The organism is Olivibacter sp. XZL3 (assembly GCF_004368405.1).
In the GTDB taxonomy this organism is placed as follows: Bacteria; Bacteroidota; Bacteroidia; order Sphingobacteriales; family Sphingobacteriaceae; genus Olivibacter.
On the sequence record NZ_SBJH01000067.1, the window covers coordinates 57356 to 288041 of the forward strand.

At 42.3% G+C, this 230686-nt stretch carries 200 protein-coding genes, 1 tRNA gene and 1 pseudogene (2 of these 202 cut by a window edge); 86 read left to right on the forward strand and 116 right to left on the reverse strand.

Annotated elements, in window-relative coordinates:
• Window positions 1-3, reverse strand: the 5' end (the start) of a protein-coding gene (locus EPX21_RS14900) for a hypothetical protein (protein WP_134090486.1). Its footprint begins 327 nt before the window's first position; the window shows 3 of its 330 coding nt (coding positions 1-3); the start codon lies at window positions 1-3; its stop codon lies beyond the left edge, outside the window.
• A gap of 315 nt (window positions 4-318) precedes the next feature.
• Between EPX21_RS14900 and EPX21_RS14905 the strand changes: the two genes are divergently transcribed.
• A complete protein-coding gene (locus EPX21_RS14905) occupies window positions 319-1347 on the forward strand; it encodes a PAS domain-containing sensor histidine kinase (RefSeq protein ID WP_134090487.1) in 1029 nt (342 codons plus the stop codon).
• A gap of 56 nt (window positions 1348-1403) precedes the next feature.
• Here the strand turns inward: EPX21_RS14905 and treZ are convergent, their stop codons facing one another.
• The 5 genes from treZ to EPX21_RS14930 form a co-directional block, all read right to left on the reverse strand.
• Window positions 1404-3209, reverse strand: coding sequence for a malto-oligosyltrehalose trehalohydrolase (gene treZ, locus EPX21_RS14910; RefSeq protein WP_134090488.1), 1806 nt, complete (start codon window positions 3207-3209; stop codon window positions 1404-1406).
• Window positions 3206-3928, reverse strand: coding sequence for a metallophosphoesterase (locus EPX21_RS14915; RefSeq protein WP_134090489.1), 723 nt, complete (start codon window positions 3926-3928; stop codon window positions 3206-3208). The genes treZ and EPX21_RS14915 overlap by 4 nt, the downstream gene beginning before the upstream one ends.
• 111 nt (window positions 3929-4039) lie before the next feature.
• Window positions 4040-4555, reverse strand: coding sequence for a ferritin-like domain-containing protein (locus EPX21_RS14920; protein WP_134090490.1), 516 nt, complete (start codon window positions 4553-4555; stop codon window positions 4040-4042).
• Between the two features lie 42 nt (window positions 4556-4597).
• The gene (locus EPX21_RS14925; RefSeq protein ID WP_134090491.1) at window positions 4598-4819 is read right to left on the reverse strand and encodes a hypothetical protein; all 222 of its coding nucleotides are present in this window, start codon (window positions 4817-4819) and stop codon (window positions 4598-4600) included.
• A 276-nt stretch (window positions 4820-5095) separates the two neighbouring features.
• Window positions 5096-5566, reverse strand: a complete 471-nt coding sequence (locus EPX21_RS14930; protein ID WP_134090492.1) for a hypothetical protein — start codon at window positions 5564-5566, stop codon at window positions 5096-5098.
• Window positions 5567-5686: 120 nt separating this feature from the next.
• Between EPX21_RS14930 and EPX21_RS14935 the strand changes: the two genes are divergently transcribed.
• On the forward strand, window positions 5687-6409 hold the full coding sequence (locus EPX21_RS14935; protein WP_134090493.1) for an FRG domain-containing protein: 723 nt from the start codon (window positions 5687-5689) through the stop codon (window positions 6407-6409).
• Here EPX21_RS14935 and EPX21_RS14940 read toward each other — a convergent pair.
• The 7 genes from EPX21_RS14940 to EPX21_RS14970 form a co-directional block, all read right to left on the reverse strand.
• Window positions 6406-7047: an SRPBCC family protein gene (locus EPX21_RS14940; RefSeq protein ID WP_166670778.1), complete on the reverse strand. Its 642-nt coding sequence runs from the start codon at window positions 7045-7047 to the stop codon at window positions 6406-6408. The genes EPX21_RS14935 and EPX21_RS14940 overlap by 4 nt on opposite strands.
• 185 nt (window positions 7048-7232) lie before the next feature.
• Entirely contained in the window at window positions 7233-7967 is a 735-nt protein-coding gene (locus EPX21_RS14945; RefSeq protein WP_134090495.1) for a DUF72 domain-containing protein, read from the reverse strand.
• Between the two features lie 85 nt (window positions 7968-8052).
• Window positions 8053-8334, reverse strand: a complete 282-nt coding sequence (locus EPX21_RS14950) for a hypothetical protein (protein ID WP_134090496.1) — start codon at window positions 8332-8334, stop codon at window positions 8053-8055.
• A gap of 49 nt (window positions 8335-8383) precedes the next feature.
• A complete protein-coding gene (locus EPX21_RS14955) occupies window positions 8384-10024 on the reverse strand; it encodes an alpha-amylase family protein (RefSeq protein ID WP_134090497.1) in 1641 nt (546 codons plus the stop codon).
• Between the two features lie 30 nt (window positions 10025-10054).
• Window positions 10055-11659 (reverse strand): alpha-amylase family glycosyl hydrolase, encoded by a 1605-nt coding sequence (locus EPX21_RS14960; protein ID WP_134090498.1) that lies wholly within the window; start codon window positions 11657-11659, stop codon window positions 10055-10057.
• A 33-nt stretch (window positions 11660-11692) separates the two neighbouring features.
• Window positions 11693-12589, reverse strand: coding sequence for a glucose 1-dehydrogenase (locus EPX21_RS14965; RefSeq protein WP_134090499.1), 897 nt, complete (start codon window positions 12587-12589; stop codon window positions 11693-11695).
• A gap of 80 nt (window positions 12590-12669) precedes the next feature.
• On the reverse strand, window positions 12670-12855 hold the full coding sequence (locus EPX21_RS14970; RefSeq protein WP_134090500.1) for a hypothetical protein: 186 nt from the start codon (window positions 12853-12855) through the stop codon (window positions 12670-12672).
• Window positions 12856-13152: 297 nt separating this feature from the next.
• Here EPX21_RS14970 and EPX21_RS22745 point away from each other — a divergent pair, with 297 nt between their 5' ends.
• Window positions 13153-13329: a hypothetical protein gene (locus tag EPX21_RS22745; RefSeq protein ID WP_166670779.1), complete on the forward strand. Its 177-nt coding sequence runs from the start codon at window positions 13153-13155 to the stop codon at window positions 13327-13329.
• Window positions 13330-13369: 40 nt separating this feature from the next.
• Here EPX21_RS22745 and EPX21_RS14975 read toward each other — a convergent pair whose 3' ends face one another.
• The 3 genes from EPX21_RS14975 to EPX21_RS14985 form a co-directional block, all read right to left on the reverse strand.
• Entirely contained in the window at window positions 13370-13573 is a 204-nt protein-coding gene (locus EPX21_RS14975; protein WP_134090501.1) for a hypothetical protein, read from the reverse strand.
• Between the two features lie 106 nt (window positions 13574-13679).
• The gene (locus EPX21_RS14980) at window positions 13680-13880 is read right to left on the reverse strand and encodes a KTSC domain-containing protein (protein WP_134090502.1); all 201 of its coding nucleotides are present in this window, start codon (window positions 13878-13880) and stop codon (window positions 13680-13682) included.
• Between the two features lie 18 nt (window positions 13881-13898).
• On the reverse strand, window positions 13899-14693 hold the full coding sequence (locus tag EPX21_RS14985; protein WP_134090503.1) for a universal stress protein: 795 nt from the start codon (window positions 14691-14693) through the stop codon (window positions 13899-13901).
• Between the two features lie 215 nt (window positions 14694-14908).
• Here EPX21_RS14985 and EPX21_RS14990 point away from each other — a divergent pair, with 215 nt between their 5' ends.
• From EPX21_RS14990 to EPX21_RS15005, 4 genes are all read left to right on the forward strand, one after another.
• On the forward strand, window positions 14909-15652 hold the full coding sequence (locus EPX21_RS14990) for a nucleotidyltransferase (RefSeq protein ID WP_134090504.1): 744 nt from the start codon (window positions 14909-14911) through the stop codon (window positions 15650-15652).
• Between the two features lie 8 nt (window positions 15653-15660).
• On the forward strand, window positions 15661-16407 hold the full coding sequence (locus EPX21_RS14995; protein WP_134090505.1) for a metallophosphoesterase: 747 nt from the start codon (window positions 15661-15663) through the stop codon (window positions 16405-16407).
• A gap of 106 nt (window positions 16408-16513) precedes the next feature.
• On the forward strand, window positions 16514-17164 hold the full coding sequence (locus EPX21_RS15000; RefSeq protein WP_134090506.1) for a response regulator transcription factor: 651 nt from the start codon (window positions 16514-16516) through the stop codon (window positions 17162-17164).
• A 146-nt stretch (window positions 17165-17310) separates the two neighbouring features.
• The gene (locus EPX21_RS15005; protein WP_134090507.1) at window positions 17311-17949 is read left to right on the forward strand and encodes a response regulator transcription factor; all 639 of its coding nucleotides are present in this window, start codon (window positions 17311-17313) and stop codon (window positions 17947-17949) included.
• Window positions 17950-18187: 238 nt separating this feature from the next.
• Here the strand turns inward: EPX21_RS15005 and EPX21_RS15010 are convergent, their stop codons facing one another.
• Window positions 18188-18679, reverse strand: coding sequence for a GNAT family N-acetyltransferase (locus EPX21_RS15010; RefSeq protein WP_166670780.1), 492 nt, complete (start codon window positions 18677-18679; stop codon window positions 18188-18190).
• Between the two features lie 248 nt (window positions 18680-18927).
• On the reverse strand, window positions 18928-19155 hold the full coding sequence (locus tag EPX21_RS15015) for a hypothetical protein (RefSeq protein ID WP_134090509.1): 228 nt from the start codon (window positions 19153-19155) through the stop codon (window positions 18928-18930).
• Between the two features lie 70 nt (window positions 19156-19225).
• Between EPX21_RS15015 and EPX21_RS15020 the strand changes: the two genes are divergently transcribed.
• Both EPX21_RS15020 and EPX21_RS15025 read left to right on the forward strand, forming a co-directional pair.
• Window positions 19226-20299: an AI-2E family transporter gene (locus EPX21_RS15020; protein ID WP_134090510.1), complete on the forward strand. Its 1074-nt coding sequence runs from the start codon at window positions 19226-19228 to the stop codon at window positions 20297-20299.
• A gap of 14 nt (window positions 20300-20313) precedes the next feature.
• Complete coding sequence (locus EPX21_RS15025; protein ID WP_134090511.1) at window positions 20314-20583, forward strand: MarR family transcriptional regulator; 270 nt, start codon at window positions 20314-20316, stop codon at window positions 20581-20583.
• Here EPX21_RS15025 and EPX21_RS15030 read toward each other — a convergent pair.
• The gene (locus tag EPX21_RS15030) at window positions 20580-21545 is read right to left on the reverse strand and encodes a TIGR03885 family FMN-dependent LLM class oxidoreductase (RefSeq protein WP_134090512.1); all 966 of its coding nucleotides are present in this window, start codon (window positions 21543-21545) and stop codon (window positions 20580-20582) included. The genes EPX21_RS15025 and EPX21_RS15030 overlap by 4 nt on opposite strands.
• Window positions 21546-21664: 119 nt before the next feature.
• Here EPX21_RS15030 and EPX21_RS15035 point away from each other — a divergent pair, with 119 nt between their 5' ends.
• The 4 genes from EPX21_RS15035 to EPX21_RS15055 all read left to right on the forward strand — a co-directional run bounded on the left by EPX21_RS15035 (window position 21665) and on the right by EPX21_RS15055 (window position 26359).
• Window positions 21665-21901: a hypothetical protein gene (locus EPX21_RS15035; protein ID WP_134090513.1), complete on the forward strand. Its 237-nt coding sequence runs from the start codon at window positions 21665-21667 to the stop codon at window positions 21899-21901.
• A 733-nt stretch (window positions 21902-22634) separates the two neighbouring features.
• On the forward strand, window positions 22635-24401 hold the full coding sequence (locus tag EPX21_RS15045; protein ID WP_134090515.1) for a carbamoyltransferase C-terminal domain-containing protein: 1767 nt from the start codon (window positions 22635-22637) through the stop codon (window positions 24399-24401).
• A gap of 9 nt (window positions 24402-24410) precedes the next feature.
• Window positions 24411-25394 (forward strand): glycosyltransferase family 2 protein, encoded by a 984-nt coding sequence (locus EPX21_RS15050; RefSeq protein WP_134090516.1) that lies wholly within the window; start codon window positions 24411-24413, stop codon window positions 25392-25394.
• 2 nt (window positions 25395-25396) lie between these two features.
• The gene (locus EPX21_RS15055) at window positions 25397-26359 is read left to right on the forward strand and encodes a glycosyltransferase family 9 protein (RefSeq protein WP_134090517.1); all 963 of its coding nucleotides are present in this window, start codon (window positions 25397-25399) and stop codon (window positions 26357-26359) included.
• Here the strand turns inward: EPX21_RS15055 and EPX21_RS15060 are convergent.
• From EPX21_RS15060 to EPX21_RS15075, 4 genes are read right to left on the reverse strand one after another with little or no spacing between them, the layout of a single operon-like run.
• Window positions 26342-27418, reverse strand: coding sequence for a glycosyltransferase family 9 protein (locus EPX21_RS15060; protein ID WP_134090518.1), 1077 nt, complete (start codon window positions 27416-27418; stop codon window positions 26342-26344). The two genes, EPX21_RS15055 and EPX21_RS15060, sit on opposite strands and share 18 nt — an antisense overlap.
• The gene (rfaE2, locus tag EPX21_RS15065; RefSeq protein ID WP_134090519.1) at window positions 27418-28914 is read right to left on the reverse strand and encodes a D-glycero-beta-D-manno-heptose 1-phosphate adenylyltransferase; all 1497 of its coding nucleotides are present in this window, start codon (window positions 28912-28914) and stop codon (window positions 27418-27420) included. The genes EPX21_RS15060 and rfaE2 overlap by 1 nt, the downstream gene beginning before the upstream one ends.
• Window positions 28877-29497, reverse strand: a complete 621-nt coding sequence (locus tag EPX21_RS15070) for an HAD-IIIA family hydrolase (RefSeq protein ID WP_134090520.1) — start codon at window positions 29495-29497, stop codon at window positions 28877-28879. Before EPX21_RS15070 ends, rfaE2 begins: the two co-directional genes overlap by 38 nt.
• Window positions 29487-31433, reverse strand: coding sequence for a glycosyltransferase (locus EPX21_RS15075; protein ID WP_134090521.1), 1947 nt, complete (start codon window positions 31431-31433; stop codon window positions 29487-29489). The genes EPX21_RS15070 and EPX21_RS15075 overlap by 11 nt, the downstream gene beginning before the upstream one ends.
• A gap of 467 nt (window positions 31434-31900) precedes the next feature.
• On the opposite strand from EPX21_RS15075, the gene EPX21_RS15080 reads away from it, so the two are divergent.
• Entirely contained in the window at window positions 31901-32377 is a 477-nt protein-coding gene (locus EPX21_RS15080) for a hypothetical protein (RefSeq protein WP_166670781.1), read from the forward strand.
• Between the two features lie 5 nt (window positions 32378-32382).
• Here EPX21_RS15080 and EPX21_RS15085 read toward each other — a convergent pair whose 3' ends face one another.
• Together EPX21_RS15085 and EPX21_RS15090 are read right to left on the reverse strand one after the other, a co-directional pair.
• A complete protein-coding gene (locus EPX21_RS15085) occupies window positions 32383-33537 on the reverse strand; it encodes a hypothetical protein (protein WP_134090523.1) in 1155 nt (384 codons plus the stop codon).
• Between the two features lie 138 nt (window positions 33538-33675).
• A complete protein-coding gene (locus tag EPX21_RS15090) occupies window positions 33676-34251 on the reverse strand; it encodes a DUF4142 domain-containing protein (RefSeq protein WP_134090524.1) in 576 nt (191 codons plus the stop codon).
• Window positions 34252-34518: 267 nt separating this feature from the next.
• Between EPX21_RS15090 and EPX21_RS15095 the strand changes: the two genes are divergently transcribed.
• The gene (locus EPX21_RS15095; protein WP_134090525.1) at window positions 34519-35130 is read left to right on the forward strand and encodes a hypothetical protein; all 612 of its coding nucleotides are present in this window, start codon (window positions 34519-34521) and stop codon (window positions 35128-35130) included.
• On the opposite strand, the gene EPX21_RS15100 is transcribed toward EPX21_RS15095, so the two are convergent.
• Window positions 35122-36645 (reverse strand): GH3 auxin-responsive promoter family protein, encoded by a 1524-nt coding sequence (locus EPX21_RS15100; RefSeq protein WP_134090526.1) that lies wholly within the window; start codon window positions 36643-36645, stop codon window positions 35122-35124. The genes EPX21_RS15095 and EPX21_RS15100 overlap by 9 nt on opposite strands.
• 130 nt (window positions 36646-36775) lie before the next feature.
• Window positions 36776-37360 (reverse strand): DUF4142 domain-containing protein, encoded by a 585-nt coding sequence (locus tag EPX21_RS15105; RefSeq protein ID WP_134090527.1) that lies wholly within the window; start codon window positions 37358-37360, stop codon window positions 36776-36778.
• Window positions 37361-37566: 206 nt separating this feature from the next.
• On the opposite strand from EPX21_RS15105, the gene EPX21_RS15110 reads away from it, so the two are divergent.
• Window positions 37567-38028, forward strand: a complete 462-nt coding sequence (locus EPX21_RS15110) for a PA2169 family four-helix-bundle protein (protein WP_134090528.1) — start codon at window positions 37567-37569, stop codon at window positions 38026-38028.
• Window positions 38029-38113: 85 nt separating this feature from the next.
• Complete coding sequence (locus tag EPX21_RS15115) at window positions 38114-38761, forward strand: LuxR C-terminal-related transcriptional regulator (RefSeq protein ID WP_134090529.1); 648 nt, start codon at window positions 38114-38116, stop codon at window positions 38759-38761.
• Between the two features lie 49 nt (window positions 38762-38810).
• Here the strand turns inward: EPX21_RS15115 and EPX21_RS15120 are convergent, their stop codons facing one another.
• Window positions 38811-40997, reverse strand: coding sequence for an ATP-dependent helicase (locus EPX21_RS15120; RefSeq protein ID WP_134090530.1), 2187 nt, complete (start codon window positions 40995-40997; stop codon window positions 38811-38813).
• Between the two features lie 263 nt (window positions 40998-41260).
• Between EPX21_RS15120 and EPX21_RS15125 the strand changes: the two genes are divergently transcribed.
• Window positions 41261-42280, forward strand: coding sequence for a zinc-binding alcohol dehydrogenase family protein (locus EPX21_RS15125; RefSeq protein WP_134090531.1), 1020 nt, complete (start codon window positions 41261-41263; stop codon window positions 42278-42280).
• A gap of 98 nt (window positions 42281-42378) precedes the next feature.
• The gene (locus EPX21_RS15130) at window positions 42379-42912 is read left to right on the forward strand and encodes an OmpA family protein (protein WP_134090532.1); all 534 of its coding nucleotides are present in this window, start codon (window positions 42379-42381) and stop codon (window positions 42910-42912) included.
• 164 nt (window positions 42913-43076) lie between these two features.
• Here the strand turns inward: EPX21_RS15130 and EPX21_RS15135 are convergent, their stop codons facing one another.
• Window positions 43077-43460, reverse strand: coding sequence for a helix-turn-helix transcriptional regulator (locus EPX21_RS15135; protein ID WP_134090533.1), 384 nt, complete (start codon window positions 43458-43460; stop codon window positions 43077-43079).
• 319 nt (window positions 43461-43779) lie between these two features.
• On the opposite strand from EPX21_RS15135, the gene EPX21_RS15140 reads away from it, so the two are divergent.
• Both EPX21_RS15140 and EPX21_RS15145 read left to right on the forward strand, forming a co-directional pair.
• Window positions 43780-44865, forward strand: a complete 1086-nt coding sequence (locus EPX21_RS15140; RefSeq protein ID WP_134090534.1) for a Gfo/Idh/MocA family protein — start codon at window positions 43780-43782, stop codon at window positions 44863-44865.
• Window positions 44866-45093: 228 nt separating this feature from the next.
• Window positions 45094-45942 (forward strand): cold-shock protein, encoded by an 849-nt coding sequence (locus EPX21_RS15145; RefSeq protein WP_134090535.1) that lies wholly within the window; start codon window positions 45094-45096, stop codon window positions 45940-45942.
• A 13-nt stretch (window positions 45943-45955) separates the two neighbouring features.
• Here EPX21_RS15145 and EPX21_RS15150 read toward each other — a convergent pair whose 3' ends face one another.
• The gene (locus EPX21_RS15150; protein ID WP_134090536.1) at window positions 45956-48886 is read right to left on the reverse strand and encodes an FAD-binding and (Fe-S)-binding domain-containing protein; all 2931 of its coding nucleotides are present in this window, start codon (window positions 48884-48886) and stop codon (window positions 45956-45958) included.
• 185 nt (window positions 48887-49071) lie between these two features.
• Between EPX21_RS15150 and EPX21_RS15155 the strand changes: the two genes are divergently transcribed.
• Window positions 49072-49377: a hypothetical protein gene (locus EPX21_RS15155; protein ID WP_134090537.1), complete on the forward strand. Its 306-nt coding sequence runs from the start codon at window positions 49072-49074 to the stop codon at window positions 49375-49377.
• A gap of 79 nt (window positions 49378-49456) precedes the next feature.
• Here EPX21_RS15155 and EPX21_RS15160 read toward each other — a convergent pair whose 3' ends face one another.
• From EPX21_RS15160 to EPX21_RS15175, 4 genes are all read right to left on the reverse strand, one after another.
• A complete protein-coding gene (locus EPX21_RS15160) occupies window positions 49457-49675 on the reverse strand; it encodes a hypothetical protein (protein WP_134090538.1) in 219 nt (72 codons plus the stop codon).
• A 38-nt stretch (window positions 49676-49713) separates the two neighbouring features.
• Window positions 49714-51990 (reverse strand): cation:proton antiporter, encoded by a 2277-nt coding sequence (locus tag EPX21_RS15165; protein ID WP_134090539.1) that lies wholly within the window; start codon window positions 51988-51990, stop codon window positions 49714-49716.
• Between the two features lie 102 nt (window positions 51991-52092).
• A complete protein-coding gene (locus tag EPX21_RS15170) occupies window positions 52093-52806 on the reverse strand; it encodes a LytTR family DNA-binding domain-containing protein (RefSeq protein ID WP_134090540.1) in 714 nt (237 codons plus the stop codon).
• Window positions 52803-53552 (reverse strand): sensor histidine kinase, encoded by a 750-nt coding sequence (locus EPX21_RS15175; RefSeq protein WP_166670782.1) that lies wholly within the window; start codon window positions 53550-53552, stop codon window positions 52803-52805. The genes EPX21_RS15170 and EPX21_RS15175 overlap by 4 nt, the downstream gene beginning before the upstream one ends.
• Window positions 53553-53812: 260 nt before the next feature.
• On the opposite strand from EPX21_RS15175, the gene purL reads away from it, so the two are divergent.
• The 4 genes and pseudogenes from purL (at window position 53813) to EPX21_RS15190 (ending at window position 61077) form a co-directional block, all read left to right on the forward strand.
• The gene (gene purL / locus EPX21_RS15180; RefSeq protein WP_134090542.1) at window positions 53813-57472 is read left to right on the forward strand and encodes a phosphoribosylformylglycinamidine synthase; all 3660 of its coding nucleotides are present in this window, start codon (window positions 53813-53815) and stop codon (window positions 57470-57472) included.
• A 152-nt stretch (window positions 57473-57624) separates the two neighbouring features.
• Window positions 57625-57695: pseudogene (locus tag EPX21_RS22750) on the forward strand.
• A 364-nt stretch (window positions 57696-58059) separates the two neighbouring features.
• Entirely contained in the window at window positions 58060-60528 is a 2469-nt protein-coding gene (locus EPX21_RS15185) for a TonB-dependent receptor (RefSeq protein WP_134090543.1), read from the forward strand.
• 309 nt (window positions 60529-60837) lie between these two features.
• A complete protein-coding gene (locus tag EPX21_RS15190; RefSeq protein ID WP_134090544.1) occupies window positions 60838-61077 on the forward strand; it encodes a hypothetical protein in 240 nt (79 codons plus the stop codon).
• A 10-nt stretch (window positions 61078-61087) separates the two neighbouring features.
• On the opposite strand, the gene EPX21_RS22755 is transcribed toward EPX21_RS15190, so the two are convergent.
• Window positions 61088-61264: a DUF6496 domain-containing protein gene (locus tag EPX21_RS22755; protein WP_166670783.1), complete on the reverse strand. Its 177-nt coding sequence runs from the start codon at window positions 61262-61264 to the stop codon at window positions 61088-61090.
• 241 nt (window positions 61265-61505) lie between these two features.
• On the opposite strand from EPX21_RS22755, the gene EPX21_RS15195 reads away from it, so the two are divergent.
• The 3 genes from EPX21_RS15195 (at window position 61506) to EPX21_RS15205 (ending at window position 63451) form a co-directional block, all read left to right on the forward strand.
• Window positions 61506-62684, forward strand: coding sequence for a sensor histidine kinase KdpD (locus EPX21_RS15195; RefSeq protein ID WP_134090545.1), 1179 nt, complete (start codon window positions 61506-61508; stop codon window positions 62682-62684).
• A gap of 149 nt (window positions 62685-62833) precedes the next feature.
• Window positions 62834-63277, forward strand: coding sequence for a hypothetical protein (locus EPX21_RS15200; RefSeq protein WP_134090546.1), 444 nt, complete (start codon window positions 62834-62836; stop codon window positions 63275-63277).
• Between the two features lie 101 nt (window positions 63278-63378).
• Window positions 63379-63451, forward strand: a tRNA-Gly gene (locus tag EPX21_RS15205).
• A gap of 58 nt (window positions 63452-63509) precedes the next feature.
• Here the strand turns inward: EPX21_RS15205 and EPX21_RS15210 are convergent.
• Window positions 63510-66569: an SbcC/MukB-like Walker B domain-containing protein gene (locus tag EPX21_RS15210; RefSeq protein ID WP_134090547.1), complete on the reverse strand. Its 3060-nt coding sequence runs from the start codon at window positions 66567-66569 to the stop codon at window positions 63510-63512.
• Window positions 66566-67789, reverse strand: a complete 1224-nt coding sequence (locus EPX21_RS15215) for an exonuclease subunit SbcD (RefSeq protein WP_134090548.1) — start codon at window positions 67787-67789, stop codon at window positions 66566-66568. Before EPX21_RS15215 ends, EPX21_RS15210 begins: the two co-directional genes overlap by 4 nt.
• A 141-nt stretch (window positions 67790-67930) precedes the next feature.
• Between EPX21_RS15215 and EPX21_RS15220 the strand changes: the two genes are divergently transcribed.
• The 3 genes from EPX21_RS15220 to EPX21_RS15230 all read left to right on the forward strand — a co-directional run bounded on the left by EPX21_RS15220 (window position 67931) and on the right by EPX21_RS15230 (window position 70310).
• Complete coding sequence (locus tag EPX21_RS15220; RefSeq protein WP_134090549.1) at window positions 67931-68764, forward strand: sulfite exporter TauE/SafE family protein; 834 nt, start codon at window positions 67931-67933, stop codon at window positions 68762-68764.
• 45 nt (window positions 68765-68809) lie between these two features.
• Complete coding sequence (locus tag EPX21_RS15225) at window positions 68810-69199, forward strand: DUF1634 domain-containing protein (RefSeq protein ID WP_134090550.1); 390 nt, start codon at window positions 68810-68812, stop codon at window positions 69197-69199.
• A 124-nt stretch (window positions 69200-69323) separates the two neighbouring features.
• A complete protein-coding gene (locus EPX21_RS15230; protein WP_134090551.1) occupies window positions 69324-70310 on the forward strand; it encodes a D-glycerate dehydrogenase in 987 nt (328 codons plus the stop codon).
• Window positions 70311-70416: 106 nt separating this feature from the next.
• Here the strand turns inward: EPX21_RS15230 and EPX21_RS15235 are convergent, their stop codons facing one another.
• Window positions 70417-70614, reverse strand: a complete 198-nt coding sequence (locus EPX21_RS15235) for a cold-shock protein (RefSeq protein ID WP_134090552.1) — start codon at window positions 70612-70614, stop codon at window positions 70417-70419.
• 297 nt (window positions 70615-70911) lie between these two features.
• Window positions 70912-71547 carry a peroxiredoxin gene (locus EPX21_RS15240; RefSeq protein WP_134090553.1) on the reverse strand — a complete coding sequence of 212 codons (636 nt, stop codon included), beginning with the start codon at window positions 71545-71547 and terminating at the stop codon, window positions 70912-70914.
• Window positions 71548-71781: 234 nt separating this feature from the next.
• Between EPX21_RS15240 and EPX21_RS15245 the strand changes: the two genes are divergently transcribed.
• Window positions 71782-72573 carry a DUF3050 domain-containing protein gene (locus EPX21_RS15245; RefSeq protein ID WP_134090554.1) on the forward strand — a complete coding sequence of 264 codons (792 nt, stop codon included), beginning with the start codon at window positions 71782-71784 and terminating at the stop codon, window positions 72571-72573.
• Here the strand turns inward: EPX21_RS15245 and EPX21_RS15250 are convergent.
• The 3 genes from EPX21_RS15250 to EPX21_RS15265 form a co-directional block, all read right to left on the reverse strand.
• On the reverse strand, window positions 72562-73329 hold the full coding sequence (locus EPX21_RS15250; protein WP_134090555.1) for an MBL fold metallo-hydrolase: 768 nt from the start codon (window positions 73327-73329) through the stop codon (window positions 72562-72564). The genes EPX21_RS15245 and EPX21_RS15250 overlap by 12 nt on opposite strands.
• Window positions 73330-73639: 310 nt before the next feature.
• Complete coding sequence (locus EPX21_RS15260; RefSeq protein WP_134090557.1) at window positions 73640-74290, reverse strand: outer membrane lipoprotein carrier protein LolA; 651 nt, start codon at window positions 74288-74290, stop codon at window positions 73640-73642.
• Between the two features lie 113 nt (window positions 74291-74403).
• Window positions 74404-77037, reverse strand: a complete 2634-nt coding sequence (locus EPX21_RS15265; protein WP_134090558.1) for a DNA translocase FtsK — start codon at window positions 77035-77037, stop codon at window positions 74404-74406.
• 155 nt (window positions 77038-77192) lie between these two features.
• On the opposite strand from EPX21_RS15265, the gene EPX21_RS15270 reads away from it, so the two are divergent.
• Both EPX21_RS15270 and EPX21_RS15275 read left to right on the forward strand, forming a co-directional pair.
• Complete coding sequence (locus EPX21_RS15270) at window positions 77193-77927, forward strand: DUF4397 domain-containing protein (RefSeq protein WP_134090559.1); 735 nt, start codon at window positions 77193-77195, stop codon at window positions 77925-77927.
• 203 nt (window positions 77928-78130) lie between these two features.
• Complete coding sequence (locus EPX21_RS15275) at window positions 78131-79918, forward strand: DEAD/DEAH box helicase (RefSeq protein WP_134090560.1); 1788 nt, start codon at window positions 78131-78133, stop codon at window positions 79916-79918.
• A gap of 132 nt (window positions 79919-80050) precedes the next feature.
• On the opposite strand, the gene ggt is transcribed toward EPX21_RS15275, so the two are convergent.
• The 7 genes from ggt to EPX21_RS15310 all read right to left on the reverse strand — a co-directional run bounded on the left by ggt (window position 80051) and on the right by EPX21_RS15310 (window position 89860).
• Complete coding sequence (ggt, locus tag EPX21_RS15280) at window positions 80051-81754, reverse strand: gamma-glutamyltransferase (RefSeq protein WP_134090561.1); 1704 nt, start codon at window positions 81752-81754, stop codon at window positions 80051-80053.
• Window positions 81755-81778: 24 nt separating this feature from the next.
• Window positions 81779-82783 carry an NAD(P)H-dependent glycerol-3-phosphate dehydrogenase gene (locus EPX21_RS15285; protein ID WP_134090562.1) on the reverse strand — a complete coding sequence of 335 codons (1005 nt, stop codon included), beginning with the start codon at window positions 82781-82783 and terminating at the stop codon, window positions 81779-81781.
• A gap of 194 nt (window positions 82784-82977) precedes the next feature.
• The gene (locus EPX21_RS15290) at window positions 82978-84450 is read right to left on the reverse strand and encodes a RagB/SusD family nutrient uptake outer membrane protein (RefSeq protein ID WP_134090563.1); all 1473 of its coding nucleotides are present in this window, start codon (window positions 84448-84450) and stop codon (window positions 82978-82980) included.
• Window positions 84451-84472: 22 nt separating this feature from the next.
• Complete coding sequence (locus tag EPX21_RS15295) at window positions 84473-87562, reverse strand: TonB-dependent receptor (protein WP_134090564.1); 3090 nt, start codon at window positions 87560-87562, stop codon at window positions 84473-84475.
• Between the two features lie 310 nt (window positions 87563-87872).
• A complete protein-coding gene (gene gldC, locus EPX21_RS15300) occupies window positions 87873-88223 on the reverse strand; it encodes a gliding motility protein GldC (protein WP_134090565.1) in 351 nt (116 codons plus the stop codon).
• A 63-nt stretch (window positions 88224-88286) separates the two neighbouring features.
• A complete protein-coding gene (locus EPX21_RS15305; protein ID WP_134090566.1) occupies window positions 88287-88538 on the reverse strand; it encodes a hypothetical protein in 252 nt (83 codons plus the stop codon).
• Complete coding sequence (locus EPX21_RS15310) at window positions 88535-89860, reverse strand: DEAD/DEAH box helicase (protein ID WP_134090567.1); 1326 nt, start codon at window positions 89858-89860, stop codon at window positions 88535-88537. Before EPX21_RS15310 ends, EPX21_RS15305 begins: the two co-directional genes overlap by 4 nt.
• 94 nt (window positions 89861-89954) lie before the next feature.
• Here EPX21_RS15310 and EPX21_RS15315 point away from each other — a divergent pair, with 94 nt between their 5' ends.
• Both EPX21_RS15315 and EPX21_RS15320 read left to right on the forward strand, forming a co-directional pair.
• The gene (locus EPX21_RS15315) at window positions 89955-91292 is read left to right on the forward strand and encodes a dihydroorotase (RefSeq protein WP_134090568.1); all 1338 of its coding nucleotides are present in this window, start codon (window positions 89955-89957) and stop codon (window positions 91290-91292) included.
• Window positions 91293-91378: 86 nt separating this feature from the next.
• Window positions 91379-92866, forward strand: a complete 1488-nt coding sequence (locus EPX21_RS15320) for a M14 family zinc carboxypeptidase (protein WP_134090569.1) — start codon at window positions 91379-91381, stop codon at window positions 92864-92866.
• Between the two features lie 130 nt (window positions 92867-92996).
• Here the strand turns inward: EPX21_RS15320 and EPX21_RS15325 are convergent, their stop codons facing one another.
• Window positions 92997-94190 carry a C40 family peptidase gene (locus tag EPX21_RS15325; protein WP_134090570.1) on the reverse strand — a complete coding sequence of 398 codons (1194 nt, stop codon included), beginning with the start codon at window positions 94188-94190 and terminating at the stop codon, window positions 92997-92999.
• Between the two features lie 177 nt (window positions 94191-94367).
• Here EPX21_RS15325 and EPX21_RS15330 point away from each other — a divergent pair, with 177 nt between their 5' ends.
• The gene (locus tag EPX21_RS15330) at window positions 94368-95393 is read left to right on the forward strand and encodes a N(4)-(beta-N-acetylglucosaminyl)-L-asparaginase (protein WP_134090571.1); all 1026 of its coding nucleotides are present in this window, start codon (window positions 94368-94370) and stop codon (window positions 95391-95393) included.
• Window positions 95394-95486: 93 nt separating this feature from the next.
• The gene (locus EPX21_RS15335) at window positions 95487-96206 is read left to right on the forward strand and encodes a copper homeostasis protein CutC (RefSeq protein ID WP_134090572.1); all 720 of its coding nucleotides are present in this window, start codon (window positions 95487-95489) and stop codon (window positions 96204-96206) included.
• Window positions 96207-96265: 59 nt separating this feature from the next.
• Here EPX21_RS15335 and gap read toward each other — a convergent pair whose 3' ends face one another.
• From gap to pfkA, 3 genes are read right to left on the reverse strand one after another with little or no spacing between them, the layout of a single operon-like run.
• Window positions 96266-97261, reverse strand: coding sequence for a type I glyceraldehyde-3-phosphate dehydrogenase (gap, locus tag EPX21_RS15340; protein WP_134090573.1), 996 nt, complete (start codon window positions 97259-97261; stop codon window positions 96266-96268).
• Between the two features lie 5 nt (window positions 97262-97266).
• Window positions 97267-98115 (reverse strand): hypothetical protein, encoded by an 849-nt coding sequence (locus EPX21_RS15345; RefSeq protein WP_134090574.1) that lies wholly within the window; start codon window positions 98113-98115, stop codon window positions 97267-97269.
• A 9-nt stretch (window positions 98116-98124) separates the two neighbouring features.
• Window positions 98125-99111 (reverse strand): 6-phosphofructokinase, encoded by a 987-nt coding sequence (gene pfkA, locus EPX21_RS15350; protein ID WP_134090575.1) that lies wholly within the window; start codon window positions 99109-99111, stop codon window positions 98125-98127.
• Between the two features lie 400 nt (window positions 99112-99511).
• On the opposite strand from pfkA, the gene EPX21_RS15355 reads away from it, so the two are divergent.
• On the forward strand, window positions 99512-100207 hold the full coding sequence (locus EPX21_RS15355) for an NUDIX domain-containing protein (RefSeq protein WP_134090576.1): 696 nt from the start codon (window positions 99512-99514) through the stop codon (window positions 100205-100207).
• Between the two features lie 63 nt (window positions 100208-100270).
• On the opposite strand, the gene EPX21_RS15360 is transcribed toward EPX21_RS15355, so the two are convergent.
• Window positions 100271-101125 (reverse strand): N-acetylglucosamine kinase, encoded by an 855-nt coding sequence (locus EPX21_RS15360; protein ID WP_134090577.1) that lies wholly within the window; start codon window positions 101123-101125, stop codon window positions 100271-100273.
• A gap of 342 nt (window positions 101126-101467) precedes the next feature.
• Here EPX21_RS15360 and EPX21_RS15365 point away from each other — a divergent pair, with 342 nt between their 5' ends.
• The gene (locus tag EPX21_RS15365) at window positions 101468-102061 is read left to right on the forward strand and encodes a riboflavin synthase (RefSeq protein ID WP_134090578.1); all 594 of its coding nucleotides are present in this window, start codon (window positions 101468-101470) and stop codon (window positions 102059-102061) included.
• Between the two features lie 227 nt (window positions 102062-102288).
• On the forward strand, window positions 102289-102582 hold the full coding sequence (locus EPX21_RS15370; protein ID WP_134090579.1) for a hypothetical protein: 294 nt from the start codon (window positions 102289-102291) through the stop codon (window positions 102580-102582).
• A 38-nt stretch (window positions 102583-102620) separates the two neighbouring features.
• Here EPX21_RS15370 and EPX21_RS15375 read toward each other — a convergent pair whose 3' ends face one another.
• Both EPX21_RS15375 and EPX21_RS15380 read right to left on the reverse strand, forming a co-directional pair.
• Window positions 102621-104135 (reverse strand): RagB/SusD family nutrient uptake outer membrane protein, encoded by a 1515-nt coding sequence (locus tag EPX21_RS15375; RefSeq protein WP_134090580.1) that lies wholly within the window; start codon window positions 104133-104135, stop codon window positions 102621-102623.
• Between the two features lie 18 nt (window positions 104136-104153).
• A complete protein-coding gene (locus EPX21_RS15380) occupies window positions 104154-107156 on the reverse strand; it encodes a TonB-dependent receptor (RefSeq protein WP_134090581.1) in 3003 nt (1000 codons plus the stop codon).
• A gap of 592 nt (window positions 107157-107748) precedes the next feature.
• Between EPX21_RS15380 and EPX21_RS15385 the strand changes: the two genes are divergently transcribed.
• The 3 genes from EPX21_RS15385 (at window position 107749) to EPX21_RS15395 (ending at window position 111695) form a co-directional block, all read left to right on the forward strand.
• Window positions 107749-110229, forward strand: a complete 2481-nt coding sequence (locus EPX21_RS15385) for a penicillin acylase family protein (protein WP_134090582.1) — start codon at window positions 107749-107751, stop codon at window positions 110227-110229.
• 103 nt (window positions 110230-110332) lie between these two features.
• Complete coding sequence (locus EPX21_RS15390) at window positions 110333-110677, forward strand: hypothetical protein (protein WP_134090583.1); 345 nt, start codon at window positions 110333-110335, stop codon at window positions 110675-110677.
• A gap of 31 nt (window positions 110678-110708) precedes the next feature.
• A complete protein-coding gene (locus EPX21_RS15395) occupies window positions 110709-111695 on the forward strand; it encodes an acyl transferase (protein ID WP_134090584.1) in 987 nt (328 codons plus the stop codon).
• 88 nt (window positions 111696-111783) lie between these two features.
• Here the strand turns inward: EPX21_RS15395 and tyrS are convergent, their stop codons facing one another.
• A complete protein-coding gene (tyrS, locus tag EPX21_RS15400; protein ID WP_134090585.1) occupies window positions 111784-113076 on the reverse strand; it encodes a tyrosine--tRNA ligase in 1293 nt (430 codons plus the stop codon).
• A gap of 223 nt (window positions 113077-113299) precedes the next feature.
• On the opposite strand from tyrS, the gene EPX21_RS15405 reads away from it, so the two are divergent.
• Together EPX21_RS15405 and EPX21_RS15410 are read left to right on the forward strand one after the other, a co-directional pair.
• A complete protein-coding gene (locus tag EPX21_RS15405) occupies window positions 113300-113986 on the forward strand; it encodes a hypothetical protein (RefSeq protein ID WP_134090586.1) in 687 nt (228 codons plus the stop codon).
• A 110-nt stretch (window positions 113987-114096) separates the two neighbouring features.
• Complete coding sequence (locus EPX21_RS15410; RefSeq protein WP_134090587.1) at window positions 114097-115788, forward strand: amino acid permease; 1692 nt, start codon at window positions 114097-114099, stop codon at window positions 115786-115788.
• 102 nt (window positions 115789-115890) lie between these two features.
• Here EPX21_RS15410 and EPX21_RS15415 read toward each other — a convergent pair whose 3' ends face one another.
• A complete protein-coding gene (locus EPX21_RS15415; RefSeq protein WP_134090588.1) occupies window positions 115891-117834 on the reverse strand; it encodes a KUP/HAK/KT family potassium transporter in 1944 nt (647 codons plus the stop codon).
• A 255-nt stretch (window positions 117835-118089) separates the two neighbouring features.
• Between EPX21_RS15415 and EPX21_RS15420 the strand changes: the two genes are divergently transcribed.
• From EPX21_RS15420 to EPX21_RS15465, 10 genes are all read left to right on the forward strand, one after another.
• On the forward strand, window positions 118090-118602 hold the full coding sequence (locus EPX21_RS15420) for a T9SS type A sorting domain-containing protein (protein ID WP_134090589.1): 513 nt from the start codon (window positions 118090-118092) through the stop codon (window positions 118600-118602).
• A 242-nt stretch (window positions 118603-118844) separates the two neighbouring features.
• The gene (locus EPX21_RS15425) at window positions 118845-119456 is read left to right on the forward strand and encodes a fumarylacetoacetate hydrolase family protein (RefSeq protein ID WP_134090590.1); all 612 of its coding nucleotides are present in this window, start codon (window positions 118845-118847) and stop codon (window positions 119454-119456) included.
• A 9-nt stretch (window positions 119457-119465) separates the two neighbouring features.
• Window positions 119466-121181 (forward strand): M23 family metallopeptidase, encoded by a 1716-nt coding sequence (locus tag EPX21_RS15430; protein ID WP_134090591.1) that lies wholly within the window; start codon window positions 119466-119468, stop codon window positions 121179-121181.
• A gap of 137 nt (window positions 121182-121318) precedes the next feature.
• Window positions 121319-121783, forward strand: coding sequence for a thioredoxin-dependent thiol peroxidase (bcp, locus tag EPX21_RS15435; RefSeq protein ID WP_134090592.1), 465 nt, complete (start codon window positions 121319-121321; stop codon window positions 121781-121783).
• 114 nt (window positions 121784-121897) lie between these two features.
• Complete coding sequence (locus EPX21_RS15440; protein ID WP_134090593.1) at window positions 121898-122743, forward strand: transketolase; 846 nt, start codon at window positions 121898-121900, stop codon at window positions 122741-122743.
• Window positions 122744-122782: 39 nt separating this feature from the next.
• Window positions 122783-123736 carry a transketolase family protein gene (locus EPX21_RS15445; RefSeq protein ID WP_134090594.1) on the forward strand — a complete coding sequence of 318 codons (954 nt, stop codon included), beginning with the start codon at window positions 122783-122785 and terminating at the stop codon, window positions 123734-123736.
• Between the two features lie 148 nt (window positions 123737-123884).
• A complete protein-coding gene (locus EPX21_RS15450) occupies window positions 123885-124430 on the forward strand; it encodes an RNA polymerase sigma factor (protein WP_134090595.1) in 546 nt (181 codons plus the stop codon).
• A 42-nt stretch (window positions 124431-124472) separates the two neighbouring features.
• Window positions 124473-125168, forward strand: coding sequence for a hypothetical protein (locus tag EPX21_RS15455; RefSeq protein WP_134090596.1), 696 nt, complete (start codon window positions 124473-124475; stop codon window positions 125166-125168).
• 5 nt (window positions 125169-125173) lie between these two features.
• Window positions 125174-125575, forward strand: coding sequence for a hypothetical protein (locus EPX21_RS15460; RefSeq protein ID WP_134090597.1), 402 nt, complete (start codon window positions 125174-125176; stop codon window positions 125573-125575).
• Between the two features lie 149 nt (window positions 125576-125724).
• On the forward strand, window positions 125725-126912 hold the full coding sequence (locus EPX21_RS15465; RefSeq protein WP_134090598.1) for an aspartate aminotransferase family protein: 1188 nt from the start codon (window positions 125725-125727) through the stop codon (window positions 126910-126912).
• A gap of 223 nt (window positions 126913-127135) precedes the next feature.
• Here the strand turns inward: EPX21_RS15465 and trxA are convergent, their stop codons facing one another.
• The 4 genes from trxA to EPX21_RS15485 all read right to left on the reverse strand — a co-directional run bounded on the left by trxA (window position 127136) and on the right by EPX21_RS15485 (window position 133651).
• Window positions 127136-127456, reverse strand: a complete 321-nt coding sequence (trxA, locus tag EPX21_RS15470; RefSeq protein ID WP_134090599.1) for a thioredoxin — start codon at window positions 127454-127456, stop codon at window positions 127136-127138.
• A 113-nt stretch (window positions 127457-127569) separates the two neighbouring features.
• A complete protein-coding gene (gene dnaE, locus EPX21_RS15475) occupies window positions 127570-132051 on the reverse strand; it encodes a DNA polymerase III subunit alpha (RefSeq protein WP_134090600.1) in 4482 nt (1493 codons plus the stop codon).
• A 229-nt stretch (window positions 132052-132280) separates the two neighbouring features.
• The gene (locus tag EPX21_RS15480) at window positions 132281-133399 is read right to left on the reverse strand and encodes a Gfo/Idh/MocA family protein (protein WP_240768699.1); all 1119 of its coding nucleotides are present in this window, start codon (window positions 133397-133399) and stop codon (window positions 132281-132283) included.
• A 30-nt stretch (window positions 133400-133429) separates the two neighbouring features.
• Window positions 133430-133651, reverse strand: a complete 222-nt coding sequence (locus tag EPX21_RS15485; RefSeq protein ID WP_134090601.1) for a hypothetical protein — start codon at window positions 133649-133651, stop codon at window positions 133430-133432.
• Between the two features lie 169 nt (window positions 133652-133820).
• On the opposite strand from EPX21_RS15485, the gene EPX21_RS15490 reads away from it, so the two are divergent.
• The 8 genes from EPX21_RS15490 (at window position 133821) to EPX21_RS15525 (ending at window position 147077) form a co-directional block, all read left to right on the forward strand.
• The gene (locus EPX21_RS15490; protein WP_134090602.1) at window positions 133821-134003 is read left to right on the forward strand and encodes a hypothetical protein; all 183 of its coding nucleotides are present in this window, start codon (window positions 133821-133823) and stop codon (window positions 134001-134003) included.
• 282 nt (window positions 134004-134285) lie between these two features.
• A complete protein-coding gene (locus EPX21_RS15495) occupies window positions 134286-139571 on the forward strand; it encodes a translocation/assembly module TamB (RefSeq protein ID WP_134090603.1) in 5286 nt (1761 codons plus the stop codon).
• Entirely contained in the window at window positions 139519-141861 is a 2343-nt protein-coding gene (locus EPX21_RS15500) for a BamA/TamA family outer membrane protein (protein WP_134090604.1), read from the forward strand. Before EPX21_RS15495 ends, EPX21_RS15500 begins: the two co-directional genes overlap by 53 nt.
• 236 nt (window positions 141862-142097) lie before the next feature.
• Window positions 142098-143036 (forward strand): malate dehydrogenase, encoded by a 939-nt coding sequence (mdh, locus tag EPX21_RS15505; protein ID WP_134090605.1) that lies wholly within the window; start codon window positions 142098-142100, stop codon window positions 143034-143036.
• Between the two features lie 13 nt (window positions 143037-143049).
• Window positions 143050-143487 carry a retropepsin-like aspartic protease gene (locus EPX21_RS15510; protein ID WP_134090606.1) on the forward strand — a complete coding sequence of 146 codons (438 nt, stop codon included), beginning with the start codon at window positions 143050-143052 and terminating at the stop codon, window positions 143485-143487.
• 251 nt (window positions 143488-143738) lie between these two features.
• On the forward strand, window positions 143739-144914 hold the full coding sequence (locus EPX21_RS15515; protein ID WP_134090607.1) for a glycosyltransferase family 1 protein: 1176 nt from the start codon (window positions 143739-143741) through the stop codon (window positions 144912-144914).
• 6 nt (window positions 144915-144920) lie between these two features.
• Complete coding sequence (locus tag EPX21_RS15520; protein ID WP_134090608.1) at window positions 144921-145904, forward strand: lysylphosphatidylglycerol synthase domain-containing protein; 984 nt, start codon at window positions 144921-144923, stop codon at window positions 145902-145904.
• Window positions 145905-145991: 87 nt separating this feature from the next.
• Entirely contained in the window at window positions 145992-147077 is a 1086-nt protein-coding gene (locus tag EPX21_RS15525; protein WP_240768701.1) for a glycosyltransferase family 4 protein, read from the forward strand.
• A gap of 4 nt (window positions 147078-147081) precedes the next feature.
• Here EPX21_RS15525 and EPX21_RS15530 read toward each other — a convergent pair whose 3' ends face one another.
• The 12 genes from EPX21_RS15530 to radC all read right to left on the reverse strand — a co-directional run bounded on the left by EPX21_RS15530 (window position 147082) and on the right by radC (window position 159964).
• Window positions 147082-148062, reverse strand: a complete 981-nt coding sequence (locus tag EPX21_RS15530) for an endonuclease/exonuclease/phosphatase family protein (protein ID WP_134090610.1) — start codon at window positions 148060-148062, stop codon at window positions 147082-147084.
• Window positions 148063-148274: 212 nt separating this feature from the next.
• Complete coding sequence (locus EPX21_RS15535) at window positions 148275-149132, reverse strand: sugar phosphate isomerase/epimerase (protein WP_134090611.1); 858 nt, start codon at window positions 149130-149132, stop codon at window positions 148275-148277.
• A gap of 29 nt (window positions 149133-149161) precedes the next feature.
• On the reverse strand, window positions 149162-150058 hold the full coding sequence (locus tag EPX21_RS15540; RefSeq protein ID WP_134090612.1) for an aldo/keto reductase: 897 nt from the start codon (window positions 150056-150058) through the stop codon (window positions 149162-149164).
• Between the two features lie 6 nt (window positions 150059-150064).
• Complete coding sequence (locus tag EPX21_RS15545; RefSeq protein ID WP_166670784.1) at window positions 150065-150667, reverse strand: FKBP-type peptidyl-prolyl cis-trans isomerase; 603 nt, start codon at window positions 150665-150667, stop codon at window positions 150065-150067.
• A 230-nt stretch (window positions 150668-150897) separates the two neighbouring features.
• On the reverse strand, window positions 150898-152235 hold the full coding sequence (locus EPX21_RS15550) for a GH1 family beta-glucosidase (RefSeq protein WP_134090614.1): 1338 nt from the start codon (window positions 152233-152235) through the stop codon (window positions 150898-150900).
• Window positions 152232-153224: a glycosyltransferase family protein gene (locus EPX21_RS15555; RefSeq protein ID WP_134090615.1), complete on the reverse strand. Its 993-nt coding sequence runs from the start codon at window positions 153222-153224 to the stop codon at window positions 152232-152234. The genes EPX21_RS15550 and EPX21_RS15555 overlap by 4 nt, the downstream gene beginning before the upstream one ends.
• 191 nt (window positions 153225-153415) lie before the next feature.
• Entirely contained in the window at window positions 153416-153943 is a 528-nt protein-coding gene (locus tag EPX21_RS15560) for a DUF962 domain-containing protein (RefSeq protein ID WP_134090616.1), read from the reverse strand.
• Window positions 153944-154109: 166 nt separating this feature from the next.
• Window positions 154110-155663 carry a ribonuclease Y gene (gene rny, locus EPX21_RS15565; RefSeq protein ID WP_134090617.1) on the reverse strand — a complete coding sequence of 518 codons (1554 nt, stop codon included), beginning with the start codon at window positions 155661-155663 and terminating at the stop codon, window positions 154110-154112.
• Between the two features lie 337 nt (window positions 155664-156000).
• Window positions 156001-156291, reverse strand: coding sequence for a cell division protein ZapA (locus EPX21_RS15570; RefSeq protein WP_134090618.1), 291 nt, complete (start codon window positions 156289-156291; stop codon window positions 156001-156003).
• 36 nt (window positions 156292-156327) lie between these two features.
• On the reverse strand, window positions 156328-156636 hold the full coding sequence (locus tag EPX21_RS15575) for a hypothetical protein (RefSeq protein WP_134090619.1): 309 nt from the start codon (window positions 156634-156636) through the stop codon (window positions 156328-156330).
• Window positions 156637-156661: 25 nt separating this feature from the next.
• The gene (gene pheT, locus EPX21_RS15580; RefSeq protein WP_134090620.1) at window positions 156662-159061 is read right to left on the reverse strand and encodes a phenylalanine--tRNA ligase subunit beta; all 2400 of its coding nucleotides are present in this window, start codon (window positions 159059-159061) and stop codon (window positions 156662-156664) included.
• A gap of 201 nt (window positions 159062-159262) precedes the next feature.
• Complete coding sequence (gene radC / locus EPX21_RS15585; RefSeq protein WP_134090621.1) at window positions 159263-159964, reverse strand: DNA repair protein RadC; 702 nt, start codon at window positions 159962-159964, stop codon at window positions 159263-159265.
• Between the two features lie 370 nt (window positions 159965-160334).
• Between radC and EPX21_RS15590 the strand changes: the two genes are divergently transcribed.
• Window positions 160335-161201, forward strand: a complete 867-nt coding sequence (locus EPX21_RS15590; protein ID WP_134090622.1) for a DUF1080 domain-containing protein — start codon at window positions 160335-160337, stop codon at window positions 161199-161201.
• A 55-nt stretch (window positions 161202-161256) separates the two neighbouring features.
• On the opposite strand, the gene rpsT is transcribed toward EPX21_RS15590, so the two are convergent.
• Complete coding sequence (rpsT, locus tag EPX21_RS15595; protein ID WP_134090623.1) at window positions 161257-161511, reverse strand: 30S ribosomal protein S20; 255 nt, start codon at window positions 161509-161511, stop codon at window positions 161257-161259.
• Window positions 161512-161614: 103 nt separating this feature from the next.
• Here rpsT and EPX21_RS15600 point away from each other — a divergent pair, with 103 nt between their 5' ends.
• Both EPX21_RS15600 and EPX21_RS15605 read left to right on the forward strand, forming a co-directional pair.
• On the forward strand, window positions 161615-162565 hold the full coding sequence (locus EPX21_RS15600) for a zinc dependent phospholipase C family protein (RefSeq protein WP_134090624.1): 951 nt from the start codon (window positions 161615-161617) through the stop codon (window positions 162563-162565).
• 91 nt (window positions 162566-162656) lie between these two features.
• Entirely contained in the window at window positions 162657-164570 is a 1914-nt protein-coding gene (locus EPX21_RS15605) for a TonB-dependent siderophore receptor (protein ID WP_240768700.1), read from the forward strand.
• Between the two features lie 46 nt (window positions 164571-164616).
• On the opposite strand, the gene EPX21_RS15610 is transcribed toward EPX21_RS15605, so the two are convergent.
• The 3 genes from EPX21_RS15610 to EPX21_RS15620 all read right to left on the reverse strand — a co-directional run bounded on the left by EPX21_RS15610 (window position 164617) and on the right by EPX21_RS15620 (window position 168666).
• A complete protein-coding gene (locus EPX21_RS15610; protein ID WP_134090625.1) occupies window positions 164617-165669 on the reverse strand; it encodes a sugar phosphate isomerase/epimerase in 1053 nt (350 codons plus the stop codon).
• Between the two features lie 150 nt (window positions 165670-165819).
• Window positions 165820-167148: a xylose isomerase gene (gene xylA / locus EPX21_RS15615; RefSeq protein ID WP_134090626.1), complete on the reverse strand. Its 1329-nt coding sequence runs from the start codon at window positions 167146-167148 to the stop codon at window positions 165820-165822.
• Between the two features lie 36 nt (window positions 167149-167184).
• Window positions 167185-168666 (reverse strand): xylulokinase, encoded by a 1482-nt coding sequence (locus tag EPX21_RS15620; protein WP_134090627.1) that lies wholly within the window; start codon window positions 168664-168666, stop codon window positions 167185-167187.
• Between the two features lie 229 nt (window positions 168667-168895).
• Between EPX21_RS15620 and EPX21_RS15625 the strand changes: the two genes are divergently transcribed.
• From EPX21_RS15625 to EPX21_RS15640, 4 genes are all read left to right on the forward strand, one after another.
• Window positions 168896-169921 (forward strand): LacI family DNA-binding transcriptional regulator, encoded by a 1026-nt coding sequence (locus tag EPX21_RS15625; RefSeq protein ID WP_134090628.1) that lies wholly within the window; start codon window positions 168896-168898, stop codon window positions 169919-169921.
• A 71-nt stretch (window positions 169922-169992) separates the two neighbouring features.
• Window positions 169993-171285 carry a TolC family protein gene (locus EPX21_RS15630; RefSeq protein WP_134090629.1) on the forward strand — a complete coding sequence of 431 codons (1293 nt, stop codon included), beginning with the start codon at window positions 169993-169995 and terminating at the stop codon, window positions 171283-171285.
• 25 nt (window positions 171286-171310) lie between these two features.
• Window positions 171311-172411, forward strand: a complete 1101-nt coding sequence (locus EPX21_RS15635; RefSeq protein ID WP_134090630.1) for an efflux RND transporter periplasmic adaptor subunit — start codon at window positions 171311-171313, stop codon at window positions 172409-172411.
• A gap of 45 nt (window positions 172412-172456) precedes the next feature.
• The gene (locus EPX21_RS15640) at window positions 172457-175549 is read left to right on the forward strand and encodes an efflux RND transporter permease subunit (protein WP_134090631.1); all 3093 of its coding nucleotides are present in this window, start codon (window positions 172457-172459) and stop codon (window positions 175547-175549) included.
• Window positions 175550-175627: 78 nt separating this feature from the next.
• On the opposite strand, the gene mgtE is transcribed toward EPX21_RS15640, so the two are convergent.
• The gene (gene mgtE / locus EPX21_RS15645; protein ID WP_134090632.1) at window positions 175628-177007 is read right to left on the reverse strand and encodes a magnesium transporter; all 1380 of its coding nucleotides are present in this window, start codon (window positions 177005-177007) and stop codon (window positions 175628-175630) included.
• A 456-nt stretch (window positions 177008-177463) separates the two neighbouring features.
• On the opposite strand from mgtE, the gene EPX21_RS15650 reads away from it, so the two are divergent.
• From EPX21_RS15650 to EPX21_RS15660, 3 genes are all read left to right on the forward strand, one after another.
• Window positions 177464-177799: a hypothetical protein gene (locus EPX21_RS15650; protein WP_134090633.1), complete on the forward strand. Its 336-nt coding sequence runs from the start codon at window positions 177464-177466 to the stop codon at window positions 177797-177799.
• Between the two features lie 189 nt (window positions 177800-177988).
• Window positions 177989-179614 (forward strand): SulP family inorganic anion transporter, encoded by a 1626-nt coding sequence (locus tag EPX21_RS15655; RefSeq protein ID WP_134090634.1) that lies wholly within the window; start codon window positions 177989-177991, stop codon window positions 179612-179614.
• 1 nt (window position 179615) lies between these two features.
• Window positions 179616-180278: a carbonic anhydrase gene (locus EPX21_RS15660; RefSeq protein ID WP_134090635.1), complete on the forward strand. Its 663-nt coding sequence runs from the start codon at window positions 179616-179618 to the stop codon at window positions 180276-180278.
• An 82-nt stretch (window positions 180279-180360) separates the two neighbouring features.
• On the opposite strand, the gene EPX21_RS15665 is transcribed toward EPX21_RS15660, so the two are convergent.
• The 13 genes from EPX21_RS15665 to EPX21_RS15725 all read right to left on the reverse strand — a co-directional run bounded on the left by EPX21_RS15665 (window position 180361) and on the right by EPX21_RS15725 (window position 194422).
• Window positions 180361-181287 carry a bestrophin family protein gene (locus EPX21_RS15665; protein ID WP_134090636.1) on the reverse strand — a complete coding sequence of 309 codons (927 nt, stop codon included), beginning with the start codon at window positions 181285-181287 and terminating at the stop codon, window positions 180361-180363.
• A gap of 29 nt (window positions 181288-181316) precedes the next feature.
• Entirely contained in the window at window positions 181317-181811 is a 495-nt protein-coding gene (locus EPX21_RS15670) for a hypothetical protein (RefSeq protein ID WP_134090637.1), read from the reverse strand.
• A gap of 170 nt (window positions 181812-181981) precedes the next feature.
• Complete coding sequence (locus tag EPX21_RS15675) at window positions 181982-183355, reverse strand: HAMP domain-containing sensor histidine kinase (protein ID WP_134090638.1); 1374 nt, start codon at window positions 183353-183355, stop codon at window positions 181982-181984.
• 69 nt (window positions 183356-183424) lie between these two features.
• On the reverse strand, window positions 183425-184114 hold the full coding sequence (locus EPX21_RS15680; RefSeq protein WP_134090639.1) for a response regulator transcription factor: 690 nt from the start codon (window positions 184112-184114) through the stop codon (window positions 183425-183427).
• A 128-nt stretch (window positions 184115-184242) separates the two neighbouring features.
• Window positions 184243-184548, reverse strand: coding sequence for a 30S ribosomal protein S10 (gene rpsJ / locus EPX21_RS15685; protein ID WP_013667229.1), 306 nt, complete (start codon window positions 184546-184548; stop codon window positions 184243-184245).
• Between the two features lie 62 nt (window positions 184549-184610).
• Window positions 184611-186719 carry an elongation factor G gene (fusA, locus tag EPX21_RS15690; RefSeq protein ID WP_134090640.1) on the reverse strand — a complete coding sequence of 703 codons (2109 nt, stop codon included), beginning with the start codon at window positions 186717-186719 and terminating at the stop codon, window positions 184611-184613.
• Between the two features lie 167 nt (window positions 186720-186886).
• The gene (gene rpsG, locus EPX21_RS15695; protein WP_134090641.1) at window positions 186887-187354 is read right to left on the reverse strand and encodes a 30S ribosomal protein S7; all 468 of its coding nucleotides are present in this window, start codon (window positions 187352-187354) and stop codon (window positions 186887-186889) included.
• A gap of 19 nt (window positions 187355-187373) precedes the next feature.
• Window positions 187374-187787 (reverse strand): 30S ribosomal protein S12, encoded by a 414-nt coding sequence (rpsL, locus tag EPX21_RS15700; RefSeq protein ID WP_002993550.1) that lies wholly within the window; start codon window positions 187785-187787, stop codon window positions 187374-187376.
• A 114-nt stretch (window positions 187788-187901) separates the two neighbouring features.
• Window positions 187902-188831, reverse strand: coding sequence for a 30S ribosomal protein S6--L-glutamate ligase (gene rimK, locus EPX21_RS15705; protein WP_134090642.1), 930 nt, complete (start codon window positions 188829-188831; stop codon window positions 187902-187904).
• A 106-nt stretch (window positions 188832-188937) separates the two neighbouring features.
• Window positions 188938-189369, reverse strand: coding sequence for a RimK/LysX family protein (locus EPX21_RS15710; protein ID WP_134090643.1), 432 nt, complete (start codon window positions 189367-189369; stop codon window positions 188938-188940).
• 36 nt (window positions 189370-189405) lie between these two features.
• Complete coding sequence (locus EPX21_RS15715; protein ID WP_134090644.1) at window positions 189406-190581, reverse strand: AIR synthase related protein; 1176 nt, start codon at window positions 190579-190581, stop codon at window positions 189406-189408.
• 127 nt (window positions 190582-190708) lie between these two features.
• The gene (locus tag EPX21_RS15720; protein WP_134090645.1) at window positions 190709-192898 is read right to left on the reverse strand and encodes a glutamine synthetase III; all 2190 of its coding nucleotides are present in this window, start codon (window positions 192896-192898) and stop codon (window positions 190709-190711) included.
• A 546-nt stretch (window positions 192899-193444) separates the two neighbouring features.
• Entirely contained in the window at window positions 193445-194422 is a 978-nt protein-coding gene (locus EPX21_RS15725; RefSeq protein ID WP_134090703.1) for a cation diffusion facilitator family transporter, read from the reverse strand.
• 232 nt (window positions 194423-194654) lie between these two features.
• Here EPX21_RS15725 and EPX21_RS15730 point away from each other — a divergent pair, with 232 nt between their 5' ends.
• Window positions 194655-195851: a pyridoxal phosphate-dependent aminotransferase gene (locus EPX21_RS15730; RefSeq protein ID WP_206106087.1), complete on the forward strand. Its 1197-nt coding sequence runs from the start codon at window positions 194655-194657 to the stop codon at window positions 195849-195851.
• 63 nt (window positions 195852-195914) lie between these two features.
• On the opposite strand, the gene EPX21_RS15735 is transcribed toward EPX21_RS15730, so the two are convergent.
• From EPX21_RS15735 to EPX21_RS15745, 3 genes are all read right to left on the reverse strand, one after another.
• On the reverse strand, window positions 195915-197117 hold the full coding sequence (locus EPX21_RS15735; RefSeq protein ID WP_134090646.1) for a Gfo/Idh/MocA family protein: 1203 nt from the start codon (window positions 197115-197117) through the stop codon (window positions 195915-195917).
• Window positions 197118-197121: 4 nt separating this feature from the next.
• Entirely contained in the window at window positions 197122-198492 is a 1371-nt protein-coding gene (locus tag EPX21_RS15740) for a DUF1080 domain-containing protein (RefSeq protein ID WP_134090647.1), read from the reverse strand.
• 294 nt (window positions 198493-198786) lie between these two features.
• Entirely contained in the window at window positions 198787-200031 is a 1245-nt protein-coding gene (locus tag EPX21_RS15745; RefSeq protein WP_134090648.1) for an ABC transporter permease, read from the reverse strand.
• 259 nt (window positions 200032-200290) lie between these two features.
• Here EPX21_RS15745 and queA point away from each other — a divergent pair, with 259 nt between their 5' ends.
• Together queA and EPX21_RS15755 are read left to right on the forward strand one after the other, a co-directional pair.
• Window positions 200291-201340: a tRNA preQ1(34) S-adenosylmethionine ribosyltransferase-isomerase QueA gene (gene queA / locus EPX21_RS15750; RefSeq protein WP_134090649.1), complete on the forward strand. Its 1050-nt coding sequence runs from the start codon at window positions 200291-200293 to the stop codon at window positions 201338-201340.
• 63 nt (window positions 201341-201403) lie between these two features.
• Complete coding sequence (locus tag EPX21_RS15755; RefSeq protein WP_206106086.1) at window positions 201404-202093, forward strand: 2-C-methyl-D-erythritol 4-phosphate cytidylyltransferase; 690 nt, start codon at window positions 201404-201406, stop codon at window positions 202091-202093.
• 5 nt (window positions 202094-202098) lie between these two features.
• Here the strand turns inward: EPX21_RS15755 and EPX21_RS15760 are convergent, their stop codons facing one another.
• Window positions 202099-202251: a lmo0937 family membrane protein gene (locus EPX21_RS15760; protein WP_013667243.1), complete on the reverse strand. Its 153-nt coding sequence runs from the start codon at window positions 202249-202251 to the stop codon at window positions 202099-202101.
• A 228-nt stretch (window positions 202252-202479) separates the two neighbouring features.
• Window positions 202480-203559 (reverse strand): class II fructose-bisphosphate aldolase, encoded by a 1080-nt coding sequence (gene fbaA, locus EPX21_RS15765; RefSeq protein WP_134090650.1) that lies wholly within the window; start codon window positions 203557-203559, stop codon window positions 202480-202482.
• A gap of 202 nt (window positions 203560-203761) precedes the next feature.
• On the opposite strand from fbaA, the gene accD reads away from it, so the two are divergent.
• Window positions 203762-204604, forward strand: coding sequence for an acetyl-CoA carboxylase, carboxyltransferase subunit beta (gene accD / locus EPX21_RS15770; RefSeq protein ID WP_134090651.1), 843 nt, complete (start codon window positions 203762-203764; stop codon window positions 204602-204604).
• Window positions 204605-204929: 325 nt separating this feature from the next.
• Here accD and EPX21_RS15775 read toward each other — a convergent pair whose 3' ends face one another.
• Both EPX21_RS15775 and glmM read right to left on the reverse strand, forming a co-directional pair.
• A complete protein-coding gene (locus tag EPX21_RS15775; protein ID WP_134090652.1) occupies window positions 204930-206066 on the reverse strand; it encodes a cysteine desulfurase family protein in 1137 nt (378 codons plus the stop codon).
• A 65-nt stretch (window positions 206067-206131) separates the two neighbouring features.
• The gene (glmM, locus tag EPX21_RS15780; protein ID WP_134090653.1) at window positions 206132-207514 is read right to left on the reverse strand and encodes a phosphoglucosamine mutase; all 1383 of its coding nucleotides are present in this window, start codon (window positions 207512-207514) and stop codon (window positions 206132-206134) included.
• Window positions 207515-207795: 281 nt separating this feature from the next.
• Here glmM and EPX21_RS15785 point away from each other — a divergent pair, with 281 nt between their 5' ends.
• Together EPX21_RS15785 and EPX21_RS15790 are read left to right on the forward strand one after the other, a co-directional pair.
• Complete coding sequence (locus tag EPX21_RS15785) at window positions 207796-208365, forward strand: phosphatase PAP2 family protein (protein WP_370450998.1); 570 nt, start codon at window positions 207796-207798, stop codon at window positions 208363-208365.
• A complete protein-coding gene (locus EPX21_RS15790) occupies window positions 208362-209081 on the forward strand; it encodes a ZIP family metal transporter (RefSeq protein ID WP_134090655.1) in 720 nt (239 codons plus the stop codon). Before EPX21_RS15785 ends, EPX21_RS15790 begins: the two co-directional genes overlap by 4 nt.
• Before the next feature lie 14 nt (window positions 209082-209095).
• Here the strand turns inward: EPX21_RS15790 and EPX21_RS15795 are convergent, their stop codons facing one another.
• From EPX21_RS15795 to EPX21_RS15830, 8 genes are all read right to left on the reverse strand, one after another.
• Window positions 209096-209545, reverse strand: coding sequence for a MarR family winged helix-turn-helix transcriptional regulator (locus tag EPX21_RS15795; protein WP_134090656.1), 450 nt, complete (start codon window positions 209543-209545; stop codon window positions 209096-209098).
• Window positions 209546-209642: 97 nt separating this feature from the next.
• The gene (locus tag EPX21_RS15800) at window positions 209643-210590 is read right to left on the reverse strand and encodes an exonuclease (RefSeq protein WP_370450999.1); all 948 of its coding nucleotides are present in this window, start codon (window positions 210588-210590) and stop codon (window positions 209643-209645) included.
• Window positions 210587-211198, reverse strand: a complete 612-nt coding sequence (gene coaE, locus EPX21_RS15805; protein ID WP_134090657.1) for a dephospho-CoA kinase — start codon at window positions 211196-211198, stop codon at window positions 210587-210589. Before coaE ends, EPX21_RS15800 begins: the two co-directional genes overlap by 4 nt.
• On the reverse strand, window positions 211189-212130 hold the full coding sequence (locus EPX21_RS15810; protein WP_134090658.1) for a YbbR-like domain-containing protein: 942 nt from the start codon (window positions 212128-212130) through the stop codon (window positions 211189-211191). Before EPX21_RS15810 ends, coaE begins: the two co-directional genes overlap by 10 nt.
• A gap of 105 nt (window positions 212131-212235) precedes the next feature.
• The gene (gene yajC / locus EPX21_RS15815; RefSeq protein ID WP_134090659.1) at window positions 212236-212580 is read right to left on the reverse strand and encodes a preprotein translocase subunit YajC; all 345 of its coding nucleotides are present in this window, start codon (window positions 212578-212580) and stop codon (window positions 212236-212238) included.
• Between the two features lie 27 nt (window positions 212581-212607).
• Window positions 212608-213084 (reverse strand): DUF1573 domain-containing protein, encoded by a 477-nt coding sequence (locus EPX21_RS15820; RefSeq protein WP_134090660.1) that lies wholly within the window; start codon window positions 213082-213084, stop codon window positions 212608-212610.
• A gap of 91 nt (window positions 213085-213175) precedes the next feature.
• Complete coding sequence (gene nusB, locus EPX21_RS15825) at window positions 213176-214123, reverse strand: transcription antitermination factor NusB (RefSeq protein ID WP_134090661.1); 948 nt, start codon at window positions 214121-214123, stop codon at window positions 213176-213178.
• 37 nt (window positions 214124-214160) lie between these two features.
• Window positions 214161-215243, reverse strand: coding sequence for a Glu/Leu/Phe/Val dehydrogenase (locus EPX21_RS15830; RefSeq protein ID WP_134090662.1), 1083 nt, complete (start codon window positions 215241-215243; stop codon window positions 214161-214163).
• A gap of 204 nt (window positions 215244-215447) precedes the next feature.
• Here EPX21_RS15830 and EPX21_RS15835 point away from each other — a divergent pair, with 204 nt between their 5' ends.
• Window positions 215448-217229 (forward strand): ABC transporter ATP-binding protein, encoded by a 1782-nt coding sequence (locus EPX21_RS15835; RefSeq protein WP_134090663.1) that lies wholly within the window; start codon window positions 215448-215450, stop codon window positions 217227-217229.
• 59 nt (window positions 217230-217288) lie between these two features.
• Here EPX21_RS15835 and EPX21_RS15840 read toward each other — a convergent pair whose 3' ends face one another.
• The gene (locus EPX21_RS15840; RefSeq protein ID WP_134090664.1) at window positions 217289-217825 is read right to left on the reverse strand and encodes a DUF2892 domain-containing protein; all 537 of its coding nucleotides are present in this window, start codon (window positions 217823-217825) and stop codon (window positions 217289-217291) included.
• Between the two features lie 161 nt (window positions 217826-217986).
• On the opposite strand from EPX21_RS15840, the gene ung reads away from it, so the two are divergent.
• Window positions 217987-218658 (forward strand): uracil-DNA glycosylase, encoded by a 672-nt coding sequence (gene ung / locus EPX21_RS15845; protein ID WP_134090665.1) that lies wholly within the window; start codon window positions 217987-217989, stop codon window positions 218656-218658.
• Window positions 218659-218712: 54 nt separating this feature from the next.
• Here ung and EPX21_RS15850 read toward each other — a convergent pair whose 3' ends face one another.
• The 7 genes from EPX21_RS15850 to pyrF all read right to left on the reverse strand — a co-directional run bounded on the left by EPX21_RS15850 (window position 218713) and on the right by pyrF (window position 225653).
• Window positions 218713-219183 carry an Lrp/AsnC family transcriptional regulator gene (locus EPX21_RS15850; RefSeq protein ID WP_134090666.1) on the reverse strand — a complete coding sequence of 157 codons (471 nt, stop codon included), beginning with the start codon at window positions 219181-219183 and terminating at the stop codon, window positions 218713-218715.
• Window positions 219184-219301: 118 nt separating this feature from the next.
• Window positions 219302-219721, reverse strand: a complete 420-nt coding sequence (locus tag EPX21_RS15855) for a SufE family protein (RefSeq protein WP_134090667.1) — start codon at window positions 219719-219721, stop codon at window positions 219302-219304.
• A gap of 19 nt (window positions 219722-219740) precedes the next feature.
• Window positions 219741-220964 (reverse strand): aminotransferase class V-fold PLP-dependent enzyme, encoded by a 1224-nt coding sequence (locus EPX21_RS15860; RefSeq protein WP_134090668.1) that lies wholly within the window; start codon window positions 220962-220964, stop codon window positions 219741-219743.
• Window positions 220965-220997: 33 nt separating this feature from the next.
• Window positions 220998-222305 carry a Fe-S cluster assembly protein SufD gene (sufD, locus tag EPX21_RS15865; RefSeq protein WP_134090669.1) on the reverse strand — a complete coding sequence of 436 codons (1308 nt, stop codon included), beginning with the start codon at window positions 222303-222305 and terminating at the stop codon, window positions 220998-221000.
• 44 nt (window positions 222306-222349) lie between these two features.
• Window positions 222350-223120 (reverse strand): Fe-S cluster assembly ATPase SufC, encoded by a 771-nt coding sequence (sufC, locus tag EPX21_RS15870; RefSeq protein ID WP_134090670.1) that lies wholly within the window; start codon window positions 223118-223120, stop codon window positions 222350-222352.
• A gap of 64 nt (window positions 223121-223184) precedes the next feature.
• On the reverse strand, window positions 223185-224636 hold the full coding sequence (sufB, locus tag EPX21_RS15875; protein WP_134090671.1) for a Fe-S cluster assembly protein SufB: 1452 nt from the start codon (window positions 224634-224636) through the stop codon (window positions 223185-223187).
• Between the two features lie 180 nt (window positions 224637-224816).
• On the reverse strand, window positions 224817-225653 hold the full coding sequence (gene pyrF / locus EPX21_RS15880; protein WP_134090672.1) for an orotidine-5'-phosphate decarboxylase: 837 nt from the start codon (window positions 225651-225653) through the stop codon (window positions 224817-224819).
• 363 nt (window positions 225654-226016) lie between these two features.
• Here pyrF and rho point away from each other — a divergent pair, with 363 nt between their 5' ends.
• Together rho and pssA are read left to right on the forward strand one after the other, a co-directional pair.
• Window positions 226017-227570, forward strand: a complete 1554-nt coding sequence (rho, locus tag EPX21_RS15885) for a transcription termination factor Rho (RefSeq protein ID WP_134090673.1) — start codon at window positions 226017-226019, stop codon at window positions 227568-227570.
• A 126-nt stretch (window positions 227571-227696) separates the two neighbouring features.
• Window positions 227697-228407 carry a CDP-diacylglycerol--serine O-phosphatidyltransferase gene (gene pssA / locus EPX21_RS15890; protein ID WP_134090674.1) on the forward strand — a complete coding sequence of 237 codons (711 nt, stop codon included), beginning with the start codon at window positions 227697-227699 and terminating at the stop codon, window positions 228405-228407.
• 58 nt (window positions 228408-228465) lie between these two features.
• Here the strand turns inward: pssA and folK are convergent, their stop codons facing one another.
• Window positions 228466-228951 (reverse strand): 2-amino-4-hydroxy-6-hydroxymethyldihydropteridine diphosphokinase, encoded by a 486-nt coding sequence (folK, locus tag EPX21_RS15895; RefSeq protein ID WP_134090675.1) that lies wholly within the window; start codon window positions 228949-228951, stop codon window positions 228466-228468.
• 174 nt (window positions 228952-229125) lie between these two features.
• On the opposite strand from folK, the gene sppA reads away from it, so the two are divergent.
• A protein-coding gene (sppA, locus tag EPX21_RS15900; protein ID WP_134090676.1) for a signal peptide peptidase SppA crosses the window boundary here: on the forward strand, window positions 229126-230686 show its 5' portion. 206 nt of this gene lie beyond the right edge of the window; 1561 of the gene's 1767 nt are visible here — the first part of the coding sequence; it begins with the start codon at window positions 229126-229128; its stop codon lies off the right edge, out of view.

The following is a 230686-nucleotide window of genomic DNA, read 5'->3' on the forward strand; positions in this document are numbered from 1 at the left end:
CACGACGTACACTTTAAAATCTAAGGTCTCAATCCTTTTCCTAAGAAAGATAATCGGTTCCTCGCTTTCCTTGTTTGTTTGAACGACCGTTTCCAATAGGGTACGCTGAAAATTTATAATTACGTTATATTACAACCACTGCAAAGCTACAAATTTCGGAACGCAAAAAACCACAGCAGACTTATAAACAATAGAAACGCACTTAAGCGGTCTTATCGCTTGATCACTTAATAAATAGCTGGTTTTCCGGGCTACTGTGAATAAATTTAACTACCTTTAGTATTCTCTACCAAGAGACTAATTTCCAAAAAAATCCTTATGGAACACGCTGCAGAACTACTTTTATCGCTTGTCAGGGAAGACAATCGTTATTATTTCATATTCGATATAGCCCAAAAACGTTTTTTGTTTGTCAATCCTGCGTTCGAATCTTTTTTCCATGTGCGTTCCGGCGAAACAGAAGGCGATTCGCTTATTAAAATGATCCATCCGGACGATGTGGACTATCTCAAAAGTCATGTTCAGTCTGCACAGCCTGGACTTTTCCTAACTGATATCGAGTTTAGAATCATACATTTCGACAAAAAAGAATATATCTTTTCCATGAGCGCACGTCTCGAAAAGAAGCACGACAAAAAGTTGATTTCAGGATACTTGAGTGACATCACAAGGCAAAAAGAAAATGCCCTCTATTTGAATGAATTCAACAACAGGAAAAATTCAATTCTGAATATATTAGCTCATGATTTAGGTGGCCCACTCGGAAACATTAAAAACCTTTCGCACCTTTTAAAACAACGGTTTAAATCGCTGGATGAGGAAAATCTGCAAAAAATCATTACGTCTATCGAAAGAAATACGAATATGGGCATTCAGATCATAAACGATTTTCTCAACCGTGAGTTTATTGAAGCAGTAGGTGTTCAGCTTCTAAAAACCCGTGTCAACCTGATCGAAAAGATGGAAAGCATCATCATGGAGTACCAGCAATCGCAAAGTCAGACGGGTAAAGCCTTCTTTTTGGAAACAAACAGCACTAAAATATATGTAGAGATTGATGAAAACAAGTTTTTTCAGGCCTTGACTAATCTCATCTCGAACGCTTTGAAATTCACGCCCGACGGCGGTAGTATACGTGTCGAGGTATTGGAATTGGCAGAAACGGTGTTGATTGCTATTAAAGACGACGGCATTGGCATTCCTCAAAAGTTCCAAAAGCAATTATTCGACAAATTCTCCGGAGCCGGTAGACCCGGATTGAAGGGAGAGCGCTCTACAGGACTCGGAATGTCTATTATCAAAACCATTATAGATTGGCACCAAGGAAAAATTTGGTTTGATAGCTAAGAAAATGAGGGCACCAGCTTTTATATCGAACTGGCAAAAAGTAACTAAGGAGCGCCTCAACTCCTAGATTCCTCAGCTTCTCCCTTCAATACCCAGACCGCCCATGGCGGCAGATTCACTTCCGTTTCTTGCGGATAAATTGGCAAGGGCGGATCATGGTAAACGACCTCTTTGAAATTCGTAAAACCAGCAGGTAATTTATAACTAACTCCCTCATCAGAAAAGTTAAAAAGGCACCACACACAGTTCTTTCCGGCCTCGTCAGCCCGTTGCAGCGCGAGAAGCTTTCCAAATACGCTCGTTTGGAGGTCTTTTTTATTGAAATTGCAAAAAACAGGATCAGAAAAACGGAGTTTAATTATCTTTTTATACCAGTTCAATATCAATCGATTCCTTCCAACTTGCCGTGTATTCCAGTTCAATTTGGACCTTTCGAAGACCTTCGGGTCTTTCGGATCCGGAATATCCTCATCGTCCATAAATGCACTGAACTCCTTCTTTCTCCCAGTCCTAACAGCTTCTATAAGTTCAGGATCACTGTGGTCAATAAAATAAGAAAAGGGATTCTCCTCGGCGTACTCCTCTCCCATAAACAACATCGGAATATAAGGTGATAACAGAATAGCAGAAGCCGCCATTTTTAGCTTCTCCGTATCCAGAACAGTTGAAAGACGGTCGCCCTGCCCCTTATTTCCGACCTGATCGTGGTTTTGATTAAACACAACGAATCTATTACCCGGTATACCGGCAGACGAGGCACCGTATTTTTTCTTTCTCGCCACTACGTATTCACCTGTGTGCACAAAACCCTCTTTATATGCCTTGGCCAGCTGCTCTATTTTGCCAAAATCTTCATAAAACTTTTTCCCTGCTGGAAAGATCAGTGTATACAAGGCGTGATGAAAATCGTCTAGCCATTGCCCATCGAAACCAAAGCCGCCTGCGTCTTTGCTGACGACCCGTGGGTGATTATAGTCGCTCTCAGCAATCATGTAGAGCCGACGCCCTAATGTGCGCTCCAAGTCCCTCACCCGATTACAAGCTACTTCCCAAAAAGGAATCGACCCATTATCAAACATGGCATGGACGGCGTCAACGCGTAATCCGTCTACATGATAGTGAATAAACCATTCTGCAATATTTTCCAGAAAATAATCACGTACGCCATCGCTCCACTCGCCATCTAAATTCATAGCTTGTCCCCAGGGCGTTTTGTACTGATCGGTAAAATACGGACCATACTCTTTGAAATAGTTTCCTTCAGGGCCAAGATGATTGTACACGACATCCACAAAAACGGCCAAACCTTTTCTATGGCAATTATTTACCAACTCCTTCAGTGCATCCGGATCACCGTATGAATTCTGGACGGCAAAGGGGTAAACACCATCATAACCCCAATTGCGGACACCAGGAAATTGGCATATAGGCATAAGCTGAATCGCTGTGACACCTAGCGCTTTTAGGTCATCCAGCTTTGATAAGATGCCTTGGAACGTCCCTTCCTTTGAGAAGGTTCCCACATGCAGTTCATATAAAAGCATTTGATCGAAGGCTATTCCACGCCAGTTTAGATCATCCCATACGAACCTCTGGTGATCGATCACTTGAGACGGCCCGTGAACGCCCTCTGGCTGATAACGAGATGCTGGATCGGGATAGTCCTTCTCGCCGTCTGGTTGATAGTAATAGCGGAGGTTATCCCATATGCTATTAAGCTCAAAAATAAAATAGCCGTCATGATTTCGCCTCATGTCGTACTTGATATCTTTGGGTGACACAATATGCAGCACCATTCTCTCTTTGGTTGGTGCCCATACTTTAAAAATGGTATGATTATCCTTATAAATTGCTCCAATCATGTTCGATAAAGGTTTTCGATGGGGTCACTTTGCCAAAACTCCTTGGTACCGATGTCCATCACCGTTATTCTGCCATTATAGCTGGCCCCTGTATCCATATCCCAAAGGTTACCCGCATGGATGGGCGTATCTATTCCATATTTAGTGGATGGAGTATGACCGATAAATATTTCTTTAAATAGGCTCAAGCGTTTGGGGTAAAATTTGGAGGTGGACGGCATGTCGCCGTTCATAGCTAATGCTGTTTCCAGCAGCGTCCTGTCGTTATGTAAATTGTAAATAAATGGTTCATGCTCCGGTCCTTTTTGTGAAGTAAATCCCGCGTGTACAAATAGACGTTGTTCCTCGTCAATGTAATAGTCCAGTAACCCGTCAAAGAAGGCCTGATGCCGCGTGCGCTCCTCTGCATTGATGAGGGAATAACTCAACACGGTGCGGTCGCCCTTGTTGGCTAACCACTCCTCATTGGTAAGTCCGTTTGTAAGCCACGAGCAACACCATATATCGTGGTTCCCACGTAAAAATGTGCAGGAATTACTTTTGGATAAGGCTATCAGTTGACTCACAACTTGAGCGGAGTCGGGCCAACCGTCAACGTAATCGCCCAAAAAAATTAAAACATCGTTATGCGTCAGCGTCACTCTTCCCAGCACCTGTTTAAGCCCCTCCCACGCACCATGAATATCGCCAACGACCAATGTTCTGCCATGTTTAGTCATATCGGTTTAACGTTTTCTTTACCCGGCCGGTGCGAACGCAATTCCTCGACCGTAAAGTAAAGCCCCAACCTGCAACAGATTGGGGCTTCGCACTTAAATAAAACTAATGAACTATTGGGCGACGTTGGCTTCAGACATAGCGATGTCTGTTAACTTTACATCGGTTTCCTTTTCCTCGTTAAGTGTTGTACTCAACAGTTCTTCGGCTTCCGTATGCTCCATTAGTTTTGCATACGTTACCAAACATCCATAACTGGCTATTTCGTAATGTTCTACCTTCTGTGCAGCGGAAATTAAGGCTGCGTCCAGCACTTCTCCGTTATCGAACTCTTCCATTATTTCTTCGGCTTCGTTCAACAGTCCCTCCATTGCTTTACATTTTTTACCCCTTGCGGTCGTGCCGATCGATTCAAAAACACTCTTTAAACGCTCTATGTGCTCTTCGGTTTGCGATAAATGTTCTTGAAATGCATTTTTCAAGCTCTCACCGTTTGCTTTTGATGCCATCTTCTTCAAGCCTTTTAACAGCTGTTTTTCTGCGCCAAGTATATCTCGCAACTCATCTACGAACAGTTCATGTAGATGGGCGTTAGGCATTCCTTCTGTACTCTTTTTTGAATTTGCCATAATGATTATTGTTATGTATTTACTTGTTGTTTTTAATGATTATTACTCCTCTTCCCGGTCCCGTCCTTTATCAACATTCCGATTTTGATGTCTCATCGTTATGCCTGCTGGTTTATCCGGACCGTCTGTGTATTTTTCGGCGATTTCATTATCCTCATCCAAATCGGTAATCGCAAAAGCATTCCGTAATCCGCTACTCTCCCTGCCCGACCCTGACGGCCGCCCTTTGGGAGGCACAAAACTTCCATTTTTATCTTTTCCCATAATCTTTAGTTATTTTGATGTTTAATACTATTACAGGATTTGTGCCTAAACAATTAACGGATTTACTCAAAAAATGAGCAGTGATTAAACCGAATAAAAAGTTGCCTATAATGCATTTTTAACCGAATAGCGCAAGCCAAAAATCTAAAATTTAGTAGTTCAATATATTTTTCGACCATCTTTGGCAAGATTTTTTCTATGTCCTAATTTCTGATATGACAGGTAAGAAAAAAGCACTGCGAAAGTAGCTAACGCATAGTTCGAGGAATCTCGGAGTTATGAAGTGCTTTTTTGCTTATCGTCTTGAAATGGTGTTACAAAGCGGCTGGCAAGAGCTACGCCGGTACTAAAGACGATATGGGCCAACAATAAGTGGCCATAATAACGCTTGAACGGAATTTTCGGATTTTTCTTGCTGACTTTAAAGAGCGTTTTCCATATAAGGATACCCGCTACCCCGCTCACTATCCCGGCGTAAGCTCCCTTTTTAGCATTAGGTATCGTGTCTGTTTGTTTCCAAAACTCCTGAAAAACGGCCGTCATTAAAAATCCCATTGTATAATGCATGACCCAACCGCTGGGCTTTGCCAGCGACTTATATTCATCGGCGAAAATTTTCTCGACAAGTTCTGCCAAGAGCTTCGGTTCTTTGAAATTCTCATCTTTTGACTCGGAAACGGAGTAACTTAACATGGTCATCGCTGTGGTACCAATTAGACTCGGAAAAAGGGCGCTCTTTATTTTCATGTTTACTAAAATTTATTTCCTAACAAAAAGCGATATACATGCCAATTATTCAATCGGAAAACCGCCCTCTATCGTTCGTCGGTAAATATTTTTGGTAAATGATTTGCAAACGTTCTGTATATGGAAACAGAAATCACGTCGGTAAGAGCTTATTTAGATACAATAAGCGAGTTCAAGGAAAAGAACCTAAAAGAAGGCAAAACGCCTGAATTTTTATTTAGAGGACAGGCTGCCGACCATCCCTTGGTTCCAAAACTCTTAAGACTAAAGGCAAAAGGTGATTTGTTAGCGATTGAACAACAATTGTTAGAAGAATTTAAACGGGCAAATTTCCTGTTGGTAGAGGAAAATCAGGCAATGAACGATTGGGACTATCTAACACTAGGTCAACATTATGGATTGCCGACACGCCTCTTAGACTGGTCGAACAACGCGCTTACCGCGCTCTGGTTCGCCACCGAACAATATCAAATCGAAAAACCGGAACCTTCTTCAGCAATTATCTGGATATTAATGGTTACAGAAGCCGATTACTTAAACACGCAAGAAAACCGTAATCCCTTTGAGGTAGAAGAAACAAAGCTATTTAGACCACGGATCATCAAGCAGCGAATCAACAACCAGTCGGGCGTATTCACCGTTCAAGGAACGACGTCTGTTAAAAAGGCCTTATCCCTACATGAGGAGGACGGCTTCGCCTCCAGCTTATTAAAAATAAAAATACCGGAAAAATGCCAAGAGGCTGTGCGCGATGAACTTAATACATTAGGGGTAAACGCCTTCAGCATTTTCCCGGAACTGGAAGGTCTTTGTTCTTATTTACAATGGAAGTTCTTTCACTAACCCTCGCCTGTTTCCATCATCTGTCTAAACCTGCGCACTTCATTTCTTATCATATGCGCGAAGGACCTATTTAAAAGTTTCGCCATACCTTCACCCACGATTCCGGAAGGAGGCCGATAACTAAAAACAACCGTTAGTTCGGTGCCCTGATTCTTGGGCGCGTCTTTAAATACTACTTTACCCGCACTGGAAATGAAGGGATTTGTCAGCGACTGCCAGCCGATAAGTTTGTTGGGCTCATCTTTTACAATTTCCGCATCCCACGTTATCTCGCGATGAGATCCGGGCAACTCGGCAATCCAAGTTGATCGATTATTGTCGTGAACGGTAACCGATTTTAAATGCTCCATGAAAGTAGGCAAATTCGCCAAATTTCTCCAATACTTATAAAGCTCTTCCCTTGGCTTATTGATAATAAAAGAACTTCGTATATTGATGTTGTGTGTTTCATTCGTGTTCACTTCCAACGCTTCGTAGAGTAGACATCTTCCACTGACACCTCTATAAATCAAATAAACGCTTGGCAGCATCACGAGCGGATTAAACCGCTTAAACGAATTCCGTAAAAGTAAAGCACCTACACCAACGGAGACAATTCGCTCCACGGCATTTATATTTATTCTATTCTCTGTATTCATCGTTTTATTATTAACAATCTCACGCAAGACCATCTTGGTCCAACTTCACGTCAGGTCCGTATTAAGCCGACCTTAAGTCCACGTTAGATCCATCATAGGCTCTTTTATCGTTCTTTTCTCCTACTGTGCTTGCGGTCTTCTCTGTATTAACCACGCCCAGATAGCTCGGCGCGGTGTACAGATTGCTATTTGAGCATCCCGATCATTGTTTGCGCATTTAAGGCCGCAAAACCGGCTTGATCATTGTCAAAATATAGATAGACATCTCTCCCTTCTTGTTGCCAACTACGGCATTTATCAGCCCAATCACTTAATTGCCTGTCCGTGTAGCTTCCTTGATACTTAGCACCTGGGCCATGTAATCGAACATATACAAAATCAGCCGTTATGACAATCGGCGACTGATGACCGGCTAATTCATAGATACAAAATGCCGTATTTGATTCCTTCAACAACTTGTATATACGATCGCTGTACCAAGTGTCGTTCCTAAATTCAAAAGTAAAACGGTGGTCTTCTGGCAGGTGTTTTAAGAAACCAGCCAAGCGCTCTTCGTTGATATTCCATTTAGGTGGCAATTGGAAGAGAATCGGCCCTAATTTTTCCTTAAGATGGCTTGCGCGCGCAAGCAACTCGTTCACTGCATCTTTTTCCACCTTAAGTTTTTTTAGATGTGTTACAAAACGGCTCGCCTTTACTGCAAATTTAAAATCTGTAGGCGCCTGGACATACCAACTGTCAAAGGTTTCGGCAGTGGGTAGTCTGTAAAACGAGTTGTTGATCTCAACCGTTGGAATCTTAGTAACGAAGTAGGCTAACTGCTCCGACTCTTTTATATCTTCCGGATAAAAAGATCCCTTCCAGTGTTTGTAATGCCAACCGGATGTTCCTATATAAGCTACGCCCTTCCTTCTCGCCATAGCCTTCGGGTCAAGAGCTTACTCCAGATGTAAAAACCAATTTCTTTACGCAAGACATACGCATCCTTGTCAACTCCGTTCATTGCTATTTTCTTTGAATAAATTTATGGAAAGTACTTTGCTCGCCGTCCGCTTTTTCTTCCTGGTAAAGAAAGTCGAGTTTGTTCTCTTCGAATTCTTCAAAAAAATCTTCCCAACTAATCTCTTCTAAATCATCATTATGCTCGCTATGCTTCGGAAAGTGAATCCGTAAAATACCCGCGTCGTCTTCATCTCCTGTTCCTTTCACTTTTGCAGGGACACCTCCACGCTCTTGTGCCCATTTTTTTATCTCATCGTGGTTGTTTGTTTGATTCGATGTGCTCATAGGTCTAAAATTATTGTTTAAAATTTTCTTATAAATTAGGTAACAATAGCTATTCCAATTTAGCTATCGTATACCAGATGTAATCGTAGGGCGATAAGGTTATGTTCACCGTTCCAACTGACTCCTCCATAGAAAGAGGCGTTCCCCATATACAGGTCAGTTTAAATCTCTCCTTGGTCAAATCAATCTCAACATCCGCATTTGTATACGAAAAGTTGTTTAGGATCAGCAGGCCCTGCCCGTCTAATAGATGAACATAAACGAAAGCCTGAGGATTAGAAACCTGGATGATTTTGAAGGAGCCGTATGCGAATGCCTTATGTTTTCTCCGAAGGTTAATCATTTTTTGTATTTGGCGAAGTAGCGAGACCTCCTCGTGCATCTCTTTGGAAACGTTTACGTGTTGATAGCCATAGGGCCCATGATCAATTACCCTCCATTGAAGCTGCTCAGTTTGCACCGATGAAAAGCCTCCATTGACTGTGTCGTCCCATTGCATGGCCGTCCGAACGCTTTCCCGTTGCGGTAATTCTAGGTCATCTCCCATCCCAATTTCTTCTCCATAGCGGATAACAGGTATCCCAGGCAAGGTCAACAACAAATTCATACTTAAGCAGACGCGTGCCCTATCGCCGTTAAGCATCGGCGGCAATCTTCTCCGAATTCCCCTACCATAAATCCGCATAAAAGGGCATGGTGCAAAAATTTCTAAAACCCGTTCCCGCTCTTCGTCACTCAATCGTTCTAAGTCAAGTTCATCATGATTTCGAAGAAAGTTCAGATAACGGCCCTGCTCACCGGTAGGCGGTAGCCGTTCGAAGGCTTGCACCAGCGGCTTTGCACAATGTTCAGCAAGGCCTAAAAAGAGGTAATTATTGAGAAAAAAGTTGAACAATCCGTCGAGCTTTTTGCCTTTATTAAAAAATCGCGGATAGTCTTCCGGTTCAACATCAGCTTCTCCTATTAATACCGCTTCTTTATTATGCTTAATTACAGCCTCTTTCCATTGGTCTAAAACATCATAGGGGTCACCTTTAAATTGCTCATCGCCTTTGTTTTTCAAGATATGCGGAACTGCGTCAATCCGAAAACCATATATTCCCAACCGCATCCAAAAGTCGATGATCCGAAGAATCTCTTGCTGCACTATCGGATTTGCTACGTTTAAATCGGGTTGAAATCTATAAAAAGTGTGGTAGTAATAACGATTAATCTGATGATTGCATTCCCAGTTGCTGTCCTCAACCGTGTTAAACACTAGGTCTTCTTTGTCGTTTTCGGGCTTTTCGTCCTTCCATATATAGAAGTTGTGGAATCGATTGTTTTTATCGCTTATTGCGTTTAAAAACCAAGGATGCTGGTTACTGGTATGGTTAACCACAAGATCCAATATAATCCTAATTCCCTTTTCTTGCGCGCGCTCAACCAGTAACTTAAAATCGGCCAGCGTGCCAAGCCGAAAATCGACGGCGTAATAGTCAACGACATCGTATCCACCGTCTTGCCCATGAGAACTATAAAAAGGCACCATCCAAATACAGGTAACTCCGAGCGAATGCAAATAGTCTAATTTAGAGATCAAGCCCTTCAAATCGCCTAAACCGTCTTCGTCGGCGTCCTTAAAACTTCGGATGTCTAAAGAGTAGATTACGGCTTCCTTAAACCAGTGTTGAGCGCAAAGGTCCTTCATACAATTGAGATCAGTACTTAGTTTTTTGTTTTACTCCAAACGGATAATGAGTGCTTCATCCCCGCCTAAATCGATTTCTTCTTCGAGGAAATGCCCCTCCATTTCCGGACTGGTTGCCACCACTACTTGTCCCTTCAAACGGGATTCACCCTGTTGCGTAAAGTATGCCGGACGTGGTGTCAGATTTAAGGCTATAACGAATGAGGGATGATTTACCAGCTCTCTTTTATAGATGATCAACTGTTCGTTGCTAAAAACCGGCACATAGTTCCCGTATTGTAAAGTCGGCTCTTCGTTCCTCAGCTTGATAAGTTTGCGGTACAAACTCAACATGCTATAAGGATTATTCTTTTGAATGGCTACATTCTCCCGTTTAAAGCGTTTGTCGACCCGAAGCCAAGGCTTTGCGGTCGAGAACCCCGCGAATTCTGCATTACTCCATTGCATTGGTGTTCTTGCCGGATCTCTACTTAGGTTTTTACCTGGCATATTCAGCCCTTGTGGATCTTGAACTTCCTGAATGGGGATAGGAACATCGTACATACCGATTTCGTCTCCATAATAAATGGTTGGTGTCCCTCTTAAAGTCAACAGTAAAAAGGCAGCAACTTTTGCCTGCTGTCCACCAACGCGACTGGCAATACGCGGCTTGTCGTGATTGCTGAGCACCCAATTTGGCCATCCATTGGCGGGTATTGCGCCTTCGTATTCGTCAATAGCAACGGCTATCTGCTGTGCTTCCCATGGTAGCGTGAGTAACTGGAAATTGAAGGGCAAGTGTGCTCCACTTTCATTTATGCCGTAATAAGCAACCAGTTTTTTAATCGGTAAATATATCTCACCAATCAACACCCTTTCCTCATATTGTTCCATCAGATCGCGCATTTTCGCAACGAGCTCATGAACCTCCTGTTGATCGGTAGAGTAAACAGGCAAGAGCCGATTATAAGTGGCCTCACTTTCGTGGAAGTCCGGATTAATTGGATTATCTCTTAATTGTTTATCTTTGATCAAATGCCACATAACGTCAACACGGAAACCGTCAACGCCCTTTTCCAACCAAAATTGCATCACATCCAGCATCGCTTCTTGCACCTCCTCGTTGCGCCAGTTAAGGTCTGGTTGTTCTTTCAGAAAGGCGTGATAATAATATTGGCCGGTATTTTCGTCCCACTCCCAAGCACTCCCGCCGAATACACTCAGCCAGTTATTAGGCGGCGCGCCATTAGGCTTAGTATCTGCCCAGATATACCAGGAACGCTTTGGCGATTCTTTTGACGACTTGGATTCAATAAACCAAGGATGTTGGTCGGACGTATGGTTTGGCACAAGATCTAATATCAATTTCATATCCCGTTTGTGCAGTTCTTCGAGAAGCACCTCTAAATCTTGCATCTGTCCGAAAATGGGATGAATCTCCGTATAGTCGGATATATCGTAACCGAAGTCGGCCATGGGCGACTGATAAATCGGCGACAGCCACACAGCTTGGACGCCTAACCATTCCAGGTAATCCAACTGCTGCACAATCCCTTGCAAATCGCCGATCCCATCCCCATTACTGTCCTTGAATGACCTCGGATAAATTTGATATATAACAGCGTGACGCCACCATAATTGCTCCTGATAACTCATGTATAAAACTGATAGTTTATGAAATAGTTAATGTTAAATAGCTGCCCTCCCGCCAGTGGCTGGTATGGTTGCGCCCGATATGTAGCTGCTTTCATCAGACGCTAGAAAAACATAGATAGGTGCCATTTCTACTGGCTGACCGGGCCTTCCCATTGGAGTGTCTTCCCCGAATTTATCTGCATCCGGCATAGTGGACGGGATCAAAGGTGTCCAAACCGGACCTGGCGCTACGGCGTTCACCCGGATACCTTTCTTTTGCTGTAGAAAAAGCTGCGCTAAATTGGACGTAAAATTTTGTATAGCACCCTTGGTGGCTGCGTAAGCCAGCAATAAAGGCGTAGGTGAATAGGCATTGACAGAAGTAGTGTTTATCACGCTACCACCTTTTTTCATGTGGGGTTCTACTGCCTTACATAAGTAATACATACTATGAATATTCGTTGCAAACGTCTTCTCCCACTCTCCTTCCGGAATCTCTTGTAAACTTTCTCTGCCCATTTGGAAGGCCGCGTTATTCACCAGGATGTCCACTTGCCCAAACGCATCGACAGCTTGTTCAACCAACGCACGGCAATGTGACTCGTCGCTAATGTCTCCTTTCACTAACAGTGCCTTTGCCCCCGCTTCTTCTACCCATTTTGCAGTATCTTTAGCGTCTTCAGTTTCAACGTCGGCTAAATAGCTAATTAAGACATCGGCTCCTTCACGGGCAAAAGCGATGGCTACGGCCTTGCCGATGCCCGAGTCGCCACCGGTAATGATCGCCTTCTTGCCTTTCAACTTGCCCGTTCCTCGATAACTTTCTTCGCCGTGATCTGCCTTCGGTTTCATTTCGCGCTCGACACCAGGCACGTCTTGTTCTTGCATAGGGAATGGAGGCGCTGGGTGTTTCGTTTGTGGATCTTGCATGTTTTCATTCGAATTAGTCATAGTTTTCTGTTTTTGCGGTTATACGATAAACAAGAAAGAGCTCAACACGTAAGCTCTCTTTCTTGCTAATGTAGTTTACGTTACGGCATTGAAGTCGTGTCCAATGCTGTATCGATAGGGGTTGCCATCCCTGCTGTGTCGTTCGGATGCATAGGCTCTTGGAGGGTGTCGGTACCATCGCCCGCGCCGATACCATCGTCCGTGTCGTTAACCTGACGATTGCCGCAGCCTGCAAAAATGAATGCTGCCAGTGCAGCTGTAAGCATAACTTTTTTCATAAGACTGTAAATTATAAATTCTACCAATTTTTATTAACCATATAGCAAACAAAACCGCGCCAACCAGATTTTTGCAACAAAATTTCAATGAAATCTCTATAAGCCCCTGCCATTTACGCCTCAAAAGCCCGCTTCGAAGAGAAAGCATTCCAGATAAACAAACACTTTATCCACTTATTAGTACAGGCAATAAAAACTAGGCCAGATAAGTGTAGGCGCATCGTAGACTTTTGAGACCTCAGGAACAGAAATTGCATTCATCTCAATAAATAAATCAAAAAGCTTATGAACTCAAAAAAAGAAGACGGATCTGCCAACGAGGTGAATAACGACAAAACGGACGAGCGCAAAGGGATGTTAAAAAAACATAATCCTGATAAAAGGCTAAACCAACATGAGCCTCCTACAATTGAAAAGGAAGCACTCGATACGAATAAAAAAGGAAATGAGATGGGACCCTAGACGTTCCATCTCACGACGTCGAGACGCTTTAACGCGGAGGTCATGACTTCTCGTCTTTCTTACCCAATTCGTCGTCCTCGTCCGCATTCTGCCAATCTTCTGTACTTTTTGGAACCTCATTAATTTGGTTCTTTTGCGGATCGACTCCCGCTTCATAGGATAAATCGGGTTTGTCCTCGTCTTCTTTCTTTTTAGACACCTTCTCTTTTAAAGGTGATAAATGTTTATCTTTTCTTATAGCCATTTTTTATACGTTAACAAATACAACACCTTGGCTAACACATAAACCATTCCATTTAGTCGAAGTGCCTAAACAGTTGCTTCGGTTATTTTTGCATTAGCTGCCAGCCTCAGGACTCCTTCTCTTTAAAGGCAAAGCGTCCTCGGATCTCTTTATTGAAAAAGGATCCTTTGGAGCGGGCGTGAATCAGTTTTTCATAAACGGTTGGTGGCACATCATAATAAAAATAAATCCGACCGGTGGTGAAAATGATTTGAAGTACTTCCGTGTCCGCACTATAATGTACGGAAGCGATCACTGTAGATGGCATGCTTATCAGTATTACAAGTTATACACATCGGATGAACAAAGTCGGTTGCATAACTCTAGTTTGCGTTAACTCTTTAAAAAGGTCTCTCGACAGCAATTTTTGAATAAATGTCTTCGATATAGAGGTAACAACCAAAAGGTCTATGCGTTCGCCCATAATTACCCGTCGAACTCCCTCAATGACACTTTCCGACTCTACTACAAGAAAACCGACCTTGCTGTTCTCAATATTTCCTTTAACCACCAGTTCCCATTCCCGCATCCTTTCAAGCGAACGCTCATTTTCGTTTTCCTCTAATATGTGAAATATCGTGACGAACAATTTTCCGTTAAACAGTTGCTCGACGAGCTTTATGCTTTCTATTTCATCTTCGTGAAAACTTGTCATGACGCCAATACGCTGTAAGTCAGGAAGATCGCTGTTCTCTGGAAGCACCAATACCGGCGTATAGCACTGTTCAACCAGGCCTTCCATGAGGTTACGCGTGGTATATTGCAAGACATCCGTATACTGAGCGGATACGATGAGATCAAAGTGCTCATTCGTATTTACTTCTAAAAGCATCTGCAACAGGTCTCCTCTTATGGCCTCGCCACTGATTTTAACAAGCGGGAATTCACTCCTAAATTGTGTTAACAGTCGCTCAAACGCTTGATCTATATTCTCATTTTCGTCCAAGCGCTCATTATCGAATGACAACAAGACGAAAACGGACCAGTTGAAGGTGCCCGCATTTCTCAATACAAATTGTAAGACGTGAAAAGTTTTCGCAGAAAAATCTAACGGGACTAATACCTTTTTTTCAACAGTCATAATGGGTTTGAAGCTTTTCTTTGCTTCAAACAAACCCGTAGGCTTTAGGTTTGGAAAACAGCGATTTAAATTAAAAAAAGCATTTTAACAAAAAACCAACACAGAAAAAGAAACCGCTCTACAGGCTTCCCCATAGAAGCTAAATGCGGACGCGAAGCTGAAAAAAGAACAAAAGAGCACAGGCCACTGTTATACGCTTATAGAATTGCCAATTTATGATAGAAACACAAGAAGAAAAGGATGCATCCAATGCTTTTTTTAAAGAGGCACTGGAGCTTTTGAATAAGAGCAATGCACAATATATGTTAGGTGGCGCTTTTGCCATGTTTCATTACACGGGCATCTTTAGGAACACAAAGGACCTTGACATTTTTTGCAAAAGCAACGAATACCCGACTATACTGAAGCATTTTGCTTCAAACGGATATCGAACAGAACTAACGGATGTACGATGGCTGGCGAAGGTCTTTAAGGGCGATTTCTTTATCGACATTATATTCGATACCGTCAATAACCTTTGTACGGTGGATGACAGTTGGTACGAACGCGCACATGCAGGAACCTTTGCGGATGTACCCGTTAAATTTATTCCCGCCGAGGAGCTTATATGGTGTAAGATGTATGTCAGGAATCGTGAAAGAAACGACAGTGCCGATATTAACCATACCTTGTTGAAGTATGGCAAGCAGCTCGATTGGCGACATCTTTTCGACCGATTGGATCGACATTGGCATATTCTCTTGGCGCAATTGCTAACTTTCCAATTCGTCTATCCGTCCGACTATAGAGACATTATCCCTAAATGGCTTTTTGACGAGCTGATTCGGAGAGCACAAGAACAGTATGAATTACCGCCGCCGGTAGAAAAGGTCTGCAGAGGACCGTTAATAGACCAAACACAATACGAGGTGGATATTAAAGAATGGGACTATAAATCATCTACAATTACAACGATATAAAATATAAAATGGCAAAGAAAGCAAAAACCACTGTCGCAGCATTAGCAGACATCCATATTCGAATGAGCGATAAGGGCCGTTGGGCTGACTGTTTTGAAGAAATATCAAGTAAAGCAGATGTGCTACTCATTTGCGGGGACCTTACCGACACAGGAGATGAAGACGAAGCGGCGGTATTGGCGGGCGAGCTTAAATCTTGTAGCATCCCTGTGATTGGCGTGCTGGGAAATCACGATTATGAAAAAGGTAGACAGAAATTAATTCGTCAGATTCTACAAGAGAGTAACATGACTATTTTAGACGGAGAAGGAATCGTAATAGACGATATCGGGTTCGCAGGTGTAAAAGGATTCGGCGGCGGTTTTGACGAATATATGCTTTCGATGTTCGGCGAAGATTCAATGAAGGCCTTTGTGCAGGAGGCTGTAAACGAATCGTTGCAACTGGATCGTGCCCTTGCTCGTCTCGAACAAGATAACCCCGATATCCTCAAGATTGCCCTACTGCATTATTCCCCTATAAAAGAAACCGTTCTGGGAGAACCTGAACAGATTTTCCCGTTCTTAGGATCGTCCCGCCTTGCAGATCCGCTGCATAGAAGAAAGGTTTATGCAGCTTTTCATGGACATGCACATGCCGGGCAATTGGATGGAGTAACTTCTGGGGGCGTGAAAGTATTTAATGTGGCTTTGCCCATTTTGAAGAAAGAAAACCCGCGCAGCTCCTTTTATTTATTAGATATTCAACAGAAATAATCGGCGCACCACCCTTAAGTTATCTGCGTTTAGAGAAATCCTCCAAATAAGCCTTACCTTTGAGAACAGGGCTTACATAGCTGCGCTATCATGAAAAAAAGGAAGTATGCTTAATATCATTCTAGTTGACGATCACCATATTGTTAGACAGGGTATCAGAACCTTGCTGGAAATAGAGTCGGACATTACGGTAATTGGAGAAACAGATCAGCAAGAAGAGTTGATTAGCCTTCTCAACGGGAAAGAGGCGGCCGATGTCATTGTTATGGATATCAATATGCCGGGCACCGACGGCATTACGCTAACCAAGCAAATAAAAAAAATGTATCCAGGTGTTCACATTATCGTTCTCTCGATGATGGATCACGAAAAGTACGTCGCCCAAGCTTTTGATGCGGGAGCAACGGCCTTTCTGATAAAAAATGTCAGTCGCGACGAACTTTTGTTCGCTATTCGTTTCGCCGCCCGGGGTGAACCTTATATATGCGCTGAAATAAGTTTTAGATTATTACAGCAAGCAATGAAAGTAGTGTCTACCGCTGCTAATGCCACTGCGGTAGATCTGCAGATTAGCAGCCGGGAAATGGAAGTCTTAGCGCTGACAGCCGATGGTTTTACTAACCAGGAAATTGCAGAGCGTCTCTTTACCAGTAAACGCACTGTAGAAGGCTATCGCCAAAGTCTCATCGAAAAAACAGGTGTGAGAAATACCGCCGCCTTGGTGAAGTACGCCTATCAAACGGGTTTGCTAAAATAATTGCTAAATTCCGTATTTACCGAAGCTCTTTTTAGGTATTTATACGGAATTGTTATTCGCTCGATTCTCGAACTTTGTATGAGTCAGATTTCATGCTGCGTACAAATATGCAGAAGGTTTAGTGGTTAATTATATAATTCTCAGTTATGAAGACGAGGTTAGCAATAGCAGACAATAATCCAATACGTAGAGACGGTATACGGGCAATACTGCAACAAGAAAACATAGATGTTAATTACACGAACAATTGTCTGGAAACGCTGAAGGAACAGGTCACTGATATGGATATACTGATATGGGGAACCGACTCCAATTATCCCGTTGACAAAAATCTGATAAGTCGATTAAAAGGAACAAGCAACCTGAAAATTATCGTGTTAGACAACGATCACGGCTTGCAGCCCGCTATTCGGGCGATACATGCAGGCGCCCACGGGTACATAACCCAATCTGTTCAGAAAGAGGAACTACTGTTTGCGATCCGATATGTATTGCAGGGCAAAAAATATGTCGACCCGAATCTTACTATGCGGCTTTTCAACAAATTAAGTGATTTCGAAGATCATATCAGCTCTTTAAATACGGATCTACCATTGTCAGACAAAGAAAAAGAAGTACTTGATTTGATGGTTTGCGGCTACGCTAACAAAGAAATTGCCTATCGCTTGTTTACAACGAAAAGAAACATCGAAGATTTACGTCAAAACCTTATCGCAAAAACAGGGGCAAAAGATAATCTAAGTTTAATCTTTTACCGCCTACACAAAGAATTCATTCAAAATTAAGTTTGCAAGTGAACTAATTCCGCTGCCTGTTTAATCCTATTACCTTTCTTAACCGTTCGAATGAGGCCTCCGCTTCGTCGGACGGTTTTGAAGTATAAAAGGGGGGAACGGTGTAAGAAGAAGGGTCTAGGATGCTAGATGGTTAATGCCTATAGCTTTATGCTTAAAGCAGCCCTACAAAAGATTTAATCGGCCATAAGCTGCGTCATGTCCGATCAAATCTCTATATCTATGCGAATCAGTACAGCAAGTTGGTCGTACGTCTTGGGATGTACTGCTGCAATATTTTGCTATAAACGTTTGTGTTACTACTCTTTTTGTCCATCCTGAAGCCCAATTTATCCATAATTTGAACAACCTGGTCGTTAATGGAATTGAGCAGTATTTTAACTTCGTATACGCCGTAAAAATACTTAGCCATTTCCAACATCTGATTAAAGGCCTCCACCATTATACCCCGGTTTCTGTATTCAGGAAGTAAGGTTCCGCCAACGTATACATCTTTTCTGTTTTTGCCGCCCTTGTATATCATACAGGAGCCTATAATTTTATCAGGTGCTGATTTCAAGCGGATTGTGTATACGCATTTGGCAAGCCACAGCAAACGTTTTGTAAATTCTTCGGGCGACTCGTCGTGTGCGTATAAATCCTGGTAATAAGTACCATACTGTTGCGGGAAAGAATGTAAATGGCAAAACTCATGTGCCTCACTTAAGCATAGTTTTCTCAAAACTATACCGTTTTTTTCATAGTTTTTCATCAAATAAAATAAATATATATGTACTTTGTAAATTATTCCCGAAACATAAGTGCTTTTGACAAAAAACAGCTTTCTTGGTGATCAAGTAATTTCAACATCCATGCCATACATCAAAAAGCCAATAAAAATTATATTATATATTTATTAAGAAATCTTTTCGCTTATATAAAGCAAACCCTTTCTTTTTCAATTCCTTAGAAAGGGTTTGCTCCGACGAATTAGTGAGCATAGTTTTTTGTTTCGCCTATGATGTGATAATTATCCAACACAGCCCGATAGCTGGGATAATTGTGATCAATTTTGCTAATAGGCTTCTTCCCAACCTTCTGAAGGAACTTTTTTAAATTGGGAGAGCACTTACTATACTTACTATCCAAGTTTGCAGGATCGAAATCATCATCCACCGCAACGGCCGTCTCCAAGTCGTAACAAACTAGATAATACATGGCTTTTGTTTTTTAATTTTAATATAACAGTTTATGCACTATTTTGTTTACATATAAAAGCTACACATCTATGGTAAAACTCCAGTACACTGTTCACATCTTGTTGTTTACTATCCTGAGCACCACTGTTCTATATTTTGGACGCAACTTCTTAGTGCCCGTTGCGCTTGCTGCTGTCTTGGCTATGTTGTTTATTGAAGTCGGTAACCGCCTTGAACGGTTGGGATTATCCCGAGCCTTATCCTCACTGGCTTCCGTGTTGCTGTTGTTGATTACAATAGCAATCATCCTGGGCTTGCTAAGTTGGCAGTTAAATAATTTCACCGAGAATTTGCAAGGCATGAAAGATCGCCTCCTAGACTTGCTTCAACGTTTAAGAGATTGGCTTAACGAAACAGTCGGAATAAGTAACGAACAACAGAAAAACATTGTAGAGAAACAAAGTGAAACTGCAGGCAGAAGTTCTTCGAACTTATTAGCGAATTTTGCCTCTGGCATATTGGATATACTGGTGAATGCCGTATTGGTGCTCGTATACATGTTTCTGTTTTTGTTTTATCGTTCAAGAATTAAAAAGTTTATACTGAAACTCGTGCCTATTTCGCACAATGAGCAAGCGGAAACTATTATTCACCAATCGGCCAAGGTGTCTCGCCAGTATCTCTCGGGCTTAACCGCGATGATAGCTATGTTATGGGTGCTCTACGGGATCGGCTTTTCTGTCGTAGGGGTTCAAAGTGCCCTGTTTTTTGCTATACTGTGTGGCGTTTTAGAGATCGTACCGTTTGTCGGCAACATTACCGGCACTTCTCTAACCGTGCTCGCGGTTATTGCGCAAGGCGGACAAAGTCAACAAATATTAGGTGTTGTAGCTGTCTATTTAATCGTCCAATTCTTTCAGACTTACATCTTAGAACCCTTAGTAGTAGGAAATCAGGTGAATATCAATCCCCTATTTACGATTATGGCATTGGTGGCAGGCGAAGCCGTTTGGGGAATTGCTGGTATGATTTTAGCCATTCCAATGCTAGGTATCATAAAGATTATATGCGACCACATTCCCGCCTTAGAGCCTTATGGCTTCTTAATTGGAACGGAAGCAAAACGAAGGAGAGGACTCCAACTACTAAGAAAGAATAAATAACGACTATACGCAATATGTACCTAGATTCAAACGCATTACAGCTCCTTCGCTTATTAAGAAGATGGTCTGTTGGTTCCATAGGCAAGTTTGCAGAAGAAATGCAGATGCCTCCCAGCACCCTCGCCAGCGCGGCAACCGCACTGGAACAGAAAGGGTACATTTTGTCCGTTGACATTGATGACGATTGTGCTTATCCCAATAAGATGCTAGAGATAAACGCTTTGGGAATAAGCTTCTTAGAGGGGCTGGACGGCAAAGTAGATACCATCCAGGACAAAGGCTAATTACTTCTCAATTCAGGTAATACAAACTTACCGAAATCGCTGATGAATTCTTCCTGATAAATATTTACGTTATGAAGAATCAAATGCTCGAAACCGAGCGATAAATCTTGATTCAACCATTCAACGTGATCTTGCCAACTGCTCGACACCCTAATTTTCGCCAGCACATCATCCATCGTAATCGACGCACCAAGTGCATCAAACTCTTCCACCGTGGCGACGTCGCTCAACTGTGTCGGTTTCAACAAATTATTTTTCCATTGTTCGTAAGCATTCACCAGTGCGAGTTCGTTAGAAGCGGCATATGACAACTGAACCTTTAAAAACATGGGCTTCCCCTCTCCGCCGTTTTCTCTGAAAGCAGCTACTACTTCTTTCAGCTCTTCATAAGGCCGACTAATGGTGATCAGACCATCTGCCCAAGTGGCAGCCCAAGCGGCCGTCTCCGCGCTTACTGCCGCGCCCAGGAGGGAAACCGGTTTTTTTGGCAGCGTATTGAGCCTAGCCTTGTCGACTCGTATGCTACCTTCATGACTAACCTTCTTCCCTGCTAATAATTCACGAATCACCGCTACACATTCCGCCAAACGCTGGTTCCGACACTTTTTAGTTGGCCAAATATCTCCCGTGATATGCTCATTGATGTTCTCACCACTTCCCAAAGCTACCCACAGTCGCTCAGGAAACATAGAAGTCAATGTCGCAATGGCTTGTGCAACAACAGCAGGATGATAACGCTGGCCCGGAGCGCAGACTAATCCAAACGGAAGTGAGGTTGCCTGCATGGCTGCACCCAGCCATGCAAAAGAATAACCGCTATGCTGCTGTATCGCACTCCATGGATGAAAATGATCGGAACAGTGAATGGCGGTAAAACCGGATTGTTCTGCTAATTTGGCCCAATACAATAAATCGCTTGGGCTGAACTGCTCATGTGATGCGTGATAGGCAATAGTTTGCATTTTTGTTTATTTTGCTAAGTGCATATTCTGTGCCTTTATTAAAAACCTGCCGGTGCTCATTATGGCATCAATTCTGCAAAACTTATAAAAGTTTAAAACATTTATAAAAGGAGGAAAACATGAATACCAATGAAAACAGCCATAAAGAAGGCGAAACAACTAAAGCTATCGAGAATCAAACAGCGAAACTTCCGTCCAAATTATTTCTGTGTGCTGCCCTAGCTTCTATGGGAGTATCACTAGTACTGAAATGTTTAGGCAAAAAGCACACGGCGCTGTTTGTGGGACAATGGGCTGCTCCCTTCCTAATTTTAGGAACTTATAATAAAATCGTAAAAACGGAAGGACATGACTAGTACCGCTAAATAACAAGCGATTAGCAGCGGGCTCCGATGTCTGTGTTGAACAATATCGGAGCCCGCTGTTTCCTATCCGATCGTCTAGTGCTTTTTATAAAAATAGTACACAATGCCGATAGCCAGCAAAAAGATAATTCCAAATAAAATAGGTGCAAACATAGCTTCTCAATTAGATTTTAACCAGTTATATTTATTCTTTGTATCCAGTGGCCCTCGGACAGGTTTCTTCGGTAGTCGCCGCTTATGGGCCGCGTATACCCGACTCCCTTTAAGTTGCCCTTAGCTCTTCGCCTACTCAAAAAAGCGTTTGTAGACTTGCCGAATCGATCCGTCTTAAACCTCAATTCGTACTGTTTACAGCTACACTCAAAAACGGTAAGACAATCGTATCTTTTGCTTAAGATTTTTAATATAGACACTTTTAATTCCATAACGCCACAATCTTACTAATTTATACAACTATCGAACCTATTAAGTACTGGGTTCATAGACGGGTGGCAAACCAATGGCCTGCACTCTTTGTTACAATTAAAGCAATATTGGCAGCATTTTATAAGTGTCCTAAAAAGTGCATACCGTTGTATCTATTCGACTAGAAAGACTGATTGCCCGTTAGGCGGGAGCGGTGTAATCAAAATAAAAGTGTCGACTTTTAGCGTAAAACTTCAATAGCCGGGAAGTGGCACTGTATATGAAATCCGTTTCTTATTTAAATCCAAAAACAAAATATATGTACACCTTAGGAATCAATGCTGCTTTCCACGATTCGGCAGCCTGCCTGATCGAGAATGGGCATTTAATTGCTGCTGCTGAAGACGAACGCTTCACGCAGATCAAGCATGGCAAACGCCCCATACCCTTTTCGACTTATGAGTTACCTTACCATGCGATCGATTTCTGTTTAAAAAAAGCAGGTATAACCTTGCGGGATGTCGATCATATCGCCTATTCATTCGATCCCGCACTATTGATAGCGCCGCAGGAGGAAAAAACACCTTGGGCAAAAATACCTTTTTATAGAAACACGGAGCATGACAACGATCCCGACCCTTGGCGCAACTTGTTTCTCTCCTCCATCATCAACGCTCCTCGGCAGCTGGTTGACGGCTATCCACATCATCTGCAGAGTTCCTATTTAAACGCGACCATTCACGACTGGAATTGGCATTTTGTGGATCATCATCTTTCCCACGCGGCTAGTGCATTTTTCCCCTCTCCATTTGAAAAAGCCGCCGTACTCGTTATGGACGGTCGCGGTGAAAAGGCCTCAAGCTCTTACTATAAGGGGAATGGTACCAACCTCGAGTTAATACAACAGGTACATTTGCCACATTCTTTGGGCTTACTGTATGAAGACATAACAACGCACCTCGGATTTCTACGCTCGTCGGATGAATATAAGGTAATGGCCTTGGCTTCCTATGGTGAGCCCCTGTTTGTTGACGAGTTTAGAGAGATTGTAAAACTGACCGGCAACGGTAAGTACGAGATAAAGGATCTTCGACTTGATGAACGATTCGGTCCTAAACGTCTCAAGAATGCTCCGTTTACGGCTCATCATTTTAATATTGCGCGTTCCTTACAATATGTTCTGGAAGAAAGCGTACTGGAACTGGTAAATTGGTTTTACGATACCACAAAAGAAGAGAACCTTTGCTTGGCAGGAGGCATATTCCTCAACTGCGTGCTAAACGCCCGTATAAGGGATAAAAGTCCTTTTAAAAACATATGGATTCAGCCAGCTGCAGGAGATTCAGGGACGGCATTAGGCGCCGCTATGATAAAAGATCGGGAGGAAAGAGGAGATGAACGGAAAACATATATCATGCACGATGTGTATCTGGGGCCCGCCTATTCGGATGATGATATCCGGAAGGTACTTGAACGAAACAAGGTTCCTTATACCCAAATGCTCGACGTGGCCGAAGAGACGGCGACCTTGCTTGCACAGGATAAGATCATTGGCTGGTTTCAGGGAGCAATGGAATATGGACCAAGAGCGCTCGGAAGCCGTTCGATTTTAGCGTCTCCCTTACATGCCGAGATGCAGGCTAAGCTGAACGAAGTAAAGGATCGCGAAGACTTCCGGCCCGTAGCGCCTGTTGTTACAGAAGAGGACGCCAAAGACTGGTTTGTAGGCGCAAAACAGTCGCCCTTTATGCTGTTCATTTATGACGTTATGCCAGATAAGGCAGACCAGATTCCAGCGGTAAAACATACCGATGGAACGGCGCGTATCCAAACGGTGAACAAAGAGCAACATCCCCTCTACTATGACCTCATTAAGGCTTTTGAACGGAAAACCGGCGTACCCGTATTGGTTAACACTTCCTTTAATACTTTAGGGAAGCCGATCGTGTGCACACCGCGCGACGCCATCGAATGCTTCTGGTCGTCTCCTTTTGATGCCTTAATCATCGGCTCCTTTCTAATTCAAAAGGACTATGTCAATATGCAAGAGAAAATGACACTTGATGAGAATTCGATAAACTTTTAATGGATAGATATGACGAAGTTTAAGTTGTCGGTGGTCATTCCGACCTATAAAAGACCCGCCTTATTAGCGAGATGCCTGGAGGCGCTGTCAAGACAAACGCTTGATCGGCACTTGTTTCACATCCTTGTGGTTGGCGACGGATATGACAAAGAAACCGAAGACCTCATTGCAACGTTACATCCGGTTTTCGGAGATAGACTGACCTACCTATACACGGCCTGCAAAATGGGCCCCGCGGCTGCGCGGAATAAAGGATGGTTACATGCCGATAGTACCCTCATTGCATTCACTGATGACGACTGCATCCCCGATCAGCTTTGGCTGCAAGAGATTGTCGATGCCTACCAGGACGAGGAGGAAATCGTCTACACCGGGTCGGTCGTTGTACCAACGCCAGAAAACCCAACAGATTTCGAAAAAAACACCGCCCAACTGGAGGTAGCTGAGTTCATCACAGCAAATTGTATTTGCACTAAAAAGGCGTTACACCGTGTTGGCGGTTTTGACGAACGCTTTAAAATGGCGTGGCGGGAAGATAGCGACCTACACTTCAAATTCCTCCGCGCACAAATACCGATCGTTAAACTGAAAAAGGCCGTTGTTATTCATCCGGCTAGAAAAGCGAAATGGGGTGTCAGCATCAAAGACCAGAAAAAAGGCGTGTACAATGCGCTACTGGCCAAGAAATTTCCGACGTTGTATCAAACAAAGATTAATCATCCAGTTAACGCCCTGTACTACAGCCTTTTGTTTCTTCTAATATCAATGATTATCCTTTGGTCGGCGAATTTGAAATGGGCCTTTTTCGCCAGCCTGGCCATTTGGTTGTTTCTTACACTAAAGTTTGTTTTTATGCGTTTAAGTGGAACTAGCAAATCTTTTGCTCATGTTACAGAAATGGTTTTTACTTCTATTTTAATACCTTATTTATCCATATTTTGGCAGATTTATGGCGCAGTTAAATATCGCACGGTTTATAATATAAAGTTCTGAAAATGGAATCAATAGCAATATTCAGAGCCTTGCAATTAGGCGACTTTCTATGCGCCATACCAGCCATTCGTTCGCTCCGAGAGGCCTATCCCGATGCGCATATTGCCTGGATCGGATTGCCCGGCACCGAGCATCTACAACGTCGTTTCAACAACTATATCGACGAATTCATTCCCTTTTCGGGTTATCCGGGGCTGCCAGAGCAGGCTGTTAAACCGCAACGAGTCCTTACCTTTTTGCAGCAAATGCAAGAGCGGGCCTTCGATCTAGTGCTTCAAATGCAGGGGAACGGCACCTACGTAAATCCACTCGTCGCCTTATTTGGTGCAAAAAAGGTGGCCGGATTTTATAAAGCATCCTACTTTAGGCCAAATGAAGATTATTTTATCCCCTATCCGGAAGATTTACATGAAATTGAAAGGCATTTATCATTAATCGGACACCTAGGGATTCCCATAAAAAGTAATGAGCTTGAGTTTCCTATCGGAAAGACAGACAGCGATATTTTAAACAAATTTGAGTTAACGCCTGATCGTTTTATCTGCATACATCCTGGAGCGCGCGGCATAACGCGCAGGTGGCATCCAAAATATTTCGCGCAGCTGGGCAATCAATGTTTTGAAAAGGGTATTCAAGTTGCCATAACCGGTACAAAAGAGGAAAAGTCCATAGCTAACGAACTGGCGGCACATATGGATCGTCCCCCTCTGATATTGATGGGACAGACCGATTTAGACGACATTGCACTCTTGCTTCGGCATGCTAAAGGCTTAGTATCCAACTGTACGGGCGTAGCGCATATAGCATATGCGCTGCGAATACCCGCCGTTGTCATCAGCATGGACGGCGAGCCGCACAGATGGGGGCCTTTACATCCTAGAAAGCAATATATCATCGATTGCCAAAAGAAGCCGAACTTCGAAGAAGTTCTTCAAAGCTTCAATGATCTAATCAATTCGCCATAGCGACAAGGCGCGTTTGACGATGTCGCTAACCGCCGGCAGTGGTAAATAATCGGCATAGTACTTTCGATCCACGTAACGGATAATTTCGTTTTTACTTTTGACTCGCTCATCAATGCTGTATTCCATTATATGCGCCGTAGCCATCCACGGATGGTGCTGTGGATTGGTTTGTGCATAGAGCACGACCTGAGGAGTATCGACCGCAGCTGCCAAATGAATAGTAGCGGTATTGACCGATATGACTAATTTTGACATTTTCAAAAGTGCTGCAAACTCCTCAAGGGAGAAAAGTCCACCAGTCGAATAAGCGTCCCTTCCTAACTGACGACTCAGGCGCTCTGTCAACGGCCTTTCTCCTTCGGAACCGGTAAAGACTATCGGCGCGTCCAGTACGGCTCTCCATTCCGCTGCAAGTTGAATCCATAGCTCTTCCGGAAATTTTCGCTTCTCTTCGCTCACGCCTGGATGAAAAACGGCAAATGGCCTTGTGCCATCCATCCCTAACTGATGAAGCTTGGATTTTACCCGAGAGAACGCCTCCTTTTCGATCGCTATAGCTATTTTCCTGTTTACCGTTACCGCGCCTACACGTTCAACTAGATCCAAGTCTCGCTCTACCTGATGCTTAATCACTTCATAAGGCTCCTTTTCAGGAACCCAATAATTTATCAGCTCATAGGGATTTTCGCGGCAATATGCTAAACGCCTCGGAATACCGGCCATCCAGGCTATGATGGCGGCAGGCAGGGCACTCTGACTATAAACCGTAAAGATCACACAGGCGTCGAAAGAAGCCAAACGCAAGCGCGACACTAAACCGTTCACTCCTTCGATATTGCTGCTTTGTTTCAAGCCCACCCACGGTAAATCGATCGCTATCATTTCATCTACCATCGGTAATAACGAGGCCGCTTTCGACCCTTCGCTAGACGTCAACAGTGTAATGCGACAGCCAAAGCTTTCCTTTAGTGCCCTGAAAGCGGGCGACGACATCAGTACGTCCCCCAGATTATCGGCCCTTACAACTAAAATATTTTTACAGCCCTGCCATGTGTTCATTAAGCTTTCAATTTGGTTAATTGGTTCGGCGCGGAATTTCCTTGAATGCGTCTAATAATGTTGGTAGTCGACTTTCCATGTGTAAAAGGCAACAATACCAACTCTGCGCCAACTTCATTTATCGCTTTTAATTCAGGCAGCTGCTTATGTTTATAATCTTCTCCCTTTACTACCACGTCGGGTTTTAAAGCGCGTATCAAATTTGCGGGGTTATCTCCGTCCTCTTCATTGCCAAAGCTAATAATATAGTCGACCGATGAAAATGCCGCCAGTACATGCATGCGGTCTGCCAGCACATTGATAGGTCTCCCTTTGCCTTTAAACCGTCCAACACTTTCGTCCGAGTTTACTCCTACCACCAATACATCGCCCAGCTTCTTGGCTTGCTGCAAATAATGCGTATGGCCACAATGCATGATGTCAAAACAGCCATTGGTAAAAACGATCCGTTTGTTTTTAGCCTTAAGCTGTTCGATGAGGCAAGCCAAAAGCGGCTCAGAATCTAGCACTTTCGTTTTATTGACGATTTTATCAATCAGATCAACTCTTGTACAAACGGCAGTGCCCGACTTTTCCACTACGCACCGAGAGGCAATCTCGGCAATTTGCGCAGCGTCTGCCTGCTCGGCATTGGATATAAGTGCCAACGTTGCCGCTCCTAGGTAGGTATCTCCCGCGCCACAAACGTCAGCTTGCGCAACGGACGCTATAGGAAAGTGTAATGGCTTCTTGGCTTCTTCCATCCAAACGGCACCGTCAGCATCCAGTGTAAGTGCGATACATTTTGCCTTTGTCTCTTCCAGAAGTCGCTTAGAAGCTTGCGTTACCTGTGCAATCCGGTCGCTACCAGGGGATAAACCCAACAAACTGATCGCCTGCTTATAATTAGGCTTTACTAAATCGGGTTGCAACGCTTTAAACGACGATAAACGCTTAGAATCAATCGCCACGAATTTGGGAAAACGCTCTTGTAATTGAACCAGTGAAGCGATCACGCGTTCACTGATAACACCTTTCTCGTAATCAGCTATTATGACAGCGTCACATCCTTGATAAGCTTCTTCTAAAAGATCAATCAAAAGCGACTCCGAGGATTCGTTCAGCGAGCAGTGATCGCCTTCATCGAACCGCAGTAGCGTATGCTGATCGGCAACTATTCGAGTCTTTACCTCTGTTAGTCGCTCATCATCATGCACTAAATACTGTGCCTGAATTTTGTGTTCATTTAACAAGGGTTTTACGCGCGACTCAAAAAGATCTTCCCCAACAACACTGCAGAGAAAAACGGAAGCACCCAACGACTGCAAATTTGCAGCCACATTACCAGCGCCTCCCAAACGTTCTACCTTCTCCTGCACGTCAACAACGGGCACAGGTGCTTCGGGTGATATGCGGCTCGTGCCGCCATATACAAAAACATCTAATATGAAATCACCGACGACAAGGACTTTTTTATCCTCAAATTGATGTATTAATTCTAGCAGCTTTTGGCTCATAATCTGACATTTTTGAATAGGCCACTACTTTATTAGCAGCTTCGAGAAAATCGGATGCGACAAAAAACGGCCTTCTGTAAAGACCATCATCTATCCATTCCGTTTCATTCCCATTATTGATTAATATAGATTTGCATCCGGCCCGGTTCCCTGCCTCCACATCGTTTAAAATGTCGCCAAACATCCAAGACCGGCTTAATGAGATGTGGTGATCGTCTGCAGCCTGCTCTAACAGGCCGGGCAATGGCTTTCTGCACGTACATGAATACGAAAAACGCGGAACAACACCCTCCGGATGATGTGGACAGAAATAGAACCCTTCGAAGAGAGGCAGCCCTTCTTTGGCAAAAAGTTGTGCCAGCGCTGCTTTTACTTCAAAAATCGCGTCTTCCGTAAAAAGACCTTTTGCAATGCCCGACTGATTGGTTACGATAATAAATCTAAAGTCCTGTTCGGCTAGCAGATGAAGACCTTCGACTACGCCTTTTTCGAGTGTAATTTTACTTGTGTCAACATTATAAGGGATATCGGGAATTAAAGTTCCGTCCTTATCTAGAAAAATAGCCTTTTTGCTAGCTTGCATGATGTTGCTTCGTTAAATAGTACGCGTTGGTATTTAGTACAGCGTATCCTAACCTCTCCTCTCTGTTTTTTATGATCCGTTTGGTAGGCGCTAAGGCTTCTTTCTCCTTTGATGAACCTTCAGACGAAAACAGGCGCTGCTCAATTAATGTGCAAAGCGAATGGATAACGTGTAATTGTATTTCTTGGATGCGCTGTGTACTATCCGATGGGACCACAATATTGATGTCTCCGTAAGCGTAAGCCGCTCCTCCTTCTTTGCCCAATAGATTGATACAGATCATGCCGAGTTCCTTTGCCTTTCCAATAGCTTTCAGCACATTATCCGAATTGCCACTTGTACTGATTGTAAATAGAATATCTCCCTCTGTGCCCAAGGCTTCTATCTGTCTGGCGAATACTTCTTCAAAGCAGAAATCATTTGCCCAAGCTGTCAGCGTCGAGGTGTCCGCCGTTAATGGAATGGCAGGAAGCGCCGGCCTTTTTTCCATATCAAAGCGGCCTACAAGCTCGGCGGCGAAATGCTGGCTCTCCGCCGCGCTACCGCCGTTACCGCATATTAACATCTTTTTTCCTTTACTAAAACTCTTACTTATCAGTCGCCCTGCGTCTAAGATCGCCGGTGACAGTAAAGCAGCAGAAAACTGAAAAGCAGTAGCCGCCTCTTCAAACGCATGCGCCACAAGTTGAGATTCATCTTTATAGTCTAGGAAATCTGGATCAATAAGCGATTCGTATATGGTCATGACAGCCTTCGCTACTTTTTCCCATGTAAATAGGTGATTCACCCGTTCAATGCCTTGTATACCCATTACGTTCCCTTCCGACTTCAAAATTCTCCGTAATCTGTTCGCCAGCTCGGCTGGCTTTTTCGGTGGCACCAAATAACCCGTCACGCCTTCAACAACGCTGTATTTAATTCCGCCTACGTTAGATCCTACCACCGGAGTTCCGCAGGCCATAGCTTCTAGTGGTGTAATTCCGAAAGGTTCATACCATGGGGTGGACACAAAGACATCAGCCGCACTGTAATAATACTTCAAATCCTCTCTCTTTTTTGGTCCCACAAAGTCGACGTAAGGCGAAACGCCCTCCTCTTCGGCAATGCGTTGCAATCGTTTCAGCTCAGCGCTCGCCATAAATTGCTCTCGATCTCCCTCTCCGCCAACAACCAGCAATTTCACCTTAAAGTTGTCTTTCAGATATTTCAACGCGTAAATAACATTGTCAACGCCTTTTCTGGGAACCATTCGGCCTAATTGCAAAATAATTTTCTCTTCACTTTTAAGCCCCAGTACCATCCGCGCATACATCTTATCGATAGGATAAAATTCTACCGGATTGAAGCCGCACGGAACAACCGCTATGCGTTGCGCATTTGCATGGTACATATTAATGAGGTCCTGTTTGTCTTGTGGACATTCTGCGATAATACAATCGGCCCCTCGGGCTATCTTCTCTTCAATAGCCGACCGCTCTTCTGGAAACTTATCTTCTCCTTGTAAATGCAGTCTTCTGACTTTTCCTAAAGCGTGGAATGTGACCACCAGCGGTATATGAAATGTTTCTTTCAGGGAAAGCCCTACCCAAGCGGACATCCAGAAATTGGCATGTATTAATTGGTAATCTAGCTGTTCAGCCTGAATAAACCCTGCCATGTCTGCTTGAAAGTCATCCATAAATTCAAAAAGCCTTTCTTTCGGCACGCTGTGCGGTGGCCCTGCATCGACGTGCACAACCCTGACATCTGGGAATAACTGAACAATTCGAGGCAGCTTATCACTATCTCTCCTCGTAAAAATGTCAATGGCATAACCGTCTTTTGCAAGCTGTTTAGCGAGTTCGGTAACGTATACGTTCTGCCCGCCACTATCTGTCCCTCCCAACATAGCAAGTGGGGACGCATGTTCACTTATAAATGCAATTCTTTTCTTCATAATGTTTTGAATAACCTGGGCAACTTACACGACATGTGATCGGCTTTCATATTTTTTAGACTTTTACATAGTATCGCGAGGGCCTTATCCCATTCATATTATTGCTTATACTGCTTAACAATTGAATAGAAATCAATACTAATAATTAATTTTTTGCGACCTTCGTTTCCTGTAACGAAACAAGAGGCATACCCAAAACTTAACATCTCTGCCGTTTCCTATATTCAAGGAAAGAAATAGCTACTAGTCGTTACATTAGCATAACATTAGAATTTTTTGCTCCCAGATAATAAAATGGGGAGATAAAACTGGTCTGGTTTTCATACTGTCCTAAAAAGTAAATAAGTCTGTTCGCTAAAACAGATATATAGACCGCTTTTGAGCAGAGGCATCGACGATCGTCTCTTTCCAATTCCGTTTAAATAAAGGAACAGTCATTGATGGGCTGTATAGAAAAGGACTATACAATGCCTTATATCATACTCATATTAGCCGGCGTATTTGCTACCGCTTTTACTATACTTGTACAAAAACTGTACGTGATTATAAGCCAAAGTGGAGTGACCGTTACGCAGTTATTTACTTTTTTATTAATTAAACGCCGAAACGGCGAGGCAAATACAAGAGGCGAAAACTACCGCTTGAAGTTAGGCCTGCTCACTTGTTATCTCATAGGAATCTTTTTTGTGTGCTGTTATTATTTGCTTTGGAAAATTGGTGTAGGAAAGCCCGATGTGATCACCGCGTTGTTATTCGGTATTGCCCATGGGCTTTTAAGTATCTTTCTGGCAAAAATCTGTTTGAAAAGAGGCCTCATCTCCAATGGCATAACCACACACTTTTATATCAGTCTACTGCTCGCGCACCTTGCCTTTGCGCTCACAGCTGTACTAAGCCACAACTTAGTTACCCAGCTGCTGCGCATAGGCGAGATACAACCATGAATTGATTAATAGCGAAAGCTCGCCACCATTGCCTTACCTTGAGGCATCTCCTCTTCGCTCAACACGTAGATGTTACCTCTATTTCGAATCGTTTGGCTTACGGCTTCGTTGATAAGGCAGTCGTCGCCCTGTTCCCGCTCCGTATGTACGGTCACTTGATTACGCGCTACATCAGATTTTCCCCATACATGGCTGTGCTCTTTAACAAATAGATCTTGCACCTGCCCCATATGACTAGCCATGACGATTTTTGCAATGTCCTCACAGCTGGTTCCACCGCCGAGATTATTGAAATAGTTCGTTAACGCATCCTTGGCCGGTTTTTGTAAATAGGGCAGCATGATACTTTTAGCCTTCTCCAAAATTGCATTCGCATCCACCCGTTCGTAATTACCAGCCAAGTGCTCAGCAACAATATTTCCGTAGCGACTAACCTGCTTATACTTGGCAACCATATATTCCACGCCGGCTAGGAGTAACGGCGCCTTTTCATTTCCCAACTTTTCTTTCCATAGCGTTTGGTCTACCTCCTTTAAATAGACTGTCAAGTATTCTTCTTCATCAGCCAGTCCGGCATCATGTCCGTGAGCATTTCCTACTCCCGCTGCCGGACTGCTTCCGGCGCGAAACAATCTGCGACCACTTTTTTCCTCATAATGAATTACGTCGTCCATCCCTTGAGGTAACCCCGATATCGATAACTCTTTTACTGAAAAAGCAGTGGCGGCGTAGAAAGACGCTGCATTTTTACTAAGCGCTAGTACATAGAATGTTTGGTCCTCATTGAGTAAAGAGAATATAGGCGTCAGGTAGAAAGTATTATTGATATAGGTCTCTTCGCGCGTTTGTATCGGTAGTTTAACAGCTTGAAAACTACCTTCTGTAATAAATAAAGCTAAACTTTGATCTAAGGCGTACCAAAATTTCTTATCCTCCAGCAAATCGAAGGCCGGTCGTAGTAGTTGCCCGATCACCGCTTTATCCTTACCCAATGCTTGGAGTTGCCTTTCAACGTCTCTCAACATATTTTTATATAGCAACCAATCCTGCCTTTCGTTTACCTCGAATCCCGCACGGTGCGTCGGTAAATACATCGTTATACAGGTGTCCCGTTTCTCTTTCGCTAATGCGAGAAATTGCTCTTTCGAAATGTTATCCATAATGATATTTTTTTTTGCCTATCCGATTACTCCGTCGTCACAAAAGGTTTATACTTGGGGAACAAAAACTTAACCCGGCTTGCTCAATGTGCATGCCGCTGTATCGGGATCGATGTGCCGAATCAGAAGCGAAGCGCCTCACTTAAGGTTATTGCTCAATTCCTTTGCTATCCGAAGGTGATTTCTAATAATGGGTATATTTTTGTTGGCGAAAGCTTGAATATGGACGTCTTTACCGCTAGCCCCTGCTTGATCGAACAGCGTGACGGCGGTGGTGTGATCTTCAATCATCTGTTGTATAAAAGCACGATCGAATTCTTTTCCGGAAGTGTTTCGTAGTCTATCAAGCTTGCTGTTCTGTGCCTCGTCCAGGCTCTCCGGAACGTCCACCCGTCTTTGGGCTACGATGTCCTTTAAATCCTTGCTTAATTGCTGATGTTGCGTTATCAGCAGTTTTCCATAACTCTGAATCGCAGTGTCTGCCGACTTCTCGCCAGCTAACTTGCCTGCCTCAGTTTCTACCATACCGGAAGTTATCACTGCCGTTACGAATGCAACATCCTCCGAATCTAAGCGCCCAGAGTCAGCTTGCATCTTATTCGCTATAGAATCCTCCATTCTCAAGGGTCGATCTCGGTATTTGTTTCGCTCTTGCTCATTACAGCCTACCAGAAGAAATAATGCGCAGATAAAAATCGTTGTCTCTTTTAACATTTTTATTATACCTTTTTAATTTAACAATCAATTAATATACCTTTTTCATAACATCTACCTGAACGCGCCCTAGCCGTGTAGGAAAGTATATACGCAGATTTTGTTGTCGTCCGTGCAAAATAAACCATCCACTTTTCTATACAACACGTAAAACCATACCAAACGCTATAGACCTGCGACAAGCCTTTAGCATGTGTTTTGCAGGTGAATGCCAGATTATCACAGAATTTTTGTTTTTTTATGTACCCTGTTGTTACTTTATTACTTATGTTCCAAGTATTCGATCAGCAGTCGCCATCACAGAGCTCAACTGCACTTTGCAAAAACAAGCAGATACCAAAAGTAATGGAGAAGAGTGTCTTAAAGGCCTTATCTTTTTATCCGGAATTGGAAGATGTCCATATCCGCTTCGTGTTTAAGCAAAATATACGACGATCGGTTATGCAAGCACAACCGGTTCCATTTTCCTTGCTTGGAAAAAGGAAGAACAGGGTGTACGAGATACAGATAAGCTCTCTTTTTAAATTGACCCATAGTGCCCTTCCGATTCACCAGCTTCCCGATAGCGTCTTAATAGGATGGATAGGTCACGAACTAGGACATATTATGGATTACGAACAAAGGAGTCTCATTGGAATTATTCGCTTTGGTCTAGGTTACGTTCTTTCTAAAAAGTTTATTCAACACGCGGAGAAAACAGCCGACACCTTTGCGGTTAACCACCAACTTGGCGACTATATTATCGAAACAAAGCGCTTTATTTTGGATCACGCAGATATTCCTCAAGCTTATAAAGATCGGATAGCCCGACTGTACCTGTCTCCCGATGACATTGTGGAGCAAGTAAGAGAACTGGAGGAAACGCGCTCCCTACCCTAAACTATCAAAGTATGCTGTTAGGGCTTCGAAGTCCGCTTGTTTCATAACACGCGGAATCTTCACCTGGCCTCCCGCTTTTTTGGTGGTCTCAGCCCACCGATAAAAGTGATTAACGGGCACCGTCCTAACTTCTACCGATTTAAGCGCCTTATTTCTGGCCACCTCATAGTTTTTGTTTAGCTCCTTTAAATGTTCGTCCAAGCGTTTAGCTAATCCCGCCGTGTCTAGGTCTTTGTCCGTTCCAATCAGCCAGCGATTTGTATAATCCGCGCCTACTCCCACATGCGCTGTTACAACATATTCCTTTATCTCTATGCCATATTCTTTTTCGATGCGCTGAATAGCTTGGTCCATTTGATCTACAGAAAGTTGCTCGCCTATTACGTTTAGATAATGTTTAACACGCCCACTTATTTTGATTTCCGCCCGGTCTTTGTCGGTAATTATTACTGTATCTCCAATCATGTAGCGCCAAGCGCCCGCCACCGTTGAAATTAAGAGTACGTAGTTCTCTCCTTCTTTTACATCTTCTAAGGTAAGCACCTCTGCCTCCTGCCTCACTGCGCCCTCCTCCGTCATATTTGATTCGGTAAAAGGAACAAATTCAAAAAAAACACCATTATCGACAATCAGCGCCATTCCTTCGGCGTCCGGACGCTTTTGGGTGGCCAGATAGCCTTCGGAAGCGAGATAAGTGTCTATGTACACCAAGGGACGTTTTAATAATTTTTCAAAGCTCATGCGATAAGGCTCGAAAGCAACGCCTCCCGAGGTATAGACGCTTAAATTGGGCCATATATCATGGATCGTCTCTACCTCATGGTACCCCAGGATCTCTTTCAACATCAATTCTGTCCAAGACGGTATTCCGGTTATACTACCGATGTCCCATTGACGTGCATTCTCTGCTATCCGCTTGATTTTTAAATGCCAATCGTCTATAGCGGCAATCTCGCTTCCTGGTTTATAGAACTGTTTGAACCAAAACGGAATATTTCCCGCACTGATTCCGCTGATTTCACCTTCTAGATGATCGCCTTTTTTGATGAGGTTGGTACTACTGCCGAGCATAAAAATTTGCTTCTGAAAAAAGCTCGCTGGCAGATCAAAATTTTTCAAACTTAGGATTTGCTGTATACCGGCACGTTTAATAGCTTCTAGCATATCATCCGTAACCGGTATATATTTACTCTTACTGGTAGTACCACTGCTTAATGCAAAATACGCTTGCCCGCCGGGCCAGGTTATATTTTGGTGCCCTTCTAGCAGATAGTGCCACCAATCTGCATAAATACCATCATAATCGTAAATCGGTAGCAATTCCTGAAAGGACTGTACGATATCTCCACTTTTAAGAATTGCTTCAAATTGAAATTTTCTTCCAAATGCTGTAAATTTAGCTGTTTCGAGCAATTCACTTAAAACCTTATGTTGTTGCCTAACAGGGTTTGCTTCTGACTTGACAGTCCCTGTTATTTGAATGGCCTTTTTTATTATTTCTCCAATAATTGCCATATATGATTCTTTCCTCCCTAAAGCGTTCAATTCTCATTCCATGTTTTGGAGACTTTTGCCGAGAAATAATGTGTTCTCCTCTCTTTACACGTAGAGACCTAGCACATCAAGTCCAAGTCCATCGAATTAGCTATTTAGGTAAGTTTTTAGCTAGAGTCAAATGTTCTTCTAATATCAGTAGCGTCTTGGCAGCGAAGGCCTTCAAATCGGTATCGGTTAAAGAAGCGGACGCATTTTCAAAGAGCTTGACCACCTTATCATGATCTTTAACCATCATATCGGCAAAAGCTTTATCGAAATCAGCGCCTTCTTTGGTTTGAAGCATCGCAATATGGTCTGCATGGGCTTTACTAGGACTGCTTGGTAGTGTCCAATTTTTCCGATTCGCAATGGTCGTCAGTTCTTCATTTGCCTTACTGTGGTCGGCAACCATCCTTTTTCCGAAATCGCGAATGGCTTGATTCACACCTTTTTCTTGGGCCAATTTGCCGACTGCTACCTCTGTTAAACCGGCATCAGCCGCTTGATTCACGAAACTGGTGTCGCTAAGGGCAGGCGCGGAAGTAATCACACTGTCCGACTTATTGCCCATACTGTCGTTCATCTTTTCAATGCTATCGACTGTTTGATCGCCCCGATTGCCTGCGTTACACCCCGCTAGGAATAGGCCTACTATAAGTAGAAAATAAACTGATTTCACTGCTTTTGTTGTCATGATAGAAATTATTTACATCGACAGTCCAGTTATCGTGCCCAAATCTAGCGCGTATATGCCGAACGAAAAAATAGCGTCTCCATCGCTCTCCCAAATGGAGCTCCGCGCTTTTGGCAATATTTTTACCTGTGTACTAAATTTTGTATAACAGTGTATCATACAAGCAATACGTTTAAAAGGCGGCACGGATTTCGCAGGTATCGGGTATGGAAAGTCTTGAAGCAAAAACGCCCATATTAAACGACCTTGTCCAGTTGAACAACGATCGCATAGCCGGCTATCAAAAAGCCATCGATAAAATCGGCCATGAGGACGCTGAACTAAAAACCGCATTCGATGGTTTCATCACACAAAGTCGTCAGTTTCTAACCGAATTGAAAGAGGAGTTGGAACACAGCGGTGGGGCGATTGCCGGCGAAACAAGCACGGAGGGCTCGCTCTTTCGAGGATGGATGGATATTAGCGGTATTTTCACCGACGATAAAAGACGAAGTATACTGAGGACTTGCGTGGAAGGAGAAAAGGCTATTTACGACGCTTATGCTCATGCTGAAAAGACCGAAGAGCTTCCATCAGACACCCGTTTTCTTCTATCTCAACAAAAGCAGCAGCTAAAACTCGCAAGTAATAAGGTAATTACCCTCTACACGCTCGAAAAAGAGGGCTAGAAAACATGTTAACAAAAAAGTAAAACAATTTAAAGGCCAACATGTTAAAAGGTCAACACATTACATTTACCTTATTACTTAAACTATGAGCGCGAATATCAAATTGAGAATTCAAAACCCACTATTGAAAACCGGCTTACAAGCCATGTTAAAAGAAGAAAAGAATATACTGCTATTGAGAGACGAATCTTACGACGAGCTGGCAGACATCTGCTTGTTCGAATTAAATAACGAAGACGATATTCGGTATATAAAGAATATGGAATCCATCTCCTTGAGATCCCGCATTCTTACGGTTTTATCGGCAAATGATTTATCATTGGTCACGCAAGCGCTTGAATACCAAGTGGCCGGTGTACTGATGGATAATGCTTCAGCGGAAGAACTATTATTCGCTATTGAATATATTATAAAGGGTAATAAATACGTTGCGCCAAGTATTTCTTTACAATTTATCCAAAAAATAGGCAGCCTAGGTTCATCTACGTTGTTTTCATCCAAGATGGAACTACTGAACCAAAAAGAACGAGATGTACTGGAACTGATTATGAGTGGTCATGCCAATAGAGAGATTGCATATCAGCTTTTTACAACTAAAAGGAAAATTGAAGAAATACGAAAATCCATTATGAAGAAGATAGGCGTGGAAAACAATTTAAGCTTAACGGCATTCTATCTCAATCAGGAACTGTATCACAAAGACCAGTGGGCACAACATAAGGCGCAAGCTTAAGCAAACTTTAGACGGATTACCGGAAACGGTAATCTGTCTAAAACCTTAGCTATCCCTCTACTATTTCATACAAGCCGTCAGAAACTTCATTTAAAAACCGACTCGGTTTGGTAAACACGGCGTCCCAGGAAGAAACATAGGCAGGCATGCTAATAAATAGGTTTTCTTTCGCCCTGCTACATGCAACATAAAATAAACGCCGCTCTTCCTCTACTTCTTCCAATGAAGCCATCGATCTTACCGACGGCAAGATACCATCTAAAGCAAAAGGAACGAAGACCGTATGCCATTCCAATCCTTTCGCTGAATGGATCGTTGAAATTGTTAAAGGCTTTTCGTCGCTCTCATTGAATGGTATATTTTTGTCTTGATAACGATTGGATGGCGGTTCTAAGGTAAAATCTGCTAAAAACTTTTCCAAGTCTTCATATTTGGCAGCGATCTCTGCAAAAATATCAAGGTCGACCGTCCGCGCCTCAAAGTCGTCCTCTATCCGTTGCAATACCGGTTTATAGAATTCATAAATGGGAGGAATCAAATCAGCGGGAACGGGATCTAGTTGTTGAATTTTATCGAATAAATCCAAAAGCTGCTTAAAATCGTCGTTTTGTTTTCGGCCTGTAAATAAGCTGGTGTCGATACGTCCATTTTGCTGATGTATTTTACCAATAATTTCCTTGGCGCGTACATCACCGATGCCTTCGAGGAGTTTCAGTACGCGATGCCAGGCCACAGCGTCCATCGGGTTCATCGCGATTTTAAGGAACGAGATCATGTCTTTCACATGCCTTCTCTCTCCGAATTTTATCCCGCCAACAACAACGAAGGGAATATTCCGCTTCATCAGTTCGGCTTGCACAAAATTAGACTGCCAAGACGCCCGACTGAGCACCGCAAAGTCAGAATAGGCTAAATCATTCTCTTTCAAAGCCATTATCGTATCTACAATATATTCGGCTTCCTCAGCGGCGCCAGGAAGCCGAGCAACGCGAGGTTTTCGGCCTTTTTGAAGACGTGAAAAAAGTTTCTTTTTAAATCCAATGCGCGCATTTTTGATAAGGTCATTGGTGAAGTCGAGTATACGCTGGGAACTTCTGTAATTTTCCTCGATTTTAACCACGCCACACTGTTCGAAATGTTGCGGAAAACGCAGTATATTTTCAAAATTTGCCCCACGGAAGGAATAAATGCTTTGCGCATCATCACCCACCACCGTTATATTTCCCTTTTGAGCCAGTAGCTCTACAATCTCCCGCTGTATATTGTTCGTGTCCTGATATTCGTCAACCAAGATATAGGATATCTGTTCTTGCAACGCTTTCTTAAAATGGATATGTTGCTTGAGCTTATCCCTTAAGGTGTCTATCAGATCGTCATAGTCCATGAGATTTGAACGCCGCTTGTACGCAGCAAGCAATGCGTGAACCCGCTCAAGATCGGTTACGAAACGCTCATTTTCCGGAAAATAAGTCGCGATAACCTCCGGGATACTGAGTTCGTGGTTCTTCGCTTTAGAGAAAATTGCCTGAATAGTACTTGACTTTGGAAAGTGCTTACTTCCTTTCTTGGGCGTTAGGCCCAGCTCGGTTTTAAGTAGGCTGATGATATCTGTAACGTCTTCCCCATCAATTATCGTAAAATTGGGAGGTAGATCGATCAAAGGGTGATATTTCCTTAAGGCATAGTTGGCGAAGGCGTGGAAGGTTCCTCCCAATACGTTGGTAATGGACTTGGCACGCAAAAGCTTTTGTACGCGGCTAAGCATCTCATTAGCGGCTTTCCGCGTAAAGGTGAGTAGTAAAATCTCATTTGGCTCATAGCCTTTCTCTATCAGGTAGCTTACTTTATAAGTAATGACTCGGGTTTTACCCGTACCCGCTCCAGCAATTACTAACAAGGGCTTATCGGTCGTACACACAGCAGCTAGCTGCTGTGTGTTCAGCTCTTGCCGATAGTTGATCTGAAGATTGGAAAGCTCATAGGACCGATGTATATCGACTCGTCTTTCATCAATGTGCTTGGACACTTCCATCAACATTTGCAGATGCTGTGGAAGATGTGTTTCAAAGTCTCCAGTGCCAATTTCTTTATTCAATAACGCTTTAAGCCCTTCTTTACGCCGACTGTAACTTACAATCTTTGTATCGAGTAATAAGCCATCTAACAAGCTGTCCAGGTTATCTGGATGGTGGTCTTCCCCATCATGCCTATTTTTGTCTTCATTGCCCGTGTCCATATGCACTCTGCTAATTATTAACAACTAAACTATAACGCCAAAAATACACTAATTTTTTTAGCATTCCAATTTCTTCTTCGGCAGATGTTCCTTACCATTCGTCCTATAATACCGCTACTTGCCGACGTCTTGTATTCTAAATAGAAAACTTCATCCTCACTGGTCAACAGAAGAAAAAAGCTAAAATCTTATAACAACAAGCTAACTTTCTTAAATAAAAAATCGATAAAATATATCTTCTTTGTAATCGAGAAAACTACGAAATGAAAACTATTATTTGTAAAGAACCAGGCAAGTTTGAATGGCGTCAATCAACGCCTCCAATGCCTTCTAAAGGACACAGCATTATACAAGTGGAGAAAATCGGGATATGCGGCACGGATATACATGCCTTTGGTGGCACACAGCCCTATTTTGATTATCCCAGAATACTTGGACACGAGTTGGCAGGAACGGTATACGACACCAGCTCCGAATCGGTATTAAAAAAAGGAGATCGGGTTACAATCATACCATACCATTATTGTGGAAAGTGCATTGCATGTAGGAAGGGGAAAACAAATTGTTGTGTTCATATGCAAGTTTTTGGTGTGCACATAGATGGCGGTATGCGCACTTATGTGAGCATACCAAATCATTTAATCATTAAAGACAACGGATTAACGCTCCAACAGCTTGCTCTTATTGAACCGCTTGCGATAGGAGCACACGGGATATCCCGTGCGCATTTCTCGCTGGGCGATTTCATTCTGGTTATCGGCGCAGGGCCGATCGGCCTAGCAACCATGGAGATGGCGAACGTACGTGGAGCGACTGTAATCGCTATGGACGTTAATGCGAACCGCTTGCGGTTTTGTAAAGAGGCTTTAAACATAGCGCATACCATTCTCGCAAATGTAGACGACCCGATCGACTCATTACGTGCGATAACAAAAGGAGATATGCCAACAGCCGTGTTCGATTGCACGGGAAATTTAAATGCTATCAACAGCGCTTTTCAATATACGGCCCATGGTGGTGAATATATATTAATAGGCTTACAAAAAGGTGATATACACTTCAGTCACCCAGCGTTTCATAAGCGAGAACTTACCCTGATGAGCAGCCGGAATGCCACCATAGCTGATTTCGAACATGTTATAAAATGTATTAAAAAAAATGAAATTGATCCAGAGAAATACATTACCCATCAATTTAAAGCGGACGATGTTGATCAAGCATTTAAGACCTGTGCAAATCCTTCGTCGGTAGTTATTAAAGCACTGATAGATTTCAGTGCTTAGCCATAAAATGCCTAGTATGTAGTGTACACGCACCAGTAAAAGGTGCTTTTTCTATTGTTCAGGATATTCCTTATGTTTACAAAAATTTGTATTATATAATGAACATTCAAAAAACCTATCCATGCGTTGTGTTACTTGCTGCTTTGATGAGCATGCAGGCATGTAAATCTAAGAAAATGGCTGTGCAACCAAGCGCTGTTGTAGAGACTGAAAAAAAGGAAGAACCTGTAAGGGAAACAAAACCGGAACCGGCACCCGTAGAGAAAAAGGAAGAGGAACCCGTAGTTGAAAAGCCGAACTATAACTTTAAGAACATCCTCTTTGAATTCGATTCAGGCGTGTTGAAAACCGAATCTTACAGCGTACTCGACCAAATCGTGCGTGAAATGAAGAAAGATCCCGCCGCTAAATTCACTATCAATGGGCACGCTTCGTTGGAAGGATCCGCAGAACACAACATGGCCTTATCGGTAGACCGCGCAAACGCTGTAAAACTTTATTTGGTGAATGCAGGTATTAATCCTGCTAGTTTAACCGCTGAAGGTTTCGGTGCCACTAAGCCAGTAGCTAGCAACGATACAGAGGAAGGAAAATCCTTGAACCGACGGGTAGAAATTAAGCTTTCTAAATAAAACCTGTTTGCACAAACCGTAAGGAGGCCGCCTAGAAAATAGTTTTTTCGCAAGAGCCGGCCTCTTTACTTTCAACCTATTTGTGGAATAACAAAAAAAGGCCGACGTAGCGCCAGCCTTTAAACAGTGTTTTCAAAGGTAGAATATGTTTTAAGGTAGAATATTTATAGTGTAGAGTAAGATACAGAATTCAACGAACTGCCATTTATAGCCAGGATTTGGTTGTATTCTTCTAATAAGTTGATGTACTTGTCTTTCCAATAATTTATTTTTTCGTGTTCTTCTGTTAAAAATGCAACGTTCAATAATTTACTGTTGTCGAATGCGCGTTGAAATTCGTCCGAAGAGAATAATTCCGGAAATTCGATTGAGAAGTCGTGTTTTAAAGCACAACCTATTTTAAAAATAATTTCCGGCTTGAATTTGGGCTGATTGAACCAGTTGTAAATAGACCTCCGATTTACCTTCATCAATCGAGCTAGTTCGCTGATACTGTATCCGTTACGCCTTATTGTCCTTTCAATAATTTCGCCATAATGCTTGTCCATAGTTTTTCTCATTAATTGGTAGTAAATTAATTTCTACACAAAGAAACGAGACAAACAGCGTAAAGACCAGAGGAAAAATCACAAAAAAATACAGGAATTTTCCTGTATTTGTCCATTCGATATGTAATATAGCGATAAAACACATGTTCAAACTACAATTTTTCACAAAAAAATAACCTTGTATTAATACACATATGAATAACGCGTGCTTATTCACATTTTCTGGCGCACTAAGGCTTCATTTTTCGCAGCTATTTCCTCAAACATTTAGGTCTCTTATTTGTTAAATAAACAGTTAAATCATTTTTTATCGTTTTATATGCATTCTCGTCGGGAGTTTTTACAAAAGTTGGCCGTATCAACAGCTAGTTTACCCTTTCTATCAAGTAATTTTTCATTAATGGAGGAGCGTCCCTTAAGAGTGGCTATCATGGGCTTGGGCGGTTATGGCACACGCGTCGCCGAGGCGATGCAGGCTTGCAAACGGGCTCGATTGGTAGGTGTAGTAAGCGGCACACCTTCGAAAATAAAGGCCTGGCAAGCGAAATATAACATACCCGACAAAAACTGCTATAATTACGAGACCTTCGACAACATAAAAGATAATCCAGACATTGACGTAGTATATGTCATTACACCCAACGCACTGCATCACGACCATGTAATACGGGCAGCGAAAGCCGGAAAGCATGTTATTTGTGAGAAGCCGATGGCACTTAACGCGAAAGAAGGACAAGAAATGGTGGATGCCTGCGAACAGGCCAAGGTGAAATTGTTGGTTGGTTACCGCATGCATTTCGAACCGAAAACCTTGGAAGTTGTTCGGCTGAGAAAAAAAAATGCGTTTGGAAAAATCCTGTTTTTCCAAGGCCTCTCCGGATTTGAGATAGGCGATCCCAACCAATGGCGACTAAATAAAGAATTAGCAGGAGGAGGTTCGTTAATGGACATCGGTATATATGCAATTAACGGTGCGCGTTATATGGTAGGTGAAGAGCCTATCTGGGTTACCGCCCAGGAAACGAAAACAGACAAACAAAAGTTTAAAGAAGGGGTCGATGAGACCATCCAGTTTCAAATGGGATTCCCGAGCGGAGCCTTAGCCTCTTGTTTGTCTACCTACAGTATGAATAACCTCGATCGCTTTTTCTTGAACGGTGAAGAGGGCTTTGCCGAATTGCAACCTTCAACCGGTTATGGCCCAATAGAGGGCCGAACGCATTTAGGTCCCTTAAACCAAGCGCATAAAACGCATCAAACCATACAGATGGACGAAATGGCAGGAATCATCATGAATGGAAACAAGCCCGTTGTTCCTGTAGATGGCGCGGAAGGCTTAAGGGATTTACGAATTATTGATGCTATTTACCGAGCCTGTCAAAGCGGCCAAAAGGTGTCCGTTTAAGAATACTTTTTCACCAAGCCTTCTCTAGCCCTATACACCCACCGGTTTACGGCGGTAAACTGCGCGGGATATAATCCGTAGGGAGCTGCTGCTTACAAAAAAGACACCTGTTTTTTTATATCCTGTTTGCAGCAATTTGATAATCAATAAATAAAAAAAATTTAATAGTATTTTAACGAATAATGCTTATTTTTATCGCCGTTGAATCATAATCAAAAACTCCAGGCCATGTTCATCGGTGCAGTGAAATGGTTTGATAATCAAAAAGGGTTCGGGATAATCGCATTACCTGAAGAAGAATCCTTATTCGTTCATATTCGCGGCTTTAGTTCGACGCCCTTAGCAATCGACAGTGGAGATGTTGTGATCGGCGAAAAAAGACCGGACAGAAAAAAAGGGGGCTTCGTTGGTCATAATTGTCATTTGGCAGCTTACAAAAAAGACTGGGAGCTGGCGATGGAATTGTTAGACCTGGAAGCTAAAGTAAGCCTCCCTCCGGCTGTCGACCCGCTTAGAAAAGGATATCGAAAGAAAAAGGATGAAGATTATCTTTTAATTCGATTAGCAGCAAGACAAATATTACAGGGCAAAACAGGAGACGAGATCTATGAGATTGTCACACTGTATTTTCAGCAATCATTATCTTCCTCGTCCTTCCTCAAATATGCACAATTAATCACAGTTGTGTTAAACGAATTATTTGAACAACCTATAGCAAAACCCTTGCTAACGAGGATATATACGTTTTTCGGAGAGATGTTAAATCATGAGATGCTTTTTCTCGTTTGGAAGCACGGCTGTTTCGAATACATTGGCTATGAAGCTGATGGCGACTTCGAAATCCCTGAAGAAATTCTATACTTATACGCAACGGAAATCGGTCATAAAGAACTGGAACGCATTAAAGCATATAGTTTCGGCCCTTCCTTTTGTGCTGAAATCGTTGAAGCAAATATTGAGGCGCTCGATTTAAATAATGCACAGGAAATGGAGATAGCCAAATCTTTCATTGACGTTTTAGACGGCGATGAAAGGCAGCATTGGCAAGATTATATAACGAGCGGCCTTTCTAGGTAGGCCTTTCCCCCTATTATTTTATCAACGCATCCCAAAGTAGCTCAACAGGATGATAGGCCCTCCGGCCTGTAGCATCTTTTATTTGATGTCGACAACTTGTACCCGGCGCGGCAACCAGCTCGCCTGAAGAAGCTGCTCTTATCGAGGGAAATAAAACCAGCTCGCCTATCTGTTGTGACACAGCAAAATGTTCTTTTTCATATCCGAAAGAGCCCGCCATACCACAGCATCCAGAAGGGATAACCTCTACCTCATAACCTGCGGGAAAACCCAATATTTTTTCAGTAAAACCTACCAGATGAAAGGCTTTTTGATAGCAATGTCCATGAAGTTTGATTTTTCTGTCTATGGTATGGAATTGATCTCTAGTGATATTCCCACGGTCTATTTCCCTAGCAATAAATTCATCTATCAGCAACGCGTGTTTTGCAAGTTGTTGAGCGTCGTGCACTAAATCCTTATCAACTAAATCCAAATATTCATCCCTAAAGGTAATAATCGCCGATGGCTCTATACCGATCAACGGGCTTTCGGCAGAGACGACATCTCTAAATGCCCGAACATTCTGATTGGCTATTTTCTTTGCCTTACGCAAAAGTCCTTTAGATAGATAGGTGCGGCCACTCTCCACATGATTAATAAGTTTTACCTGATATCCCAAAGCACTTAACAGCTTGAAGGTAATCTGTCCGATACCTACATCATTATAATCGCTAAACTCGTCACAAAACAGATATACCGGTTGCTTGAAAGTGGTGTTCCTACTTTTTTGACCGTGTATCCATTTTTTAAGTGTGATATCGCCTACTTCCGGTAAGGAGCGCCCTTTAGCAAATCCGATGCTTCTTTTGATTAATGACGATAAAAACTCATTTTTAACAACCGCATTGTATAAAGCAGGCATGTAGCTTGCCAATTTTTGTGATTTAGTAAAGTTTGCGATGACTTGTGTCCTAAAAGGTGTTCCGTTGGCATCGTAATAATGTTGTAAAAACTCCGCTTTCATTTTTGCAACATCGACAGCCGAAGGGCATTCGGCTTTACAGCCTTTACAGCTTAAACACAAATCCATCGCCTCTTTGATTTCCGGATGGTCAAAGCGATTCGCTTTGGTAGAATTTGTTAGAAATTGTCGAAGCATGTTGGCCCTGGCCCTTGTGGTATCTTTCTCTTCGCGTGTCGCCATGTAAGAAGGGCACATGGTTCCGCCCGTAATATGCGATTTCCGGCAGTCTCCAGAGCCCGAGCATTTTTCGGCCAAGCGAAGAATACTCTCTTGCCTCCGGAAATCGAAAACAGTATCTATCGCAATAGAAGAGGTATCTTTCTCGTATCGTAAAAATTTATCCATCGGGGGGGTACCGACAATTTTATTTGCGTTAAAAATTTGATCGTAATCAAAGACCCGTTTCACGGTCTCCAGAAGTTGATAGACGTCCGCCCCCAACACCGTCTGAATAAATTCTCCACGCAACCGCCCGTCACCATGTTCGCCACTTAAAGACCCATTATATTTCTTCACTAAGGTTGCCGTTTCAGCTAGGATCGACCTAAATTTTTGTTTACCTTCCGGCGTTTTTAGATTCACCAAGGGTTCAACGTGCAGTTCGCCAGCACCAGCATGAGCATAATAAGACGCAGTGGTTTGATATTTTGTCAAGATAGCTTGGAGGTCCTCTATATAAGATGGAAGATCCTCTGGCGATACAGCGCAATCTTCGATCAGATTGACCGGCTGTGTATCGCCTGGCAAGTTACGAATAAGTCCGAGTCCGGCTTTACGGACATCCCACACCTGAGTGGTACGCGCTCCTGTAATAAGTGGGTAAGCATATCCTATCCCCTTATCCGCCAATTCCTCCAATAATGCGTTTGCTTTTTGCGTTACGCCGCTCAGGCTATGATCGCGAAACTCAACCATCAATAACGCGGCGGGGTCGCCTTCCATAAAGAAACGATTATATTGGTAAGTAGGATGATCCTTTGTGAAATCGAGGATATACTTATCGACCAATTCAGATGCTTCGGGTTGGTGCTTCAAAGCGACTATATTTGCGTGAAGCGATTCAATAAGTGTTTGACAATGAATGCAAAGTATACCGACCTCTTGGGGAGGCAAGGGCATTAGGTTCAGTTTGGCTTCGGTAATTAAGGCCAGCGTGCCCTCAGAACCGGCTATCAGTTTGCACAAGTTGAAGGGCTCCTGTTGATCTGCCAACAAATCCAGGGCATATCCCGTATTTCGCCGTGTAATCGAACGCTTAGGATAATTTTCTTTAATAATCTTTTGGTTCTCTTTGCTACTTAATAATTCATTAATCTCTCTATATAACGCACCCTCTCTGTCGTTTTGCACCAGTTTTCCGAACAGGGCTTTTTTATCAAGCGCCTCAAAAACAACGGCACTGCCATCATCCAATAATGCCCTTACAGCAAGTAGATGCCGACGTGTATCACCCCATACGATCGAATGCAAACCGCTGGAATTATTGCCAATCATCCCTCCTATCATAGCACGGCTCGCAGTAGATGTTTCCGGTCCGAACATAAGACCATAAGGCTTTAAATAAGCATTTAAGTCGTCTCTTATCACACCCGGCTGTACCCTCACCCAACCTTCCTCCTGGTTCACTTCAATAATCTTCGTAAAATACTTAGAAATATCAATAACGATTCCTTTGCCCACAACCTGTCCTGCCAGCGAAGTTCCGGCAGTTCTCGGAATCAGTGTAATGCGGTGCTGCCTCGCAAAGGCTATCAAAAGTCCTAAGTCCCGCTCGTCTTTTGGAACGGCAACAGCAATCGGCAGTTCCTGATAAACGGAAGCGTCTGTGGCATAAGCTAAGCGAACTGTATGATGCTCGGCTGTGTCTTGGTAGTATAATTCACCGGAAAAAACGGCTGCTATCTTTTCAAAATGTTCATTAATGTTCGAGGAATCCATATAAATGTGTCGCTGCTAGATCGGCTAATAAACAGTAAAAATATCGTATTAACCTTTAAAAAGAAAATTTTTCGGGATATTTCCAAACACTTTTGCACGCACCTTTTACGTTTTTTTGTGCAGTTTCTGTATATACGGTTTTCCGCTATTAATCCGTAGCTTTACTCTAAGACAAACAAGGAATTATGGGAAACTTCGTCGCTCTTAAAGATTTCGCTTATCATTTAAAAAATTTCTTCTTAAAGCATCCCGAAAAACTGCCCAAAGGCATTAACACGAAGGACTTGCAGGTTAAACCCTTTCAAAACGCATGGATAGACACCCGCTTAGATTCCGATTATCAATATGTGCGTTATATGGATGTATTATTTTCTGGAAATGAAAGCACGCAAGATAATCATTTCCATAGCTTTATAATCACTTATTCTTGCGACGAGCACGTAATAGACGTCATGAAAATGGAGTTCTACAGTGCGTTAACATCGGCTTGATCTCATTTTTATATCATCCCAACCGACCTTAAAATCCCGGCTTAGTACCGGGATTTTTTATAACATTCGAGTTGATTTATTATTCTTCATATAATCGTACAGCCCGGACACCTATTTTTTCGAGCTCTCTAATAATCTCCAGATAATTTATGCTGATACCACTTACGATCAGCAGCTTGTAAATTGATTCAATATCAAGTTTCCACTCCATAAGTCCGCTGATGTTTTCTAAAGCACTTAACAGTTTATTTTTCGAAGCAGGTGTTTCAATATTTGTCTTGAATATTAACGTTTCCATAATAAAAAATTTTAAGTTATAACAATCACTTTATTGAACTAAGGGCTTAGAATAAGCACAGAAGGTGTTTCGGAAAGCCAAACACTTCTCGTTTCAAGGGCCTTTTTCCAACTATCCAAACTAATAAGCAACATGTCCTTCGTCTTCAAAAAAGCCCTATTCATTGTTTTTCCATCAGTAACCGATAAGTGATCCGGGGCTATCACGTTAATCGCCCTGACAGCTTCTTTAAACTCAATGCTTTGCCGGGTGACGCCTAAAACGTCCACAATATAAATTCGAGCTCCTCCGTGTTGAATGAGTTTCTGAATGTATGTCAAAAGAAAACGATCACTTTCCGAAAATATCGGCACAACCACCTCTTTGATTTCCTTTAATTGCTTATCGATCAGTATACCTGTCGGGATTTTTGAACGCTTTAATATATATTTCGTCCTTTCATCAAATATCCCAAAAGAAAGCAGTGTGTCCTTTGCTTTAAAGGTATTATACAATCTCTCTGGATTCACGACCCTTGTCGTTAGCCCGAGTATCCTGCCCAGAAGTGTACCTTCGAATACAGATTTACCAATACCCACCAACAGTAGATCGAAATCACCTCTATTGGCTGTTTCGATAATATCATCATCGATATTGTCAGAGGGTTTAAACAACGAAATGACAGGCTGCCCCAACTCTTTGGCTTCCGATTGTATCGGTGCAAAACTTTCTTTTTCGTATTCAAAAGCATTGAACTGATTCAATTCATTTGCCAGCGAAAGATGTAAGGCCGTAACGCTTACTGTGTCTTTTGTTTTTCTGGTTAGACTATTGGCTAACCGTACCAATAAACTACCTGTTTGAGGACTGCCAAAGGCGATAAGAATATTGTACTTATCCACTTGCAATGCAGGGTGCGGACTTTCTTCGTTTTCTTTCTTAAAGAATCGGTTGATGAATCCCAAAGAAGGGCCGGTCATAAATGTGGTAACCAAAGCCATGAGCACTAACATAGCAAAAACTTCCGGGGAAAGCACTCCTAGATCATATCCGATGTTAAGGGCTACCAGTTCCATCAACCCGCGGGTATTCATTAATGCACCTATGGTAAGACTTCCCTTCCAACTCTGCCCTACAAATTTCGCCGCAATGGCACTTCCGGCAAACTTTCCCACTACCGCTACCGCAATGAAAATAAGGCAAAGTGTCCACAACCCCGGCTCATTCAACAGTCCTATCTGCGTACGTAAACCGGTGAAGACGAAAAAAAGAGGCAACAAAAGCACCAGAGACAGGTCCTCCACTTTTTCTATAAAGATATTTCTAAAATTTATGTTGGCAGGCATAATGACGCCCGCCATAAAAGCGCCAAACAAAGCGTGGATCCCTATTATTTCCGTGCTCCAAGCAGACAGCAAAAGTGTGACAAAAAATATTCCGACAATGGGTTTGCTTAACCTTTCTTTAGTCGCATACAGGTCCCCTATCCTTTTCAAAAAAGGTCTCACAAACCGTAACATGAGCGCCACATATAGAACCGACAACAAAATGGTATAAAGTGCACTAGCCACAGACCCTGCTTTCACAACAGCAATTACCGCAGCGAGGATGCACCATGCCGTTATATCGTCCGCTGCGGCACAGGTAATAGCCATCGCCCCTAGCTTCGTTTTAGAAAGTCCGCGTTCTTGCACAATCCGGGCCAGTACGGGGAAAGCGGTAATGCTCATGGAAATACCGATAAATAAGGCATAAGATATGAAACTGACTCCCTCAGGGGCTGTTTGCTGATAGATAAAATAAGCCAAGGTAACTCCTAAAGCGAAAGGAAAGACTATACTGGCATGGCTTACCACCACAGCCTCGTGGGCTTTATTTCTTAAAATCCCCAGATCTAACTCCATGCCTACAACGAACATAAAAAGAATAAGCCCAATTTGGCTCATAATTCCTAAATTCCCTAAAGAACTTTCGGGAAACAGAATGGCGGAAAGCTCTGGAAAATAGGCGCCCAACAGGGATGGCCCTAAAAAGATCCCTGCCAGAATTTCCCCGATTACACTCGGCTGGCCGATTTTCCGACATAAATAACCAAAACACCTGGCTACCAATATAATAGTTATGATCTGCAATAGCATGATAGCCAAAGGGTATGAGAAATTATGTTTCAGCGCATCAACAAAGTGATCCCAAGCCGACCCGGAAGACGCAATACCGTCGATCTTGACTTCCTTGGCAAATTCCAAGCTCGCTCCCTGAACAATTAGGAAATAGATAAACAGAGAAAAACCGCCGATGCTTACTAAATAAAAAATCAAATCCTTATACCGCCTCATTACGAATCTATTTAAGTTCTTAGGCGAATGTAAAACTTGCAAACCGTTCGTGAAAGCACCTTCCTACTATTCTGTAACCAACAGGAAATAAAATGTAATAAACTACGAACCGAATAAGCTGATAAAATCTTTACGGTAATGTTCGTTTAACGCGAAAACGAATGATGTTGGCTTTTTCTCGTTTAATAAAAGTGTGACCTGGTTATGAGTAAATGTATGTACCCACCGAATGGCTACTATTGTTTGCCGGTTAATCCGCGCGAAGTCGTCTTTGGGGAGGAGACTAACTAACTGCTCAAAGGATATATTTTTCAGTGTAACTTGGCTTTCATCGCTATAGATCACCGTTTTGTCTCGTTTATCAATTTCGGAGACCACTATAAAAGCAATAGCAGCGAATTGCAACAGAATTTTTCCCTTATTACTGTTCAGTTGAATGAATTTTGAAACCCCTTTCGTCATTAGAAAGCTATACGACTTTTCGAAAGCTTTTTTTAATCGATTAAATTGAATGGGTTTTATAATATAGTCCACCGCGTCTAATTCGTAAGCTTCTGCCGCGAACTCCTTGTACGCCGTAGTAAAAATAATTGCCTTGCCTGCTAGTCTGAGGGCCAGCTCCATCCCATTCATTTGCGGCATTTCGATATCCAGCACACATACATTGAAATCCAGATTATCCATTTCTTCCATTAGCTTCAGTGGATTATTGAAAGCCTTTACGACTTCCACATTATCAAAGCCTTCGCAAATAGTGCGCAAGTATCGAAGCGCAGGCAGTTCATCATCCAATAAAATACATTTCAGTTCCTTCACAATACTTTTATCCTTAATTCAGTGATAAATATTCCGTTATTTACGGATTCGGCACAGGAGTAAGCACCTTCACCATAAACGGATGACAAGCGATTCAAATAAATATCGTTTCCTAAACCACCCCTTGTATTAAAACGGCTAGGTTGTTCATTCGTTTTATTTGCAACCTGTAACACAAACCAAGAATCATTTTCGAAGAAGAAACTCACACTGATAAAAGCGTTATCGCTCTGTAGATCGGCATGCTTAAAAGCGTTTTCAATAGGGTTGATAAAGGAAAGCGGCGCGATTATATCCCGATGGCAACGGGGATCGTTTTCGTCGATCTTATCTTTGACACGTATGTCGAACAACGGACTTGCTTTTAGTCGGTTTATTTCAATAAAATTTCTCGCAAAGGCGATCTCTTCCTTAATGCTTACTAACCGGCCATCAGCATCATATAAAATATAATCTAACACTCCCGACAGCTTGTCCAGCGCATAATAGCTCTGGTACGCATGGGATTGAATAGCATTCAAGGCATTTCTGAATAAATGTGGATTCAATTTATAGGGCAGCTGCTCTGCTTGCGCTCCTGTGTACTTTTTTTGAATTTCTTCATATTTGGTTTTTAACTTTAGGTTTTCCTCTTTTATCTGCCCTTGGCTTTTCCAGAGAAAGAGAATAACGATAACTGCGGCTAACAGCATAGCGGCTAAGCCAATTGTGAAAACCAGATATACGGTATGTACGGCTGTAAACATGAATTCTAAAGCAACGCAATAAACGTTAAATATAGCTTGTTTTGACCAACATGGATGTACCGACGCCGCCTTGTTTATCATTTTACATTTTGCTTACAATGTTAAAAGCACATAAATCGCTGTTTAATTTCAATCAGGCTTATTCTTTTATAAGCCTTTCGTCCTTTTTGCGCTGAAGCGCCACCAGCATCCGCTTAGCCCTTTTCTTACATTGCATATGAAAGCATTTTTGCCTAATTTTGCACCACGTATAAAACATCATGATCTACTTCTTTAAAAATCCTCACCACACCATTTTTTCTTTACAAATAGAGCGGCCGCTAGCGGCCGACGAAACGTCTAAATTGACTTGGCTATTTGGCGGCGCTGAACTACTTTCCAATGCAAGTTTGCCGGGATCTTTTGTTGGACCTCGCGCAACTATGATAACGCCTTGGAGTACGAATGCAGTAGAGATCACGCAAAACATGGGGATTTCCGATATTCTCAGAATAGAAGAATTCACCGAAGTAAGCCCCGATTATACCGATTTCGATCACATGCTGTTGCAAAAATACAGCGAATTAAATCAGGACATTTTTACGATTCATCTGGAACCCGAGCCTATCTTGGAAGTAGACGATATCGCTGCCTATAACCAACAGGAAGGTTTATCTCTAAGCCAAGAGGAGGTTGACTACCTTAACGATCTGTCTCAAAAGCTAGGAAGAAAACTTACTGATTCTGAAGTGTTTGGCTTTTCGCAAGTTAACTCAGAACACTGTCGGCATAAAATATTCAACGGTACTTTTGTTATCGACGGGGTAGAACAACCCACATCTTTATTTAAACTGATCCGTAAAACTTCCGAGAAAAATCCGAATGACATTGTTTCCGCTTATAAGGACAACGTAGCTTTTATAAAAGGTCCGAGATTGCAGCAATTTGCACCTTTACGCGCTGATGAACCGGAATATTATACGATTAAAGAATTCAATTCTGTTATTTCACTAAAAGCTGAAACGCACAATTTTCCTACTACCGTTGAACCTTTCAATGGAGCTGCCACGGGCTCGGGAGGAGAGATAAGAGATCGTCTGGCAGGTGGTCAGGGATCTATCCCTTTAGCGGGCACAGCTGTGTATATGACGGCATTTTCGCGACTGGAAGAAAACAGGCCTTGGGAAAAAGCGATGGAAGAGCGGGACTGGCTTTACCAAACTCCCATGGATATTCTCATAAAAGCCTCTAATGGCGCCTCTGATTTTGGAAACAAATTTGGTCAGCCTTTAATTACCGGATCGGTTCTTACTTTTGAACATGAAGAGGATGCCCGTAAACTTGGTTTCGACAAAGTAATTATGTTGGCTGGCGGCGTGGGATATGGCAAAGAAGAACAGTCAAAAAAATTGCAACCTGCAAAAGGCGACAAAATTGTGGTGCTCGGAGGCGAAAACTACCGGATCGGCATGGGAGGTGCAGCAGTTTCTTCCGCAGATACTGGCGCTTTTGGCTCCGGTATCGAGTTAAATGCGATTCAGCGTTCCAATCCAGAAATGCAGAAGCGAGCAGCAAACGCAGTCCGAGGTTTAGTGGAAAGCGACCATAATACCATCGTTTCGATACATGATCATGGCGCTGGAGGGCATTTGAATTGTCTCTCCGAATTAATAGAAAGTACAGGCGGACAAATTGATCTGGACAAACTTCCTGTGGGCGACCCGACCTTATCGGCAAAAGAGATTATTGGTAATGAATCGCAGGAGCGTATGGGCTTGGTGATCGCGGACAAAGATCTCCAAATGCTGAAGAAGATAGCCGACCGCGAGCGATCGCCCATGTATACGGTGGGTCAGGTCACCGGTGACCATCGTTTCACCATTGCTTCCTCAACTAAGGGAACCAAGCCCATGGACTTGGCAATAAACGATATGTTTGGTAGTTCGCCAAAAACAATTATGGAAGACAAATCCATAAAACGAACCTATCGCAGCCTTTCTTACGATGAGGCGAATCTGCACCACTACCTAAACCAACTGCTTCAGTTGGAAGCGGTGGCTTGTAAAGATTGGCTCACCAATAAAGTCGATCGCTGTGTGGGTGGACGTGTAGCTAAACAACAATGTGCCGGACCGCTTCAGCTACCCTTGAATAACTGTGGCGTGATGGCGCTCGATTATCAAGGTAAAGACGGTGTGGCGACTTCAGTAGGCCATGCTCCCCTATCCGCGTTGATTAACCCGGCAGCTGGTAGTCGAAATGCAGTTGCCGAATCATTGTCGAATATTATTTGGGCTCCATTAAAAGACGGTTTACAAAGTGTATCCTTGTCGGCGAATTGGATGTGGCCTTGTAAAAACGAAGGCGAAGATGCCCGCCTTTACGAAGCCGTAGAGGCTTGTGCGGATTTTGCTATTGATTTAGGAATCAATATACCCACAGGAAAAGACTCGCTTTCGATGAAGCAAAAATATCCGGATGGCGAAGTGATTGCCCCGGGAACGGTTATCATCTCTGCAGCGGCACACTGCATTAACATTACTGCGGTTGTAGAACCTGTTTTACAGAAAACCGATGCGGCAATTTATTACATAAATTTATCTGGAGATAAACCGAAATTGGGCGGATCTTCCTTTGCGCAGGTACTAAATCGGATAGGCGACGAAACGCCCGACATAGTGGACGCGAAAGCGTTTAAAGTAGGGTTTAACACAGTACAAGAACTTATAAAATCCGGAAAGATCCTTGCAGGACACGACATCGGTAGTGGCGGACTTATTACCACACTGCTGGAAATGTGCTTTGCCGACCACAACCTCGGCGCGCGGATCGATTTATCCAGCTTAGCGGAGCAAGACAGCATCAAGCTTTTGTTTGCAGAGAACATCGGTATTGTATTTCAGGCGCACTCCACTATCGAGCAAGAGTTAAATAGTAAAGGAGTTGCTTTTCACAAAATTGGCGTAGTAAGTGACGAAGCAATATTGGAAGTAAGCAACAATGGGTCAAAATGGTCATTCGATATAGATGAACTACGCGACGTTTGGTTTAAAACCTCTTACCTACTCGATCAAAAACAAAGTGGTAAACAAAAGGCAGAAGAACGCTTCAAAAATTATAAAAACCATTTGCTGAAGTATTCATTTCCTAAGCATTTCGATGGAAAGAAACCTCACATTGATGCCACTAAACCACGTCCAAAAGCGGCGGTTATCCGGGAAAAGGGAAGTAATTCGGAGCGTGAACTGGCTAATGCTCTGTATCTGGCGGGTTTCGATGTGAAGGATGTACATATGACAGATTTAATTTCGGGACGAGAAACCCTGGAAGACATAAAGTTTATAGGTGCAGTGGGCGGCTTTTCGAATTCCGACGTTTTGGGCTCTGCCAAGGGTTGGGCGGGTGCTTTCATGTACAATAAAAAGGCTCGGGTGGCGCTTGAAAACTTTTTCAGTCGGCCGGACACACTATCGGTAGGTATCTGCAACGGATGTCAGCTCTTCATTGAACTAGGCCTTATTAATCCGGAACATGAGCAGAAGCCTAAAATGCTACATAATGACAGCCATAAGCACGAAAGTGGATTCACGGCGCTTACCATACAGGAAAATGAGTCGATTATGCTTTCAAGCCTTGCTGGATGTACCCTGGGCGTATGGATTTCCCATGGCGAAGGTAAATTTCAGCTTCCTTATGAAGAGGATCAGTACCATATCGTAGCGAAGTATAATTACGAGACCTATCCTGCCAATCCAAATGGCTCTGATTATAATACCGCCATACTCTGTGATAAATCCGGAAGACACCTGGTAACCATGCCCCATATAGAACGTTCACTGTTTCAGTGGCATTGGGCTCATTATCCCGGCGACAGAAGAGATGAAGTATCTCCGTGGGCAGAAGCCTTTGTTAATGCTAGAAAATGGATTGAACAACAATAATAAATAAGCCCGGTTAAAAAAACCGGGCTTATTTATTTACAGTTTCCTTTGATTAGAAAACTCATCGCATTACACAGAAGCTGCACAGCTTCTTGTGCCCTGATTGTGCACACGAAGCTGTCTAAAATTGCTAAATTTGTGATATCACAAAAGGTCGGATGGCCGAGCGGTTAGGCGGAGCTCCGCAAGAGATCTCAGAGTGGTTCGAATCCACTTCCGACCTCCTTTTTAAACTGATAATTCCCCTTGCACCTGATATAGGCCAGCTCTGCTGGAAAATCCACTCCTATCTCCCAAAATATGGGGTCGATTGCAACGTTTCAGAATTTTTAGCGTCTATGGATACAAGAACAGACAAATAATACTAAAAAAATTAAACCTTCTATCCATGAATCACACCGAAAATCGTAAAGCGACTACTATACCGAAACAATCTCCCCCTTTTACCGAACGTGTGGATAGCTACTCGACAGGAAAAAAATTCACCTAGCAAAACAGGCTGTTCACCGAAATTTTGGATGCCTTCGCCTAATTTAACTTCAACGATATAACAACTACCAATACTTTTGGCAAAAAGAAACAAAGTCATGAATTTCCCTAACACACATCGGAAAAAGTATACCTCAACGCCTTTATTGAAAACTTTCCTCTTGTTCTTTGCCCTTTATTGCTCATTTCCGGGCCTGAGCGCAGCACAGGAAAAAGCTGACATTCAAGGAACGGTAAAGGACCAAACTGGTGCACCTATTGATTTAGCAACTATCGTTTTACTAAAAGCCGCAGACTCGTCTTATATACGCTCCGTTTTCAGTGACGAGCAAGGTCATTACCTCCTTACGGGAGTTAATAAGGGAAAATACATTTTATCTGCTTCGATGATTGGCTTCCGTAAAGCCTATCTACCCCTTACAATAACTCCACAGCAAAAAGCCGTGCACGCTACGCCTTTTACCTTAATAGCCGAGGCGAAAGCATTGAAAGAAGTAACCGTTACCGCTACAACCCCTACGGTTGAACGGAAAGACGGTGCTTTGGTAGTAAACGTAGCAAACACCGCACTGGCCGCCGGCAATAGTGCATTGGAAATATTGGAACGCTCTCCCGGCGTCAGCATCGATAAAGACGGTAATATCACTTTAATGGGACGTCAAGGTGTAACCGTTATGATAGACGGCAAGCAGACCTATCTGTCCGCTGAACAATTAGCCAATATGCTTAAGTCAATGGATGGTAATAACGTACAATCCATAGAACTAAATACAAATCCCTCTGCGAAATACGATGCAGCAGGAACCGCCGGAATCATTAATATCAAGCTGAAGAAAAATAATATGGAAGGAACTAATGGCACCCTGAGCTTAAGTGGAGGCTATGGGCGCACGCACAAGTCCAATAATTCCCTTCAAATCAATCACAAAACCGGAAAAATCAATCTCTTCGGAAACTATAGCTATGTCAACAGCAATTATAATAACACGTTAGAATTATATAGAGTGGTAGGACAAAGTACACCGGCTAAAGTGTTTGATCAATATGCAGATTTCCAAAACGAACGGACAAGCAGCAGCGTAAGAGGTGGTATAGACTATAAAACATCGGAAAGAAATACGTTAAGTGCTTTGTTCTCTGGTTTCTTTCTCAACGGAAATGACCATTCTACCAGCAACAACAAGATTTCTGAATTGAACGCACCGTTGGATTCCACACTCACCACATTAAATAATGGCAGCAACAAATATAGTAACATATCTTTCAATATAAACAACACATTCAATATAGATACAAGCGGACGTAAACTCGTTGCAGAGGCAGATATATCGAGATTTAGCGATAAAACAACGAACTACTATGACAATTACTTCTATAATTCAACGGGCGAAGATTTGCGCGTTCCGGAATTCATTTTAAATGAAATGCCCTCCATCATAAATATACAGACGGCGAAGGTCGACTATACCCATCCGCTGACTTCGAAAAGCAAGTTGGAGGCCGGTATAAAATACAGCGGCGTTAAAAGTGATAACGATATGGGGTTTTATAATCAGCTGAACGGTAATTGGCAAAACAACGCGAACCGTTCCAATCACTTCGTCTATACGGAGCGCGTGAGTGCTGCTTATGCCATCTACAATCATACCTTGAACAAAACGGAAATCAAAGCCGGCCTGCGCGCTGAACATACCTATTCCGACGGCAATTCCTTGACCATGAACATAAGAAATAAGCGTGACTACTTGAGCCTTTTTCCGAATGTCAGTTTAAACCAACAGCTATCTGATAAGCACAGTGTCGGTTTATCGTACAGCCGACGAATAAATCGACCGAACTATGGCAATCTCAATCCTTTCTTGTTTTATATAGATCCTTACAGTTATCAACAGGGAAACCCATTTCTGAACCCTTCTTATACCAATTCATACGAATTAAGCTATACACTCTTAAAGAAGTATACTTTAACAGCAGGATTTCAGAAAACCAAGGACATGGTTGGCGAGATGATGTATCAGGACGACGTGACCAATATTGTCTACGTAACGAATGAAAATATTGCCAACGAGAATGTTTACTTTGTTAATCTGAATGTTCCCTTAGCCGTCGGTAAAGTGTGGAGCAGTAATACAAATATTAATGCCATGCACTTGGGGTACAAGGCAGACATTCCTACCGCACCTATAGACTTTGGCCAATTTGCCATACAAGCTAACAGCAATCATACGTTCAATGTCACCCAAAGCCTACGTTTTGAGGCTACTTGGCAATATCGATCGCCGCTTCGTTGGAGTATCTACGAAATCGGCACATCATGGGGATTAGATTTAGGCGTTAACAAATCGTTTTGGAATAAAAAAGCACAGGTAAAGTTTGCGGTTACCGATATATTCAATACACGGCCTAATACGGTTAATACCAATTATTCGAATTTGAACGTTCACGTATATAATACCTGGGAAAGCCGTGTGGCACGACTCACCTTTACCTTTAATTTTGGCAATCAAAAATTAAAAATATCCGAAAGAAACCTCGAGAGTTCTGAAAAAAACCGCGTCGGAAAATAACGTTGTCTCGTATATAAATGGTTTATTTTAAAAGGTCATATGCCTGCCTGGTCGGTAGATAGGAGATATCCAGATTATCGTATTTGGGTTTGGCAGTCATGGATATTTCATGTGTGTTTCTGCCGCTGCCGTCGTGAGATGACAGCGGCTTTTTCCGATCTCCAGCAGCACATGCTTTAATGCCATTCTTCTTTTAGTCAATGTTCACCGCCTACTCTACCTTTTTAGCTGATGTGTCACAGTTTTCACAACAATTATCAGAACAACTTGTTTTCTTTTGACAGTAGCACTTCCAAAGCAAAAAAGAGTATGGAGCAACATCAAAAAAAGCCAGAAATTTCCAACGTGCAATACGTCAAGAAGCAACTAGCGGATGGCACTATAGAGCTTGACATCAATGGGCTCATTGACAACGAATATTATGAGGCAACTGCCGTAATCAGTCAAGCCGATTTCGATAACAACGAAACTTTAAACACACTCATCACCGATCATTTGTTGAAAGCAAAAGATAAAGTAACACAGTTAAAGAAACCGGACGACCCGTAATAAGCACTGGTCAAGATTTCTTTTTCGGCACCTTTGCCCCTTCTTTCCTGGCTTCAGATAAACCAATGGCCACTGCTTGCTTCTTAGAAGTAACCTTCTTTCCACTTCCGGTTTTCAGTTTACCTTCCTTCATCTCGTGCATTGTTTCTTCCACTTTCTCGCCCGCCTTTTTTGAATACTTTGCCATAACATTCTATTTTATATACATATAAGAACAAAAGAAAACCTGCGATGTTTCGCCTGCCCACAGCTCTTTGGCAATCAGGCGGCTCCGTCCGGAAATCCTGTGCTCTATTTAACTTAAGTTAGTAAAAACCAGATTCCGTCCTCAGAAACGATGGTTTCGTGTAATTTTTTTGAAGGTCAGCTCAGATTTGTCGATATTAGAAATTGTCAGATCAAACCACCTAGGTTGTAATTTAGATTGTATGATATTGGTTTTCGATAGTTTAACGGAGGGCAACGACTCTTTAGCGGCGATCTTTAAGGCGCATAAGCTACCGGCTCATAGTGCTTTATCGGCGGACGAACTTTCCCGACAGTCTTCAAATCCTAATTATAAACTCCTGATTATAAGAGCGCGTTCTTTTGGGCCGGCAATTCAAAAAATTTTAGACCTCTGGAGTAGTCTTGAAAAAGACAGGGGCCTTCCGGCTCTATTGATCACGCAGTCGGATGAAAGCGATCTAGTCTTTCAAAAATATGATAGCGTAATGCTGGAATACATGTTTGGCACCCTTCGTACCCCTTCTCTCATTGCTAAAGTGCAAGCGCTAATTGCCAAACGCAACTATCAGACAGGTCTATTAACAACCAATGCTTACTTAAAAGAAGAACTGGAAAGAATAAAAAAAACTGAGGCTATTAAAGAAGAGTTTATAAGCATTGCCGGACATGAGCTTAGTACACCGATAACATCTATAAACGCGTATCTTCAACTTGCCCTCAGAAGTGCTAACTGCAAAAATATAGACCAAACGATTCAGCTGCTAACTAAAGGCTTGAATCAAATCAATAAGTTAAATCGCATCGCAAAAGACCTTTTAGATTCTTCAAGATTACAGGCTGGTAAAATGCAGTATAACTTTGCTGTTTTCAATTGCCAGGATTTTCTTAAGCAAACGGTAGAGCACGTAAAACATAGTTACCCCCACCGCAAAATTAATATAGATAGCCCTGTACAAGTGTGGCTGAAAGGTGATCAGGAGCGATTGGAACAAGTATTAACGAACTATTTAACCAATGCACTTAAATATTCTCCAACAAACACGGAGGTGTTGGTATATACACAAATAATAGATAAGAAGTGGTTAAAGGTCTGTGTTAAAGATTTCGGAGCGGGTATACCCGCAGATAAACAGCCCTATATTTTTCACAAATATTACCGAGCTTGCGAAAATAGTGCAAAACATCAAGGGCTAGGTATGGGCTTATTCATCTGTGCTCAAATTATCTCACATCATAAGGGTCAGTTCGGATTAGAAAGTGAAACCGGTAAAGGCTCCGTCTTTTATTTTTTGCTTCCAATAAAAGCACTGACAATAGGAGCAATGAAGGAACCTTCGTCTTACACCAAAGGCCTGTCAAAAAAAACGGCCCTTCAGTAGCCGCTCTAAAATAGAAGTGAAAGTAACATACGGTTAAGCCCTTGTAAAAAAAAGATAGTTTACCTATGTTTGCTGAACTGCTTTATGAGTTCAGCAAACCTTTTGTATATTCACAACATTTCCTTTTCCGTTGTTATTCGCAAGAACCCATGGTGAACAAAAAACTCCACTATCGTTCCATCTCCATAGAAATAAGCTACGAACCTGACATGGTTCATATTACGAACAACATTGATTTATGGCGTTTCTTCGAGGAAGACATCAGGCTGAGAACCGATCTTTTAATCGATACCATACAGCAAGACTATGTAGATATTTTCGGAAAACCTTTAAAAATAGCCCGCAAATCCTTAGCTGTTGAGATTTGGGGACATCTCTATTTTGAATATTACCTGCTAAGGTTACTCCGATTTCTGCGTATCGGCCTCAAATCAAAAATATTTCAAGGTCTTATAGCTCGATCAGCCTTTATCGACTGTGGTGAGAAAGATAAGGATCGCAATCGCTTATTATGGGATTGTTTAGCACTATTTTATGGCGTTCTACAGCACTTGCTTCCTAAAAACATTGGTTCAACAGGACTAAAAAAATAGGCCCCTCTCTTACACCAGACGCGCTTTTTACAATAAAGAGCCTCCTTTTGCATATTGCATTTGCAAAAAAGATTTATCAGGCGTATATTTGCCTTCACAACGCGAAAATAGCTCAGCTGGTAGAGCGCAACCTTGCCAAGGTTGAGGTCGCGAGTTCGAACCTCGTTTTTCGCTCTTAAAGCACCGTAGATCTATGGTGCTTTTGTCTTTCAGACACTTTCGGATCATATCCCTATTCCCAACTACCCCTTACTTTTGTACCAACAAATGGATCGTTCTTAATAGATAAATAGACATCGATCTCCTGTTGTAGCTCTTCGACATGGGAAATGATCCCAACAATCCTGTTCTCATTTCTCAGCGTTTTTAATGTGTCAAAAGCGACAGATAAGGATTCTTTGTCCAAGGATCCAAAGCCTTCATCCAAAAAGAAGAAATTCTGCTTTGCACGGTTCTGTTGCTGTACAGATTCTGCCAAAGCTAAGGCCAACGACAAAGACGCCTGAAAAGTTTGTCCACCTGATAAGGTTTTGGCTAGCCTCGTTTTACCATCATTTAGATAATCTCTTACCTGAAACTCATTCCGCTCTGTAACTTCTAATCTTAATTGCTGTTGGGTCAGCTTATAGAAGCGTTTGTTCGCTGCTTCACACAATTGCTGCAAATAAATCGTTGATATATAACTTACAAAACCACTTCCTTTAAAGAGATTCTTTAAAACACTTAAATTATCAGCCCGTTGCCGCACCTGTTGTAAAGCCTGTTGTAATTTCCGTTTTTCGTCAAGCTGCCTTAAGAGCCCATCGTAGTTGGCCTTAGCTGTGGCATATTCTTCTTTTTTTTGATTTAACTGTTCCTTGACCGCCTGACATAAATTGGATGCCTTCAAAAACAGCTGCTCCTCATAGTACTTATCTTTGGCAGTCGCCGACAACTTGCTATACTGTGCCTTAGCGTTGTATAACTGCTGAAAAAAGTGCTCCACATCGGTTCTCACCTCTTCTACAGCAATCGCCAAGCCCAACAATGCTTTGACTTCGGCCAAGGCGCCGAATTTCGATTGCTCCAATGCCTGCTGCAGCTGCTGCTCCACAAATAGCAATCGCTCTTGCTCTGCCGAGATGCTCTCGTTTACCGCTTGCAGTCTAGTTTCCAAAGCGACTTGAAGCTGTTGCTTTTCCTGTACCTGCTTTTGCAGCCTTTCATAAGATTCAATGATGCCATTGTACTCGCTATCTATTTTTGCGAGGTGCTCTTCTAAAGCGCTGGCATCATAGGTATAGACCTCCTCCTCCGACATATCCTGTAACTGCCTTACGAGCAAATCCAATGCGCCCGTCTTTGCGCGTTCCTCCCCAATAATTTGCTGAATTACCCGCTCGTATTGATTGCGATCTGCCTCCGCCTTTTTGAGGAGCTGTTCGTTCTCGGCAATTTCTTCCTCGAGCAGCACGATCTCTTCTTCCGTTTTTTTATGGGCCATTAGCGATTGGTCAATTGCGCCAATGTCGTCTTTGCTATAAAGAGGGTCCCAACTAAATGAATTGAAATGCTTTCGCATGGCCTCGTCGTCTGCTTCGTATCTCACTTGCGCTTCATCTCGGTTTTTAACAACACTCAACCGTTTCACGTCCCATAGTTCAAGTTGGCGCAACCGTTCGCGCACTGCGTTTTTATTATGCTTAAGCCCTTCATAACGATCATTTAACTCTTGAAGGTGATTTTCTACGTCTTCCAAAACGAGGATCTGAGGATGCGTCGACGACCCGCAAAGTGGACAAGGCTCCCCTCTATGCAGTGCGGCCACATAATCGCCAAGTTTTATCTGCATCTTCATACTGGCCATTTCATTTGAGAGCTTTTCCAGCTCGGAGTCTATTGCCGCTAGTTGCTGATTTAACGACTCTTCGGGATTTCCTTTAATAGCGCCTGCCCCATTGGCTAAATCGGTTAGGCTGTCCTCCACTTCTTTTAGGTGCTCATTAATTTCATCTAATGCGAGGCGACTCGCCTGTCTATTTTTTTCAAGCAGTGTCAGCGAGCTAAACCAATTCTTTACTTCCGACAAAACTGTGAAATCCGGCTTTCCACTCCGCTTCTCTTTCAACTTTTCGCGGAGCGCCAGGTTTGTTCGCTCACGATGATCTTTCTCTTGTTGCGCCTTCTCAACAAATACCTTACCCTTAACGATTCTTTCTCTCAAACGTATCGTCTCCCCTCTTAATTGCAATAGCTGCAAAGCAGTCCGATAATCACTTCGCTGCCGGTTAAGCTGTTCGAGCGCCTGATACTGCTGGATAACATTAGCAAACTCTTGCTGTAACTCCATCAAGGAGGTTTCACAAATTTTTAACTTGTGCTGATAGTCCTTCAGGCTTTCATTCCTTCTGGCTATCCCTAAGGCTAGTTCTTCCGCACGTTGTAAATTGGCCTTAAAATGGCGTTCACAATACTCATAGTCGCTTAAACGTTGTTTGAGTGCCTGAAACTCTTCTGACCTCGAAGTCAATCGACTATACAGTTCTTCAGCAGTCTTTAACTCTTCAAACAATCGTTTCAGCGACTCCTGCTCTTTTAAGTCATTTTCCTTTCTTTCCAGTTCGACAATTAACGCTGAAATCTCATCCGCCATAAGCTGCAATTCTTTGCCAGCGGAGTCTATATGCGCCTCACTTACATGCTCGAAGACCGAAAGTCGCCCGTTTAAGCGTTGCATAATTTCACTATTCTTTCGTTCAAGAGACGCTGTTTGCTGGAAAAACTCAAACCGATCCAACTGAAAGATATCTTTCAGCATGTCTGTGCGCGCTTTGTCTGTTAACTGTAAGAACTCTTGAAATTTGCCTTGCGGAATAATGATGGTCCGCCTGAAGTTCTCATAACTTAGCCCTAATAGCGACTCAGCGGTTGTTCCTGCCAATGGTTCCCAAGTAGCCCCCTTATCAATGTATGCAGATCGGTCGAAGGTGTTCACTTTCTCGAATTTCTTTCCGTGCCGCTTTCCTTTTACCACAAAGCGATACCGCTTTTCATCGAAGTTACTAAAAACGAAATCGATCAGCAATTCGTCGGATTTGAGATTCATCATATTGTAATTTCGATCGTCCCGGGTATTCAGTCGCTCGGTCTCACCATATAATGCAAAGGCGATCGCTTCCAATATCGACGACTTTCCGGATCCTACGGCGCCAAAAATACCAAACAGCTGTCCTTCGATTAAGCGATCGAAATGGATCGTCTGTTCTTGCTGATAGGAAAAAAGTCCTTTTATCGTTAAAGAAATTGGTATCATTCGTTTACTTGTTCAGCTCTTACTTCTTTAAACAATGCCATTAATTCGTCATTGGGTTGTTGGCCACTTTTGAAACTAAAATATTGGGCGAATAATTCTTCGATAGACAGACTTAGGTCGATCGTTTTAGCTCCGTCTGCCGCGCCCAATTTATTTCTTATTTCAGGAATGATCGTTACAATTCCTCCGTGTGCTTGTAGAAGTTGCTTCCGATCTTCAGCATGCATAAAATCGTCGCTTACCATGGTAAGTTCAATCCAAGCGTCACCACATTGTTGCAGCCAATTCACCGCTTCTGGGATCGTTTCAAAACGTTTTCTATATAAGGGCTTTCCGCTAGTTAATGGCAACTTTTCAAAATAGGCCTTTTTCCCGGGCTCTGCTTTTATAAACACTACATTCTTTTGTTGTCCGGCTTCGGCAAAACTATAGCAAAGTAGACTGCTACTATAAACGATCGGCAATCGATTCTTGTCTATTTCCTGATAGCGATGTAAATGGCCCAGCGCTACATATTGTAGGCTTTCAGGTATATTTTCACTGTAAATCGCTTGTGCACCGCCGATATGCAATATAGGTTTTTCATCAGCAGGCTCCTCAGGAGGAAGCTCTCCCTTTTTCATTACAAAGAGGTGTGCCATCAGTATATTCACACCCTGATCATCACAGTACTTGGTGGCAAGTTGCTGCCAATGCCCCCCCAGCACGTTTCTCATTTCCTCCTCTTCGTTACCGACGCCGAGAAACGTTTTCATACGATATTCATTAGCGTAAGGAGTCAAAAGTAAACGGAGCGGATATCGGTAGCCGGGAACCTGTAATTCAATAAAACCGGGCTCGCTCTTTATAATCCGAAAGCCACCGCATAGTTCCCCCGTAGCTATTGCTGCATGAGGGTAACCGGCAAATATGATCCCGCATTCGCGAGCCAATACATCCGGCGCGTCTATCCTATCTGGTGAATCGTGATTGCCGGCAATGGCAATAACAACCCGTTCGCCATTCTTGCTTAGGCATTTTAAACTTTTGTACAACAACTCCACCGCCTCAACCGCTGGGTTAAACGCATCAAACAGGTCGCCGGCCACCAACACCACATCAACCTCATGTTTGTCGGCCAAAGCGATAAGCTCGTCAAGCACTGCCTGCTGCTCCTCCAATCGTGAATATTTGTCAAGTCTTTTTCCTAAGTGCCAATCGGCAGTATGAAGTAATTTCATAGGTCCATTATAACCATAATAAGTAAAAAACCGAAATTTTTTATAAACAGATTTAGACAATCTGAAGGAATTCATAACGAAGCGGCGATTAATTGTATAATCGCTTCAAATTGGCTAAGTTTGGGCCAAAACCCAGCATTAATGACAGTATTAACTTTTACCCTCATTCTGTTACTCGGAGCGTGCTGCGCGGGATTTGTTGGATCTCTTACCGGGCTCGGTGGCGGTGTGATCATCATTCCTTTACTTACAGTTGTTTTAGGCGTCGATATACATTACGCAATCGGTGCTGCTCTCGTTTCCGTAATTGCTACCTCGTCCGGATCCGCAGCCGCCTACGTACGGGAAGGCATCACCAACATGCGTTTAGGAATGTTCCTGGAAATAGCTACCACAGCAGGAGCCGTCGGCGGTGCCTTGCTGGCTTCGGTGGCACCAACTAGCTTCATTGCTGTCTTATTTGGGTTTACTTTGATATTTTCTGCATTAAATTCATTACGTAAAAAAGAAGAACATAACGTAAAAAACTCAAGTCCTTTGGCGCTGGCGCTTAAATTGCCCTCGACCTACCCGACACCTTCGGGACCTATAGCCTACGGCACCAAAAACGTGGTCGGCGGCTTTAGTATGATGGGATTGGCAGGCATGCTTTCCGGCCTACTTGGAATCGGCTCCGGCGCATTCAAAGTGATTGCAATGGATAATATAATGCGTATTCCTTTTAAGGTATCAACAACGACAAGCAATTTTATGATGGGTGTTACGGCAACTGCCAGCGCGGTCATTTATTTACAAAAGGGATACATTGAACCCGATATTTGCATGCCGGTAGTGATAGGCGTTCTATTGGGTGCCATGACAGGCGCAAAAGTGCTAGTGAGGGCCAATCCCAAGAAACTGCGGGTATTCTTCGCCATCATCATCATTGGCCTAGCACTCAATATGATTTATAATGGCGCAGTAGGAAATATTTAAATCTAATTGATATACAATTGAACAAGCTTAATAGCATTTCCAACCATGCAAAGTGATAAACTACGAGACCGGGATATTCAGCTGATTATCGGAAACCTACTACGTTATGGCGTATGGACAGCCTTGGCTGTGGCTGCGCTCGGTGGGCTCATCTATTTATTTAATCATGAGCAAGAGCTCGTACACTATGGCAACTTTGTTGAGAAAGACGTCAGTATATTCGCTTTGGTCGAACAAACGCTCAAGGGAGCAGCACGTGTCAAAGGCGATGATATCATCTTATTGGGTATCTTGCTTTTATTTCTAACACCGATTTTACGCATTCTATTTTCGCTGATAGCGTTTCTACTGGAAAAAGATTTTCTGTACGTAGGAATTACCGCATTGGTAATTGCTATCATTTGTTTTAGCGTATTTTTTGGTTTTGCCCATTAACGGCTTTATGAATAATATAGCGACCGAAGGTATCAGGCGATAAAAAACCAAATCTAACACTAAACAAAGACGCTAAACGAGATGTTGTCGATTAACTAAAAATGATGATTTAACCCACTTAAGTATGACTGTATTTATTGACCGCATTATTCCGCAAGTTGGGCTCGATTTGTTAGATGAGGCGGGTTTGGCCTATGAGCAACATACCGAGCCACGAGAACTGGATCTCCAAGAACTTATTGAACGCTGCCAACACCATGATGCGCTACTGACCGCTGGTTCGCTTCCGATTAATAAAGACTTTATACAAGCCTGTAAACAATTAAAGGTCATATCCCTACTTTCCGTCGGTTACGATCGCGTGGATGTCCAGACGGCCACTAAATGGAAGATTCCAATTGGAAATACACCCGACGTACTAAGCGAAGCTACAGCGGATACGGCGTTTCTTCTAATGCTTGCTGTTTCGCGGAAAGCCCTATACCTCCATAAAAAGATCGTTAAGGGAGAATGGGGATTTAGCCAGCCAACAGACGATCTAGGCTTTTCCCTTCAAGGAAAGACCTTGGGCGTGTTCGGCTTAGGCAACATCGGTTATGTACTTGCAAAGAAAGCAAAAGCGGCCTTCGATATGCCGATTATATACCATAACCGTTCGCACAACGAGCAGGCAGAACAAACACTTGGCGCCCAAAAGGTAAGTTTCGACGACTTAGTACAACGTAGTGATGTATTGGTTGCTTTCTCATCCCTTACTCCTGAAACAAAGGATAAATTTAACAAGGAGATTTTTACTAAAATGAAGCCTTCCGCTATTTTTATAAATGCCTCCAGAGGGGCTGTGCATAATGAAACAGATCTTATTGAAGCTTTAGAGAAGGGCATGATATGGGGAGCTGGCCTCGATGTAACGAACCCTGAACCGATGCAGACAGACAATCCGCTTCTTAACATGGCTAATGTCGCGGTCTTTCCTCATATAGGCTCTAATACGATAGAAGCGCGGAACGGCATGGCGAGCATCGCTGCGAGAAATGTAATTGCCGCTTTAAACGAACAACCGCTATTGCATATAGTTAATCCGGAAGTTTATCAACAACACCAGCGTTGAAAGGACAACCAAAAGAAGAGCTGCCAACAATAAAACTTCCATAAGAACAGCCCGAATAAGCGGGCTGTTAAAATGTAACACAATAAACTTCAAAAATTATAGCAGATTAGATCTTCTTTACGTTTACAGCTTGTTGGCCCTTCCTTCCGTCTGCCACGTCAAACTCTACGCGATCATTGTCTTTGATAGCGTCTATTCCACCTTTTACATCTTTAAAGTGGACAAAAATGTCGGTTCCGTCTTCTTGAATAATAAATCCAAACCCCTTTTGCGCGTTGAACCATTTTACTTTTCCGGTTTTCATTAATAAAAAAATTTGTTGTTGTACGATTGTTGTGACCCTATATCGAAATACTGACGTATCATAATTTAGGAAACACAGGGTTAATTCTCAGTAATCTCGCTTAAAAAAACAGTCCACATTACGACCGGCAGAGGTGGAACCCGAACAGATTTATTTAAACTATATCAAACCTACTATTAAATTTTCAATTTTTCAACGATCAAGTAAAAAAATTGGATAGTACCGTACAGGCCATCGAAAAAGTTAATCCGAATCCTATACGGTAAAAAAGTTGAAAGTACGCTTGATTAATTCACGTTATTTATTCGGTTGTGGTGTAGTACGTAAATAAGGTCTAATTTCTGTATAGCCCTTAGGAAATTTCGACGGAATATCTGCTGTCTTTATTGCCGGAACAACAATAACGTCCTCCCCGTCTTTCCAGTCAGCTGGCGTCGCAACGCTATAATTTTCGGTTAATTGCAAGGAGTCGATTACCCGCAAAATCTCCTGAAAGTTTCTTCCTGTAGAGGCTGGATAAGTGATCGTCAATCTTATTTTCTTATTCGGATCGATAATATACACTGAACGCACGGTAGCCGTGGCCGATGCGTTTGGGTGTATCATCCCATAAGCTTCCGCTATCTTCCGATCTTTATCGGCAATAATGGGAAAGTTCACTTCGACGTTTTGCGTGTCATTGATATCTTTCACCCAACCATGATGATCTTCTATACTGTCTACACTTAAGGCCAATACTTTTACGTTACGTTTGTCAAACTCCTGTTTTAAAGAGGCTGTCCGACCCAATTCGGTTGTGCAGACTGGGGTATAGTCTGACGGATGCGAGTAAAGCACGACCCAACTGTCTCCTACATACTCATAAAAATTGATATTTCCTTCGGTTGTAACCGCGTCAAAATTCGGTGCAACGTCTCCTAGTTGTAAACTCATTGTTTTTCCTCCTTAAATCTAATACAAAGTATATCAAATTAATAGACTTTTATCGACAAAAACAAATATTTGCTGACAAAACTCAGCGCTAAATTCCACTTTTTGTAGGTATTACATTTACATTACATATACTTCCTAAAATAGTTTGGCTGATCGTTGTAGCTGGCTCTTTTTGACATCTACGTTATGTTTATATTGGAAGTCATTCCTATGTTTGCAATAAATTATTTTTGAATGGAGTCAACACACATACAGCGACTAGAGCAAGCGATTGAGCCCTACAAAGAGCGAATCATCAACCATTCCCTCTATAAACATATCGAAACAATCGACGATCTTAAAATTTTCATGGAACATCATATTTTTGCGGTATGGGATTTCATGTCTTTATTAAAAGCACTGCAACGACGTTTGACTTGTATAGAAGTGCCTTGGTTTCCGGTAGGCGATGCCAATACGCGCTACCTTATTAATGAAATCGTTACAGGAGAAGAGTCGGACTTAGACCACCTGGGAAATCGAAAAAGCCACTACGAATTGTACTTGGAAGCTATGGAGCAATGTGGCGCCGATACGATGACGATGTTAAACCTGGCCGAAGCGCTTAAAAGAGGTGAAGACTTGGCGGACGCACTTGATATAACGAAAGTTCCTGATGCTGCTAAGCACTTTGTTGTCGATACTTTCAACGTGATAAACCACAAGTCTCCAGCCATTCAATCGGCGGTCTTTACTTTTAGCAGGGAAGATTTAATCCCTGATATGTTTATTTCTATTATTAAGGACTTGGATGCCCAGTTTCCGAAAAGCGTTTCTATTTTGAAGTACTATCTCGAGAGACATATTGAAGTAGACGGAGATCACCACGGAAATCTGGCCCTCGAAATGACGAGCGCATTATGTAAAGACGAAGATTTGGTCTGGGAAGATGCCACCAAGGCTGTAAAGAGATCGCTTGAACTTCGTATTAAACTTTGGGACAGCACGTTAGAGGCAATTTATCAAAGAAAAGCTTCAAGGGTCTAAGGAAATCCGCAGTCCGTCATAAGCTAGATAGATACCCGGAGGCAACTCTTTTGAGATCTCCTCGTGCTTACCTAAACGGTGACTGATGTGGGTAAAATAGGTGCGATCGGCACCTATTTGCTTTGCGAAGCTTATAGCCTCATCTAAGGTGAAATGAGAAATATGCGGTTCCCTTTGCAGGGCATTCACTACCAATATTTTCGTACCCGTTATTTTGTTGACAGCGCTTTCCGAAACAGATTTCACATCCGTAAGGTATGTGAAATCGCCAAAGCGATACCCTTTTATGGGCAATTTAAAATGCATTACATTGATCGGCTGGACCGATAGATGGCCTATCGAAAAAAGCTCGTCATCTACCTCTTTCAAATTAATTTGCGGTATTCCAGGATACTTATGTTCTGTGAATATATAATAGAATTCACGTTTAAGCGCGTCTTGGACCAAATTATCCGCAAAAACATCAATAGCAGTCCCTTGGAAGTAATTAAAGGCACGAATATCATCCAATCCGGCTATATGATCTTTATGGGCATGTGTATATAAGACCGCGTCTAGGCGCTTCACCCCTTCCCTGAGCATTTGGTAACGGAAATCCGGACCGGTATCAATTACGACATTCTTTCCTTGGCTGCTGATCATGACCGAGGAGCGAAGGCGATTGTCGTGATGATCACGCGAGGTACAAACGCTGCAGCCGCAGGCTATGACGGGCACGCCCTGCGATGTTCCAGTACCTAAAAACGTAATGATCAAAGCGTTAACTTGGTTTGTTTGATGTTAAATAATAACTGTTTCTGTTTATCGTCCAACAGGGATATATCCGGTTCCAAATCGCGCAGAAGTTCAATGAGAGAATTTATCTTAACTTCTATATTAGAAAAACGATTAATAACAATTACCTTACTGCTTTGTAAAACGCAATGGCCCGTCTTGAAATTCCCTTTTTCATAACGGACTTTATACCCCATGCCCTTAAAAAGAGCTTCTAACTTATCTAAGCTATGTTGCGTAAACGGTATCAATCTTCTTCATTTAAATATGAACCGGCTTTTCCTGATTGTGGCTATCGTAGATCTACAATCTCCATCCCAGGATAGTCGGTCTTGTCAAATATAAAGGTTTTGGAAGTAACTTTAACATTAGGCGTAAAATTTTGGATGGTATAGGTATAAAGACTTCCGCTTTTATCGAAAACGGTGACATCGTGAATCTGATTGATTGATTTATCTAAGCGCAACCGAACCTTAACATAAGATACCTTACCGTCAGTAGGAATAAGGTCTATCACACTTAGGGATTTGCCTCCAATTGTCTCGCTTTTCGCAGCAGGATACTTAAAACCCTCACTATAAAACGAAAAAATATTAGCCGGCGTAATGGAACCCGACTGTTCGCCGTCCGCTTCGGTAATCTGTACTTCTTGCTCTTCCTTTAACACATGCCATTGCTGCTTCCCATCAGAAATCATCACCTGATCATTCAGGGTAATGCGGTATCTGTTGGTTCGGGGTTCTACGATCAACTCACCCTTTTCATCCACCGTTATTTGCTTTTGCTGATTGGTAGCGGTTAAGGTAAAGTTGATCTTCGCGGTCCGATAAGACTGATACTTCTCGCGCAAGGTATTTAACAACTTTTCAGTTGCCGGATCGTTTTGACCAAAAGCCGACAGACCGCAGGCAATAAAAATTATCATGGACATTATTTTCTTCATATGATACACTTATAACGCAACTACGGTAAGTGGAACAAATGGACAAAACCGATAAGTTGCTTGAACCTTAGACATACTAACCAGCTAAATGTTTAATTTCGCTTTGATTTCTTCTAGTTCTTTTTATCCAAGGTTTCCAAAAACTGTTCCAATGAATATTCATCAGGATATAAGACCTCCCTGGCTTTACTTCCTTCAAAGGGGCCGACTATACCCGCTGCTTCCAGTTGATCGATGATACGGCCCGCACGATTATAGCCTAACTTCAACTTCCTTTGAATCAAAGAAGTAGAGCCCTGTTGATGTAGGACGATTAATCGTGCTGCATCTTCAAATAAGGCGTCGCGATCGTTTACTAAATCGATATCGCTCAAACCGCTGCCCTCCCCGTTCTCATCTATATATTCGGGCAGCTGAAAAGCGGACGGGTATCCCCTTTGCGCACCGATGAATTCGGAGATTTCCTCCACTTCCGGTGTATCTACGAAGGCACATTGTATGCGGATCAAATCGCTTCCTGTAGCAAGTAACATATCGCCTCGACCAATTAATTGATCCGCACCTCCGGTATCTAAAATAGTACGGGAATCTACTTTCGACAGCACCCGGAAGGCCAAGCGGGCGGGGAAGTTCGCTTTAATGGTACCGGTGATGATATTAACCGAAGGACGTTGCGTAGCGATAACCAAATGAATTCCCACCGCCCGCGCTAATTGAGCCAATCGCGCAATGGGGGTTTCAACCTCTTTCCCTGCCGTCATCATCAAGTCAGCAAATTCGTCAACAATAAGGACAATAAAAGGCATGAAACGGTGTCCTTCTTCCGGATTAAGCCTCCTATTGACAAATTTATTGTTATACTCTCTCAAGTTTCGTACCTGTGCATTCTTCAACAGATCATAACGTTGATCCATTTCGATACAAAGCGAATTGAGGGTATTGATCACCTTCTTTGTATCGGTTATGATTGCATCCTCCTCACCAGGAAGCTTGGCCAAGAAGTGTCGTTCAATAGTTTTAAACAAGGAAAGCTCTACTTTCTTTGGATCCACCATTACGAATTTCAGTTCAGCGGGATGCTTCTTATACAATAAAGACGTAATGATCGCGTTAATTCCGACCGATTTACCCTGCCCGGTTGCTCCTGCAACTAACAGGTGCGGCATTTTGGCTAAATCCGCTATATACACCTCATTGGAAATCGTTTTACCAAGCGCAATCGGTAAATCCATTTCGGTATGCTGAAACTTCTCTGTAGCGATTACGGCTCTCATGGCTACCATCTCCGGCTTTTTATTCGGCACTTCTATTCCTATGGTACCTTTTCCCGGCATAGGTGCGATAATGCGGATACCGAGGGCTGCTAAGCTAAGGGCAATATCATCTTCCAAATTTTTGATCTTCGAAATACGAACGCCGGGTTTCGGAATAATCTCGTATAAAGTTACCGTAGGTCCGATGGTGGCCTTTATTTTATCAATTTCTATATTATAATTACTCAGCGTTTCAACAATCTTATCCTTATTCGCTTCCAGTTCTTCATTGTTAACAACGATCTTTCCCGAACCATAGTCCTTTAGTAAATCAAGCCGCGGATATTGATAGCCTGATAAATCGAGCTTTGGATCATATTGGCCGAACTGTTCCACCAAGGTGTCTGCTGTTGTAAGGGGCTTCTCTTCTTTTATACGCTCTACGGTCAAATCGGGAGTCTCCTTCGTTTCGTTAAGCGTGATATTGTCCTCTTTCACCTCATTAACAATCAATGGCTCCAGCTCGAAAGATGGACTGCTCATAGGCGTTTCCTTATCCGGCTCTATCTTCTTGGGCTTAACATCCAGGTTCTGCGATAAACGCTGCCCATTTTCATTCTCCCTAGCATAAGCGTCTGCCCGTTCATCCTTCAGGTGATTGCGCTGGAAGGCGGGAACACCATACTCATCATCCACCGGGTCGTCCTCCTCTTCGTCCCTTGGATCCAATGCATCCGTTGCGACTTTTCCACCTTCTTTCTCGTCATACAATCCCTTTGTTTTCTTCCGCTCTGGGAGTTTAAAATCGAGGTTAAATGCAATAATCAGTGCCGCAAGGCCGACAAATAGCAAGAAAGCCCCCACTCCAGCTGTACCCACCTGCATTTCTAGTATCTTATTCGTCCAGAAGCCAAATTCACCTTCCAGGTAATGCGGATACTCCGAAATAAAACTGTGTAAATAAGCGACGGTAACTGATGTAAACAGCAAAAGAAAAAAACCATAACCAAAAAGCTTATCCAACGCGATAAGTCGCACTTTAAATAGCAACCTATAACCTATAACAAAAAAGATTATGATGAACAAAAACGATGCAATACCAAACCACTCGTACATAAATTGATTCGCCAACAGCGCACCTAACTTACCGAGCCAGTTTTCAACAAGCGCCTCCTTAAAACCAAAAGCCTCTAATTCCTCACGCGTTTTAAAAAGCGTCCCCCAACCGCCATTGGCCGCAGAAATATAACTCTGATCATTTTGCCATGTAAACAGATAGGAGATAAATGCAATGAAAAAATAAAGAGATAACACCAAAAAAAACAAACCTGCAATCTTTACAGCCTTGCTATCCTGCAAATTGATCCTTGCGGAAAGCCTGGCACTATTAACCGGTTTTGCGTGGCGTGCCGATTTAGCGGTATTGCTGCCATTTCTTATCTTCCCTTCTCCTTTTACTGTATTGGCCCTAAACTGATTTCCTTTTAAAGACATTAATTTCTACTATTCTTTTGGTACAAACTTATGGATTTTTTTGGACGAAGACTCCGCGATAAATAATTTTTATAAATACTGTAGCGCTTACATCCCCCCATTCGTTAACAAGTTCAGAATAAGAAGGGCTATCAGAACACCTTGTATTGACACGCATGAACATACATACTTTGTTGTTAAATAACAAAAAGAGATTATTATATACGGTTTTAAGCTGCTGCCTACTCCTATCGCTAAGTGCATGCCTTAAAGATGACGACAACACGCAAAATGGAAATATACCGGCAGCATTGGTTTCTTTTGTACATACTTCACCGGACGCAGGTGATTTAATTGTAGGCATAAATGGATATCGCGTTAACACGCAGCCTTTTAGATATTTAGATCGAACAGTTTATCAATTGGTTTACCCGGGCGGCAATCAATTTCAGGCAAATACATCGGCCGATAATAAAAGACTGGACATGAAAAACTGGAGCCTGGAAGGCGGTGTATGCTACTCGGTGTTTGCAGTGGATCGACTTGACTCACTGGAACTTTTGGGAATACGGGACTTTTACGCGAATGATACGCCGGAAAACGGTATGGCACGCGTACGCTTTATTAATCTCTGTCCGGATTCCATCGCCTTCGATCTGAAAGCCAGTACGATTGACACCTTATTGGCTACTAATAAAAAATTTAAACAAAACAGTGCTTTTGGCGATATCAAAGCAGACGACAACACGACTTATGTGTTAGAGGTGATTAATCACGACATGAATCTACCGGTAAGTAATACATCCTTTAAACCGAAGTCCGGACAATATTATACTATACTAGCCACTGGCTTTATAGAAACGGAAGAGGAGGCAAAAAAGATTAAAGTCTCTGTTTTCCAACACGATTAGGTTGATTGATGTCCATCACAACCCCATTCGATGGACGAGCCGCCCGCTCCCCTTGGGCGGCTTTTTTTGGTGATAGACGTTTGCACTAAAACCATAGCAGTAACGGCTGTTAACAAATTAGTAAACAATATTTGTATATATCAATTTTTATTTCTACCTTTGCCCCTTCATTAGGCAATAAAGTCTAACGTTTTTTGAATTTCATGAACCCATTTAGTCAATTGGGAATCCGTCATGATGTTGTTAATGCCATTACGGCGCTAGGTTTTGAAAAGCCTACACCAATCCAAGAACAGGCCATTCCGGCCCTCCTTACAGGCAGCAGCGATTTTGTCGGATTAGCCCAAACAGGAACCGGTAAAACCGCAGCATTTGGCCTGCCGTTATTAGAATTATTAGACTTCTCGCAAAATTCGCCGCAAGCACTTGTGCTTTGCCCTACGCGTGAATTATGTCTGCAGATCGCTAATGATTTAAAAAATTTCTCGAAAAATATCAGCAATGTACACGTTGTAGCCGTTTATGGTGGCGCGAGCATTAGCGATCAATTACGCCAGATTCGTCGGGGTGTTCAGATCGTTGTCGCTACACCCGGCCGTATGCTTGATATCATTGGAAGAAAAGCGATAGACTTTTCGGGAGTACGGTACGTAGTTTTGGATGAAGCGGATGAAATGCTCAATATGGGCTTTCAAGAGGACATTAACGATATCCTTTCTACCACTCCCGAAGAGAAGAAAACATGGCTATTTTCAGCCACAATGCCGGCAGAAGTCCGTCGCATTGCAAAAAATTACATGACCGATCCGTTCGAACTTACCGTAGGAACCAAAAATACAGGTAATGCGAATATCGACCATGAATATTATGTAGTAAGGCCGCGAGACAAGTATGCTGCCTTTAAACGTATTGTAGATTTCAATCCTGAAATTTTCGGAATTGTTTTTTGCCGTACAAAAATTGAAACGCAAGAAATCGCGGAAGCTTTAATCAAAGACGGTTATAATGCCGATTCTTTACATGGCGATTTATCTCAACAGCAGCGCGATAAAGTAATGAAGCGTTATCGTGAACGCAGTCTTCAGCTATTAATAGCCACTGACGTGGCAGCTAGAGGTATCGACGTAAACGATGTGACACACGTAATTAATTTCTCTTTACCTGATGAGATTGAGAATTATACCCACCGCAGTGGTCGTACCGCTCGCGCAGGAAAAACCGGTGTTTCCATCTCTCTTGTTACTGCAAAAGAATTAGGAAAAATACGTCAGATTGAACGCGTGATTGGTAAGCAATTCGTAAAGGCTGAAATCCCTAACGGTTTCGATGTCTGCGAAAAGCAGCTATTTGCACTCGTGCATAAAGTGAAAGCGGTTGACGTTAATGACGAACAAATCGGACAATATTTGCCGCGGATTATGGACGAATTCAGCGAATTTTCTAAAGAAGATATTATTAAGCACTTTGCTAGCTTAGAATTCAATCGCTTCTTAGATTATTATAAAAATGCACCGGATTTGAATGTGTCGGCAAGTGATGCACGTGGAGAAAAAGGGGCAAAAGGCGATCGCTTTGACAGAACGGGATATAAATCGGACTTTACACGCCTGTTTATTAACTTGGGGTCGGTAGACGATTTTACCAGAGGTGATATCCTAGGCTACATTTGCAACACCGCGCAAATAAGCGGTAAGAATATTGGCAAGATCGATTTAAAGGGAGTTTACACTTTCTTCGAGGTAGAAAACGCCGTTGTAGATAAGGTAACAAGCGGATTTCAACAAGCCGACTTTAACGGCCGCTCCGTACGCGTTGAGCTAGCAGGCGACCGCGATGGTGGATCGTCAAGAGGCGGAAGCAGCAATAGAGGTAACCGCTCATCAAGGAGTGGGGGCCGTGGAGGACGCGAACGTGAAAGAGATAGTGGTGGTGGATTCCGCGATTTTTCAGGCAAACGCCGCGAAAGAAAAGGCGAACGTAAAAAATGGTAATCGCAACACCATAGAACGCATAAAAAAGGCTCCTTCAGGGAGCCTTTTTTATTTAACAATCTCTTTTTCAGCAGACCGTTGTTTAATCATGACTGCTAGCGCTGTCGGCTATCACTGTCGTCACTTAAGCCCTTAATAACCTATCGCCTTGTCGTCCCCTCTGGAGTCAGCGCCACCTGTTAACGAGCCGTCCGCGCCCACTAAAATCGCATCTACCCGACCGATGCTCGTTCTCGGTGTGATTTTATATCCCTTCTGTTGTAAGCGGGCACGAACAGCAGACGCTATTGCGTTTTCCTCAACGAAGATCTCATCAGGCATCCATTGATGGTGGAAACGAGGAGCATCTACTGCTTGCTGCATCGTTTGGTTAAATGCTATTACATTCAAAATTGTTTGAAACACCGACGTGATAATGGTCGACCCGCCGGGTGTACCGACAACCATAAACAGTTTTTTATCTTTGGTCAAAATCGTTGGGCTCATGGCGCTCAACATCCGCTTTCCCGGTTCAATCGCATTGGCCTTTCCACCAAGGAGCCCATATAAATTAGGCACGCCGGGTTTCACAGAAAAGTCGTCCATTTCGTCGTTCAACAGAAAGCCGGCTCTATCTACCACTACCTGAGATCCATAGGAGTTATTTAAGGTTGTTGTAATAGACACCGCGTTTCCGTCTTTATCAACAATCGAAAAATGCGTCGTTTGCTCACTTTCGTAAACCTGGGGCGATCCCGCTTGAATAGCGTTGCTGGGAGTTGCTCTGTTAAAGTCCATATCCTTCATCCGTTCAGCTTGATAATTGGAATCCAACAGGCCTTTAACAGGTACCGGATAAAAATCGATATCTCCCAAATGTTCGGCGCGATCGGCATATACCCTTCTTTCGGCCTCTACCATCACTTGAATGGTTGAGTCCTGCTGAAAGCCCCATTCAGCCAAGGGATAGGGTTCAACCGACTTTAACAAAGACACCAAAGCAATGCCGCCGCTAGACGATGGTGGCATTGACACGACCTGATAGCCTTTGTAACTTCCTACAATCGGCTCGCGCCATTTTGCCTGATAGGCTTTCAAGTCTTCGTAACTGATAATACCGTTTCCTCGCTTCATTTCCTCGACAATCAACGAGGCAACCCGACCCTCGTAAAAACCCGCACGCCCCTTCTTTCTAATCACCTTGAGCGTCCGGGCCAAATCTTTTTGCACTAATATGTCGCCCGCTTTCCACTCATTTTTCTTGTTTATCAGTGCGGTTCCCATTGGGTTGAACCGCTCGAACGCTTCTTTGCGCGCATTCAGTTCTCTAGCCTGCATAGCTGTTATCGGAAAGCCTTTTTTTGCCAAATCTATAGCAGGTTGCAGCAGATCTTTCCACGGCAGTTTAGCGTATTTTTCATGAGCTTTTACCATTCCGTCAACAGTTCCAGGAACGCCTACCGATAACTGCCCGTCTAAACTCAAACGCTCTATCGGATTTCCTTCTGTATCTAGGTACATATCTTTGGTTGCCTTTCCCGGCGCCGTTTCCCGAAAGTCCAAAGCTGCCAATTCGTTCTCGGCCGACCGATACACCATAAATCCGCCCCCACCGATATTCCCTGCGTTCGGATAAACAACGGCTAGAGCAAACTGTACCGCAATGGCGGCGTCGACCGCATTACCTCCTTGTTTTAAGATACCCACCCCTACTTCTGAAGCAATAGGATGCGCCGATACCACCATCCCGTTCTTATATCCCGAAGAAATTTGCTGCGCAAAAGAAATGTTGGCTACGACTAAAAAACATAGCGATAAACAATGAGATCTGCCGATAAATCGTAAATACTTACTCATAAGACTCTTTGTGTTAATTAGTGATTAGGTTAGTTGCTCTGAGAGAAGCTTCATTTCCAGATATGGCGAATGCCGTTCGTATAAAATGGCGTATACCGCCCGGCAGATAGGCATATACACCTGGTAAGCCTTGTTGATCTGATGGATGCATTGCGACGCATAATAGCCCTCTGCTATCATATTCATTTCAAGTTGGGCTGATTTAACGGTATACCCCTTCCCGATCATGTTACCGAAGGTTCTATTGCGGCTAAATTGCGAATAAGCCGTTACCAAGAGATCGCCTAAATAAGCCGATTCGTTAATATCTCTCGCTATCGGATGCACTTTTGCCAGAAAACGAGCCATTTCCCGTATCGCATTGGATATAAGAACAGCTTGAAAATTGTCGCCGTAACCGATGCCGTGGCAGATGCCACTGGCAACTGCATATATATTCTTTAGAACGGCCCCATACTCGGTTCCATATATGTCGTCCGACTGAACAGTCTTAATGTAGCGCGTATTGAGTAAAGTGGAAAAAACAGCTGCCGTATTCGGTGAGGCGGAAGCAATGGTAAGATAGGAAAGCTTTTCTAATGAAACTTCTTCGGCATGGCAGGGGCCGCTGATGACAGCAATATGATCTAATGGAACACCGAAACTGGTTTGCAGGTAATCCCCCACTATTTGATTTTCTTCAGGAACAATTCCCTTGATGGCACTTACAATGTATTTCTTTTGCAATAAATCGGCAGAAACGGTTGAAAGTGTCTCCTTCAAAAAGGCAGCGGGAACACTTAATATCAGCACATCGCATAACTCAATAACTTTGGATAACTCAGTGGTTATCCGATCGGCAGGTAGCTTAATCTCTACAGCACTGAGGTAATTCGGGTTATGATGATACGTTTTTATATATGACGCTGCTTCCTGATTGCGCATCCACCAAAAAATGTCTTTGTCCTGCTCATTATCACTTAGCATTTTCACGATCGCCGTCGCCCAGCTACCCCCCCCTATTACGGCTACTTTCTTTTTTCTTTGCATACTTATTCGAACTCGGCTATAAAGTAGGCCAAAATAAGGATTTTTTTACATTAGTACTACAAAGATTCTTTTTTTCAGCCGGAACCGATAGAACCGATACAAGGGAACTGCCCAAAAGCTGCTTCTTGCGCCATGTCAAACACCGTAATGAAGCTGAGACATCAATAAGCCGAAGACGCAGCAATAAGGAGTGCTTAATATCCCGGATTATTCTCCGTTATTCCTTGGTTGTAATTCATTTCGGCCAGCGGGATAGGCCATAGATAGTGCTTTTCTGCGATAGCAACTTCCTTATTTTGTTGTAATATCTCCGCCGCCTTACCACTGCGCTTCAAATCGAACCATCGTTTCCCTTCGAACTGGAACTCATAGGCCCGTTCTTGTAAAATAGTATCTATTAATGACTCCGGCGAGAAGGAGGCTATTTGATAATCGACATCAGACGGCGAAGTAATATCTCTTCCATATGCACGCCGCTTCACCTGATTCAAGGCATTAAGCGATTCGGCGGTAACCCCATTTGCCCGTGCCTCTGCTTCTGCAAACAACAACAGCACTTCCGCATAACGATATAAAGGAAAGTCGTTAATCGCGCCGTATTCGTTTGTCGCTCCTGGATCTGTAAATTTTTTCTGTAGAACGGTCCCCTCTCCCAAGCCTATGTCCATCGGATACCATAATTGCTTCCGCAGATCGGCGTCGTTCCATCCTTTGTAAAAATTATTATTACTATTGGAATACTGCGCATAGGCACCTCTGCCTTGCATAAAATAGCCGGTTTCCGGATGATTAATGATAAACGGGTAATAATTACCTTGCTCTTCACGGGTATACTTGAAGTGGAAAACCTCCTCACTGGTTACGCCTACTCCGGCACCAAAAATATGCTCGAAGTCATTCACCCCTTGTATAGGAACCAGGGAGAAAAGACCGGATTGCATGACCTCGGCAGCCTTATCTCTTGCCTCCTGATTTTGATCAGTAGTCAATAAATAATCGCTCAGCACCGTTTTTGCCATCCACTTGGTGGGCCGTCCTGGCTGAGCTGTATTATTTTCCGGAAGGTACGTTTCGGCAAAACGGAGGTCCTCATCGATTAAAGCATAAACTTCCTCTGCTGCACTCCTCGCCACATCTTTCTCCTCCATATTCGTCTCAACTCGAAGCGGCACGCCGCCCCAATTGCGGACGAGATGAAAGTAGCACCAAGCGCGCATAAATCTTGCTTCTGCGACGTATCTGTTTTTTTCTTCTTCACTCATGGCATCACCTTCCGGCACATTCTTAATAACCAGATTAGCATTTCGAATCGCCAAATAGAAGCTGTCCCAAAAATCGCCTACGCGATTGGTATTGGTGGCGTCGAGCCCACTAAAATCATTAAATTGCGCCCAGCTTCCCCTGCCATAAGCGTAGTCCGTATGACACTCCAAGGTAGCATTATACGACGCGATACCCTGTGCACCCAAACGTATTGGAGGGAAAATAGCATTTACAGCAGCCTCTGCCTCAGCCGCTGTGTTATAAAAAGTTTCCTCTAAAATTAAACGCGGCTCTTGATCTAACTCTTTACTACAGCCGGAGAAGGCGAGGAGTCCGATCACAATCCATGCAGCTACCTTGTGATCTTTTTTCTTATATACCATTGATTGGGTCTTATGTATCATCGTCTTAAAGTCTTATTTCATGTTAAAAACCAGCTTTCACACCGAACGTATAGGTTTTGGCGATTGGATAACTTAAGTAGTCTGAACCGGTGGAAGGCATTTCGGGGTCGTACCAGGAGTAATTTGTTAAGGTAAGCAGGTTCTGCCCGCTGACATATACCTGTAAACGCTTAAGCCATCCTACATTAAACTTTTCAACAGGTAAATTGTACGCTAATTGAACATTTCTTAGCCGTAGAAAAGATCCATCTTCTATCCAGCGGTTAGACACACGCGCATTCACCGTATTACTGATTACCGGATATTTTGCGTTTGGATTTTCTGGTGTCCAATGATCGTTGAGCACATCCCGTACCATGTTCAATCCGGAAACATAATCTACCGTACTACCAATGGCACTGGCATTGAAAATGTCATTTCCGACCATCCCCTGTATAAAGAACGTAAAGTCAAAGTTCTTATAAGACATTGATGAATTCAAACCGTAGATGAAGTCGGGATTAGGATTGCCTATTACCGCTCTATCTGCATTGCTGATGGTACCGTCGTTATTTAGATCTTTATATTGTATTTGTCCATTTTCATCATATCCATCTTCTACATAGCCAAAGAACAAACCTCTTTGTAAGCCTTCTCGTAAAATCGTACGGGAATCACTCACTACGTTCATTCTCAATTCATCCCCATATATATCTGCTCCGCCATATAATTGCAACACCTTACTTCTGTTGAAGGCAATGTTAGCGTTCAGGTCCCATTTAAAATCGCCTTTGAAGACATTCGCATTAAGGCCTAACTCGACACCGCTGTTGCGTATCTGCCCGACATTCTGGAAAGTGGTGGTGTAGCCCATTGAAGTCGGCAACGGAACCGCATTCAATAAATCTTTAGTAGTCTTGCGATAATAATCCGCCGTAAAGATCAGTCGGTTATCCAATACACCGAAATCAAGTCCTGCATCTATTTGCTCGGTAGTTTCCCACTTAAGATCTCTGTTCGGCAAGTTTGTCTCAGGAGCAAAACCCAAATGTAAGTCTCTACCAAAAACAGTATAACCACCTGCCAGGGGATTAAAGGTCGAATAAAAATCTTCGATCTGGGTACCTGTCTTTCCCCAGCTTACCCTAAGTTTAAGATCCGATATCCAATTGTGATCCTTCAGAAAATCTTCTTGGGACACCCGCCAAGCGAACGCGCCGGAAGGGAAATACCCCCACTGGTTGTCCGATCGATACCGCGAAGATCCGTCTGCGCGGAAACTCACTGTAAAGAGATATTTATCATCGAGAGTATAATTCACACGTGCTAAATACGATAGCAGTGTCGACTTATTATAGCCCGAGGCTGGCACCAACGGCACCAGCGCACCGCCCAAATTATCCCAACCGCTTACATTGCTAATGAATCCCTGACCGCTTCCCATCACGTAGCTGTCAATGAAATCCTGATAGGTCATACCGGCCAAGGCCGAGAAGCTATGCCTATCATTCCACAGCTTATTGTAGTTAGCCGTCAGTTCAACCAGTCTACTCTGTTGGTTATTGGCGGTAATCCGCGCTTCCCCTGTCGATCCTTGAAAACGATTGCTACGATATTGATTTTCACGATCGTCACGATTTTCAATACCCGATAAGAGCTTAATGCTGATATCATTTATCGGTCTGTACGTAATGGCCGCATTGGCCAGCACTAAGTTTGCTTCAGTTCGATTCGTTTCTTCGTTGATCCAATTGAGTGGATTGATAATATCTGGTGCAGCAATATTAAATGCATTGGAAAGCAGTCTATAACCACCGTTATCGTCATACGGCGTTAAAGCGGGCGGAGCGCCTAAGATGGCTGATATTAAGGAATTACCGCGGGCTCCACCGTTGCTGTCCTTTCTACCGGTGATCAGTCGACTTAAGGTGGCGTTGGCGTCAACCGTGAGTTTATCGCTAATCTGGTGTTGAATACTTCCACGCAAAGAATAGCGGTCGTAATCGCTTCCCCTAATAATCCCATCCTGTGCCAGCACACTACCACCCACTGAAAATTGCGTACGCTCGTTTCCGCCGCCGATATTCAACGACGTACTTTTTATCGGCGCCGAACGGAAAATAAAATCCTGCCAATCGAAGGAAGGCATACTATTGATCTGTTCTTGACTAAAATAAGGGGCAACACCATCGTTTGCCGCACGTAAATTATAAAATGTGGCATACTCCGGTCCGGTCATTAAATCGAGCTTTTTCCGAATCTGCTGTATACCATAATTTGCTTCAAAATCTACGTGAGTTGCATCCCCCGTACCTTCAACGCCACCTTGTTTGGTTGTGATGATGACCACGCCGTTCGCACCGCGCGAGCCGTATATAGCCGTTGCCGATGCGTCCTTTAGGATCTCCATACTTTCTATATCTGCATTATTTAAAATCGTTGGATTGCTTCCCGAGAGCGGAAAACCGTCCACCACATAGAGCGGCTCGTTACTGCCCAAGATGGAATTTGCTCCTCTGATACGAACGGACATGGCTGGCCCCGGTGCGCCCGACCCTTGATAGACCTGTACTCCAGGGGCACGGCCAGACAAGGATTGAACCACGTTACTTGTAGGAAATGCATTTATTTCTTCGGCCTTTACCTGTGCTACAGAGCCAGTTAAATCGCGTTTCCTTACCGAGCCATAACCGATAACCACCACCTCTTCCAGGGTTTCCTGCTCAGCTTGAAGCACCACATTCACTTCTTTCCGACTCCCTATACGCTCTTCCTTGCTGCCATAGCCGGTGTAGGAAAACACCAGTACAGTGCTGCTGTCTACAGTAGCTTTATATCGGCCATTAGGGTCGGTTGTTGTACCCGTATTAGGCTTTCCCTTTATCATTACCGAGACACCGGGAAGGGCATTCCCCTCTTCATCACGCACAATACCCGTTATTGTGTCCTGTGATTGTCCGACTGTGTCCTGTGATTGTCCGACGCCAAGAGTATCGTTAGGAATAGTGGGCGTTGGAATCTCTTGGGCTTGGGATAAGTTGGGAAATAAAACATGGGCAACGAAGAAAAAGACCATCAATATACAGACGCATTTAAACGATTGCACTAGATAAAACAGAAATCTAATCACCATAGCAGAAGGCTTAATAAATAATGATTTATAATGCTTTGTACCCAACAATTGTTTGTCCATTCTGAATGAATTACCCTGATTAATCCTAATAATTTTGTAACTTTTCTGTAGCAATAACCCACAAAAAGGTTATTTACGAAAAGCTAAAGCACTGCCAAGCTTTATTCGCCTACATAATGAAAAAATACACGCAGCGCAATGAATCTGCCGTTTAGATAATTATGACATGTAGAAAAGAAAGGATAATTTGTAGAGAAACAGAAACAACCGGTTCCGTAGGCGAACCAATTGTTTCTATTGATTAGGGGGATTATTTTTGGGGCTGAACTACTTCCATCTTTTCAGCGAAATGGGCACAGTAGTCGCGTAGATCGCCAATCACGGCTTCGGCCAAAGGATCACTGCCTGCAGCTCGTAAAAAGGAGTCGCCCATTGTTTGCAAAGTTTCGTAAAAGAAACGCTTCATTTCGTCAAGCGGCATATCTTTCGTCCACAAATCGATCCGTAGCGCATTCTTATAATGATGATCCCACAGTGCTAGAAACAACGCTTTAGTGGGTAATGCGTCTTTATTTTCTCCCTCTGTCGACTCCCAAGTTATATTTTCAGGAATGTTGGTATCATCTAATTCGATTGTTAATTTTATTTCTGCTTTTCTCACTTTATATTGTTTTAGTTAATTTATCTATTCGTCAGCGTCTCGGCAATTAATAAAAGAAGCCGCTCAGCTCGGCCTTCTTATTAACCAGATCAGCAACACGGTGAAGGCCGTAAAACCTATCTCTACAAGCCAGATACGTCTGATTTTTTGAAAAAAAAGACGGAAAAACTGGTCTGCTACCAAGAGTATAATGATCAATAGGATACCAAGCGCCACTTTTTCCCATGCTAGTCGGTCGACAAACGCGCGCCATAACATCCAAACTGAAAGGAAGGCGCATACAATATTGAGTGGAGTAAGACGTAATTTTTTCATCTCTTTCGCTTCGTTTGTCCACCCATTTTCTTTTTGCCTGCTTTATCTTTTTTACTTTTATTGACCTTTAAATTTGACGCCTTCTTATCGTGAAAAGCGCCTTTGAAATCTGGGTTCTCTTTACGCTTTTGCAAATCAATCTCCCTCGCCTGGGCCTGTTGCTCTTCAAATCCAGTCTTCTCGACGAAGACTTCATCCGGCATATCGGCGACTGGAATCTGTTGGCGAATGAGCTTTTCGATTTTGTTGACGTAATACTGTTCGGCAGGTGTCGCCATACTGATCGCTACGCCTGATTTCGTCGCCCTGCCGGTACGTCCAATACGGTGCACATAATCTTCAATAACAATTGGAATGTCGAAATTAATAACGTGACTTACGTCGCTGACATCCAATCCGCGAGCAGCAACATCCGTTGCAACAAGCATCCTTACGCTGCCTTCCTTAAAGGCATTAATGGAGTTAATGCGGGTATTCTGCCCTTTATTGGCGTGAATAACACGCACTTCTTCTTCACCGTATTTTCTCAGGAGAAAGCGATAAATATTATCTGCTGTATTTTTGGTTTTACTGAAAATAATCAACCGATGAAAATCTTCATCATCTTTCAATAAATACTGCAAAAGATTGATTTTCGTCTTTGTGTTGGGCACCAAATACAATTGCTGGCTAACGGTATTTGCGGGCGTGGCTTGGGGAGACACTTCCACCACGGTAGGGAATGCGAGGAAGTCGCCAGCTATCTTGTGAACCAGTTCGCTCATCGTTGCGGAAAAAAGCAAATTTTGCCTTTTTCGGGGCACCACTTCCAAGATTCGATGAATTTTTCCGATAAAGCCCATATCCATCATCTTATCTGCCTCATCCATCACCAAAAATTTTAACTGCTTCGTGTTAATATGTTCCGCTAAATACAAGTCTAAAAACCTGCCTGGCGTAGCGACAATAATATCGACCCCTTTTTCCAGTTCTGCGATCTGAGTCTTCGGGCCCAGCCCCCCATAAAGGACCACTGTCCTGAGATCTGTATACTTTGCAAACAAACGAATGTTTTCTTCGATCTGCATGGCGAGCTCTCTTGTAGGCGATAAAATCAAGGCTCTAGGATCTGATCCTTGGGCATATTTGAGTTTCATAAGCATCGGTAATACGTAGGCCGCCGTTTTTCCTGTGCCGGTTTGTGCAATTCCCATCACATCTTGCCCTGCCAAAATGGGTGTTATCGCCTTCTGTTGTATAGGCGTTGGTTCTTCGTACCCAGCCTCAGTTATCGCGTTCAGTATTTGCCGGTTAAATTTGAAGTCCTCAAATGATTTCTGCATAGCTTGCAAAGATAGAGAAATGATTGGATTGGATAAAATTGTTTATAAGGCCAATTTTATCTAAGTTTGGCTTGTCATACAGAACAAGTCCATTATGTCATCCATCTTAATTAAAGCCGCTACGATCGTAAACGAAGGAACAACTCTCGTGGCAGATCTCTATATCAACCATGGAATAATTGAAATGATCTCTTCCGAAATAGACCATCCGGCCGATCACGTAATCCATGCAGAGGGTCTCCACCTTTTTCCTGGACTTATTGACGACCAGGTTCATTTCAGGGAACCCGGCCTGACGCATAAAGCTGATATATGGCACGAGAGCAGGGCGGCCGTAGCTGGAGGAACTACGAGCTTCATGGAGATGCCCAACACCGTTCCTAATACATTGACGCAGGACTTGCTAGCCGACAAATACCAGATTGCCGCTAAAAATTCACTCGCCAACTATTCCTTTTTTATGGGCGCAGCGAACGACAACCTGGAGGAGGTGCTTAAAACTAACCCTCGGAACGTTTGCGGTATCAAGGTATTTATGGGCTCATCGACAGGAAATATGCTGGTTGATAATGAGAAGACCTTGGAAGGGATCTTTAGAAACGCGCCTATGCTAGTCGCAACGCACTGCGAAGATGAAGCTACCATACAACAAAACTTAGCGCGTTTCAAAGAACGATACGGGAACGAGCTGACCGCTGACATGCATCCTTTAATAAGGTCGGCCGAGGCCTGCTATCTATCCTCGTCAAACGCGGTTGCCTTAGCAGAAAAATTCGGTACCCGCCTGCACATTTTGCATATCTCAACGGCCAAAGAAACGCATCTGTTTAAAAACGACAAGCCGTTAAACGACAAAAAGATAACCGCAGAAGCATGTGTTCATCATCTTTGGTTCGATGACCGAGATTATGAAGAAAAAGGCAATTTCATTAAATGGAATCCGGCAGTGAAAACCATAGAGGATCAACATGAAATCTTACAAGCAGTACTGGATGGCAGACTGGATGTAATTGCTACAGATCACGCTCCCCATACCTTGGAGGAAAAATCAAGGCCTTATATGGATGCCCCCTCTGGAGGCCCTTTAGTGCAGCACGCCTTGCAGGCCTTGTTAGACTTATACCATCAAGGAAAACTTTCGTTGACAGATATCGCGCAAAAAACAGCGCATAATACCGCTATTTGCTTTCAGGTCGAAAACCGGGGTTTTATTAGAGAAGGTTATTTTGCCGATATCGTATTGGTTGACCTAAATAAACCTTATACGGTTAATCAATCGAATATACTATCGAAATGTGGTTGGTCGCCCTTTGAGGGACACACTTTTAAGTCCTCTATCACGCATACCATTGTATCCGGCAATTTAGCCTTTGAACAAGGTAAGATAGTAAGCGATAAATCGGGGGAACGCCTTTTGTTCGAAAGAAGTTAGAAACGCTTTAGCTACAAATGCATGCGTGCGTCATGATTAAAGAGAACTCACCATATGGCCGTTTACTTGCATTAATTCGTTCGACTATGAAGTATTTACCCATTGCATTACTCGTCCTTGTTGTCATAACGTCCTGCCAAAAGCCTAATTCCAATTTAAACAATAAGAATACGTACCGTCCAGATACCGCCATGTTAGCCAGCGCCTTCGAAACTTTTAAAGAAACGAGTCTTAGCCACCGTCGATTCAAGCATGTAGATATAGAGCCGCTTATTTTAAAACGGGCTAGCGAGAAGCTCTTTGAAATAACTGCCTTGGGCCATTCGGTGCAAAAACGCACTATCTATCAGTTGAAATATGGTAGTGGCGACAAGTGTGTGATGCTATGGTCGCAAATGCATGGTAATGAAAGCACGGCTACCATGGCCCTATTCGATCTGTTTAATTTTCTGGAAGGAAAGAATGATCAGTATGATACTATCCGGACTTTGCTAAAAGAAAAAACGAGTTTGTATTTCCTTCCGATGATCAATCCTGACGGCGCCGAAATCTTCAATCGGAGAAACGCGCTCGATATAGACTTAAATCGTGATGCGCGGGAAACCGCGAGTCCTGAGGCTCGCTTACTCAAAAAGGCCGCCGATACAAACAAACCTCATTTCGGTTTTAATTTACACGATCAGCACATTTACTACAACGTTCCCGGCACCGGCAACCCTGCTACCATCTCGTTCTTAGCTCCCGCTTATAACCATGAAAAAGACATCAATGAGGTAAGAGGCAGGGCAATGCAACTTATTGTCGGCATGAACAAGCTCTTACAACAGTATATCCCCGATGGCGTCGCTAAATATGATGACACGCATGAGCCCCGGGGTTTCGGTGATAATTTTCAGAAATGGGGCGCGAGTACCGTTCTTATTGAGTCAGGCGGATTTAAAAACGACTCCGAAAAACAATATATCCGAAAGCTTAATTTTTTAATAATCTTAAACGCATTAATAGAAATTGCTCAAGAAAGTTATTCACAATACGATCGAGATGCCTACAAAGATATTCCTCAAAACGCCACTAAATTGAGTGATTTACTAATAAAGAATATTCGTGCGAAAAGGGATTCTGTGAGTTATACAGTAGACTTAGCGATTAAAAGAGACGAGTTTAACGCGCCTGACAGCACTTTTTATATTCGCGGTCGGATAGACGACGTAGGCGATTTAAAAGATAGCTATGGCTACGAAGAGCTCGATGCAAAGGGACTTAGCTTTATGAAAGGAAAACGTTACCCAAAAGCTATAAATCATCCAAATGAGCTGACAAAAGAAAAAGTTATGACCTTATTGCGCGAAGGTTATATTGCGGTGCAGATTAGAAATGCAGCGGCTGATAAACACTACAAGTGGCCCCTTCTTATAACTAGCAGCGGGACGGTTTATGGCAACAGCCCCAGTCTTGGAAGTCAGGCGAACTTCTTCCTTGCAAAAGGCGGCAAACCAGTATATGCTGTGGTTAACGGATATTTAGTTGATTTATCGAAAGAACTGAAGGACGATTTCAAGAATTACGTTCAGTAGTCAGGTTTCTTCGTTTTAGCTTATATGTTTTACCTGGAGTTATAAATGCTATATTGCCGTTGTGATAAGCGAGACTTTATGCCAGCGCCTGCCATTCCGGAGAACAGATCGATCACGGTGTTCGCAATTATTAATCCAGCTTTTTGATGCCGTTTGTTCCCAGCCGTCCTAAATACCTCCGTGCCGCTACGATCGTTCTGCTTTCAAAGTCGCCGTAATTAGCGGCAGTCGGCAGTATACTGTTTATCCGCACTTTTCCGGCCGAATGTATAAATTCGCCGTCGCCCATGTAAAGAGCGACATGTGTTACGCGTGCATTAGGATCGCTATTTTTTCCGGCCGCAAAAAACAAAAGGTCGCCGGCTTCTAAATTTTTAAGCGCTTTCGACCTGTCGAGGGTATCATTACTTAACACCTCTATGGGCTGCCCCACCAATACCTGCTGTGAAGCATCCCGCGGTATAATGAACCCATTCATAAAATAGGCAGTTTTGGTAAATCCGCTACAGTCGACTCCTTTAACCGATGTTCCTCCCCATAAGTAAGGTACTCCGATCATTGTCTTAGCGACATTCAAAACCGCCTGTGCCGAGGGAGAAGAAAGCGTGCGCTTCCATTCATCGTAGTCCTGAGCTTGCTCTTTTTCAATGTACCCCTTTCTTCCGTCAGGAAAAACAATGCCATAGAACTCATCGAAAACCTGTTCGACCGCCAAAATATTACCCATTACTAAGTCTGAAACGCGAAGCGATTTTTTATCTTTGCTGCTATAGACATGCCCATAGTCGGCAGTAACAATAATTTTCCTGCTCTTTTTCCAGTCGTCAAGTTCGGCTTTAGTTTTTAGACTCACGGCTGCTGCGTCGAGCCAGCTGATATAGCCATCGGCGGTCCGTATTAAGTAATAGCCATTGGTCTTTTTCAACACATCCACCTGCCATCCGAGCAATGCTTGACTGGCCATTTCAGCGGCATGCTTTGGTTCGGTGCGCATGTTACCGACCGAAACCGTAACCAAACCAAAGACACTGTCGGCTAACGTTGTATCCGGCAGCTGCCTAATAGAAAGCGACTTATTTATTTGGGCCATTTGATATTGCCGACGGAAATAGGCTGCCGCAGCCTCATTACTGGTTTCGAGTTCGAATCCTGCCACCGAGTCGTAAGAAAAATTAAACACGACAGTTCTTTTGTCCGGTGCATATTTGCTACGCGTAAGCGATGCTAATTCTGTTGCCTTTTTTATTGCTAACGAATCCACTTGTGCTTTTACCGGAATATACGAGGCGAGTACAAGTAACACAAGGATCTTTAATCTTACCATAATGCTTAGATTGAAGAATTTAGCACGAATTTAATACATATGTTATGAGAATCAAATATTTTTGCGGTTTTATTCCTAAATAATGCATATTCATGCATTATCGGTAAAACCATCAAGAATCCGAGCAATTTATAGAGAGATTTTTTATGTTTGCATCCATATAAATTTGAAACAAGAATGATTAATCGAAGAAAATTCATTCAGCAAGGAGTGCTCGGTACTGTTGCTTTAGGTTTTACAAACGAAATATATGCTCAATCAGCATTCAATTCCATAGTCAAAACGGCTACAAAGCCGATTGTTATCTCAACTTGGGATTTTGGAATTGCCGCTAATCAAGCTGCTTGGAAAATTTTAAAGCAAAACGGTCGCGCCTTAGATGCAGTTGAGGCAGGCGTGAAAGTGCCAGAAGCCGATTTAAAAAACGTGACCGTCGGAAATGGCGGTTATCCCGACCGTGATGGCCATGTAACGCTAGACGCTTGCATAATGGATGAAAATGGCAATTGTGGTGCGGTTTTGGCAATGGAGCATATCACCCATGCGATTTCTGTAGCACGACTCGTGATGGAAAAAACACCTCATGTGATGCTTGCCGGGGAAGGCGCACTTCAATTCGCTTTAGAAAACGGTTTCCAGAAAGAAGATCTTTTGACGAAGGAATCAGAAAAAGCATGGAAAGAGTGGCTAAAAAAGGCCGAATACAAACCGATCATGAATATAGAAAACCAGCATTTTTCGCCCAATAAATTGCCCGGTAATCAATATAACCACGACACGATAGGCATGTTAGCCTTAGACAGCCAAGGAAATATGAGCGGTGCCTGTACCACCAGTGGGATGGCTTTTAAAATGCATGGACGCGTTGGAGACAGTCCGATTATCGGAGCAGGGTTGTATGTCGACAACGAGGTAGGCGCGGCCACTTCTACAGGTGTTGGCGAAGAGGTCGTCAGAACAGTAGGAAGCTTTCTCGTCGTAGAGCTTATGCGCCAAGGCTATTCACCCGAAGATGCATGTAAAAAAGCTGTTCAGCGTATTGTAAAGAAAAAGCCAGAGAAGGCCAAGGAAATTCAGGTTGGCTTCTTAGCGATGAACAAACAAGGTCAATACGGCGCCTACGCTTTGCAACAGGGCTTCTCCTTTGCCGTATGTAACGAAGAACAACAAGATTTGCTTATTAAAGGGAAAAGTATATATTAATTGGTTTCGACAGTTAAGGCCCGTCTTGTCTTTTAGGCCGATAACCCGCAACCAACGCCAATAACAGATAACGAACAACCAATAACGAATACGATGACATTAGAAATATGCGCAAACTCACTAGCATCTGCTTTAGCGGCACAGCGAGGCGGTGCCCAACGCATAGAGCTTTGCGAGAATCTAAACGAAGGAGGAACCACTCCTTCTTACGGGACGATAAAACGCGTACGTGAACTTCTTGACATCAAGGTCTACGTCCTCATCAGGCCCCGGGCGGGCGATTTCCTTTATTCGGACGAGGAATTTGCCATTATGAAAGAAGATATTACGATGTGCAAACAGCTCGGCTGCGATGGTGTAGTGATTGGCTTGTTGGACAAAGAAGGAAATATTGACACGAACCGCACCAAAGAGCTCGTTCATTTGGCAGATCCAATGGGCGTAACTTTTCACCGGGCATTCGACTGCAGCAACGATGGTTTAAAAGCGTTGGAAGAGGTTATCGACTGTGGATGCGAGCGTATACTAACCTCTGGCATGCGAAACACGGCAATCGAAGGAGCCTCTCTACTGAAGACACTTATACAGCAAGCGGCAGATAGAATAACTATTATGCCGGGCTCTGGCATTAACGAGGTAAATATTATTGAGCTAAAGGAAATAACACACGCTAAAGAGTATCATACCTCTGCAAAAACAGCCGTTAAAAGCGGGATGACTTATCAAAATCCGGCTATAGCCAATATGGGCGATGCCGTTGAAATAAGTAACGTAGAACGGATTCGGCGAATCCTTGGCCTGTTGAATAGCTAAAAATTAAGCAAGTTAAGTGGTTGGTATACTTAACCACTTAACCTGCTCATTAGACGATCTTATAATTTACCAACTTCTTGTACTAAGTCGATCAGCTTATTAGAATATCCCCATTCGTTGTCATACCATGAAACAACCTTCACGAAATTATCGTTCAAAGCGATCCCTGCTTTCGCATCAAAAATAGATGTTCTAGCGTCACCTTTAAAATCTTCCGAAACGACATCGTCTTCGGTGTAACCCAAAATGCCTTTCAGCTCGCCTTCCGATGCCTCTTTAAACGCTTGCTTAATCTCTTCATAGGTTGCTGGTTTATCCAAACGCACAGTTAAGTCTACTACAGAAACATCAGGAACCGGAACACGGAAGGACATACCGGTTAATTTACCCTTAATAGATGGAATTACCAATCCGACCGCTTTGGCTGCTCCTGTAGATGAAGGAATGATATTTTGGTAAGCACCACGACCACCTCTCCAATCCTTCGCCGAAGGGCCGTCTACTGTTTTTTGTGTAGCGGTAACCGCATGTACCGTACTCATTAGACCTTCCACGATTCCCCACTTGTCGTGCAATACCTTAACCACTGGCGCTAAACAGTTCGTGGTACAAGAGGCATTTGAAACGATCGTTTGATCGGCCTTTAATTCTTTATGATTTACCCCCATTACAAAGGTAGGTGTATCATCTTTAGCAGGTGCGGACATCACGACTTTCTTTGCGCCTGCATCGATATGTTTTTGAGCACTTTCCTGAGTAAGGAATAAACCGGTAGACTCTACAATTACCTCAGCACCTACATCTCCCCATTTTAAGTTCGCCGGATCCTTTTCGGCAGTAACACGGATTGTTTTTCCGTTAACCACCAAATTTCCGTCTTTAGCTTCTACAGTTCCATCAAAACGACCATGTGTAGAATCGTATTTTAGCATATAGGCCATGTATTCCGGATCAACTAAATCGTTGATTCCGACAACTTCTACACCTTCGCGGTTGATAGCAGCTCTAAATGCAAGACGTCCTATACGTCCAAATCCATTAATTCCAATTTTCATTTTAACTAATTTTTATTTAAATAATAATTTAAAAGATTATGAATTGGCTCTTTAATAACCACTCCTACTTCCATGCCATGATTTTCAGCGCTCTGCCTTAACCAATGCTCATAACCGGCAGCCACACTTCCGGTAAAATTTATTCTACGATATTGATACTTCTCTTTTAAGGGAACGAAATAGGTTTCAAACAGCAAGTTGAAGCCTTCCATCACCATATTATGAACGAATTGATGCTCTTTTTGTTCTGCAACAAAATCTGCAAACGAGCTTAAAAATAATGCGGCGTTTGGATTCCTGTACACCTTGTCCATAATCTGCTTTCGGTCTAAGGGATAGTAGCTGCTAAACTTGTTTTCAAGATCGACAGGAAGCGTTTCAGAGAGGTAATTCCGCAATAAATATCGCCCCATCCAATTGGCTGATCCTTCATCGGCTAAGATATAGCCGAGTCCATAATTCGTTTCATGAATTTTCTTACCGTCGTAATAAGCGGCATTTGATCCACTTCCTAAGATGCCCACCAAGGCTTGTTCATTACCACCCGTTGCGAGTGCAGCGGCAAGCATATCGTGTTCTACATGAACCTTACTGTACCTGAAAAAATCTCTAAAAGCATTATAAATCGTCTCCTTGCGTTCATCCGACGAAGACCCTGCACCGAAGAAGTAGATCTTTTTTATCCTTTCGGCATAATTTATCAGACTATTATTTTTATTCAATACCTGACTGATATACCGCTCATCATTATGATAGGGGTTCATGCCCATCGTTTTAAAGCCGGCAACAACCTTGCCCTTGTCGGCTAACCGCCAATCGGCGAATCTCGATCCACTATACACTACGGCAATCATCCCAATACACTAAATGGCTAGTACATTCATCATTTCAATCATGTCATCTGCCAACTTGAACTCTTTACTTCTGAGGGCAACTTCTAGTGGAGTGGTCACGATATCGTTGCCACGCAGGCCAACCATGATTCTGCTTTCACCTTGTAAAAGTTTCTTTACAGCAGCAAAGCCCAAGCGACTGGCTAATACGCGGTCGAAACTACTGGGCGATCCTCCCCTTTGCAAATGTCCCAAGATTGTCACCTTCGTGTCGTAAAAGTCGAATTTCTCCTGAACCCTTTTAGCCACATTATAAGCTCCGCCATTTTTGTCACCTTCCGCCACAATCACAATAGTAGAGGTCTTTTTGTCGTTTGCTGCAGTTTCCAACTTCTGAATCAGCTCATCAATACCGGTTTCCTTTTCAGGTAATAAGATGGCCTCCGCGCCGCCCGCAATACCGCAATTCAAAGCGATACACCCTGAATCGCGCCCCATCACTTCTATAAAAAACAAACGGTCATGGGAAGCCGCCGTGTCGCGAATCTTATCAATGGCATCTATCACCGTATTGTTAGCCGTGTCATATCCAAGGGTAAAATCAGAACCATATAAATCGTTGTCAATAGTCCCTGGAATACCAACCACTGGAATATTGTGTTCCCGTGAAAACACTTCCGCTCCGGTAAAGGTACCGTCACCTCCTATCGCAACCAAAGCGTCAATTTCGTGAGCTGTAATATTATCATAGGCTTTCTTTCGCCCTTCTGGTGTCCGGAAATCTAAACAACGCGCTGTCTTCAAAATCGTTCCTCCGAGCTGAAGGATATTGCTTACTGATCGACTGTTCATATCAATGATATTTCCATCGATCATCCCCTGATAGCCGTGTAAAATACCGCTTACTTTCTTACCCTCATAAATGGCAGTCCGCACTACCGCCCGAATACATGCGTTCATCCCTGGAGCATCTCCCCCTGAAGTAAATACGCCTATACGTTTGATTGAATTGTCCACTGTAAAATATCTATATATAGGTTTCACTTGAATTTAATCATCCTTGATGAATTGAATAAAGCACACCCATTGTTAGCATGGGCCGCCATTCACTGCACCTCTGGCCGTGTCAATTCACATCTAATGCACGAATATAAGGTGTATTTCTTACACTATTGCTATTTATTTGTATTTTTTTTACTTTTTTGCACATGATGGTATTCATACCTTACAAACACCCTGAAAAAACTAAAAATGGATAAGGTATAGATAAGTTTGGCTTTTATAGTTTTCTTCCATAATTTTGACTTTCTTTGCCTAAACAAGCTGGGCGTTTTGAAACAAGCAAACAATGGCTAAGCTTTACCGAGACTATTCGTGATAATTGTACATTTTTATAGAACCTTTAAAAGAGAGAATTTTGCAATCAAATTTGCCACATCTACAATCTATATTTACGGCTGACTGTGTTATTTTTGGTTTTAACGAAGGTGAGCTAAAAGTCCTTTTGATTGAAAGAAATGAATATCCTTTCAAAGATTGGTGGGGACTGCCGGGTTTCTTTGTAGAACACAATGAAACCATCGATGATGCTGTTAAGCGTATTTTGCTTGAGCATACCGGTTTAAAGGGTATTTACATGGAACAGCTGTATACTTTCGGCGACCTAAAAAGACATCCGCAGGGCAGAATAATCACGGTAGCTTATTATGCTATGCTCAGGCTGGAAGCCGTTAACGCCAATTTGAAGCCATCAACTAATTATGTAAGAAACGCGCAATGGCATCCGCTTAACAACTTACCCGACCTTGCATTCGACCATCGTAACATTATTGAAAAAAGCATAGAAAAAATACGCCGCAAGGTAAGCCATAGTCCCATAGCTTTTGAGCTTTTACCTGAAAAATTCACACTCACCCAACTGCAACAGCTTTACGAAGCCATCTGGGACAAAAAACTTGACAAGCGGAACTTCCGAAAAAAAATGCTTAAATATAATGTCCTGAAGGAATTGGATGAAAAACAAAAAGGGGTTTCGTATCGGGCTGCCAAACTCTATAAATTTGACAAGCGAAAGTACAACAAGATATTTAAGAACGAATTGAATTTCTCTTAAAAGAAAAAGGTAAAAGACAGCTGATCTACCTTTTACCTTTTTCTTTAAGAATAATGCCCTTAATTAGGCATTAATCTTCTCCTGATGAAACTTCACTAGATCATCAATAGGTGACCGAACGATCCGACCGAACTCCATACCGTACTCGTGTGCGGTTTCCTCCAGCACATTTCTGAAATTATAGGCAACCGAACCAATACAATTGAAGGAGTATTTTTGATAATCAGGATAGTGAACCACCAAGTTTTTAAAGAAATCTTCGAAAGAACTTTTCACCAATCCCCGTGAATATTCCATATTGATCATGATGTCGTAAACGAATTTACTGAAACTTGCACAGAACCTATTGGCTAATGGCTTTGTGTAAACGGCATCCATTACATCATCAGGCGTAAGTTTAAAGGTTTCCCAAAACACTTCCCTTACATCGTTAGGCATATACCCGCGTACATAGTCCGTTAAAAGTTTTTTTCCGATATAGCATCCACTCCCCTCATCGCCCAAAATATAGGCAGCAGAATCGATATTTTTGACGATATCTCTTCCGTCGTAAATACAGGTATTGGTTCCCGTTCCTAAAATAGCAGCGAAGCCGGCTTTATCTTTCAACAAGGCCCTGGCAGCAGCCAACAAATCGTGTCCGACAAAAACCTCCGATTGACTAAATACTTGTTTGATTGCCATCGATACAATGGCCGCTTTCTCTTCATTGTGAACGCCTGCACCGTAATAATTCACTTCTTTCACCTCACCAAAGGGCAAATCTTTAGGAAGCCCCTTTTTTAACGAACTTACAATATAATCACTGGAAACAAAATAAGGATTATACCCTTCAGTGTTAAAATAGATTTTTTTACCGGAGTCATTGATCAGGCACCAATTTGTTTTGGTTGAACCGCCATCTGCAATAATGATCATGTTATTGGTTTTAGTTAAAATATTGATTTATATCATTTCAAATTAAATTCCCTTAAAGTTAGCGTTATTAAAACAATCCACGCTGCTAAAACCGGAAAATCGTGGCACAAAATACACGTTTCAAGATACTAATACAAATAATTGGAAAAAAATTAACGAACAATTTTATCATACCGATCATTAAAACAGTCTAAAAACCGGCTTATTCATATCGCTTAGACCGTTTCCTCTTCGCTTCACTTCTACAGGCATATAGTGTACTTTTTACAATTAGTCTCCTTCTTTTAGGAAACATTTTTGCGATCTCCGCTGGAAGTGTACCTTTGTTTAAAAATTAGCAACATGTTTACGGGTATTATTGAAACACTGGGCGTTGTAAAAGATCTGAAAAGAGAAGACACAAACTTACATCTTACCATAGCATCAGCTATCTCAGACAGTCTAAAAATTGATCAGAGCGTTTCCCATAATGGTGTGTGTTTAACGGTGGTCTCACTAAATCCGGGCGAACATACCGTAACCGCCATCCAAGAAACCCTAACAAAAAGCAACCTCAACATGATAAAAGTGGGGGATAAAGTAAACCTGGAGCGCTGTACGCTCGTTGGAAGTCGTCTGGACGGCCATATCGTTCAGGGCCATGTCGACCAAACCGCCGTTTGCACTGCTATTGAGGACGAGAATGGCAGTTGGTTATATACTTTTCAGTATGATGCTCAATTGGGAAATATTACCGTAGAAAAAGGGTCCATCGCTGTGAACGGCATCAGCCTCACCGTTGTCAATTCCAAAGTCGACGCATTCTCCGTTGCCATTATTCCCTATACATTCGAGCATACAAGTATGCACACCTTAAAAGTTGGAGATAGTGTAAATCTGGAGTTCGATGTCATTGGCAAGTATGTAACGCGACTTGCAGCGCTGGGAAAGCTTTGACGGTCGACAGTAACGGCTATACTGTCCTTACTTTATTGCCTGTTTTCGAGTATCTGTTACCAAATTACTTTTTTATACCCCCGGAGACGGAGGCCGTCCGGTATTCATACAGAAGGCTGTCAATCGATCATCGGTTCAAGGGGCTTCCGCCGGATTCTGGTTCCTTGAACAAACAAATCATTTTTTTCTCTTGTTAATATTTACGAACGATCAAGAGAATAAGAGATATGGATAAATTAAAAAAGTTCGAATTGATGGAAAAGGTTGTCCGTCAATTAGAAGACCTGCAAAATAGTCAACAGGCAATTTTAGAAAAGATCAGTAACATCGAAGTCGAAAACATTGAGATAGGCGATAAGCGTCTGGAAACACTTCTTCCCGAAATACACCAACGTTCAGCAGATAATTTGGACGTTGTGCGGGACTTAGTGGAAGAGTTCGCTGCTAAAACCGACGACTTTGGAGAAACGAATAACGTCGCTCGATTAAGGGAGCAACAAGAAATCAATAGTACGAAGTAATAAGAGATGCCGGGGCTGGTCACCCGGCATCTCTTTCATCAATACCCTGGATTCTGCGTATAATTTGTGTTTCCCAACTGATTTAAAGGGATTGGGAAAAGAAGGTTTCTAGGATCTGAAGCCTCTTTTTCTTGCCAAGCTTCTAAAAACCGCCCAAAACGGATCAAGTCAGTTCTCCTATGTCCTTCCCAGAAAAACTCCCGACCCAACTCATCCAATAATAATTGCTCATTAAGTTCAGACAAACTGCTTGCTCCCCGCTTTACTCGAACTTCGTTTACTAAGTTAAGCGCTTCGCCGGCCTGACCTAAACGTAAAAGTGCTTCGGCTTTCATTAATAAAACGTCCGAATAACGATAAAAGACCCAGTCGTTATTTAACAGACTTGTGGAACCGTTGGCATAATCGATCGGATATTTAATAACCCGGATACCCGCTACTTCGAGATGATTCTGATCTCTTTCAATAATGCTGACTTCCGGTGTAAAGGCCAACGGATTTCCACGCCTATCCGTCAAATTTTGACCGTTTTCATCTACTTGTTGTCCTACTAAAAAGCCTACCCGCACACCACTTACATTAGTGACACCCGGATATTCACCGCCTCGTCTAACATCACTTTCTTCAAATTTATTATAAAAGTCGGACAGGGTACAAAAACCATTATTTCCCGGCGGATTCTGATTATAGTGCAAGGTAGCCACCCACATATTGGTCATCCCCGTAGCAGAACTTTCTCCTCCAATATTTTCGCCTGTAAAAATATTCTCTGTGGTAGACTGTCCATTATTCGGCGCAAAATTTAAATAGTAATCGTCTATTAGGCTATATCTTCCGCTATTAATGATCTCATCGGCCAATCGTACAACTTCTTGTAAATCTTCATTAGCGAATGTGGGCGCTTGACGGTTCAAATAGGCTCCCTTATTCAGATAAATTTTCATCAACAAGATCTTCGCCGCGTCTTGAGAAGCACGGTCGACCCGATCCGTAGGCAAGTTCCCCAGCACTTCTGTCACTTCAGAAACAAGGTAATCAATTTCTTCCTGTGCCGTTCTAACCCTCGGGTTTTGAGTAACGTTTTCTCCGGGGTCACGATAAGGCACCTGACCCCAGCCATCTAAGATGGAAAGCTCGGCAAAAGCTCGGAGGAATCGCGCTTGAGCCTCTTGGGAAGGGGTCGGATTATATTGCAAAATATCGGTAGCCGCATAACTAACTCCCAACACGTCTTTAAATACGCTGTGGATACGTGTATGATCTGATTGCCATCGGTGTAAATGAAGTGCCCTCCAAGCTCCATTATCATCCCAGTCTCCCCCTCTTGTAGGCACCATAGCTTCGTCTGTAGGAAATTCCTGAAGCGCCCACCAACCGTAAGGCCCATAATATGGATTGCGCATCGCTATATAAGCAGCATTTAACAAAGCAGGCACATCGTCGCTCCCGACCCCTCCCGACCCTACTTGTCCGTGAAGATCTTCTTCCAGTTTAGTACATCCAGTAAATGCGCAGAACACAAATAATAGGATTGCTATATTTTTTAAATTCATGATATCCTAATTTATTCCTTATAAAGAGAAGTTAACACCTAAATTAAAAGTTCGTGCAGTTGGGTAAGTGACATTGTCAATACCCGCAGAAGGCACATTATTTACCGATTTATTGACATTTACTTCTGGGTCAAAGCCTTTGTATTTGGTGATCACGAACAGGTTCTGCCCATTTACAAAAATACCTAAGTTTTTAATTGAGCTACCAACGTCTCCTACGCGGTAACTTAACGTAGCATTGGCAAGTTTTAAATAGCTACCGTTTTCTATATAACGAGATGATGCCGCAATCGGATTAGCCGGCGACTCCAATATGCTCGAACTCATTAATTCTGAGGCAATATTTCTGGATCCCAAGTTGGATATGGGTAGTACAGCATTGGCGGTATTATTATAAATATCTTGACCGAGTGACCCGTTCAGATTAGCGGAAAAGGAAAACTTCTTATAATCTATCGCCGTACTGATACCTAATAACACTTTCGGATTTGGGTTTCCTACGCGGTAAAACACAAAGCCGTCATCGGTGTATTGTGAAAAGCCTTCCTGATCGAGCCCTAAATATTCTCTTGTCACAAAAGCAAAAAGCGGATAGTCATTTTGGATCACTTGCACCGTGACATCACTGAGCCCTTGCCCACTTAAACTACCCGTCCTGATGATTTCATTTTCTCCTAAGTCACGTACTTTATTGTTTACAAAAGTGGCATTTGCTCCTAAATCCCATCGAAAATCATCATTCTCCACGATTACACCATTTAGATTCAACTCCACCCCTTTATTGATCACCTCTCCGGGCAAATTTATCCAAGTAATAGAAGCGTCCGGCGAAGCGGGATACTGCGGTGTTTGTGGAAAAAGTAAATCGGTCGTTTTCTTGTTAAAGTAATCCACGGTACCGCTCAAGCGGCCATTAAATAAACCAAAATCTACACCCACGTTCATCTGTTCATCAGATTGCCAACGTAAGTCGAGATTCTCATTGTTATTAATAGGTCGCGTTTGACCGCCCCCTCCATATCCGATTGAATACCGGCGTTGCGATGAACCTGAAGGGAATTCTTGGTTACCTGTTTTACCCCAGCCGGCACGCAGCTTCAGTTGACTCAACCAAGTAGCATCTGCCATAAAATCTTCGTTCTTTATATTCCATGCACCTGCAAATGAAGGGAAGGTTCCGTAACGGTTATTCTCTCCAAATCGGGTAGAACCGTCAACCCGAACCGTAGCCGTCAATAAATAACGATCCTTAAAATTAAAGGTAGCTCTTCCGAAATAAGATTGAAGTTGTGTAGTAGGATCGTTAAAAGAGTTTAAAGTTCTGTTCCCAGGTGCAGTGGCCTGCATCACATCGGTATAATCTACCGGAATATCGCCAAAGCCTCGTGCGTTCATATCGGTCCCTCGATTAATGAAATCCATATATTCGTAACCGATCACAGCGTTGAGATTCAGGTCTGACGCAATTTCCTTATTGAAGGACAGCGTATGGGTCAATTGTTTCGTTATAAGCTCATTATTAGCTACACTGGCAAATCCGCCGGGGAAATTATTATTGGGCTCCTCCTGAATGCTTGGAAGATTAATAAAGCTTCGCGTGGACGACCGGCGTTCTCCTCTGTTATAATTGATGCTTAGTAACATCCGATACTCTAACCAATTATTAAATTTATAATACGGCGATAAACTCGCTAATATGGTCGATACATTGGAACGGTCGTTATAAGCCTCCGACATGGCCAAGGGATTAACAATATTACCCCTTTCAATGAGCAGGCTACCATCCGGATTCCGCAATGATCGCGTTGGATTCCAGGCTAAAGCGTGGGTCAGTAAACTGCCCGACGCCCCCGCATCGGTTGCTACCGGTCCTATGTTTTCATTGGTTTGACTAGCTATTAAACTCACATCCAAGCCTAATTTTTTACTTTTGAGCATTTTGAAGTTTCCATTAAACGAGCCGCTGTACCGTTTAAATCCCGTCTTCCTGATAATCCCTTGCTGATCCTGATAGCCGAAAGACGCCCGATACTTGTTATCTGCATTGCCGCCGCTTAATGAAAGGCTATGATTCTGGTTATAGGCTGTTCTTAAAATAGCATCCAATGCATCCACATTATCACCGAAGTCTCCGGTGCTTAATCCATACCTATTTAATGCATCCCTATACTGATTACCGTCGAGAATATCGATTCTTCTCATAATGTTACTCACGCCACCTGACGAATTAATGTCTACTTGCAGGCCTCCTTCTTGGCCTCGTTTTGTTGTTATTAAAACGACCCCGTATGCGGCTCTCGAACCATAGATTGCTGTTGCAGACGCATCTTTAAGGATTTCCATGGAGGCAATGTCCGCAGGATTAATAAAACTCAGCGGATTTCCTGCCGGGCTCGTACCAATCCCGCCACTTTGACTGGGTCTGGCGGAACGTCCGTCCAAGGCTACTCCATCCACCACGTACAAAGGCTGTCCGGTTCCTGTAACAGCCGAATTACCCCGGATACGCACTGTGGTTGCTCCGCCGGGCTGTCCACTATTATTAATCATCTGTACACCCGATACCTTACCTTGAATAAGCTGATCAGCCGCAACCAAGGGACCCTTATTGAAATCCTTCGCTCCAACAGATGCAACAGCACCCGTTAAATCGCTCTTGCGTTGCGTACCATAGCCCACTACGACTACCTCATCCAAACCCTGGGCATCGGGCTGCATCGTAAAGGTGATAGTAACGGCCCCACCCGAAACTGTAACCGACCTTTCTTGTGGGATATAACCTACAAACGAGGCTACCAACGTATATCGGCCATTTGGAATATTCGCCATACTGAAATTCCCGTCCGCATTTGTGCCGACAGATTTGTTCAGCTCTTTTAATTGTATAGAGGCACTGGGTAAAGGTTGATTATTTTCGTCTACGACTTTTCCCGTTATACTACCGCTTTGTGCCATAGAAACGAGCGAACTAAGCATAAAAATAAAATACGCCAGACAACTGACAACATGATTCTTTTTCATTCGATTGGTTTTAATGGTTATAATGAAGGCTCGTTGGTCATTAACAATGGCCATTTACTTACGTAGATTGCGAATACGTGTTAAGGAACAGATTTTAAATAGGAACTCATAATTTACTTCATTTATTGGTGAAACCTTGGTCTTTAGATTAGCCGTCGGCCGTCGCTTATATACATCGTAGTGCTAAACCAGTTTATATTGGCGCTCAGGAAAACGACGTGCCGTCCCGGCGAGTCCGGTAAAAATAAAGCTATTCTTAAGAATTACAAAAGTAATTTTCAAAATGTACGCTTCCCGTTTTATACGATTATCCCTTCGGCAAGCGGAGGCTGAAACGCCTCTTTATAAGTCTTCTCTCAAGCACATATAACGTGCTTATATGAACGTGCATCCTATAGGTGATAAAAAGATTATAGGGACATTATAAGGGGCCGTCCCTTATTATAGTCGTCATTATACACTTGTTAATTTTGTATTCCCCAACAGTTGCTAAGGCCGACGCTTTTCTTTCAAAAGTGTTGCAAAAATTGGCGCTTTTTAATTACTTTTATGTCGTAGCCTATCACAACCGTTCATTATATCCTGTATACTTATGCGATTGAAAGCACTTTTAGCCATTTTCCTGTCTATCGGTTTAGCTCTTATTTTAAATCAAAAAATCGGGGACGTCCCCCCTCTTGGAAAGTTTTTAAACCCCTTTACGGGCTTTTGGAAAAATGCGGAATCCCTTACTTCCAAGGAGCATCAATCGTTTACGGTAAAAAAAATAAAGAACAGCGTTGAAGTCTTTTATGATGACCAACATATCCCCCATATCACTGCGGAAGACGATTACGATTTATATTTTGCGCAGGGTTATATCACAGCGAAAGACCGGCTTTGGCAAATGGATTTTCAAACTCGATATGCTAGTGGTAGACTTGCAGAAGTCGTAGGCGCCAAGGCAATTCCCCTCGATCGCTATCAAAGAAGAATGGGCATGATGTTCGGAGCAAAGAACATGTTAGCGGAAAGCATGAAAGACCCCATTAGCAGACTTATTCTAGAAGCCTACGCCGATGGTGTAAACGCCTATATCGCCAGCCTATCGCCAGCCGACTATCCCCTAGAATTTAAATTGATGGATTATGCACCGGAACCTTGGCAGCCAATCAATTCAGCGCTATTACTAAAATTGATGTCTGCAACACTCGCCGGTAGTACCGATGAGTTATATATGACCAATGTTCTTAAGACCCACGGAAAGGAAGTCGCCGACAATCTATTCCCGAACTATCCAGTTAGGGAAGATCCGGTTATTCCCCGGGGCACACCTTGGTCGTTTACCCCGGTCACAGGAGCAAAGGCGACAGCAGATCAGTTAGACACAAGACAACAAAAAGTGTCTTCCTCCTCGATGAGCTTAATTGACCAGAACACATTGCTGACGGGAGACAAGGAAGAAGGATTGGGAAGCAATAATTGGGCGATATCTTCAGCCAGAAGTAGTACTGGCTACCCAATGCTGGCAAATGACCCACATCTAAGTCTTACACTTCCTAGCATCTGGTACCAAATACAACTTCAACCCCCCCACACTAACAGCTGTGGCGTCTCCATTCCTGGCGCCCCTTGTGTTATTATTGGCTTCAACGAGCGCATTGCTTGGGGCGTTACCAATGTCGGCTCCGATGTATTGGATTGGTATCAAATTACCTTTAAGGACGAGAAAAGAGATTTCTATTTGGTTGACGACCAATGGAAAAAAACGGTTAAGAAAATAGAGAAAATCAATGTTAGGTCTGGGACGGCGGTCTTTGATACGGTATACTATACGCACCATGGCCCGATAAGTGTAGACGCGGAACCGTTGGACAACGAAAATAACTTAACGAGCAAGATTCCTAGGGGCGCTGCTCTAAAATGGGTCGCCCATTTGCCGTCCAACGATTTACGCACTTTCTACGAGCTCAATAGGGCGAAAAATTACGATGACTACCGAAAAGCGTTGTTGTTTTTCACTGCTCCCGCTCAAAATTTTGTTTTCGCCGACAACCAAAACAATATAGCCATTACGCCAAACGGCTATTTCCCATTAAAGTCGCCGGAGCATGGTAAGTTTATATTAGACGGGAAATACAGCGAAAACGACTGGTCGGATCGAATTCCTGCAGAACAGAATCCAAGCGTTAAAAATCCTCCCCGCGGTTTTGTCAGTTCAGCGAATCAATCACCCGTTGACGAAAGCTATCCTTATTATCTGAACTGGGAGTTTGCTCCCTATGATCGTGGACACCGAATAAATGAACGACTGACCAAACTGGAACACGCAACAGTAGATTCACTCCGATTGCTCCAACTCGATAACAGAAGTGTATTGGCCGACGAAATCCTAGACACGCTAATTTCCGCGATACAAAGCGCCGTCAGTTTAACTGGCGCAGACAGAGAAGTACTTACTTTACTCGGCGATTGGAACCATTGCTACGAAGCAAAATCTATCGCTGCCACGATTTTTGAACGATGGTATCAAAAGATTGAAAGTGAGCTATGGGGCAAATGGTTTGATAAAAAGACAGCAAAAATGCGGTACCCCAATCGAGATCGTACAGTTGCATTGCTGCTCGATGAACCAAATTCGGTGTGGTATGGCGCCCAAAAGTCGGACGATATCGATGCACGGGCCACATTGCTAACCAAAGCGCTCCGCGAAGCAATCCAGGAACTGAAAGAAAAACACGGTACCTTCGGAAAGAACTGGGAATGGGGAACGGTAAATAAACGTCAAGTCCTTCATCTTGCGAATATAGATGGGCTGGGATCTGCTAAATTTCCGGTTAACGGCGCGGGGCGAACAGTTAATGCAATTAGGGAGAAAAGTGGTCCTTCTTGGAGAATGATAGTAGCGCTAGGTGAAAGGCCAAAAGCTTACGGTATCTTACCCGGAGGCTCATCGGGGAATCCGGGCAGCAGATACTACGACAATCAACTAAAAGATTGGATTCAAGGAGGGCTTAAAGAGCTCCTGTTTCTTACCGATGAAGAAGGTGATGCAAACGATAGGATTGTAAGCAAAATCACGCTTCTTAACTAATAGTATGTCTACCGCTATATACAAACATCTCCAAGCTATCGTAAAAATGGTGGCACTAGTGAGTGAATCCATATAGGCACCATTGCCTCTTAAAACTATGCTAATGAAAATGTTTATCGTACTTTGCGTTACCGTCTTTGCAGTTCAACTCTTTCTCCCTTGGTGGACAATTATACCGACTTCGGTTATCATATCTTATCTTTTTGATAAACAACCGTGGAAGGCCTTCGTCATTTGCTTCCTTGCAATTTACTGCGTTTGGACCTTGTACAGTCTGTATTTGAGCTATCTAAACGGTCACCTATTAGCAAACCGCATAACTACGCTATTTGGACTTCCGGCAAGCTCCTTTAATTGGATATGGATGGCACTGATAAGTGGAATGCCGGGCGGTATTGTTGCAGGTTTCGCCGGCTTATCAGCCCAATATTTAAAAAAAGCATTTTAATATTTTCGCTTATCTTTGTTACCTATTAGATATGTTGGACATCGACAAAAGCGCAATTTTTGAAATAAGCTCATCGGCACAGTTTGAGCAGCTAGCTTTACAGGTCTTTAAGAAGCAAGCATCGGAGAATCCTGTTTATAAGGCTTACTTGCAATACCTGAACTGCAAGCCCGACAGCATTACCCATACAGAAGAAATTCCCTTTCTTCCTATCGAGTTTTTTAAAACGAAAGAAGTGATACTCGAAGGGAGAACAAGCGAAGTTGTCTTTTCGAGCTCCGGAACAACGGGCATGCAACAAAGCAGGCATTTTGTTAGCGACTTAAGTCTATATGAAGAGAGCTTTAGAAAAGCCTTTAAGCTGTTCTATGGCGAGATAGAGAATACGGCTTTACTGGCTCTTCTTCCTTCTTATTTAGAAAGGGAAGGGTCCTCGCTGATTTATATGGTGGACGATCTAATTAAGTATGCGAACCAGGAATATAGCGGTTACTTTCTTTACGACCATGAGGCTCTTTATGAACGACTGCACCAGCTTCGGCAGGCTGGCACTCCCACCATACTGATTGGCGTCACCTATGCGCTGCTCGACTTTATCGAAACCTATCCGATTTCCTTTAAAAATCTGATTGTTATGGAAACGGGAGGCATGAAAGGGAAACGGAAGGAAATGATCCGGAACGAATTACATGATCTCCTTTGTAGAGGTTTTGGCGTCGATGCCATTCATTCTGAATACGGCATGACCGAACTATTATCGCAAGCCTACTCCTACGGAAATGGCCTTTTTGCTTGTCCGCCGTGGATGAAAATATATATCAGAGATGTAAATGACCCGCTCAGTATTTTACCCCAGGGCTTAACAGGCGGTGTAAATGTAATCGATTTAGCGAATCTCAATAGTTGTTCTTTTATCGCAACTCAGGACTTGGGAAAGGTGTTAAGCGATAATCAGTTTGAGATATTAGGTCGCTTTGATCAAAGCGATATCCGAGGCTGCAACCTGCTGGTGCAATAGCTCTTTTTTAATTCCAGTTATCAGTTATTGGCTGCAAGACTAACAACCAATAACTGATGAGAGTAACCGAGAACGGCAACTGCCGACGCTATTGCGCAATCAATAAAAAATAATTCTTCTTGCCCTTTTGTACAATAATGTATTTGTCGTTTACCAAGTCAGAAGGGCCCACTTGTTGTTCGACCGTCCCCACTTTTTCTCGATTGATGGACACGCCCCCTCCTTGTATCATTTTACGCGCTTCACCCTTCGAAGAAAATACAGAAGCGTGAGTTGAGAGAAGATCCACCACATTAATCGTATCGGTTAATTCATCTTTTCTGATAACAAATTGCTGTAGGCCATCGAAAACATCCAATACATCGGCATCGTCCATTCCGTTTAAAAATTCCAGGGAACCCGTTCCGAAAAGGAATTCAGACGTTTTAATAGCCATCTGATAAGCAGACTCAGAATGGGTTCTTATCGTTATATCTTGAGCTAATGCCTTCTGAACGACTCTTAAATGAGGCGCAGTTTCGTGTTCGGCGATAATCGAGTCAATTTCTTCCTTATCCTTTAGTGTGAAAATCCTAATCCAATTCTTCGCGTCATCGTCACTTGCGTTGAGCCAAAATTGATAATATTTATAAGGAGACGTTTTCTTCGGATCAAGCCACACCGCACCGCTCTCCGTTTTTCCGAATTTTGTGCCGTCGGTTTTCTTGATAAGTTGTGTGGTTAAGCCAAAAGCTGTTCCGCCATCCTGCCTTCTGATAAACTCGGCGCCGGTTACGATATTGCCCCACTGATCTGACCCTCCCATCTGGATCATGCAACCTTTATGCTTCCAGAGATAATAAAAATCGTAGCCTTGTATAAGTTGATATGAAAATTCAGTAAAAGATAGGCCGTTCTCTCCTTCCAGTCTCTTTTTTACAGAGTCCTTTGCCATCATATAGTTGACCGTGATCAACTTCCCAACATCCCGAATAAAATCCAAAAACTTAAAATCTTTAAACCAATCGTAATTATTGACCATTATGGCGCCGTTTCCCTTTCCGTCTTGATTATCAAAATCCAAAAATCTCCTCAGCTGCTTTTCTAAACATGAAACGTTGTAGCGTAGCGTATCTTCATCCAACAGATTGCGTTCGGCCGATTTAAACGATGGGTCACCGATCATCCCGGTCGCTCCGCCAACTAAGGCGATTGGCTTATGGCCTGCCCGTTGGAAATGAATGAGCGTCATGATCTGTGTTAAATGGCCAACGTGTAAGGAATCACCTGTTGGATCGAAGCCAATATAACCAGAAGTGGTGCCTTTTTTTAATTGTTCCTCTGTTCCGGGCATAATATCCTGTAGCATGCCTCTCCACCGCAGCTCGTCAACGAAATTCATGTCTTTTTATCTATTTATTTAAATCTCTATTTTTCCAATGAAAATGTGCAAACTTACCATTATTTTTTTATCAGCGTAACTTTTTCTCTATTTAATCCAAAGCACGATGTCCGCCTATTTCCATCCATATTAGTTATTGCAAACCGACATAAAAATCGTATATTCACAAGTCGATTGCGTAACGGCGGAATTAGAAAAAGGCGAGCATTTTAAACGAGGCAATATGAACTTCCTATCTCATTTTTATTTTGAAAGAAAAGTAAACGATCCCTATCGCGCTATCGGATCTGTACTGCCTGATCTTTTAAGGAATATGGATAGGGATATCCGTATTTTTCCCGAGAAAAACGTCGCATTATTTATTGACGAACCGCATACTTCACAAATATTAAAAGGTTGGTGTCGACACTTGGCCACAGATCGGTTTTTTCATAACAACGTATTTTTCCTTGAAAAAACCCAGCAGCTGAAAGCTTATTTATCGCCCGTAGTCGTCAACACGCCTGTTCGCGCTTCCTTCCTTTCTCATATTGCCTTAGAACTCCTCCTCGATCGTTTGTTATTAAAAGATAACTGGCTGCATGAAAACGATTTTTACGAACAGCTCCGAGAGGTGGATGGACAAAGTCTGTCTACTTTCCTAACATCGGCTGGCATAGCCGAACCGACTTCCTTCCTTACTTTCTTCAAAGCCTTTATCAGTGATCGATATCTAGGCACGTATCGTGAAATGGCGAAAGTAACCTATGCATTAGACCAAGTTTGCAAAAAGATGTGGCCCCAAGGCTTAAGCGATGACAAAAAGCTGCAGTTAACGGATGCATTAAACAGATATGAGGAAGATTTAGCGCATAATTATAAGTCGATCTTTAACGAAGTAGCCGATTATTTGCGTAGATATTACAACTAGCACGTAGGTTAGCAGAAACTCTGCTTTATTTGGGCCTTATATCGATGGAATAATTTTTTTTTTATATGTTTGGGCCATAATTCTAATTGCTATTTAACATCCAAACATGTATGGCTCATAAACTCTTCCGCAAAAAAACCGTTGAGCAAATCCAAAGAGACACTGATCATCAAGGAAGCGGGGGACTAGCAAAAGTCTTAGGCGTAAAAGATTTAGTTTCATTAGGCATCGCAGCTATTGTTGGGGCCGGCATCTTCAGTACAATCGGTTTAGCAAGCTACAACGGAGGCCCGGCTGTGTCACTGCTATTTGTTTTCACGGCAATTGCCTGTGTATTTACCGCCCTTTCTTATGCGCAGTTCGCCAGCACGGTTCCGGTGTCCGGAAGCGCATATACGTATGCCTACGTTGCCTTTGGTGAAATATTTGCTTGGATAATTGGATGGGCCCTTATCTTGGAATATGCGGTCTCAAACATGGTTGTGGCCATTTCTTGGTCGGAATATTTCGTCAGTATGCTGAAAGGATTTGGCATTAACCTCCCCGCATGGCTGACTACCTCTTCAGAAGGGGCTTATGACGCCTTTCAGAAGTCACAGCAAGTTGGTATTGAAGCGCTCAGCTCATCTGAGCGAATTGCGGCTGCCGCTTATCAGCAGGCCCCCCATTTAGGTGATGTACCACTCATATGCAATCTTCCGGCCGGGCTTATTACCGTTTTAGTTACTTGGTTGGTCTATATCGGCATCAAAGAGTCCAGAACAGCGAGCAATATTATGGTGATTCTCAAAGTAGGTGTCGTGCTTTTTGTCATTATTGGAGGTGCATTCTATGTTAAGCCTGAAAACTGGACACCGTTTGCTCCGAATGGCATGCAAGGCATCTTAAGCGGCGTAGCGGCTGTGTTTTTCGCTTTCATCGGCTTCGATTCCATTTCAACCACTGCCGAAGAGTGTAAGAATCCACAACGCGACCTGCCCAGGGCAATGATTTATTGTCTCTTGATCTGTACCGTCTTATATGTCTTAATAACGCTCGTGTTAACCGGTATGGTAAACTATAAAGAGTTAAATGTAAACGACCCTTTGGCCTTTGTTTTTCAATCAACCGGATTGAACTTTATGGCTGGTGTCATTTCAGTTAGTTCCGTTATCGCAATTACCAGTGCCTTATTGGTTTTCCAACTCGGTCAACCCCGTATTTGGATGACCATGAGCAGAGATGGTTTACTCTGGAAAAGATTTGCCAGCATTCACCCAAAGTACAAGACGCCCGGCTTTGCCACCATTATTGCAGGTATCGTAGTAACCGTCCCCGCTTTGTTTTTTAGAATGGATTTTTTTGTCGACTTAACCAGCGTCGGCACCTTCTTCGCTTTTATATTGGTATGTGGCGGTGTTCTGTATTTAGATCACCAAGGAATATCTGAAAAGTCCAAGTTCCGTGTCCCTTATATAAACGGCAAATATATCGTTGGATTTGCCCTTTTATTAACGATTTTAGGTATTGCGTTTTATGGGAAAACCGTCATAGCGGAGTGGCGCGCGCTTTCCTATACGGATATCATTGAACATAAATCGCTCACCATTATTTTCTGGCTGACATGGGCAGTCCTTGCTTTTTTTAGCTATAAACACGAATTTTCAACGCTTCCGGTAGCAGGTATTTTAGTAAATCTTTATTTGATGACGGAACTGGGAGCCAGTAACTGGATCATTTTCGCGGCCTGGCTGGTGTTTGGCTTGATCATCTATTTCATCTATGGCTATAAGAGGTCGAAATTAAACACCGCTAAGGAATAACCATTACGAATCATTGCTTATCGGCGTCAGTTCGGATGATACACACGGGCTCGGCTGCTTATGCTAGCCAGGGGTCATTTGTGTCTTCAGAAGGATAAAACCTTATTTCCAATAACTGCGCTTAATATTAATTTCTTTTGTGCCAGAAATAACGAGTGGCACCCGCTCAATCGTTACAAAGCTCGAGTCCAATCCAAAACCGCGTTCTTCCGATAAACTAAAGTTCCGCAATAAGTTATAGCCTTCCATAATGATCCGCTCCATAAAGCCGAGGTTATTTGATCGTGACACCACTTTTTCGAGCACTACAAATCGGAAATCGCCCACCATATTGTACTTTCTCAATGTACGATACCGGCTTGTAATTTCCACCTCCTGATTTTTCACTAGTTCCTCGACAACTTTACGAAATAGTAAACTGATACGCTGTTCCACCCTAAAGCCTAAACGAAAATCGATCCGTATCAACTTTCCTTTTATAAGATGATCCACCTTGTATTCATTCGTATATGGCTCGTCAGTGACGTCCACATGTACGAGCCAATAGACATCGGCGCGTTTTGGTTTTTTCTGAAGGATTGAATATACGATCTTCGACTCAATCTCAGATCTGAAATTAGCACTGGTTAGATACACGAGCTGCGAAGCGTAGCGCGGAACCGTTTCGTCTTCTGTCAATTCGCTTAATATTGGATAATAGTCCTCAATATCGACATAGCGCACAAAATTGTTCTTTATTTTTCTAGCCCACCACCAACATAACATAACCGCAAACAATACGCTGGCCAGCAATAGGGTCAACCAACCTCCATGAGCTATTTTAGCGCCATTCGCCACAAGAAACGACAGTTCAATAGCTAAGTAAACGATTAAGAACAGACCTATCAAATATCGAGGAGTGTGCTTTTTAAAAAGGTAAGCCACCATTAAAATTGTCGTAGCAAGAAAGGTTGTATTAATTGCGAGTCCGTATGCCGCCTCCATGTTGCGCGACTCTTTAAAAATGAGGATTACCACCATACAGCCTAACCATAAAAGCAAATTGACCGACGGCACATAGAGTTGGCCTTTTTGATTACTTGGATAATTTATTTTTACTTTTGGCCAGATGTTCAAACGAACCGCTTCGGCGATTAAGGTGAATGAACCGGATATCATGGCTTGCGAAGCAATCACCGCAGCAATCGTTGCGATGGCGATACCGATAGTGAGAAACCATTCCGGCATAAGCAAATAAAAGGGATTTTGATCATTTAAATAGGCACCTTGATGTTGAGCTAACCAGACCCCTTGCCCAAAATAGTTCATTAATAGACAAGTCTTCACATAAATCCAACCAACCCTTACATTGGACCTGCCGCAGTGTCCTAAATCCGAATAAAGCGCCTCTGCTCCTGTCGTACATAAAAACACGGCTCCCAATATCATCCAAGCACTGGGATGGTTTATTAAGAGTTTAATCGCATAATAGGGATTAATTGCGGCGATAATCTCTGGCGCGTCTACCAAATACCTCAGGCCTAGCACGCCCATCATTGTAAACCATACAAACATAAGCGGACCAAAGACCTTTCCGACAACGGACGTTCCGAAGCGCTGAATGATAAATAATAGAGAAATTATTCCGACGACAATGGGTACCGTAGGGAGCGCTTGATTATAGATCTTTAGTCCCTCTATGGCGGAAGACACGGTGATAGGCGGTGTAATCATACCATCTGCCAGCATCGCAGCTGCTCCTACCATAGCAGGGAAAATCAACCATCTGGCCCGCCTTTTAACCAACGAAAACAAAGACAGGATCCCACCTTCTCCCTTATTATCTGCCTTTAATGTTATAATAACGTACTTTATAGTGGTTTGTAACGTCAATGTCCAAAAAATACAAGATAATCCGCCATAGATCAACTCCGACGTGATAATGTCGTCGCCAATAATAGCCTTAAAAACATATAAAGGAGAGGTACCGATATCTCCATAAATAACTCCCAAACTAACTAATAAGCCCGCCGCGCTTAATTTGTGTAAATCTCTTGATTTTTCCACTGATTGAAGTTTTCTTATTTACGGAGCAAATGTAGGTATTATATTGCTAATTGAAAGTATACCCCGGTATCGTGCAACTAAAAACACGCAAACGAAAAAGGTTGTTAAAAATTGTTAAAAACTTCTTTTTTTTCACTTTGTTCTAAAAATTAAAATATATTTATTATACTTTTGTAGTCGAACTAACTGGTAGACACAACCTTTTTATGACGGTCCAGTATCCATGTTTTTGTAATAAGAAATAAAGCAGTACATATGGCATATAAATACTTTTATAGCATATTTTTCACGATTTTAAGTGTAGTTTTTACGCTAGCAAAAATTGATGCATACGCGGCGAAATACACCTTAGAGATGGACTCTGCAGCGAGTAAGCAACAAACGCCTTCGCAGAAGAGCCGTATTTCAGACCATAAAGATTATAAAACGAATGATCTGCAATTCGGTTTCAAACCCTTCTCTCCCGTAACAGGTATGCAAAAAGTTGCTGGTACCGACAATGAAAAACTGCTGAGTAATGTAAAGGTTTTCCCCAATCAGATTTCTGATCAATTGAATTTGTCCTTCAAGTTAAATAAAGACAGCAACGTTTCTATTAAAGTGATGGACGCACTGGGGAATGAAGTAACCACCTTGCTTTCGCAACGGCTTACTGCAGGCGAGCAGAGCAACACTTTTAATTTAGGCAGCAAACTCAATCAGGGATTTTACTTTATCCGCGTGGTTGCCGGTACAGAAACCATCGTTAAACGTATTGAAGTGCTTTAGACATAAAACTGTTATTACTTTTCTGATTCAAACCATCCGTACACTAAAAACGGGTGGTTTTTTTTATTTAAATTAAATGCCAAAAAATTCATTGCATAGTTTTTTTATAGTAGGTTTGAAACTATATTTGAGATACTACGGTAAATGACAAATGAAGCGCGAACCGACAAGGGGCATCAAAAAACAAGGAATAGATGCGCAAGCTCTTGCAACTTCATATAACTTAAAACAAATTTAGTCGAATGAAAATTATTGCCATTGGTAGAAACTACGTAGCTCACGCTCAAGAGCTCAATAATCCGGTACCTGAAAAGCCAGTCATCTTTTTGAAACCAGACACAGCGATACTGAAAGACAATCGGGACTTCTATCTTCCGGATTTTTCGAAAGAGGTTCATCACGAAGTTGAAGTTGTCATAAGAATTTGCAAAGAAGGAAAACATGTTCAACGTAAATTTGCCGACACCTATTATGACGCTATCGGACTTGGGATTGACTTCACGGCGCGCGACCTGCAAGCCGAACATAAAGAAAAAGGCTTGCCTTGGGAGCTCGCAAAAGCCTTTGACCATTCAGCGCCTGTTAGTAAATTGATCTCTAAAAGCGAATTTCCAGATATTTATAACATTAACTTTTCCTTAAAAAAAAGCGGTGAGGAAGTCCAGAGGGGCAATACGAACAATCTGATTTTTTCTTTTGAAAGTATTATTTCCTTCGTAAGCATGTACATTACGCTCCGGAAGGGGGATTTGATTTTTACAGGCACCCCTGCAGGCGTCGGTCCTGTATCTATAGGCGATCACCTCGAAGGCTATATCGAGGATCAAAAGTTGCTTGATTTTAATATAAAGTAATTACCGCCAATGAAGTTTTTTTATTATTTAACTATATTTCTTTATCTGACTTCTTCAGCAACTGCTCAGGAGTCGCGCATTCAACAAAAGCAATATCCACAAAACTATTTTCGCCCGCCACTTGATTTGGCGCCGCAAGCAGCAGGAAGTTTTGGCGAATTAAGAGCCAATCATTTTCATTCGGGCACTGATTATAGAACCAATCAAAAAGAGGGTTACCCGGTTTACGCGGTGGCTGATGGATATATCGCTAGAGCACGTGTGCAGATAGGCGGCGGCGGAAACGCTCTTTATATAGCACACCCGAACGGATATACAAGCGTCTACATGCATCTCCAGCGTTTTAATCCAAAAATCGCCGCTACGGTAAAAGAAAGACATTTTTTAGAGAAGCGCTTCGATATAGATTTCGCCTTGCCTGCTGATTTAATCCCTGTAAAAAAAGGCGAGGTCATCGCATTCTCCGGAAATACCGGCGGGTCGGCAGGTCCTCACCTGCATTTCGAACTGAGAGATACGAAAACCGAAGATGCTATCAATGCTCAACTTTTTGGCTTGACGATTCCCGACCGCGTACCTCCTACTATCAGCGGATTAACTGTTTACCGATTGGGAAATGACACATACGATGAAAACACCGAGCGGGAGCACTACCAAGTTTCTGGCGCAAACGGTGATTACAAAATTACGCCTGCAAAAACAATCGTCATCAACGGGCCAACCGCTTTCGGAATTGTTGCTTCCGACCTCAATTCTGCATCAGCTAATAGAAACGGCGTATATTCCATCGAGCTTTTTCTAGACGGAAAAAATATCTATACAGCTGCTTGGGAGAGCTTTTCTTTTGATAACAGCAGAGCGATTAATTCGCATATCGACTATGCTTCTTATATCCTGCATAGAAGACGAATACAAAAGAGCTTTGTTGAACAGGGCAATAAACTGGAAATTTACCATCGACTCCTCAATAGAGGCATTATTAACATCAACGATCAACAAAACCATAAGCTGCTTTACAAAGTAAAAGATGTAATGGGCAATGTCAGCACACTGTCCTTTGAAGTTCGAAACGATCCGCAATACCTATTGACTAAGAAAAATCGCGATGGAACCACTTTCTTCTATTATGGACAAGATAACCAATTTGAAAGTGATGATGTAAAGATCAGCATCCCAAAAGGTTGTCTATATAGCGATCTATACTTCAAATATGATCAAGGACCGCGCCCAAAAGGTGCATATTCTACCCTGCAGCATGTGCATAACCGAATGGTTCCCGTTCATCAGGGCTATAAGCTGGCCATTAAAGCACGTGATCTGCCCAGCCATTTACAATCAAAAGCGCTGATTGTCAACACGCAGGGCGATTCACAGGGAGGTGTTTACGAAGACGGTTTTGTTAAAACGACAGGAAGGGTTTTTGGCAGCTTTTATATTACCGTGGATACGATTGCACCTGTGATCCGGTCGCTTAACCTCTCCTCAAACAAAAATTTGAGCGCTTACAAAAGAATCAACTTTAAGATTTCGGATAACCTGTCGGGAATTAAATCGTTCGACGGCTATATTGACGATCAATGGGTGCTTATGGAATACAATGCAAAGACTGCTTCTCTATGGCATACTTTTGACAGCGATCTTACAAAGGGAAGACATCGGTTTCGGTTAAGCGTTAAAGATTGGAAAGACAATGAAAAAGTGTTTGAAGCGGATTTTATTAAATGAGATATAGGATATTAAGACCTAAGACACAGGACATAGATTTAAAGCCTATCTCGACACATACAGGTTTAAGACATAGAACTAAGGTTTTAAGTCTATTGATACTATGTCTTTATACTTCATACTAATATACAAATGAAATGAAAGAACTAAAAAAAGGCGATAAAGCGCCTGCTATTAAAGCCAAAAACCAAAACGGCGAAACCGTAGAGTTAAAAGATTATTTAGGCAAGAAAGTGATTTTATACTTTTACCCAAAGGATAACACGCCAGGGTGTACGACAGAAGCCTGCAATTTCAGAGACAATTACCAATCGCTCCTTCAGGAAGGCTATGAAGTACTGGGCGTTAGCATTGACAGCGAACAGTCTCATCAAAAGTTTATCGATAAATTTGAACTCCCGTTCAATTTACTGGCCGATGAGGATAAAAAGATAGTTGAAGACTATGGCGTTTGGGTAGAAAAAAACATGTATGGAAAAAAGTATATGGGAACAGCAAGAACCACCTTTGTAATTGATGAAAACGGCATTATCAAACACATTGTAAAGAAGGTCGACAATAAAAATGCTTCGCAGCAGATTCGTGAGCTGGTTAATAGCTAACAATTTAATAAGCAAATTACTGATGGCCTATGGCCTAAAGCTGCCGCTTACAGCCAGCAAATAACTAAAAATATTTATCTTAGCATCTTAAATATCGTTTAACACAAATTCATAATGAGTGCAGACATAGCAAAGCTTGAAAACATAGCAAAACAGGTACGTCGGGATATCGTACGTATGGTACATGGTTGCCAATCGGGCCACCCAGGTGGATCGTTGGGATGTGCAGATTTTTTTGTAGCTCTTTACTTCCATCAAATGGAGCACAATCCCAAATTCAATTTGGATGGCATCGGGGAAGATATTTTCTTCTTATCAAATGGCCACATATCCCCTGTGTTTTATAGCACATTGGCTCGAGCCGGATATTTTGATAAGAGCGAGTTGGCAACATTCCGGAAAATCGATTCCCGCTTGCAAGGCCATCCAACCACACACGAACATCTACCGGGGATCCGTGTAGCTTCAGGCTCTCTCGGACAAGGACTTTCGGTAGCGATTGGCGCCTCCCGTGCAAAAAAGCTAAACAACGACGATAAACTAGTCTATGTTTTAATGGGCGACGGTGAATTGCAAGAAGGACAGGTGTGGGAAGCAGCTATGTATGCGCCTCACAATAAAGTGGATAATCTTATTGCTACCATCGATTTAAATGGTCAACAAATTGACGGCCCGACTGAACGTGTTCTCTCGCTAGGAAACTTAAAAGCTAAATGGGAGGCATTTGGATGGGATGTTTTGGAAGCAAAGGGAAACGATATGGCTCAATTAACTGAAACACTTGCCGAAGCTAAGAGCCGTACAGGAAAAGGCAAACCCGTAATGATACTCATGCATACCGAAATGGGCTACGGTGTGGATTTTATGATGGGCTCACACAAATGGCATGGCGTTGCTCCCAACGATGAGCAACTCGCTGCTGCACTTGTGCAATTGGAAGAAACCTTAGGAGATTATTAATTCCCATATAATGGGCCATTCACCTCTCAATAATAAGAAATGAAAAAATATACATATACAGATAAAAAAGACACGCGTTCAGGCTTTGGCGCTGGCCTACATGAGGTAGGACAAAAAAACAGCGATGTGGTTGCCCTCTGTGCCGACTTAGTCGGCTCACTGAAAATGGATGCTTTTATTAAAGATTTCCCAGAGCGATTCTTTCAGATTGGGATTGCCGAAGCAAATATGATGGGTATTGCTGCCGGCTTAACGATCGGTGGCAAAATCCCTTATACCGGAACTTTCGCCAATTTCTCTACAGGAAGGGTATACGATCAAATCCGCCAGTCGATAGCCTACTCCGGAAAGAATGTCAAAATTTGTGCCTCACACGCTGGATTAACCTTAGGCGAAGATGGCGCTACACATCAGATCCTCGAAGATATTGGACTAATGAAAATGCTGCCCGGCATGACGGTGATCAACCCTTGCGACTATAATCAAACAAAAGCCGCAACCATTGCAATTGCCGAGCATGATGGTCCTGTTTATCTACGCTTTGGACGTCCCGTTGTACCTATTTTTACGGATCCAAACCAAAAATTTGAAATCGGTAAAGCATGGATGGTCAATGAAGGGTCGGACGTTACAATCATTGCGACGGGTCATTTGGTATGGGAAGCAATACAAGCAGGCGAACAGTTAGCGACCTTAGGTATAGACGCTGAAATTATAAATATCCATACCATTAAACCTTTGGATGAAGAGGCTATTCTAAAGTCTGTAGCTAAAACAGGTTGCGTGGTTACGGCAGAAGAGCATAACAGACTAGGCGGTTTAGGAGATAGCGTAGCGCAAGTGCTGGTAAAAAACAATCCGGCCCCGCAGGAATATGTAGCGGTTAATGACAGTTTTGGAGAAAGCGGTACACCGGCACAGTTAATGGAAAAATACGGACTTAACGCAGCCAGTATAGTAAGCGCAGCACAAAAGGTTATCAAAAGAAAATAAATGGTGTAGGTAACGAGGGTGTTCAAGAGTTTCACCCTGCCGTCGTCTCGACCGTAGAGCCAAGGGCTCAACGCCCTCTCATCACGGTTCGAGGTGACGCAGAAAAAACGACTTTTGGATAGCCTGTTACCAATCATCAAACCCTCTAATGGAAGATTCAATAATAATTGAAAAATTTTCTAACGAAAGAACTCGAAACGAGGCTTTTAACTTGTTGCTAAAAAAATACCAACAACGGATTTATTGGCATGTCCGAAGGTTGGTGGTAGATCATGACGATGCTGATGATCTCGTGCAAGACGTTTTTGTAAAGGTTTGGAAAAATTTAGCGAACTTTAGAGCAGATGCTCAGCTCTATACTTGGCTTTATCGCATTGCCACGAACGAATGCATCACTTTTCTCAACAAAAAAAAGCAGCGTCAAAATATATCCTTAGATGATGATTCTGCTTCTTACCTGTCTGATACCCTTACCACAGGTAGTTACTTTAATGGAAATCAGGCCCAGCTGAAATTACAACAAGCGTTATTGACTTTACCAGAGAAACAACGACTTGTTTTTAACATGAAATATTTTGACGATCTTAAGTATGATGAAATATCGGATATTCTTGGCACGAGTGTTGGCGCACTAAAAGCGTCCTACCATTTAGCTGTAAAAAAAATTGAGCAATTTTTTAATGATCACGATTAAACCTTTTCTTGTGGTCTACATCTAAGAGTTACTATGAGCACTATGGACAATAAACGTAATTATCAAGATGATTTAGCCGGTATAAAAGGGTTACCGCTCAATCCAAAGGATACGCCATTTATTGTGCCTTCGGATTATTTCAACACCTTGGAAGCTAAGATTAAGCGCCGTGTTGCCATCATGTCCGATGCAGAAGCTAGTTTCGAGGTACCGAAGCAGTATTTTGAATCGCTTAGTGACCGTATTTTTGCGAGGATAGAAAATGAAAGCTATCAAAACGACGAATTTGTTTCGCAAGAGGAAGTAAAAGAGAAACCTTTCATCATCGAACTAAGGAAAGAAGTGCCTACATCCGGCTTTGTTGCCCCTCCTCAATACTTTGACGTATTGAGCGAAAAAATCAAGGCGGCGGTAGATCCTCTAAACCTTGAAGAAAATACGAGAGAAATTTCGTTTCCAAGAAAAAAGAAGCGGTATATGTCCTTATGGATGCGCTACGCCGCTGCAGCCTGCATAACGATCGGTTTAGGCGTTTATGGCTTTTTTCAATATCAATCAAACAGCTTTGAACGCAAACTGAAAGACATACCGGAGAATGAGATTGTGAGTTATTTGCAATATTACGGAGAAACTGGGGATGCCGCTTTGCTCGAAGCTCAATTTGATGGAGTTGTTCAAATGAACCAACCAACTTTTTCAGAAAAAGATATAGAAGCCTACTTGGATTACAGTATCTAAAAGAAATGAATAAATTATTTTTTACATATATGCTGTTGCTTGCTTCTATCTTCACTGTAAAGGCTCAAGATAGAGACCAACAGCACCAGTTTAAACAAATTGAGGCCGCGAAAATTGCTTATATCACAAAGGAGCTTTCCTTAAGTCCTGCCGATGCCGAGCGCTTTTTCCCTTTATATAACCAATATCAAAGAGAAATGCGAATGTTAATTCATCAACGGAGAACAAAAACCGGTAAAAAGAGAAATGAATTAGAGTACGATTCGGAGGTATTAGCACTAAAGATGCGTTACCGTGATGCGTTCATTCCGATAATAAATGCGCAGCGAACAGCTAAGTTTTTCGAAGCCGAACGCGAGTTTAGGGAACAGTTATTGCAGGAGCTGAAAGCTAGGAGAAACGAATAAACTCGTTGTTGCCATAAACTTTTCTCAGGCTTTTCTAACGCTATCTTATTCCCTATTCCCTCACACTAGATGATCCGTAGGCCTTTTAGGCCATTTTATTCCTATTTAATCTGTACCTTCGAATCATTAAAACTTTTTAAAGAATCCCCATGCTAAGTAATCGGCAACTTTTCTTATTAAATACTGCGCAAACCTCTACCAGCCCCCGCTTAATAGAAATTGAAAAGGCGGAGGGACTCTATTTATATGGGCCTGAAGGACAAAAATATATGGATCTTGTTTCGGGTTTTGCAGTTAGTAACATCGGACACCGGCACCCGAAGGTAATAAGCGCTATCAAGGAACAGATAGAAAAGTATCTTCATGTAACCGTTTATGGAGAATTTATACAGGCACCACAAGTTGCTTTAGCTAGCAAACTGTTGGCGCAACTTCCGCCTTCGCTAAATAATGTCTATTTTGTCAACTCCGGGACGGAAGCAACGGAAGGTGCAATGAAAATAGCTAAAAAGTTCACCGGACGAACAGAGTTCATTGCCGCAAGAAAAGCGTATCATGGGAGCACGCAGGGCGCCTTAAGTTTAATGGGAGATGAAAAATATCAAACACCATACGCGCCCTTACTTCCAAATATAAGATATATCGAATATAATGAGCCACGCGACATAGCCAAGATAAGCACTAGTACAGCGGCCGTGGTACTTGAAGCCGTTCAGGGAGAGGCCGGCATTCGAGTGCCCGACAACGGCTATATGCGCCAAGTACGCGAGCGCTGTAACGAGACCGGCACCTTACTGATATTGGACGAGATTCAAACAGGACTCGGACGAACAGGTAAGCTTTTTGCCTTTGAACATTATGGTATCGTCCCAGACATTTTACTAACTGCAAAAGGCCTGGGTGGAGGCATGCCCATAGGTGCCTTTGTGGCAAGAAAAGAAATCATGGACGTTATCAAGGAAAATCCAATTTTAGGGCACATAACCACCTTCGGCGGGCATCCGGTTTCCTGCGCTGCTGCGCTGGCATCCTTGAACGTTATTCTCGATGAAAAACTGATGGACACCGTTCCGATCAAACATCAAATTTTTAAAAAACACTTGAAACATCCACTGATTAAGGAAGTGAGAGGAATTGGTTTGATGATGTGTATCCAGCTTAGTTCCTTTCAGCAGGTAGAAGCGGTAAGTAAATATTGTGCAGAAAATGGCGTGATGATCGACTGGTTTTTACACCACGAAACAGCGTTACGTGTCTCTCCGCCGCTTATCATTACCGAGGAGGAAATTATTGGTGCTTGTACTATTATTAAGCGTGGACTGGATAAAATAAGTTAAAGGGGTAACGTATTGAATATAGGGACTAAGGTATTAGGGCCAAAAGCCATACGGTGCGAGGCGCAGCCTATATGGTATAGGGGGTAAACCGCAGGGTATAGCGACGGTGGCGTAGGCGTAAGGTATAGGAAGAGGTAACCTGAAAATTATTTAAAGACTTGATAAGGGGAAAGTTAGTTATCGGTTACCACATAACCAATAACTAACATCCAACAACTGGCGACTAAACCAATTGTGCTTCTAACTTGCTAGCTAAGACGGACTTAGGAACCGCACCGATTTGTTTGTCTACGATTTCTCCGTTCTTAAAGAATAATAAAGCCGGAATGTTTCTAATTCCGTATTTCGTAGAAATATCTGAATTATGATCCACGTTCACTTTTCCTACAACCGCTTTCCCGTCATACTCTTTTGCCAATTCTTCAACAACAGGCCCAACCATACGGCATGGTCCGCACCATTCTGCCCAAAAATCCACCAATACCGGTTTGTCTGATTTCAAAACAACTTCATCGAAGTTGCTATCTGTGATTTCTAATGCCATTATCTTTTTTAATTTATGTGCTTACTATGTTTATTATCAAATATCTTACTATTCTTAAGTACAAATATAACCTTCAAAAGGTTTGCCAGAGCATAGCATCTGACAATCTGACACTAATTTAACTTATAACCTCTGTCGCCCGTTAAAGCACGTAAGTCTTGTAAAAACTCATTGCTCAGATGAACCTTCACACCTTTTGCCGGCATTTCCAAACTGACCTTATCTTCATAATCTAACAACACAAATTTGAGCTGGCAATTCCGAACTTCCTGTTCCTGTTGGTTCTTTTGGATGATATGCTGTAAACTATCTACGAATTTATTGTTCAATTCGTGAAGGGGTACCTGAATACTTATGGATTTAGCCATTTTATCGCGCAGCTCCGACAGTAATTGAATAGAGGTGACTTTAAACTCCCAATTACCCTGCTGCCTAAAACGCTCACTCACGGTACCTCGGATTTGCAAAAAATAATTTTCATTCATGAAGCCCTTAAATTTAACGTAGTCTTCCCCAAACAAAGCCATCTCATAGGAATCGCTATAGTCTTCGAACGTCATACGCCCGTACGGTTTGCCGGTTTTAGTCATGCCATGATATACCGCGGTAACCATACCTCCCACCACTAAATCTTTATTTTTTATTTTGGCAAATTCAGTTTTAATATCGTCCTCTCCTGTTTCCAGCGGATCCAACCCGCCGTCTTGCCCATTATCAGCATCTTTTCCGGCTCCAGCCTTCATTTTATCAATCAAGTGAAGCTGACTCACTTTGTGTTGACAAAAATATTCTAATTCCAGCCGATAATCGTCCATTGGATGCCCTGTTATGTACATACTCACAACATTTTTTTCATGTCGAAGCTTCTCCATTAAGCCCCATTCCGGACATGGGGATAACGTAGGTTCCGGGATATCAGCGTCACTTGTTCCGCCGAATAAAGACATAGCAGCGTTATTCTTATTATATTGATAGTCGTTCGTATATTTTATAAGTCGCTCAATACCGTTTTGTGTCACACCTTCGGGAACGTGAAAAAATTGCGCCCTATTTAAACCAAAACAGTCGAAAGCACCGCTGTATACCAAACTTTCATATACCTTTTTATTAATAGTTCGCGGATTGCTTCTCCGCGCAAAATCTGATATGGAAAGGTATTTGCCCTGCTCTCTATTACTTACAATGGTATCTACCGCACCGGCACCAACACCTTTTACCGCACCGATCCCAAAACGTATAGCACCTTGATCATTTACCGTGAACTTGTAAAAAGATTCGTTTACATCCGGGCCTAACACCGTTAAGCCCATGCGCTTACACTCCTCCATAAAGAAAGATATTTGCTTAATATCGTTCATGTTATTGGACAGTACCGCCGCCATGTATTCTGCAGGATAATGCGCCTTTAAGTAGGCCGTTTGATAAGCTACCCAAGCATAACAAGTAGAGTGCGACTTATTGAAAGCGTAACTGGCAAAAGCTTCCCAATCTTTCCAGATTTTCTCTAACACCTTCTCGTCGTGCCCTTTTTCAGCCGCCTGTTGAACAAACTTGGGCTTCATCTTGTCCAGCACATCTCTTTGCTTCTTACCCATGGCCTTACGCAATACGTCTGCTTCACCTTTAGTAAAGCCCGCAAGCTTTTGCGAAAGAAGCATCACCTGCTCTTGGTAAACAGTAATACCGTAAGTTTCCTTCAAATATTCCTCGCAGGCGTCTAAGTCGTAGGTAATGGGTTCTTCTCCATTTTTACGCCGAATAAAACTGGGTATATACTCCAAGGGGCCAGGCCTGTAAAGGGCATTCATTGCAATCAGGTCGCCAAAGACTGTCGGTTTCAATTCCTTCATGTACTTTTGCATACCGGGCGACTCATATTGAAAGATCCCCACTGTTTCGCCCCGTTGGAACAGCTCGTAAGTCTTCACGTCGTCAATCGGGAAAAAGTCGGGATTCAAGTCGATACCCTTGGTATGCTTGACCAGACTAACCGTGTCCTTAATTAAGGTCAAGGTTTTTAGGCCGAGAAAGTCCATTTTCAGGAGGCCGGCACTTTCTACTACAGAGTTATCAAACTGCGTAACATAAAGTTCGGAATCTTTTGCGGTCGACACAGGAACAAAATTGGTGATATCATCCGGCGTGATAATTACACCACAGGCATGAATTCCCGTATTTCTTACCGATCCCTCCAGCGCTTTTGCCTGCCTGATCGTTTCGGCGCCGAGGTCATTGCCATTTGCCAAATTAATCAGCTCGCGAACACTTTCAAGCTCTTCGGCTCGTAAGGCACTCTTCAGTGCTTGCGCATCCATATTGAACAACTTGTTCAGTTTCAGGTTCGGCACCAGTTTAGCAATTTTGTCTGCTTCAAATAGCGGTAAATCAAGCACCCGCGCGGTATCCCGTATGGAAGACTTAGCGGCCATGGTACCATAAGTAATGATTTGCGCAACCTGATTAGCACCGTACTTATTGATCACATAATCCATTACCCTACCCCTACCTTCATCGTCAAAGTCAATATCAATATCGGGCATGGAGACACGGTCGGGATTTAGAAAACGCTCAAAAAGTAAATCGTAAGCAATCGGGTCTATGTTGGTAATTCCCAAACAGTAAGCCACAGCAGAACCTGCAGCCGATCCCCGACCCGGTCCTACGGAAACACCGATCTCCCTCGCGGCGGCAATGAAATCTTGAACGATAAGAAAATAACCAGGATAGCCGGTTTTCTCGATCGTTTGTAACTCGAAATCGAGTCGCTCTCGTATTTCCGGCGTAATGTCACTGTAGCGTTTAGCTGCACCGACATAGGTGAGATGACGGAGATATTTATTTTCGCCTCTCTTTCCGCCGTCCACTTTATCTTCCTCCACTTGAAATTCTTCCGGAATGTCGAACTTGGGTAAGAGCACGTTGCGATAAAGCGAGTAAACCTCCACTTTATCTACAATGTCCTGTATATTGGCAATCGCTTCGGGAATGTCGGTAAAAAGCTTTTTCATCTCTTCGCCGGATTTGAAATAATACTCCTCGTTGGGTAAGCCGTACCGGAATCCCCTACCCCTGCCTTTGGGCGTAGCTAGCTTTTCTGCATCCCGAACACACAATAGAATATCATGTGAATGCGCATCTTCTTTATCAATGTAATACGTATTGTTCGTTGCAACCAACTTTACATCGTGTTTCCTTGCTAAGGCAATTAAGCTGCTATTGACCCTGTTTTCGTCCTCTTGACCATGGCGCATCAGCTCGATATAAAAGTCGACACCGAAAGTTTCCTTCCACCACAAAAGTGCTTCTTCCGCCTGGTTCTCCCCCATATTCAGCAACTTATTTGGTATCTCTCCGTATAAATTTCCTGATAGAACAATAATGTTGTCTTTATATTTTTCGATGATCTTGCGGTCAATACGTGGCACGTAATAGAAACCATCGGTATAGGCTATGGACGACATTTTCGCCAGATTATGGTAACCAGCTTTGTTCTTTGCCAACATCACAATTTGGTAGCCATTATCTTTCCTGGTTTTATCGGCATGATTGTCACATACGAAAAATTCACATCCTACAATGGGCTTGATGATTACTTCGGTAGGGGCTTCTCCCTTTTCTACTGACTCTTTGTTTTTTGCTTCAGCACTCTTATTATGATTCAGCACACTGCTAACAAAGTGGAATGCTCCCATCATATTTGCATGATCGGTAATAGCTACTGCAGGCATTTTATACTTTGCTGCCGCCTTAACTAAATTCGAAACCGAGATAGTGGACTGGAGAATCGAAAATTGTGTGTGATTGTGTAGGTGAACGTAATCAACCTCTTTTAGCTCTTGCCGGTTCGCTTCGAGATCTTTATGAGAGATGCTGTCTTGTTCGGCCTTTGAACGTTTTCTGATTTCATCAGAAGCGGCTTTCAGATTAACGTGTTGCAAACCGACCGCAGCAATAGGTTCCGGATTGTTTGTTCGGAAAACCTCAAAGTAATCCTCTTGAACTTCTAATTCTGCGGCTGTAAAAACACGCCTTTTAATAAGCTCTAAAAAACAGCGTGATGTGGCCTCCACGTCAGCAGTTGCATTATGTGCCTCAGCAAATGGCACTCCAAATAAATAATGATGAAGCTCAGTCAGGTTAGGTAGTTTAAACTTACCGCCTCTTCCACCGGGCAATTGCAATAGATTCGCGGTGATTTCCGTACAAGTGTCCAGTACCGCTTTCTCACCCATCGTTGTGGCAATCCCCATACGATGGAATTCGCAGCCCATAATATTAATGTCGAATCCAATATTCTGTCCGACAATAAACTTGGCTTTACTCAAAGCGGCATTGAACTTCTCCAAGGCTTCCACTAAATCAACCCCCTGTTCTTGAGCCAATTCTGTAGAAATGCCGTGAATCCGCTCAGCATCATAAGGAATATTAAAACCTGCTGGCCTGATTAGATAGTCTTGATGTTCAATCAAGCGCCCCATATCGTCATGTAACTGCCAAGCGATCTGTATACAGCGAGGCCAATTATCAATATCGGTAATAGGAGCATCCCAACGTTTCGGTAAACCTGTCGTTTCAGTATCAAAAATCAAGTACATAGCTAATAACTTTGGATTGAGCAATAAGACGTCACAAAACTACAGAAATTTACACGTATAGCCCAGCCGTCTTTTTATAAAAGTATCTACATAATGTTAGTAACTTGAACTCAACCCATTTGACTAGGGTTTAACGTAAAGACCATAACATCCCATTTTGGGTAAGGCGGATCTTCATTACTTTTCCTTAACAGAACACAGAGAAGTAACTTTTAGGCATGACTCTCTTTTATAGAAGTATACGCTTGCCTTCAGCAGCAGATTTTTTTGCAGCCTCTAAGATTTCCACGACAATAAGATTATTACTTAAAGACGACAAATCGTCGTCGGATTGAAGCTTGCCATTTAAAATCGCTTGTAAATAGGCCAAGTGATTTTCGTAGTAATTATCAGGAAGCTGAATTTTGGATGGTTTTTGATGTGCTGGATATTTCAGCAAAGTGGTATCATCTACCGCATGCCATTGGCCTTCTGCTCCGAACACTTGCAAATCTTTTACACTGTATGGCCAAGACCAAGAAGCTTGAATCACGCCAGTGCTTCCGTCTTGATACTCTAGAACAATAGTGGCATCGTCCTCCACTTTTGAATAGATATCGGGTTTAAGCTGTTTGGTAATAGCGGTGACAGCCTTTGGTCGTTCACCTTTCTTCAGCCAAGTCATTAAATTAGCTCCATAACAGCCAAAATCCATTAAGGCTCCGCCTCCATTCTTGGCCGGATCCGTTAACCAGCGGAGGAAATCCTCACTACATCCAATTTCCCTAGGTCCCTGATGGCCGTCTTTCACCATCATTTTAGTGATGGTTCCCGTCGCTTTTTCGTCAACTAACCTTTTAAGATGCTGATTACTTTTGTACCAGGTGGTTTCATAATTGGTTAGGAACAACGTGTGATGCTCGTTTGCCAATTCAGCAATACGCTTTGCCTGCTTTTTATTAATGGCCAAAGGCTTCTCAGCCATTACAGGTATTTTCAAAGGCATGCATAATTCTGCCACCTGTACATGTTCGTCTGTCGGATTATATGCTAATACTACAGCTGGCTTTACCCGTTCCAACAAATGGGAAAGATTCTCGAAAATCAAGTGATCAGGTATATGATACCGCGTTTGCATTCGCTGTACCAGCTGCGGATCTGATTCGGCGATCCCTACAATATCCACCTTCTTCTGCTCATATAAGTTTAACAGCAGATGTACATGATCATGACTGAGGCCGGCGATGGCGACTTTTAACATTTCCTGACCGAATGAAATTTTCTGTGTAAGGAGAAGAATGACTAAAGTGGCTTTAAACAATAAACGCATCATATTAGCATGGTTAGACTGCCATACGAAGGTAGCCATTCGTTCCAATATAAAGGCATTGTATCCTAATTATTGCAATTGCTCCGGCCTAACGATATTCCGCACGACCCACTCTTCCTTTCCGTCCAACTCGCTCTGTTCTAAAAATACCGTATAAGGATGCGCTACTCCTCGCTCATCTGGTATAGTGATACTGGCTTTAAATTCAGTTTCATCGGTATCCCTATCCTCTTTTAAAAGTTGACTGATATGTGCGCAGACCCAGTCTTTAATCTCTTTATCTGTGTGCATATTAAAACTATTTGTATCTATAATACAATCTAGAGAAGCCTTTGTTATTTAAATATTAGAAGAAAGCGCTGATCAAGCTAAACCTTTTCCTTATTGTGGTGTTTACATAAAAAAAAGTACAAGCGGTATAGAGACTTTAAGGTTAACCGTTGGCGAATTTATAAGGGAGATGGTTCAAAGTGACAAAAACAGCAGTAAAACGCAGGTTGAGGAGGATTATATTGCTAACAAAGAGAATCCAGGACCCGCGCCAGAAGCATTTGAAAAAACTGATAAAAGTGCAGGCTGGCTTTTATTCTGGGTGCTGACCTTAATAGTTGTCGTCCTAACTGTTGTGTGGCTGCTTACCTAACTGTGATTGTAACATAAAAACCGTACATGTTGGAGCAAAAGATACATAAAAGCAGCTAAAGCAATAAAGAGTCGATAATAGTCGATATAGAACGTACGTTATATTAAAACGTTTTTTACTAAAGTTTAATACCTTTGTTTTTGTTTTTTCGAACATTTAATGCCCGTGAATGAAGGGATATCTATATCAGACGGACAATTGACAATACAGAAAAGGAACACATTTTGTCAAAGGCATTAAAAAAACATACTAATTTGAAAACACTTTTAAGCATATAGCATTTTGAATAAGGTTGGAAGAATTGCACTCAAGACTGTCTTATGGATTATTGGCAGTATTATTGGTTTAGTACTACTCATCTTCATTTTAATTCGTATTCCCGCTGTTCAAAATTTTTTAGTACAACAGGTTGTATCGTATCTAGAGAAAAAGATCGAGACGCCTGTCAAAATTGAACGGGTTTCCCTGGACTTACCTAAATTACTAGTGCTTGAGGGCGTCTATTTTGAAGACCAAAAACAGGATACACTGCTTGCTGGTGATCAATTAAAAGTTGATATCAGCCTACTTAAGCTTCTAAATAACAAGGTAGAAATAAACGAAATAGACTTAAGGGGCATTACCGCTAAAATTGATCGAACGCTGCCCGACAGTAGTTTTAACTTTGATTACATTGTGCGTGCGTTTGTAAGTGAAGAGCAAACGGAGCCTAAACCGGAAGACACGACTTCGGCCATGGAGTTTTCCATTGACCGTATCAACTTAGATCGCATTCGTCTTGTCTATCAAGACGATGTAATCGGTACAAGCGCCGATTTCAATTTAGGGCATTTCGATACAAGGATCAAGACCTTCGATTTAAACAATATGCGCTTTGAGATTCCAAAGATCAACGTAAAAGGAATCAATACTGCTGTCAAACAATGGGCCGTTGCCGACTCGTCAGATGCGCCTTCCACGGATGACCTTGGTGTAGAACAGGCTGTAGGAGAAGAAGCGCCCCTTCCGGATATTCAACTTGGTAGTGTAAACTTCGAGGACATTAAAGCGCAATACATAGACGAAGTGAGCGCGCTAAATGCCAGCATTCTTTTCAATCGCCTTTTGGTTGATTTCAACCGTATCGACTTGAACGGCGAGCGAATAGACATCAAACAAATCGTATTGGACGATAACACGGCAAAAATTGCATTCGGAAAAATACAAAAGCAAGCCTCTAGCCCCTCTACAGCCGACACCATACAAACCGCGCCTATGAATTGGCAGGTAAATATAGGAGACTTGATTGTTGGAAAAAATAGACTGGCTTATTTCGACGCGAATCAACCCCGAATTGCGAAGGGAATGGATTATGGAAACCTCGATGTGACAAACGTGGACCTGAAGATGTCCAATTTTTTCTTTTCGATCGACTCAATAAGCGGCCAGCTGAAGCAGCTCAACTTCAAAGACAGAAGTGGCTTTGCAATCAATAAAGCGGAAGCCGACTTCGTTTATACGGAAAAGGGTGCTACTGCAGAAAACCTGTACATTGAAACGCCTAATACACTTATCAGAAATCACGCGAGCGTAAGTTATCCTTCCTTGGAGCAGATTACCGATCGCCTCGGCGAAATCCAACTGGACATAAATATCCAAAAGAGTAAATTAGGTATGAAAGATGTCGTCCTGCTGGTGCCCAGCCTCGACACCATGGAGATAATGAGCCCCCTCCTTGCACATACCTTCTTTATCCATGGACAAATAAAAGGCCGCGTAGATAATCTTCAAATTCCAAATGTTGAATTTAGCACATTAGACCAAACGCGCCTGCAGGCCAGCGCGTCTGTGAGAGGACTGCCCGATGTAGATAGGCTTTATGCCGACTTAAACCTAAAAAACCTGCAAACCAGTAAAAGGGATCTCGATCGTCTAATAGCAAAAAGTATGCTTCCCGACAGTATTGAATTGCCAAGGGAGCTGCGTTTGAATGGTTTGTTCAAAGGCGGACTCAATCAATTTGCTACTAATATGCATCTTCAATCCACTATTGGAAGTGCCGATTTGCGAGCAAATTATGCCGCACACAGAGATACCAGTTACGATGCAGATATTAATATACGTGACGTGAATGTAGGCCATTTAATGAAGATGGATTCAACCTTGGGCAAAATATCGTTTGCTGCGCAAATCAATGGAAAAGGCCTTGATCCGTCGAAGCTGGTGGCCGATGTGAAAGCAAAGCTGATCAGTGCTGAAGCGATGGGATACACATATACCGATATCAATTTAGGGGCTAAAGCGGATAACGGCGATGTAGAAGCTACTCTTAGCAGCACAGATCCGAACATAAGCATGGAAATGCAGGCATTTGCCGACTTAAAAGAGAAATATCCGAAGTTTAATTTGGATTTGCTGGTGGACAGCATCAATACAAAAAACTTGAAACTCACCAACGATAATATCCGATTCCATGGTAATTTGACCGCCAATTTCGATTCAGCGGATCCGGACTACCTAAATGGACGCCTGGATTTAGCGAAGGCGATTATCGCTTATAATACCGATCGATATGTCTTGGATACCATCAGCGTAATCGCACAATCGGATAGCAGCCAACATCTTGTGCAGTTGCGTTCTGAATTTCTTACCGCACACATGATCGGGTCATACAGCTTAAGTTCGCTCTCATACGCCTTCCAGGATGTGCTTAATGCTTACTATAATCCCAACCCTAGCGTCGATAAAAAAACGGGATTGCCGGATACCGTCCCCGCTTATGATCCAGCCCAAATTGAATTCGGAGCTACCTTCAGAAGATCGCCACTTATTATTCGCGTAATGCCGGAATTGACAGAGATGCAGCCAGTCACCCTAGACGGAAATTTCAACAGCGAAACGAAATCAATTAACATCAAAGGCGTTGCCCCAAAAGCCGTATACGGTGGAACCGAAATACAAAACGTAAGTTTTGATGTCAACACCTTGGACAGTACCCTCTATTATGCCGCATTAATTAATAGCATCAAGCTGTCGAGTATCGAAATAAACAACACCTTGTTAAGCGGTACCATAAAAGACAGCGCTATCGATGCCGGCTTGTGGATCAAAGATAAAAGCGGCAAAGAACAATATCATTTAGGCGCTAACTTAAAAGCGCTTGCCAAAGATTTCGTATTCTCTCTAAAAGAGGGCGGATTAATGTTAAACTATGACCAATGGTCTGTCAACCCGCAAAACTCCATTAGTTTTGGCAAAAGCGGGTTGCTGGCCTCTCATTTTGATTTGAGCCAGAACGGAAAAGAACTGATGATATCCTCCCAAGACTCCGTCCCAAATTCGCCTTTGGCAGTCAACTTTAAAGACTTCCGTATAGAAACCTTCGCGAATATGGTTGAGAGTGCAAATCTCGACTTAGGAGGGGGAATCAACGGCAGTGCCTTAGTCGACCGTCTCGATGGTTATCCGGTCTTTACATCTGATATAACAATCAACGATTTCTATTTCGGCAATGACACCATAGGAGATATTGGCTTGCAAGTCAATAATGCAAAAGAGAACACTTATAATGCAAACATTACCATTCAGGGAGGTGGAAACGATATTCGGTTAAGCGGCGACTATATCACCCCATTGGATGCTGAATCGACGATGGATTTTGACTTGGTAGTCAACAACCTCAAAATGAGTACAATAGAAGCCTTCAGCTTTGGCAATCTCCGTCGTACATCAGGCGGTATTTCCGGAAAGCTGGATATAACGGGCAGCATGGATGCTCCGGCAATTAATGGGGATTTGGTCTTTAACCAAGCGAAAATGAATATCTCTATGTTGAATGCCACGTTCAGCATGGATCAGCAACGGATAAATTTTAATAACCAGGGCTTAAGCTTTAGACAATTCACTTTAACAGACAGTATAGGAAATAAGGCTGTTATCAATGGGAGTGTCAGAACAAGCACCTATACCGACTTTGCGCTCGGCATGGACATTAAAGCGAACGACTTCCAGGTTTTAAATTCGACTGAAGTAGACAATAACCTGTTCTATGGAAAACTCAACATCGACACCGATTTACGTATTCGTGGTGCAGCTGCAAGTCCTACTGTCAATGGGACGTTAAGAGTAAACGAAAACACCGACATGACGCTGACAATGCCGGAAACGGACCCTGGATTGGTAGAACGGGAGGGAATTGTAGAATTCACGAGTCTGGGCGCGCAAGACAGCGCGGAGCTATTAGCTGTTTATGACACCGTTGAGACGAAAAGCAGTGCCATTACCGGAATGGACATATCGCTAAATATCGATGTAGACAAAGATGCGGCATTTACGGTGATCGTTGATCCGGGAACGGGAGATCAGTTATTCGTTAAAGGCCAAGCTTTACTCAATTTCGGCATCAATCCAGGCGGCGACATGACCCTGGCCGGAACCTATGAGATCGAAGAAGGTAATTATGCCCTGTCCTTTAATATGATTAAGCGGAGGTTCGATTTCAAAAAAGGAAGCACAATTACTTGGGGCGGCGATGTAATGGATGCAGACCTCAATATGACGGCTATCTACACCTTACAGGCACAACCCATCGATTTGGTACAAAACCAAGTTGCGGGTACACAAGCGAATTATTACAGGCAACGACTTCCTTTTAATGTTAATCTGCATATTGGCGGAAAAATGCTAAAACCTGAGATATCTTTTGATATTGATTTAGGAACCGGAGGAAATGCGAGCACCGTTTCGCAGGACGTCACGCAAACTGTAGAATCCAAGCTCGCACAGCTGAGAGACAATCCGTCGGAAATGAATAAACAGACCTTTGCACTCATTGTACTAGGCAGGTTTATAGCAGAAAATCCTTTCTCTAGCGCTGGGGGATCTAGCACGGAAACGATGGTTCGGTCGAGTGTTAGTAGCTTGCTGACGAGTCAGCTAAACAAGCTAGCGGGCGATCTCATTGCCGGGGTTGAATTAAATTTCGATCTTCAATCTACGGCGGATGATTATAGTACTGGTCAGGCGCAAACGCGAACCGATTTGAATGTGGGTGTTTCCAAAAGAATGTTGGATAACCGATTAAAAGTTACCGTTGGCTCGAATTTTGAGTTAGAAGGTGCTACCCAGCCGGGGCAAAAAGCGACCAATATTGCAGGTGATATCTCGGTAGAATATCAATTATCAAGAGATGGACGGTATATAGCGCGGGTCTACCGAAAGAACCAATACCAGGTGACGCTTCAAGGTCAATTTATCGAAACCGGACTAGGCTTCATCATCAACATGAATTACGATGAGTTTAGGGAATTGTTTATGAGTGCAAAGCGTCTTCAAAAGCTCAACCACGAAAGAGCAGAAGAGCTGAAGGAGCATTTTGATAAGAATGATGAGGAAGAAAAGAGTAATCAGGACAGCATAAAACGTCGTCAAGACAATCAAACTAACAACGAAGTTGAGGATAACGAATTACCTCAGGACAAAAAGCAACGTCCGACTGAGACAGATTATCCTGAAAATTTGAACAAAGCCTATCGGAATGATGAAGAATTCACAGAGCAAAAACAAGAACAAAGCAGCGATGAGTGGTAGAATTTATATATACATAGCTATTTTAATACTTTTTGCTTCCTGTAGTAATGTTAAATACCTGAAGGAAGGTGAGAACCTTTATGTAAAAGGTGAGGTAGAGCTAAATAACGATTCAATTCCCGATCGGTTTAGAGGCCCGTTAACTGAACAGCTGGAAGGGGTACTCAGGCCCCGCCCCAATAAGTCCATTTTAGGCATGCGTCCAAAGCTCTATTTTTACAACATCGCTGGTGAACCTACGAAAAACAAAGGTTTTAAACATTGGCTCAAAACGAAGGTGGGTGAACCACCGGTGTTATTGCAGGATGTCAATGTTGCCTATAACGAAAATCTTGTCAGAAACAGACTTGAGAACATCGGCTTCTTTAATGCTTACGTGACTGCAGACACCTCTATCGAAAACAGAAAGGCAACGCTAAACTACGTAGCCACAACCAATCAGATTTATCGCATTAATAAGGTTACCTATGAGGCCGATACAAACACGCAGATAGGAAAGGTATTAAAACAGGCCCAAAAAGAATCCTTACTTCAGCCTGGCCGACCTTATAACCTGGACCGAATCATAGCTGAACGGGAGCGGATAGACAATGTCCTTAAAGAAAAGGGATATTATTTCTTCAGTCCTGACCACATTTTGGTACAAGTGGATAGCATGATCGGCGACCACATGGTTGACATGAACGTCAAACTGAAGAAGGAGACGCCGGAAAACGCCAAGCAACCGTATACTATCAATAACGTTTTTATATATCCCGAATATTCACTAACGCAGGGTAATTATGAAATTGCGACACCGGAAGAATCCGAAGAGTATAAAGGGTACTATTTTATAGACCCAAACCGCACTTTCCGCAAGTTTGCCCTTGCCCGCACGATGTCCTTTCACAAAGGCGATCTTTACAATCGGGATCAACAGAACCAAACAATCAGTCAGCTTGTTGGTATGGGAACTTTTCGATTCGTAAAGAACAATTTCATTCCCGTTGACCGCGGAACGACCAATAAACTGGACGTTCATTATTATTTAACGCCTCAACAAAAGAAAGCAGTACGGGTCGAATTATTGGGTAAAACGGCAGCAGTATATAACGGCTCGGAAGTCAATGTAAGCTGGAGCCACCGGAATGCTTTTAAAGGGGCTGAGCTATTGCGTCTGACTGCATACGGAGGTTACGAAGTACAATCTGGTGGAGGCGTCAATATAAATTCGAATTTCTATCGGTATGGATTAGAGGCCGCACTTACTTGGCCGCGTATCATTGCACCCTTCGGTTGGGAACCGACCCGCCGATTTGTACCTCATACAACGACCTTAGTGGGATATGAGTTCCTGAATAGACGACAGGCATACCGTTTGAATTCCTTACGATTTGCTTGGGGATACAATTGGCAGGAATCGGCTAAAAAAACGCACCAACTAAACATTTTGGATATAGCATATGTACAACCCGTTAACGTTACAAGTTTTTATGATAGCTTAGCAACCGAGTTTCCCTATTTACAACGGGCCATCGATAGGCAGTTTACGTTTGGTCCGAATTATAAATTCACCTACACGAACACAATGGAAACCGATAGGACGCACACTTCCTATTTTTCGGGGGGATTGGACTTATCCGCAAATACGGTCGGCTTAATTTTGGGATCAAATGTACGTAAAGGCAGGCAAGATAGTATTTTCAATGCGGCCTTCTCCCAATATATTAAGACGGAGCTCGAATACCGCCACTACATGAAGCTAGGCCAAAACAAGCAACTCGCCGCGCGTGCATTATTCGGTTATGGCTATTCATATGGGAATTCGACGCGATTACCCTACGCTAAACAGTTCTTTGCTGGTGGCCCCAACAGCTTGCGTGCCTTTCGGGCCAGAGCTATCGGACCGGGATCTTATAATCCGGAACGCTTCGGAAATGATAACTTCGTTCCGGACATGACGGGTGACATCCGTATGGAATTTAACTTAGAATATCGAGCGAAAATTGTCAGTATCCTAGATTGGGCAGCATTCGTTGACGTCGGAAATATTTGGCTTCAAAATGCGGACACTGTATTTCAGGGGGGTAAGTTCTCTAAGGATTTTTATAAAGAATTTGCGGTAGGTGGAGGATTAGGCCTACGCTTTGATCTGACTTTCTTAATTCTAAGAACCGATCTGGCCATTCCTTTTCGCATCCCTTACCTACCCGACGGCCAACGTTGGGTATTGAATAAAATCAATTTCCGAGACCCCGATTGGCGCCGTGACAATTTAGTCTTCAATTTGGCAATAGGTTATCCTTTTTAGTTATATGTGATAAGTTTTTGGTTTTAAGTATTTGAGTAAGCAGCGGCAGCAGCGCAGGCTCCTGCTTACTTAAAACTTATCACCGACTTAACTTATTGGTCTATCGTGATAACTAAAAGCCGTCGACCACGTAACTGACAACTCGACTTGCCATTGCCGATCCTTTTTGTTATTTTACCGACGTGCGGAACTGAGGTAAAAACAATAGTTTAAAGCATTATTTAATCCATAAAGTTATGAAAATAACCATCATTGGCGCCGGTGCTGTTGGCGCAACCGCTGCAGACAACATCACTAGAAAGGAACTTGCGGAAGAAGTGATACTCCTTGACATAAAAGACGGAGTGGCCGAAGGCAAGGCCCAAGACATTAGTCAGACTGCGGCCCTTTTGGGATTCGACACAAAGATTACTGGAGTGACGAATGATTATGAAAAAACCGCAGGATCAACTGTCGCTGTTATCACTTCAGGTATACCACGTAAGCCGGGTATGACTCGTGAGGAACTAATCGGGACCAATGCAGATATTGTCAAAACGGTTGCCGAAAACTTATTAAAATATTCGCCAGAGGTCATTATTCTAGTTGTTTCTAATCCGATGGACACCATGACCTATCTCACACTCAAAGCTACGGGCTTACCAAAAAATAGGGTAATTGGCATGGGAGGCGCTTTAGATTCTGCCCGATTTAAATATCAGATCAGTCAACAAACCGGCGCATCGCCTTCGGACTTAAACGCAATTGTCATCGGTGGACATGGAGACACCACAATGATCCCACTCGTAAAGCACGCCACCTGGAATAGTATACCTGTTACCCAGTTTCTATCAAAGGAACAGCAAGAGCAAATTGTAAGTGACACCATGGTTGGTGGAGCTACCTTAACCAAGCTCATTGGTACTTCCGCTTGGTACGCACCCGGAGCTGCTATCGCTTCGATGGTGGAAAGTATCATAAGAGATCAGAAAAAGCTGTTTACTGCATCGGTATATTTGGATGGCGACTATGAGGAGCGTGATATCACCCTCGGTGTTCCGGTTATCATCGGCAAAAACGGCGCTGAAAAAATAATAACACTCCAGTTGGACGAAGAAGAAAAAGCTAAATTCAAACAAAGCGCCGAGGCTGTAAGGAGTATGAACAATGTACTTTCAGAAAGTAAGATCATCTAAAATTAATATCTTAATGATTAAAATACCACTAGCATTATTAAATCTGCAAGACGATGGCTTCCACTTATTAGTGGAAGTTGTTGTTTTCGGACAAAATTTTAAAGCCGTATTAGACACTGGGGCTTCAAAAACCGTATTTGATAAAACTATCGTAGAACGCCATATCGGCACTCAACGGCTCAAAAGCAGTGATCGGGTCTCAACAGGACTGGGTACAACCAGTATGGAGAGCTTTACCTGGCAGCTTCCAGACATTCAAATAGGCGCTTTTCATTTGAAAAATTTCGAAGTCGCCGTGCTGGATCTGTCATCTATTAATTTTGCTTACGAAAACCTCTCTGTTGATCCGGTGATCGGCGTAATCGGAGGCGACATATTGACGCAATATCGAGGTGTCATAGATTACGGCAAAATGACGCTAACGCTCAAAAAAACAAAGAAAAGTCCATAAAAAAAAGGCACGCTTCGCAGCGAGCCTTTCCCAATTTTAACCAAACCTAATTTACATGAATCAATTACTATTTAACTCTGATACAAATCTACAGCACCTGCATTAACACTATTTTAAAAAAGCATTACGCCTTTGTGAAAAAAACGAGCTCGTTAAAAGAATATCTTCCATCATATGATGAATTCATAACAATTGATTAATGTTGTCATTAATTTAAACACCTAGCTTTATAGATATACCGAATATAGGCTATGTCAAAAATTAAAGTAGCGTTCTTCGCTGAAATCTTACATGAGGATAAAGACGGTGCATCCAGAACCATGTTTCAGCTAATTAAAAGAATCCCAACGGATCGCTTCGAGTTTATATTCATTTACGGTGATGGTCCTAACCGACTATTACACTTTGAATCCGTAAAAGTTCCAACCATCAAAATTCCTTCAAACCGGAATTACTCTCTGTCGATTCCTTCTTTCGTTAAACGGCGGTTAACACGCCGGCTTGATGATTTTACTCCTGATATCATACATATCGCTACACCGTCACTCCTGGGGCATTTCGCGGCCGCTTATGCGGGCAAACGGCATATTCCAGTCATTACGATTTACCATACGCACTTTATCTCCTATATCGACTACTATTTAAAGCATATACCTTTTCTTATAGGTCCAGCGAAAAAATTCGTTTCGCTTACAAAAAAACTGTTTTATAATCAGTGCGACTATATTTATGTTCCGACAAGAAGCATCAAACAGGAGCTGATCGGTCACGGCGTTCACGCATCTAGGATGCAAATATGGGAAAGGGGAATTGATAGTAATTTATTTAATCCACAAAAACAGGATCTGACAAAACTCCAAAAAATAACCGGAAACGAGCTTCCTACCTTACTATTCGTCAGCCGTTTAGTATGGGAGAAAAACTTAGAAATGCTTTTTTGTATATTTCGTTTAATTAAGCAGCGGAGAATTAAGTGCAACTTTTTGGTTGTGGGCGACGGTTCAGCTCGAAAAGCGTGCGAACATCAGATGATGGGAGCTATTTTCTTAGGACATGTTGACCATGAAGAATTAGCTACGCTTTATGCCTCCAGCACCATATTTATATTTCCTTCTGTTAGTGAAGCGTATGGTAATGTGATATTGGAAGCGCAGGCTTCGGGTTTACCATGCATTATTGCGAACGGTGGAGGATCCAGAGATTTAATAGAGAACGGTGTGACCGGTTTTACCTGTGATCCTAATAACGGGGATGAGTTTGTTGACCGCATAGAAATACTGCTGAATACACAAACTGTTTATCAAGCGTTTAAAGAACTTGGATTGAAGGAAAGTGCAAAACGTGACTGGAATAGCTTAGCGGCCATTTACTTCCATGACATAGAACAATTGGGAAAAATCCCAAATATTTACAAACTAACGTCTTGACGCCGAATGCTGCGAGTTCTTAAGGTCATATTATTTTTGTCTGTCGGGATATCATTAGCACTTTACGCGCGCCACTTTGACAGTGAACAATTATTTCAATCCGTCAAGCTAGTCGGCTGGAATTTCTGCTGGATCTTAGTACTTACATCGCTAGCATATTTATTCGGCACGATTGCTTGGGCTTATTGCCTGGGTCAACAGCGAAAGCAAATTACCATTTACCGATTATTCTGGGTCAGACTGATTGGCGAAACGGTGAGCCTGTTTAACCCCGGCAGCATTATAGGCGGCGATTTCCTGAAAATCGAACTATTAAAACCTTACAGAATCGAAAGAACGGTTGTTATTAAATCGGTGGTGGTCTCTCGCTTTCTAATGATAGTCTCCCAGCTTCTTTTATCGGCCCTGGCTCTCCCCTTTCTCCTATACCGCGGTGACGAAGATTCGGGTGAGCCGACAAGGCTACTCTATACCTACCTGACCGTAGCCTTATCTCTCGCTGGATTATTGCTTGTCTTCTTCTTTTGTTTGATCAAACCCGGCTGGGCAAAATATTCTACATTCTCTAATAAATACCTTGATCCCTTCCATTTAACGTTAAACAACACAATATATGAAACAAGGAAGTATTATCGCCTTGAAAAAAAGGCGTTATTGTTATCCTTTTTGTTCTTTATTCTTCACTGGCTAACCGGCTCATTGGAGTTTTTACTCATTCTTCAGTTTTTAAATATCGACGTCCATGTTGCCGAAAGTTTAGCAATGGATATGGGCGTCATCTTTTTTAAGTCGGCAGGCGCTATTATTCCGGGCCAAATAGGCGTTGAAGAATATGGCAACCAATTTATGCTAAGACTTGTGGGTATCACCGGCAGCATATGGCTTAGCGTATCTGTCCTGCGAAGGGTTCGTCAATTCATCTGGTTATTTTTAGGCGGTATAAGTTATTTAGTTTATCACAAGGGAAGCGCCAATTTTCAAGCACTATAATCACTTATGGAGGTTCTTTTCGTCAGTCACAAGCATCCTCCCGCCACAGGCGGTATGGAAAAACATAGTTTTGAACTCATAGTGGGTATGAAAAGGTTATGCATCGCACACGATTTAATTTATAAAGGAATAGGGAGCAGACTCCACTTTTTTCTAACGCTTGGACGCAACATTAGACGCTACCTTAACGAATATCCAACCATTCGAATTATCCACTTTAACGACGCGTTGATTGCATCTTATTATCTGTTGTGTTGTAGGTTTAATAGATGCGTTAAGCATACGGTTACAATCCATGGCTTGGATGTGGTTTTTCCGAGCTATTTATATAAAAAATTTGTTCTTCCCAGGATGAACCGTTTTGATCTTATATTGGCGGTGAGTAAAGCCACCGCCAGTATAGCACGTGCCGTCGGCATTCAGGATGAAAAGTTACGGGTGATTCCGAACGGGGTAGACGAGAAAATCCTTACATATAAATTCTCGCTGAGTTTTTATGACGATTTTCAGTCGAGATACCACCTTGATATACGGGGAAAACAATTGCTGGTAGCCATGGGCAGACCCGTTAAAAGGAAAGGTTTTTCTTGGTTTATAGAGCATGTTATACCGCATTTGCAGCACGATTATCTCCTGTTGTTTATCGGGCCATTTCACTGGAAACCTACAAAACAGGAGCGCTTTTTGAGGTTACTACCTCCCTTTATCCGAAACAGGATCGGCTTGTTTCTCGGAGCTCCCACAGACGAGCCGAAGCTGCGTCAATTGTTAAACAAAGTAGAAATACGGAAAAGAGTGAAGCACTTGGGTAGACTCCCCTTTGACGAGATCTTAAACATATTACATCATTCCAACTTATTTATTATGCCAAATATTGAGGTAAAAGGCGACATGGAAGGTTTTGGACTGGTTTGTTTGGAAGCGGCATTATGCGGAACGACGGTATTTGCTGCCCGCACCGGAGGCATTCCTGATGCCATTAAAAACAATAAAAACGGTATTCTGTTAAAAAGCGGGCACGCAGAAGAGTGGATTCAAAAACTAAACGAATTCATGGGACAGCCTTTGTCAGAAGAAAAAATAGCGGCATCCGTCAATTATACAAAAAGGAACTATGGTTGGAAAAAAATGGCCAAAGCATACTATAAAGAATTTTTAAAGTTGCATAATTAAGTCCTCACTGTAATTGTCTCCAACCGAACGACAAACTAACAGGACAGTGGTCGGACAGTGGGATACCGTCCTTGGTGTTAAACTTCTCGTTTTCCAAGCGGTACGCCTTGGGGGTAAGTAGCAATTCCGCACTACTTCGGTAAAGTATTTTGTCAATAGACTCGCAGTCATCATTCAGCTTTAGAATGTCTTCCTTTACAAATTCTCTAAAAGTTGGAAAACAATCGTTCCCTTTCAGGTATATCCAAGCATCTTTCAATTGATTCTGCGAAAGCAGATCGCGAATATTGTCGTGTTCATAGCAAAAATGAGCGTTTAAATCGCCCATCACAATAACGGCTCGATCGCCGGAGTGTTCTTTAATATAATTTGACAATTGAATCATATTCTTTCGTCGGGCTGCTGCAGCAGCAGGATCGTCTGCAGCATTGGCATGCACATTATAAAAATCGATATACACCCCTTTACCTACTTCTATCTTACTGAAAGTAAAACCTTTTGGCGTTAAGCAATCGGCGCCTGTACAATTATTCCAAGGGATCCTTCGTATTTCTGTTATACGATATTTCGAAAGTGTATTAAGACCGTCTCCGAAAGGGACCGCCCCTTTAGTTTTCGTTTTGAAAGGATGCTCATTTCCGCCGTAATATAAGTAGCTGTTGTAGTTAAAATCCTCCTGAACGTGAACAATATCGTAATCATTTAGACGCCGACCAATTTCGGCAATGCTGGAAGAGCGTTCGGTAACCGCACTGGAGATGATCTGAGGTAACCCTGCTATGTTATAGGTAATTACCGAGAACTCACCTTCATAGTTAGCTGGCAACTCCCAATCGACATGAGACGCCACACTGATTAATGCGCTGCTCTGCATTGGTACGCGGCAGATCTGGAAATACCGCTTTACCGCTAAAAACAAAAGACAGGTTATAAAAAAGAGGTTCATCCATTTGCTGCTTAGTTTACCACGGAGAATAAGATCCATAAAAATAAGCTTTCTTTCTATAAAATTAGAATGGGACGGTAAACAGAAAGTCGTGTAATTGTTAAAGGATTGTTATTTTTTCGCGATTAACAACAGCGCTAATAGTTGCGACGTTACATAGCAAGGCAATAATAAAAAAAGCCATTGCAACGCATGCAATGGCCTTTATATTGTTAGTTTAAGGCACTTTGACCTTAAAAATTCCGTTCAATCTATTTCAGCTCTTTGACGAACGTTCTAAAGTTCTCGGCGCTGACAGCTATATCAGCAGAGTTGGCTAACCAATTATACTCATACTCGGCGGAAAGCATGCCTTTGAACTTCTGCTTTTTCAGCTCTTGCATGACGCCCTTTATGTTTCCTACGCCAGTGCCCCAATGTACATCATGGGCATCTCTTGATTTTTCATTTAAATCCTTAAAGTGCAAGTGATTAATATGCCCTTTGTACTTCTGTAGACATTCGATAGGATCCAAGCCCGAACGTACCCAGTGACCGATATCTGCGCATGCACCCACATATTTGCTATTTGCTAGCTGAATGGCGTTTAACACGATCTCTGGACTCCAGTAATGAGTTGGGTTAGGATGATTGTGAATAGATACTTTTATTTTAAACTCGTTAGCCAATTTGCCGATTAAAGGCAGGTCCTCTTGTTTTGGCTCCGTATTGATGTTTTTAATGCCCATTGCCTTGGCAAATTCGAAAAGCTGACGCCATTCTTCAGCTGAATTGGCGTTTACTACACCGAAAGCCACTAATGTGAGCCCTTTATCCTTCAACAACTGTAGCACCTCCGCCCTTTTGTCCGGACTCATGGTGAAGTCCATCTTACCTTCTATACCGCCGCCAATAGTCTGTCCCGGATAGGCCTCAACATACTTCAATTTACAACTGTCAATTTTCGCAAGCGCCTCTGCGAAGGTAAATCGATTAAAACTATAGGCTTGCGCCCCTAGTTTCCATCCTAATTTCTCTTCCGGCCGATCCTGTGCCTTTAATCCACTGGCTGTAAAAACGATGGCCATTAAAGCCATCAAGCCTCTGCGTACATGTTTTTTATAGTTCATCTTGATTTTATTTGGTTTGTGAGTTTATCTTATCTATGACTATCGTAAGCAAAGCTTCGAACTTGCGCCTTCAGCTCCCGCAATTCATCCGACGATAACTGCGGTCTATTTTTCAAAATATTCAAGCCCTCGTCTAGCTGCTCTTCCGTGCGAAAGCCAGTTACTGCCGTTGCTATTGCGGGATTTTCAAGCACATAGGCCAAGGCTACCGTAGCATTGCGCACTCCGCGTTTGATCGCTATTCTTTGAACGGCTTTCGCAGCCTTGGCCACTTCGCTCGAAGTGAATTGCAAGTAATCCCCTTCTTTCTTTCCGAGTAATCTACCTTGCGCTAAGGCACCTCTACTGATTACACTGATATCATGATCGGCCAACAAGTTCAACACCGCCTCTTCCGGGCGATGATCTAACAGACTGTATTGCATCATAACCGATACGATGTTAGACCGCTTTACGTATTCGCGAATAACGTTTGGCCGAATAGAAGATATTCCATACCACCTGATTTTCCCTTGTTGCTTCAACAGCTCGAAGGCTTCTACTGTCTCGTCTATCGGGTCGTCTATGGTACCACCGTGCAGTTGATACAAATCGATATAATCGGTCTGCAATCGACGGAGGCTTTGTTCCACCGCCTTTAGAATGTATTCTTTCGTAGGATTCCAGTCCCAGGAACTTCCGTCAGACCGCCATTGATTTCCCACTTTTGTAGCGATAACGACCTCTTTCCGTATCGATTTTAGTGCCTCGCCAACATAGGTTTCGTTCAAACCCTTGTCATATAGATCGGCCGTATCGAAAAAGTTGATGCCATTATCAAAAGCTTTGCGTAGCAAGTGGCTTGCATGCGATTGGTTTTCTCCTAAAGACATACAGCCAAAGCTTATTTCACTGACCAGTAAATCGGATTTGCCCAGTACATTCATAGGTTGTTAGCCTCCTATTTTAAGTAGCTCAACATCGAATATCAAAACACTGAATGGAGGAATATCGTTTCCGGCCCCGCGTTCACCATACCCCAACTGATAGGGTATATAAAAACGATAATGTGATCCGACAGGCATTAGTTGCAGCCCTTCTTGCCATCCCTGAATAACACGATTTAATTGGAAAGAGATAGGTTCTCCGCGATCATACGAGCTATCAAATACTTTTCCGCTTAAGAGCGCTCCTTTATAATTTACGGTTACCGAATCCGTTTCGGAAGGTTTCGGCCCGTCCGCATTCCTAACAACTTCATATTGTAAGCCACTAGCAGTCGTATGCACACCCGGCTTTGCTTTATTTTGTAGTAAAAAGGAATCACCGGCTGCTGTCTGCTCTTTTTTCAGGTCCTCTGCTGCTGCAGTTAACACTTCACTAATGGCTTGATACTCCTCCTCTTCCTTTATACGGAGCGGATTCGCTGAAAAATAGTCGTCAATTGCCTGCGCGACTAATTTGCCGTTTAGATTCTTTAATCCTCTCTTCTTCAAATCTCTGGCCATGCTTAAGCCAAATGCATAAGAGGCGGAGTCGATTTTGCTTTCGAACATAGGGGTTGTTTTATTTTGCTTGGATATTACTTTCTCTTTCGTTTTTTGCTGTGCGAATGCAGGTAATGTGGATATCGCTACTAGACCTATAATAGTTAATGCTTTGATCATGATAAGCAAACATAAAAAAATTATTTGAATCGGCAACCGGTCTTCGGCTATCAGAAATCAGCCGTCAGCTGCACAAGCTTTACTTCAGTTATTTGCGACGGTGTCCGTGTTACAACTACTCACCTAGGTCGCAGCCATTCGCTATACCATTTCCCGCTTTCTTTTACGATACGTTTTTGTGTCTCAAAGTCGACATATACCAAGCCGAATCTTGGATAATACCCTTCCGCCCATTCGAAGTTGTCGGTAAAGGTCCATACGAAATATCCGCGTACGTCGACACCTTCTTCTTTCGCACGCAATACCTGCTGAATATGGTCTTGAAGATACTTCTTACGCTCTAAATCGTAAACTTGGTTGTCGCTTAACTCATCCGTAAACGCCGCTCCATTTTCGGTAATAATGATAGGTGGCATGTTAGGGTAGCTTTGAAATCTTTTAAGCGCTTGGTATATGGAAGGAGGATAGATCTCCCAATCCATGGCTGTTGTATGCTTTACCCCTCGTTTGCGTGGTTCAACGATATTGGCCCATACGTATGGCATCAGCATGGAAAATTGGATCACCTCGCGCGTATAAGTCTGCAGCCCGATAAAGTCGAAATCAAAACGCATGTTCGCCTCATCGCCGGGAAGTATATATTTTCTAAGGTTCTTAAGTGCTTTAACGGCATCTACGGGATAGCCCATACCTAAGATGGGTTCCAAAAACAAGCGATTCATGACAGCATCTGCCCTTTTAAGTGCCTGTATATGTATGGTTTTAAGTGCTATTGGTTCTAACACTGAATGCGAAAAGGTGGTGCCTACCACAGCTGTTGGATAGCGTTCCTTAATGACCTTGGCCCCTCGAACCATGCTTAAGGTAGCATGATGTACAGCTGGCAAAAAATAGCGCAAGCCCCACCGCCCCGGAGCATGCTTTCCAAAGAAATAACCTGCACCGACAAATGCCACCGGTTCGTTCATAACCATCCAGCGTTTTACACGATCACCGAAAGAATCAACACAGATACGGACATACTCCTCAAACCAGTCGACTATTGCACGGTTCGTCCAGCCTCCTCTGTCCTCTAAGGCCTGTGGCAGATCCCAGTGGTACAGTGTTACCCAAGGTGTTATTCCTTGCTCGATACAGGTGTTAATAACGCCGTTATAAAAATCTATTCCATCCTGATTCACCTCCCCTATTCCAACAGGCAAAATACGCGCCCAAGCGATAGAAAAGCGAAAATGTGGAATATTCAACTGTTTCATCAATAGGATATCCTCGACATAGCGATTATAAAAGTCGCACGCCACTTTAGCATGATGCCCGTTGCGAATCCTCCCTTTCTTTTGACTAAAAACATCCCAGATCGAAAGTCCTTTGCCGCCCATATTATGTCCTCCCTCAATCTGGTAAGCGGCCGTAGACACGCCCCATATGAAATCCTCACCAAACAAATCGCGCTTCATATACTAAGATGGATGCTTAAAATTTTATCTACAATATCTTGGGTATTGTCGGGGTAAGCCACCTTTACCCGCTCGTCCGCCTCTATCCAATTACGAATGCTCTCGTCATTTTTCGATTTTAAATTTTTGATAACGGGTACGCCCATTTGCTTCAGTGCTGCCGCATTCAAATGCTGCTCGTATTGATTTTTCATCGGAATGACCATCAGCTTTTTACCCAAAAAGAGGGCTTCGGCCGGTGTTTCGAAGCCCGCACCACATAAAATACCGTGGCAGGAGGCCATACTTTGCACGAACTTTTGGTTGTTAATAGGTTGAACATTTACATTCTTTATTGAAAACGGCACGCGATTATGTTTTGAAAAAACATCCCATTGAACGTGGTCGAATCGCAACAGGCTTTTCAATAAACGAGCGTCGTCGTACGCTGGCAAATATACCGTGTAATGCCCTTTATCACTAATCTCTTGCTCTCTAATTTGTTTTCTAATCACCGGCGTAAATATGGAAGGACTGTAAGGCTGAAAATGGAAGCCATAACTTACATCAACGGGTGCATAATGCTTTAAAATCAGCTTACCCATCATGTCTACTTCCTCTGGTTTCGGCGATTTTGGATCTAGAACAGCTGATTGATGACTCATTCCCACACAGGGATGCTCTCGTAAATAGCAGGCCCAAGCCGTGACCGGTTCAAAATCGTTTATCACCAGGTCGTAATCTTCTACAGGCGTTTCATTCACTTCCTTTACAATATCGCGAACCTTATTACTCATAAAAGTCCGCCAAAGATCCACCCCCCCCGCTTTTCCAAATATAAAGCTAAGCCCATGCTTACGGTATTTGACGTCAAAAGGTAATTCCAAATCAGCCTGAATACCGCTTACGAGAATGTCTACATCTGCTCTCTTTTTCAAACAGGGGATAACATCCATCGCTCTACTCAAATGTCCATTACCCGTCCCTTGAACCGCATACAATATCTTCATTTGATAATGATAACTACTCTACTTAATATTTTGGTTAGGTTAAAGTTAATTATTTGTGAACAAAAATCGGTTTCTTTAGGGGACATAGGCATCAGGCCTCAAGTATCAGGATGCCTTGCCTGAACGGCTTATCGTTTAAAGCTTACAAGGCACTGCACATAGCTTAAGTCCTACGCCGTAATACCTCAAAACTAGTAAGGTATTCCTAATTTCTTAAAAATAAAATGCCACAACCAGATGGGCGCAATCAGAAGAAATTTGACATCAATTAAAAACGATGCTTTTTTACCTTCAACCTTGTGTCCGACAAATTGTGCAATCCAAGCTATGATAAAAATGATTAGGCATACCAACCAGGGTGCTGGGCCACCGGCTTTTTCCCAATATTCCAATTGTACAATGATATAGCTAAAAACACCAAAGCTAAAAAGCATAGCGTAAGATAAGGCAGGCGCCAAACGCAGGTAATAGTAAACCACAAGTGCCATTGCGATGGTAAACCAGTTGATAAAACCGTTATATCTGCCCAGAAAATTGAGTTCAGGAAAAGGAATGAACCAAACCAATCCAGAAATACTAAAGGCAATTAGCGGAACGCATATCCAATGAATCAACTTATTTACCCGGTGCTGGTGATGTTCCGCATATTGCTCGAAATAAAGATCTATCGGGCGCTTTGTAACTTGGGCTTGCTTCGTCGATTTAACCTGTACTGACATAAAATTCTTGTTTGATACTGAAGCGAAATATATTCCTTCCGAGAAAACATATGAAGCCGAGCGATCAGTATGCCTGCCGGCGGTATGGGCAGTTAAACTATTGATGATCGCTCGACTCAGGCCGAATAGGTGATGCTTTCCCCGCAACCGCGGTATTGCGACCTACCTATTTCGCAAAGGAAACTGATCGAGTTTCCCGGATAACAGTAACCTTAATCTGTCCTGGATAAGTCATTTCAGTTTGTATGCGGTTTGATATATCTGCCGCCAATATTTCAGCCTGTGCGTCCGTCACCTTTTCACTTTCCACCACAACCCGTAACTCTCTACCCGCTTGAATTGCAAAGGTTTTCTCCACACCTGGATACGAAAGGGCCAGTTCTTCGAGCTCTTTAAGACGTTTGATATAACTTTCTACCACCTCTCTTCTAGCGCCGGGGCGGGCACCGGAAATAGCATCACAAGCCTGAACAATCGGAGATATGAGCGATGTCATTTCAATTTCATCGTGGTGAGCACCAATGGCATTACATACTTCCGGATGTTCTTTGTATTTCTCGGCAAGCTGCATACCTAAAATAGCATGCGGTAACTCGGGATTATCATCAGGCACCTTACCGATATCATGCAGCAAACCGGCACGTTTTGCAAGCTTTACATTTAAGCCCAACTCTGCGGCCATTGTTGCGCAGAAATTGGCTACTTCGCGCGAGTGTTGCAGTAGATTTTGCCCGTAGGACGATCGGTAGCGCATTCTTCCTACCATGCGGATCAATTCGGGATGTAGACCATGAATACCCAGATCAATGACCGTACGTTCGCCTATTTCGACAATCTCGTCTTCTATTTGTTTCTTCGTTTTAGCCACCACCTCCTCAATACGGGCCGGATGAATACGTCCGTCGGTAACCAGCCGATGTAATGCCAGTCGTGCTATCTCACGTCTAACCGGGTCGAAGCCCGATAAGATAATAGCTTCGGGCGTATCATCTACAATAATTTCAACGCCGGTAGCCGCTTCAAGTGCTCGGATATTCCGCCCTTCACGACCAATAACGCGTCCTTTAATTTCGTCATTCTCTATATTGAATATAGAAACTGTATTTTCTATGGCACTCTCCGTGGCTGTTCTTTGGATAGTTTGGATAACCACCTTCTTTGCTTCTTTGCTGGCTGTAAGTTTAGCTTCATCGACAATATCCTTTATTTGGATCATTGCTTTTGAGCGCGCTTCTTCCCGCAAATTGTTCACCAGCTGCTCTTTTGCTTCTTCCGCTGACAGGCCCGCTATCGTTTCCAGTTGTTTGATGTGTTGCATTTTCAAATGCTCCACTTCGTCTTGTTTTTTGTTATTAAGCTCAATCTGACGTTCCAGGTTCTTTTTGATATTATCCAGTTCCTGCTTCTCGCGATTAACCTGCTCTAATTTGGAATTAAGTGATTGTTCTTTCTGGCGGAGCGAGTTCTCCTTTTGGTTAATCGTATTATTTTTTTGGTTAACTTCACGTTCATGTTCGGCTTTTAAGTGTAGAAATTTTTCCTTCGCTTCCAACAAACGATTTTTCTTTAGCATTTCTGCTTCTTGTTCAGCCTCTTTTAGGATACGTTTAACCTTATTCTGCGCTGCAATTTCTTGCTTCTTAAGTAGGCTACGAAGTAAAAAGCGTCCGATTAATACGCCGATAGCCAAACCTAATAACACATAAATTACTATTTCCATGTTGTTTATATATATATTTAGTTGATACTAGAATCGGGAGATAACGTCATCTCCGCTTCTAGAACCCATAATTGCTCCAAACCATCCTCTAGCTCGCATCTCTTCTTTACAAAGAAAGTCCTAAAGGTTTACGCAAAAAAAAACCGCAGTCAAAAATAGGTTTCAATTATTTTAAACTTCTATATACAGGCTTAGCGTACTAACTGTCTCCAGATGGCAAAAGCAAAATGGAGTATGTCTATTTACGCTTCTTTATATTGAAGTGTTAAGTTTAAAAATAGTGAAACCCGAATGAACTGCGGTTATTCTTTATAGCTCTATATTTCAAAAGAACGAATCAATCCTTAAAAAACTCCGATAGCAATTGATCTAACTGGTAAACCTTATCAGATACGCTTGTATCCTCATCCCTTACCCGCTTTTCTGCCTTCAAAGCTGCAGTAGCATAATGCAATACAGCCATTGAAAGCAAATCTTGCTTATCCCTTACCGCATAATTCTCTTGTAGATCTTTAATACGGTCGTTAATTAATTTCGCTGCATGACGGATAATCTCTTCTTCCTCCATCTCTATCCGTAAAGGATATATCCGATCTGCAATATTTATTTTTATGGAAATATCTCCCATAGAATGAGCTTGATTCACTATATAACCTGGGTTACTCTATTTCAGTAACTCAATACATTTATCTATTTCCCGCACAAAATCGTTAATTTTTTGCTTGATGTCAAGAGTTTTTTCACTTAAAACTTCACTTTTTACCGCAGTACCTTCCAAGGAACGTGCAACTGTCAATGCTTTAAGCTTCTCTTCCAGGTCTTTATTTTTGTCTTTACAAGTCTCGAACGCCACCTTAATCGACTGGTTCTCTAACTTAAGCATATCGTTTTCTTCCTGTAAAGATAAACATAATTCAATCAGTTTTGCCGTTTTCTCGACCACATTATCTAATTGCGCTGAAACTGTTGACATCTCTATCTAGCGTTTTAATAAGCTCTTAACCCTTTCTGATCTCGGCACCTACTTCTTTTTCAAAGTTAAGTATTAATTTTTGTATCACCGAATCAATTTGTTTATCTGTTAAGGTTTTTCCTTCATCTTGCAGTTCAAAGCTTAGCGCATAAGATTTCTTATTTGGCGGCAATTTATCGCCTACATAAACGTCAAAAACATTGACAGATTTTAACAGTTTGCGTTCTGTCCGCTCCGCTATATTTTTTAAGGTAGCGAAAGAGACCTGCTGATCGATCAACAATGACAAGTCGCGTTTCACGGCAGGAAACTTGGCGACTTCCTTGTAAGTGATCTTATTTTTTCTGATAGCTTTTAATAATACGTCCCAACTGAACACAGCGTAATATACGCTACCGTTTACGTCTGCCTTCTTCAACGCGTCCGTTGAAACCGCACCGAATTTCACAAAAACTTTCTGTCCTTTAACATATTGCAGTCCATATGAAAAGTGACTTCCTTCCACTTCTTCCATTTTAAGATCGCGGATATTTAACCGCTTGACCAAGGCATCCACCGCGGCTTTTATATGATAAAATGAAACCGGCTGAGCGTTTTGATTCCATTGGGGAGCTTGCTGCGCCCCGGTTATCGCTAAACTCAGCTGCTGTTCTTCTTCATATACGCCGTCTATAATATGGTACGTTTTACCAAACTCGAACAACTTCAAGTTGGCATTCCTACGTTTTTGGTTGTACGCTACTGCCTCTAAGGCCGAAAACAATAAATTTTGCCGCATCACATCTAAATCGCTGCTCAAAGGGTTCAATATTTTAACAGCTGTATTCTCATTATTGACGTAATCGAGCTTAGTTAGCGAATTGGATAAAACCTCAATGAAACCATTCGCTATCAACATTTCTGCCACTAGGTTCTGAATAACTTCTTTGTCGGGTTTGGCGGACGTATTTAACGAAGCCTTAATTTGCTGCTTCATCTCAATATTGTTATAGCCGTAAATCCGCAAAACTTCTTCAATGATATCGACCTCGCGCGTCACATCTACTCTGTAGGGCGGCACTGCTACCTGCCATACACCTGATCCTTTCTCTTGTACATGGATGCCTAAAGCTTTTATAATATCGATAATTTCCTCATCCGAGATATCCTTACCGATCAAGCGTCTAACGTTAGACGTGTTTATCTCAAAAACAAAAGGTTTTACCGGCTCCGGATAAAGATCTGATATTTCAGAAGATATTTGTCCCCCTGCCACTTCGAGAATCAGCAAAGCAGCACGTTTAAGAGCGTATACCGTGATATCGGGATCGGTGCCACGTTCAAATCGGAAAGACGCATCTGTTTTCAGATTGTGTCGCTTCGACGATTTCCTAACCGATACAGCGTCAAAATAAGCGCTTTCTAAAAATACATTAACCGTTGTCTCCGTAACGCCCGAATTCAGTCCTCCAAACACGCCCGCTATACACAACGGCTTTTCTTCGTCGCAGATCATTAGGTCTTGTGCGGAAAGCTTACGCTCTACCTCATCCAGGGTCACGAAAGGCTCACCTTCCTGCGCATTGCGAACAATAATGTGATTGCCTTTGATTGTATCAGCATCGAACGCGTGCAAGGGCTGCCCTAACTCATGGAGAACGTAATTCGTAACGTCAACAATATTGTTAATGGGTCTCACACCAATCGCCTTCAACTTCTCTTGCAACCACTCAGGGGAGGCAGCAACTTTTACTCCACTAATACTTAGCGACGAATAGCGTTTGCACGCATCTTTATTATCAACGGTAACAGACACCAGTTGTCCTGCGCCTTCCACAAACGAGCCGACATTGGGGATTAGGATTTCTTGTCTGAGATAAGCAGCAAGGTCTCTAGCGACTCCTAAGTGCGAAGCGGCATCCGCTCGGTTTGGTGTTAAGCCGATTTCGAGGCAGTAGTCTTCTTTTATCTGAAAGAAATCTTTAGCCGATGCACCGATGGGCGCCTCTGCTGGCAGTACCATAATGCCCTCGTGGGAAGTACCCAGACCTATTTCGTCTTCTGCACAGATCATCCCTTCCGAAACCTCGCCTCTGATTTTCGATTTATTAATCTTAAAAGGCGCACCTTTTAAGGGATAAACCGTAGTACCGACAGTAGCTACTACCACTTTTTGTCCGCCAGCGACGTTAGGAGCGCCACAAACTATCTGCAATAAGTCTACGCTTCCAACGTCAACCGTTGTAACGCGCAGCCGATCGGCGTTAGGATGTTGTTCACAAGTCTTCACTTCTCCTATCACCAAACCTTCCAAACCTCCGGGCACACTTTGGATTTCTTCGATTCCCTCGACCTCCAGACCGATATCGGTCAATATTTGCGAGAGCTCGTTCGGATTTTTATCGGTAGATATAAATTGTTTAAGCCAGCTGTAAGATATCTTCATGCAAATAGTCTATATTCTTCGTCTTCTAGTTTTTAAACGTTACCGCTTCGCTTATTACAACAGATAGACTTGTACAGCAGAAAACAATACCAGGCCATTTTGCAACATCACTCAAGCTAAAACCGCAACGTTAAAAATTGTTGCAAACTTAGCATATTTTTTATTTTTATTGTAGTTTGAAATGAGATAGATCACAAAATATCAAATATCTCCATGATCTAAAAAGCTGTAATATCCCTCATCTGAAATGATTAGATGGTCCAGCACCCTGACATCAAGCAGCTTCCCTCCCTCAACAATCTTCTCTGTTAAGTTCTTATCTGCCATACTGGGTTTTAAAGAACCGGAAGGGTGATTATGACTTAAAATGAGGCCCGTTGCCTTCGCTTGCAACACGGATTGAAAAACTCCCTTCGCATCCACAGCCACCACCCCACTCCCTCCTTTACTTATCAGTTCCTTTCCTATTACCCGGTTATTCGTACTCAACAAGAGAATCCAGAACTCTTCATGCCCTAAATCGGCGTAAACCGGCTGTAATAACTTATAAGCGTCTTCACTACTCAGTATTTGAGGTTTTACTACCAATGTATCCACCTTTCTCCGCCGCCCTAATTCTAATGCAGCGATGATGGCGATCGCCTTCGCCTCTCCGATTCCCTTATAGTTACACAAATCCGCAAGTGTCAATCGCGCTAAATCGCTTAAATTATTTCCTACATCATTTAAAATTCGTTTACTGAGCTCAACGGCAGTTTCCTCGTTTGACCCGCTGCCAATTAATATGGCAATCAATTCCGCATCAGTCAGTAAACGACGCCCATTTAACAACAACTTCTCTCTTGGCCTATCCTGTTGTGCCCACTGTTTTAGACGCATTCTTTTGGTGTAGGTTTCTTGCATAATTTCAACTTTTATGGTAAAAAAGAATTTGAGGTTCAGTGAATTTACACTCCTAATATACTAAATTTCAGCCAGAATTTCCACGATTTTAGGAATTTTGCCTTTAGAAAAGGAAAGTTTTGCTGGCATGAACGGTACGAGCAGCTGCAGTGGCACAGGCGCTTATTACAACTTATATACTTAAAACTACCCCTCTGCCGCGAATCCTTTCCTGCGTCCGGCAGCACTCGACGTTCGGATATCGGCTTTCAGTTCCATAAAACGAACATAAAGCCAATAGCTGACCGCCGGTGGCTAAAACTTAAATCTTGTAGTAGCAAATTCGCCCTAAATTTACTATTTTAGGCCTTAATTTACACAATTATAGGCAATGAACAAACTACTACAACTAGGGATGTGTGCATTGATAGGAGGATCTTTATCAGCATGCCAATCCACTCAATCAAAAGAAACCAAAGTAGAAGCCCCGTCTTGGGTTGAATTATTTAACGGAAAAGATTTAAACGATTGGACTATCAAAATAGCCAAACACGAGGTAGGCGAGAACTTTGCCAACACTTTTCGGGTCGAAGACAGCGTTATTAAAGTAGGCTACGAAGGCTACGAGCAGTTTGACCAACAATATGGACACATTTTTTATAACAAGCCCTATTCTTATTACCTCTTGAGGGTTGAATATAGATTTGTAGGCGAACAAGCCAGAGGTGGTGAAGGTTGGGCCTGGAGAAATAGTGGGATTATGCTACATGGGCAGGAACCGCACACGATGTTAAAAGACCAAGACTTTCCCATTTCCCTCGAAGCTCAACTTCTTGGCGGAAACGAAAAAGAAGAAAGGAGTACCGGAAATTTATGTACACCAGGCACGGAGGTGGTTTATAAAGATGAACAGTTCACCCCACATTGTTTAAATTCAAATTCTAAGACTTATGCCGGAGATCAATGGGTTACTGCAGACGTGTTGGTACTTGGCGATTCCATCATTAAGCATATCATAAATCGCGACACCGTGATGGTTTACACCAAACCAACCATAAATGGCGGCGGGGTAAGCAATTACGACCCTCAGGTAAAACAAGACGGAAAATTGTTAAGTAGCGGCTACTTCTCGCTTCAAAGTGAAAGTCACCCCGTAGAGTTTAGAAAAGTTGCTATTATCGACCTAGCATCCTATGCAAAAGATCCAAAAAAATTGGACGGCGTATTAAGGGAAATTCGTGACAGAGACACGAAATAACAAAAGGGGTTGTGGAAAAAACCTCAACCCCAAAATATCTTAAACTAATATATTACTAAGCCAAACCGTTGACGAACTTCGTAAGCTTAGCCTTATTATTAGATGCTTTGTTTTTATGAATTACGTTCTTCTTTGCTAAACGGTCTAACATAGATACCACACGGGGCAATAAAGTAGCAGCTTCTTCTTTTGAAGTTGTTGCACGTAATTTTTTAATAGCGTTACGGGTTGTTTTTGCTTGGTAACGATTTCTTAAGCGCTTCGCAGCGTTAGCTCTAATTCTTTTAATTGAAGATTTATGGTTTGCCATTTTTTAGCCTTTTATCCTTAATGTTTTTTTCGGACTGCAAATATAGAATTAAGATTTGGATATTACAAAAATTTTAAAAAAAGGCTTCAAAACGAATCTTATAATGAATCGTATCATATGGTTTTTGTTAGCTTGTGCAGCGATATCTGTCTTTTGTTCCTGGGGCTTCTATGCCCACAAAGAAATTAATCGTTTAGCTGTGGCTACGTTGCCCGGGCAATTGGCCCCCTTCTATAAAAAGCACCTTTTATATTTAAGTGAACATGCAGTAGATGCCGACAAAAGAAGGTATGCCAACGAATATGAAGCCCCGCGGCACTATATTGATATAGACGCTTACGAAAGCCATTTTTTGGACAGTTTACCCAAATTCTGGAACGACGCTGTATTGAAGTACACGGAGGATACGCTTTATAAGCGCGGTATTGTCCCGTGGCAAATCAACCGCACCTACCGTCTTTTGACCGATGCGTTTGCTGAAAGAGCGCTTCTGAAAATTTTAAGGTACTCTGCGGATTTAGGGCATTATGTAGCCGATGCCCATGTGCCGCTCCATACAACGCAGAATTATAATGGGCAGCTTACGAATCAGGTAGGAATACATGCCTTTTGGGAAAGCAGGCTTCCCGAATTGTTTGCCACAGAGTACGACTTTATCGTGGGACCTGCCCGATATATCTCAGACCCCCTGGAGGAAGCTTGGAAAATAGTCAAGGAGAGCTTTTCCTTAGTTGACAGTGTACTGGCAATGGAATCGGCACTGAACGATCAACACCCGCCCTATAAGAAATACACGTATGAAAGCCGTTTACGCACATTTGATAGAGTATACACACGCTCCTATGCTAGCGCCTACCATCAATTGTTGAATGGAATGGTTGAAAAACAAATGAGAAAATCAATCTTAATGACCGGCAGCCTATGGTATTCCGCTTGGGTAGATGCTGGACAACCTCCTCTGGACCGTCTAATTAAAGCGACTCCTATGGTCGAGTTGAAGACAGATAGCGTCCCAGATAATGGAAAAACACTGGGCAGAGAAGAATGGCATTAAAATAGCCGGACTACCTTTAATCTTTAAACCGGACTATCTAAACTAATTTTATAGCTGTTTATTTTGCATCAATTTCTAAACAGTTAAAGCTATGCGAAATATTTACAACACAAAATATCCAGCTATAATAAGCGTTTTCACGCTTTCCATCTTTTATTTTTTCACTTGCCGTTCCGTCTTTGCCCAATTGTCGGCTTCTTCCTTACCACAAGACTCATTAATCACATCATTAAATGAAGTGATTGTCAGTGAAAATCGTCTGCAAACTCCCTTTTCGGAACAAAATAGAAATATAAATATACTAACAAAAGAACAGATAAGAAACTTACCCGCTAAATCCGTGAGCGAATTACTCAGCTTTATTCCCGGTGTAGACGTTCGGCAGCGGGGCCCGTGGGGAACACAGGCTGATGTTAGCATTGATGGCGGCACCTTCGAGCAGACAATGATTCTTGTGAACGGCATCAAAGTCAACGATCCGCAAACCGCCCATCATTCTATGAATATTCCTATCCCAATTGCTGCTATAGAACGGATAGAAGTCATCCGAGGACCTGCCGCCCGTATTTACGGCATCAACAGCTTAACGGGTGCTATTAATATCGTAACGCGAACGCCCAACACTAATTTTTATGAAGGGAGCGCACAAGTGTCTTCGAGTTTTAAAGACAAAGAAGACGGAAATGGCGTATACAACGGTCGTAGTTTACAATTAGGCGCTGGAATAACCGCCGGCGTATCCACGCATCTGTTATACGGAAGTCATGATGCCGGTAACGGATACCGTTATAATACGGCATATAACAACAGTAAGCTCTTCTATCAAGGAAAAATAAAGAATAATCATGAAGGACTTTGGAATTTAATGGGGGGCTACACCTACAATAGATTCGGCGCCAACGCTTATTATGCACCGCCAAATGATAAAGAAGCGAAGGAAATTGTGCAGACCGCCCTTTTTTCACTCGGTTTCACTGGCAACGGCACTGGCAGTTGGACGTTCGCGCCCCGTGTGAGTTATCGGTATAACTATGACGATTATCGCTACAATCAATATGACCTCAGCCTATTCCGGAACCTGCATCACTCCCATGTGCTTAACACCGAACTGAATACGACTTACAATACCGGCAAGGGGCTGCTGGGGTTAGGGCTGGAGTTAAGAAACGAGTTTTTGATCAGTACCAATATGGGCGATCGACAAAGAAACAACTATGGTATGTATGCGGAATATAAGATGGACTTTTCAGATCGGTTGACGGCTAATATGGGTGCTTACGCGAATTACAATTCGCATTTCGGCTGGCAGGTATATCCCGGCTTCGATCTGGGGTACAAAATGACATCTCAGTGGCGATTTTATATCAATACCGGCTCGGGACAGCGGATACCTTCTTTTACCGATCTATATACCAGTGGTGGAGGAAATATAGGAAATCCCGATTTGACTGCGGAGAATGCATGGTACGCTGAAGGCGGACTGAAATACAACAGTGAACGAAGCTTCGTAAGCGCCAGTTATTTTTACAGAAAAATCAATGATTTTATTGATTGGACCAGAGGGAATACCGAGGAGAGCTGGCGTCCTAGCAACTTCATGCAAAACCAAGTACACGGCATAAATGTAACCGCTAACTGGCAGCTTAACGATTCTGAGAGCAGGCATTGGTATCTAAACGTGGCTTATAACTACCTCAATCCTAAGGTGACGAGTTCTCGTCAGGATAATGTCTTATCCAAATATGCAATTGAAAGCCTAAGACATCAGCTAGCAACGCAGCTTAGCTTTAACATAAAATCTATATCGTTCAGCATATCAGAGCGTTTTGTAGAAAGAATAAACTATAGAAATTACTTCCTGACGGACGCAAAAATGTCTTATAAGTGGAAAGATTACCGATTGTTCTTAGACGCTAATAATATTTTCGACATTACCTACGTTGAGGCGTCTGCTATACCGCTACCCGGCCGGTGGTTTAATCTCGGTTTTAATTGCAGCATTTAATCAAATATTAATAAGATACGGGCAATTCAGGCCCGTATCTCGCCAACTAGATTCCCAGTATCTCTTTGTTCAGTTTTTCGTTAACGCCTGTAGAAGCAAAATCATCAAACGTCTTATCGGTTACGCGGATGATATGTTCGCTGATAAACTTAGCTCCTTCCTTTGCGCCGTCTTCAGGATGTTTTAAAGCACATTCCCATTCCATTACGGCCCATCCACTGAAATCGTAGGCGGTAAGTTTACTAAAAACAGACTTGAAGTCCACCTGCCCATCTCCTAAGGACCTAAACCGCCCAGCACGTTCCACCCATCCTTGATATCCGCCGTAAACACCTTGCTTACCCGTTGGATTAAATTCTGCATCTTTTACATGGAACATTTTAATGCGCTCATGGTAGTGGTCTATATACGCTAAATAATCTAAGCATTGAAGTACAAAGTGAGATGGATCGTATAAAAGACATGCTCTTACATGGTTATCTACCTTATCAAGAAACATCTCATAGCTAATCCCATCGTGTAGATCTTCACCGGGATGTATTTCGTAACATAAGTCTACGCCCGCTTCATCAAAGGCATTTAGTATCGGCAACCAGCGGTTAGCCAACTCTTTAAATCCCTCTTCTACCAAACCGGCCGGCCGTTGGGGCCAAGGATACACCGTATGCCATAAGAGGGCACCGCTAAACGTGGCATGTTCAGTAAGTCCCAGATGTTGGGAAGCCTTTGCTGCATATTTAAGTTGCTGAATAGCCCATTCCGTACGGGCCTTCGGATTGTTGTGATATCTTTCGGGCGCAAAACCATCAAACAGTTTATCGTACGCTGGATTTACAGCTACTAGCTGACCTTGCAAGTGTGTAGAAAGTTCTGTAATTTCCAACCCATGACTGTTTACCAGTCCCTTTATATCGTCGGCGTAGGTTTTACTCTCTGCCGCCTTCTGCAAATCAAAATAAGAGCTTGCCCAGGTTGGAATCTGTATCCCTTTGAAACCTAAATCTTTTGCCCATTTACAAATGGCATCTAGTGTATTAAACGGAGGGTTTTCGCCTATAAACTGTGCTAAAAAAATACCGGGTCCTTTGATTGTTTTCATTCGTGATTTCGTTTTTACTTATTCGATCTTATTGGCTTTTCCTGTAAACGAACACCTGAAAAAGGTGTCCGTTTACAGGCTGAATATATCACAAATTCTTGAACTGACCAAAGAGCGGGCGAAAAGAGCAACTTTTTTCGACCGCTTTGACTAAATATAGCGATTGATCAGATTTTCTAAAAATTCTTGTTTTCCACTGATTGCCTTCGGTTCGCCAAGAGAAACCGCTAAATCCCGGAGGTCGGTTAACCCTAACTTTCCTTCTTCATAAGCCTTACCATCTCCATTGTCGAACGATGCATAGCGCTCTTCTCTTATCTTCTTATAATCGGAAACTTCCAAAATTTTATCTGCAGCCAACAGTGCCCGCGCAAAAGTGTCGGCACCACCGATGTGTGCATAAAATAAATCAGCCGGATCGGTCGAGTTTCTTCTAATTTTGGCGTCAAAGTTGATACCTCCGCCGCCGAACCCTCCTGCTTCAAGAATGATCAACAACGATTCCACCAATTCATTTACATTGTTCGGAAATTGATCGGTATCCCAGCCGTTTTGGTAGTCACCGCGATTAGCGTCAATGGAGCCCAGCAAACCGGCGTCCACCGCAACTTGAAGCTCATGTTGAAACGTATGGCCCGCTAAAGTAGCATGATTTACCTCGAGGTTTAATTTAAAATCATTGAGCAAATCGTATTGGCGTAAAAATCCGATAACCGTCGCAGCATCGTAATCGTATTGATGCTTAGTAGGCTCACAGGGCTTAGGCTCTATAAAGAAAGAACCCGTAAAACCTTGCGATCGAGCATAATCCTTAGAAATGTGTAACATCTTAGCCAAGTGCTCCTGCTCTCTTTTCATATCCGTATTTAGCAAGGTCATATATCCTTCTCTTCCTCCCCAAAACACATAGTTTTCTCCTCCCAAAGCAATGGTAGCATCGAGTGCAGCTTTAATTTGTGCGCCGGCGTGTGCCACTACATGAAAGTCGGGATTTGTTGCCGCTCCGTTCATGTAGCGTTTATGGCTAAAGAGGTTAGCTGTTCCCCAAAGCAGCTTTACGCCGCTAGCCTGCTGCTTCTCCTTAGCATAAGCTACTAACGTTTGTAGGCGATTTTCGTTTTCCACCACATCGTCGCCATAGTCCACCACGTCTACATCATGAAAGCAATAGTATGGCATATCGATCTTGGTAAAGAATTCAAATGCAGCATCCATCTTATCTTTCGCTCGTTGAATCACATCACCACTTTCGTCCCACGGAAAGTAGTGCGTTGGCCCGCCGAATGGATCTGAGCCTGTTCCATTAAATGAATGCCAGTAGGCTACTGCAAAACGAAGATGCTCCTTCATGGTTTTACCTCTTACTAGCCTATTCGGGTCGTACCAACGATAAGCTAAGGGGTTGTCGCTCTCGGGACCTTCATATTCGATCCGTCCAATTCCTTTAAAATACTCGTGTTCTCCAATAATAATTGACATACGTTATTTATTTATAAATTAGTAAACTATAGAATTTTATTTCAACTGATTATTCAGCAACTCCAGCCACTGTGCGTACGCATCCCCATAGGCAACACCTGAAATAGGCTCGATCACTTTAAGGACTTTGACGTACTGAAAAGCTTCTTCCGGCGTCTTGAAAATACCGGCTCCAATTCCTGCTCCAAGCGCCGCTCCCACACTTCCGTCGTTATTATAAAGTTCAACGGGAACACCCGTTAGATCCACGAAAACCTGAGTAAACAACTCGCTTAGAAATAAATTAGTCTTACCTGCCCGTATAACAGACGGCGACATACCATTCTCGCGCATAATATCGAGCCCGTACCGAAAGGCGAACGCTATTCCCTCTTGGCTTGCACGAAATATATGTTGGCGATGGTGCTTATTGAAGTCCAGATTGGCGATCTGTGCACCTAATAGGCGATTTTCCAGCATGCGCTCTGCACCATTTCCAAACGGCAGTATATTAAGCCCTTCACTTCCTAAAGGAACAGTTGATGCTAATCTGTTCATCTCTTCATAATCAAGCCCTTTTCCGAATTGTTCTTTAACCCATCGGTTTAAAATCCCCGTACCATTGATACAAAGTAGAACACCAAGTTTTGGATCATCGACCGTGTAATTAACATGTGCAAAGGTATTTACTCTCGACAAGTGATCATAAACAAGCTGATCGCTGACACCATAAATCACTCCGGAGGTACCGGCAGTGGCCGCTACTTCCCCAGGTTTTAGAACATTCAGAGACAAGGCATTGTTGGGCTGGTCGCCAGCCTTATAGCTAACGGGTATATCCGAACTAAGCCCCAATTTATCTGCTATTTCTTTACGCAAACGGCCATGCTCCTGAAACAAGGGCTTTATCTCGGGAATTAAATCATCCCGAAAACCGAAATAGTTCAACAGCTCTGTGGAAACCCGATTATGTTGAAAATCCCAGAATATTCCTTCAGACAGCGCAGAAATGCTGGTCGTAATAGATCCCGTAAGCTTCATAGCGATATAATCTCCAGGAAGCATCACTTTATATATTCGTTCATATACTCCTGGCTCATTTTCTTTTATCCATGCCAACTTTGACGCTGTAAAATTACCGGGGGAGTTCAATAAGGTTCGGAGAGCGGTCTCCTCTCCCAAGCTCTTAAAGGCTTTCTCGCCTATTGGTACCGCCCGGCTATCACACCAAATTATGGAGTTACGAAGGTTATTGAATGCCTCATCCACCATCACAAGTCCGTGCATCTGGTAAGCGATACCAATGGCTTTAATGTCGCGGGGATTATATTTCTTTTTACTATTCAACGCAAGAACAGCTTGTTGCACATGTTCCCACCACATGTCAGGCGATTGTTCTGCCCACCCAACTTGAGGAGCTAGAATTGCTGTTTCTTCCTCTTCCGGGTATCGAAAAGAGGCCAGACACCGTTGATCATTTGCATCTACTACCGACACTTTAATAGCAGATGTCCCAATATCTATTCCTAATAATAACATTGAATCTCCAGTTTACTTTGGTTATGCTAACGTTGGCATAAAAATAAAACTTAGGGGTGATAATTGCAATAGGCATCTGCTGTTATTACCATATTTTTTATGGATTTTTTGCTTATTTTTCTATGTTTGGTAAATTATCTTGCGAATCTACCGAAGGGAATAATAACGAACGAGCCTTTCACCTGTTGAAATCCATTTCACTGCGCGCTGATTTAAGACATTATACCGAATGAAGAAAGTTACAATATTGGATATTGCCAAGGAACTAAACATCACTTTTTCCACGGTTGCACGGGCCTTAAACGATCATCCGGCAATTAGTAAGTCTACAAAGGAAGCAGTGAAAAAGACTGCAGAAAGACTGGGATATCGGAAGAATAAAATAGCTTCTTCGCTCCGCTCGGGTAAAAGCAATATTGTGGGTGTGCTGGTTCCTTCTTTAGACGTTAGCTTTTTCAGTTCGGTTGTCCATGGCATCGAATCGGTCATGAACCAACATGGATACTCAATCCTCTTATATCAGTCACAAGAATCAAACAGGAAAGAAGACAAAGGTATCGAAACCTTGCTCAACTCGCGTGTTGACGGCATTATCGTCTCTATCGCCATTAATCGCGACGACAATACGATATTCGAAGAGATCATTTCAAAAAACATTCCGCTAACCTTTTTCGATCGCGCCTTACATGAATTAAATGCCCCCTCGGTAACTATAGATGATTACAGAGGCGGCTATATGGCAACCGAACACCTGATTCAGGCAGGATACCGAAGAATCGTACATATTACAGAAACCAGAAAGCTCTCAAATTTCAAAGAGCGCTTAAGAGGCTATATGGACGCCTTAAAGGCCCACAATATCCCTTTTAATGAAGATTTAGTCCTAAAAGGAAATCTTTCTCTCGATTTCGGTAAAGATTGCGTTAAAGACCTGACGAGCCGCGGCGTTCTTTTTGATGCTATTTTTGCCTTAGAGGACTTTACCGCCATGGGAGTAATTCAGCAATTAAAAGCACAACAGATAAAAATACCGGAAGAAGTGGGGGTAATTGGCTTTGCCAACGAAGCCTTTGGTAGTCTGGTCACTCCCTCGCTCTCGACCATCGATCAGCAAACCCATCTAATGGGACAAGAAACAGCTAAGCTGTTTTTGGCTATGCTTCAAGAAGGAAGTTTTTATAAAACAGCTCCGAAGAAAATCACATTAGATCCCTTGTTAATTATTCGGGCTAGTTCTAAAGGACCAAAACTCTAATCTAACTCTAATACACTTATAAAGTATTCCTAATTAGCTCCGGCACACCTTTGCAACGTTATAAAAACAAGATGATTGCAAAGACACTTATTCTTTTTCTTATTTTTTCGGCCGTTTTCGTTTTCGGTTCATCTGCGCAAACGGAAACGGACACCCTGCGACTGCTTCCGAAAGAAGCAGAACAGATTTTCCTAGAAAACAACTTATCATTAATAGCTGCACGACTGAATATTGAGCAAGCGGATGCGTTGATATTACAAGCCAAGGCATGGCCCAATCCCAATTTAGGTATTGATGAAGTCAATCTGAACCGCAATTCAACATCGGAAGCTATCCCCCCCATATTCGGAAATTTTGCCCGGAATCAACAGTTTACCGTCCAACTTGAGCAACTTATCTTAACAGCGAAAAAGAGAAAAAGAAATATAAATCTTGAAGTAAGCAACAAGCAATTGGCAGAAAGCGCGTTTATTGATTTCTTACAATCATTAAAAGTCGAGTTCAGAACCCTATTAGCGCAAGTATTGTATAATCAGGAAACCTTCTCCGACTTAGCGCGACAAGTGCAGATTATTAGCCGACTGGTAAAAGCGCAAGAAGCACAGCTGCAGACAGGAAACACTTCACAAGCGAGTTACCTTCGCCTTAAAGCCCTTCAGATTGAACTTTTCAACGAACTGAAGGAAGCGCAAGAAGAGCATAATCAGCTAGAGTCGAATTTAAAAACACTGATGGCTGTTCCCGGACCGGTATTCGTTGTGCTGAACGACACGAATCAAACACCGGAAACGATCCGTAAATGGGCTAAGCTATCCTTTACGCGACTTGTTCAACTGATAGATCTCAACAACAGTCAACTTAAAGTTGCCGATAATTTGAAGGAAGTTTCGGTATCTGCATTGGCGGTGGAAAAAGCAAAGAGAATTCCAGACCTGACCTTCAATCTAAACTACGACCGTAACGGGTCGACCATGTTCAATTTCTTTGGTGCCGGTTTATCGTTCGATTTGCCCATATTCGACAGAAACAAAGGCAATATCAAACAAGCCTCTTTGGAAGTTAAAAAGCACGAATATCTAGTAGAAGAAAAGAAAAGCGCTCTATACAATCAACTAGAGGAAGCTTACAAAAACATCAACCAAAGCATCGAACTTTACAAAAGCTTTGACCCTGGCTACCTCGCGCAGTTGGAAAACATGCAATCCTCTATCGCAAATAACCTAATTAAACGCAACCTCAGTTTACTCGAATTTATTGACCTTTTTGATTCGTTCAAAAAAAGTAAATCGTTGTATTTCAAGGTTAAAAGGGACATTCAATTGAAAGAATGCGAACTAAGCTATTTAGTTGGACAAGATTTTTAAAGGCACACACTCAGTATTCATTCAAATGAAAAAAAAACTACTCTTTATTTCGCTCGCCGCCTTAGGCTTCGCTTCATGCCAATCGAACAAGAAGGAAAATCCGAAAGCAAGCGATTTGAAAAATGTCTGCTTAGACGACAATGTTAAAAAGATCATTAGCACGGATACCATTCGCGCAAGCATGGAAAACAAAGAAACACTGAAACTTACCGGAAGCGTCAGTTACAACGAAGATCAGGTTTACAAGTTTGTGCCGCTTTTGAGCGGCGTGGTGCAACATGTCGGATTTACGCTTGGCGATTACGTAAAAAAAGGTCAAGTACTATTGGAGATAAGTAGTACCGACCTGAACGGCATGGTGGCAGCTTTAAATGAAGCAGAATTAAAATTAAAAATCGCCCAACGGCAGTTAAGCGCGACCCAGAATTTATATGCCGATGGCGTGGCATCAGATAAAGAAATTTTAGAAGCCCAAGCCGATGTCAGTTATGCCCAAGCTGAAATCAAGAAGATAAAAGCAAGCTTAAGTATTTTGGGAGGCAATATTGAAAAAGGCTTACTGGTTATTCGCTCAAAACAAGAAGGTTATATTGTCGAGAAGAATATAGTTGACGCGCAGCAAATTGAAACCGGCGGAGAACCGTTATTTGTGATAGGCGATTTAAGTAAGGTCTGGGTGAAGGCCAATGTATATACCGGAAATATTAGTAAAATAAAAAAAGGTCAATCGGTAAGCATTGAAACAACGGCATATCCCAACAAACGTTTTCAGGGAATTATCAATCGCCTTTCTAATGTGCTAGATCCGAATGAACGTGTTCTGAAAGCCGTTATCGAGCTTGATAACCGAGAGCTTCTGCTTAGGCCAGAAATGATGGCAACCATCGATGTACGCCTTGACCGTCAAATTAATAGTATTGCGATCCCTCATAAATCCGTCATATTTGATAATGAAGCCTATCACCTCATTAAATACAAAGACGACTGTAATTTGGAGGTAGTGGATTTCACGCCGATTTATGAAGACAATAAGTACTATTACGCTGTAGACGACCACCTTATTGACGGTGACCGCATTATTACTACGAACAGCTTATTGATCTATAACAAGTTAATTGAAAGATAAGGATTTGCTTTTTCTAAGCGTCTTCCCAAAACCCACTTATTTAAAATGATTAAACTAGTAGAAAAAGTAGTTGGCTTTTCGTTAAAAAACCATCTAATTATTTTCTTTTTTGTGGCTTTATTAATCGCAGCCGGGCTGTACGCCTATAAGCGAACTCCTATAGAAGCTTTTCCAGACGTCACAAACACCCGCGCGCGTATAATCACACAATGGCCTGGAAGAAGTGCCGAAGAAATAGAGAAGTTCGTGACTTTGCCAATAAGCAAAGAGATGAACACAATACCTGGCAAGACAGAGGTGCGCTCCATTTCGCTTTTCGGCCTGTCGGTTATCACGGTAAATTTTAAAGATGAAATTGACGATTTTTATGCGCAGCAATATGCAGCAAACCGGTTACATGCGGTAAACCTCCCAGACGGAGCTGAAGCCGAAATAGAACCGCCTTACGGTGCCACGGGAGAAATTTTTCGATACGTAATCAAAAGCGAAAAGGAAATCCCCATAAGAGAATTAGCGGCTCTACAAAGCTGGATTATCGAACGGGAATTGTTATCAGTAGATGGCGTAGCCGATATCGTGAGCTTTGGAGGCGAAGAAAAAATTTTTGAAATCCGGGTGAATCCTGCTGAGCTAGCAAACTACAACTTAACTGCATTGGACGTTTACGATGCTGTTGAAAAAAGCAATATTAACGTAGGAGGCGATGTTATCCAACGAGGCGATCAAGCTTATGTAGTGCGCGGTGTTGGCCTGCTCGATAAGGTAAGTGATATCGCGGATATTTTAATTAAAAATATACACGGCGTTCCTATATTGGTTAAAAATGTCGCAGATGTAGAAATAAGTAGTAAACCCAGATTAGGTCAAGCCGGATTAAATGAAAAGGATGATCTTATTGAAGGCATTGTTGTCATGTTACGGGACGAGAACCCAAGCGAAGTTATTGACCGATTAAAAGGCCGCATTCACGATTTGAATGAACGGATACTACCAAAAGGGATTAAAATAGAAGCGTTTCATGACCGCACAGACCTTGTTGAAAAGACAGTAAACACCGTTACACACAATTTAATTGAGGGCGTTGTATTGGTGTCTGTTGTCATATTTCTCTTTTTATTCAATTGGCGCACAACGCTGATCGTCGCCTCCGTTATTCCATTGGCTTTTTTATTTGCCATCCTCATGTTAAGAATACAAAGTTTACCTGCTAATCTGATTTCTATCGGCGCCATTGATTTTGGTTTACTTTTAGAAGGGACTATGGTTATTGTAGAGCACGTATATGTCAGCCTCGACAACAAAGCACGGTCGCTTGGGATAGATCGTTTTAACAACATTGCTAAAGGTGGCATCATCAGGAGGAATGCTAAGGGAGTGGCTAAATCCATACTCTTTGCTCAGATAATATTAATCGTTGCGTTAATGCCGATCTTCACTTTCCAGAAAGTTGAAGGCAAAATGTTCGCCCCGCTGGCTTTTACCTTGGGCTATGCCCTGTTGGGTTCGCTCTTACTGAGCCTTACTTATGTTCCGGCGATGTGCAAGCTCTTATTAAACACAAATGTAGTAGACAAACATAACCCTGTTTCCGAATTTTTTCGAAAAAAAATCTTCCGTTTACATCAATTTGCACATCGACACATCAAGGCCACCTTATTTCTTTTTATTGCGTTGTTAACCATTTGCTGTGTAGGTTTTTCAAGAATAGGCACCGAATTTATACCAGAATTGAACGAAGGAGCCATTTACATACGCGCTACACTGCCAAACAGCATTAATTTAGACGAGTCGGTGAGACTAACCAAAGAAATGAAACAAAAACTAAGAAAATTTCAGGAAGTGAAGTTTGTGCTAACCCAAACGGGAAGGCCTAATGACGGCACTGATCCTACCGGTTTTTTCAATATTGAATTTCATGTTCAGCTAAAAGATGAAGAGGAATGGCGAAAAAACGTCACAAAAGAAAGACTTTTAGAAGAAATAGAGGCTGAACTGAACGTATATCCCGGTATCAATTTTGGTTTCAGTCAACCCATAATGGACAACGTGGAAGAATACGTCGCCGGCGTTAAGAGTTCTTTGGTCGCTAAAGTGTATGGAAACGACTTGTATAAATTAGAAGAAATTGCCGACAGCATTGCAATGACCTTAAATCAGGTAGAAGGCATCGAAGACCTTTTGGTTTTTAGAAATATCGGCCTGCCGGAATTACGCATCAGACTCAGTGAAGCAAAAATGGCACGCTATGGTGTCTCGATGCGCGATGCGCAGGCCGTTGTGGAAATGGCTATCGGCGGTAAAGCGGCGTCTACCTATTACGATGGGGAGAAAATGTTTGATATTCGCATACGCTACGACAAGCCCTTCCGGGATACAGAAGAACAGATCAGAAACATTCTGGTCCCATCTATCGATAATGCCAAAATTCCGCTTTATGAAATAGCAGATATAGGCTACCATTCAGGACCTGCTTTTATCTATAGGCAAGGTAATTCCCGGTATATTGCGATTGGCTTTTCAGTCCGAGGCCGCGATCTCGGCGGAGCGATCAAGGAAGCACAAACAAAGGTGGCAGAACGGATTACTTTACCGTCATCGTACCAATTGGAGTGGGCCGGCGACTTTGAAAATCAGCAACGAGCATTAAGCAGATTAGCCGTGATTGTCCCCGTTTCTTTGTTGCTTATTGCCTTTCTTTTATACCTTAACTTTGGAAATTTAAAAGACACGCTCATTTCCTTAATAACCATCCCTTTTGCTTTCATTGGTGGATTTGTCTCGCTGTGGCTTACGGGAACCATCTTCGGTATTTCCGCAGGAATAGGCTTCATCATTTTGTTTGGTGTAGGAACAATTGACGGAATTATTCTTATTTCGGTTATGAAAGGTAATTTGATTAAAGGTAAAGATTTGCCTGCAGCCATTTCAGAGGGGGTTTACGCGCGGATCAGGCCCGTTTTTATGATTGCCGTCATGGGATCTCTAGGCCTTTTACCAGCGGCGCTTTCCCAAGGTATGGGTTCTGAAATACAAAAACCGCTAGCTATCATGATTGTTGGAGGTTTGCTCGTCTGCATGCTGTTGAGCCTCGTTGTTTTACCTGAAATTTTTTATCTTGCGTATAGGAAGCGCAAATAAAAATCTTTTACCCCTACCTATACTTTATATCTAATGCCGCAGGCTTACCGCTTATTGCTTAACGCTTTCGCCTGGAACTCAAAGCAGGGTTCCTTTTAAGATGGATGTCGCGACGGTAAAATAGATCACCAAGCCCGTTACATCAACTAAAGTGGCAACAAATGGAGCTGACGATGTAGCGGGGTCGGCTCCCAGCTTTCTTAAAATAAAGGGTAACATCGAACCTACCAGCGATCCCCACAAAATGACTCCTACTAAGGACAGCCCTACCACCATACTGATCAAGAACCAGTCCTGTCCGTATTCGCCAAAAAGGTGATAACCGAAAATGCGTAAGAGTCCTAGCATCCCCAGTATAACCCCCAAGATCATACCTGATACCAGCTCCCTTTTAAAAACCCTAAACCAGTCTGAAAGATTAACTTCTCCCATTGCCATCGCCTGTATGATTAAAGCCGAAGCTTGGGATCCAGTATTACCACCGCTTGAGGTGATCAGTGGAACGAAAGTCATCAGTACCACGGCCGTTGCCAATTGTACTTCATATCTTTCAATAACGGTAGCCGTAAACAGCTGACCGATGAACAAAACCATTAACCATGGAGCGCGCTTTTTTACCAGATGCCAGATCGACACATCCAAGTAAGGTTCATCCAACGCTTCCGATCCTCCCATTCGTTGAATATCTTCCGTATACTCTTCGTTTGCTATCCACAGAACGTCATCGACCGTTACAATACCTAGCATGATACCCTGTTTGTCGGTAACAGGTAAAGCGACCCGGTTATTCATCCTAAAGATATTAATCGCTTCTTCCTGTGGGTCAAAAGCATTGAGCGCTATGAGCCGATTATCCATTAAATCAGCAACTTTGACATCTGGAGCGGACAAAAGTATTTCACGAATTCGAATATCATCTAACAGCACACCTTTATCGTCGATCACGTATATAACGTCAATCGTCTCAGAGTCTTTTCCATACCTACGGATGTGATCAAGGGCCTGTGCTACGGTAAAGTCTTGTTTAACGGTTACATAATCCGGCGTCATCAGCCGCCCCACGCTATCCTCCGGATAACCTAATAAAGTTAAGGCCTCCTTTCTGTCTTCCGGAGGCATCAAAATGATCATTTTTTTTACTGCGTCACCATGGAGTTCTCCGAAAAAAGCGGTCCTATCATCGGGCGGCAGTTCATTGATCAATTCGGTTATTTTTGGGCCAGATAATTTCTTAATGATGCGCTCTTGCGTGGGAAAGTCCAGGATTCGAAAAACATTGACTGCTCTATTGATGCTTAGCGTCTCAATAAATGTAGAACCATATTCGGGTAATTCGTCGATTAAATCTTCAACCTCAGATATATTCAGGCTATCTAAATACTCATGTAACTGTTCCTTATCACCTTCAGCAATCAATAATTCTACTTGTTCTACTAAAGTGTCTAAGTTATTCTCCATACAAACTACCCTTAAGTAATGTTTTTACATAAAAATCTGTTTGCAGCAAAAGTCGCCTTTTTTATTGAATAATCTGAAGGTAATTATGATTTTCGTTCATAAATATTCTCAGCTGGGCAATAGCGCTTATCGTATCCAAAAGTGGCTGTCATATTACAACTTACCTTTGCCTGCACTGAGAAACAGATACCTGCACTGAGAAACAAACTTCTTTTTACAAACCGTAATAATGCTTACGTTATTTATTTTCTGGCAATCTTATTCCAACTGAAAAAGCTTGCTGATTTGACAGTCTTAAAGCGTCCTTTAACACAAACCGTACTGCTGCCAATTGATCTCTCCGTGTCTCTTGCCTTTGTCTAACTTTCGTAATTTTTTTATTGAAGGAAACACTAAACATTTGTTTTTTGTTTATTTTAGTAACGGCATTATAGTACACCGCTTATTGCAGAACGCATGAGAACAAAAAAGGTCAGAAAAGTATACAGTGCTCTTTTTCTTTCCATTTTCTTTTTGAAAATGGCAATCTCTGTAGCGCCTATATATGCCTCTTTCTATGACAGTAAACATGTAATTGCAGCCATTTTGCAGCTGGAAATTGAAAATCATTCCAGCAAATCCAATTGTGGAGACAATGCCGAAAATTTCACAAAAGAGTTTGCGACGACAATCAACTGGGATATTTTCATTGCCCCTTCCCGCTTTTTAGCTGTTAAGCAATACCTCACAGACGATGATATAAGTGTAAAGTCCTTTTACCCTTCTGTACCCACGCCACCGCCTAATTGCTAGCAACCTTCCCAGTAATTTTTCTGAAGATATAACACCATTATCGGGTATTTGGCTTAACACCAGCTATTATTCTCCAACCGGAGTTTGCTAATGTATAGCCACCAATAGAATAGACGCTATATCATTTAGAAGAATACCCCGTGCTTCAATTTAACAAACAACTGTCACTATCTAACACAATTAGAATCTATGCTAGGCACACGTTTTTCAACATTTTTAAAAGTTGCCAATAAAGACTTAAAATATAACTTACCATCGAGCGTGGTTGTCTTTCTTGTTGCCTTGCCGCTTTGCTTAGGAATTGCGATGGCATCAGGGGCCCCTCTATTTGCAGGTTTACTAACCGGCATCATCGGGGGGATCGTGGTAGCTTCGATAAGCGGTTCCCCGTTAAGTGTAAGCGGCCCGGCTGCCGGTTTAACGGTTATTGTTTTTGGCGCCATACAATCCCTCGGCTCTTACGATGTATTTTTATTAGCGGTGGTATTAGCAGGCGTCCTTCAGCTAATTCTCGGCATGATTAAAGCAGGAACTATTGGCAATTACTTTCCTTCTGCAGTGATAGAAGGCATGTTGGCCGCCATCGGTATTACAATTATACTTAAGCAATTACCTCATGCTTTGGGATATGATACGGATTTCTTTGGTGATGAAAGCTTCAAACAATTAGACGGCGAAAACACGCTCTTAGCAATTAAAGCAGCTTTAGGAGCGGTCCATTTAGGGGCTTTTTTAGTGACAGCGCTATCTTTGCTCATATTAATCTATTGGCCGAGACTTAAAAGGGTGAGCTTAGTACCGGCTCCGCTCATTGTAGTGGTACTGGGAGTTGCTCTTAATATCGCTTTTAGAGGTAGCCCCCTGGAAATAAACCCGAAGCATTTGGTTGAAATCCCGGTAGTGAGCTCGTTTAGCGAATTTTTAGGGTTGTTTAGGTTCCCCGACTTTGCAGCGGTCGTTAACTATGACGTGTGGATTGTAGCCTTCACAATTGCTATTGTAGCCAGTTTGGAAACATTGCTCAGTATCGAAGCCATTGATAAACTGGATCCCTACAAAAGAGTGTCTCCCACTAATAGAGAATTAATCGCTCAAGGGATCGGCAACATGAGCAGCGGCATGCTTGGCGGCTTACCGATGACTTCGGTTATCGTCCGGTCGTCGGCGAATGCCAATTCCGGTGGAAAAAGCAGGCAAAGTGCTATCTTACACGGTGTATGGCTACTTATGGCTCTGCTGATTATTCCTTCCATCATCAATATGATACCACTCGCATGTTTAGCCGCTATTCTATTGGTCACCGGCTATAAACTAGCTAAAATATCGCTATTTACACAGATGTATCGAAGAGGGCTTGATCAATTCATTCCCTTCATTGTTACTATATTGGCAGTGGTGTTTACCGACTTACTAAAAGGCGTGGGAATTGGCATGGTAGTAGCTATATTTTACATATTGCGTAATAATATGCGCAACCCTTTCGGATATGACTTCGAGGAAAGCAATGGAAATAAAAAGATAAAGTTGTATTTATCTGAAGAAGTTTCCTTTTTAAATAAGGCGGCAATCCAACAGTCATTATATAATTTGCCGAAAGATGTAAGCCATATCATCGTAGATGGTTCTGGCAGCCGCTTTATCGATAAAGATGTTGTTCAGGTAATCAAAGAGTTTGAGCAGCATGCACTCGGTTCAGGAAAGCGCGTTGAGCTTATCGACGTATATGATAAAAGAGAGGCACCGAACATACATCATTTATTTAAGAAAACAACAACGAAAACGAGAAAAAAAAAGAATAAATTAAAACAGATTTAATATGTCGAACAAACCTTTTAAAAATCCCATACTAACAGAAACGTTTAACAAAATTAAAGCGGGAAATGAAGCCTGGGTAAACGAAGTAGCAGCAGATACGACAGGCTTATTTAGAGAGTTGGCTAAAGGCCAAAGTCCGGAGATCTTATGGATAGGATGCGCTGACAGTCGGGTTCCAGCGAACCAAATCACGCACACGCGGCCGGGAGATGTCTTTGTTCATCGAAATATAGCAAATATGTGCATACACTCTGATATGAACATGCTTAGTGTACTGGACTATGCGGTAAACGTGCTTAAAGTAAAACATGTCATTGTCGCGGGCCATTACGGTTGCGGCGGTGTAGCAGCAGCGCTCAGTAAAAAGCAGTTCGGGTTAATTGACAATTGGCTTTGCCATATTAAAGACGTATATCGTTTACATAAGGAAGAGATCGATACGATAACTGATTCTACTGCAAAGGTGAACCGTTTAGTAGAATTGAATGTAGCGGAACAGGTATTTAATCTTTGCACATCAACTATCATTCAAAATGCGTGGAAAGAAAGAGACGACTTAGCAGTGCACGGTATGGTCATTGAGCTGGAGACCGGTAAGTTAATAGATCTCGACTTAACGTTCACTGAAAGCACTCAGTTGGACGAGGGCTTTGCCTATCAATAGATCTTAAGTAGCGCCATAAATAAATTAAGGCCGATAGAGGAACACTCTATCGGCCTTTTAAATGGAGGTTAGATTGAATTAATTAAAGTATGTAAAACATTTTTGTATCAACATTTTTGCCTTCTTCCCGTTGATCTTCCGTCCTATGATCGAGCCACATCTGCATTAAATCGCGTTCTATTTTTGCCGAAATAGTGGACATCGGTGTATCAGTCGGCTTATTCTCGAAAGGGTCTTGCAGATGTACGGCCATCTTTTCGACTAACAGGAATAAAGTGCCTATTGCAATAACCAAAGGAATGGAGATATATCCAAATAATCCAAAAAGACTGAAGGGTAGTACCGCAATAAACAGATAGATAGCTAAACGTATATACAATGTGTAAGTTTCGGGAAAGACCGTACTCTTTATCCGTTCACATTTCCCCATCGAATCGGTAAATTTCATTAAGGTTCTTTCCATCTCAATTTGCTGAAACTGATTTAAAAGTCCCTCATTCGTTGCTCGGCTGATATCCATACCCTGCAGTTTAAGTAGGGCATTAGGCACATTATCATAGGCCTTTACAAACTCGAAATCAGAATCAGACAACAGCCTTTTAATATCCTTGTAAGGATCTTGTTTTCGTAAAGATTTTGTCAATGCATAATTCCAAGCGATTTGACGTTTGATCATTCGTTCTTTCAATTCTCCGCTGCTGCCCGCATCATAGAGATTTCCTATGAAGGTAATGACCTGCCGTGTGAAGCTTCTGGAATCGTTTACGATCGCTCCCCATATAATACGGGCTTCCCACCAACGATCATACGCTTGATTCGAACGGAAAGCCAGTAGTAGCGAGATTACGGTACCAAGTATTGCGGGAACGCCCCCTATCGGAATGTCAAAGTTGAATATCTTCAGTTGATGCGAAACCGTGATGACAATGGCATATGCTGCCACCAGCGCACTATCATATTTTACTTTCCCAAGGACGTATCCTATCGGAATATTGTTTTTCAATAGCATAAATAAATTTTGTAAAGTTTAACAAAACGCTATAAGAACACTCTCTCTAATTGTTTCGCGTAAATGTCTTTTTCTTCGTCGGTCAGTTTACTGCCGCTCCTCTCCGGTGATGGAGTCCACTTATTCCATTTACACCTTTCGATCATTTCAATAGGATCGGAACTGGCTTTCGTAATCCGTTTTAATTCGATAGAGGGGTTGTAAACGATCTCATGAATGCGGTTTGCATCCAGGAAATTCTTAAAAAGCGCTATGGTATTGCCATAAAAGTACTCAAACCGTACCTCTTTAATTCTTATAAATTCTTTTTGAACACATTTGCAGTAGTTTTCAAATGATTTCGGAATCAACTCTATTTCTTTTGTCCTTTTTGACAATAGCAACAGGTCTGTTATTGAATCTGAAAGCTTCACTACGCTAAAGAACAAAACAGAAACCTGCTCTTCATTGCATGACAAAAGATAATCAGTGAGAACGTCCAGTGATTGACCGGAAAAATCAGTTGGAATAAGAATTCGCTTCATAAATCGTCTTCTTTAGCCTGAAAATTAACAACTTAAGAACATTGCTTAAAATACGCGCAAACAATTGCTCATTTTATCTAACTTTACAAAGAAATACGAAAGGCATTAAAGAGATTTAAAAATAAAGTTAAAATGAGATTAGAATATCATCGGTAATAAAGAACTATCAGCTATTTGTGATTGGCAACACTGGGCAATAATACCGTTATGTCGGTTCCTGAATTCACCTTCGTTCTAATATCAATTGTACCGCGATGCAAACGTATTATTTTCAGCGCTAAAGGCAGGCCAACTCCATGGCCTTCATAAAAGTGGGTATTAGACGCCCGAAAAAATGGTTCGAATATATACTTTTTCTCCTGTTCAGGAATACCTATTCCTTCGTCCAACACGCTAATGACGATATGCTTATTAGACGTCTTTAAATAAATTCTGACAGGTTTGTTATCGGAATACTTACACGCATTTGTGATAATGTTAGAAAGTGCCAGCTGCAATAGATGTTCATATCCCATTACTGTGAGTTCGTCTTCGTCTTCTGGCAGGCGATCGAAACCGAGTCTCAACTCGCAATTGGGATTAACTTGATCTGTAATCTTTTTAATGTTCATTAAAAGCTGGTCCATGCGTACCTTTTCTTTTGGCTGCTTACTTTTATCCGAAGAAGTCTTTGCCAAATAAAGTAGGCCACTAATGATTTCCTGCAGCTTATCGGCTTCACTAATGATGACGGATAAAGACTGTTTCTGCGATTCGGGCAGCTGCGGATTATTCATTGACAACTCAGCCTCTCCAGATATAATACTGATGGGTGTTCGCAGTTCATGAGAGGCGTTGCTGATAAAGTTGCTCTGCGTTTCAAATGCTGTTTCCAGACGGTCCAGCATATCATTAAAGGTTGTTGTGATTTCGGCCAATTCATCCGTCCCTTTCCGCGCTGGCAGCCGTAAGTGCAGGTTATCAGCAGTTATTTCCTGCACTTTTCTGATAATCTGAGAGAAGGGTTTAAAAATCTGTTGAGAAAAGACCTTTCCAATCAAGTAAACGACTAAAATAGATATGAAAAACCCTATGATGAGTATTCTTTGAAGCATAGCGAGTTCCCTGAAACCGGAAGGGTCTTTAGCATAAACGACCACAATAAAGTCGCCCTTCTCAGATTGAAAGAACTTACCGGCAAAAAAGTCGTTATGGTCTTTGTATCGGCTACTGCCCTTCTTTAGTATGTCAGCAAAAAAACTATCCGGCAAGGGCGGGCCACCTTTCTTGCGGATTACCCTACCATTTTCAACCCGAAAGAAAAAATCGCTTTCCGCTGGAAGTCGCTCGAGATACCGATCTCTTATCCTTCTATAATAAAAGATACTCCGCTCGTCTTCCTGCCTATAAATTTCAGCTCCGATGTTTACTCTTGCCTCTAAGCGCTTATAAAAGTCCTCAAATGCATAACGCTGCGTAAAAAAGAAAATGGCTCCCATTAAAATCGATATCGATCCGACAGCAAAAGAAAAGAAAAGAACTACAAACTTACTTTGAATTTTCATCTAGCCGTGCGATTATCTTTCTATTTTTGGAGAACCCGATGTCTGCTGTCTGCCTACTGAACCTGTTTATCAGACTTCCTTAATGGAGTAGCCAACCCCAATCATCGTATGGATCAATTTAACGTCAAAGCCTTTATCTACCTTCCTCCTGAGATAATTCACATAGACATCTACCACATTGGTTCCCATATTAAAATTGATGTCCCATACATGTTCTAAAATCTCAATTCGGGTAAGTACTTTATTCTTATTTTTCATCATGAATTCCAATAGACGATATTCTGTAGCTGTCAAGGATATTTCCTTCCCTCCTCTTGTTGCAGTACGCGCGTCCATATCTAATACTAAATCCATAATACGGATAGTCGATGAAGGTTGTTTGACCGGTATTCCGTTCGCTCTTCTGACCAAGGTCCTAATCCTGGCCTTTAGCTCCTCAAATTTAAAGGGCTTTACCATGTAATCATCGGCGCCCGAATCGAGACCGGTCACCACATTATTAGTTGCATTCAAGGCTGTAAGCATCAAAATCGGAACAGGATTATTCTCTTTACGTAGTAACTGGCAAACTTCGATACCGCTAATACCTGGCAACATTAAATCGAGGATAATAAGATCATATGCGTTATGATATATCATATCTAAACCGAGTTCACCATCGGAGGCGATCCGAACCTCGTAACCATCTGCACTGAGCCCTCTTTGAATTAAAGAAGCTAATTTTGATTGATCCTCAATAACTAAGATTTTACTAGCCATACTATTTACTAAAAATAAAAAAGCGTTAATTGCTAAAATACACAATTTGTAGCGTACATCATGTTATTAAACGAAAAAAGCGAGGGTGTTTTACCCTCGCTTCAAATTCTAAAGAAATATTAAAATCATTAAACCTTAATTTCAACTTCTACGCCGCTAGGCAGTTCAAGTTTCATCAAAGCATCAACTGTTTTAGAGTTAGAGCTATAAATATCCAGCAACCTTTTGTACGAGCACAACTGGAATTGCTCGCGTGCTTTCTTATTCACGTGTGGTGAACGTAGAACGGTGTAGATTTTCTTTTCGGTAGGTAATGGAATTGGACCACTTACTACGGCGCCCGTAGGCTTTACAGTTTTCACGATCTTCTCAGCTGATTTATCAACCAAGTTGTAATCGTACGATTTTAATTTGATTCTGATTCTTTGGCTCATTATCTGTTTTATTAGTGATGTTCCGTTAGAGCTATTTATAACGGAACACCAGATTTAAAAAATTACGCTTTAACCTTACCCTTTGTTTTAGCAATCACATCTTCCTGAACGTTTTTAGGCGCTTCAGCATAGTGATCAAACTCCATGGTAGAAGTGGCACGTCCAGAGGTAATAGTTCTCAACTGTGTCACATAACCGAACATCTCAGAAAGAGGCACAAGTGCTTTAATTACCTGCGATCCGTTACGCGTGTCCATACCTTGCAATTGTCCACGACGACGGTTCAAGTCACCCATAACGTCACCCATATTCTCTTCCGGAGTCAATACTTCGATTTTCATGATAGGCTCCATCAACACAGGGCGACATTTTGGTAATGCTTCGCGGAAAGCTGTCCGAGCAGCAATTTCAAAAGATAAGGCATCTGAATCGACCGCGTGGAAAGATCCGTCAACCAATCGAACTTTCATATCGGTTACAGGGAAGCCGGCTAATACACCGTTGACCATCGCTGCTTCAAAACCTTTCTGAACCGAAGGGATAAATTCACGAGGAATTGCACCACCTACAATCTCGTTTACGAATTGTAAACCACCTTTTTCGTAATCCTTATCGATCGGTGAGATAATCACCTGAATATCGGCGAATTTACCGCGACCACCTGTTTGCTTTTTATAGACCTCACGGTGAGCAGCTTCAGCAGTGATTGCCTCCTTATAAGCTACTTGAGGCGCACCTTGGTTTACTTCCACTTTAAACTCGCGTTTCAAACGGTCGATAAGAATATCCAAGTGTAACTCGCCCATACCCTTAATAACAGTTTGCCCGGTTTCCTCGTCACTTTGTACCACAAAAGTAGGATCCTCTTCGGCCAACTTACCTAAAGCAACGCCTAATTTATCAACGTCTGCTTGTGTTTTAGGCTCAATCGCCAAACCGATAACCGGCTCAGGGAAAGTCATTGATTCTAAAATAATCGGGTTCTTCTCATCGCAAAGTGTATCACCTGTTTTGATGTCTTTGAAACCAACTACAGCACCGATATCTCCTGCACCGATGTTTGGTATAGGATTTTGCTTATTTGCGTGCATTTGGAAAATGCGCGATATACGTTCTTTATTTCCCGATCGCGTATTATACACATAAGATCCGGCTTCCAATAAGCCAGAATAAACGCGGATAAAGCACAAACGGCCTACGAAAGGATCGGTAGCAATCTTAAAGCCTAATGCTGCGAATGGCTCGCTTGTAGAAGGCTTACGAACAATTTCTGCATCTGTGCGTGGATCTGTCCCTTTTACAGCTTCTTGATCCATCGGCGAAGGCAATAATTCCATTACCAAATCCAGCATGGTTTGTACACCTTTGTTTTTGAAAGATGATCCACAAACCATAGGAACAATGGCGTTATCGATTACCGCTTTACGAAGCGCTGTTAAAATTTCACGTTCAGAAATAGAGTTAGGATCTTCAAAGAACTTCTCCATTAATGACTCATCGTAGCCTGCAACCGATTCCAATAATTTTTCTCTCCATTCGGCCACTTCCTCAACCATGTCGTCCGGAATAGGTACTTCAGTAAAGGTCATACCTTTATCTTCTTCATTCCAAACAATACCACGGTTATTGATCAAATCAACAACGCCTTTGAAATTGTCTTCCGCACCGATAGGTAATTGCAAAGGAATCGCATCAGCGCCTAACATATCTTTTACCTGCTTAACAACCTTCAAGAAGTCAGCGCCTGAACGGTCCATTTTATTAACGAAGCCAATGCGTGACACTTTATAGTTGTCGGCCAAGCGCCAGTTTGTTTCAGACTGAGGTTCTACCCCGTCTACAGCAGAAAATAAAAAGACCAGACCATCCAATACACGCAATGAACGATTTACCTCAACGGTAAAGTCAACGTGCCCGGGGGTATCAATAATATTTACTTGATATTTACTTCCACGATAGTTCCAAAACACGGTGGTGGCAGCAGAAGTGATGGTTATACCACGCTCAGCTTCTTGTACCATCCAGTCCATGGTAGAAGCACCTTCGTGCACTTCACCTATCTTGTGGTTAACTCCAGCGTAATATAAAATACGCTCGGTAGTTGTGGTTTTACCAGCATCGATGTGTGCGGCAATTCCAATATTCCTTGTGAATTTTAAGTCTCTTGACATTTCTTTTAATATTCCCTAAAGGTTTAAACTCTTATAATGACGGATACTTAATTTAAATACCCTTGTCTGTTGTGCCTTAGCAAAAAAACAGCACAGATTAAACCGGTCCACACCAGTTGGTTAAAGCCTACTGTGTCATCCAATCTAATCTGTGCCATCATCATCAATTAGAACCTAAAGTGAGAGAAAGCTTTATTCGCTTCTGCCATCTTATGGGTATCTTCTTTTTTCTTAACAGCTGCACCTTCACCTTTAGACGCCGAAATGATTTCGCCAGCCAATTTTTCGTACATGGTTTTTTCACCACGTTTACGCGCATAGCTAATTAACCATTTCATACCTAAAGCGATTTTACGTTCTGGACGAACTTCTGTAGGCACCTGGAAGTTGGCACCACCTACACGACGTGATTTTACTTCAACAGCAGGCATCACATTGTTTAGTGCTTTTTTCCATGTTTCTAAACCGTTTTCACTAGTTTTTTGTTCAACTAAATCAACAGCATTATAAAAAATTGAGTAAGCAATGGATTTCTTTCCATCGTACATCATGTTATTTACAAAACGTGTAACCTGAACATCGTTAAACTTTGGATCAGGTAAAATGATTCTTTTCTTTGGTTTTGACTTTCTCATCTTAATTTCCTCCGTTTAACTATTTCTTTTTGCCTTTTGCAGGAGCTGCAGCAGCTTGCCCTGGTTTAGGACGTTTTGTTCCATACTTAGAGCGACGTTGATTACGACCAGCAACACCAGAAGTATCTAGTGCACCACGGATGATGTGGTAACGCACACCTGGTAAGTCCTTCACACGACCACCACGAATCAATACGATCGAGTGTTCCTGCAAGTTGTGGCCTTCACCTGGAATGTATGCGTTAACCTCTTTTCCATTGGTTAAGCGTACGCGCGCAACTTTACGCATGGCTGAGTTTGGTTTTTTAGGGGTAGTGGTATACACACGTGTGCATACACCTCTTCGCTGTGGACAGCTGTCCAACGCTGGTGACTTACTCTTGTCAACCAGAGCTACTCTACCTTTTCTAACTAATTGTTGAATAGTAGGCATTTACTGTTTTTTAATTTGCTTTTTGTCCTATTTCTATTAAAGTCCGCAAAAATAGGAAAAAGAATTTGATAATCAAAGCATAATCGATCACAAAAGCCTTATTGATACAGGTGCTTAAAGTGTTTGTCCGACTTTGCTTTTCTTTTTACCTTCCTTTGGCTCTCTTTTCAGTTGGTGCTTCTTCTCTAAAAACTCGATGATACTATTGGCAATATCCTTCCCGGTAACTTTTTCAATACCTTCTAAGCCTGGAGAGGAATTCACTTCCAAAACAAGCGGCCCTCTATCCGCTTGCAACATATCAACACCACAAACGGTTAAACCAAGTTCCGAGGCCGCTCTCAATGCCGTATCCTTTTCTGCTTTTGTCAATTTAATAACGGTAGCCGACCCGCCACGATGAAGGTTGGATCTGAACTCTCCTTCTTTAGCGGTTCGCTTCATGGCGCCTACCACTTTGCCGTTCACAATCAGCGCCCTGATATCTGCTCCTCTCGACTCTTTGATATACTCTTGTATCAAAATATTATTCCCAAGTCCATAGAAGGCTTCGATGACTGAGCTGGCCGCCTTTCTTGTTTCAGCAAGCACTACGCCGATGCCCTGCGTGCCTTCCAAAAGTTTAATCACGAGCGGCGCTCCCCCTACCATTTTTATTAAATCGTCCACATCGTTTGTTTGCCGTGCAAATCCAGTGATTGGCATACCGATACCGGCGCCGGAAAGTATTTGCATACATCGCAATTTATCTCGTGATCGGGTTATCGCCTGACTCGGGTTGGCAGAGACTACCCCCATGATCTCAAACTGCCTAACAATTGCCGAACCGTAAAAAGTAACCGATGCTCCGATTCGAGGTATTATCGCGTCAATATTAGACACGTCCTGCCCCTTGTAATGAATACTCGGTTCGCCCTGTTTGATTCCTACATAACACTGTCGGTGGTCTAACACGACACATTCATGCCCTCTTTTGAGAGCTGCTTCTACCAAACGCTTGGTGGAATACAAATTTTTATTAGTTGACAGTACAGCAATCTTCACAATATGTTAGAATAAAAATACAAAGCTATGATAAAACATGAATTTCAACAGCACTGTTCACGTTTTGTTTTGGGATGTAGGTTGTGGTTCTGTTATAATTAGGTTATTATTTCGTTTTGGTTTCTTTTCGGGATAAATTCGACTTAGAAACATCTACCAAAAACTTTTTACGGATAAAACTTCTTCCAAGTAGCATCGGAAACTCCATTCCCGATCGATCGCGAAGCGAAATTTCAATTTCGTGCTTCTCGTTAAATATAGAGATGGTCGTCTTTACAATAAATCTATTTTCTTCATTTCCGAACGAATTTTTAACTTTTCGCTCTGTATGATAAGGAAGAATATGAACAGTTCCATATCCTTCAAAATTTTCATCTAAAGGTATAAAACGAACAAAATTCTTGCGCTTTACTTTGACGAGTTCTATGAACTCACAATGCAGCACCGACGTTTTTGCTCCTGTATCTATTTTAGCTGGAACATTATAAAGCCTAAAATCAATAAAATCGACATGCTCCTTCCAGCCGATAGTTTTCATAAAAGTTAATTTCAGCTTATAACGACCACTTCCAATTTAAGAATAAACAAATTCCCCGAACTCAGATCGAACGGTAACCTTTTTCTGCTCGCTACTTTCAACTCTTCCAATAACTTTTGCACCGATATCGAACTTTTCGGCAATATGAATAAGGTCAGCCGCTATCGCTTCAGGCACATATAACTCCATCCTATGCCCCATATTAAACACTTTATACATCTCTTGCCAGGCGGTTTGAGATTCAGCCTGAATAAGCTTAAACAAAGGCGGTACAGCAAAGAGATCGTCTTTAATCACATGTGCGTTATCAATAAAGTGCAACACTTTAGTTTGTGCACCGCCACTGCAATGAACCATCCCGTGTATACTTCCACGATACTGATCCAAGATCTCCTTAATTACCGGCGCGTAGGTTCGCGTTGGAGAAAGAACTAACTTTCCGACTGTCATATCCTCACCGTTAACCGCAATTGTATCGGTAAGCGCCTTACTTCCTGAAAACACTAAGTCATATGGAATAGCGGGATCATAACTTTCTTTATATTTTTCGGCTACTGATTTATTAAACACGTCGTGCCTCGCGGATGTCAATCCATTCGATCCCATCCCACCATTGTACTCCTTTTCATAGCTTGCTTTTCCATAGGAAGAAAGTCCAACAATCACATCGCCGGCCTGTATCTTGTGATTGGAAATAACATCCGAACGCTTCATTCGACAGGTAACGGTGCTATCAACAATGATAGTTCTAACCAAATCACCGACATCGGCTGTTTCTCCGCCCGTAGAATAAATCCCAATGCCGAGGTCACTCAACTCTTGTAATATCTGTTCCGTCCCGTTAATAATTTCAGCAATTACTTCCCCCGGAATCAAATTTTTATTCCGTCCTATTGTTGAAGAAATTAATATATTGTCCAAAGCACCCACGCAAAGCAGGTCGTCAATATTCATTACAATCGCGTCCTGCGCGATTCCTCTCCATACTGACAAATCACCCGTTTCCTTCCAGTAAACATACGCCAGCGACGATTTTGTCCCAGCGCCATCGGCATGCATGATGTTGCACCAATCAGGATCTCCTCCTAAAATGTCGGGAATTATTTTACAAAACGCCTTCGGAAACAATCCTTTGTCTATATGCTTAATGGCATTATGCACATCTTCTTTACCGGCCGAAACGCCGCGTTGGTTATACTTTAAATCTGACATACGGCGCAAAAGTAACTAATCCCACTGATATTTTAACCACCTTAATATAAATATAACGTGATCGCACAGAATAAAAAAATCCCTGAAGGAAAACCTCCAGGGATGTATTTTCACAAAAATGAACCTTTTATCTTACAAAAAGAAGTTCTCTTAATTTTGGAAGCGGCCATTGGCGATCATCAATGATCTGCTCAAGCTTATTGATATGATAACGGATTTTATCAAAATATGGCTTCACATTCTCATCATAAGCAATTGCTTTTTCACGAACGTCTTCCAGTACATTTGCTTTCTTGCGTTCCTGTCTCATCGCTTCAGCCTCCTCGAGTATCACGTTGATATGCTCGCCTATACGCTCCAACAGCTCAGACTGCGATTTGTATGCGGACTCTTTTATACCGAGCTCCTTTAATCCTTTCACATTCTCAATCAACTCGTTTTGATACGTAATTGCGGCCGGAACGATAGAGCTGTTTACAATCTCCCCTATTACGCGAGCTTCAATTTGAATTTTCTTAAAGTAATTCTCTAATAAAATTTCGTGACGGGCCTCTCCTTCGCGTTTTGTCATGATTCCTAAAGATTCGAACATCTTTTCGGTTTTTTCACTTACGTAAACGTCTAAAGCTTTCGGCGTAGTCTTGATGTTGGATAAACCGCGTTTTGCTGCTTCTTCCTCCCACTCCTTACTGTATCCATTACCTTCGAAACGAATAGCTTTCGATTCTTTAATATATTTACGTACTACATTTAGAATCGCTAAATCTTTCTTAGTTCCTTTTTTAATCTGCTTGTCAACTTCCACTTTGAACTTCGCCAACTGTTCTGCGACGATAGCGTTCAGTACCGTCATTGGGCTCGCAGAGTTTGCGGAAGATCCAACTGCACGGAATTCAAACTTATTTCCGGTAAAGGCAAATGGAGAGGTACGGTTACGATCGGTATTATCTAATTGCAAGGTAGGAATTTTAGGAATACCGTGCCACAACTGGCTGTCTGCTTTCACTTTCTTGGCAACACGCGCAGTTTCAACTTCGTCCAGTACAGCATTTAATTGGCTACCCAAGAAAATAGAAATGATAGCTGGAGGTGCTTCATTTGCACCTAAACGGTGATCGTTGCTAGCTGTGGCGATAGAAGCTCTTAATAAATCAGAATGTTCGTATACCGCACGGATAACATTCACAAAGAAGGTTAAGAACATCAAGTTATTCTTAGGAGTCTTCCCTGGAGACAATAAATTGATGCCCGTGTTAGTAATTAACGACCAGTTATTGTGCTTACCCGAGCCATTGATGTCGGCATACGGCTTTTCGTGCAGAAGAACTTTAAAATTGTGGCGGATAGCTACTTGCTCCATCAAATTCATCAACAGTTGATTATGATCAATTGCCAGGTTGATCTCCTCAAACATAGGAGCACATTCGAACTGTGAAGGGGCTACTTCATTGTGCCGTGTTTTTAATGGAATGCCCAATTTCAGTGCTTCTTGTTCTAGGTCGACCATAAAAGCCAGAACGCGCTCAGGAATCGCACCGAAGTAATGATCTTCTAGTTGTTGGCCTTTGGCAGACATATGGCCAAATAGTGTCCTTCCGGTCAATTGTAAATCAGGACGGCCATTGAACAAGGCTAAATCAACCAAAAAATATTCCTGCTCAATCCCTAAAGAAGGGAAAACCTTCTCAACGCCTTTGTCAAAATACTGTGCAACATCTACCGCAGCTTTGTCCAATGCATTTAAAGTTTTAAGCAAAGGTGCTTTATAGTCTAATGCTTCTCCGGTATATGACAGAAAAACTGTGGGAATACAAAGCGTTTTACTTCCTCCGGTTTCATAAATAAAGGCAGGTGAAGAAGGATCCCAGCCGGTATATCCCCTTGCTTCAAAGGTGTTGCGGATACCACCATTGGGGAAGCTGGAAGCGTCTGGTTCTTGTTGTACTAATGCGTCAGCTGTAAATTTCTCAATAGCCACACCATCACCGCCAGGCTCAAAGAAAGCGTCGTGCTTTTCAGCGGTTGCGCCTGTTAAAGGCTGAAACCAGTGTGTATAATGACTCACACCGTTGCTAATGGCCCAACTCTTCATTGCCTGCGATATGTGCTCCGCTAAATCAAAATCGATGGCCTCTCCGGCCTCAATTACACTAGTTAATTTGGCGAATACATTTTTAGGCAAATATTCTTTCATCTTCTTCACGGTAAAAACATTTTTACCAAAGTATGAAGAGGCTTTTTCTCCAGCAGCGATCACTGCCGGCCTTTTGTCACGAGAAATTGCAGCTTCAACTGCACTAAACCTAAGATTTGACATGCTTTTGTGTTGATATTTTATTATTTTTTTGTCTTGTTTAGAGATTGTGCCGTAAAAATCATCATATTTTTTTGAAATCTCCTAATATTTATTCAAAAAAATATCGCTAAGGTAATATTGTCATAATATTTTATTAAGAAATACAAATGCGGTTCATTGAAAATGCGGAGCGAGATATGCGAAAAAAGCAGTCCTTTTTTCGAGGAATTTTGAAGCGTAAAACAGATCTGAGAAAAACAGACTCGTCGATAAAGCGGGGGATATATACTTAAGGTTAACAGTATAAGGTCATTAGGTAAGGTTAGCGTAACGAAAAGTGGAAGCTCACTTTAAGAGTGAACAGGGGAATAGTAACCGTTGTTTCTTTATGAATTGCAATGGCCAAGGGCATAATACACAATAACAAAAATCAGGATAGTCGACAAACATCCTCCTCCCAGCTTTTTAGCTGTAAAACCCGCAATGAGTGCTCTAAAGAAATTATTCATCTGTTAAAATTTTATAACAAAACTCTTTAACAGCCCATTTTGTTTGTTGAAAGTTTATTTAACTATCAAAATGCTTCTTGTTTTTCATAACCAATGGAGCGTCCCAAGAGATCTCCACGTTTTTCTCCTCACTCCTAATAGGGCAGTTTTTCATATTGCAGTAGTGGCAACAGGCAGGCAGACAAGGATCCGCGTGAATGAAAAGTTCAGTATCTATATGGACATGCTGATTAATAAGGCCGTCTACTTTCGACACTTCTTCATGAACCTTTATTAAATCAAAATAATTAGGTAGGGTCATATGACAATCAATATGCAACTCATGCCCATAACGCTGGACGCGCAAATTATGTACATCGATCCAGCTATCCCTTCTGTTTTTCTCTAGTATCTGTACAACCCGATCTATCAGTTCGAAATCAGATTCATCCATTAAGCCACCAATCGATTTTCGCAATAAGCTATAACCGCTATACAAGATGTAGATTCCTAAGCCTAAAGAAAGCGCAATATCAATTTGGTGTAAGCCGGTAATATAAAGCAAAAGCAATCCGAATAGCAGCCCTAATGTACTGTAAGAGTCAACTTGTAGGTGCTTTCCGTCCGCCATAATGGTAAGTGAATTCAGGGCTCTTCCTCTTTTTATCATATAAGCACCCAAGAAAAAGTTGACCAGTCCAGTAAATGCAATAACACCCATCCCCTCCAATAGATTACTGATTTGCTCTGGAAAGAAGATGCTATAAAGGGCCTTTCCAACGATCAAGACGCCTGCGATAAAAATCAAGCCGCCTTCCAAAAAAACGGAAAAAAATTCCACTTTACCGTGTCCGTACGGATGATTTTCGTCTTTAGGCTGAGAAGAAAGATGAATACTGTAAAAAGCAAAGCCACTGGCTACTACGTTGACAATACTCTCTACTGCATCTGTTAGAATCGCATTGGAATGCGTTATCAAATAAGCTGTAAACTTGACTAGCATTAAAATGACGCCAGCACTTAGTGAGTATAAAATGATCCGCTTCTGTTCCTTCACCTTAAAGAGTTCCTTAAAGTACAAAGTTAAAAATTAAAAACTCATAATAGCCGATTTCATGCTGGGATTCCTGTATCGCGCAGTAAGCACCGGCTTGCTGCCTAAATGATCTTGAGTGGAATTCATTGCGAATATGCCAGAACAAACCCGCATTCAAAGCTTTTTTTCAAAAAGATGTGTAGACAATTTAAAATAATAGAATTTTGCTTAGGTTTGTAATCTAATGGAAACAATATCAATATTATCTGAAAGAATCAATAACCTATCTGAATCGGCCACACTGAAAATGACCAAATTGGGTAGGGAGTTGGCAGCTCAAGGCGCCAACATTATTAGCCTGAGTGTAGGTGAACCCGACTTCAATACACCGAATCATATAAAGGAAGCAGCGAAGAAAGCGTTGGATGAAAATTATACGCGCTATTCACCGGTACCGGGCTATCCGGAACTGAGGAAGGCGATCGCAAAGAAGCTAAAGGAAGAAAATGGATTAGATTATGATATTTCGCAAATTGTGGTTTCTACAGGCGCTAAACAGTCCTTATCAAATGCTATCCTCTGTGTAATCAATCCAGGGGATGAAGTGATTATTCCGACACCTTATTGGGTCTCTTATTCGGAAATGGTGAATCTGGCAGAAGGAAAATCGGTTTTCATTAACACAAGTATTGAAAGCGACTTTAAAATTACACCTGAAGAACTGGAAGCTGCTATAACGGAAAAAACGAAGTTGTTTATGTTCTCTTCGCCCTGCAACCCTACCGGTAGCGTTTATAGCAAACAAGAGCTTGCGGCACTAGTGGAAGTATTCGAGAAATATCCTCAGATTTACATCATCTCAGACGAGATATATGAGCATATAAATTTCAAAAGTAAACACGAATCGATTGCACAATTCGACAGTGTAAAGGATAGGGTAATCTTAATCAATGGATTTTCCAAGTCTTACGCAATGACGGGTTGGCGTCTCGGCTATCTCGCCGCCAGTAAGGAGATAGCAGCAGCCAATGACAAGCTCCAAGGTCAAACCACTTCGGGAACATGTTCAATTGCCCAGCGCGCGGGAATTGCGGCCTACGAAGGAGGCTTAGATACTGTCCTTGAAATGAAAAAGGCGTTTGAACGTCGCAGAGAGCTTGTATACAATGCATTGAAAGACATTAAAGACGTCAAAGTAAATTTACCAGAAGGTGCTTTTTATTTCTTCCCCGATGTGAGCGCATTTTTCGGGAGGAAAGACCAGAGGGGAAATGTTATTACGAATTCGTCGGATTTAGCACTTTACCTCTTGAATGAGGCACATGTAGCAACAGTTGGAGGTGATTCATTTGGCAATAACGATTGTATCCGCTTGTCTTATGCTGCATCAGATGAGCAATTAACAGAAGCGCTACGCCGCATTAAGGTCGCACTTGAGCAATTAGTTTAACTCAATTTTAGCGACGACGAGGGATACCGGCCTTTGCTACAAAGCAAAGGCCGGTGTTTTTTTTTATATATCGTAATCTTCTTTCCAATATTCCGGTCGATCATTGTAAATAGCATTGTTGGCCATAGCAACACAGATAGCTGCGCTTGCTCCGCGCCTTACATTAGAAGAGGGAAGTGAATTGGTCTTCACCGCTTTATAAAATTCCTGCAAGGCATACCAGGTACCGTCCTTGGTAGGTTCGTCTAAAATGGGTGTTCCGCCATCTTTATTCCAAACGATTTTTGTCGCACCGCTCACGCCGTCCACCGTATCCAATTCGGATCTTACTTCTTTTTCAGGATAAAATAAACCTGTATTGGTAAGTAAAGAGACCGTTCCTTTAGTGCCTTTTATTTTAAATAAGTAACCATCTCTAGCGTTTCCACAGGTAGCACCAAAATTGCCGATCATGCCTGCCTTTTTGTACCTAAACATCACCTGTATATTGTCGCAGGTCTCTCTACCATCCGGATACACATCGATCCCGCCTGTACCGTAAACTTCATCAGGATGGGTGTCAAAAGCCCAGTTAATAAAATCAATTTGATGGGAGAGCAATTCGGCCGCTAAACCTCCCGAGAACTCCTTATACATTCGCCAATTGATTTGTCTTTCCAGTTGGGGATTAGGGACGGATCTGCGCCAGGTCCCATTTCTGTCCCATCGGCAATCGACTTGGGTGACTTTCCCTAAAAAGCCGCTGCCAATCATGTCTTTCACTTTAAAATACAGCGGCGAATACCGATATTGGTACCCCACCTGAACCGTCTGCTTCGGGTACTTATCAGCAATGGCTACCAATTGTTTTGCTTCCTCAATCGAATAAGTCATCGTCTTCTCAACATAGACATGTTTACCTGCTTCGATTGCATCTTTAGCAATAACAAAATGTTCACTCAGTGGGACAGCAATAAATACGGCATCCAGCTCTTTATCTTCCAGCATGGATTCATGCGATTTGAACTTTCGGATTTTGTCGTCTTTCAGAAAATTATTGGTTTCTTCCAACCTAAAATCCAAAACATCGCAGTAACTTCTAATCTTGAAGAGTTCAGGTAATGACTTGATCACTGATAAAACGCCTTTTCCCCGATCACCACAGCCAATCATTCCGATATTGATAGGCTTATCAGCCAGCCATGCAGCTTTTGCCGGCAGATCATTAAACATAACCAAACTCCCGCCCAACAGACTGCTTTGCTGTAAAAAAATTCTCCTATTCATCCTCTTACAATTCCTTTATTTTAATACTTCTAAAACTGACTTCGTTTCCGTGATCTTGTAACAGAATGCAGCCCTCTTTAGCTTCTCCAAAAGCTGGCTTATCTTTAAACTTACTTAAAGATACCGTTTTTTTAAATGCGTCGGATCCCCTAACATACTCTAGAACCTTTACGCCGTTTAGATAATGCTCCACTTTATTATCTGGATAGGCAATAATCCGTGCATTATTCCAGGCGCCTATAGGTCGTAAAAACCGCGCTTGCTTTTCAGCTGTCAATAGATCGTAAAGCGACGCAAGCGTTCTATTTCCATCACGTCCCATTTTTGCATCGGGGTGCTTCTCATCATCAAGCACTTGATACTCCAAGCCTAATGGCCAATCTTTGTTTTTTTCATCTAAGATAACAAAATATTTAAGTCCGCTATTGGCACCGGGAGTCAATTTAAACTCAAAAGACAAATCGAAAGCACTAAAAAGCTTTTCAGTAACAATATCTCCCGCACGCGGTATACTCGTCCCTTCTGTAGCTTGTATGCGCAGTTCGCCTGCGTCGTAGGACCATCCCTTATCAGGGAATTGCCCTTTATTAGCGCCGATCCAATTAGTGGCCGTTTTACCATCATACAGCAATTGATAGCCATTTTCCTGTTCATGGGGAGAAAGGCTATTTGGTTCGAGGTTCACCACGTAAATTTCTTTTTCAATTTTTTTGGGCTGAAGGTCTCTTGTTTGTATTCTAATATTTTTAAAAAACACTTTTTCGCCTTCCTTTCCTTCTTTGCCGATACTGTGCACCTGCAGACCAATAAATCCACTGTCATCTAAGGTGTCGACGACGTAAGAAACCGGAACGTCATTGACCCAGGTTTTGGTTGTATTTCCAATGCATTCAATACGGAAGTGATTAAACTGCCCTTTCTTGTACGCGGCTTTACCATTTGGATTAAGCTCCAACGGATACAACCAATTCCTCCTCGCTTCATCGTAAATCCCCCCCGTCCAGTTCCGCGGCGTCGGATCAATTTCAATCTGCCTTCCATAAACTCTTCCTTTACCGTCATTTGCCTGTAGATCTATGTGGCTTCTGGTTTGAATACCGGAGTTGTTGTGCTCTCCTTCAATTTTTGCATCTAATTCGAGGATAAAATCACCGTATTCCTTTTCAGTTATTAGAAAAGTATTTCCGGTACCGCGAACGGTAGTGCCTACAATCATTCCATCTTCAACGGCGTAGGTTGCATCTCCCGCTACTCGCTTCCAGCCGCTTAATGATTTTCCGTCGAATAATTCTTGCCAAGAGCTTTGCCTATTATAAAAAGCCGTAAGAAAGCAGATCCCAATAGTACCCACTGCAATTAAACTTAGTTTTCTCATGGTTAGTATCTCAATTTTTGGTTCATAATCTGTCAATTAAAATTCTTTAAATGGCGGATCGATTTCCTACAACGTAAGCCTAAAGTACATAAGGGCGGTATTCATTCTGTTTATATCAATCAAAAGGCCGGTATGGCACTTCCAAGGTTTATCAAAAGCTTAGCAAGCCATTGCAGGTATTCTTACCACAATGTCCAATATTAATAAATATTCCCAATATTAAGGTTGGATAGAGGGCATTATTTACGAAAACGATATCGTAATTTTTTTGAGATTTTCAAAAAGAGGCCCCTATTATTTACTCCTTATCGCTTCCACAGGATCTAATTTACTCGCTATGACAGCCGGTATAATGCCCGAAATCAGACCAATAGTGGTTGAAATAAATATCGCCAACAAGACTTCCCCAAGATGTACTACGACACCCACGCCTGCTATTATCTTTAATAGAAAAGCAAGTGCGTATACAATAAACAGTCCGGCTAATCCGCCGAGTATGCATAAAGCGACGGATTCTATTAAAAATTGCCAAAGTATAAAGTAGTTTTTGGCACCGAGTGATTTCTGAATTCCTATAATAGGTGTGCGTTCTTTAACCGAGACAAACATGATATTTGCTATACCGAACCCGCCTACTAATACAGAAAGGATTCCTATACAGAACCCAGCGGTATTCACGATTTGGAACATCGTGTCGAGTTGGGCGGTAATGATTGTCGTTTGATTGAGCGCAAAATCGTCTTCCTGCTTTGGACTAAGTCGATGAATTGAACGCATCAATCCCTTCAATTCGCTTTCGGCCTCATCTAAAGAAACCCCGTCTTTCGTATTGACAATGATGGATGGACCGAAATTCCTGACATTAATTACATTTCTCGCAAAATTCAAAGGCACAACGGCAATGTTATCCAAAGAAACGTCGATCAACATCCCCTCCCCTTCCTCTTTAAAAACACCTATAACCTTTAGTCGGCGCCCTAACGCTTGTATGGTTTCTCCTATAGGGTCTGTATTCGGAAATAAACCTTTGGCGATTGTTGAACCAATAATCACTACAGCAGTTCCGCGCTCGGATTCGCTCTCTGTAAAATAGCGACCTGCTTGAAACTCAAGATTTCTTATTTTATAATAGTCGTTTGATACAGCACTGATGTAAACCTTTTCAACATTATTGTTCAAATACTTAAGTGTTTTCTCTGAAACCCCCACTTCCAGTGCAATACCGTCGGCAAGCGTAGCTCGCTGTCTCAATTGCTCAAAGTCCCGAACCGTTGGCTCTGGCCGGTTTACATACTTCCACCACGGGTAATCGCCTCCTCCGCCCCAGGGCCATTTTTGAATATAAATCGATCGACTCCCTAATTTTTCGACGCTACTTTCTAAGTTAGCGCGAAGGGTATTCACCGCCGAAAAAATGCCGATGATGGTCATAATACCGATGGTCACACCGAGTAATGAAAGAAAAGTACGCGTCTTATTTTCTCGCAGAGCGGAAAATGCAAATCGAAAACTTTCGAAAAATAGCTTGATAAAGATCATACTACGTTAAGACACGCAAAATGGACAAAGGTTACAACCTACTCGCCCTTTTTTATGAACTAAGATCACCGCACAACAATTGCCTAATATATAGGAGCTAAGACTTACTTTTTTTAATTTTTTTTTATAAATTTGCGCGCTAATTTGTAAGGTAATGAAGGAAAGGGAACAAATCTTATATCCGTTTTGTTATTACCCTACTTTAGGTTGACTGGCCTAGTTATTATTAAAGAAACAAGATATATAAAACTCACAAAACATGAAGTTATCTCAATTTAAGTTTAATCTACCTGATTCGTTAATTGCTCATGAACCCGCCGAAACGAGGGATGAGGCGCGTTTAATGGTGCTTGATCGTAAAACCGGTGCAATTGAACACAAAATTTTCAAGGATGTATTGAACTATTTTGACGAGCATGATGTGATGATTCTCAACAACACAAAGGTTTTTCCCGCCCGCTTATACGGAAACAAGGAAAAAACGGGTGCAACGATAGAAGTCTTTTTATTGCGCGAATTGAACAAAGAATTACGTCTTTGGGATGTGCTGGTGGATCCGGCCAGAAAGATCAGAGTTGGAAACAAACTGTATTTTGGTGACAACGATTTGTTAGTTGCAGAGGTCGTTGATAATACTACATCGCGCGGCAGAACGATTCGCTTTCTCTTTGACGGCTCGGACGAGGAGTTTAGGAGAAATATTGAAATACTGGGGGAAACGCCTCTTCCAAAATATATTAAAAGAAAGCCTACCCCAGAGGATAAGTTTCGATATCAAACCATTTTTGCTAAAAACGAAGGGGCGGTTGCCGCACCTACAGCTGGCTTACATTTTAGCAGAGAATTAATGAAACGTTTAGAACTAAAAGGCGTAGAATTTGCGGAAGTGACCTTACACGTCGGACTTGGTACTTTCCGCCAAGTGGAAGTGGAAGATTTAACAAAGCACAAAATGGATTCTGAGCAATTCATTATTGAGCAGAAGGATGCTGACATTGTAAACAAAGCGATTGCAGAGAAACGAAGAGTTTGTGCAATAGGCACTACCACCATGCGCTCGATTGAGTCTGCCGTTTCCGCGAACAGAACCTTAAAGGCTGCCAATGATTGGACCAGCAAATTTATATTTCCTCCTTATGATTTCAGCATAGCAAACAGCATGATAACGAACTTCCATACGCCTGAGTCTACCTTGTTGATGATGATTTGTGCGTTTGGGGGCTATGAGCACGTAATGAATGCCTACGAAATAGCGGTTAAAGAAAAATATCGCTTTTATAGCTATGGCGATGCCATGCTTATTATATAAACAATGTCTCCTTGGAGTGAAAAGGCTATCTAAAGCAGCAGATAGCCTTTTTATTTGATAGCTATGATACGAAATTATGTCATAATTGTTGGCGGTGGCTCCGGAACGCGGATGCGAAGCGCAATCCCAAAACAGTTTATGCTTCTCAACGGCCTTCCCGTGTTAATGCACACGATAAAGGCATTTGAAAACAGCAAAACCAAACCGACGATCATTTTGGTCTTAAATAGCCAATTAAAGGCGGAATGGGAGCGGCTCTGCGCTCGTCATGTATTCGAAATTCCTCATGTCCTTGTAGATGGCGGGGAGACCAGATTTCACTCTGTACGCAATGGGTTGAACTATATCAAGCAGTTCGCGGAATCTGCGAGCGCTACCTATATCGCTGTACATGATGGAGTGCGTCCGCTAGTTACGAAATCAGTCATTGACTACGGCTTTCAACAGGTGATTAATTATGGCGCCTTAACAAGCGCTGTCCTCAGTAAAGATTCTGTTCGGATTAAAGAAAAAACCACTACTAAAGCAGTGGATAGAAATACGGTCTATCTCGTTCAAACGCCTCAGTTTTTTTCAGCCTCGATATTGTGCGATGCCTACGAACAAGCGTACAGTGAACTATTTACAGATGACGCTTCGGTTGTTGAACAAAACGGGTATCCGGTACAGATTATACCTGGCGATACCCGTAATATCAAAATCACTTTCCCGGAGGATTTACTCTTCGCACAGATAGTGATGAAGTCGTTTTGAAACGACTAGGCTGCCCCCCTGATAATTCGGAGCAATACTGCGATGATTGCAATGACCAGCAAGACGTGAATAATACCGCTACTGGTATATCCGCCAAAAAAGCTGATAGCCCAGATAATAACCAAAACAACGGCAATTAAATACAATAAATTTCCCATAACAATTCAATTAATAATTAGTTCTAGATACTTTTCATAGATAAATGCAAAACAGCTCTTTCTCTTTTCCTGCTTAATAAAGCTTTTAGACCCCAATTTGTTTTACATTTTTTTAATTTGATCGAAAAGAGCTGAATATGACATAGGAACCGATTAACTCGAGATCAATTTTTTTGAACAAAAAAAGGGAAGCCGGTCGGCTTCCCTTTTAATTTCTAGAACAATATGCTATAACTTGCTATTTGCGTCAACGCAGTTAAGTTCTTCAAAAGCTTGCTTTAAACGCTTCACAAAGCTTTCTTCACCTTTTCTCAACCAAACACGTGGATCATAATACTTTTTATTTGGCCCGTCTTCGCTATCAGGGTTTCCGATTTGACTTTGTAAATACCCTTCGTTCGCTTTATAGTAGTCTTTTACACCTTCCCAGAAAGCCCACTGCATATCGGTGTCAATATTCATTTTGATAGCGCCGTACGATATTGCTTCTTCAATTTCAGCGGGCGACGATCCAGATCCACCATGAAAAACGAAATTCACGGGTTTTTCAGCGTTCAGCGCAAATTTTTCTTTTATATAATCTTGTGAGTTCTTAAGAATAACTGGCTGTAGTTTAACATTTCCCGGTTTATAAACACCATGCACATTTCCAAATGCGGCAGCCACTGTAAATTTATCGCTTACCTTGCTAAGCTCTTCATAAGCATAAGCTACTTCAGCAGGTTGCGTATACAACTTTGAGCTATCCACGTCACTGTTATCTACGCCGTCTTCCTCTCCGCCTGTTACTCCTAATTCAATTTCGACGGTCATTCCAAGTGGTTTCATACGTGTTAAATACTTCTTGGAAATTTCTATGTTTTCTTCAATGGACTCCTCCGATAAATCAAGCATATGAGAGGAAAATAAAGGTTTACCATATTGGGCAAAAAATGCTTCACCGTGATCCAACAGACCGTCTATCCAAGGCAATAATTTCTTGGCTGCATGATCGGTGTGTAAAATAACGGCAACGCCATAATGCTCAGCTAATAAATGTACATGTTTCGCGGCCGACACAGCGCCTAACACACAGGCTTGTAACTTACTGTTATCTAGGGTTTTGCCAGCATAAAACTGCGCACCTCCGTTCGATAATTGAATAATTACGGGTGAATTAACCGCCTTTGCAGTTTCCATCACCGCATTGATAGAATTTGTGCCGATGACATTTACCGCAGGGAGTGCAAACCGATGTTCTTTAGCTTTTTCAAACAATTCCTGAACAGCGTCTCCATACACGACACCTTTATAACCTTTTAAACTCATTTGTAATACGTTGTTTAATTTTTTGATTCCCGAAAGTAGGGATTTTATTTAAAATAAGCTACTTTATAGGTGATTTTTCTTTCAACAGTAGCCACCAAACGTTAAGGTTTTCAGCAATATATGGGATAAAATGATAAGCTTGCACAAAAGGCAACATTTTATACATTTTTTTTGTTTCTTTGTACCTCTAATATTTTTTTGAATGGCTTGGTTTAAACGAGATCGCGCCGGTATTAATACGGCAACAGAGAATAAAAAAGAAGCTCCTGACGGACTTTGGAATAAATGCCCGTCTTGTAAAAAACCCCTGTTGAAATCAGAGCAAATCGAAAACAAATATGTATGCCAATATTGTGGCTATCACTTGAGAATCGGCTCGGCGGAGTACTTTTCAGTTCTTTTTGATGACAATCAATTTACTGAACTTTTCGGTAATCTACGTTCGGCAGACCCGCTTAATTTCGAAGACACCAAAAAATACACAGAGCGCATAGCCGAAAGCTATGCCAAAACGGGTCTGAATGATGCAATACGCTGTGGGCATGGAAAGATTGAAGGGTTGGATTTAGTGATCGCTTGCATGGACTTCACCTTTATTGGCGGTTCGATGGGATCTGTAGTTGGCGAAAAGATAGCGAGGTCCATTGACTATTGTATAGAACATCGACTACCCTTTTTGCTCATTTCAAAGTCCGGCGGTGCCCGCATGATGGAAGCTGCATTTTCCTTGATGCAAATGGCAAAAACTTCGGCAAAATTGGCGCTGCTGGGAGAAGCAAAGCTCCCTTATATATCGCTTCTTACTGATCCTACAACAGGAGGTGTAACAGCGTCTTATGCAATGCTCGGCGACATTAATATCGCAGAGCCAGGTGCATTAATAGGTTTCGCCGGCCCTCGCGTTATAAAAGAAACCATTAAAAAGGATTTACCAAAAGGCTTTCAGACTGCCGAATTCGTTCTTGAACACGGCTTTCTCGATTTCATAATCGACCGTAGAAAAATGAAGTATAAAATCGCTACGTTTTTAAAGAATATCCTATAAAACGCCTATAAAAACGGAGGCCCGACTATAACGCCGGGCCTCTTTTTGTTACTTACCGCCTCATTTACGATCCCTAGTCGTGGGCGAATCTGCCGAAAAAGCAGGCCCCTCGGTCTTTCTGTGATGATCTCTATCAGAAAAGCTGCCTTTGTTTACATCAACAACTTTTTTCTTTCCGTCTTTCTCGGTTATGATTTGTTTATCACTTTTTCTATCTTTCAATTCGTCACGCATAATAACCTCCTATCAATTAAATAAAACAAAAAGGGTTTGTAATTAACTAACAACTACAAACCCTTTTTGTTCATAAAGATATAAAGTTACCCTATACTTTTTCCAAACACACCTCTTTGAGTTTAGAAATCGTAAAATCTATTTCCTCTTTTGTGTTAAACTTGCTGAAAGAAAATCGGACCGAAGGTCTATTGGCGTCTACGCCAATTGCAGTTAAGACATGAGAGCCTATATTCGAGCCCGAACTACAAGCACTACCGCCTGAAGCGGATATACCAGCGATATCTAGATTAAACAACAGCATGTCTGCCAAATCCGTGGGCGGAAAGGACACATTCAGAACAGTATACAAACTTTGGTCGGCCGCTTGTTCGCCATTAAAACTCACTCCGGGAATGTGCTGGACAAGCTCTTTCCTCATGTAATCTTTTAGTCCTTGAATATAAGCACGGTGTTCTGCCATGCGTTCATAAGCGATCTCAAGTGCTTTGGCCAAGCCGACGATACCATAGACGTTTTCGGTTCCACCTCTCATGTTTCTTTCCTGAGCACCACCATTAATAAATGGCTTAATCTTTACTTCATGGTTTATATATAAGAAACCGACACCCTTAGGGCCATGGAACTTATGTGCAGCGCCTGCTAAAAAGCCTACTTTCAGCTCACTTAAGTCGTGTACGAAATGACCCATGGTTTGCACGGTATCCGTATGAAACAGCGCACCGTAAGCCGCACAGATATCCGATACTTTTTGGATATCCGTAACTGTACCAATTTCATTATTTGCATGCATCAGGGAAACAAAGCTGCGTGGATTCTCTTGTAGCAGCTTCTCGAGTTGAATCAAATCTATATGTCCTTTCGCATCAACGTCAAGCAGCGCCAAACTAATTGTTCCTGCTTTCTCCAACTCTTGCAACGTATGCAGTACGGCGTGATGCTCAAGTGGTGAACTGATGGCGTGAGTTAATTCATTATCTATAATCCCCCTTTTGATGGCCGTATTATCTGCCTCTGTTCCGCCCGAAGTAAAGAAAATTTCGGCGGGTGACGCATTTAATAATGATGCGACTTTCTTGCGGGCCTTTTCGATAATTGTTCGTACTTTTCTGCCATCGGCATGAATGGAAGAAGGATTGCCATAGTTTTCTCGCATAACAGCCATCATCTCCTGCAATACTTGTTCATCTATCGCAGTGGTTGCCGCATTGTCTAAATATACACGCATGTTACAAATCTACTAAGTAATCAATTACTACCGTGCTACTCTTTATTACTTTTACTTAAGGGTGATTAAGACGCGATAGCCTCTATTTCACTCAGTATCTTATCGGCTAACAAATCGGCACGTCGCTGTGTCGGCGCTTCCGTATAAACTCGGATAATGGGCTCCGTATTTGATTTGCGGAGGTGAGCCCATTCTTCCTCAAAATCTATTTTTAACCCATCAATGGTGCTATGCGGAATCTCAAGATACCGCTGTTCCATTGCGTTTAAAAGCTGATCGATATCCAGTTTCTCTGTGAGTGTAACTTTTCTCTTCGCCATAAAATAAGACGGATAACTGCTTCGTAACGCAGATATTTTCTGTCTGCTTTTCGCAAGATGAGTTAAGAAAATGCCAATTCCGGCCAGCGCGTCCCGACCGTAATGCGTGGCAGGATAAATTACACCTCCGTTCCCTTCTCCCCCGATCACTGCATTCACTTCCTTCATTTTGGTGACCACATTTACTTCGCCAACGGCGGCCGCGTAATAGGTGCCGCCATGCTTCTCAGTAACATCTTTCAGCGCGCGTGTTGAAGATAGGTTGGAAACGGTGTTCCCTTTGCTGTGTTGTAGAATATAGTCGGCAACGGCTACGAGGGTATATTCTTCTCCGAACATCTCTCCATTCTCCATCACAAAACATAATCTGTCTACGTCCGGATCTACCGCTATCCCCAAATCGGCCTTTTTCTCTTTCACAAGTGCAGATAAATCCTTTAAGTTATCGGCTAAGGGCTCGGGATTGTGTGGAAAGCGTCCGTTCGGCTCACAATACAGCTCGTATACGGTGGATACCCCAAGAGCCTTTAGCAAAGCCGGCACAAACCACCCACCAGTAGAATTAACGGCATCAACAGCAATGGTAAACCCTGCATTAGCAATAGCCTCTTTATCGACTATTTCAAGTGCCAAAATTTTCTCGATATGCTTGTTGAGATAACTATCATCCTTCGTTACCCGCCCCAATGCCTGCACATCGGAAAAGTCGAAATCTAAGTCATCAGCCAATGCCAGTACTTCTTTCCCCTCCGCATCATTAATAAATTCACCTTTTTCGTTTAGCAACTTCAGCGCATTCCACTCTGCCGGATTATGGCTAGCGGTCAGAATAATTCCTCCTGCTGCTTTCTCATCTGGCACCGCTATCTCGACCGTTGGGGTGGTAGACAATCCGAGATCGACAACGTCCACTCCGATGCTCTGAAGGGTACCTATTACGATATTCCTCACCATTTCGCCCGAAAGCCGGGCGTCTCTTCCAACCACAATTTTTTTACTATTCGCTTTTGCCGTGATATATTTTCCGAATGCCGCAGTAAATTTTACAATATCAACCGGAGTTAGGCCTTCACCGGGCCTGCCGCCGATAGTTCCCCGGATACCGGAAATAGATTTAATCAATGTCATTTTAAGCTCGTTTACTGAATGAGGGGTAAAAATAGCATTTTCGTCACAATATACCAGTGCCTGCAAATGGGTTATATGCAATCAACCGATTGCTCAATCAACAAATTTTTATCTTTATAACACGATTTTAGCTGCCAGATAGTTTGTAAAGCGTATATTTGCAACCTTATTGAATCTAGCGATAAAGAGCGAAAGCCGGCCTTTTGCTTATGCTATATTCGTTTGTTTAAAGCACCGGAACGTTTAATCTGTTTGTAAGAAAATACATGCTCGCCCCTATTATGCAATTCGATACCGACCTCTTCCTGATGATTAATCAGGATATGGCGAATATAGTTTTTGATTGGCTAATGCCTCATCTACGTAATCCCTACACATGGGCCCCCTTGTATTTATTTATTTTAGTTTTCTCGATCCGTACCTATAAAAAAAGAGGCGTCATCATGATGGTATTTCTTTTACTCAGTTTCGGAGCGGCGGACTTTTTATCAGCCTCGGTAATTAAGCCGGCTGTAAAGAGGATAAGACCCTGTAATGAGTTAACATTGCAAGGCGAAATGGTCAGTAGGGTACGATGTGGAAGCGGTTATAGTTTCCCCTCCTCCCATGCGAGTAACCATTTCGCAATGGCCCTATTTTTAATATTGGTTTATAGAAAGCGATGGAATGCTATCCTTTGGTTTGCATTATTTTGGGCTTTTGCCATTGGTTTCGCACAGATTTACGTAGGCGTACACTATCCCGTTGATGTGCTGGCCGGGGCCGTGTTCGGAAGCTTGATTGGCTATTCTTTAGCGCGACTATTTCTCTACATACAGCCGGAAGGCAGTCAACAGATTACAAAGCCATGACCTTTCTTATCGTAGTTACTTTATTCTGTTCAGCGCTCTTAGGCGGTTTAGCTGTATTTTTTGTCAAAAGGGATAATACGGACTTGCTAAGGCTGGTTCTTTCTTTCAGCGGCGCCTATTTATTTTCTATTACCGTATTACATCTTATTCCTGAGATTTATTCCGATAACGAGGATTATTATATTGGCCTGTATGTATTAGGTGGTTTCTTGTTTCAGCTCTTATTGGAACGATTTTCTGAAGGTATAGAGCATGGACATATCCACAAACACGGTCATCACGGCCATTTCCCCATCGGCGTCATGACGAGCCTATGTTTGCATGCATTCCTGGAAGGAATGCCATTGGCCAAAGGGCATCAAAGAGAGCTTTTGTTTGGAATAGCTATTCATCATATTCCAGCAGCCTTTGCATTAGGCAGCCTGCTCGTTCAGTCCGTTAACCGGCGAGGCACCATCATACTATCCCTCTTTATATTTGCATTAATGTCGCCTATTGGTTTTATTTTAAGTAATATAATAAGCATTGGCGGAGCGGGAGAAATAGAAGCCTACTTCAATAAAATGATGGCAGTGGTTATTGGCATATTTCTCCATATTTCTACAACCATTTTATTTGAATCGTCATCGGCAGATCACCATCACTTCAATAAAAGAAAACTGACAGCAGTCATGATTGGCGTTGGGCTTTCTCTTATTAATTTCTTCATTCATTAGCCCATGCGACTGCATCAGCCCCTTAGTTTATCCAGGAGATAATTGAGCTGTTTACACTCTTCTTCTTCCAGATTTTCATCTAAAATAGTCAAAATGGACATCTTCTTATCCAAGCGCGCTAAAATATCTAGGCCTTCTTGGGTAATGAATATATCTACGGCCCGTCTGTCTTTATTGCTTGTACATCTAGACACCAATTTCTTTTGAACTAATCGATCAACGATTCTGCTTACATCAGACATTCGGTCCAGAAGACGCTCCTTCAGCATATTGACAGTGGCGGGCTTCGCATTTTGACCGCGTAAAATTCTCAACACGTTGTATTGCTGAAGCGTTATTTTTTCTTCGTCTGTTCTTTCTTTCAGTAAGCTTTGGATAAAATTGCTTGTATATATGATATTAAGAGCGACCTTATGATATTCGCTATCAAATTTATTGGTCACGAGTACATCTTCTATTTTCATAAATCTAATTTAGAACTGGAACACGAATATAGAGCTTAAAATCCTATCTAAAAAATAAAGGTACAATATCACCTTCCTGGAGGCAGCCAAGTAACACTTATAAAATTTTCACGGTACGACTGCCGTTATAATAATCCACTAAAGCCTTCCCGTCGCCGTGGAGCGTCCATATTTCCTGAGGGTCGACAGTTTCAACGGTGTTGAGAATATCGTCCCAATCAACATGGTCGGAAATAAACAACTCCATATCGTTCTTACTTTGCAAGCGCTTCCAACCGGAGGCGAAGACCTTTATTAAGTTCTTAGCCTTAAAATAGCTGTTAAAAGTCAAGGGTGGCACCATGTAAATCACATTTTCCGGCTCATCTTTAATAAGCTTACGACCATAAGGCAGGTACTTCCAATCGACGTAGCCATGTTCTTCATAAATCCGATGAAATGGCAGTACGGCATGGTGTAAGAGTATCTTTTTTTGCGGACAGTGTTTATTGATTATCGCGGTTAAGCGTTGCGCCTTACCCAAGGCATAAACGCCAAGCATAATGGGATAAGTGGTCGTGTTTAGCTTCGAAACCTCGAGAGAAGGATCCGGATGCTTGATCGCCGGATTGGCGAAGGTACTTTCGGTGATAAGTACGTCTGCTTTTACCAATGAAATAGGCGTACAAGTCGGATCTAGCTGCAGCTTATAATCACCCGTATACAGGTAACGCACTCCTTTATACTCCATTAGCACCGAGGCAGACCCCAAAATATGACCTGCTGGTAAAAATGTAAGTTGAATTTCTCCTATCCGGAAAGGTGTACCATAATCGTAAACTCGAAAGTCGCGCGCAGCTCCTTTTTTGTATCGCAACTCCATAAAGGACTTTGTCGGCGCTGTACAAAACACCCTGTGCGAGCCGGAAGTGACGTGATCACCATGTCCGTGCGATACAACCGCTGTTTTAACTGCCTCTTTTGCATCGATGAAGAAGTCACCATATACGCAGTAAATGCCTTTGGAATCAACTACCAGAAAGTCCTGTAAAATCACTTTAGTCATGTGCTGAGCGATGCTAACAAGCTTTCCGTAACTTTTAACACCTGTGGTATTAAAGCGCTATTCTCGTTATTATCTATTATGAAATCAGCCAGCTCACGTTTAGCCTCATCGCTCATCTGCTTATCTATTCTGTCCAAAACAGATTCTCTTGTCACCTGATCTCTTTCCATAACCCGTTTAACCCTTAATTCTTGGGGCGCTATTACTAAAATATTGTAATCGGATAGCCGGTAACTTCCGGTTTCAAAAAGTAATGCGGCCTCTTTAAAGGACAACGGTGCATCTTGTTGCCGCTCCCAGTTCTCATATGCCCTTAACGTCGCTGGATGCACCAAGGCATTCAGCGCATCAAGTTTAGCCCGATCGTGAAACACCATGCTTGAAAGGAGCTTCCTATCGAGATTGCCTTCCTTTGTATAAACCTCCTCGCCAAATGCGGCTTTAATTTGCTCAACTAACTCAGGGTCGCTCACCATCACATGCTTTGCTTCTGTATCTGCATAAAAAATGGGATATCCTAAAGCTTCAAAAATTCTGCAAACCGTGGTCTTACCTGTACCAATGCCTCCGGTTACACCTATGCGCAATTTTGCTTTTTTTATTTCCACAGTAAAAACTCCACGTTTTGCGGTTCCGTTTTGATTATTTTAACAAACTCGGGCTGTTTGGTAATAATAACCGGTAAATTTTGTATGTGGTTACTTCTCCAATCATTTAAGTTGATAACAGCCTCAAACATATCTTTATCTGTTACATCATATTTATCTAATGACACAACGGTTGTTAACTTCACTTTCTCTGGCAACACCTTTACTGTCCGAAAAGCCCGGCTATTCTCTGCTCGGATAGGTACCTCTATAATTTTTTCAGTTACCTCGCCCACCGGGATGGTAACATCAACCATAGAGGGATGTACATTAATGTTCGCCTTCTGACTTTTAGACAAGGTGACTTTGGCAACTACGCTTTTGTCGACATTGGTTCTCCTCAAGGTGTCTGTCGCCCAACCATCTATCAAAACCAAATCTTCTAAAGGCCCGGTAACCGTTACAAACTTCGGTTCTATCTGTATGTCGTCGATAATATCGTATTGCTTACGGAACTTAATGTCCTTCGACAAGTTAACCGTTACTTTTTTCACATCTTGCTTAGAAAAGTTGAAGAAAAGGGTATCCGGAGCAATAGAAACAATACGCTGATTGGCACTAAATTGTCGATTTATATACCCCATTTGATTTGAAAAGACGATCCAGTCGCGCGTCTTTAAACCGCTTAAATCGACATATATATCTTGTGGCTTGAGTCGAAGGTTCGAAAATAGCACTTGCCATCCCGTTCCTTCTACCTGCATATTGACACTGTCAGATTGAAGCGGGTGAAAAGCCCTTTTTGGAGGTGCGTTCACATAATTCAAAGAAGCCTTTACACTATAGACATACCGGTTAGACAAAGCAAACAAACTCCACACTAGAAAGGAGATAAAGAGACAGATAGCGAATAAGCTCAGTTTCTTTTGTTGCTTTTTATTAAGATTAAACATAAAACGGTCGTAAAAAGTAGAAAACGCTTAACAAAAATAGCAACCTCCGTTGGTCAAATCAATTTTCATTAAGCGTTTTATGTATACTTCGTCGACTGACAAAGCTTATTTCTTTTCGTCTGTTGTACTTACAGCTCCCTGTTTAGGGGCATTCGCCAACTTGGAAGCGTCTAACGAGATAGCCGCCTTATCAAATTTAATACGCGTGCCGCCACCAACGTCAACGATAAATGTACTTTCTCCAATTTCGACGATACGGCCATGGATACCGGCCGTAGTCACCACTTTATCATTGACCCTTAACTCTTCTATATATTTTTTGTGATCTTTTTGTTTCTTCATTTGTGGCCGTATCATAAAAAAATAAAAGACCACTACAATTAATCCCATCATAATGAGGGATGACATTCCGCCCGATCCTGCCTGTAATAAAACTGCTGTTGTTGTCATGTAAAACTATGATTTATAAAAATTTAACTATTGTACTTCACCTTTCAAATGTAACATTGTTTGGGCTGGCTGTGCATTACTATATACAGTAATAATTTTGTGTTGCGCTCCCCGCTGTCCGGCACTGTTAAAGCCTACCTGAATGCTTCCTCGTTCCCCTGGTTTGATTGGCTTTTTATCAAATTTGGGCGTAGTGCAACCGCAGCCTGCCTGTACGTCGCTTATTATCAACGGAGATTTTCCGGTATTGACAAATTCAAAAACGTGATCGATCTTCTCCCCTTCTTTAATTTTCGAAAAATCGTATGTATCACTTCTAAACTCCATCACCGGCGCATCCGCGACATCTGCTGAATCAGGTATTTGCTTGTTGACCCCCGTATTGTCTGTGGTATTTACACTTTCTATGATGTCCTCTCCTGCGCTCTCTTCCTTCTGTTTTGATCCGTTGCAGGCGCCTAATGTCAAAACTACCAAGGATAGTAACAAAATCTTATTTTTCATATTTATAATTGTTTGTTATTGTTTGTTCACAGCATCTGTCATTTAACACTTCTAGATCGGATATCCCGATCCAACAGCATCTGAACCAACTCTAGCCGATAAGCCCTCGCCCAAACTTCCTGATTTTTCCTTCTTTTTGAAGTTCAATTAAAATCTTGTCAAGGATGCCATTAATAAACGAATTACTTTTAGGCGTGCTAAACTCCTTTGAAATTTCGATGTACTCATTAATTGTCACCTTCACCGGTATAGAAGAAAAATTCAACAGCTCAGTGATAGCCATTCTCATCAGAAGCGTATCGATTAACGCTATACGCTCTGCCTCCCAGTTCTTTGTCTTTCCCGAAATATACTTTTGATAATCCTCTCCATGCCGCGTGGTCAACCGAAATAGATCCACAATAAACTCCTTGTCATCAGCCCAGTTTGGACACAATTGAGCCAAGTGGTTTTTTTCAGGATCCTCGCTATTAAAATTCTTTAAAGTCTTTGCTAATAAGGCCTGTAAAACGTCTTTATCTGTTGTCCAGTTAATAAAGTGCTCGTCGAAAATCTGCTCAATAGCGGGCGACTTCAATATAATCTTTTTAAAGATGAATTTCACGATGTCCTTTTCAGCCTTGAGCGATCGATCCTCATTCTCTAAATAAGCAATATACTCCGGAGATTGTTTTAAGATCTGAAAAATACTTTTCACGATTTCAGTATCAAATACGGCATCAACCTTGTATTTTTTACACAAATCGGAAAACTGCTCATTTTGCCTTAACAGTTCGATAAAAGTATTATTGGACAAACGCGTGTCGGCATTGAGATCATGCTCGGTAGGTAAAAACTTATTAGCTCTTTCTTCTGCATCAACCAATGTATACTCAGCCACCTCCGATACAAGCGCAAGAACCCAGATATACATTTCATAAACTTGATCCACACTTTTCAGTAGCGCTTTTTCGAAGTTATTTACATTTTTATCATCTGACTGTTGATACGCGTAGATTGTTTGTAATACTTTAACCCTCAGGTGCCTTCTATTTAACATATGTATAAAGAACGATTATTATTTCCAGCCTGTATGACTAGTTTTGTTTTATTTTTTTTATAAGTGCGATTCGCTCCTCTGCAATCTGCATGGCGGCTTGATGCGTTGGAATTTTTTCTCTCAGCGATTTTTGTATCACAGATCGCGTTGCGTCGTAGATGTTTTCTGTTAATGCAGCACTTCTCAGTACGTTATATCCTGCAATCTCTGCATAACAACTCAAAAGGCCCCCGGCGTTTATTAAAAAGTCTGGCGCATAAATAATGCCCTTTTCAAGAAGCTTAGCGCCATGTTCTTGATCATCAGCCAACTGATTATTAGCCGATCCAGCGATAATTTTGCATTTCATCCGTTCAATGGTGTAGCTATTGACGGTTCCGCCCAATGCGCAGGGCGCATAAACATCCAGATCCATATCGAACAGATTATTATGTGCAATTGCCTCGGCTCCATATTTGTTAGATACCTGAATCATTTGGTCTTCGACAATATCACTCACATAAACTTTCGCATTCTCTTCGCGAAGCAACGAAACAAGGTGCTCGCCAACCTTTCCCGTCCCTTGCACGGCGACAGTGCGTCCGGCCATGCTATCGGTACCATACAATTCTTTAACGGCTGCTTTTATCCCATAAAAAACCCCTTTTGCCGTAAACGGAGCGGTATCCCCACTTCCTCCCAGCGATTTGGGCAGGCCAACAACGTGGTTAGTTTCCATATGAATGAACTCCATATCCTTAGACGTCGTACCCATGTCCAATGACGCGATGAACGAACCGTTCATTTCTTCCACAAACTGTCCGAGTCGCCTTAAAATAACTTCCGATTTCTGCGTGCGGTGATCACCGATGATTACCGCCGTCCCGCCTCCAAGATTAACGCCACTTATGGCAGATTTGTAGGTCATCGCCCGAGATAATCGCAATACATCATCGATCGCTTCCATCTCGGTTTTATAAGGCAACATCCTTACTCCTCCTATGGCTGGGCCTAGCGTTGTATCGTGGATAGCAATGATAGCCTTTAGTCCGATCGTGTGGTCTTGACAAAATACAATCTTTTGATGCTCAAATTGTCTTAACAAATCGAACATTCGGCAGTATGGTGTTTCGGAAGACATATTTTACTATTATTTTAGTACCGGCAATTCTGCGCAAAAGTACTAATTTTATCGGTATCTTTTTATGAATTTAAAATCATTTCATTCAGTAATTTGTTTCGAGATTGCCAGTTAATTTTAATATTTGGCAAATACTTTTAGTACCGTCTCCGCTTTCGTTTGGGATCTGTATTTTTGCGTTCTTAAGTTTAATTAGGTTTTTTCATGAAGCACTTAGCTTATCTCAATAAATTTTTTTACAAATACCGGTGGAGAATGATCCCCGGCTTCATCTTTGTAGTGATTTCCAATTACTTCGGCATCATACCTGCGCAGGTTATACGCATCGCCTTTGATTTGGTAAAAGACAACATCGCGCTCTTTCAGCTTTTCCGGGGCTTCGAACGTCAAGCACTGGTTTATGAAATGTTTGGGCGTAGCCTCCTGCTGTTTGGTATTATTGTACTGGCCTTAGCACTTATAAGGGGCTTATTTCTCTTTTTAATGCGACAAACCATCATTCTCACTTCACGCCATATCGAATACGATCTAAAGAATGAGATTTATAGCCACTACCAGCAATTGGACATGGCCTTCTTTAAAAGGAACAATACAGGCGACCTAATGAATCGGGTCACTGAAGATGTAAGTCGGGTACGGGCCTATTTAGGACCCGCGGTGATGTACTCCATTAATACGGTTGTGTTATCCGTCATGGTAATAAGCTCGATGTTTAGTGTGAACGGCAGACTAGCTATTTACGCATTGGCACCTATACCGATTCTGTCAGCAGTAATACTCTTTATCAATAAGCTAATAAACAAAAGGAGTGAAAAAATCCAAGAACAGCTTTCAGCATTAAGTTCTTTTGTGCAAGAAACGTTTTCCGGAATTCGAGTTATTAAAATTTACAGTCGTGAACATGACAAAATGAACAGCTTCGCAAAAGAAAGCAACAGCTACAAAGACGTATCCTTATCTTTAGTAAAAGTTCAGGCCGTATTCTTTCCGCTCATCCTGCTCCTCATCGGCTTGAGTACAATCATTACCATTTATGTCGGCGGTATTGAAGTGATGCGAGGTAGCATTTCCTCGGGAAATATTGCCGAGTTTATTGTTTATGTTAATCAATTAACATTTCCCGCGATGTCGCTCGCCTGGGTTACTTCGCTGGTGCAACGCGCAGCAGCTTCACAAAAGCGGATCAATGAATTTTTAAGCGCGAAGCCGAGCATTCTTTCTGTACCAAATGGAAAAAAAGACTTCAAGGGACATATTGAATTTAAAAACGTTTCCTTCACTTATCCAGATACAGGCATAGAGGCGTTAAAGGAGATATCTTTTAAGGTGAGCCCGGGAAAAATCCTTGCCATTATCGGTAAGACGGGTTCGGGAAAATCAACCATCGCGCGACTTTTAATGCGCATGTATGACAGCACTTCGGGAACTATTTTAGTGGATAACACGCCTATACAGGAACTCAACCTTAACCGCTATCGAAGCGCAATCGGCTTTGTTCCGCAAGAGGTGTTCCTTTTTTCAGATACCATAGCCCGTAACGTTGCTTTTGGACTTGATCAATTAAATATGGCGAAAGTGGAAGACGCTACGAAAACAGCAGCTGTTTACGATAATATTATTGCCTTCGAAAAAGGCTTCGAAACAGCTATAGGAGAACGAGGAATTACTTTATCGGGTGGACAAAAACAGCGCATATCGATAGCGAGAGCAGTAATTATAGATCCGAAAATAGTGATTTTTGACGATTGCCTGTCCGCCGTAGACACAAAGACCGAAGAAAGGATTCTCCATAACCTTGGTTCTGTAATGCGGGATAGAAGCGCCGTGTTTATAGCACATCGCGTTTCCACTATCAAAAACGCTGATCACATTCTGGTGCTGGATAATGGCCGAATCATTGAAGAGGGAAAGCATGCTGAACTCCTTGCTGCAAAAGGCAGCTATTTTGAGTTATACGAAAAACAGCTTTTAGAAGAAGAAGTCTAACAAGCAAGCGGCTCTTCTTCTATGCCTATGTATGGAGACGCACCTTTCAAATGCTTTTCCTAGCGGAATCTCATTTGCTGCTTATCTAGCATTCCCATCTGATCTTTCATCATTTTTATTTGGTCGGCAAGCAGTTTATTTTTATCGGCTTTCTTTGCCTCTTGGAGCAGTTGAGTCGCCTCACGCTTATTCCGTTTGGCCATTGCGATGCCTGCCAAACTTAATTTAGCCAATGCTACATTGTGGTCCATCTGCATCCCCAGGCTTAACGCTTTTTTAAAGTACTTCTCAGACTGTAAGGGTGCGGTACGCGACTCAATTAAGCCGATAAGCAAGTGATAATAACCGTGCTGCGCACGAATCAACTGCTTTTCATAATTAGTTATCCTATTTAGCCAAAGTTTAGCCTTATCCATATTTTCCTTCCGTAAGTAGAACTGCGCAACGAGCATGTTCTCATTAAAAAAGAAAGTGACAAAAACAACTATCGCCAATAGAAGCGCAAGGATACCCCAAGGCCAATGTCCAAAAACGAATAAACTGACAGCTGCTCCCAGCAAAACAAAGGCTATAATAATACGAACGAAATTTGGCATATCTAAACTCTAAAATATCTTGATTAACAATGCTGCAAATATCCACTAATTTATGGGTTTTAACAAAAATTCTCTGGTAAATCTGTCTACTGGTTACGATGCAGCGTAGATTAAAAACTGACGCCTATTGTACAAAAGGCCAATTTTAACTAAGTTTGGGCATGAGTGTCACCCTTGAAAAAAGTTGGAGAGCAATCTTAGAACCAGAGTTCTCCAAACCATATATGAGCGATTTACGGAATTTTCTAAAAGCGGAACAAGCGCAATACCAAGTATTTCCACCAAACAAACTTATATTTAATGCCTTTAACCATACGCCCTTTCATGAGGTAAAAGCAGTTATACTTGGGCAAGACCCATATCATAATGTTGGACAAGCACACGGCTTATCCTTTTCTGTCCAACCCGGTATTGCTATTCCTCCGTCACTGAAAAACATGTACATTGAACTAAGCAATGATATTCCTGGTTTTAAGATTCCTACTCACGGCACCTTAACAAAATGGGCGGATCAGGGAGTACTTTTACTTAATGCGGTACTTACTGTACGGGCACATATGGCCGCATCCCATCAAAAAAAGGGCTGGGAAATCTTTACTGATACCGTAATTAAAGAGCTCTCACAACGAACCGAAGGAATTGTATTTATATTGTGGGGAAATTACGCAAAACAGAAAACAAAGCTGATAGACGCTTCTAAACATCTTATCATTACGTCAGCACACCCGTCACCCTTGTCGGCCCATAATGGATTCTTTGGCAGCAAACCGTTTTCGAAGACAAATGCTTACCTGATTAAGCAAGGAAAAGCGCCGATCGACTGGCAACTGTAGCAGCTCGCTATACACTTAGCAACGCAAAAACCACTTGCCTGTATAAACGAATAACTAATATTCCATCGGAACGATCGGCTCTTTCTTAGATGTTGACATAATCATCATGGTTTGAAACGTCTTGACAAATGGAATTCTGCTAATCTTTTCCATGATCAATCGTTCATACGACTTGATGTCCTTCACATATACTTTCAATATAAAATCGCATTGCCCTGTTACGTGATGGCATTCGGTCACCTCCGGTATGCTCTTAATCGCTTCGACAAATTCGGGTATCGAGTTGTGGGTATGAAAATCCAGCTGTATCTGAATAAAAGACTTAATTCCCAAGCCTAAAAGTTCTTCGTCCACTAAGGCATGATAGCTTTTGATATACCCGGCATTTTCAAGTTTTCGAACCCGCTCCAGTGTAGGCGCCGGAGATAAACCTATATTAGAAGAAAGCTGTAAATTGGTTATTCTACCGTTCTCTTGGAGTAATTTAATAATCTTTAAATCAATTTTATCTGGTTCAAAAGCCATGGCTAACAGTTTTAGTGTAAAGTTAACAAATAACCAAATAAAATTTTACACGAGGCCGAATTTTATTTCAAAAATTATGCACCTCATGGTGTTCAATAAGATACAAAAGCGGTAGATCTTACTGTTTTGCGTTTAGTGCCACAGCATACAATTTCATTTGTTTCACCATGGCAACCAATCCGTTTGCGCGGGTGGGCGACAAGTGTTCCTTCAGCCCTATCTCATCAATAAAATAAAGGTTGGCACTCATAATGTCTTCCGCTCGTTGTCCCGATAAGACTTTAATCATCAAACTAACAAGTCCCTTGGTAATAATGGCGTCGCTGTCAGCTGTAAAAAAGATCTTATCTTCTATCTCCTGTGCGTGGAGCCATACGCGCGACTGGCACCCTTTAATTAAGAGGTCATCGGTCTTGTAGGCTTCATTAATCAAGGGTAACTCTTTTCCCAGTTGAATAATGTATTCATATTTCGCCATCCAATCCTCAAAAAAAGAAAAATCCTCGATCAGTTCGTCTTGTATTTCGTTAATGGTCATACTCATCACCTTTTCTCCATTATAGCAGCATAGAAGCAGCTTTTTTTACTGCATTTACCAGTAAATCAATATCCTCCTTCGTATTATACATAGCGATGGAAGCACGCACCGTACCCGGTATATCAAATCTTTCCATCAGCGGCTGCGTACAATGATGCCCTGTACGGACGGCAACACCTAGCTTGTCTAAAATAACACCCACATCGTACGGGTGCGCGCCATTTACGAGGAACGATATTACGCTAGATTTTTCTTTCGCCGTGCCGATAAACCGAATCTGATCAATTTCCGATAAGGCCTTAGTTGCATATTTAAGCAGCTCCGTTTCATACAACGCTATTTGATTGATACCGGTCGTTTTTATATAATCGATGGCGGTACCCAAGCAAATTCCAGCCTCAATGTTCGGAGTCCCTGCCTCAAATTTAAACGGAAGCTCATTATAGATTGTTTTTTCGAAGCGAACTTCTTTAATCATATCTCCGCCACCTTGATAAGGAGGCATCCTATCCAACCACTTTTCCTTTCCGTACAACACGCCTACCCCTGTGGGGCCATACATTTTGTGTCCGGAAAAAGCAAAGAAATCTACATCCAGCGCTTGCACATCTACATCCAAATGCTGTATAGCCTGCGCGCCATCTATCAGCACCGGAATGTCCTGGTCATGCGCCTGCTTTATTACCTCCTTAATTGGATTCAAAGTTCCGAGTGTATTCGATACATAGGTTATGGAAACAAGCTTTACCCTTTCGTTGAGCATAGCCGCGTAAGCCTCCATATCGAGTTCCCCTTCGTCATTTATCGGTATTACACGAAGTTTTGCTCCTCGGTCTTCGCATATCATTTGCCATGGCACAATATTGCTATGATGTTCCATCGCCGAAATGACGATTTCATCCCCTTCTCTTACAAACTGTTTTCCATAACTATTAGCTACTAAATTGATGCTATGTGTGGTTCCGCTCGTTAAAATAACTTCGTAATCATGTGCAGCATTAATGAACTCCGAAATTTTTTTACGCGTCACTTCATAAGCGTCGGTCGCTAGTTGGCTCAGGTGGTGAACTCCGCGATGCACATTACTGTTTATCTGTGTATAATAATCTGTAATAGCGTTAATCACCGACTGCGGCTTCTGCGTAGTTGCTCCATTATCCAGATAAACCAAGGGATGTCCGTTCACCTTGGTTTTTAATATTGGAAAATCAGCTCTTATACTGTCGATATCGTAATGTGTCAAAACAAGAAATCTTAAAAATGAGACTAAAATTTGCTAGTCGATAACCAGCCCTCTTTCAATTAAGCTGTCAACATACGCTCTTACATGCGTATTGCTAAACTTTTCGGTTACATCGAAAGCGAATGCGTGCACTAAAAGAACCCTGGCACTCGCCTCACCAACTCCCCTAGCTTTAAGGTAGAATAAGGCATCCTCATCAAACTGCCCCATGGTACAGCCATGACTGCACTTGACGTCATCCGCAAAAATTTCTAATTGAGGCTTCGTGAAAATGTTGGCCTTATCTCCTATCAGCATATTATTGTTTTGCTGAAAAGCGTTAGTCTTTTGTGCGTCAGGTTGAACGAATATCTTTCCGTTAAACACAGCGGTTGATGTGTCTTGTGCAATATTTTTATACCACTCATAACTTTCGCAATGAGGCATGCGATGGTCCACTATCGTATGATTATCGACCAACTGATCTTGTGCGGTGAGTGTTACCCCGTATAAATGACTTTCTACGGCGGTGTCGTCCAGGCGTACATTGATGTTATTCCGGATAAAAGACGATCCAGGAAACGAGCAATTGTAATTATTATACAAACTATGTCTTGCCTGTTTTACTTCTGTATGATTCAAATATCGTGATTTTTCGTCAGCGACTTGAAGATAGTAATGTTGTAAACGTGCACCTTCCTTCAATACAAGCTCAGACACCGTATTATTAAGGCTAACGGAATGATCGTTTGAAATAAAAGATTCGATAATCTCCGCCTCTGCGTTTTCATCCAATACAAACAGGTTCCTCGCTTGGTTGAAAACAGCTTCGTCGGCCGATGCGACATGAATAATCTGAACGCTTTTCTTTAACGTTACATTTTTTCCGATGTGTATGTAAAGGCCTCCTTCATGAAGAGCCGTATTCAAAGCAACAAGAGGATTGTCCGTTCTATCTGCATATTTGGCAAAGTGGGATAAAAACTCATGCTCAGTTACGCCGTCTTCAATGGCACAAACAACCACGCCGGAGTCGGTAATCGTATCTGAAAGATCTTTACGATAATGCCCATTTACTAAAACCAGCCGGTAAGTGTCTAATCCTCCTATAACCGCTTTATCGATGTTTACATTTCTTCCCGGAATGGAATCGTTCAACCGGTAATGCTGATTGATTAAGGGCTGTAAATTGGTATACTTCCAATCTTCCATTTTCAAAGAAGGGAACCCCGAATCCTTAAAACGGGCGAAAGCTTCTTTCCGTATAGAGCCTAAAGGCTCTTGGTACCCTTTTAAGGGCAACTCCTCTTCAAAAAAAGCAACTAATTGATGATATAATGAACTCGAAACTTGTGTAATCATTTGTTAATTATCATAAAAGATGTAGAAAATAAATACTATCAGTTTTAAATGGCAGCATTTTCTTCCGCATCCACACTTTCTTTTAACCAATCGTAACCCTTCTCTTCCAGCTCAAGTGCTAGCTCTTTCGTTCCCGATTTTACGATTTTTCCTTTGTAAAGCACATGTACAAAATCAGGCACTATGTAATCCAAAAGCCGTTGATAGTGCGTAATAACAATAAAAGCGTTATTTTTTGAACGCAAGTGATTAACACCGTTTGCTACGATTCGAAGTGCATCGATATCTAAACCCGAATCGGTTTCATCCAGAATAGCCAATTTGGGTTCCAACATCGCAAGTTGGAAAATTTCATTACGCTTTTTCTCGCCACCCGAGAAGCCTTCATTTAAAGATCTATTAGCCAGTTTTGCATCAAACTCGACCAATTTTTGTTTTTCTTTGACAAGCTTCAGAAACTCCTTGGCCTCCATTGGACCTAAACCCTTATAGGCTCTAATTTCGTTAACCGCAGTTTTCAAAAAATTAATGTTAGACACTCCCGGAATTTCCACCGGGTATTGAAATGCGAGGAAGAGACCTTCACGAGCCCGATCTTCCGGAGATAAATCGAGCAGATCCTTACCATCCAATGTAACTTCACCTCCGGTTACTTCATAGGCTTCTTTACCTGCCAGAACCGAAGCCAACGTACTCTTACCCGAGCCATTTGGCCCCATGATAGCGTGTACCTCGCCTGCCTTAACTTCTAAATTTAATCCTTTTAAAATCTCTTTATCGTCTACAGAAGCCTGTAGGTTTTTAATACTTAACATATCTTTGTCGATTCAAATCTCACGATTTGCTGTTTTTTTTATTTATTTAAAATCCGTTACAATTTTATCCAACACTGCCTTCCAGCGAAATAGCTAGAAGCTTCTGGGCCTCTACGGCAAACTCCATTGGTAACTGATTAAGAACTTCCTTAGCGTAACCGTTAACAATGAGACCAACCGCCTTCTCGGGATCTATACCGCGCTGTGTAAGATAAAATATTTGATCTTCGCCAATTTTAGAAGTAGTCGCCTCGTGTTCTAACTTCGCGGTTTTGTTCTTTGCTTCAATATAGGGAAATGTATGTGCACCGCATTTGTCACCAATTAACAAAGAGTCACATTGGGTAAAATTTCTGGCCTTTTCAGCACCTTTGCCTATTTGGACCAATCCCCTATAACTATTTTGGCTAACGCCTGCGGAAATACCTTTAGAGACGATTTTACTGCGCGTGTTTTTACCGATGTGATACATCTTGCTTCCTGTGTCAGCAATCTGATGATTTCTGGTCAGCGCAACGGAATAAAACTCGCCCACTGAGTTGTCGCCTTTTAAAATCACACTTGGATATTTCCAGGTAATAGACGAGCCCGTTTCGACCTGTGTCCAGGATATCTTACTATTGGCACCCCTACAGATTCCTCTTTTGGTTACGAAATTATAGATCCCTCCTTTACCTTCTTTATCCCCTGGATACCAGTTTTGTACCGTGCTATATTTAATTTCTGCATTTTCAAGTGCGATCAGCTCCACCACAGCGGCATGGAGTTGGTTCTCATCCCGCATAGGCGCTGTACATCCTTCCAGATAACTCACATAACTTCCCTCATCTGCCACAATAAGTGTTCTCTCGAACTGCCCTGTGTTTTGTGCATTAATCCTGAAATAGGTAGAAAGCTCCATCGGGCAGTTCACGCCCTTCGGTATATAAACGAAGGATCCATCTGAGAATACAGCCGCATTTAAAGCTGCATATATATTATCGGTTTGCGGCACAACCGTTCCAAGATATTGCTTTACCAAATCGGGATATTCTTTTACCGCTTCTCCAAAGGAGCAGAATATTACGCCGTATTCTTTTAGCTTTTCTCTAAACGTTGTCTTTACAGACACACTGTCAAAAACAGCATCCACGGCAACGACTCCAGCCAATATCTTCTGCTCGTCCAGCGGGATACCTAGTTTAGCAAAAGTATCCAATAATTCAGGATCAACCTCTTCCATGCTGCTCACCTTCGGTTTTTCTTTGGGTGCCGCATAGTAAGAAATATCCTGAAAATCGACTTTGGGATGTTCAAAATTCTGCCATTTCGGCATGCTCATCTTTTCAAAGTGCTTTAAAGCCTTCAGCCTCCAATCTAGAAGCCATTCCGGCTCACCTTTCTTCGCAGAGATGAAGCGCACAGTTTCTTCCGACAAACCTTTGTTGGCAATATCCATCTCGATATCGGTGGTAAAACCGTATTTGTACTCCTCAACTGCGAGTTCTTGCAATATATTATCGTCTTTCGTACTCATTTCACTATCGATTCCGCTCCGTTAAATCACACACTATTGAAGCGATTGTACATTAATTAATTTGCAAAGTTACAATTTGGAGAGCAATTAATCGAGCGTTTGTTAGTCCTTTTACAAGGAATAAATAATTTTAATGTAAATTAATGACTACCGTCATTTTTTCACCGAAACCAAGCGCTTCTACGCTATTACGCCCGCCTTTAGCAATTCGTGCTCCATCTCCAATTGCAGTCGTTGCGCTTCTTCCCTAGCCTTCTCAGCAAAATCTTCGCCATTGCTTGCGTAAATAACCGATCTGGTTGCATTTACCAACAGTCCGCATTCTTCATTCATTCCAAATTCGCATACTTCCTGTAAACTACCTCCTTGGGCACCTACCCCGGGCACCAACAAGAAATGACGGGGAGCCAGTTGACGAATCTCCTTGAAATACTGCCCTCTGGTAGCGCCAACCACATACATTACGTGGTTTTCGTCGCCCCAATTATTCACCTTTTCAATGATATGTTCGAACAACTTCTTGTCACCTGAATCAGCTAAGAGCTGAAAATCTAAACTTCCTTTGTTTGAGGTCAATGCTAAGACAATAGACCATTTGTCTTGATATTTGAGAAAAGGACTAATTGAATCCTCTCCCATGTAAGGCGCAATAGTAATAGCATCGAACTCCATACCGGACGCTTCCTTAGAGAAAAAAGCTTTCGCATACATATCGGCCGTGTTTCCAATATCACCCCTTTTTGCATCTGCTATGCTTAGGCAGTTTTGCGGAAGGATTTCATAGGTCCGCTGCAAGCTCCGCCAACCTTGAACACCCCTACTCTCATAAAAAGCTATATTGGGTTTATAAGCGACGCATAAATCAGCGGTTGCCTCGACAATACGCTTATTGAACTCAAAAACCGGATCTTCAACGTCCATTAAACAAGCTGGTATTTTCTCAATATCCGTATCTAAGCCAATACATAAAAAAGAGCGCTTCAATTTTATTTGCTCTATTAACTGCGTGCGAGTCATATAAGGGAAAAATTAATAGGATCACGTAAAAAACACCGCGAATTTAGTTATATTTGCTGGCATATACAAAACGTATTCGTATTAGCACTGTTACAATCTCGCTTAGCTGTATCTCATTAAAGAGGCAGCAGAAATAGACTTTTTAGCACTGAAAACGGCTCTATTTTTATTTTTTTTCGTTTTTTTTTTGATTTTTCAATTCTTATGCATACAATTGCAGCGGAATCTCAAAATTTACCTATCCGTTAAAGGAGAATCATGTATTCCCTCAGCGTAAAATTTAAACTATCAATCAGGTTTATTCATAGGTAAGTTTCTGTTAAACACAAGCATAAAAATCCTTATTACACATAACGACATTTGATGAATATTAATGAATTGAACGCTAAGCTCGTGTCTGAGCTACGTGAAATTGCAAAATTAATCGGTATTGCAGATGCTGAAAAGTTGAGAAAACAAGAGTTGATCAACCGAATTATCGCTACCGACAATGATAAGCATACGGAGGAAGAGGTGGCAGCTGCTCCTGAAATGGAAGAAGAATCTGGTGAAGCCAAACATCGCAAACGAGTGAGAACCTCTGTAAAGCAAACGGAACCTATAGAGATAAGAAAGAAAGTCGAAAAGGAGCCGGTGATGGATGCTGCCATACAAGATGAAGCCAATAAAGACAAAGTTTCTTCTGAGAATCGTTCGCCGCGTACCGAGCGTAGGACAAGTGGTTCAAACCCCGCTAATAATACGTCCTCTCCAAGCAAAGCTGAACCTGTATCAACCTCTGCTCCAGCATCGAATCTTGATTTCGACAACGTCATTGTCAATGAAGGCGTTTTGGAAATTATGCCGGATGGCTACGGCTTTTTACGGTCGTCTGATTACAACTACTTAACATCACCCGACGATATTTACGTTTCCCAATCGCAGATTAAACTCTTTGGGCTCAAGACGGGCGATACTGTTCGTGGAAGCATCCGTCCTCCAAAAGAAGGAGAAAAATATTTTCCTTTAGTACGTGTGGAAGCGATCAACGGTCAGGTTCCGGCGGAAGTGCGCGACCGTGTGCCGTTTGATTACTTAACACCTTTATTTCCGACCGAACGTTTGAAACTCTATACAGATGCCGGAAATAATTCCACCCGCATTATGGACTTATTTACCCCAATTGGTAAAGGACAACGCGGATTAATTGTAGCGCAACCCAAAACAGGAAAAACTGTTTTATTGAAAGAGGTAGCAAATGCTATTGCCAAAAATCATCCCGAGGTCTATTTAATCATTTTATTGATTGATGAGCGTCCAGAAGAAGTAACTGATATGGCACGGAGCGTGCGCGCAGAAGTGGTGTCTTCGACTTTCGACGAGCCCGCTGAACGGCATGTAAAAATTGCCAATATCGTATTAGAGAAAGCGAAACGTATGGTAGAATGTGGCCATGACGTCGTGATTCTATTGGACTCTATCACGAGGCTGGCCCGCGCTTATAATACGGTTGCGCCAGCTTCTGGGAAGATTTTGTCGGGCGGTGTAGACGCGAATGCTTTACACAAGCCAAAACGATTCTTTGGTGCTGCCCGGAATATAGAACACGGCGGCTCACTTACTATTCTAGCCACCGCTTTGACAGATACCGGATCTAAAATGGATGAAGTGATTTTTGAAGAATTTAAGGGAACCGGTAACATGGAATTACAGCTTGATCGCAAGCTCGCTAATAAACGTATATTCCCGGCGATCGACATTACCGCATCGAGTACACGGAGAGATGATTTGCTAAACGACAAAGAAACGCTTCAGCGTATTTGGGTACTTAGAAATCACTTGGCAGATATGAACTCTACGGAAGCCATGGAGTTTTTACTAGGTCAAATGCGCGGAACGAGGTCAAACGAGGAGTTCCTTATTAGCATGAACGGCTAAAGAACGCGCCACATCTGCTTAATCGCTAAACGAGCTTTCTTACTTTTTCTTAAGTGGGAAAGCTTTTTTATAATTGCCTTGCGAAGATGAGCTATAAACATGTAAAAAGGAATCAGGAAATCGTGCATGAAACAACATATACCCAATACAATTACTAGCCTCAATTTATTTAGTGGATGCGTCGGCGTTGTCCTGGCTTTTGAAGGACAGTTGATCAGCGCAGGATATGCTATCATTATTGCAGCAATCTTCGATTTCTTTGATGGCATGGCGGCCCGTTTATTGAAAGTCAATTCCCCCATGGGTAAAGAGCTAGATTCGCTTGCCGATATGGTCAGCTTTGGATTCCTACCTTCGGTTATCATATTTATGATGCTACAGATCAATCCGGCAATGGAATACGGGGGAGCATGGATTAAATACTCGGCCTTTTTACTAACCGTGTTTTCTGCTTTACGTTTAGCGAAATTTAATCTCGACAGTAGACAAACCGCTATTTTCATTGGCTTACCTACCCCGGCCTGCGCCCTATTTGTACTTTCACTTCCGCATATCGCTTTAAGCAAAGACCCGATAATCAGTGCCTATGTACAGCATCCGGTCATTTTGTTAGCGCTGACTTTGGCTTTAAGCTTTTTGTTAGTGGCCGAAATACCCTTGATGTCGTTGAAATTTAAAAGTTTATACTTCCGGCCTAATCTCTATCGGTATCTATTTCTCTTTATAAGTGCAATTCTTCTTCTATTGCTGCAATTAATGGCTATTCCGCTTATTATTATCCTGTACATCATCTTGTCTTTAGTGCAGTACAATAAATTTATTCGTGAGTTATTATAATAGATTTAGATTGCAAAGGAGCCGACCTGAAAAGTTTACTACAGCGTTTAAAAACAAGCTATTTTTCCATTCGTTTCACCAGTAAATTGTCGTCCAATTTTTCAAATAAATCGGCTATTCCCATTTGATAAAGGGGGTGTATCAGATCCGGTGCTATCTCAATAAGTGGGGCCAGCACAAATCTTCGCAAATGAAGCAGCGGATGAGGAATTTTCAACCTCGGCGTATCAAGGATGACTGCATCGTAAAACAAGATATCGATATCAATCATTCTAGCTTCCCATTTCACATTCCGTTTTCTTCCAAGTTCCTTTTCTATTTGTAGCGTTTCGTTTAGTGTTTGTTCCGGAACTAAAGCTGTATGCACCTTGAGCACCTGATTCAAGTAATTAGGCTGATTATTCACGCCCCAGGCGGCCGTTTCATAAAGTGCAGATTTGTCCACAATATCTCCCACTCTATCCTGGATTAGTCGAACAGCATCCGCTAATTGTTGCCCGCTGTCTCCTAAGTTCGATCCTAATATCAGATAAACCGTATGCATAAACAAACTTAAATAAAAGACGCTTGATATACAACCTTTGGCCCCAAAAGCGTTCTTATCTCAACAAGGCTATACGATTGCTAGCGCTGACTATTTTGTTTTTCATGTAACAATAGCACGCTTCATTTGTCTTATAGCTGTGTAAACATTTAAATTCAGACTTACAGAACATACATGAAGCAATTTTTTAAATTTGTATTCGCCTCGATGCTTGGGGTATTTTTCTCAGCAATAATCCTGTTCTTTATTGCAATTGCTGTTATTGCAGCTGCGGTAAGTGCAGCGAGTTCAGATAAAGCTATCGAAATAAGTGACAACTCAGTTTTGCGTATCGGATTAAACTACACTATTAAAGAACGTACCGATAAAAGCCCTTTCAACACAGCGAATTTCCCATCCATAAGTTCAGAAAAGCAAATTGGTTTAGATGAAATATTACTTAGAATCAATGCGGCTAAAAAGGACGATCGGATAAAAGGTATCGTCCTGGATATAGATGGCATCGGCGCAAACTTCGCTACGTTGCAGGAAATCAGGGATGCGTTACTTGAGTTTAAACAATCAAAAAAGTTCATTTTAGCTTATAGCGAAGGCTATTCTATGAAGGGATATTACATCGCTTCAACAGCCGATAAAATCTATTTAAATCCCGAAGGCTCTGTAGATTTCCGAGGACTATCAGCACAACTCCCCTTCTTTAAGGGAACGCTTGAAAAACTGGGTATTGAAGCGCAAGTCGTAAAAGTAGGCACCTATAAAAGTGCCGTGGAGCCTTTCATCCTTGATGAAATGAGTCCAGCGAACAGGGAACAGGTTAGCTCTTACCTCAACTCACTATATGACCATTACTTAAACAATGTGTCGAAATCAAGGAGTATCACGGTCGATTCGTTAAGGAAGATTGCCGATGAATATGTAGGGAGGGATGCAGAAAAAGCGATGAGTGCAAAACTTGTTGACGGCTTAAAATATAAGAACGAAGTCATAGATGAACTAAAAACCAAGCTAGGTATTGATAAAAAGAGGAAAATCAAGTCGGTAAGTATTGAAGACTATAGTGCTCCGAAGGAGGAAGAAAAGTCATCACAAAACCGGCTGGCCATTATCTATGCGGTGGGTGATATCGTTTCCGGAGAAGCTTCCGATGAACAAATCGGTTCGGAAAGAATTTCGAGATCAATTAGAACGGCTCGTGAAGATGATAAAATTAAAGCCGTTGTGCTTCGCATTAACTCACCCGGTGGCAGCTCTTTAGCGTCGGATGTTATTTGGAAAGAAGTAGAGCTCACGAAAAAAGTCAAACCGATCATCGTTTCCATGGGCGATGTGGCCGCTTCGGGTGGCTATTACATCGCCTGTGCCGCCGATTCTATATTCGCACAGCCCAACACCATCACGGGCTCCATAGGGGTTTTCGGCATCATTCCGAATCTTCAACACTTTTTCAACAGCAAACTGGGGGTTACTTTTGATGAAGTTAAAACGGCAAAGTATGCAGATCTCATGAGCGTCAACAGACCACTTACAGCCGACGAACGTGACCTAATACAGCAACAGGTGAATAAGACTTACGACACTTTTACAAAGAAGGTGTCAAATGGCAGAAAAATCAGTCAAAACCAAGTAGACAGTATCGGCCAAGGCCGTGTTTGGACAGGAGCCCAAGCTGTAAAAATAGGCTTGGTTGACCGCTTGGGCAATATCAACGACGCTATTGCGGCTGCAGCACGTAAAG

Bases quoted from the DNA above. Each gene is read 5' to 3' on its own strand.
- EPX21_RS15050 (WP_134090516.1), top strand. From the start codon at position 24,411: ATGACGAAGTTTAAGTTGTCGGTGGTCATTCCGACCTATAAAAGACCC.
- trxA (WP_134090599.1), bottom strand. From the start codon at position 127,456: ATGGCATTAGAAATCACAGATAGCAACTTCGATGAAGTTGTTTTGAAA.
- EPX21_RS15240 (WP_134090553.1), bottom strand. From the start codon at position 71,547: ATGAGTTTACAACTAGGAGACGTTGCACCGAATTTTGACGCGGTTACA.
- gap (WP_134090573.1), bottom strand. From the start codon at position 97,261: ATGAAAATTGGAATTAATGGATTTGGACGTATAGGACGTCTTGCATTT.
- EPX21_RS15820 (WP_134090660.1), bottom strand. From the start codon at position 213,084: ATGAAAAATAAGATTTTGTTACTATCCTTGGTAGTTTTGACATTAGGC.
- EPX21_RS14990 (WP_134090504.1), top strand. From the start codon at position 14,909: ATGATAGAAACACAAGAAGAAAAGGATGCATCCAATGCTTTTTTTAAA.
- EPX21_RS15775 (WP_134090652.1), bottom strand. From the start codon at position 206,066: ATGCGTGTATATTTAGACAATGCGGCAACCACTGCGATAGATGAACAA.
- pssA (WP_134090674.1), top strand. From the start codon at position 227,697: ATGAAACAACATATACCCAATACAATTACTAGCCTCAATTTATTTAGT.
- EPX21_RS15665 (WP_134090636.1), bottom strand. From the start codon at position 181,287: ATGCTATTGAAAAACAATATTCCGATAGGATACGTCCTTGGGAAAGTA.
- rpsG (WP_134090641.1), bottom strand. From the start codon at position 187,354: ATGAGAAAGTCAAAACCAAAGAAAAGAATCATTTTACCTGATCCAAAG.
- EPX21_RS15085 (WP_134090523.1), bottom strand. From the start codon at position 33,537: ATGGATAACATTTCGAAAGAGCAATTTCTCGCATTAGCGAAAGAGAAA.
- EPX21_RS14905 (WP_134090487.1), top strand. From the start codon at position 319: ATGGAACACGCTGCAGAACTACTTTTATCGCTTGTCAGGGAAGACAAT.
- EPX21_RS15380 (WP_134090581.1), bottom strand. From the start codon at position 107,156: ATGAAAAAGAATCATGTTGTCAGTTGTCTGGCGTATTTTATTTTTATG.
- EPX21_RS15055 (WP_134090517.1), top strand. From the start codon at position 25,397: ATGGAATCAATAGCAATATTCAGAGCCTTGCAATTAGGCGACTTTCTA.
- EPX21_RS22755 (WP_166670783.1), bottom strand. From the start codon at position 61,264: ATGGCAAAGTATTCAAAAAAGGCGGGCGAGAAAGTGGAAGAAACAATG.
- EPX21_RS15485 (WP_134090601.1), bottom strand. From the start codon at position 133,651: ATGCACACAGATAAAGAGATTAAAGACTGGGTCTGCGCACATATCAGT.
- EPX21_RS14965 (WP_134090499.1), bottom strand. From the start codon at position 12,589: ATGACTAATTCGAATGAAAACATGCAAGATCCACAAACGAAACACCCA.
- EPX21_RS15150 (WP_134090536.1), bottom strand. From the start codon at position 48,886: ATGGATTCCTCGAACATTAATGAACATTTTGAAAAGATAGCAGCCGTT.
- EPX21_RS15790 (WP_134090655.1), top strand. From the start codon at position 208,362: ATGACCTTTCTTATCGTAGTTACTTTATTCTGTTCAGCGCTCTTAGGC.
- EPX21_RS15335 (WP_134090572.1), top strand. From the start codon at position 95,487: ATGACATTAGAAATATGCGCAAACTCACTAGCATCTGCTTTAGCGGCA.
- EPX21_RS15450 (WP_134090595.1), top strand. From the start codon at position 123,885: ATGGAAGATTCAATAATAATTGAAAAATTTTCTAACGAAAGAACTCGA.
- EPX21_RS22745 (WP_166670779.1), top strand. From the start codon at position 13,153: ATGAACTCAAAAAAAGAAGACGGATCTGCCAACGAGGTGAATAACGAC.
- EPX21_RS14930 (WP_134090492.1), bottom strand. From the start codon at position 5,566: ATGAAAATAAAGAGCGCCCTTTTTCCGAGTCTAATTGGTACCACAGCG.
- EPX21_RS15200 (WP_134090546.1), top strand. From the start codon at position 62,834: ATGGTGAACAAAAAACTCCACTATCGTTCCATCTCCATAGAAATAAGC.
- EPX21_RS15810 (WP_134090658.1), bottom strand. From the start codon at position 212,130: ATGTTTAATCTTAATAAAAAGCAACAAAAGAAACTGAGCTTATTCGCT.
- EPX21_RS15540 (WP_134090612.1), bottom strand. From the start codon at position 150,058: ATGAATGTACTGGGCAAATCCGATTTACTGGTCAGTGAAATAAGCTTT.
- EPX21_RS15650 (WP_134090633.1), top strand. From the start codon at position 177,464: ATGAGAACAAAAAAGGTCAGAAAAGTATACAGTGCTCTTTTTCTTTCC.
- EPX21_RS14945 (WP_134090495.1), bottom strand. From the start codon at position 7,967: ATGGCGAGAAGGAAGGGCGTAGCTTATATAGGAACATCCGGTTGGCAT.
- EPX21_RS15605 (WP_240768700.1), top strand. From the start codon at position 162,657: ATGCGAAATATTTACAACACAAAATATCCAGCTATAATAAGCGTTTTC.
- sufD (WP_134090669.1), bottom strand. From the start codon at position 222,305: ATGATTACACAAGTTTCGAGTTCATTATATCATCAATTAGTTGCTTTT.
- EPX21_RS15630 (WP_134090629.1), top strand. From the start codon at position 169,993: ATGATTGCAAAGACACTTATTCTTTTTCTTATTTTTTCGGCCGTTTTC.
- tyrS (WP_134090585.1), bottom strand. From the start codon at position 113,076: ATGAATTTCGTTGACGAGCTGCGGTGGAGAGGCATGCTACAGGATATT.
- EPX21_RS15320 (WP_134090569.1), top strand. From the start codon at position 91,379: ATGAAGTATTTACCCATTGCATTACTCGTCCTTGTTGTCATAACGTCC.
- EPX21_RS15135 (WP_134090533.1), bottom strand. From the start codon at position 43,460: ATGGACAAGCATTATGGCGAAATTATTGAAAGGACAATAAGGCGTAAC.
- EPX21_RS15850 (WP_134090666.1), bottom strand. From the start codon at position 219,183: ATGGCTTTTGAACCAGATAAAATTGATTTAAAGATTATTAAATTACTC.
- yajC (WP_134090659.1), bottom strand. From the start codon at position 212,580: ATGACAACAACAGCAGTTTTATTACAGGCAGGATCGGGCGGAATGTCA.
- EPX21_RS15260 (WP_134090557.1), bottom strand. From the start codon at position 74,290: ATGAAGAAAATAATGTCCATGATAATTTTTATTGCCTGCGGTCTGTCG.
- EPX21_RS15015 (WP_134090509.1), bottom strand. From the start codon at position 19,155: ATGTATTATCTAGTTTGTTACGACTTGGAGACGGCCGTTGCGGTGGAT.
- EPX21_RS15745 (WP_134090648.1), bottom strand. From the start codon at position 200,031: ATGATCTTTATCAAGCTATTTTTCGAAAGTTTTCGATTTGCATTTTCC.
- EPX21_RS15000 (WP_134090506.1), top strand. From the start codon at position 16,514: ATGCTTAATATCATTCTAGTTGACGATCACCATATTGTTAGACAGGGT.
- EPX21_RS15275 (WP_134090560.1), top strand. From the start codon at position 78,131: ATGAACCCATTTAGTCAATTGGGAATCCGTCATGATGTTGTTAATGCC.
- mdh (WP_134090605.1), top strand. From the start codon at position 142,098: ATGAAAATAACCATCATTGGCGCCGGTGCTGTTGGCGCAACCGCTGCA.
- EPX21_RS15675 (WP_134090638.1), bottom strand. From the start codon at position 183,355: ATGAAAATTCAAAGTAAGTTTGTAGTTCTTTTCTTTTCTTTTGCTGTC.
- mgtE (WP_134090632.1), bottom strand. From the start codon at position 177,007: ATGGAGAATAACTTAGACACTTTAGTAGAACAAGTAGAATTATTGATT.
- EPX21_RS14950 (WP_134090496.1), bottom strand. From the start codon at position 8,334: ATGAGCACATCGAATCAAACAAACAACCACGATGAGATAAAAAAATGG.
- EPX21_RS15460 (WP_134090597.1), top strand. From the start codon at position 125,174: ATGAATAAATTATTTTTTACATATATGCTGTTGCTTGCTTCTATCTTC.
- EPX21_RS15030 (WP_134090512.1), bottom strand. From the start codon at position 21,545: ATGCAAACTATTGCCTATCACGCATCACATGAGCAGTTCAGCCCAAGC.
- EPX21_RS15420 (WP_134090589.1), top strand. From the start codon at position 118,090: ATGGCATATAAATACTTTTATAGCATATTTTTCACGATTTTAAGTGTA.
- EPX21_RS15835 (WP_134090663.1), top strand. From the start codon at position 215,448: ATGAAGCACTTAGCTTATCTCAATAAATTTTTTTACAAATACCGGTGG.
- EPX21_RS15715 (WP_134090644.1), bottom strand. From the start codon at position 190,581: ATGTCAGATTTAAAGTATAACCAACGCGGCGTTTCGGCCGGTAAAGAA.
- EPX21_RS15785 (WP_370450998.1), top strand. From the start codon at position 207,796: ATGCAATTCGATACCGACCTCTTCCTGATGATTAATCAGGATATGGCG.
- EPX21_RS15830 (WP_134090662.1), bottom strand. From the start codon at position 215,243: ATGTCTTCCGAAACACCATACTGCCGAATGTTCGATTTGTTAAGACAA.
- EPX21_RS15395 (WP_134090584.1), top strand. From the start codon at position 110,709: ATGTTGGACATCGACAAAAGCGCAATTTTTGAAATAAGCTCATCGGCA.
- EPX21_RS15535 (WP_134090611.1), bottom strand. From the start codon at position 149,132: ATGAACTATAAAAAACATGTACGCAGAGGCTTGATGGCTTTAATGGCC.
- EPX21_RS15385 (WP_134090582.1), top strand. From the start codon at position 107,749: ATGCGATTGAAAGCACTTTTAGCCATTTTCCTGTCTATCGGTTTAGCT.
- EPX21_RS15225 (WP_134090550.1), top strand. From the start codon at position 68,810: ATGCAAAGTGATAAACTACGAGACCGGGATATTCAGCTGATTATCGGA.
- EPX21_RS15310 (WP_134090567.1), bottom strand. From the start codon at position 89,860: ATGCAGAAATCATTTGAGGACTTCAAATTTAACCGGCAAATACTGAAC.
- EPX21_RS15795 (WP_134090656.1), bottom strand. From the start codon at position 209,545: ATGAAAATAGAAGATGTACTCGTGACCAATAAATTTGATAGCGAATAT.
- EPX21_RS15490 (WP_134090602.1), top strand. From the start codon at position 133,821: ATGGTTCAAAGTGACAAAAACAGCAGTAAAACGCAGGTTGAGGAGGAT.
- EPX21_RS15590 (WP_134090622.1), top strand. From the start codon at position 160,335: ATGAACAAACTACTACAACTAGGGATGTGTGCATTGATAGGAGGATCT.
- EPX21_RS15570 (WP_134090618.1), bottom strand. From the start codon at position 156,291: ATGGGAGATATTTCCATAAAAATAAATATTGCAGATCGGATATATCCT.
- xylA (WP_134090626.1), bottom strand. From the start codon at position 167,148: ATGTCAATTATTATTGGAGAACACGAGTATTTTAAAGGAATTGGACGG.
- EPX21_RS15635 (WP_134090630.1), top strand. From the start codon at position 171,311: ATGAAAAAAAAACTACTCTTTATTTCGCTCGCCGCCTTAGGCTTCGCT.
- EPX21_RS15660 (WP_134090635.1), top strand. From the start codon at position 179,616: ATGTCGAACAAACCTTTTAAAAATCCCATACTAACAGAAACGTTTAAC.
- EPX21_RS15325 (WP_134090570.1), bottom strand. From the start codon at position 94,190: ATGGTAAGATTAAAGATCCTTGTGTTACTTGTACTCGCCTCGTATATT.
- EPX21_RS14960 (WP_134090498.1), bottom strand. From the start codon at position 11,659: ATGAGTTATCAGGAGCAATTATGGTGGCGTCACGCTGTTATATATCAA.
- sufC (WP_134090670.1), bottom strand. From the start codon at position 223,120: ATGTTAAGTATTAAAAACCTACAGGCTTCTGTAGACGATAAAGAGATT.
- radC (WP_134090621.1), bottom strand. From the start codon at position 159,964: ATGCAAGAAACCTACACCAAAAGAATGCGTCTAAAACAGTGGGCACAA.
- fbaA (WP_134090650.1), bottom strand. From the start codon at position 203,559: ATGAGTTTAAAAGGTTATAAAGGTGTCGTGTATGGAGACGCTGTTCAG.
- EPX21_RS14955 (WP_134090497.1), bottom strand. From the start codon at position 10,024: ATGAAGGACCTTTGCGCTCAACACTGGTTTAAGGAAGCCGTAATCTAC.
- EPX21_RS15160 (WP_134090538.1), bottom strand. From the start codon at position 49,675: ATGGAAACGTTAATATTCAAGACAAATATTGAAACACCTGCTTCGAAA.
- EPX21_RS15610 (WP_134090625.1), bottom strand. From the start codon at position 165,669: ATGAAAACAATCAAAGGACCCGGTATTTTTTTAGCACAGTTTATAGGC.
- EPX21_RS15800 (WP_370450999.1), bottom strand. From the start codon at position 210,590: ATGACTAAAGTGATTTTACAGGACTTTCTGGTAGTTGATTCCAAAGGC.
- EPX21_RS15295 (WP_134090564.1), bottom strand. From the start codon at position 87,562: ATGGTGATTAGATTTCTGTTTTATCTAGTGCAATCGTTTAAATGCGTC.
- EPX21_RS15510 (WP_134090606.1), top strand. From the start codon at position 143,050: ATGATTAAAATACCACTAGCATTATTAAATCTGCAAGACGATGGCTTC.
- EPX21_RS14925 (WP_134090491.1), bottom strand. From the start codon at position 4,819: ATGGGAAAAGATAAAAATGGAAGTTTTGTGCCTCCCAAAGGGCGGCCG.
- EPX21_RS15840 (WP_134090664.1), bottom strand. From the start codon at position 217,825: ATGCCAAATTTCGTTCGTATTATTATAGCCTTTGTTTTGCTGGGAGCA.
- purL (WP_134090542.1), top strand. From the start codon at position 53,813: ATGATCTACTTCTTTAAAAATCCTCACCACACCATTTTTTCTTTACAA.
- accD (WP_134090651.1), top strand. From the start codon at position 203,762: ATGGCTTGGTTTAAACGAGATCGCGCCGGTATTAATACGGCAACAGAG.
- EPX21_RS15175 (WP_166670782.1), bottom strand. From the start codon at position 53,552: ATGTTTACAGCCGTACATACCGTATATCTGGTTTTCACAATTGGCTTA.
- ggt (WP_134090561.1), bottom strand. From the start codon at position 81,754: ATGAGTAAGTATTTACGATTTATCGGCAGATCTCATTGTTTATCGCTA.
- EPX21_RS15265 (WP_134090558.1), bottom strand. From the start codon at position 77,037: ATGTCTTTAAAAGGAAATCAGTTTAGGGCCAATACAGTAAAAGGAGAA.
- EPX21_RS15560 (WP_134090616.1), bottom strand. From the start codon at position 153,943: ATGTCAGTACAGGTTAAATCGACGAAGCAAGCCCAAGTTACAAAGCGC.
- EPX21_RS15440 (WP_134090593.1), top strand. From the start codon at position 121,898: ATGAGTGCAGACATAGCAAAGCTTGAAAACATAGCAAAACAGGTACGT.
- EPX21_RS15365 (WP_134090578.1), top strand. From the start codon at position 101,468: ATGTTTACGGGTATTATTGAAACACTGGGCGTTGTAAAAGATCTGAAA.
- rfaE2 (WP_134090519.1), bottom strand. From the start codon at position 28,914: ATGAGCCAAAAGCTGCTAGAATTAATACATCAATTTGAGGATAAAAAA.
- EPX21_RS15430 (WP_134090591.1), top strand. From the start codon at position 119,466: ATGAAGTTTTTTTATTATTTAACTATATTTCTTTATCTGACTTCTTCA.
- EPX21_RS15190 (WP_134090544.1), top strand. From the start codon at position 60,838: ATGGAGCAACATCAAAAAAAGCCAGAAATTTCCAACGTGCAATACGTC.
- EPX21_RS15315 (WP_134090568.1), top strand. From the start codon at position 89,955: ATGTCATCCATCTTAATTAAAGCCGCTACGATCGTAAACGAAGGAACA.
- EPX21_RS15710 (WP_134090643.1), bottom strand. From the start codon at position 189,369: ATGAAAACTATCGGCTGGAAGGAGCATGTCGATTTTATTGATTTTAGG.
- EPX21_RS15410 (WP_134090587.1), top strand. From the start codon at position 114,097: ATGGCTCATAAACTCTTCCGCAAAAAAACCGTTGAGCAAATCCAAAGA.
- EPX21_RS15095 (WP_134090525.1), top strand. From the start codon at position 34,519: ATGTTCCAAGTATTCGATCAGCAGTCGCCATCACAGAGCTCAACTGCA.
- EPX21_RS14985 (WP_134090503.1), bottom strand. From the start codon at position 14,693: ATGACTGTTGAAAAAAAGGTATTAGTCCCGTTAGATTTTTCTGCGAAA.
- EPX21_RS15110 (WP_134090528.1), top strand. From the start codon at position 37,567: ATGGAAAGTCTTGAAGCAAAAACGCCCATATTAAACGACCTTGTCCAG.
- EPX21_RS15575 (WP_134090619.1), bottom strand. From the start codon at position 156,636: ATGTCAACAGTTTCAGCGCAATTAGATAATGTGGTCGAGAAAACGGCA.
- EPX21_RS15455 (WP_134090596.1), top strand. From the start codon at position 124,473: ATGGACAATAAACGTAATTATCAAGATGATTTAGCCGGTATAAAAGGG.
- EPX21_RS14980 (WP_134090502.1), bottom strand. From the start codon at position 13,880: ATGCCATCTACAGTGATCGCTTCCGTACATTATAGTGCGGACACGGAA.
- EPX21_RS14920 (WP_134090490.1), bottom strand. From the start codon at position 4,555: ATGGCAAATTCAAAAAAGAGTACAGAAGGAATGCCTAACGCCCATCTA.
- EPX21_RS15370 (WP_134090579.1), top strand. From the start codon at position 102,289: ATGGATAAATTAAAAAAGTTCGAATTGATGGAAAAGGTTGTCCGTCAA.
- rny (WP_134090617.1), bottom strand. From the start codon at position 155,663: ATGGAAATAGTAATTTATGTGTTATTAGGTTTGGCTATCGGCGTATTA.
- rho (WP_134090673.1), top strand. From the start codon at position 226,017: ATGAATATTAATGAATTGAACGCTAAGCTCGTGTCTGAGCTACGTGAA.
- EPX21_RS15390 (WP_134090583.1), top strand. From the start codon at position 110,333: ATGAAAATGTTTATCGTACTTTGCGTTACCGTCTTTGCAGTTCAACTC.
- EPX21_RS15145 (WP_134090535.1), top strand. From the start codon at position 45,094: ATGTTCATCGGTGCAGTGAAATGGTTTGATAATCAAAAAGGGTTCGGG.
- EPX21_RS14940 (WP_166670778.1), bottom strand. From the start codon at position 7,047: ATGAATACAGAGAATAGAATAAATATAAATGCCGTGGAGCGAATTGTC.
- EPX21_RS15210 (WP_134090547.1), bottom strand. From the start codon at position 66,569: ATGATACCAATTTCTTTAACGATAAAAGGACTTTTTTCCTATCAGCAA.
- EPX21_RS15655 (WP_134090634.1), top strand. From the start codon at position 177,989: ATGCTAGGCACACGTTTTTCAACATTTTTAAAAGTTGCCAATAAAGAC.
- EPX21_RS15195 (WP_134090545.1), top strand. From the start codon at position 61,506: ATGATATTGGTTTTCGATAGTTTAACGGAGGGCAACGACTCTTTAGCG.
- EPX21_RS15100 (WP_134090526.1), bottom strand. From the start codon at position 36,645: ATGGCAATTATTGGAGAAATAATAAAAAAGGCCATTCAAATAACAGGG.
- EPX21_RS15230 (WP_134090551.1), top strand. From the start codon at position 69,324: ATGACTGTATTTATTGACCGCATTATTCCGCAAGTTGGGCTCGATTTG.
- rpsT (WP_134090623.1), bottom strand. From the start codon at position 161,511: ATGGCAAACCATAAATCTTCAATTAAAAGAATTAGAGCTAACGCTGCG.
- EPX21_RS15330 (WP_134090571.1), top strand. From the start codon at position 94,368: ATGATTAATCGAAGAAAATTCATTCAGCAAGGAGTGCTCGGTACTGTT.
- EPX21_RS15670 (WP_134090637.1), bottom strand. From the start codon at position 181,811: ATGAAGCGAATTCTTATTCCAACTGATTTTTCCGGTCAATCACTGGAC.
- glmM (WP_134090653.1), bottom strand. From the start codon at position 207,514: ATGACATTGATTAAATCTATTTCCGGTATCCGGGGAACTATCGGCGGC.
- EPX21_RS15445 (WP_134090594.1), top strand. From the start codon at position 122,783: ATGAAAAAATATACATATACAGATAAAAAAGACACGCGTTCAGGCTTT.
- EPX21_RS15215 (WP_134090548.1), bottom strand. From the start codon at position 67,789: ATGAAATTACTTCATACTGCCGATTGGCACTTAGGAAAAAGACTTGAC.
- fusA (WP_134090640.1), bottom strand. From the start codon at position 186,719: ATGTCAAGAGACTTAAAATTCACAAGGAATATTGGAATTGCCGCACAC.
- EPX21_RS15600 (WP_134090624.1), top strand. From the start codon at position 161,615: ATGAATCGTATCATATGGTTTTTGTTAGCTTGTGCAGCGATATCTGTC.
- EPX21_RS15140 (WP_134090534.1), top strand. From the start codon at position 43,780: ATGCATTCTCGTCGGGAGTTTTTACAAAAGTTGGCCGTATCAACAGCT.
- EPX21_RS15530 (WP_134090610.1), bottom strand. From the start codon at position 148,062: ATGGATCTTATTCTCCGTGGTAAACTAAGCAGCAAATGGATGAACCTC.
- EPX21_RS14995 (WP_134090505.1), top strand. From the start codon at position 15,661: ATGGCAAAGAAAGCAAAAACCACTGTCGCAGCATTAGCAGACATCCAT.
- EPX21_RS15245 (WP_134090554.1), top strand. From the start codon at position 71,782: ATGGAGTCAACACACATACAGCGACTAGAGCAAGCGATTGAGCCCTAC.
- EPX21_RS15345 (WP_134090574.1), bottom strand. From the start codon at position 98,115: ATGATTGCCGTAGTGTATAGTGGATCGAGATTCGCCGATTGGCGGTTA.
- EPX21_RS15720 (WP_134090645.1), bottom strand. From the start codon at position 192,898: ATGTCAAATCTTAGGTTTAGTGCAGTTGAAGCTGCAATTTCTCGTGAC.
- EPX21_RS15270 (WP_134090559.1), top strand. From the start codon at position 77,193: ATGAACATACATACTTTGTTGTTAAATAACAAAAAGAGATTATTATAT.
- EPX21_RS15115 (WP_134090529.1), top strand. From the start codon at position 38,114: ATGAGCGCGAATATCAAATTGAGAATTCAAAACCCACTATTGAAAACC.
- dnaE (WP_134090600.1), bottom strand. From the start codon at position 132,051: ATGTACTTGATTTTTGATACTGAAACGACAGGTTTACCGAAACGTTGG.
- EPX21_RS14915 (WP_134090489.1), bottom strand. From the start codon at position 3,928: ATGACTAAACATGGCAGAACATTGGTCGTTGGCGATATTCATGGTGCG.
- sufB (WP_134090671.1), bottom strand. From the start codon at position 224,636: ATGAGTACGAAAGACGATAATATATTGCAAGAACTCGCAGTTGAGGAG.
- EPX21_RS15620 (WP_134090627.1), bottom strand. From the start codon at position 168,666: ATGTTATTATTAGGAATAGATATTGGGACATCTGCTATTAAAGTGTCG.
- ung (WP_134090665.1), top strand. From the start codon at position 217,987: ATGAGTGTCACCCTTGAAAAAAGTTGGAGAGCAATCTTAGAACCAGAG.
- EPX21_RS15755 (WP_206106086.1), top strand. From the start codon at position 201,404: ATGATACGAAATTATGTCATAATTGTTGGCGGTGGCTCCGGAACGCGG.
- EPX21_RS15045 (WP_134090515.1), top strand. From the start codon at position 22,635: ATGTACACCTTAGGAATCAATGCTGCTTTCCACGATTCGGCAGCCTGC.
- EPX21_RS15070 (WP_134090520.1), bottom strand. From the start codon at position 29,497: ATGCAAGCTAGCAAAAAGGCTATTTTTCTAGATAAGGACGGAACTTTA.
- EPX21_RS15035 (WP_134090513.1), top strand. From the start codon at position 21,665: ATGAATACCAATGAAAACAGCCATAAAGAAGGCGAAACAACTAAAGCT.
- EPX21_RS15235 (WP_134090552.1), bottom strand. From the start codon at position 70,614: ATGAAAACCGGAAAAGTAAAATGGTTCAACGCGCAAAAGGGGTTTGGA.
- EPX21_RS15220 (WP_134090549.1), top strand. From the start codon at position 67,931: ATGACAGTATTAACTTTTACCCTCATTCTGTTACTCGGAGCGTGCTGC.
- EPX21_RS15555 (WP_134090615.1), bottom strand. From the start codon at position 153,224: ATGAAGATATTGTATGCGGTTCAAGGGACGGGTAATGGACATTTGAGT.
- EPX21_RS15545 (WP_166670784.1), bottom strand. From the start codon at position 150,667: ATGTTCGAAAGCAAAATCGACTCCGCCTCTTATGCATTTGGCTTAAGC.
- EPX21_RS15520 (WP_134090608.1), top strand. From the start codon at position 144,921: ATGCTGCGAGTTCTTAAGGTCATATTATTTTTGTCTGTCGGGATATCA.
- EPX21_RS15735 (WP_134090646.1), bottom strand. From the start codon at position 197,117: ATGAATAGGAGAATTTTTTTACAGCAAAGCAGTCTGTTGGGCGGGAGT.
- EPX21_RS15060 (WP_134090518.1), bottom strand. From the start codon at position 27,418: ATGAACACATGGCAGGGCTGTAAAAATATTTTAGTTGTAAGGGCCGAT.
- EPX21_RS15640 (WP_134090631.1), top strand. From the start codon at position 172,457: ATGATTAAACTAGTAGAAAAAGTAGTTGGCTTTTCGTTAAAAAACCAT.
- rpsJ (WP_013667229.1), bottom strand. From the start codon at position 184,548: ATGAGCCAAAGAATCAGAATCAAATTAAAATCGTACGATTACAACTTG.
- EPX21_RS15125 (WP_134090531.1), top strand. From the start codon at position 41,261: ATGAAAACTATTATTTGTAAAGAACCAGGCAAGTTTGAATGGCGTCAA.
- EPX21_RS15760 (WP_013667243.1), bottom strand. From the start codon at position 202,251: ATGGGAAATTTATTGTATTTAATTGCCGTTGTTTTGGTTATTATCTGG.
- EPX21_RS15080 (WP_166670781.1), top strand. From the start codon at position 31,901: ATGCCTTATATCATACTCATATTAGCCGGCGTATTTGCTACCGCTTTT.
- EPX21_RS15500 (WP_134090604.1), top strand. From the start codon at position 139,519: ATGATGAAGAATTCACAGAGCAAAAACAAGAACAAAGCAGCGATGAGT.
- EPX21_RS15185 (WP_134090543.1), top strand. From the start codon at position 58,060: ATGAATTTCCCTAACACACATCGGAAAAAGTATACCTCAACGCCTTTA.
- EPX21_RS15155 (WP_134090537.1), top strand. From the start codon at position 49,072: ATGGGAAACTTCGTCGCTCTTAAAGATTTCGCTTATCATTTAAAAAAT.
- EPX21_RS15020 (WP_134090510.1), top strand. From the start codon at position 19,226: ATGGTAAAACTCCAGTACACTGTTCACATCTTGTTGTTTACTATCCTG.
- EPX21_RS15005 (WP_134090507.1), top strand. From the start codon at position 17,311: ATGAAGACGAGGTTAGCAATAGCAGACAATAATCCAATACGTAGAGAC.
- EPX21_RS15130 (WP_134090532.1), top strand. From the start codon at position 42,379: ATGAACATTCAAAAAACCTATCCATGCGTTGTGTTACTTGCTGCTTTG.
- nusB (WP_134090661.1), bottom strand. From the start codon at position 214,123: ATGTTAAATAGAAGGCACCTGAGGGTTAAAGTATTACAAACAATCTAC.
- EPX21_RS14935 (WP_134090493.1), top strand. From the start codon at position 5,687: ATGGAAACAGAAATCACGTCGGTAAGAGCTTATTTAGATACAATAAGC.
- treZ (WP_134090488.1), bottom strand. From the start codon at position 3,209: ATGATTGGAGCAATTTATAAGGATAATCATACCATTTTTAAAGTATGG.
- EPX21_RS15680 (WP_134090639.1), bottom strand. From the start codon at position 184,114: ATGGCTAGTAAAATCTTAGTTATTGAGGATCAATCAAAATTAGCTTCT.
- EPX21_RS14970 (WP_134090500.1), bottom strand. From the start codon at position 12,855: ATGCTTACAGCTGCACTGGCAGCATTCATTTTTGCAGGCTGCGGCAAT.
- EPX21_RS15305 (WP_134090566.1), bottom strand. From the start codon at position 88,538: ATGAAAAAATTACGTCTTACTCCACTCAATATTGTATGCGCCTTCCTT.
- EPX21_RS15855 (WP_134090667.1), bottom strand. From the start codon at position 219,721: ATGACCATTAACGAAATACAAGACGAACTGATCGAGGATTTTTCTTTT.
- EPX21_RS15360 (WP_134090577.1), bottom strand. From the start codon at position 101,125: ATGATCATTATTGCAGATGGCGGTTCAACCAAAACAAATTGGTGCCTG.
- pyrF (WP_134090672.1), bottom strand. From the start codon at position 225,653: ATGACTCGCACGCAGTTAATAGAGCAAATAAAATTGAAGCGCTCTTTT.
- queA (WP_134090649.1), top strand. From the start codon at position 200,291: ATGAAGTTATCTCAATTTAAGTTTAATCTACCTGATTCGTTAATTGCT.
- EPX21_RS15290 (WP_134090563.1), bottom strand. From the start codon at position 84,450: ATGATACATAAGACCCAATCAATGGTATATAAGAAAAAAGATCACAAG.
- EPX21_RS15515 (WP_134090607.1), top strand. From the start codon at position 143,739: ATGTCAAAAATTAAAGTAGCGTTCTTCGCTGAAATCTTACATGAGGAT.
- EPX21_RS15405 (WP_134090586.1), top strand. From the start codon at position 113,300: ATGAACTTCCTATCTCATTTTTATTTTGAAAGAAAAGTAAACGATCCC.
- EPX21_RS15465 (WP_134090598.1), top strand. From the start codon at position 125,725: ATGCTAAGTAATCGGCAACTTTTCTTATTAAATACTGCGCAAACCTCT.
- EPX21_RS14975 (WP_134090501.1), bottom strand. From the start codon at position 13,573: ATGGCTATAAGAAAAGATAAACATTTATCACCTTTAAAAGAGAAGGTG.
- EPX21_RS15090 (WP_134090524.1), bottom strand. From the start codon at position 34,251: ATGTTAAAAGAGACAACGATTTTTATCTGCGCATTATTTCTTCTGGTA.
- EPX21_RS15740 (WP_134090647.1), bottom strand. From the start codon at position 198,492: ATGAGAAAACTAAGTTTAATTGCAGTGGGTACTATTGGGATCTGCTTT.
- EPX21_RS15525 (WP_240768701.1), top strand. From the start codon at position 145,992: ATGAAAAGGTTATGCATCGCACACGATTTAATTTATAAAGGAATAGGG.
- EPX21_RS15625 (WP_134090628.1), top strand. From the start codon at position 168,896: ATGAAGAAAGTTACAATATTGGATATTGCCAAGGAACTAAACATCACT.
- EPX21_RS15105 (WP_134090527.1), bottom strand. From the start codon at position 37,360: ATGACAACAAAAGCAGTGAAATCAGTTTATTTTCTACTTATAGTAGGC.
- EPX21_RS15025 (WP_134090511.1), top strand. From the start codon at position 20,314: ATGTACCTAGATTCAAACGCATTACAGCTCCTTCGCTTATTAAGAAGA.
- EPX21_RS15480 (WP_240768699.1), bottom strand. From the start codon at position 133,399: ATGGCTACCTTCGTATGGCAGTCTAACCATGCTAATATGATGCGTTTA.
- EPX21_RS15425 (WP_134090590.1), top strand. From the start codon at position 118,845: ATGAAAATTATTGCCATTGGTAGAAACTACGTAGCTCACGCTCAAGAG.
- rpsL (WP_002993550.1), bottom strand. From the start codon at position 187,787: ATGCCTACTATTCAACAATTAGTTAGAAAAGGTAGAGTAGCTCTGGTT.
- folK (WP_134090675.1), bottom strand. From the start codon at position 228,951: ATGCATACGGTTTATCTGATATTAGGATCGAACTTAGGAGACAGCGGG.
- bcp (WP_134090592.1), top strand. From the start codon at position 121,319: ATGAAAGAACTAAAAAAAGGCGATAAAGCGCCTGCTATTAAAGCCAAA.
- EPX21_RS15285 (WP_134090562.1), bottom strand. From the start codon at position 82,783: ATGCAAAGAAAAAAGAAAGTAGCCGTAATAGGGGGGGGTAGCTGGGCG.
- pheT (WP_134090620.1), bottom strand. From the start codon at position 159,061: ATGAAGATATCTTACAGCTGGCTTAAACAATTTATATCTACCGATAAA.
- EPX21_RS15375 (WP_134090580.1), bottom strand. From the start codon at position 104,135: ATGAATTTAAAAAATATAGCAATCCTATTATTTGTGTTCTGCGCATTT.
- EPX21_RS15120 (WP_134090530.1), bottom strand. From the start codon at position 40,997: ATGGACACGGGCAATGAAGACAAAAATAGGCATGATGGGGAAGACCAC.
- EPX21_RS15075 (WP_134090521.1), bottom strand. From the start codon at position 31,433: ATGAAGAAAAGAATTGCATTTATAAGTGAACATGCGTCCCCACTTGCT.
- EPX21_RS15550 (WP_134090614.1), bottom strand. From the start codon at position 152,235: ATGAAGCGCGATTTGTTTGGTGAGGATTTCATATGGGGCGTGTCTACG.
- EPX21_RS15165 (WP_134090539.1), bottom strand. From the start codon at position 51,990: ATGAGGCGGTATAAGGATTTGATTTTTTATTTAGTAAGCATCGGCGGT.